At 69.3% G+C, this 220,051-nt stretch carries 239 protein-coding genes, 3 tRNA genes, 2 rRNA genes, 1 other RNA gene and 3 pseudogenes (1 of these 248 cut by a window edge); 146 read left to right on the forward strand and 102 right to left on the reverse strand.

Annotation, left to right across the window (positions count from 1 at the left end; all coding sequences use genetic code 11):
• The 3 genes from QSK25_RS11290 to QSK25_RS11300 form a co-directional block, all read left to right on the forward strand.
• Positions 1 to 96, forward strand: a 23S ribosomal RNA gene (locus QSK25_RS11290); the annotation flags it as partial.
• 77 nt (positions 97 to 173) lie between these two features.
• Positions 174 to 290: ribosomal RNA gene (rrf, locus tag QSK25_RS11295) — 5S ribosomal RNA — on the forward strand.
• 107 nt (positions 291 to 397) lie between these two features.
• Entirely contained in the window at positions 398 to 1,225 is an 828-nt protein-coding gene (locus QSK25_RS11300; RefSeq protein ID WP_285637647.1) for a GNAT family N-acetyltransferase, read from the forward strand.
• Here QSK25_RS11300 and QSK25_RS11305 read toward each other — a convergent pair.
• A complete protein-coding gene (locus QSK25_RS11305; RefSeq protein ID WP_285637649.1) occupies positions 1,222 to 1,671 on the reverse strand; it encodes an Lrp/AsnC family transcriptional regulator in 450 nt (149 codons plus the stop codon). The two genes, QSK25_RS11300 and QSK25_RS11305, sit on opposite strands and share 4 nt — an antisense overlap.
• A gap of 81 nt (positions 1,672 to 1,752) precedes the next feature.
• Here QSK25_RS11305 and QSK25_RS11310 point away from each other — a divergent pair, with 81 nt between their 5' ends.
• The 6 genes from QSK25_RS11310 to QSK25_RS11335 all read left to right on the forward strand — a co-directional run bounded on the left by QSK25_RS11310 (position 1,753) and on the right by QSK25_RS11335 (position 8,224).
• Positions 1,753 to 2,184, forward strand: a complete 432-nt coding sequence (locus tag QSK25_RS11310) for a rhodanese-like domain-containing protein (protein ID WP_285637652.1) — start codon at positions 1,753 to 1,755, stop codon at positions 2,182 to 2,184.
• 25 nt (positions 2,185 to 2,209) lie between these two features.
• A complete protein-coding gene (locus QSK25_RS11315) occupies positions 2,210 to 2,965 on the forward strand; it encodes a type 1 glutamine amidotransferase (protein WP_285637654.1) in 756 nt (251 codons plus the stop codon).
• An 86-nt stretch (positions 2,966 to 3,051) separates the two neighbouring features.
• Entirely contained in the window at positions 3,052 to 4,185 is a 1,134-nt protein-coding gene (locus QSK25_RS11320; protein ID WP_285637661.1) for an inorganic phosphate transporter, read from the forward strand.
• Positions 4,182 to 4,367: a hypothetical protein gene (locus tag QSK25_RS11325; protein WP_285637663.1), complete on the forward strand. Its 186-nt coding sequence runs from the start codon at positions 4,182 to 4,184 to the stop codon at positions 4,365 to 4,367. The genes QSK25_RS11320 and QSK25_RS11325 overlap by 4 nt, the downstream gene beginning before the upstream one ends.
• Positions 4,368 to 4,394: 27 nt before the next feature.
• Entirely contained in the window at positions 4,395 to 7,295 is a 2,901-nt protein-coding gene (locus QSK25_RS11330; protein WP_285637664.1) for a bifunctional [glutamine synthetase] adenylyltransferase/[glutamine synthetase]-adenylyl-L-tyrosine phosphorylase, read from the forward strand.
• Complete coding sequence (locus QSK25_RS11335; RefSeq protein ID WP_285637665.1) at positions 7,292 to 8,224, forward strand: NADP-dependent oxidoreductase; 933 nt, start codon at positions 7,292 to 7,294, stop codon at positions 8,222 to 8,224. Before QSK25_RS11330 ends, QSK25_RS11335 begins: the two co-directional genes overlap by 4 nt.
• Positions 8,225 to 8,289: 65 nt before the next feature.
• Here the strand turns inward: QSK25_RS11335 and QSK25_RS11340 are convergent, their stop codons facing one another.
• A complete protein-coding gene (locus tag QSK25_RS11340; protein ID WP_285637667.1) occupies positions 8,290 to 8,523 on the reverse strand; it encodes a hypothetical protein in 234 nt (77 codons plus the stop codon).
• Between the two features lie 120 nt (positions 8,524 to 8,643).
• Between QSK25_RS11340 and QSK25_RS11345 the strand changes: the two genes are divergently transcribed.
• The 3 genes from QSK25_RS11345 to ybiA are packed head-to-tail and all read left to right on the forward strand — an operon-like array spanning position 8,644 to position 9,911.
• Complete coding sequence (locus QSK25_RS11345) at positions 8,644 to 9,201, forward strand: hypothetical protein (protein ID WP_285637669.1); 558 nt, start codon at positions 8,644 to 8,646, stop codon at positions 9,199 to 9,201.
• 31 nt (positions 9,202 to 9,232) lie between these two features.
• Entirely contained in the window at positions 9,233 to 9,394 is a 162-nt protein-coding gene (locus QSK25_RS11350) for a hypothetical protein (RefSeq protein ID WP_285637671.1), read from the forward strand.
• 19 nt (positions 9,395 to 9,413) lie between these two features.
• On the forward strand, positions 9,414 to 9,911 hold the full coding sequence (ybiA, locus tag QSK25_RS11355; RefSeq protein ID WP_352235732.1) for a riboflavin biosynthesis intermediates N-glycosidase: 498 nt from the start codon (positions 9,414 to 9,416) through the stop codon (positions 9,909 to 9,911).
• 57 nt (positions 9,912 to 9,968) lie between these two features.
• Here the strand turns inward: ybiA and QSK25_RS11360 are convergent, their stop codons facing one another.
• Positions 9,969 to 10,409 (reverse strand): hypothetical protein, encoded by a 441-nt coding sequence (locus tag QSK25_RS11360; protein WP_285637673.1) that lies wholly within the window; start codon positions 10,407 to 10,409, stop codon positions 9,969 to 9,971.
• 71 nt (positions 10,410 to 10,480) lie between these two features.
• Here QSK25_RS11360 and QSK25_RS11365 point away from each other — a divergent pair, with 71 nt between their 5' ends.
• Positions 10,481 to 10,744 (forward strand): hypothetical protein, encoded by a 264-nt coding sequence (locus QSK25_RS11365; protein ID WP_285637675.1) that lies wholly within the window; start codon positions 10,481 to 10,483, stop codon positions 10,742 to 10,744.
• A gap of 56 nt (positions 10,745 to 10,800) precedes the next feature.
• On the opposite strand, the gene glnA is transcribed toward QSK25_RS11365, so the two are convergent.
• Complete coding sequence (gene glnA, locus QSK25_RS11370; RefSeq protein WP_285637677.1) at positions 10,801 to 12,225, reverse strand: type I glutamate--ammonia ligase; 1,425 nt, start codon at positions 12,223 to 12,225, stop codon at positions 10,801 to 10,803.
• 169 nt (positions 12,226 to 12,394) lie between these two features.
• Here glnA and QSK25_RS11375 point away from each other — a divergent pair, with 169 nt between their 5' ends.
• Entirely contained in the window at positions 12,395 to 12,868 is a 474-nt protein-coding gene (locus QSK25_RS11375; RefSeq protein ID WP_285637679.1) for an RDD family protein, read from the forward strand.
• On the opposite strand, the pseudogene QSK25_RS11380 reads toward QSK25_RS11375, so the two are convergent.
• Positions 12,865 to 13,068: pseudogene (locus tag QSK25_RS11380) on the reverse strand (helix-turn-helix transcriptional regulator); the annotation flags it as partial. The gene QSK25_RS11375 and the pseudogene QSK25_RS11380 sit on opposite strands and share 4 nt — an antisense overlap.
• Before the next feature lie 38 nt (positions 13,069 to 13,106).
• Here QSK25_RS11380 and QSK25_RS11385 point away from each other — a divergent pair.
• Complete coding sequence (locus QSK25_RS11385) at positions 13,107 to 13,361, forward strand: DUF1330 domain-containing protein (protein WP_285638678.1); 255 nt, start codon at positions 13,107 to 13,109, stop codon at positions 13,359 to 13,361.
• A gap of 64 nt (positions 13,362 to 13,425) precedes the next feature.
• Here QSK25_RS11385 and QSK25_RS11390 read toward each other — a convergent pair whose 3' ends face one another.
• Positions 13,426 to 14,154, reverse strand: a complete 729-nt coding sequence (locus tag QSK25_RS11390; protein WP_285637681.1) for a DUF4191 domain-containing protein — start codon at positions 14,152 to 14,154, stop codon at positions 13,426 to 13,428.
• 60 nt (positions 14,155 to 14,214) lie between these two features.
• Here QSK25_RS11390 and QSK25_RS11395 point away from each other — a divergent pair, with 60 nt between their 5' ends.
• From QSK25_RS11395 to QSK25_RS11410, 4 genes are all read left to right on the forward strand, one after another.
• Complete coding sequence (locus QSK25_RS11395; RefSeq protein WP_285637683.1) at positions 14,215 to 16,284, forward strand: ATP-dependent DNA helicase UvrD2; 2,070 nt, start codon at positions 14,215 to 14,217, stop codon at positions 16,282 to 16,284.
• Between the two features lie 140 nt (positions 16,285 to 16,424).
• The gene (locus tag QSK25_RS11400; protein WP_285637685.1) at positions 16,425 to 16,700 is read left to right on the forward strand and encodes a hypothetical protein; all 276 of its coding nucleotides are present in this window, start codon (positions 16,425 to 16,427) and stop codon (positions 16,698 to 16,700) included.
• 98 nt (positions 16,701 to 16,798) lie between these two features.
• A complete protein-coding gene (locus tag QSK25_RS11405; RefSeq protein WP_285637687.1) occupies positions 16,799 to 17,119 on the forward strand; it encodes a WhiB family transcriptional regulator in 321 nt (106 codons plus the stop codon).
• A gap of 286 nt (positions 17,120 to 17,405) precedes the next feature.
• A complete protein-coding gene (locus QSK25_RS11410; RefSeq protein WP_285637689.1) occupies positions 17,406 to 18,278 on the forward strand; it encodes a class I SAM-dependent methyltransferase in 873 nt (290 codons plus the stop codon).
• Between the two features lie 685 nt (positions 18,279 to 18,963).
• Here the strand turns inward: QSK25_RS11410 and QSK25_RS11415 are convergent.
• The 4 genes from QSK25_RS11415 to QSK25_RS11430 all read right to left on the reverse strand — a co-directional run bounded on the left by QSK25_RS11415 (position 18,964) and on the right by QSK25_RS11430 (position 21,914).
• A complete protein-coding gene (locus QSK25_RS11415) occupies positions 18,964 to 19,506 on the reverse strand; it encodes a type IV toxin-antitoxin system AbiEi family antitoxin (RefSeq protein ID WP_285637691.1) in 543 nt (180 codons plus the stop codon).
• A gap of 98 nt (positions 19,507 to 19,604) precedes the next feature.
• A complete protein-coding gene (locus QSK25_RS11420; RefSeq protein ID WP_285637693.1) occupies positions 19,605 to 20,915 on the reverse strand; it encodes an ABC1 kinase family protein in 1,311 nt (436 codons plus the stop codon).
• A complete protein-coding gene (locus QSK25_RS11425) occupies positions 20,912 to 21,676 on the reverse strand; it encodes a TOMM precursor leader peptide-binding protein (RefSeq protein WP_285637695.1) in 765 nt (254 codons plus the stop codon). The genes QSK25_RS11420 and QSK25_RS11425 overlap by 4 nt, the downstream gene beginning before the upstream one ends.
• A gap of 82 nt (positions 21,677 to 21,758) precedes the next feature.
• Positions 21,759 to 21,914: a DUF5679 domain-containing protein gene (locus QSK25_RS11430; RefSeq protein WP_189160476.1), complete on the reverse strand. Its 156-nt coding sequence runs from the start codon at positions 21,912 to 21,914 to the stop codon at positions 21,759 to 21,761.
• A 195-nt stretch (positions 21,915 to 22,109) separates the two neighbouring features.
• On the opposite strand from QSK25_RS11430, the gene QSK25_RS11435 reads away from it, so the two are divergent.
• Positions 22,110 to 22,637 carry a M48 metallopeptidase family protein gene (locus QSK25_RS11435; RefSeq protein ID WP_266039418.1) on the forward strand — a complete coding sequence of 176 codons (528 nt, stop codon included), beginning with the start codon at positions 22,110 to 22,112 and terminating at the stop codon, positions 22,635 to 22,637.
• Between the two features lie 319 nt (positions 22,638 to 22,956).
• On the opposite strand, the gene QSK25_RS11440 is transcribed toward QSK25_RS11435, so the two are convergent.
• Positions 22,957 to 24,267 carry a zinc-dependent metalloprotease gene (locus QSK25_RS11440; RefSeq protein ID WP_285637702.1) on the reverse strand — a complete coding sequence of 437 codons (1,311 nt, stop codon included), beginning with the start codon at positions 24,265 to 24,267 and terminating at the stop codon, positions 22,957 to 22,959.
• A gap of 44 nt (positions 24,268 to 24,311) precedes the next feature.
• On the opposite strand from QSK25_RS11440, the gene QSK25_RS11445 reads away from it, so the two are divergent.
• Positions 24,312 to 25,391 carry a YlbL family protein gene (locus QSK25_RS11445; protein ID WP_285637704.1) on the forward strand — a complete coding sequence of 360 codons (1,080 nt, stop codon included), beginning with the start codon at positions 24,312 to 24,314 and terminating at the stop codon, positions 25,389 to 25,391.
• 28 nt (positions 25,392 to 25,419) lie between these two features.
• Here QSK25_RS11445 and QSK25_RS11450 read toward each other — a convergent pair whose 3' ends face one another.
• Together QSK25_RS11450 and QSK25_RS11455 are read right to left on the reverse strand one after the other, a co-directional pair.
• Positions 25,420 to 26,250 (reverse strand): hypothetical protein, encoded by an 831-nt coding sequence (locus tag QSK25_RS11450; RefSeq protein WP_285637706.1) that lies wholly within the window; start codon positions 26,248 to 26,250, stop codon positions 25,420 to 25,422.
• A gap of 537 nt (positions 26,251 to 26,787) precedes the next feature.
• Positions 26,788 to 27,327 carry a PPA1309 family protein gene (locus QSK25_RS11455; protein ID WP_285637708.1) on the reverse strand — a complete coding sequence of 180 codons (540 nt, stop codon included), beginning with the start codon at positions 27,325 to 27,327 and terminating at the stop codon, positions 26,788 to 26,790.
• Between the two features lie 94 nt (positions 27,328 to 27,421).
• On the opposite strand from QSK25_RS11455, the gene QSK25_RS11460 reads away from it, so the two are divergent.
• The 3 genes from QSK25_RS11460 to QSK25_RS11470 all read left to right on the forward strand — a co-directional run bounded on the left by QSK25_RS11460 (position 27,422) and on the right by QSK25_RS11470 (position 30,892).
• Positions 27,422 to 30,430, forward strand: a complete 3,009-nt coding sequence (locus QSK25_RS11460) for a UPF0182 family protein (protein WP_285637710.1) — start codon at positions 27,422 to 27,424, stop codon at positions 30,428 to 30,430.
• 51 nt (positions 30,431 to 30,481) lie between these two features.
• Positions 30,482 to 30,555 (forward strand) — tRNA-Met (locus tag QSK25_RS11465).
• Between the two features lie 263 nt (positions 30,556 to 30,818).
• Positions 30,819 to 30,892 (forward strand) — tRNA-Met (locus QSK25_RS11470).
• Positions 30,893 to 31,023: 131 nt separating this feature from the next.
• Here the strand turns inward: QSK25_RS11470 and QSK25_RS11475 are convergent.
• Positions 31,024 to 31,233, reverse strand: a complete 210-nt coding sequence (locus tag QSK25_RS11475) for a hypothetical protein (protein WP_089922009.1) — start codon at positions 31,231 to 31,233, stop codon at positions 31,024 to 31,026.
• 387 nt (positions 31,234 to 31,620) lie between these two features.
• Between QSK25_RS11475 and QSK25_RS11480 the strand changes: the two genes are divergently transcribed.
• The 7 genes from QSK25_RS11480 (at position 31,621) to QSK25_RS11510 (ending at position 36,716) form a co-directional block, all read left to right on the forward strand.
• Positions 31,621 to 32,121, forward strand: coding sequence for a PadR family transcriptional regulator (locus QSK25_RS11480; RefSeq protein WP_030470382.1), 501 nt, complete (start codon positions 31,621 to 31,623; stop codon positions 32,119 to 32,121).
• Between the two features lie 83 nt (positions 32,122 to 32,204).
• On the forward strand, positions 32,205 to 33,308 hold the full coding sequence (gene prfB, locus QSK25_RS11485) for a peptide chain release factor 2 (protein ID WP_285637724.1): 1,104 nt from the start codon (positions 32,205 to 32,207) through the stop codon (positions 33,306 to 33,308).
• A 50-nt stretch (positions 33,309 to 33,358) separates the two neighbouring features.
• On the forward strand, positions 33,359 to 33,682 hold the full coding sequence (locus tag QSK25_RS11490; RefSeq protein WP_285637726.1) for a hypothetical protein: 324 nt from the start codon (positions 33,359 to 33,361) through the stop codon (positions 33,680 to 33,682).
• A gap of 67 nt (positions 33,683 to 33,749) precedes the next feature.
• The gene (gene ftsE, locus QSK25_RS11495; protein WP_030470385.1) at positions 33,750 to 34,439 is read left to right on the forward strand and encodes a cell division ATP-binding protein FtsE; all 690 of its coding nucleotides are present in this window, start codon (positions 33,750 to 33,752) and stop codon (positions 34,437 to 34,439) included.
• Between the two features lie 40 nt (positions 34,440 to 34,479).
• The gene (ftsX, locus tag QSK25_RS11500; RefSeq protein WP_285637733.1) at positions 34,480 to 35,382 is read left to right on the forward strand and encodes a permease-like cell division protein FtsX; all 903 of its coding nucleotides are present in this window, start codon (positions 34,480 to 34,482) and stop codon (positions 35,380 to 35,382) included.
• Between the two features lie 30 nt (positions 35,383 to 35,412).
• Complete coding sequence (gene smpB / locus QSK25_RS11505; RefSeq protein WP_191305269.1) at positions 35,413 to 35,889, forward strand: SsrA-binding protein SmpB; 477 nt, start codon at positions 35,413 to 35,415, stop codon at positions 35,887 to 35,889.
• The gene (locus QSK25_RS11510) at positions 35,889 to 36,716 is read left to right on the forward strand and encodes an amidohydrolase family protein (RefSeq protein ID WP_285637737.1); all 828 of its coding nucleotides are present in this window, start codon (positions 35,889 to 35,891) and stop codon (positions 36,714 to 36,716) included. Before smpB ends, QSK25_RS11510 begins: the two co-directional genes overlap by 1 nt.
• Here QSK25_RS11510 and QSK25_RS11515 read toward each other — a convergent pair.
• Entirely contained in the window at positions 36,701 to 37,342 is a 642-nt protein-coding gene (locus tag QSK25_RS11515; RefSeq protein WP_285637739.1) for a response regulator transcription factor, read from the reverse strand. The genes QSK25_RS11510 and QSK25_RS11515 overlap by 16 nt on opposite strands.
• Complete coding sequence (locus tag QSK25_RS11520; RefSeq protein WP_502881832.1) at positions 37,330 to 38,568, reverse strand: sensor histidine kinase; 1,239 nt, start codon at positions 38,566 to 38,568, stop codon at positions 37,330 to 37,332. The genes QSK25_RS11515 and QSK25_RS11520 overlap by 13 nt, the downstream gene beginning before the upstream one ends.
• A gap of 121 nt (positions 38,569 to 38,689) precedes the next feature.
• On the opposite strand from QSK25_RS11520, the gene ssrA reads away from it, so the two are divergent.
• The 3 genes from ssrA (at position 38,690) to QSK25_RS11535 (ending at position 40,943) form a co-directional block, all read left to right on the forward strand.
• Positions 38,690 to 39,066: a transfer-messenger RNA gene (ssrA, locus tag QSK25_RS11525) on the forward strand.
• A 207-nt stretch (positions 39,067 to 39,273) separates the two neighbouring features.
• Positions 39,274 to 40,233, forward strand: coding sequence for a GlxA family transcriptional regulator (locus tag QSK25_RS11530; protein ID WP_352235734.1), 960 nt, complete (start codon positions 39,274 to 39,276; stop codon positions 40,231 to 40,233).
• Positions 40,234 to 40,304: 71 nt separating this feature from the next.
• Entirely contained in the window at positions 40,305 to 40,943 is a 639-nt protein-coding gene (locus QSK25_RS11535; RefSeq protein ID WP_285637743.1) for an HD domain-containing protein, read from the forward strand.
• Here QSK25_RS11535 and QSK25_RS11540 read toward each other — a convergent pair.
• Positions 40,918 to 41,841, reverse strand: a complete 924-nt coding sequence (locus QSK25_RS11540; RefSeq protein WP_285637745.1) for a saccharopine dehydrogenase NADP-binding domain-containing protein — start codon at positions 41,839 to 41,841, stop codon at positions 40,918 to 40,920. The two genes, QSK25_RS11535 and QSK25_RS11540, sit on opposite strands and share 26 nt — an antisense overlap.
• A gap of 53 nt (positions 41,842 to 41,894) precedes the next feature.
• Here QSK25_RS11540 and QSK25_RS11545 point away from each other — a divergent pair, with 53 nt between their 5' ends.
• Both QSK25_RS11545 and QSK25_RS11550 read left to right on the forward strand, forming a co-directional pair.
• A complete protein-coding gene (locus QSK25_RS11545; protein WP_285637747.1) occupies positions 41,895 to 42,839 on the forward strand; it encodes a GlxA family transcriptional regulator in 945 nt (314 codons plus the stop codon).
• A gap of 28 nt (positions 42,840 to 42,867) precedes the next feature.
• Positions 42,868 to 44,289 (forward strand): amino acid permease, encoded by a 1,422-nt coding sequence (locus tag QSK25_RS11550; RefSeq protein ID WP_285637749.1) that lies wholly within the window; start codon positions 42,868 to 42,870, stop codon positions 44,287 to 44,289.
• On the opposite strand, the gene QSK25_RS11555 is transcribed toward QSK25_RS11550, so the two are convergent.
• Genes QSK25_RS11555 through hrpB form a run of 3 tightly spaced genes read right to left on the reverse strand, consistent with a single transcriptional unit; the run spans position 44,274 to position 48,265 of the window.
• Complete coding sequence (locus tag QSK25_RS11555; protein ID WP_285637751.1) at positions 44,274 to 44,876, reverse strand: HD domain-containing protein; 603 nt, start codon at positions 44,874 to 44,876, stop codon at positions 44,274 to 44,276. The two genes, QSK25_RS11550 and QSK25_RS11555, sit on opposite strands and share 16 nt — an antisense overlap.
• On the reverse strand, positions 44,873 to 45,955 hold the full coding sequence (locus QSK25_RS11560) for a nucleotide disphospho-sugar-binding domain-containing protein (RefSeq protein ID WP_285637753.1): 1,083 nt from the start codon (positions 45,953 to 45,955) through the stop codon (positions 44,873 to 44,875). Before QSK25_RS11560 ends, QSK25_RS11555 begins: the two co-directional genes overlap by 4 nt.
• A 33-nt stretch (positions 45,956 to 45,988) precedes the next feature.
• Entirely contained in the window at positions 45,989 to 48,265 is a 2,277-nt protein-coding gene (gene hrpB / locus QSK25_RS11565) for an ATP-dependent helicase HrpB (protein ID WP_285637755.1), read from the reverse strand.
• A gap of 26 nt (positions 48,266 to 48,291) precedes the next feature.
• Here hrpB and QSK25_RS11570 point away from each other — a divergent pair, with 26 nt between their 5' ends.
• Genes QSK25_RS11570 through QSK25_RS11585 form a run of 4 tightly spaced genes read left to right on the forward strand, consistent with a single transcriptional unit; the run spans position 48,292 to position 52,315 of the window.
• Positions 48,292 to 49,341, forward strand: coding sequence for a glycosyltransferase family 2 protein (locus QSK25_RS11570; RefSeq protein WP_285637757.1), 1,050 nt, complete (start codon positions 48,292 to 48,294; stop codon positions 49,339 to 49,341).
• On the forward strand, positions 49,334 to 50,143 hold the full coding sequence (locus QSK25_RS11575; RefSeq protein WP_285637759.1) for a GNAT family N-acetyltransferase: 810 nt from the start codon (positions 49,334 to 49,336) through the stop codon (positions 50,141 to 50,143). Before QSK25_RS11570 ends, QSK25_RS11575 begins: the two co-directional genes overlap by 8 nt.
• 50 nt (positions 50,144 to 50,193) lie before the next feature.
• On the forward strand, positions 50,194 to 51,480 hold the full coding sequence (locus QSK25_RS11580) for an MFS transporter (protein ID WP_285637761.1): 1,287 nt from the start codon (positions 50,194 to 50,196) through the stop codon (positions 51,478 to 51,480).
• Positions 51,481 to 51,526: 46 nt separating this feature from the next.
• Positions 51,527 to 52,315, forward strand: a complete 789-nt coding sequence (locus tag QSK25_RS11585; protein ID WP_285637763.1) for a DsbA family protein — start codon at positions 51,527 to 51,529, stop codon at positions 52,313 to 52,315.
• On the opposite strand, the gene QSK25_RS11590 is transcribed toward QSK25_RS11585, so the two are convergent.
• Positions 52,308 to 53,546: a phenylacetate--CoA ligase family protein gene (locus QSK25_RS11590; RefSeq protein WP_285637765.1), complete on the reverse strand. Its 1,239-nt coding sequence runs from the start codon at positions 53,544 to 53,546 to the stop codon at positions 52,308 to 52,310. The genes QSK25_RS11585 and QSK25_RS11590 overlap by 8 nt on opposite strands.
• Positions 53,547 to 53,670: 124 nt before the next feature.
• On the opposite strand from QSK25_RS11590, the gene QSK25_RS11595 reads away from it, so the two are divergent.
• The 4 genes from QSK25_RS11595 (at position 53,671) to QSK25_RS11610 (ending at position 56,061) form a co-directional block, all read left to right on the forward strand.
• Positions 53,671 to 53,743: transfer RNA gene (locus QSK25_RS11595), tRNA-Ala, on the forward strand.
• A gap of 263 nt (positions 53,744 to 54,006) precedes the next feature.
• The gene (locus tag QSK25_RS11600) at positions 54,007 to 54,666 is read left to right on the forward strand and encodes an 8-oxoguanine DNA glycosylase OGG fold protein (RefSeq protein WP_285637767.1); all 660 of its coding nucleotides are present in this window, start codon (positions 54,007 to 54,009) and stop codon (positions 54,664 to 54,666) included.
• Positions 54,667 to 54,701: 35 nt separating this feature from the next.
• Positions 54,702 to 55,223 carry a hypothetical protein gene (locus QSK25_RS11605; RefSeq protein WP_285637769.1) on the forward strand — a complete coding sequence of 174 codons (522 nt, stop codon included), beginning with the start codon at positions 54,702 to 54,704 and terminating at the stop codon, positions 55,221 to 55,223.
• 163 nt (positions 55,224 to 55,386) lie between these two features.
• Positions 55,387 to 56,061, forward strand: a complete 675-nt coding sequence (locus QSK25_RS11610) for a response regulator (protein WP_285637771.1) — start codon at positions 55,387 to 55,389, stop codon at positions 56,059 to 56,061.
• A gap of 22 nt (positions 56,062 to 56,083) precedes the next feature.
• Here QSK25_RS11610 and QSK25_RS11615 read toward each other — a convergent pair whose 3' ends face one another.
• Both QSK25_RS11615 and QSK25_RS11620 read right to left on the reverse strand, forming a co-directional pair.
• Entirely contained in the window at positions 56,084 to 57,007 is a 924-nt protein-coding gene (locus QSK25_RS11615) for a CPBP family intramembrane glutamic endopeptidase (protein ID WP_285637773.1), read from the reverse strand.
• Between the two features lie 101 nt (positions 57,008 to 57,108).
• On the reverse strand, positions 57,109 to 58,365 hold the full coding sequence (locus QSK25_RS11620) for a sensor histidine kinase (protein WP_285637775.1): 1,257 nt from the start codon (positions 58,363 to 58,365) through the stop codon (positions 57,109 to 57,111).
• 411 nt (positions 58,366 to 58,776) lie between these two features.
• Between QSK25_RS11620 and QSK25_RS11625 the strand changes: the two genes are divergently transcribed.
• Positions 58,777 to 60,192 (forward strand): alpha/beta fold hydrolase, encoded by a 1,416-nt coding sequence (locus tag QSK25_RS11625; RefSeq protein ID WP_285637777.1) that lies wholly within the window; start codon positions 58,777 to 58,779, stop codon positions 60,190 to 60,192.
• 12 nt (positions 60,193 to 60,204) lie between these two features.
• Here the strand turns inward: QSK25_RS11625 and QSK25_RS11630 are convergent, their stop codons facing one another.
• On the reverse strand, positions 60,205 to 61,110 hold the full coding sequence (locus QSK25_RS11630) for an alpha/beta fold hydrolase (RefSeq protein WP_285637779.1): 906 nt from the start codon (positions 61,108 to 61,110) through the stop codon (positions 60,205 to 60,207).
• Between the two features lie 63 nt (positions 61,111 to 61,173).
• Here QSK25_RS11630 and QSK25_RS11635 point away from each other — a divergent pair, with 63 nt between their 5' ends.
• From QSK25_RS11635 to QSK25_RS11680, 10 genes are all read left to right on the forward strand, one after another.
• Complete coding sequence (locus QSK25_RS11635; protein WP_285637781.1) at positions 61,174 to 62,148, forward strand: helix-turn-helix transcriptional regulator; 975 nt, start codon at positions 61,174 to 61,176, stop codon at positions 62,146 to 62,148.
• Positions 62,149 to 62,321: 173 nt separating this feature from the next.
• Entirely contained in the window at positions 62,322 to 63,602 is a 1,281-nt protein-coding gene (locus QSK25_RS11640; protein WP_285637783.1) for an ATP-grasp domain-containing protein, read from the forward strand.
• Between the two features lie 13 nt (positions 63,603 to 63,615).
• Positions 63,616 to 64,194 carry a hypothetical protein gene (locus QSK25_RS11645; protein WP_285637785.1) on the forward strand — a complete coding sequence of 193 codons (579 nt, stop codon included), beginning with the start codon at positions 63,616 to 63,618 and terminating at the stop codon, positions 64,192 to 64,194.
• Entirely contained in the window at positions 64,191 to 64,628 is a 438-nt protein-coding gene (locus tag QSK25_RS11650; RefSeq protein ID WP_285637787.1) for a DUF2000 family protein, read from the forward strand. Before QSK25_RS11645 ends, QSK25_RS11650 begins: the two co-directional genes overlap by 4 nt.
• Positions 64,612 to 65,820 (forward strand): MDR family MFS transporter, encoded by a 1,209-nt coding sequence (locus tag QSK25_RS11655; protein WP_285637789.1) that lies wholly within the window; start codon positions 64,612 to 64,614, stop codon positions 65,818 to 65,820. Before QSK25_RS11650 ends, QSK25_RS11655 begins: the two co-directional genes overlap by 17 nt.
• Positions 65,817 to 66,971, forward strand: coding sequence for a pyridoxal phosphate-dependent aminotransferase (locus QSK25_RS11660; RefSeq protein ID WP_285637791.1), 1,155 nt, complete (start codon positions 65,817 to 65,819; stop codon positions 66,969 to 66,971). The genes QSK25_RS11655 and QSK25_RS11660 overlap by 4 nt, the downstream gene beginning before the upstream one ends.
• A gap of 75 nt (positions 66,972 to 67,046) precedes the next feature.
• A complete protein-coding gene (locus tag QSK25_RS11665) occupies positions 67,047 to 67,604 on the forward strand; it encodes a hypothetical protein (RefSeq protein WP_285637793.1) in 558 nt (185 codons plus the stop codon).
• A gap of 5 nt (positions 67,605 to 67,609) precedes the next feature.
• Positions 67,610 to 68,692, forward strand: coding sequence for a sensor histidine kinase (locus QSK25_RS11670; RefSeq protein ID WP_285637795.1), 1,083 nt, complete (start codon positions 67,610 to 67,612; stop codon positions 68,690 to 68,692).
• The gene (locus tag QSK25_RS11675; RefSeq protein ID WP_285637797.1) at positions 68,689 to 69,309 is read left to right on the forward strand and encodes a response regulator transcription factor; all 621 of its coding nucleotides are present in this window, start codon (positions 68,689 to 68,691) and stop codon (positions 69,307 to 69,309) included. Before QSK25_RS11670 ends, QSK25_RS11675 begins: the two co-directional genes overlap by 4 nt.
• Before the next feature lie 32 nt (positions 69,310 to 69,341).
• Entirely contained in the window at positions 69,342 to 70,052 is a 711-nt protein-coding gene (locus tag QSK25_RS11680) for an excalibur calcium-binding domain-containing protein (protein ID WP_285637799.1), read from the forward strand.
• Here QSK25_RS11680 and QSK25_RS11685 read toward each other — a convergent pair whose 3' ends face one another.
• Positions 70,053 to 70,205 carry a hypothetical protein gene (locus tag QSK25_RS11685; protein ID WP_285637801.1) on the reverse strand — a complete coding sequence of 51 codons (153 nt, stop codon included), beginning with the start codon at positions 70,203 to 70,205 and terminating at the stop codon, positions 70,053 to 70,055.
• 76 nt (positions 70,206 to 70,281) lie between these two features.
• Here QSK25_RS11685 and QSK25_RS11690 point away from each other — a divergent pair, with 76 nt between their 5' ends.
• Positions 70,282 to 71,145, forward strand: coding sequence for a peptidase inhibitor family I36 protein (locus tag QSK25_RS11690; protein WP_285637803.1), 864 nt, complete (start codon positions 70,282 to 70,284; stop codon positions 71,143 to 71,145).
• A gap of 55 nt (positions 71,146 to 71,200) precedes the next feature.
• On the opposite strand, the gene QSK25_RS11695 is transcribed toward QSK25_RS11690, so the two are convergent.
• A complete protein-coding gene (locus QSK25_RS11695; RefSeq protein ID WP_285637805.1) occupies positions 71,201 to 72,427 on the reverse strand; it encodes a PucR family transcriptional regulator in 1,227 nt (408 codons plus the stop codon).
• Between the two features lie 166 nt (positions 72,428 to 72,593).
• On the opposite strand from QSK25_RS11695, the gene QSK25_RS11700 reads away from it, so the two are divergent.
• The 6 genes from QSK25_RS11700 to QSK25_RS11725 all read left to right on the forward strand — a co-directional run bounded on the left by QSK25_RS11700 (position 72,594) and on the right by QSK25_RS11725 (position 77,100).
• Positions 72,594 to 72,890: a hypothetical protein gene (locus QSK25_RS11700; protein ID WP_285637807.1), complete on the forward strand. Its 297-nt coding sequence runs from the start codon at positions 72,594 to 72,596 to the stop codon at positions 72,888 to 72,890.
• Between the two features lie 12 nt (positions 72,891 to 72,902).
• Positions 72,903 to 73,745 carry an NYN domain-containing protein gene (locus tag QSK25_RS11705; protein WP_285637809.1) on the forward strand — a complete coding sequence of 281 codons (843 nt, stop codon included), beginning with the start codon at positions 72,903 to 72,905 and terminating at the stop codon, positions 73,743 to 73,745.
• 70 nt (positions 73,746 to 73,815) lie between these two features.
• On the forward strand, positions 73,816 to 74,706 hold the full coding sequence (locus QSK25_RS11710) for an ABC transporter ATP-binding protein (protein ID WP_285637811.1): 891 nt from the start codon (positions 73,816 to 73,818) through the stop codon (positions 74,704 to 74,706).
• Positions 74,703 to 75,440, forward strand: coding sequence for an ABC transporter permease (locus QSK25_RS11715; protein WP_285637813.1), 738 nt, complete (start codon positions 74,703 to 74,705; stop codon positions 75,438 to 75,440). Before QSK25_RS11710 ends, QSK25_RS11715 begins: the two co-directional genes overlap by 4 nt.
• Positions 75,437 to 76,501 (forward strand): sensor histidine kinase, encoded by a 1,065-nt coding sequence (locus tag QSK25_RS11720; RefSeq protein ID WP_285637816.1) that lies wholly within the window; start codon positions 75,437 to 75,439, stop codon positions 76,499 to 76,501. Before QSK25_RS11715 ends, QSK25_RS11720 begins: the two co-directional genes overlap by 4 nt.
• The gene (locus QSK25_RS11725) at positions 76,498 to 77,100 is read left to right on the forward strand and encodes a response regulator transcription factor (protein WP_285637818.1); all 603 of its coding nucleotides are present in this window, start codon (positions 76,498 to 76,500) and stop codon (positions 77,098 to 77,100) included. Before QSK25_RS11720 ends, QSK25_RS11725 begins: the two co-directional genes overlap by 4 nt.
• Positions 77,101 to 77,103: 3 nt before the next feature.
• Here QSK25_RS11725 and QSK25_RS11730 read toward each other — a convergent pair whose 3' ends face one another.
• The 3 genes from QSK25_RS11730 to QSK25_RS11740 all read right to left on the reverse strand — a co-directional run bounded on the left by QSK25_RS11730 (position 77,104) and on the right by QSK25_RS11740 (position 78,639).
• A complete protein-coding gene (locus QSK25_RS11730) occupies positions 77,104 to 77,742 on the reverse strand; it encodes a DNA alkylation repair protein (protein ID WP_285638680.1) in 639 nt (212 codons plus the stop codon).
• Between the two features lie 171 nt (positions 77,743 to 77,913).
• Complete coding sequence (locus QSK25_RS11735) at positions 77,914 to 78,276, reverse strand: MerR family transcriptional regulator (protein WP_285637820.1); 363 nt, start codon at positions 78,274 to 78,276, stop codon at positions 77,914 to 77,916.
• Positions 78,277 to 78,285: 9 nt separating this feature from the next.
• Positions 78,286 to 78,639, reverse strand: coding sequence for a hypothetical protein (locus tag QSK25_RS11740; RefSeq protein ID WP_285637822.1), 354 nt, complete (start codon positions 78,637 to 78,639; stop codon positions 78,286 to 78,288).
• A gap of 116 nt (positions 78,640 to 78,755) precedes the next feature.
• Between QSK25_RS11740 and QSK25_RS11745 the strand changes: the two genes are divergently transcribed.
• Complete coding sequence (locus tag QSK25_RS11745; protein WP_285637824.1) at positions 78,756 to 79,496, forward strand: hypothetical protein; 741 nt, start codon at positions 78,756 to 78,758, stop codon at positions 79,494 to 79,496.
• On the opposite strand, the gene QSK25_RS11750 is transcribed toward QSK25_RS11745, so the two are convergent.
• Positions 79,493 to 79,705 carry a hypothetical protein gene (locus tag QSK25_RS11750; protein ID WP_285637826.1) on the reverse strand — a complete coding sequence of 71 codons (213 nt, stop codon included), beginning with the start codon at positions 79,703 to 79,705 and terminating at the stop codon, positions 79,493 to 79,495. The genes QSK25_RS11745 and QSK25_RS11750 overlap by 4 nt on opposite strands.
• Positions 79,706 to 79,796: 91 nt before the next feature.
• On the opposite strand from QSK25_RS11750, the pseudogene QSK25_RS11755 reads away from it, so the two are divergent.
• From QSK25_RS11755 to QSK25_RS11765, 3 genes and pseudogenes are all read left to right on the forward strand, one after another.
• Positions 79,797 to 80,282, forward strand: a pseudogene (locus QSK25_RS11755) (ATP-binding protein); the annotation flags it as partial.
• A gap of 1,536 nt (positions 80,283 to 81,818) precedes the next feature.
• Positions 81,819 to 82,523, forward strand: coding sequence for a helix-turn-helix transcriptional regulator (locus QSK25_RS11760; RefSeq protein ID WP_285638681.1), 705 nt, complete (start codon positions 81,819 to 81,821; stop codon positions 82,521 to 82,523).
• Positions 82,524 to 82,707: 184 nt separating this feature from the next.
• Positions 82,708 to 83,280 carry a dihydrofolate reductase family protein gene (locus tag QSK25_RS11765; RefSeq protein ID WP_285637828.1) on the forward strand — a complete coding sequence of 191 codons (573 nt, stop codon included), beginning with the start codon at positions 82,708 to 82,710 and terminating at the stop codon, positions 83,278 to 83,280.
• Here QSK25_RS11765 and QSK25_RS11770 read toward each other — a convergent pair.
• The 6 genes from QSK25_RS11770 to QSK25_RS11795 are packed head-to-tail and all read right to left on the reverse strand — an operon-like array spanning position 83,262 to position 90,537.
• Positions 83,262 to 84,173 carry an EamA family transporter gene (locus tag QSK25_RS11770; protein WP_285637830.1) on the reverse strand — a complete coding sequence of 304 codons (912 nt, stop codon included), beginning with the start codon at positions 84,171 to 84,173 and terminating at the stop codon, positions 83,262 to 83,264. The two genes, QSK25_RS11765 and QSK25_RS11770, sit on opposite strands and share 19 nt — an antisense overlap.
• Before the next feature lie 13 nt (positions 84,174 to 84,186).
• A complete protein-coding gene (gene upp / locus QSK25_RS11775) occupies positions 84,187 to 84,852 on the reverse strand; it encodes a uracil phosphoribosyltransferase (RefSeq protein ID WP_285637832.1) in 666 nt (221 codons plus the stop codon).
• Complete coding sequence (locus QSK25_RS11780; RefSeq protein WP_285637834.1) at positions 84,849 to 85,514, reverse strand: HAD family hydrolase; 666 nt, start codon at positions 85,512 to 85,514, stop codon at positions 84,849 to 84,851. The genes upp and QSK25_RS11780 overlap by 4 nt, the downstream gene beginning before the upstream one ends.
• Positions 85,511 to 86,431, reverse strand: a complete 921-nt coding sequence (locus QSK25_RS11785) for a pseudouridine-5'-phosphate glycosidase (RefSeq protein WP_285637837.1) — start codon at positions 86,429 to 86,431, stop codon at positions 85,511 to 85,513. The genes QSK25_RS11780 and QSK25_RS11785 overlap by 4 nt, the downstream gene beginning before the upstream one ends.
• Positions 86,432 to 86,438: 7 nt before the next feature.
• Positions 86,439 to 86,663: a tautomerase family protein gene (locus QSK25_RS11790; protein ID WP_285637839.1), complete on the reverse strand. Its 225-nt coding sequence runs from the start codon at positions 86,661 to 86,663 to the stop codon at positions 86,439 to 86,441.
• A gap of 10 nt (positions 86,664 to 86,673) precedes the next feature.
• Positions 86,674 to 90,537 (reverse strand): amino acid adenylation domain-containing protein, encoded by a 3,864-nt coding sequence (locus tag QSK25_RS11795; RefSeq protein ID WP_285637841.1) that lies wholly within the window; start codon positions 90,535 to 90,537, stop codon positions 86,674 to 86,676.
• 253 nt (positions 90,538 to 90,790) lie between these two features.
• Here QSK25_RS11795 and QSK25_RS11800 point away from each other — a divergent pair, with 253 nt between their 5' ends.
• The 4 genes from QSK25_RS11800 to QSK25_RS11815 are packed head-to-tail and all read left to right on the forward strand — an operon-like array spanning position 90,791 to position 94,227.
• On the forward strand, positions 90,791 to 91,438 hold the full coding sequence (locus QSK25_RS11800; protein WP_285638682.1) for an ABC transporter permease: 648 nt from the start codon (positions 90,791 to 90,793) through the stop codon (positions 91,436 to 91,438).
• On the forward strand, positions 91,383 to 92,546 hold the full coding sequence (locus QSK25_RS11805) for an ABC transporter ATP-binding protein (protein ID WP_285637843.1): 1,164 nt from the start codon (positions 91,383 to 91,385) through the stop codon (positions 92,544 to 92,546). The genes QSK25_RS11800 and QSK25_RS11805 overlap by 56 nt, the downstream gene beginning before the upstream one ends.
• Complete coding sequence (locus QSK25_RS11810) at positions 92,543 to 93,277, forward strand: ABC transporter permease (RefSeq protein WP_285637845.1); 735 nt, start codon at positions 92,543 to 92,545, stop codon at positions 93,275 to 93,277. The genes QSK25_RS11805 and QSK25_RS11810 overlap by 4 nt, the downstream gene beginning before the upstream one ends.
• Positions 93,250 to 94,227 carry a glycine betaine ABC transporter substrate-binding protein gene (locus tag QSK25_RS11815; RefSeq protein ID WP_502881843.1) on the forward strand — a complete coding sequence of 326 codons (978 nt, stop codon included), beginning with the start codon at positions 93,250 to 93,252 and terminating at the stop codon, positions 94,225 to 94,227. Before QSK25_RS11810 ends, QSK25_RS11815 begins: the two co-directional genes overlap by 28 nt.
• A 15-nt stretch (positions 94,228 to 94,242) precedes the next feature.
• On the opposite strand, the gene QSK25_RS11820 is transcribed toward QSK25_RS11815, so the two are convergent.
• The 3 genes from QSK25_RS11820 to QSK25_RS11830 form a co-directional block, all read right to left on the reverse strand.
• Positions 94,243 to 94,761, reverse strand: a complete 519-nt coding sequence (locus QSK25_RS11820; protein WP_285637848.1) for a hypothetical protein — start codon at positions 94,759 to 94,761, stop codon at positions 94,243 to 94,245.
• A gap of 68 nt (positions 94,762 to 94,829) precedes the next feature.
• The gene (locus QSK25_RS11825) at positions 94,830 to 95,120 is read right to left on the reverse strand and encodes an Rdx family protein (protein ID WP_285637850.1); all 291 of its coding nucleotides are present in this window, start codon (positions 95,118 to 95,120) and stop codon (positions 94,830 to 94,832) included.
• Complete coding sequence (locus QSK25_RS11830) at positions 95,117 to 95,995, reverse strand: helix-turn-helix domain-containing protein (protein WP_285637852.1); 879 nt, start codon at positions 95,993 to 95,995, stop codon at positions 95,117 to 95,119. Before QSK25_RS11830 ends, QSK25_RS11825 begins: the two co-directional genes overlap by 4 nt.
• A gap of 145 nt (positions 95,996 to 96,140) precedes the next feature.
• Between QSK25_RS11830 and QSK25_RS11835 the strand changes: the two genes are divergently transcribed.
• A complete protein-coding gene (locus QSK25_RS11835) occupies positions 96,141 to 97,181 on the forward strand; it encodes an NAD(P)-dependent alcohol dehydrogenase (protein ID WP_285637854.1) in 1,041 nt (346 codons plus the stop codon).
• On the opposite strand, the gene QSK25_RS11840 is transcribed toward QSK25_RS11835, so the two are convergent.
• Positions 97,148 to 97,573 carry a MerR family transcriptional regulator gene (locus tag QSK25_RS11840; RefSeq protein ID WP_285637856.1) on the reverse strand — a complete coding sequence of 142 codons (426 nt, stop codon included), beginning with the start codon at positions 97,571 to 97,573 and terminating at the stop codon, positions 97,148 to 97,150. The genes QSK25_RS11835 and QSK25_RS11840 overlap by 34 nt on opposite strands.
• A gap of 60 nt (positions 97,574 to 97,633) precedes the next feature.
• Here QSK25_RS11840 and QSK25_RS11845 point away from each other — a divergent pair, with 60 nt between their 5' ends.
• The gene (locus QSK25_RS11845; RefSeq protein WP_285637858.1) at positions 97,634 to 98,677 is read left to right on the forward strand and encodes an alkene reductase; all 1,044 of its coding nucleotides are present in this window, start codon (positions 97,634 to 97,636) and stop codon (positions 98,675 to 98,677) included.
• On the opposite strand, the gene QSK25_RS11850 is transcribed toward QSK25_RS11845, so the two are convergent.
• Positions 98,678 to 99,265 (reverse strand): TetR/AcrR family transcriptional regulator, encoded by a 588-nt coding sequence (locus QSK25_RS11850; protein ID WP_285637861.1) that lies wholly within the window; start codon positions 99,263 to 99,265, stop codon positions 98,678 to 98,680.
• A 98-nt stretch (positions 99,266 to 99,363) separates the two neighbouring features.
• On the opposite strand from QSK25_RS11850, the gene QSK25_RS11855 reads away from it, so the two are divergent.
• Together QSK25_RS11855 and QSK25_RS11860 are read left to right on the forward strand one after the other, a co-directional pair.
• Positions 99,364 to 99,741 (forward strand): nuclear transport factor 2 family protein, encoded by a 378-nt coding sequence (locus QSK25_RS11855; RefSeq protein ID WP_285637863.1) that lies wholly within the window; start codon positions 99,364 to 99,366, stop codon positions 99,739 to 99,741.
• A complete protein-coding gene (locus tag QSK25_RS11860; protein WP_285637865.1) occupies positions 99,738 to 100,541 on the forward strand; it encodes a Rossmann-fold NAD(P)-binding domain-containing protein in 804 nt (267 codons plus the stop codon). Before QSK25_RS11855 ends, QSK25_RS11860 begins: the two co-directional genes overlap by 4 nt.
• Here QSK25_RS11860 and QSK25_RS11865 read toward each other — a convergent pair.
• The 6 genes from QSK25_RS11865 to QSK25_RS11890 form a co-directional block, all read right to left on the reverse strand.
• Positions 100,513 to 101,778, reverse strand: a complete 1,266-nt coding sequence (locus tag QSK25_RS11865) for a hypothetical protein (RefSeq protein ID WP_285637867.1) — start codon at positions 101,776 to 101,778, stop codon at positions 100,513 to 100,515. The two genes, QSK25_RS11860 and QSK25_RS11865, sit on opposite strands and share 29 nt — an antisense overlap.
• A gap of 100 nt (positions 101,779 to 101,878) precedes the next feature.
• Positions 101,879 to 103,381, reverse strand: coding sequence for a glycoside hydrolase family protein (locus QSK25_RS11870; protein WP_285637869.1), 1,503 nt, complete (start codon positions 103,379 to 103,381; stop codon positions 101,879 to 101,881).
• 16 nt (positions 103,382 to 103,397) lie between these two features.
• Entirely contained in the window at positions 103,398 to 103,844 is a 447-nt protein-coding gene (locus tag QSK25_RS11875; RefSeq protein WP_502881833.1) for an HtaA domain-containing protein, read from the reverse strand.
• Between the two features lie 54 nt (positions 103,845 to 103,898).
• Positions 103,899 to 104,687, reverse strand: coding sequence for a phosphotransferase (locus QSK25_RS11880; RefSeq protein ID WP_285637871.1), 789 nt, complete (start codon positions 104,685 to 104,687; stop codon positions 103,899 to 103,901).
• Entirely contained in the window at positions 104,687 to 105,331 is a 645-nt protein-coding gene (locus QSK25_RS11885; protein WP_285637873.1) for a response regulator transcription factor, read from the reverse strand. Before QSK25_RS11885 ends, QSK25_RS11880 begins: the two co-directional genes overlap by 1 nt.
• Positions 105,322 to 106,446, reverse strand: coding sequence for a sensor histidine kinase (locus QSK25_RS11890; RefSeq protein ID WP_285637875.1), 1,125 nt, complete (start codon positions 106,444 to 106,446; stop codon positions 105,322 to 105,324). The genes QSK25_RS11885 and QSK25_RS11890 overlap by 10 nt, the downstream gene beginning before the upstream one ends.
• A 162-nt stretch (positions 106,447 to 106,608) precedes the next feature.
• On the opposite strand from QSK25_RS11890, the gene QSK25_RS11895 reads away from it, so the two are divergent.
• A complete protein-coding gene (locus QSK25_RS11895) occupies positions 106,609 to 107,250 on the forward strand; it encodes a DedA family protein (RefSeq protein WP_285637877.1) in 642 nt (213 codons plus the stop codon).
• Between the two features lie 276 nt (positions 107,251 to 107,526).
• Here the strand turns inward: QSK25_RS11895 and QSK25_RS11900 are convergent, their stop codons facing one another.
• From QSK25_RS11900 to QSK25_RS11915, 4 genes are all read right to left on the reverse strand, one after another.
• Positions 107,527 to 108,552, reverse strand: a complete 1,026-nt coding sequence (locus QSK25_RS11900; RefSeq protein ID WP_285637879.1) for an amidohydrolase family protein — start codon at positions 108,550 to 108,552, stop codon at positions 107,527 to 107,529.
• Between the two features lie 57 nt (positions 108,553 to 108,609).
• Entirely contained in the window at positions 108,610 to 110,829 is a 2,220-nt protein-coding gene (katG, locus tag QSK25_RS11905) for a catalase/peroxidase HPI (protein WP_285637881.1), read from the reverse strand.
• An 18-nt stretch (positions 110,830 to 110,847) separates the two neighbouring features.
• Positions 110,848 to 111,282 (reverse strand): Fur family transcriptional regulator, encoded by a 435-nt coding sequence (locus tag QSK25_RS11910; RefSeq protein ID WP_285637883.1) that lies wholly within the window; start codon positions 111,280 to 111,282, stop codon positions 110,848 to 110,850.
• A 67-nt stretch (positions 111,283 to 111,349) separates the two neighbouring features.
• Positions 111,350 to 112,744 carry an aminotransferase-like domain-containing protein gene (locus tag QSK25_RS11915; protein ID WP_285637885.1) on the reverse strand — a complete coding sequence of 465 codons (1,395 nt, stop codon included), beginning with the start codon at positions 112,742 to 112,744 and terminating at the stop codon, positions 111,350 to 111,352.
• 22 nt (positions 112,745 to 112,766) lie between these two features.
• Here QSK25_RS11915 and QSK25_RS11920 point away from each other — a divergent pair, with 22 nt between their 5' ends.
• Positions 112,767 to 113,657 (forward strand): DMT family transporter, encoded by an 891-nt coding sequence (locus tag QSK25_RS11920; RefSeq protein ID WP_285637887.1) that lies wholly within the window; start codon positions 112,767 to 112,769, stop codon positions 113,655 to 113,657.
• Between the two features lie 62 nt (positions 113,658 to 113,719).
• On the forward strand, positions 113,720 to 114,301 hold the full coding sequence (locus QSK25_RS11925) for a DUF6939 family protein (protein WP_285637889.1): 582 nt from the start codon (positions 113,720 to 113,722) through the stop codon (positions 114,299 to 114,301).
• Here the strand turns inward: QSK25_RS11925 and QSK25_RS11930 are convergent.
• Positions 114,250 to 115,431 (reverse strand): Shedu anti-phage system protein SduA domain-containing protein, encoded by a 1,182-nt coding sequence (locus tag QSK25_RS11930; protein ID WP_285637891.1) that lies wholly within the window; start codon positions 115,429 to 115,431, stop codon positions 114,250 to 114,252. The genes QSK25_RS11925 and QSK25_RS11930 overlap by 52 nt on opposite strands.
• Before the next feature lie 36 nt (positions 115,432 to 115,467).
• Here QSK25_RS11930 and QSK25_RS11935 point away from each other — a divergent pair, with 36 nt between their 5' ends.
• The 3 genes from QSK25_RS11935 to QSK25_RS11945 all read left to right on the forward strand — a co-directional run bounded on the left by QSK25_RS11935 (position 115,468) and on the right by QSK25_RS11945 (position 116,595).
• Complete coding sequence (locus tag QSK25_RS11935; protein WP_285637893.1) at positions 115,468 to 115,800, forward strand: hypothetical protein; 333 nt, start codon at positions 115,468 to 115,470, stop codon at positions 115,798 to 115,800.
• 91 nt (positions 115,801 to 115,891) lie between these two features.
• Positions 115,892 to 116,239 (forward strand): MmcQ/YjbR family DNA-binding protein, encoded by a 348-nt coding sequence (locus QSK25_RS11940; protein ID WP_285637895.1) that lies wholly within the window; start codon positions 115,892 to 115,894, stop codon positions 116,237 to 116,239.
• A complete protein-coding gene (locus QSK25_RS11945; RefSeq protein ID WP_285637897.1) occupies positions 116,236 to 116,595 on the forward strand; it encodes a VOC family protein in 360 nt (119 codons plus the stop codon). The genes QSK25_RS11940 and QSK25_RS11945 overlap by 4 nt, the downstream gene beginning before the upstream one ends.
• A 5-nt stretch (positions 116,596 to 116,600) precedes the next feature.
• Here QSK25_RS11945 and QSK25_RS11950 read toward each other — a convergent pair whose 3' ends face one another.
• On the reverse strand, positions 116,601 to 117,467 hold the full coding sequence (locus QSK25_RS11950) for a serine hydrolase (protein WP_285637899.1): 867 nt from the start codon (positions 117,465 to 117,467) through the stop codon (positions 116,601 to 116,603).
• A gap of 149 nt (positions 117,468 to 117,616) precedes the next feature.
• On the opposite strand from QSK25_RS11950, the gene QSK25_RS11955 reads away from it, so the two are divergent.
• Genes QSK25_RS11955 through QSK25_RS11965 form a run of 3 tightly spaced genes read left to right on the forward strand, consistent with a single transcriptional unit; the run spans position 117,617 to position 119,201 of the window.
• Positions 117,617 to 118,039, forward strand: coding sequence for a hypothetical protein (locus tag QSK25_RS11955; RefSeq protein WP_285637901.1), 423 nt, complete (start codon positions 117,617 to 117,619; stop codon positions 118,037 to 118,039).
• A complete protein-coding gene (locus QSK25_RS11960) occupies positions 118,036 to 118,260 on the forward strand; it encodes a helix-turn-helix transcriptional regulator (RefSeq protein ID WP_352235750.1) in 225 nt (74 codons plus the stop codon). The genes QSK25_RS11955 and QSK25_RS11960 overlap by 4 nt, the downstream gene beginning before the upstream one ends.
• A complete protein-coding gene (locus QSK25_RS11965) occupies positions 118,257 to 119,201 on the forward strand; it encodes an NAD(P)-dependent alcohol dehydrogenase (protein WP_285637903.1) in 945 nt (314 codons plus the stop codon). The genes QSK25_RS11960 and QSK25_RS11965 overlap by 4 nt, the downstream gene beginning before the upstream one ends.
• Here QSK25_RS11965 and QSK25_RS11970 read toward each other — a convergent pair.
• Both QSK25_RS11970 and ribA read right to left on the reverse strand, forming a co-directional pair.
• Complete coding sequence (locus QSK25_RS11970; protein WP_285637905.1) at positions 119,159 to 120,340, reverse strand: amidohydrolase family protein; 1,182 nt, start codon at positions 120,338 to 120,340, stop codon at positions 119,159 to 119,161. The genes QSK25_RS11965 and QSK25_RS11970 overlap by 43 nt on opposite strands.
• Before the next feature lie 31 nt (positions 120,341 to 120,371).
• Positions 120,372 to 121,010 (reverse strand): GTP cyclohydrolase II, encoded by a 639-nt coding sequence (gene ribA / locus QSK25_RS11975; RefSeq protein ID WP_285637906.1) that lies wholly within the window; start codon positions 121,008 to 121,010, stop codon positions 120,372 to 120,374.
• A gap of 92 nt (positions 121,011 to 121,102) precedes the next feature.
• Here ribA and QSK25_RS11980 point away from each other — a divergent pair, with 92 nt between their 5' ends.
• The 4 genes from QSK25_RS11980 to QSK25_RS11995 are packed head-to-tail and all read left to right on the forward strand — an operon-like array spanning position 121,103 to position 124,200.
• The gene (locus QSK25_RS11980; RefSeq protein ID WP_285638686.1) at positions 121,103 to 121,513 is read left to right on the forward strand and encodes a 6-pyruvoyl trahydropterin synthase family protein; all 411 of its coding nucleotides are present in this window, start codon (positions 121,103 to 121,105) and stop codon (positions 121,511 to 121,513) included.
• Entirely contained in the window at positions 121,491 to 122,462 is a 972-nt protein-coding gene (locus QSK25_RS11985; RefSeq protein ID WP_352235752.1) for a glycosyltransferase family 4 protein, read from the forward strand. Before QSK25_RS11980 ends, QSK25_RS11985 begins: the two co-directional genes overlap by 23 nt.
• Positions 122,459 to 123,238 carry a class I SAM-dependent methyltransferase gene (locus QSK25_RS11990; RefSeq protein ID WP_285637910.1) on the forward strand — a complete coding sequence of 260 codons (780 nt, stop codon included), beginning with the start codon at positions 122,459 to 122,461 and terminating at the stop codon, positions 123,236 to 123,238. The genes QSK25_RS11985 and QSK25_RS11990 overlap by 4 nt, the downstream gene beginning before the upstream one ends.
• Positions 123,238 to 124,200 carry a lysylphosphatidylglycerol synthase transmembrane domain-containing protein gene (locus QSK25_RS11995; RefSeq protein ID WP_285637912.1) on the forward strand — a complete coding sequence of 321 codons (963 nt, stop codon included), beginning with the start codon at positions 123,238 to 123,240 and terminating at the stop codon, positions 124,198 to 124,200. Before QSK25_RS11990 ends, QSK25_RS11995 begins: the two co-directional genes overlap by 1 nt.
• Here QSK25_RS11995 and QSK25_RS12000 read toward each other — a convergent pair.
• Together QSK25_RS12000 and QSK25_RS12005 are read right to left on the reverse strand one after the other, a co-directional pair.
• Positions 124,114 to 124,809: a creatininase family protein gene (locus QSK25_RS12000; RefSeq protein ID WP_285637914.1), complete on the reverse strand. Its 696-nt coding sequence runs from the start codon at positions 124,807 to 124,809 to the stop codon at positions 124,114 to 124,116. The two genes, QSK25_RS11995 and QSK25_RS12000, sit on opposite strands and share 87 nt — an antisense overlap.
• Entirely contained in the window at positions 124,796 to 125,773 is a 978-nt protein-coding gene (locus tag QSK25_RS12005) for a zinc-dependent alcohol dehydrogenase (protein ID WP_285637916.1), read from the reverse strand. The genes QSK25_RS12000 and QSK25_RS12005 overlap by 14 nt, the downstream gene beginning before the upstream one ends.
• A gap of 41 nt (positions 125,774 to 125,814) precedes the next feature.
• Here QSK25_RS12005 and QSK25_RS12010 point away from each other — a divergent pair, with 41 nt between their 5' ends.
• Complete coding sequence (locus QSK25_RS12010) at positions 125,815 to 126,549, forward strand: CDP-alcohol phosphatidyltransferase family protein (RefSeq protein ID WP_285637918.1); 735 nt, start codon at positions 125,815 to 125,817, stop codon at positions 126,547 to 126,549.
• On the forward strand, positions 126,542 to 126,943 hold the full coding sequence (locus QSK25_RS12015) for a DoxX family protein (protein ID WP_285637920.1): 402 nt from the start codon (positions 126,542 to 126,544) through the stop codon (positions 126,941 to 126,943). Before QSK25_RS12010 ends, QSK25_RS12015 begins: the two co-directional genes overlap by 8 nt.
• On the opposite strand, the gene QSK25_RS12020 is transcribed toward QSK25_RS12015, so the two are convergent.
• Positions 126,924 to 127,586, reverse strand: coding sequence for a RibD family protein (locus tag QSK25_RS12020; RefSeq protein WP_285637922.1), 663 nt, complete (start codon positions 127,584 to 127,586; stop codon positions 126,924 to 126,926). The genes QSK25_RS12015 and QSK25_RS12020 overlap by 20 nt on opposite strands.
• A gap of 84 nt (positions 127,587 to 127,670) precedes the next feature.
• Between QSK25_RS12020 and QSK25_RS12025 the strand changes: the two genes are divergently transcribed.
• On the forward strand, positions 127,671 to 129,245 hold the full coding sequence (locus QSK25_RS12025) for a sulfatase-like hydrolase/transferase (RefSeq protein WP_285638687.1): 1,575 nt from the start codon (positions 127,671 to 127,673) through the stop codon (positions 129,243 to 129,245).
• A 6-nt stretch (positions 129,246 to 129,251) separates the two neighbouring features.
• Here the strand turns inward: QSK25_RS12025 and QSK25_RS12030 are convergent, their stop codons facing one another.
• On the reverse strand, positions 129,252 to 129,770 hold the full coding sequence (locus QSK25_RS12030; protein WP_285637924.1) for a DinB family protein: 519 nt from the start codon (positions 129,768 to 129,770) through the stop codon (positions 129,252 to 129,254).
• A 223-nt stretch (positions 129,771 to 129,993) separates the two neighbouring features.
• Between QSK25_RS12030 and QSK25_RS12035 the strand changes: the two genes are divergently transcribed.
• From QSK25_RS12035 to QSK25_RS12050, 4 genes are all read left to right on the forward strand, one after another.
• Positions 129,994 to 130,116 carry a hypothetical protein gene (locus QSK25_RS12035; RefSeq protein WP_285637926.1) on the forward strand — a complete coding sequence of 41 codons (123 nt, stop codon included), beginning with the start codon at positions 129,994 to 129,996 and terminating at the stop codon, positions 130,114 to 130,116.
• Between the two features lie 126 nt (positions 130,117 to 130,242).
• Complete coding sequence (locus QSK25_RS12040) at positions 130,243 to 130,734, forward strand: phosphatase PAP2 family protein (RefSeq protein ID WP_285637928.1); 492 nt, start codon at positions 130,243 to 130,245, stop codon at positions 130,732 to 130,734.
• Complete coding sequence (locus QSK25_RS12045; protein ID WP_285637930.1) at positions 130,731 to 132,212, forward strand: sensor histidine kinase; 1,482 nt, start codon at positions 130,731 to 130,733, stop codon at positions 132,210 to 132,212. The genes QSK25_RS12040 and QSK25_RS12045 overlap by 4 nt, the downstream gene beginning before the upstream one ends.
• Positions 132,209 to 132,859 carry a response regulator gene (locus QSK25_RS12050; RefSeq protein WP_285637933.1) on the forward strand — a complete coding sequence of 217 codons (651 nt, stop codon included), beginning with the start codon at positions 132,209 to 132,211 and terminating at the stop codon, positions 132,857 to 132,859. The genes QSK25_RS12045 and QSK25_RS12050 overlap by 4 nt, the downstream gene beginning before the upstream one ends.
• Here the strand turns inward: QSK25_RS12050 and QSK25_RS12055 are convergent.
• Complete coding sequence (locus QSK25_RS12055; protein ID WP_285637935.1) at positions 132,856 to 134,436, reverse strand: monocarboxylic acid transporter; 1,581 nt, start codon at positions 134,434 to 134,436, stop codon at positions 132,856 to 132,858. The two genes, QSK25_RS12050 and QSK25_RS12055, sit on opposite strands and share 4 nt — an antisense overlap.
• Positions 134,437 to 134,439: 3 nt before the next feature.
• Entirely contained in the window at positions 134,440 to 134,856 is a 417-nt protein-coding gene (locus QSK25_RS12060) for a DUF485 domain-containing protein (RefSeq protein ID WP_285637937.1), read from the reverse strand.
• Between the two features lie 298 nt (positions 134,857 to 135,154).
• Here QSK25_RS12060 and QSK25_RS12065 point away from each other — a divergent pair, with 298 nt between their 5' ends.
• From QSK25_RS12065 to QSK25_RS12105, 10 genes are all read left to right on the forward strand, one after another.
• Positions 135,155 to 136,609 carry an OFA family MFS transporter gene (locus QSK25_RS12065; RefSeq protein WP_285637939.1) on the forward strand — a complete coding sequence of 485 codons (1,455 nt, stop codon included), beginning with the start codon at positions 135,155 to 135,157 and terminating at the stop codon, positions 136,607 to 136,609.
• Positions 136,606 to 136,713 (forward strand): MFS transporter small subunit, encoded by a 108-nt coding sequence (locus tag QSK25_RS45575; RefSeq protein WP_414675501.1) that lies wholly within the window; start codon positions 136,606 to 136,608, stop codon positions 136,711 to 136,713. The genes QSK25_RS12065 and QSK25_RS45575 overlap by 4 nt, the downstream gene beginning before the upstream one ends.
• Positions 136,713 to 138,809 (forward strand): sensor histidine kinase, encoded by a 2,097-nt coding sequence (locus QSK25_RS12070; protein ID WP_285637941.1) that lies wholly within the window; start codon positions 136,713 to 136,715, stop codon positions 138,807 to 138,809. Before QSK25_RS45575 ends, QSK25_RS12070 begins: the two co-directional genes overlap by 1 nt.
• Positions 138,806 to 139,204, forward strand: coding sequence for a roadblock/LC7 domain-containing protein (locus QSK25_RS12075; RefSeq protein ID WP_285637943.1), 399 nt, complete (start codon positions 138,806 to 138,808; stop codon positions 139,202 to 139,204). The genes QSK25_RS12070 and QSK25_RS12075 overlap by 4 nt, the downstream gene beginning before the upstream one ends.
• Complete coding sequence (locus tag QSK25_RS12080) at positions 139,201 to 139,743, forward strand: DUF742 domain-containing protein (RefSeq protein ID WP_285637945.1); 543 nt, start codon at positions 139,201 to 139,203, stop codon at positions 139,741 to 139,743. Before QSK25_RS12075 ends, QSK25_RS12080 begins: the two co-directional genes overlap by 4 nt.
• A 65-nt stretch (positions 139,744 to 139,808) precedes the next feature.
• Complete coding sequence (locus tag QSK25_RS12085) at positions 139,809 to 140,396, forward strand: nitroreductase family protein (protein WP_285637947.1); 588 nt, start codon at positions 139,809 to 139,811, stop codon at positions 140,394 to 140,396.
• Positions 140,393 to 143,299 carry an AfsR/SARP family transcriptional regulator gene (locus QSK25_RS12090; protein ID WP_285637949.1) on the forward strand — a complete coding sequence of 969 codons (2,907 nt, stop codon included), beginning with the start codon at positions 140,393 to 140,395 and terminating at the stop codon, positions 143,297 to 143,299. The genes QSK25_RS12085 and QSK25_RS12090 overlap by 4 nt, the downstream gene beginning before the upstream one ends.
• 236 nt (positions 143,300 to 143,535) lie before the next feature.
• Positions 143,536 to 145,215 carry an AfsR/SARP family transcriptional regulator gene (locus tag QSK25_RS12095; RefSeq protein ID WP_285637951.1) on the forward strand — a complete coding sequence of 560 codons (1,680 nt, stop codon included), beginning with the start codon at positions 143,536 to 143,538 and terminating at the stop codon, positions 145,213 to 145,215.
• A 412-nt stretch (positions 145,216 to 145,627) separates the two neighbouring features.
• Entirely contained in the window at positions 145,628 to 146,176 is a 549-nt protein-coding gene (locus QSK25_RS12100; RefSeq protein ID WP_285637953.1) for a Uma2 family endonuclease, read from the forward strand.
• 128 nt (positions 146,177 to 146,304) lie between these two features.
• The gene (locus tag QSK25_RS12105) at positions 146,305 to 148,437 is read left to right on the forward strand and encodes a terpene synthase family protein (protein WP_285637955.1); all 2,133 of its coding nucleotides are present in this window, start codon (positions 146,305 to 146,307) and stop codon (positions 148,435 to 148,437) included.
• On the opposite strand, the gene QSK25_RS12110 is transcribed toward QSK25_RS12105, so the two are convergent.
• Both QSK25_RS12110 and QSK25_RS12115 read right to left on the reverse strand, forming a co-directional pair.
• Positions 148,421 to 149,443, reverse strand: a complete 1,023-nt coding sequence (locus QSK25_RS12110) for an alpha/beta hydrolase (protein ID WP_502881834.1) — start codon at positions 149,441 to 149,443, stop codon at positions 148,421 to 148,423. The two genes, QSK25_RS12105 and QSK25_RS12110, sit on opposite strands and share 17 nt — an antisense overlap.
• Positions 149,440 to 150,786, reverse strand: a complete 1,347-nt coding sequence (locus tag QSK25_RS12115) for a cytochrome P450 (RefSeq protein WP_285637957.1) — start codon at positions 150,784 to 150,786, stop codon at positions 149,440 to 149,442. Before QSK25_RS12115 ends, QSK25_RS12110 begins: the two co-directional genes overlap by 4 nt.
• Positions 150,787 to 150,910: 124 nt before the next feature.
• Here QSK25_RS12115 and QSK25_RS12120 point away from each other — a divergent pair, with 124 nt between their 5' ends.
• Both QSK25_RS12120 and QSK25_RS12125 read left to right on the forward strand, forming a co-directional pair.
• Complete coding sequence (locus tag QSK25_RS12120) at positions 150,911 to 151,729, forward strand: SAM-dependent methyltransferase (RefSeq protein ID WP_285637959.1); 819 nt, start codon at positions 150,911 to 150,913, stop codon at positions 151,727 to 151,729.
• Between the two features lie 83 nt (positions 151,730 to 151,812).
• Positions 151,813 to 152,901, forward strand: coding sequence for an FAD-dependent monooxygenase (locus tag QSK25_RS12125; protein ID WP_285637961.1), 1,089 nt, complete (start codon positions 151,813 to 151,815; stop codon positions 152,899 to 152,901).
• Here the strand turns inward: QSK25_RS12125 and QSK25_RS12130 are convergent.
• Entirely contained in the window at positions 152,895 to 154,442 is a 1,548-nt protein-coding gene (locus QSK25_RS12130) for a DUF6461 domain-containing protein (protein WP_285637963.1), read from the reverse strand. The genes QSK25_RS12125 and QSK25_RS12130 overlap by 7 nt on opposite strands.
• 136 nt (positions 154,443 to 154,578) lie before the next feature.
• On the opposite strand from QSK25_RS12130, the gene QSK25_RS12135 reads away from it, so the two are divergent.
• From QSK25_RS12135 to surE, 3 genes are read left to right on the forward strand one after another with little or no spacing between them, the layout of a single operon-like run.
• Positions 154,579 to 156,309, forward strand: a complete 1,731-nt coding sequence (locus QSK25_RS12135) for a beta-N-acetylhexosaminidase (RefSeq protein WP_502881835.1) — start codon at positions 154,579 to 154,581, stop codon at positions 156,307 to 156,309.
• Positions 156,310 to 156,330: 21 nt separating this feature from the next.
• The gene (locus QSK25_RS12140; protein ID WP_285637965.1) at positions 156,331 to 157,269 is read left to right on the forward strand and encodes a 1-phosphofructokinase family hexose kinase; all 939 of its coding nucleotides are present in this window, start codon (positions 156,331 to 156,333) and stop codon (positions 157,267 to 157,269) included.
• Positions 157,270 to 157,273: 4 nt separating this feature from the next.
• Positions 157,274 to 158,029 carry a 5'/3'-nucleotidase SurE gene (gene surE / locus QSK25_RS12145; RefSeq protein WP_285637967.1) on the forward strand — a complete coding sequence of 252 codons (756 nt, stop codon included), beginning with the start codon at positions 157,274 to 157,276 and terminating at the stop codon, positions 158,027 to 158,029.
• Here surE and QSK25_RS12150 read toward each other — a convergent pair.
• The 6 genes from QSK25_RS12150 to QSK25_RS12175 all read right to left on the reverse strand — a co-directional run bounded on the left by QSK25_RS12150 (position 157,992) and on the right by QSK25_RS12175 (position 161,981).
• A complete protein-coding gene (locus QSK25_RS12150; protein WP_285637969.1) occupies positions 157,992 to 158,321 on the reverse strand; it encodes a hypothetical protein in 330 nt (109 codons plus the stop codon). The genes surE and QSK25_RS12150 overlap by 38 nt on opposite strands.
• 6 nt (positions 158,322 to 158,327) lie before the next feature.
• Entirely contained in the window at positions 158,328 to 158,729 is a 402-nt protein-coding gene (locus tag QSK25_RS12155; protein ID WP_285637971.1) for a DUF5313 family protein, read from the reverse strand.
• Complete coding sequence (locus tag QSK25_RS12160) at positions 158,726 to 159,175, reverse strand: MarR family winged helix-turn-helix transcriptional regulator (protein WP_285637973.1); 450 nt, start codon at positions 159,173 to 159,175, stop codon at positions 158,726 to 158,728. The genes QSK25_RS12155 and QSK25_RS12160 overlap by 4 nt, the downstream gene beginning before the upstream one ends.
• A 72-nt stretch (positions 159,176 to 159,247) precedes the next feature.
• Complete coding sequence (locus tag QSK25_RS12165) at positions 159,248 to 160,072, reverse strand: alpha/beta fold hydrolase (protein ID WP_285637975.1); 825 nt, start codon at positions 160,070 to 160,072, stop codon at positions 159,248 to 159,250.
• Between the two features lie 11 nt (positions 160,073 to 160,083).
• Complete coding sequence (locus QSK25_RS12170; RefSeq protein ID WP_285637977.1) at positions 160,084 to 161,406, reverse strand: FAD-binding oxidoreductase; 1,323 nt, start codon at positions 161,404 to 161,406, stop codon at positions 160,084 to 160,086.
• Positions 161,403 to 161,981, reverse strand: a complete 579-nt coding sequence (locus QSK25_RS12175; RefSeq protein ID WP_285637983.1) for a TetR/AcrR family transcriptional regulator — start codon at positions 161,979 to 161,981, stop codon at positions 161,403 to 161,405. Before QSK25_RS12175 ends, QSK25_RS12170 begins: the two co-directional genes overlap by 4 nt.
• Positions 161,982 to 162,073: 92 nt before the next feature.
• On the opposite strand from QSK25_RS12175, the gene QSK25_RS12180 reads away from it, so the two are divergent.
• A complete protein-coding gene (locus QSK25_RS12180) occupies positions 162,074 to 162,907 on the forward strand; it encodes a glycosyltransferase family 2 protein (protein WP_285637986.1) in 834 nt (277 codons plus the stop codon).
• Here QSK25_RS12180 and QSK25_RS12185 read toward each other — a convergent pair.
• The 3 genes from QSK25_RS12185 to QSK25_RS12195 all read right to left on the reverse strand — a co-directional run bounded on the left by QSK25_RS12185 (position 162,870) and on the right by QSK25_RS12195 (position 165,807).
• Positions 162,870 to 163,949, reverse strand: a complete 1,080-nt coding sequence (locus tag QSK25_RS12185) for an aminotransferase-like domain-containing protein (protein ID WP_285637988.1) — start codon at positions 163,947 to 163,949, stop codon at positions 162,870 to 162,872. The genes QSK25_RS12180 and QSK25_RS12185 overlap by 38 nt on opposite strands.
• A gap of 30 nt (positions 163,950 to 163,979) precedes the next feature.
• A complete protein-coding gene (locus QSK25_RS12190) occupies positions 163,980 to 165,176 on the reverse strand; it encodes a PI-PLC domain-containing protein (protein ID WP_285637990.1) in 1,197 nt (398 codons plus the stop codon).
• A gap of 427 nt (positions 165,177 to 165,603) precedes the next feature.
• Positions 165,604 to 165,807: a cold-shock protein gene (locus QSK25_RS12195; RefSeq protein ID WP_285637992.1), complete on the reverse strand. Its 204-nt coding sequence runs from the start codon at positions 165,805 to 165,807 to the stop codon at positions 165,604 to 165,606.
• A gap of 140 nt (positions 165,808 to 165,947) precedes the next feature.
• On the opposite strand from QSK25_RS12195, the gene QSK25_RS12200 reads away from it, so the two are divergent.
• The 6 genes from QSK25_RS12200 (at position 165,948) to QSK25_RS12225 (ending at position 170,637) form a co-directional block, all read left to right on the forward strand.
• Positions 165,948 to 167,048 carry an acyl-CoA dehydrogenase family protein gene (locus tag QSK25_RS12200; RefSeq protein ID WP_285637994.1) on the forward strand — a complete coding sequence of 367 codons (1,101 nt, stop codon included), beginning with the start codon at positions 165,948 to 165,950 and terminating at the stop codon, positions 167,046 to 167,048.
• On the forward strand, positions 167,048 to 168,049 hold the full coding sequence (locus QSK25_RS12205; protein ID WP_285637996.1) for a s-methyl-5-thioribose-1-phosphate isomerase: 1,002 nt from the start codon (positions 167,048 to 167,050) through the stop codon (positions 168,047 to 168,049). The genes QSK25_RS12200 and QSK25_RS12205 overlap by 1 nt, the downstream gene beginning before the upstream one ends.
• Positions 168,046 to 168,702 (forward strand): acireductone synthase, encoded by a 657-nt coding sequence (mtnC, locus tag QSK25_RS12210; RefSeq protein ID WP_285637998.1) that lies wholly within the window; start codon positions 168,046 to 168,048, stop codon positions 168,700 to 168,702. Before QSK25_RS12205 ends, mtnC begins: the two co-directional genes overlap by 4 nt.
• Positions 168,699 to 169,289 (forward strand): methylthioribulose 1-phosphate dehydratase, encoded by a 591-nt coding sequence (gene mtnB / locus QSK25_RS12215; RefSeq protein ID WP_285638000.1) that lies wholly within the window; start codon positions 168,699 to 168,701, stop codon positions 169,287 to 169,289. Before mtnC ends, mtnB begins: the two co-directional genes overlap by 4 nt.
• Positions 169,286 to 169,849: a 1,2-dihydroxy-3-keto-5-methylthiopentene dioxygenase gene (locus QSK25_RS12220; RefSeq protein WP_285638002.1), complete on the forward strand. Its 564-nt coding sequence runs from the start codon at positions 169,286 to 169,288 to the stop codon at positions 169,847 to 169,849. Before mtnB ends, QSK25_RS12220 begins: the two co-directional genes overlap by 4 nt.
• A gap of 110 nt (positions 169,850 to 169,959) precedes the next feature.
• A complete protein-coding gene (locus tag QSK25_RS12225) occupies positions 169,960 to 170,637 on the forward strand; it encodes a polysaccharide lyase family 7 protein (RefSeq protein ID WP_285638004.1) in 678 nt (225 codons plus the stop codon).
• Here QSK25_RS12225 and QSK25_RS12230 read toward each other — a convergent pair.
• The gene (locus QSK25_RS12230; RefSeq protein ID WP_285638006.1) at positions 170,622 to 171,110 is read right to left on the reverse strand and encodes a GNAT family N-acetyltransferase; all 489 of its coding nucleotides are present in this window, start codon (positions 171,108 to 171,110) and stop codon (positions 170,622 to 170,624) included. The two genes, QSK25_RS12225 and QSK25_RS12230, sit on opposite strands and share 16 nt — an antisense overlap.
• A 24-nt stretch (positions 171,111 to 171,134) precedes the next feature.
• On the opposite strand from QSK25_RS12230, the gene QSK25_RS12235 reads away from it, so the two are divergent.
• The gene (locus QSK25_RS12235) at positions 171,135 to 172,070 is read left to right on the forward strand and encodes an asparaginase (RefSeq protein ID WP_285638008.1); all 936 of its coding nucleotides are present in this window, start codon (positions 171,135 to 171,137) and stop codon (positions 172,068 to 172,070) included.
• Between the two features lie 57 nt (positions 172,071 to 172,127).
• Here QSK25_RS12235 and QSK25_RS12240 read toward each other — a convergent pair whose 3' ends face one another.
• Positions 172,128 to 173,306, reverse strand: coding sequence for an HNH endonuclease signature motif containing protein (locus tag QSK25_RS12240; RefSeq protein ID WP_285638009.1), 1,179 nt, complete (start codon positions 173,304 to 173,306; stop codon positions 172,128 to 172,130).
• Positions 173,307 to 173,473: 167 nt separating this feature from the next.
• Between QSK25_RS12240 and QSK25_RS12245 the strand changes: the two genes are divergently transcribed.
• A complete protein-coding gene (locus QSK25_RS12245; protein ID WP_352235764.1) occupies positions 173,474 to 174,316 on the forward strand; it encodes a helix-turn-helix domain-containing protein in 843 nt (280 codons plus the stop codon).
• Positions 174,294 to 174,464: a DUF397 domain-containing protein gene (locus QSK25_RS12250; RefSeq protein ID WP_285638015.1), complete on the forward strand. Its 171-nt coding sequence runs from the start codon at positions 174,294 to 174,296 to the stop codon at positions 174,462 to 174,464. Before QSK25_RS12245 ends, QSK25_RS12250 begins: the two co-directional genes overlap by 23 nt.
• Here the strand turns inward: QSK25_RS12250 and QSK25_RS12255 are convergent.
• The 9 genes from QSK25_RS12255 to QSK25_RS12295 form a co-directional block, all read right to left on the reverse strand.
• Positions 174,451 to 174,996 carry a radical SAM family protein gene (locus tag QSK25_RS12255; RefSeq protein WP_285638017.1) on the reverse strand — a complete coding sequence of 182 codons (546 nt, stop codon included), beginning with the start codon at positions 174,994 to 174,996 and terminating at the stop codon, positions 174,451 to 174,453. The two genes, QSK25_RS12250 and QSK25_RS12255, sit on opposite strands and share 14 nt — an antisense overlap.
• A gap of 73 nt (positions 174,997 to 175,069) precedes the next feature.
• A complete protein-coding gene (locus QSK25_RS12260) occupies positions 175,070 to 175,723 on the reverse strand; it encodes a response regulator transcription factor (protein WP_285638690.1) in 654 nt (217 codons plus the stop codon).
• Positions 175,724 to 175,725: 2 nt separating this feature from the next.
• A complete protein-coding gene (locus QSK25_RS12265; RefSeq protein WP_285638019.1) occupies positions 175,726 to 177,537 on the reverse strand; it encodes a sensor histidine kinase in 1,812 nt (603 codons plus the stop codon).
• Positions 177,538 to 177,578: 41 nt separating this feature from the next.
• The gene (locus QSK25_RS12270) at positions 177,579 to 177,803 is read right to left on the reverse strand and encodes a hypothetical protein (protein ID WP_285638020.1); all 225 of its coding nucleotides are present in this window, start codon (positions 177,801 to 177,803) and stop codon (positions 177,579 to 177,581) included.
• A 118-nt stretch (positions 177,804 to 177,921) separates the two neighbouring features.
• The gene (locus QSK25_RS12275; protein WP_285638022.1) at positions 177,922 to 178,911 is read right to left on the reverse strand and encodes a zinc-dependent alcohol dehydrogenase family protein; all 990 of its coding nucleotides are present in this window, start codon (positions 178,909 to 178,911) and stop codon (positions 177,922 to 177,924) included.
• The gene (locus QSK25_RS12280) at positions 178,908 to 179,723 is read right to left on the reverse strand and encodes a carbohydrate ABC transporter permease (RefSeq protein ID WP_285638023.1); all 816 of its coding nucleotides are present in this window, start codon (positions 179,721 to 179,723) and stop codon (positions 178,908 to 178,910) included. Before QSK25_RS12280 ends, QSK25_RS12275 begins: the two co-directional genes overlap by 4 nt.
• Positions 179,720 to 180,652 carry a carbohydrate ABC transporter permease gene (locus QSK25_RS12285; RefSeq protein WP_285638025.1) on the reverse strand — a complete coding sequence of 311 codons (933 nt, stop codon included), beginning with the start codon at positions 180,650 to 180,652 and terminating at the stop codon, positions 179,720 to 179,722. The genes QSK25_RS12280 and QSK25_RS12285 overlap by 4 nt, the downstream gene beginning before the upstream one ends.
• A 1-nt stretch (position 180,653) precedes the next feature.
• Positions 180,654 to 181,988, reverse strand: coding sequence for an ABC transporter substrate-binding protein (locus QSK25_RS12290; RefSeq protein WP_285638027.1), 1,335 nt, complete (start codon positions 181,986 to 181,988; stop codon positions 180,654 to 180,656).
• A gap of 86 nt (positions 181,989 to 182,074) precedes the next feature.
• On the reverse strand, positions 182,075 to 182,836 hold the full coding sequence (locus tag QSK25_RS12295; RefSeq protein WP_285638029.1) for a DeoR/GlpR family DNA-binding transcription regulator: 762 nt from the start codon (positions 182,834 to 182,836) through the stop codon (positions 182,075 to 182,077).
• 277 nt (positions 182,837 to 183,113) lie between these two features.
• Here QSK25_RS12295 and QSK25_RS12300 point away from each other — a divergent pair, with 277 nt between their 5' ends.
• The 4 genes from QSK25_RS12300 to QSK25_RS12315 are packed head-to-tail and all read left to right on the forward strand — an operon-like array spanning position 183,114 to position 185,275.
• Positions 183,114 to 183,617 carry a DUF6346 domain-containing protein gene (locus tag QSK25_RS12300; protein ID WP_285638031.1) on the forward strand — a complete coding sequence of 168 codons (504 nt, stop codon included), beginning with the start codon at positions 183,114 to 183,116 and terminating at the stop codon, positions 183,615 to 183,617.
• A complete protein-coding gene (locus QSK25_RS12305) occupies positions 183,598 to 184,059 on the forward strand; it encodes a YbaB/EbfC family nucleoid-associated protein (protein ID WP_285638033.1) in 462 nt (153 codons plus the stop codon). The genes QSK25_RS12300 and QSK25_RS12305 overlap by 20 nt, the downstream gene beginning before the upstream one ends.
• Positions 184,056 to 184,403: a type VII secretion target gene (locus QSK25_RS12310; RefSeq protein ID WP_285638035.1), complete on the forward strand. Its 348-nt coding sequence runs from the start codon at positions 184,056 to 184,058 to the stop codon at positions 184,401 to 184,403. Before QSK25_RS12305 ends, QSK25_RS12310 begins: the two co-directional genes overlap by 4 nt.
• Complete coding sequence (locus QSK25_RS12315; protein ID WP_285638037.1) at positions 184,400 to 185,275, forward strand: hypothetical protein; 876 nt, start codon at positions 184,400 to 184,402, stop codon at positions 185,273 to 185,275. The genes QSK25_RS12310 and QSK25_RS12315 overlap by 4 nt, the downstream gene beginning before the upstream one ends.
• A 38-nt stretch (positions 185,276 to 185,313) precedes the next feature.
• On the opposite strand, the gene QSK25_RS12320 is transcribed toward QSK25_RS12315, so the two are convergent.
• The 5 genes from QSK25_RS12320 to QSK25_RS12340 form a co-directional block, all read right to left on the reverse strand.
• A complete protein-coding gene (locus QSK25_RS12320) occupies positions 185,314 to 186,795 on the reverse strand; it encodes a glycoside hydrolase family 13 protein (protein WP_285638039.1) in 1,482 nt (493 codons plus the stop codon).
• Positions 186,796 to 186,806: 11 nt separating this feature from the next.
• Entirely contained in the window at positions 186,807 to 187,640 is an 834-nt protein-coding gene (locus QSK25_RS12325; RefSeq protein WP_285638041.1) for a carbohydrate ABC transporter permease, read from the reverse strand.
• On the reverse strand, positions 187,637 to 188,494 hold the full coding sequence (locus QSK25_RS12330) for a carbohydrate ABC transporter permease (RefSeq protein ID WP_285638043.1): 858 nt from the start codon (positions 188,492 to 188,494) through the stop codon (positions 187,637 to 187,639). The genes QSK25_RS12325 and QSK25_RS12330 overlap by 4 nt, the downstream gene beginning before the upstream one ends.
• Entirely contained in the window at positions 188,495 to 189,832 is a 1,338-nt protein-coding gene (locus QSK25_RS12335) for an ABC transporter substrate-binding protein (RefSeq protein WP_285638045.1), read from the reverse strand.
• Positions 189,833 to 189,941: 109 nt separating this feature from the next.
• A complete protein-coding gene (locus QSK25_RS12340; protein ID WP_285638047.1) occupies positions 189,942 to 190,925 on the reverse strand; it encodes a LacI family DNA-binding transcriptional regulator in 984 nt (327 codons plus the stop codon).
• 126 nt (positions 190,926 to 191,051) lie between these two features.
• On the opposite strand from QSK25_RS12340, the gene QSK25_RS12345 reads away from it, so the two are divergent.
• Positions 191,052 to 191,987: a hypothetical protein gene (locus QSK25_RS12345; RefSeq protein WP_285638049.1), complete on the forward strand. Its 936-nt coding sequence runs from the start codon at positions 191,052 to 191,054 to the stop codon at positions 191,985 to 191,987.
• Positions 191,988 to 192,165: 178 nt separating this feature from the next.
• Here the strand turns inward: QSK25_RS12345 and QSK25_RS12350 are convergent, their stop codons facing one another.
• Together QSK25_RS12350 and QSK25_RS12355 are read right to left on the reverse strand one after the other, a co-directional pair.
• Positions 192,166 to 193,302, reverse strand: a complete 1,137-nt coding sequence (locus tag QSK25_RS12350; protein ID WP_285638051.1) for a hypothetical protein — start codon at positions 193,300 to 193,302, stop codon at positions 192,166 to 192,168.
• An 88-nt stretch (positions 193,303 to 193,390) separates the two neighbouring features.
• Positions 193,391 to 194,188: a FadR/GntR family transcriptional regulator gene (locus QSK25_RS12355; protein WP_285638053.1), complete on the reverse strand. Its 798-nt coding sequence runs from the start codon at positions 194,186 to 194,188 to the stop codon at positions 193,391 to 193,393.
• A gap of 157 nt (positions 194,189 to 194,345) precedes the next feature.
• Between QSK25_RS12355 and QSK25_RS12360 the strand changes: the two genes are divergently transcribed.
• From QSK25_RS12360 to QSK25_RS12375, 4 genes are all read left to right on the forward strand, one after another.
• Entirely contained in the window at positions 194,346 to 194,498 is a 153-nt protein-coding gene (locus tag QSK25_RS12360) for a hypothetical protein (RefSeq protein WP_285638055.1), read from the forward strand.
• A 194-nt stretch (positions 194,499 to 194,692) separates the two neighbouring features.
• Positions 194,693 to 195,952 (forward strand): aKG-HExxH-type peptide beta-hydroxylase, encoded by a 1,260-nt coding sequence (locus QSK25_RS12365; protein WP_285638057.1) that lies wholly within the window; start codon positions 194,693 to 194,695, stop codon positions 195,950 to 195,952.
• Positions 195,953 to 195,972: 20 nt separating this feature from the next.
• Positions 195,973 to 196,164 (forward strand): hypothetical protein, encoded by a 192-nt coding sequence (locus QSK25_RS12370; RefSeq protein ID WP_285638058.1) that lies wholly within the window; start codon positions 195,973 to 195,975, stop codon positions 196,162 to 196,164.
• 209 nt (positions 196,165 to 196,373) lie between these two features.
• On the forward strand, positions 196,374 to 197,096 hold the full coding sequence (locus tag QSK25_RS12375) for an LPXTG cell wall anchor domain-containing protein (RefSeq protein WP_285638060.1): 723 nt from the start codon (positions 196,374 to 196,376) through the stop codon (positions 197,094 to 197,096).
• Here QSK25_RS12375 and QSK25_RS12380 read toward each other — a convergent pair.
• Both QSK25_RS12380 and QSK25_RS12385 read right to left on the reverse strand, forming a co-directional pair.
• Entirely contained in the window at positions 197,093 to 197,875 is a 783-nt protein-coding gene (locus tag QSK25_RS12380; RefSeq protein ID WP_285638062.1) for an aminoglycoside phosphotransferase family protein, read from the reverse strand. The genes QSK25_RS12375 and QSK25_RS12380 overlap by 4 nt on opposite strands.
• A 16-nt stretch (positions 197,876 to 197,891) precedes the next feature.
• A complete protein-coding gene (locus QSK25_RS12385; protein WP_285638691.1) occupies positions 197,892 to 198,398 on the reverse strand; it encodes a DUF305 domain-containing protein in 507 nt (168 codons plus the stop codon).
• 143 nt (positions 198,399 to 198,541) lie between these two features.
• Between QSK25_RS12385 and ctaD the strand changes: the two genes are divergently transcribed.
• From ctaD to QSK25_RS12425, 8 genes are all read left to right on the forward strand, one after another.
• A complete protein-coding gene (gene ctaD / locus QSK25_RS12390; RefSeq protein ID WP_285638065.1) occupies positions 198,542 to 200,332 on the forward strand; it encodes an aa3-type cytochrome oxidase subunit I in 1,791 nt (596 codons plus the stop codon).
• 81 nt (positions 200,333 to 200,413) lie between these two features.
• Entirely contained in the window at positions 200,414 to 201,628 is a 1,215-nt protein-coding gene (gene serB / locus QSK25_RS12395; protein WP_285638067.1) for a phosphoserine phosphatase SerB, read from the forward strand.
• On the forward strand, positions 201,628 to 202,305 hold the full coding sequence (locus QSK25_RS12400; RefSeq protein ID WP_285638069.1) for a peptidyl-tRNA hydrolase: 678 nt from the start codon (positions 201,628 to 201,630) through the stop codon (positions 202,303 to 202,305). The genes serB and QSK25_RS12400 overlap by 1 nt, the downstream gene beginning before the upstream one ends.
• 30 nt (positions 202,306 to 202,335) lie before the next feature.
• Positions 202,336 to 203,712, forward strand: coding sequence for a phospholipase D-like domain-containing protein (locus tag QSK25_RS12405; protein WP_285638071.1), 1,377 nt, complete (start codon positions 202,336 to 202,338; stop codon positions 203,710 to 203,712).
• A 22-nt stretch (positions 203,713 to 203,734) separates the two neighbouring features.
• Positions 203,735 to 204,310 (forward strand): bleomycin resistance protein, encoded by a 576-nt coding sequence (locus QSK25_RS12410; RefSeq protein WP_285638075.1) that lies wholly within the window; start codon positions 203,735 to 203,737, stop codon positions 204,308 to 204,310.
• 10 nt (positions 204,311 to 204,320) lie between these two features.
• Positions 204,321 to 204,626 (forward strand): PadR family transcriptional regulator, encoded by a 306-nt coding sequence (locus tag QSK25_RS12415; protein WP_285638077.1) that lies wholly within the window; start codon positions 204,321 to 204,323, stop codon positions 204,624 to 204,626.
• On the forward strand, positions 204,623 to 204,907 hold the full coding sequence (locus QSK25_RS12420) for a hypothetical protein (protein ID WP_285638079.1): 285 nt from the start codon (positions 204,623 to 204,625) through the stop codon (positions 204,905 to 204,907). The genes QSK25_RS12415 and QSK25_RS12420 overlap by 4 nt, the downstream gene beginning before the upstream one ends.
• A 48-nt stretch (positions 204,908 to 204,955) precedes the next feature.
• Positions 204,956 to 205,549 (forward strand): DUF8817 family protein, encoded by a 594-nt coding sequence (locus QSK25_RS12425; protein ID WP_502881836.1) that lies wholly within the window; start codon positions 204,956 to 204,958, stop codon positions 205,547 to 205,549.
• Here QSK25_RS12425 and QSK25_RS12430 read toward each other — a convergent pair.
• The 6 genes and pseudogenes from QSK25_RS12430 to xrtP all read right to left on the reverse strand — a co-directional run bounded on the left by QSK25_RS12430 (position 205,518) and on the right by xrtP (position 211,763).
• Entirely contained in the window at positions 205,518 to 207,521 is a 2,004-nt protein-coding gene (locus tag QSK25_RS12430; RefSeq protein ID WP_502881837.1) for an ATP-dependent DNA helicase, read from the reverse strand. The genes QSK25_RS12425 and QSK25_RS12430 overlap by 32 nt on opposite strands.
• Before the next feature lie 192 nt (positions 207,522 to 207,713).
• Positions 207,714 to 208,532: pseudogene (locus QSK25_RS12435) on the reverse strand (TIGR04222 domain-containing membrane protein); the annotation flags it as partial.
• A gap of 13 nt (positions 208,533 to 208,545) precedes the next feature.
• Positions 208,546 to 209,208, reverse strand: a complete 663-nt coding sequence (locus QSK25_RS12440; RefSeq protein ID WP_285638083.1) for a nucleotidyltransferase domain-containing protein — start codon at positions 209,206 to 209,208, stop codon at positions 208,546 to 208,548.
• 10 nt (positions 209,209 to 209,218) lie between these two features.
• On the reverse strand, positions 209,219 to 209,791 hold the full coding sequence (locus QSK25_RS12445) for a biotin transporter BioY (RefSeq protein WP_285638085.1): 573 nt from the start codon (positions 209,789 to 209,791) through the stop codon (positions 209,219 to 209,221).
• An 86-nt stretch (positions 209,792 to 209,877) separates the two neighbouring features.
• Positions 209,878 to 211,248 (reverse strand): XrtP-associated glycosyltransferase, encoded by a 1,371-nt coding sequence (locus tag QSK25_RS12450; RefSeq protein ID WP_502881838.1) that lies wholly within the window; start codon positions 211,246 to 211,248, stop codon positions 209,878 to 209,880.
• Positions 211,245 to 211,763 (reverse strand): exosortase P, encoded by a 519-nt coding sequence (gene xrtP / locus QSK25_RS12455; RefSeq protein WP_285638087.1) that lies wholly within the window; start codon positions 211,761 to 211,763, stop codon positions 211,245 to 211,247. The genes QSK25_RS12450 and xrtP overlap by 4 nt, the downstream gene beginning before the upstream one ends.
• A gap of 297 nt (positions 211,764 to 212,060) precedes the next feature.
• Here xrtP and QSK25_RS12460 point away from each other — a divergent pair, with 297 nt between their 5' ends.
• The 4 genes from QSK25_RS12460 to QSK25_RS12475 all read left to right on the forward strand — a co-directional run bounded on the left by QSK25_RS12460 (position 212,061) and on the right by QSK25_RS12475 (position 215,065).
• The gene (locus QSK25_RS12460) at positions 212,061 to 212,825 is read left to right on the forward strand and encodes a choice-of-anchor protein CoaP (RefSeq protein ID WP_285638089.1); all 765 of its coding nucleotides are present in this window, start codon (positions 212,061 to 212,063) and stop codon (positions 212,823 to 212,825) included.
• Positions 212,826 to 212,837: 12 nt separating this feature from the next.
• The gene (locus QSK25_RS12465) at positions 212,838 to 213,029 is read left to right on the forward strand and encodes an LAXTG motif-containing small protein (protein ID WP_285638091.1); all 192 of its coding nucleotides are present in this window, start codon (positions 212,838 to 212,840) and stop codon (positions 213,027 to 213,029) included.
• A 76-nt stretch (positions 213,030 to 213,105) separates the two neighbouring features.
• Complete coding sequence (wecB, locus tag QSK25_RS12470; protein ID WP_285638093.1) at positions 213,106 to 214,278, forward strand: non-hydrolyzing UDP-N-acetylglucosamine 2-epimerase; 1,173 nt, start codon at positions 213,106 to 213,108, stop codon at positions 214,276 to 214,278.
• A gap of 118 nt (positions 214,279 to 214,396) precedes the next feature.
• A complete protein-coding gene (locus QSK25_RS12475; RefSeq protein WP_285638095.1) occupies positions 214,397 to 215,065 on the forward strand; it encodes a hypothetical protein in 669 nt (222 codons plus the stop codon).
• Between the two features lie 3 nt (positions 215,066 to 215,068).
• On the opposite strand, the gene QSK25_RS12480 is transcribed toward QSK25_RS12475, so the two are convergent.
• Entirely contained in the window at positions 215,069 to 215,608 is a 540-nt protein-coding gene (locus tag QSK25_RS12480; protein ID WP_253321197.1) for an isochorismatase family protein, read from the reverse strand.
• 1 nt (position 215,609) lies between these two features.
• Positions 215,610 to 216,893: a nicotinate phosphoribosyltransferase gene (locus QSK25_RS12485; protein ID WP_285638102.1), complete on the reverse strand. Its 1,284-nt coding sequence runs from the start codon at positions 216,891 to 216,893 to the stop codon at positions 215,610 to 215,612.
• A 79-nt stretch (positions 216,894 to 216,972) separates the two neighbouring features.
• Here QSK25_RS12485 and clpS point away from each other — a divergent pair, with 79 nt between their 5' ends.
• From clpS to QSK25_RS12505, 4 genes are read left to right on the forward strand one after another with little or no spacing between them, the layout of a single operon-like run.
• Entirely contained in the window at positions 216,973 to 217,272 is a 300-nt protein-coding gene (gene clpS, locus QSK25_RS12490; RefSeq protein ID WP_285638104.1) for an ATP-dependent Clp protease adapter ClpS, read from the forward strand.
• The gene (locus QSK25_RS12495; RefSeq protein WP_285638106.1) at positions 217,269 to 217,826 is read left to right on the forward strand and encodes a DUF2017 domain-containing protein; all 558 of its coding nucleotides are present in this window, start codon (positions 217,269 to 217,271) and stop codon (positions 217,824 to 217,826) included. Before clpS ends, QSK25_RS12495 begins: the two co-directional genes overlap by 4 nt.
• Before the next feature lie 55 nt (positions 217,827 to 217,881).
• Positions 217,882 to 218,793 carry a P1 family peptidase gene (locus QSK25_RS12500; protein WP_285638108.1) on the forward strand — a complete coding sequence of 304 codons (912 nt, stop codon included), beginning with the start codon at positions 217,882 to 217,884 and terminating at the stop codon, positions 218,791 to 218,793.
• Positions 218,794 to 218,812: 19 nt separating this feature from the next.
• The gene (locus QSK25_RS12505; protein WP_285638110.1) at positions 218,813 to 219,109 is read left to right on the forward strand and encodes a hypothetical protein; all 297 of its coding nucleotides are present in this window, start codon (positions 218,813 to 218,815) and stop codon (positions 219,107 to 219,109) included.
• Here the strand turns inward: QSK25_RS12505 and QSK25_RS12510 are convergent.
• Positions 219,093 to 219,512 (reverse strand): SRPBCC family protein, encoded by a 420-nt coding sequence (locus tag QSK25_RS12510; protein ID WP_285638112.1) that lies wholly within the window; start codon positions 219,510 to 219,512, stop codon positions 219,093 to 219,095. The genes QSK25_RS12505 and QSK25_RS12510 overlap by 17 nt on opposite strands.
• 78 nt (positions 219,513 to 219,590) lie before the next feature.
• On the opposite strand from QSK25_RS12510, the gene QSK25_RS12515 reads away from it, so the two are divergent.
• Positions 219,591 to 220,001 (forward strand): M67 family metallopeptidase, encoded by a 411-nt coding sequence (locus tag QSK25_RS12515; protein ID WP_352235771.1) that lies wholly within the window; start codon positions 219,591 to 219,593, stop codon positions 219,999 to 220,001.
• Between the two features lie 31 nt (positions 220,002 to 220,032).
• Positions 220,033 to 220,051, forward strand: the 5' portion of a protein-coding gene (locus QSK25_RS12520; RefSeq protein ID WP_285638114.1) for a MoaD/ThiS family protein. It continues 254 nt past the right edge of the window; only the first 19 of its 273 coding nucleotides appear in the window; it begins with the start codon at positions 220,033 to 220,035; its stop codon lies off the right edge, out of view.

Raw genomic sequence — 220,051 nt, forward strand, 5'->3', positions numbered from 1 at the left:
AAGGCCCCCAGCTAGACCACTGGGTTGATAGGCCAGAGGTGGAAGACCGGTAACGGTTGGAGCTGACTGGTACTAATAGGCCGAGGACTTGTTACAAAGACGCTACGCATCCACTGTGCGGTTCTGGAAGAACCGAGCGGCAACCGATCGCCGCAGGTACAACTCCACAGAGTTTCGGTGATAATAGCGTTGGGGAAACACCCGGTCCCATTCCGAACCCGGTAGTTAAGCCCTTCTGCGCCGATGGTACTGCACTGGTTACGGTGTGGGAGAGTAGGTCGTCGCCGAACATTAATTCCGGAAGACCCCTGAGGGTCGAGCACTTCGAGTGCTCCCCTCAGGGGTCTTCTGGCATGTCCGGACTATTTCGCTTGCCCCCGCTGGTCTCATGGAAGCCATGGACGCGGTCGTGCACGCCAGCCTCGAGTCGTTCGACGTGGCGACCCTCGATCGGCTGGCAGCCGATCCGGTGCGCAACACGGTGGCCTTGACGACGTTGGACCGCGTCCGCCGAGCGCCGGCCGCGGACGAGGTGCTGACCCTGATCACCTTTCACGCCGACGGCGCGGTGATCGGTTCCCTCGTCCGCATCGGTGGCCGGCCGTTCCAGACGGCAGATCTCCCGATCCCCGCGGCAGGCCTCGCGGCGAACCTCGTCGCGAGGATCGATCCGGACTCCCCGGGGGTCACCGGCCCGTGCGAAACGGCTGAGGCTTTCGCCACAGCGACGGGAAGGGCCTACCGGCAGGCCTTGCACACGAGGCTGTACCGGCTCGGCACCCTCGTCCTGCCACAGGCCGGCGGTGCCGGTCGCTTGGCCACCGAAGACGACGTCGAACTCCTGGGCGTCTGGCGCGTGGCCTTCCTCGCGGAAGCCGTCCCGGAGCTGCCACCCGAACCGGCGACCGAAGCCATGCGCACCTCGGTGCGCCTCTGCAACGGCCACCTCCTCTGGGAGGTCGGCGGCACACCGGTCGCCTGGGCGATGGCCAGCCTCCCGCAGTTCGGCATGACCCGCATCGGCCCCGTCTACACCCCACCTGAGCACCGCCGGCACGGCTACGGAGCCGCGGCCACCGCCGCCGTCACGCGGTGGGCGCTCGACCGGGGTGCCACGGACGTTCTGCTCTTCACCGACCTGAGCAACCCGATCTCGAACTCGATCTACCAGCGCATCGGCTACCGCCCCGTCGAGGACTGGGCCGAGTACTGGTGGCAGGACTAGTCGAACAGCTCGGGTGCCAGCGGCCGGTTGCGCACGTGCGACGAGAACACCAGTGAGGTGGTCGTGTCGCCGTACCGCTGCATCACCTCGACGAGTTCCTCCAGTTCCACCATCGACCGGCAGACGACCCGCAGCAACCAGCAGTCGTCGCCGGTCACGTGGTCCGCGTCGAGGATCTGCGGCAGCACCAGCACCTGCGAACGGAACCGCGGCGTGTCCAACGACCGCACCCGCACGCGCACGATCGACTCGATCGGCAACCCCAGCCGGGCCGGCGACACCACCGCGGTGAACCCGGTGATCACGCCCAGGGACTCGAGCCGGCGCACCCGTTCGGTCACGGCCGGCGCCGACAACGACACCTGCCGCCCCAGTTCCGTGAACGACATCCGCCCGTCCCGCTGGAGCAGCGACAGGAGCTTCCAGTCCACCGCGTCGAGTCCCACCTGGAAATCATAGGAAGAGCAGCCGGAACGCCTGGACTTCAGCATGTCCGCACACCACCCGCCGCCAGCAGGATCAACGGCATGACGAACGCACTGCGCTTCCCCGCCGCCGATCCGCACACCGCGGCCGCCCACTTCGCCGCCGAGCTCGCGTTCGAGGCCGACCCCGACGACGTGCACCGCGACCTGCGGGACGGCAACGTCACCGGTTACGTCCTGGTGGAGACGCGCGCCCCCGAGGCGTTCGCCCAGGCCCGCATCCCCGGCGCGATCAACCTGCCCTACCGCGACCTCCCGGAGACCCTCGACCTCGACCCGGACCTCGTCTACATCTGCTACTGCGAGAGCTTCCAGTGCAACGCCGCCACCAAGGGAGCCCTCGCGCTCGCCCAGCGCGGCTACCGGGTGAAGCGGCTTTCCGGCGGCATCACGGCCTGGCGGGACGCGGGCTACCCGGTCGAGTCCGACGAGCTCGTCGGCGCCGCCGTATCCAAGGTCGCGTGTCACTGCTGACCTGCTCCCACCTAGGCTCGATGCCGTGAACGCACCGCGCCTGCTCGTCCTGCAGCCCTCGCAGTCAGACCCGCTGGCCAAGCTCGGGGACTGGCTCGACGCCGAGGGCGTCGAACTCGACCTCGTGCCGCTCAAGGACCAGCCCGCGCCGGCGAACCTCGACGGCTACGACGGCGTGATCTGCCTCGGCGGGGAGATGGGCGCGCTCGACGACCTCGACCACCCGTGGCTCGCGGACGTGCGCCGGCTGCTGTCCAGCGCGGTCGCGAAGAAGCTGCCGACGCTCGCGATCTGCCTCGGCGCGCAACTGCTCGCGGCCGCCACGGGCGGGCAGGTGCGCAAGGGTCCACAAGGGCCGGAGGTCGGTGTGCTGCTCGTCGCGAAGCGGGACGCGGCGGGCATGGACCCGTTGTTCGCGGACCTGCCGTTCACGCCCGACGTCCTGCAGTTCCACAACGACGAGGTGCACCTGCTGCCGCCCGGCGCGGAACACCTGGCGGCCTCTCCCAAATATCCGAATCAGGCGTTTCGGGTCGGTGCGAGTGCTTACGGCCTCCAGTTCCACATCGAGACGACGCCGGAAATCGTCTTGAACTGGGCCGCCAAGGACCCTGATTCGGCGGCCTGTGCGCGAGCTCACCACTTCGACCAGGAGTTCCTCGAGCAGGCGCACCGGGACATCGAAGAGGTGTGGCAACCCTTCGTCGCCCGCTTCGCGAAACTCGTTCGGGGAGAACTGTTGCCCGCAGGCGGGTTTGGCACACAACTTCCGTTGGTGTGACATAACTTTCGTAGGTTTTAAGACTTCCTCCGTTAGCGGTACCGTAACCTCCTGGACAGCTTGTTCGATCCAGCCGGAGGATCACTGTGGATCCCGCTCTTGTAGTGATAATCGTCGTCGTCACTGCTCTCATCTTCGACTTCACCAACGGGTTCCACGACACGGCCAACGCCATGGCCACCTCCATCGCCACGGGTGCGTTGAAGCCCCGCACGGCGGTCGCGTTGTCGGCGGTGCTCAACCTCGTAGGCGCGTTCCTCTCGGTCGAGGTGGCCAAGACCATCTCCGGCGGCATCGTCGACGACGCCAAGATCACGCCCGCCATCATCTTCGGCGGGCTGGTCGGCGCGATCATGTGGAACCTCGTCACCTGGTACGCGGGGCTGCCGTCGAGTTCGTCGCACGCCCTGTTCGGCGGCCTGATCGGTGCCGCCTGGGTCTCGTCCGGTGTGGACGCCATCCACTTCGCCAAGGTCGTCGACAAGGTCCTGGTGCCCGCCATCGTGGCGCCGCTCGTCGCCGGCCTGGTCGCGGCCATCGCCACGATCATCGTGTACCGCCTCAAGAAGGCGGCCGACCCGCGCACCGCGCACACCGGCTTCAAGGTCGGCCAGGTCGCGTCCGCCTCGCTGGTCTCGCTCGCGCACGGCACGAACGACGCGCAGAAGACGATGGGCATCATCACGCTCGCGCTGATCACGTCCGGTTCGCTCGCGCCCGGCTCCGGCCCGCCCACCTGGGTGATCGTCAGCGCCGGTCTCGCGATCGCGCTCGGCACGTACCTCGGCGGCTGGCGCATCACCCACACACTGGGCCGCGGCCTCACCACGATCGAACCGGCGCAGGGCTTCGCGGCGCAGACCTCCACCGCCACCGCGATCCTCGCGTCCTCGCACCTCGGCTTCGCACTGTCCACGACGCACGTCGCGTCCGGCGGCATCATGGGCTCCGGCCTCGGCCGCGACCGCCGCGGCGTCAAGTGGGGCACCATGGGCAAGATGGCCGCCGGCTGGCTGCTCACCCTGCCCGCCGCGGGCATCGTCGGCGCGCTCGCCGGCAAGTGGGCCTCGACCGGCACGGTCGGCATCGTCGGCGTCGCCGTCATCGGTTCCGTCGTCTCGTTCGGCATCTGGCTGCTGGCCCGCCGCGAGCCGGTGAAGCCCGAGCAGATCGTCGACGAGGTGGCCGCGCAGGCCGAACTGCACAAGGTGGCGGCATGAAGGTCGACTGGATGGCGCTCGTCCAGGTCTTCGGCGCCACGCTGCTGGTCACGGTTCTGGTCGTGACGTTGTTCGTCGTCGGCATCCGCGCGCTGTCGGGTGAGAAGAAGGTGCCCGCCTACGCGAGCTTCGCCGGGTGCGTCGCCGTGGTGCTCTACGGGTTGTCTCTGATCGTCTTCTGACGTTGCACGGCATAGGGTTGGCTCACGATGAGCGAACCAGTCCGCCACGCGTCTCCCGCACGATTCGGGCTCACCGAGCCGCGCAGCGAGGAAGTGCTGCGCGGCCTCGGTCTGTGGGCTGACCGCAGGCCCGCCGACGGCGCCGAGCCCGTGCTGTCCGCGCTGTCCCGCTGCCCCGATCCCGACCTCGCGCTGCGGGGCCTCGAACGCCTGCACGACGTCGCCGACTGGGACGCCCTGTCGGCCGCGCTGCACGACGACGTGGTGGTGCGCGGGCGGCTGCTCGCCGTGCTCGGCTCGTCCACGGCCCTCTCCGACTTCCTCGTCGCGAACCCCGACCGGTGGCGTTCGCTGACCGACGACGTCGACGTGTCGCTGGAGCTGGCCGAAGACGACGTGCTGCGCACGGAGTACCGGGCGAAGCTGCTGCTCGTGGCAGCCAACGACCTGGCGCACGTCGTCGAGCCCGACCTGCCGTACGTGCCGTACGACATCGTGGCCGAGCAACTGTCCGAACTGGCCGTCTCGGCGTTGCGGGCGTCGTTGAAGCTCGCGGCCGAACGCGTCAACGGCGCTGACCGCTGCCGGCTCGCGGTGATCGCGATGGGCAAGTGCGGCGCCAACGAGCTGAACTACGTGAGCGACGTCGACGTGGTGTTCGTCGCCGAGGGCGAACTCGGCGTGGCGACCCGGCTGGCCAGCACGATGATGCAGATCGCCGGCCAGTCGTGCTTCGAGGTCGACGCCGCGCTGCGTCCCGAGGGCAAGGCGGGCGCTCTGGTCCGCACGCTGGACGGGCACGCGTCGTACTACAAGAAGTGGGCGCGGACCTGGGAGTTCCAGGCGCTGCTGAAGGCGCGGCCGGTCGTCGGCGATGCCGAACTCGGGCAGGCGTACCTCGACGTCGTGCGGCCGTACGTGTGGACGGCGGCCGAGCGCGAGAACTTCGTCGAGGACGTGCAGGCGATGCGGCGCCGGGTCGAGGACCACGTGCCGTCCGGGCTCGCGGACCGCGAGCTGAAGCTCGGCCGCGGCGGGTTGCGCGACGTCGAGTTCGCCGTGCAGCTGCTGCAACTCGTGCACGGTCGTTCGGACGAGGACCTGCGCATCCAGGCGACGACGGCAGCGTTGGCCGCGTTGGGCCAGGGCGGGTACGTCGGCCGTGAGGACGCGGCGGAGTTCGGGCGCTCGTACCGGTTCCTGCGCACGTTGGAGCACCGGCTCCAGTTGCAGCGGATGCTGCGCACGCACCTCTTCCCGGCCGACGACGACGCGACGGCGTTGCGGTGGCTGGCGCGGTCGGTGGGGCTGGCGGCGGACGGGCGCAAGTCCGAGGGGCAGGTGCTGCTGGCGGAGTTCCGCAGGCACGCCAACCAGGTCCGGCGGCTGCACGAGAAGTTGTTCTACCGGCCGCTGCTGCAGTCGGTCGCCGGGGTGCCGACGGAAGCGTTGCGGCTCACCACCAAGGAGGCCGTGGCTCGACTCGCGGCACTGGGCTACACCTCGCCGGACGGCGCGTTGCGGCACATCCAGGCGTTGACGCAGGGGATGTCCCGGCGGGCGCGCATCCAGGGTGCGTTGCTGCCGGTGCTGCTGGACCTGTTCGCCGGCACGCCCGACCCGGACGGCGGGCTGCTCGCGTACCGGAAGGTGTCCGAGGCGCTCGCGGAAACCCCCTGGTACCTCCGGCTCCTGCGCGACGAGGGCGCGGTCGTGGAACGGCTCGCGGTGCTGCTCGGCACCTCGCGGCTCGTGCCGGATCTGCTGGTGCGCGCGCCGGAGGTGTTGCGGCTGCTCGCGGACACCGAGGCGTTGGTCGGTGGTGATCCGCACGCGATCGGGAAACCGTTGCGCAGCGCCGTTTCCCGCTACGGCGACGCGGCGCGGGCGATCGCGGCGGCGAGATCGTTGCGGCGCCACGAGCTGCTGCGCATCGCGGCCGCGGACCTGCTCGGGTTCATGCCGCTCGAGACGGTGTGCGTGTCGCTGTCCGAGGTGTGGAGCTCGGTGCTGCAAAGCGCGTTGGACGCGGCGGTGCGCGCGTCCAGCGAACCGGTCGCCGCGTTGTCGGTGATCGGCATGGGCCGGCTCGGCGGCCACGAGCTCGGGTACGGGTCGGACGCGGACGTGCTGTTCGTGTGCCGGCCGCACGAGGGCGTGTCCGACGCCGACGCGGTGAAGTGGGCGAGCGGCGTCGTCGAGAAGATCCGGCGGCTGCTCGGGGCACCGTCGCAGGACCCGCCGTTGCAGGTCGACGCGGACCTGCGGCCGGAGGGACGGCAGGGGCCGCTGGTGCGGACGCTCGAGTCGTACCGCGCGTACTACCGGCAGTGGGCCGAGATCTGGGAGAAGCAGGCGCTGCTGCGGGCCCGGTTCATCGCGGGCGACGCCTCGCTGGGCGCCGACTTCGAGGCGTTGATCGAGCCGTTGCGCTACCCGGCCGACGGTCTGGACGCGGCGTCCGTGCGGGAGATCCGGCGGATCAAGGCGCGGGTCGACGCGGAACGGCTGCCGCGCGGCGCTGACCCGAGCACGCACACCAAGCTCGGCCGCGGCGGGCTCGCGGACGTCGAGTGGACCGTGCAGTTGTTGCAGCTGCAGCACTCCGGCGCGGTGCCGGGGCTGCGTACACCGTCCACAATGGCCGCGATGGCCACTGCCGTCGAGGCCGGGCTGCTGGCGGAGGAGGACGCGGCGGCGCTCACGGCCGCGTGGAACCTGGCGACGCAGGCGCGCAACGCCGTGACGCTGGTGCGGGGCAAGGCGTCTGATCAACTGCCGACGTCCGGGCGCGACCTCGTCGCGGTGGCGTCGGTGATGGGGCACGAGCCCGGCGGAGACCCGGGGGAGTTCCTGGAGGCGTACCGCAGGACCACTCGCCGTGCGCGTGCGGTGGCGGAGCGTGTCTTCTACGGTGAGAAACCGTGAAAGCGATCGCGTTGACCCGCTTCGGCGACGCCGAGGTCATGTCGTTGCAGGAGCTGCCCGACCCGTTGCTCGGGCCCGACCAGGTGCTGGTGGAGGTGCGTGCGGCCGGGGTGAACCCGGTGGACTTCAAGATCAGAGCCGGGTACCTGAGCGGCCTGATGCCGCACCACATGCCGTTGATCCCCGGCTGGGACGTCGCCGGCGTGGTGCGGGCCGTCGGCATCGGCGTGCAGGACTGGAAACCCGGTGACGAGGTGCTCGCGTACGCCCGCAAGGACCACGTCCAGTTCGGCGCCTACGCCGAGTTGATCTCGCTGCCGGACCGGCTGGTCGCGCGCAAACCGTCCACCGTGGACTTCGTGACGGCGGCGGCGCTGCCGCTGGCGGGGCTGACCGCGCTGCAGGCGTTGAAGGTGGCCGGAACCGGTTCCGGGGACGTCGTGCTGGTGCACGCGGCCGCCGGTGGCGTCGGGCACCTGCAGGTGCAGATCGCGCGGGAGCTCGGGGCGTCGCGGGTGATCGGGACCGCGTCGCCGCGCAACCACGACTTCGTGCGCTCGCTCGGCGCCGAGCCGGTCGCGTACGGAGACGCGCTGGTGGACGCGGTCGCGGAGCTCGTCGGCGGCGACGGCCTGGTGGACGTGGTGATCGACAACGCCGGCGGGCTCGCGTTCGACCAGTCGTTGCAGCTGGTGCGCGACCGGGCGCGGATGACGTCCATTGTGGACGGACCGAGGGCGCTGGAGAACGGCGTGGTCAACACCTGGGCCCGGCCGAACGCCGAGCAGACGCAGTGGCTGGTGGACCTGGTCGCCGCGGGGCGGTTGCACGTCGAGGTGCAGCAGACTTTTCCCTTGGCGGAGGCCGTTAAGGCGCACAAGCTGCTCGAAGGTGGCCACGTGCGCGGAAAAGTTGTGCTGACCGTCTGAAACCTTCAGGTATTTCTTCAGGTTCGGGGGCACTCCTGACGGGGTGCCCCCGGTTCTGGAACTGCTCAGTCCTCGTCGGAATCGGGGTCCACCGCCGGAGCGCTGGTGTAGACCTCGACGACCCACTCCTCCTCCAACGCTTCCGCGTCGTCGACGTCGGGCACGAGCCGGTTGTAGACGCGGACACCGAGGTCGAGCACGTCAGCGGCCTGAACCGCTTCGAGCGCATCTCCCGCGGAGTCGAAGATGTGGGTGGTGAGCAGCTGCGGAGCCGTGAATTCGGCGACATCTTGAGACACGCGCGGACACTAGCGCATTGACGTTTCACCCAATCGAGATGAGACTAGGCGCGCCCAGAGGGGGAGCTGTGGGCACATCCCGGGGGTCGAACGAAGGAAGTCATGCAGCATCGTCGGGTCATGCGCGGAACGAAGACCGCGGTCACGATCGCGGGTGTTGCCGTTGGTGTGCTCGCGCTACTGGGTGTCATCCAGTTCGCACTGAGCGGTGAGAACTCGGCCGCTCAGCCCAATCCGACCGGTACGACGACCACGACGAACGTCGTCGAAACCCCTGACGGCGCACTGGAAACGACGGAGCCGTCGGCCGAGGTGAAGGTCGGGACGGGCTCGTTCAAGCAGCAACGCGGCATGCTGACCATAGAGGTCACCCGCGTCGAGGTGGCGAACAGCCGCGTCAAGCTCTTCGTGACGGCCACGAACGCCTCCCAGGCCCGCATGACCCTCCCCGTGGTCGGAATCGCGGTCCTGGACGATCTGAACCGGACCTACGCGGCATCGAGCAGCAAGTGGGAAGGCCCCATCATCCAGGGCACCACCGCCTCGGGCATCGTGGTGCTCGACGAGAAGCTCGGCGCGAATGTGAAGTCGCTCACCCTGACGTTCTCGTCGATCTCCGGCCAGTTCGCCCCGACCGGCGCCGCGATCACGGTCACCGGAATCCCGCTGCCGAAGTGATTTTCTGACATGACCTGGGTACGCCCTGGACATGACTCAACGCGGAAGTGACCAGCACGGCTTCGCGAAGGACGACCTCCTGAAGAAGGAGATCGAGAACGAGTTGCGCGCCAACGGCCCGACGCGTGCGGAGGCCTGGCGCGAACCGGAGATGCCCGAGCCCGACGAAAACCCTGACGACTCACTGCGCTAGGACGCCTAGTCTTCGGGCCGTGAAGTACCTGTTCTTCTGGGGACACCAGCCCGAACGTGACGGCGGCATCGGCAAGGGATGCCTGTCGCAGTGGTGGCCGTGCTCCTTCGAGGCGGACGGCGAGACGTTCACGTCCGCCGAGCACTACATGATGTGGCGCAAGGCGTTGCTGTTCGACGACGCCGGCATCGCCGCGCGCGTACTGGCGGCCCGAACCCCCGCCGAGGCCAAGGCACTGGGCCGCCAGGTCTCCGGTTTCTCCGACGCCGCGTGGGTTTCCGCGCGCATGGAGATCGTCGTGTCCGGCAACCTGGCGAAGTTCGGGCAGGACCCGGCACTGCGCACCTACTTGCTGGCCACGGGGTCGCGGGTGCTGGTCGAGGCCAGCCCGCAGGACCGCGTGTGGGGCATCGGCCTCGTCGCCACCGACCCGCGAGCGGCGGATCCGTCGCAGTGGCTCGGCCTCAACCTGCTCGGCGAGGCCCTGATGGAGGTTCGCGCGAAGCTCGCGACGTGATTCCGCGCGCAATCAGTCCTCTTCGGATCGGCGCGGCAATCTCGTTGAGCGGCAACCTCACCAGACCCAGCAGTAGAGCCCGAGCTCGTCCTCGGCCAGCGTCGCGACGCCGTGCACGACCTCCAGCCTCTCCCCGGCGGTCAGCTCGTCCTCGTCGATCTCCACGAGGAACTCGCCCCACCGTTGCGCGACCCCGAGCAACTCGTCCCGCGTGGCGTTCGCGAGCGCGGCGCGAAGCTTGTCCGGCATGACGAACACGCCGATGCCGTCGTTGCGGTACTCGGCCACGTACCGCGGCCACTCGCCCCTGGTCTTCTGCTCGTCGCCGGTGAAGGGCCGTCCCGGTGCCTCGAGGTGCCTGGCCCACTCGACGACCGCCATGTCCGGGTCGAAGTTGTGGAACTCCAGTCCCTGGAACTCGGGCGTGGGATGCCGGTCGCGCGTGGCGGCGGCGCTCTCGTCATCGGGCGCGAGGAAGAACACGATGTCCCTGGGCACGGTTTTCATTGAACAGGAAGTGCCTCCGCGTCCGTGTACACGGTGACGCCGACCTGACAGGGAGAACCGCGATGTTCAGCTACTCCGGCCCCGCCCGCCTCGTCTACGCGGACGGCAACGCGGTCGAGCTGGACCGCGTCGACCTGATCGAGACGGTGAACGACGCGGGCATGTGGCAGCTGTCCGGCGCCGGCTCGGCCGCGGACGAGCTGACCGGCGGCGAGGCGCGCATCAAGCTGCCGACCGGCGGCGAGGCGGACGTGGTGGTGTCGAACGTGCGGGTGAGCGAGGGGATCAACGGCGTCTCGTCGAAGGCGACGCTGATGGGGTCCTAGACAGCCGGAAGGCCCGGCAGGAGTCCTGCCGGGCCTTCCAGGTGGAGTTCAACCGATCACACGTCGTAGTAGAGCGCGAACTCGTAGGGGTTCGGGCGCAGGCGCAGCGGGTCGATCTCCTGCTCGCGCTTGTACGAGATCCAGGTGTCGATGACGTCCGGCGTGAACACGCCGCCCTCGAGCAGGAACTCGTGGTCCGCCTCGAGGTTGTCGAGCACGGCGTCCAGCGTCGCGGGGACCTGCTTGACGTCGCGGGCCTCCTCGGGCGGGAGCTCGTAGAGGTCCTTGTCGATCGGGGCCGGCGGCTCGATCTTGTTCTTCACGCCGTCGAGGCCCGCCATGACCATCGCCGAGAAGGCGAGGTACGGGTTGCCCGAGGAGTCGGGGCAGCGGAACTCGATGCGCTTGGCCTTTGGGTTGTTGCCCGTGATCGGGATGCGGACGCACGCCGAGCGGTTGCGCTGGGAGTAGACCAGCGAGACCGGGGCCTCGTAGCCCGGGACCAGGCGGTGGTACGAGTTGACCGTCGGGTTGGTGAAGGCCAGCAGCGACGGCGCGTGGTGCAGGATGCCGCCGATGTAGTGGCGGGCGGTGTCGGACAGACCCGCGTAGCCGCTCTCGTCGTGGAACAGCGGCGCGCCGTCCTTCCACAGCGACTGGTGCGTGTGCATGCCCGAGCCGTTGTCGCCGAACAGCGGCTTCGGCATGAAGGTGACGGACTTGCCGGCCTGCCACGCGGTGTTCTTGATGATGTACTTGAACAGCATCAGGTCGTCCGCGGCGTGCAGCAGCGTGTTGAACTTGTAGTTGATCTCGGCCTGGCCGCCGGTGCCGACCTCGTGGTGGGCGCGCTCGACGGTGAAGCCCTGGGCCTCCATGTTGAGGACCATCTGGTCGCGCAGGTCGGCGTAGTGGTCGTTCGGGGTGACGGGGAAGTAGCCGCCCTTGTACTTGACCTTGTAGCCGAGGTTGCCGCCCTCTTCCTCACGGCCGGTGTTCCACCAGCCGGAGACCGCGTCGATCTTGTGGAACGCGGAGTTGGCGGTCGTGTCGAACTGGACCGAGTCGAAGATGTAGAACTCGGCCTCGGCACCGAAGTACGCGGTGTCGGCGATGCCGGAGTCGGTGATGTACTGCTCCGCCTTGCGCGCGATGTTGCGCGGGTCGCGGCTGTACGCCTCACGCGTGAACGGGTCGTGCACGAAGAAGTTCACGATCAGCGTCTTCTCGATCCGGAACGGGTCGAGGCGCGCGGTGTAGAGGTCGGGCAGCAGGAGCATGTCCGACTCGTGGATCGACTGGAAGCCGCGCACGGAGGAGCCGTCGAAGGCGAGACCCTCTTCGATGGCGTCAGCGTCGAACGCCTTGGCGGGCAGCGTGAAGTGCTGCATCACGCCCGGCAGGTCGCTGAACCGCACGTCGACGAACTTGACGCCCTCGTCGGTGATGAACTTCAGCACCTCGTCGGAATTCTTGAACACCCTCGTCGACTCCTTGACTATGGACAACGGCTTGTCATCACGAGCGACCGTATGTCGGCGGTGTTGCCCGTCCGTCACTCGGATGTTTCGCCAGTGTTAACGGGGTCGTCCGAAGGGGCAAGACGACCTGGACGTGCTCACCCGGTGAGCACGGCTTTACTCTGGTGGGGTGAGCAGGTGGACCGGTTCGTGGCTGTCAGGACCCGACTCGGTGCTGTCGCCGGGCGAAGGCTCGAACGACGGCACGCAACAGCGGTGGCGCGGTGAGCGGCACGGCTTCCCCAAGGACGGGCCGGGGTCCATCGCCTCGATCGGGCGGCGCACGTTCGCCATCCTCGTCGACTTCCTGCTCTCGGCCGGTGTCGCCGCGCTGTTCACACAGCCCGACCTGCCGAAGAACTGGAGCCTGCTCGCCTGGTTCGTCATCACCACCGTCGCGGTCGCGTTCTTCGGGTTCACGCCCGGTCACGCGTTGCTCGGCCTGCGGGTGGCCCGGATCGACGGCAAGCAGTTCGTGCACCTGCCGCGTGCGCTGCTGCGCACCATCCTCATCTTCCCGCTGATCCCCGCGCTGGTCTGGGACGCGGACGGGCGCTGCCTGCACGACAAGGCCGCGGGCACCGTGGTCATCAAGGTCCGCTAGCCGCGCCGGAACCTGCCGGGCGCCACGCCGAACTCCCTCTTGAACGCCGCCGCGAACGCGAACCCGGACGTGTGACCGACCTGCCGCGCCACCGCGGCCAGCGTCTCGTCGCCGTCGCGCAGCATCTGCGCGCCGCTGCTCAGCCGCCACCGTGTCAGGTACGCCATCGGCGGCTGCCCCACCAGCGTGGTGAACCGGCGCGGCCCACGCGCATCGTCGCGATGACAACGACTCCGACATCGCCGACGACGAGGGCTTCCAGCAGTACGTGGACCAGGTGTTCCCGCTCATGGCGAAGGTGGGCGCGCGCAACGTCCTCGACGCGGCGGCCCCGCAGGTGCTGGAGGGCGACTGGTCGTGGCGCAGGCTCGTGATCCACGAGTCCGAGAGCATGCAAGCCGTGGAGGACTTCTGGAACTCGCCGGAGTACGCGCCGCTCAAGGAGCTGCGCAGGCGCTACTCGACGGTGCGGGTCGCCGTCGGCGGCGCCTGACGTGAAGAGGCCCGCCGCACGAGATGTGCGGCGGGCCTCTTCACGTGGTGGGAGCAGGTGCAGATCAGCGGCGGCGCATCGCGCGCTGGACGTTGCGCATCTTGGCGCCCGCCGGCATCGGGCCCTTGGGCAGGGCCGGGCCGCGGCTGGCCAGCGCGGCGAGGCGGGTCTCCAGGGTGTCGACCTGGGCGGCCGTGATGTTGCGCGGCAGCTTCATCAGGGTCGACTGCAGCTTCTTCAGCGGGACCTGGCCCTCTTCGCTGCCGATGATGAAGTCGTAGATCGGGGTCTCGCCGACGACGCGGGAGATGCGCTTCTTCTCCTGCGCGAGCAGCGGCTTCACCCGCTGCGGGGCGCCCTCGGCGACCAGGACCACGCCCGGACGGCCGAGCACGCGGTGCACGGCGTCGAGCTGCGTGGTGTTCGCGACGGCGGGCGTGACGCGCCAGCGGCCGCGCAGGTTCTCCAGGGCCCAGGCACCCGCGCCCGGCTGGCCGTCCGCCTTGCGGAAGACGTTGCTCTGGACGCGGCGGCCGAAGATGATCACGGCCAGCAGCGCGCCGATCGCGACGCCCAGCGGCACGAACATCCAGACCGCGTCGAAGACCAGGCCGAGGACCACGGCGATGGCGGTGACGCCCAGGACCGCGCCCAGCATCAGCGGCACGAGCGCCTTGTCCTCGCGGCGCTGCATCTTGAACGCCTCGAAGATCTGCTTGCGCCGTTCGCGTGAAGCCGCGCGGCGAACCTTCGCCGCTTCCTTCGCCGCCGCCTTGTCCTGCTTACCAGCCATGTGGACAGGATACGGCGCGGTGGTATCAGACTCGCATCGGCCGTCTGCGAGACTGCCGGGATGGACGCGTTGCTGGAGGGTCTCGATCCGGAACAGCGCGCAGCGGTCGAGGCTCCGCGCGGCCCGGTCTGCGTGCTCGCGGGTGCCGGTACCGGTAAAACGCGCACCATCACGCACCGCATCGCCTACCTCTGCCAACGCGGTCACGTCGCTCCGTCGCAGGTCCTGGCCGTGACGTTCACCAAGCGCGCCGCGGGGGAGATGCGCACGCGTTTGCGTTCTCTCGACGTGCACGGCGCACAGGCCGTGACGTTCCACGCCGCCGCATCACGCCAGCTGCGCTACTTCTGGCCGCGCGTCATCGGCGGACCGCGCTGGGAGCTGGTCGACCAGAAGATCCGCGTCGTCGCCCGCGCCGCGACCAGGCTGGGCATGCCGACCGAGTCGGACGCGCTGAGGGACCTGACCAGCGAGATCGAGTGGGCGAAGGCGTCGCTGCTGGCGCCGGAGGACTACCCGGCCGCCGCCTCTCGCGCCGCGCGGGACATCCCGGCGCCCGCCGAGCAGATCATGAAGCTCTACCGGACCTACGAGGAGCTCAAGAACGAGGCGCAGCTGCTCGACTTCGACGACCTGCTGCTCTACACGGCGGGCGCGCTGGAGGACAACGCCGAGGTCGCCCAGGAGTTCCGCGACCGCTACCGCTGCTTCGTCGTGGACGAGTACCAGGACGTGACGCCGCTGCAGCAGCGCGTGCTCGACTCGTGGCTGGGTGCGCGCGACGACCTGACGGTGGTCGGCGACGCGAACCAGACCATCTACTCCTTCGCGGGCGCCTCGCCGCAGCCGTTGCTGAACTTCGGCCGCCGGTTCCCCGAGGCGGTCGTCGTCCGGCTGGAACGCGACTACCGGTCGACGCCGCAGGTCGTGGAGCTGGCCAACGACGTGATCAAGTGGGCGCGCGGCCGCCCGGCGGGCTCGCGGCTCAACCTGATCGGGCAGCGCCCGGAGGGCCCGAAGCCGCGGTTCCACGAGTTCGACGACGAACCGGCCGAGGCCGATGCCGTCGCCGGGCGCGTCAAGGCGCTGCTCGACGAGGGCGTAGCCGCGTCCGAGATCGCGATCCTCTACCGCGTCAACGCCCAGTCCGAGGTGTACGAGCAGGCGCTCGCGTCGCTGGGCATCCCGTACCTGGTGCGTGGCGGCGAGCGCTTCTTCGAACGCGCCGAGGTGCGCCAGGCGATGATCACGCTGCGCTCGGCGGGCGACGTCGCCGGCAGCCTGCCCGAGGTGGTGCGGTCCGCGCTGCACCGCGTCGGGCTGACCGACGAACCGCCGACCGGTGGCAGCGCGCGGGAGCGCTGGGAGTCGTTGCTCGCACTGGTCGAGCTGGCCGAGGAGTTCGCCGCCGCCTCTCCCGAGGCCGACCTGCCGCGCTTCTGCGTCGAACTGGACGTGCGGGCCGAGGCGCAGCACCCGCCGACGGTCGAGGGCGTGACGCTGGCGTCGCTGCACGCCTCGAAGGGCCTCGAGTGGGACGCCGTGTTCCTCGTCGGCCTGGTCGAAGGCACCATGCCGATCCAGTACGCCGACGGCGACGAGGCCAAGATCGAAGAAGAACGACGCCTTCTCTACGTGGGTGTCACGCGCGCGCGTGAGCACATCTGGCTGTCGTGGGCGCTGGCGCGCGCCGCCGGTGGGCGCAAGTACCGCCGCCGTTCGCGCTTCCTCTACAGCCTCGTTCCCGAGAACCACCCGGCCGCACGGGTATCTGCCGGCGCGGCGCGGCCACCTCTCATGAAGAAGGAGAAGCCGACCTGCCGGGTGTGCGCGTCGACGCTGGTCGAGGCGCAGGCCGTCAAGCTCGGCCGATGCAGGTCCTGCCCGTCCGATGTGGACGAAGAGCTGCTGGAGACCCTCCGTCAGTGGCGTGCGGGACGCGCGCGGGAGCTGAAGGTGCCCGCGTACGTCGTCTTCACCGACGCGACCCTGATGGCGATCGCCGAGCAGCGACCCACGGATTCGGCCGGACTGGTCGCGATCTCGGGCATCGGCGCCTCGAAGCTTGATAAGTTCGGTGACGACGTGTTGGGCCTGGTCCGAGCCGGTGTCGGGTACTCCGCCACCTGATCGGGACAAGTTTCGTTAAATAGGTTGCGAGCCTGTGGGACAGGGTCATAACCTGCTCATGCCGGGTCCGGAGGACCCGTCTGGGGAAGAAGAACTACTACTCGCTCTCTGCGCAGAGCTCTCTTGAGGAGGTGGCCGTTGTGAAGCTCACCACGACTTCGCGCGCGCTCGGCCTCCCGTTGACCGAGGGCTTCTGCGCGTCTGCCTCCGTTCAAGCGATGTGGCAGAGCTCTGCCCTGAAGCCGGTCGGCTTCAAGGGACGCGAGCGCGGCACCGCTCTGCGGGGCGGCAGTGCACTGATCGGCGCCGAACTGCGCAACGAGCAGCCCATCGTGCTGCCGGTCATCGATGCGGTCCACAACTACACGAATGCGCTGTCCGCGCATCAAGTGAGAAGGCTCCTGCCGACCCCATAGAGGGGTCGAAGGACCACCAGGCTCACGAAAGCCGCGGACTCGCACAGAGTCCGCGGCTTTCGTGTTTTTGCAGTACCCCACACAAGGAGAAACACCTGATGTTGACGGCGACTGTCCCGCTCACGGGCGAGACACTTCCGGACCTCGCGGAGGGGCTCGACATCCCCTGCCGCACCCACAACCCCGACCTCTGGTTCGCCGACGCTCCAGCTGACCTGGAGAAGGCGAAGTCCTTCTGCGGGACCTGCCCGGTCCTCGCCGAGTGCCTCGCCGGCGCGATCGCGCGTCACGAGCCGTGGGGCGTCTGGGGTGGAGAGATCTTCGAGCGCGGTGTCGTCATCGCGCGGAAGCGGCCGCGTGGCCGTCCGCGCAAGGACGCGGCAGTTGTTCCGGCCAGCAGGACGGAGTCGGCAGCGTGAACACCGTGCAGCTCAACCACAACGCAATGCCCGCCTACCTGAACGAGGGCCTGACTCCCATGTCTCTGTCCGAAGAACTCGTGCGAATACGAATACAAGAAGCCCAGAGGTTCGCTGAAGAGCAACGCGTGGCGAACCGCCTCGCGGCAGCGCAACGTTGGCGCAGGTTGTCGCGATGGGCGGGACGCAGAGCGGCTCGCTTCGACCTCTGACAGTCACGAGCTGAGGCCGTCATCCACGAGAAGGTGGATGGCGGCCTTCGCCGTTCCTCCGTACCGTCCCCTTTGTGCCGCAACACACACACGACGGAATCGACTGGTCCTCCCGCCTCCACGCGATGAGGCGCTACGGCTCCCTGCAGGCGGAGGCGCTGACCTCAGTGGCCCGCAGACTCGTCGAGCCACTACCCGACTCACCCGTGGTGATGGACGTGGGCTGCGGCGCCGGCACCATGAGCGTCCCCCTCGTCGCAGCCCTGCGAGAGCACGGCGGAGGCGTCCTGGTCCTGGTCGACGCCACCCCCGAACTGCTCGACGCAGCCTGCTCCGCGGCCAGAGCCGAAGCCGACGGCGTGGTCCAGATCAAGCCGGTCCTGGCCGACCTGGCCTCGGAAGACCCGCTGTCGTTCGTCGGCCCGGTCGAGCTCATCTGGGGCTCCCGCGTCCTCCACCACCTCCCTGACCAGCAGCGAGGCGTCCGGCGCCTGGTTTCGGCGCTGGCACCCGGTGGCTGGCTGGCGCTGGCCGAGGGCGGCCTCGAGACCCGCTTCCTGCCGTGGGACCTCGGCGTTGGCGCCCCCGGTCTGCAGGACCGGTTGGCTGCGGCTCGCGCTTCCTGGTTCGTGTCGATGCGCGAGGGCATGTCCGGCTCGGTGCGCCTGCCGGTCGGCTGGAACGTGGCCTTGGCCGATGCCGGCCTCGGTGAGATCAGCGCCTTCAGCTTCGTGGTCGACCATCCGGCGCCGGCCAAGCAGTTGGTGCGGGACTGGGCCGTTGACCGGCTGACCTGGTTGGCCGAGGTCGCCGGGCCTCAGTTGCACCCTTCTGATCGAGAGGCGTTGCGTCGGCTGCTCAACCCGTCCGATTCCGAGTTCGTCGGGCTGCGGGAGGACGTGTTCCTGCTGGAGACCGACACCGTTCACGTCGGGCTTCGGCGGTGAGTTCTTCCGCAGTGGTGGGGGAGGCTTGTCATCGGTGTGGGCGGTTGAGGTCCTCCGTTTCCGATTTGGAGTTCTTGGCTTGGTCTTCGGAGCGGGTTTCGGGTGGGGTGCGGTGGTTGTGCCAGGTTTGCGCCAAGGCCCATGTTCGGGACATCGAGGGCAAGTTGCCCGATGAGTACTGGCGTTGACCTGCCCGTTTGCGTGGGGTTGAGGCCCTGGGGATCCGTCGCCTTGCGAGGGTGGTCCCGTTGGGGCGTTTCGACTGTGTGGGGTGCGATTGGGGCTTGACCTTGAGCCTCTGGCGGGATGCGTTCGCGGCCTCACAAGCCGGGGATCAAGAGCGCCCCGGCCGGACCGAGCAGGTTGGCATTCGCCCTCTCAAGGTCAAGCCCCGATCGCCAAGACAGGGGGAACCAGCCAGGTGATGAGGATCGGCCCGTTCGGGCTCGCCTTTGGCCTCGCCGCGCCGGGATTCGTAGGTGGCTGGCTCACGCCTTCGGCTGTCCGGTTGGCGCCGCGCGCCGGGCCAAGATGGTGGTCGGCTCGTGTTGGCGACTGCGGTTGGCACCGCCAACCCATCTGACGTTCTGCTCGCCGTCGCCTCTGCGGCTGCTCTTCCCGTAGTCCGGCCGTCGGCCGCCCGTCCGCCGGTCCGTGCCCGCCCATCGGCCGCGGCTCGCGGCCGTCACGGTGGGTAGAGGTGGCTCAAGGCCTGTCTGGCCAGGGCTGTTCCTCGGCGGCAGCCCGTTTCCAGCTCCTCCCGCAGGTCGCGTGGCGTGCACAGGCGGGCGTCCACCACGGCGTCGAGGATCTCCACCACCGCTCGTGGGTTGGTTTCTCGGCGGGCCAGGTCCAGGGCGGCTCTGGCTGGTGCGGCCAGGCGCAGGCCGTGGCGTTCGACCACTTCGGGTGGGCGGGATGTTCGTTCCAGCAGGATCCAGGGGTGGGCTCGGCGCGCGTTCATGCCCGCCAGCACGTGGATGTGGCGGGGGAGGGGGAGGGTGGCGCCCTGGCGGATCAGGGCGTCGGCGCCGGTGATCACCGCGGAGAGGCCCACGAACGAGAGGACGGCTCGTAGGCGGTCGAGACGGGTCGGTGGGGACAACGTGGTCAGGACTACGCCGGGCAGCAGCTTTTGCCACGGGCCCGACGGGGTGCAGGCGTGGTGGATCGCTCGCGGGGAGAGACCGGATTTGCGCAGTTCAGCGGTGGTTGCGATCGAGGTCATGGACCCATCGTGGACCAAGCTGAAGGCGTCGAACCGGGGTCGAGAGCAACCTGTGGACAACTTCGGGACAGTTCACTCGAACGAGTAGATCGGACGAACTAGTCGTCGAAGCCTGGTTGCCAGCGGGCCACGATTTCGCGGGCGGTCACATGGGCGTCGAGCTGGCAGAGGATGCCGGTGGCGCCCATCGTCACGCGGTGGATCAGCAGGTACTGCGGCGGCAGGTTCAGGGAGCGGCCCGTTTGTGAGTCCGGGCTGCGGAGGTCGCCCACCCGTTCCGCCTGCGACTGGAGCCAGCGGCGGGTGAAGTGGAACGACTCGGTGCGCAGCGGTTCCACGAACGGGGCCAGGTAGCCCAGGACGTCCTCGCCGTGCAGTTCCATGCCTTCGCGGATGAAGTTCTCGGTGCGCAGCAGGTCGACCAGGTCCGCGGACCGGCCGTCGAGCGCCAGGCGGGTCATCAGGCCCAGGGTCTTCGGGAGTCCGTCGGGGAGACGGGCCACGGCGCCGAAGTCGATCACGCGCAGCCGGCCGTCGTCGCCCAGCATGAAGTTGCCGGGGTGCGGGTCGGCGTGCAGCAGCCCCGAGCGGGACGGGGCCGAGAAGTGGAACTCGGCCAGGAGTTGGCCCGCCAGGTCGCGGTCCTCGGCGGAGCCGTCGCGGATGATCTTGGACAGGCCGACGCCCGAGGTCCACTCCGTCACCATGACCTTGGGGGCCGAGGCGATCACGCGGGGGACCAGCACGTGCGGGTCGTTCTCGAAGGCCTTCGCGAACGTGCGCTGGTTGGCGGCCTCGTCGCGGTAGTCGAGCTCCTCCAGGTACCGGTCGCGCAGCTCCTCCAGCAGGGGGCGCACGTCGGTGCCGGGCATGATCGCCTGCAGCAGCCGGGAGAACCGGAGCAGCTGCTTCAGGTCGGCGCGCAGGGCCTCGTCGGCGCCGGGGTACTGGACCTTCACCGCCACGTCGCGGCCGTCGTGCCACACCGCGCGGTGCACCTGGCCGATGGAGGCCGAGGCGGCCGGGTCGTCGTCGAACGACTGGAAGCGCTTCGTCCAGGACGTGCCGAGCTGCTCGGCGAGCACGCGGTGCGTGGTGCGGGCGGGCATCGGCGGGGCCGCGGTCTGCAGCTTGGTCAGCGCCTCGCGGTACGGGGCCGCCAGCTCGTCCGGGACCGCCGCCTCGAACACGCTCAGGGCCTGGCCGAACTTCATCGCGCCGCCCTTGAGCTGGCCGAGCACCGCGAACACCTGCTCCGCCGTCTTGGCCGTCACCTCGGCGTTGACCTCGTCGGCCGCGCGTCCGGTCAGTCGCTTCCCCCAGCCGCCGACAACCCGGCCTGCCACCCCGAGCGGGAGGCTCGCCAGCTTGGCGGTGCGCTGCACGGCCTTGCGCGGAATCTCGGTCACTCGGCCATGTTATGTGCGGAGCACTGACAGTCAGGGTGCGGATACCAGCTACGCCTCTCAGCGACGCCGGTCGCGAGGTCGAGCTCGACAGTGGCGTTCACCACGGGAGGAGGTGCCTGGTCGCGGCCCGTCAGGTAGTTCAGCGACTCCAGGATCTGCGCCACGGCCAGCGCCGCCGTTCCCGACGCGAACAGCACGTCGTACGAGGCGGGCCTGCCGACCAGCTGGGCCGCGATGACCGGCCACTGCGGATCCTGGTCGGTGCGGTGCAGGTCGGCGCAGTTCAGGCACGAGGAACGGCCGGGCAGCACCAGCGGCCCCACGATCGCCACGCCCTCACGCACGCGCACGGCCAGATGTGGCGTCCGGAACGCCATCAGCGTGCTCACGAGGTTCGGATCGGGGACGAGCGTCGCCGCCAGAACGGTCAGATCGGCGTTGTGCGCGAGCTGCACGCCTGATTCAGCTAGAAGCGAAGTAATTGAAAGCGCAAGGTGTCCCGACCCGTGCACCGCGGCCGTCCCGCTCCTCGCAGGGGAGCCGGGTTCCAGCAGGCCCGCCTGGTCGAGCGATTCGAGAACTTCACCCAACCGGGTGGGGCTCTCGCCTCGGGATTTCAGCTTTTCACCCAGTTCAGCGACGGTGAGCCGGCCGTCGAGGTTGATCAGCTCTTCGACCAGGGCGTCGGACAGCGAGTCGATCACCACGGCGTGCTTCGGGTCGGTTCCGACCTGCACGACACCGGCGGACCTGCGGGTCACGGCCAGTCCGGCACGCACTCTGGGTCTTGTCTCCACAGCGGTACAGACTGGCAGGGGGCGAGGCCCCCTGCCAGCCAAAACGTCAGACCTTGGCCTTGCCGAGGATCCGCGTCATCTTCGTGCCACAGACAGGGCAGGTGCCCTTCGCCATGCGCCGACCATTGGTCTCCTCGACGTTGCCGTCGAAGTCCCGCTTCTCGCGGCACTTGACGCAATAGCCGTTGTAGGACTCGGCCACAGCCCCTCCCTTGCAGTTGTGAGTGCGGACACACTCGGGGACCTTGGCGCGACGGTACCTCCGCAAGCGTGCGAAACCGCGCATGTCGTTTTCGCGCGTGTCCAGCCGCCGTTCGGTGGAACTTCACCCGCCGGGTGCGTGCCTGCCGCCGGTTGGGGGCGGAAAATTGTCGGTGGCGGCGTTTACGGTGACTCCATGGCCGAACCGCGGGTGGAAGTGCGGCGGAGCCCCCGGCGCCGCCGCATGGTCAGCGCGTACCGGGAGGGTGACACCGTCGTCGTCCTCCTACCGGCACGGATGACCAAGGGGGAAGAGAAGCACTGGGTGGCGGAGATGTTGAGCCGCCTCCAGCGCAGCGAGACGCGCAGGAAGTCTCCTGCGCGCACATCGGACGAGGCGCTGATGGCGCGGTGCGCCGAGCTCTCGGCGCGCTACCTGGACTCGCTGGCGGAGCCCGCGAGCGTGCGCTGGGTGCCGCCCATGCGCACGCGGTGGGCGTCGTGCACGCCGACGGAGGGCACGATCCGCGTGTCCGAGCGGCTGCGCGACGTGCCGCCGTGGGTGCTCGACTACGTGCTGGTGCACGAACTGGCGCACCTGCTCGTCCCAGGGCACGGCAAGGACTTCTGGGAGTGGGTGCATCGCTACCCGAAGACCGAGCGGGCCATGGGCTACCTGGAGGGTCTCTCGGCCGCCGCGGGCTTGGGGATCACGGAGGACTGAGCGTCGGGTAGGGCGAGGTGTGCTCGCGGAGAGCGCTCGCCGTGTCCTCGGTCAGGTATCTCCTGGGGGCCGAGCCCCCAGATCCCGCGCCGGGGCAAGACCCCGGACCCCCGAGACGCTTGGCAGGGGTGTGCTGGCGGGGAGCGCTCGTCGGGTTCGCTTCACGTGCCTGCTGGGGGCTGAGCTCCCAGACCTTGCGCTGGGGTAAGCCCCGGAGTGCCGAAACGCTCGGCGAGGGTGTGCTCGCTGGACCTGGAACGCGACGCGCCCGGTGAGGAAGGTCCTCACCGGGCGCGGTGCTCAGGTGTCGAGGTGCTGGTCAGGCCCCTTCGGGCTGGTCCCCGCCCTCGGACTTGCCCTCGTTCTCGCGCATGGTGCGCTCCAGCTCGGCGATGGGGTCCTCCAGCGCCTTGCGGGTGTTCGTCAGGCGCTCGGCGAACTCCAGCGGGTCGTCCAGGTCGGCCGCGGTCGGGACGAGCTCGGCGTGCTCCCACACGCTGTCGCGCACCTCGACACCGTGCTGGTCGCCGATGAGCTTCCACAGCGCGGAGGCGGCCCGCAGCTTGCGGGGGCGCAGTTCGAGGCCCACGAGCGTCGCGAACGTCTGCTCGGCCGGGCCACCCGAGGCGCGGCGGCGGCGCAGCGTCTCGCGCAGTGCCGGCGCGCCGGGCAGGCGGTCGGCGACAGCGGCGTCGACCACGACGTCGACCCAGCCTTCGACGAGAGCGAGGAGGGTTTCCAGCCGTTCCAGAGCGGCCTTCTGCTCCGGGGTGGTCTGCGGTTCGAGCAGGCCCGAGCCCATGGCCTCCTCGATGGAGGCCGGGTTCGACGGGTCGATCTGACCCGCGAGCTGCTCCAGGGCCGACGTGTCGACCTTGATGCCCTTGGCGAATTCCTCGACGGTGTCGAGCAGGCGCTGCCGCAGCCACGGCACGTGGGTGAAGAGGCGCTGGTGGGCGGCCTCGCGGGCAGCGAGGAACACCATCACCTCGGACGCCGGGCGCTCCAGGCCCTCGGTGAACTTCTCGATGTTCGCCGGCAGCAGGGCCGCGGTGCCCTCGGGACCGAGGGGCAGGCCGACGTCGGTCGAGGTCAGGACCTCGGAGCCGAGCTGCGCCAGTGCGTTGCCGAGCTGCGAGCCGAAGGCCATGCCGCCCATCTGGCCGAGCATCGCGAGCAACGGCCCGGCGGCCTGCTTGGCCTCGGCCGGCATCGCCTCGACCCACGCGCCGGACATGCGCTGGGCGACCGGGTCGCACAGGCGTTGCCAGGTCGGGATGGTGCGCTCGATCCAGTCGCGCGCGGTCCACGCCTGGGTCGTGCGGGTGCCGGCGGGCAGCGACGTGACCGGGTCGAGCCACATCTCGGCCAGGTGCACGGCGTCGGTGACCGCGCTCGACTGGTCGGCGCCGAACCCGATCGTGGTCGTCGTCGAGGACAGCTGCTGGAACGCGATCTGCTTGGCGAGGTCGTAGTTGACCGGCCCGCTCGACGACCCCGCGTTGCTCAGCATGGAGCCCAGCTGGCTGAGCATGTTGCCCAGCTGACTGAAGTCGAACGGGTTGTCTCCCGGCTTCCCGCTCTTGTCGTCGGGGTCGTGCGGGCTGAACCCGAACGGCACGTCACTCATGCCTCTACCGTACGCGGATAGACATGGTCGTACGCTGTTCAGCCGTGAGTGAAACCGTCACGACCGCACCCCCACCCGCGCTCCCGCCGAGGGAGCGCGGACTGACCCGCCGGACGTGGACGCTGATCGTCAGCTTCCTAGTGGTGGCGGCGCTCGGACTGCTCGGCGGTTTCGCCAGAGTCCCGTACGTCGCGCTGGGCCCCGGCCCGACCTACGACGTGCTCGGCAAGGTCAAGGACACCGACGTCGTCGCGGTCGACGGGCAGGACACCTTCCCCACCAAGGGGACCCTGCGCATGACGACGGTCTCGCTCACCGACGAGGTCTCGCTGTTCGGCGCGCTCGGGCTCTGGCTCTCCGGCCGTTACGCGCTGGCCCCGCGCGAGGAGTTCTTCAAGCCCGGCGAGTCCGAGCAGGAGGTGCAGGAGAACAACGAGCGGGCGTTCAGCGAGTCGCAGACCGCAGCCGAGGTCGCCGCCCTGCACTACCTGAAGTATCCGGGCATGGTGGTCGCGAACCAGGTCACCAAGGGCAGCCCGGCGGACAACGTCATCCCGCTCGGCGCCCGCATCATCTCGGTCAACGGCAAGCAGGTGCAGAGCGCCGCCGACGTCAGCGCGGCGCTGGAGAACACCAAGCCGGGCGACCGCATCGAGGTGGCGTTCGAGAAGGACGGCACCTCCCAGTCGACGCAGCTCACCCTCGGCACCCGCGACGACGGCCGTCCCGCGGGCTTCATCGGCATCTCGCCGGTCGACCGCGCCGACGTGCCGTTCAAGATCAAGATCAGCCTGTCCGACGTCGGCGGCCCGTCCGCCGGTCTGATCTTCGCGCTGGCGATCGTCGACAAGCTGACGCCGGGCGAGCTCAACGGCGGCAAGGCCATCGCGGGCACCGGCGAGATCGCGGGCGACGGCAAGGTCGGCCCGATCGGCGGCATCGCGTTCAAGATGGTCGCCGCGAAGGAGGCGGGCGCCGAGGCGTTCCTCGTGCCCGCCGCCAACTGCAACGAGGCGAAGCAGCAGACGCCGGAGGGCCTCAAGCTGATCAAGGTCGACACGCTGACCGACGCCGTGTCGTCGCTGGAGGCCCTCAACGCGGGCAAGGAAACGCCGAAGTGCTGAGGTGGGGGACCCGCTGGGTCCCCCGCGCTCACTGCACGTCCAGCCTCGGGGTGTGGCGGGGGTCTTCCGGGCACGCGAAGACGTTCACCGTGTCGTCCCTGCCGTCGAGCGTCCAGCCGGCCCCGCCCTCCGGCCGGCCGCACTCGGCGCACTCGTCCTCCGAGGACGCCAGCGCGAGCAGCTGAACGCGGGTGGCACCGCAGTCGGGGCACTCCTCGCCGCCCGGCATCCCGCGGTACCACCGGGTCCAGCCGCCGATCTTCGTGCTGTCGCCGAGGCCCGGCCAGCACTCGACGCCGCCTCCGCGGAAGTCCGGTGCGCTGGCGAACTCGAGTCCGTCGAGCAGTTCGTTCGGCAGCTCGTAGTACATCGGGTACTCGTGGGAGCGGCACGGGCTGAACACGCACGGCCGGATCCCGTAGACGGGTTCGACCGCCGCCGGGACGGGCGGCTCCGCCAGCGGATCGGTGACCTCGCCGGCGGCGCGCCACACCAGGTGGACGTTCGGACCCCAGATGTCCTCGTGCTCGAGCAGGCACAGGAAGACCTGGAGCAGGTCGGTGCCGTCCGGGAACGGGAGTTCGGGGAAGTCGCGGCGGTACAGCTGCATGCCGCCGATGAGCGGCGTCGAGACGCTGCGGACCAGCTCGACCTGCTCGTCGGTGAGCTCGTAACCGTCCGCGTGCGCCGGCCCTTCGCAGTGCGGCCAGGGCTCGTCGCTCGGCCACAGCATCGGGCCGCCGCTGTGGCTGTCGGTCCGGGCCGGCGTGCCCGGCGAGGGGTGGAGGCGGACGACCGGGCGCAGCCAGTCGTCGATCCACGGGATCTCGCGGCCGTTGTCGGTCGGTTTGATGATCAAAGTCCGCTCCCCCAAGCTGACGCAGGGGTACCCCTGAGCTGGGATCCCCTCGCATCTCAACGTACTCGGGGGGTCTGACAGTTTTCGCGCTCCGGCCGCCGGGGTGAGCACGAGGCCTGGTGGGCAGGGGCTGGGAGAGGCGCGGCGGCTACAGGAGGCGTGGAGCTGGGAGAGGCGCGTGCTGGGAGAGGCGCGGCGGCCATAGGAGGCGTGGAGCTGGGAGAGGCGCGGGGCTGCGGAGAAGCGGCATCGGGTCGCGCGGGGCGGGGCCGGGAGCAGACCAGCGGGCAGCGCATGTCCGCAGGTGAACGCGGGTCTGCCGGTGAGCGCGGGTGCGCGGTGGGCCAGGTCGGCGAGTCTGGTGCGGTCACGCGGTCGGGCTCGGGCCGGCCGCGTTCGGGTGGGTGGGTCGCGGCGGAACGCACCGGGTCGCTCGCAGGCGCGGGTCGGTGTCCGCTTGCCGCGAACAGCGCGCAACGACTTGACAACCCCGGCGCGAGGTCGTGCCGGGGTTGTGCCAGCCTGGGGGCGTGACGACTAGGGCCGCAGCGTGGCGAGCAGGGCGTCGGTGAGGTTGGGCGCCAGCTCGGGGTGCTCGACGACCTCCTCTGGCACCTCGACCGTTCCGCGCAGCCTCAGCACGCACGAGACGGTGCCGTCGCGCAGGACGGCGGCGACCAGGCGGGCCTCGCGGCGGGCCGGGTGCGCTGCCGCGAACTGGCGGGCCGCCTCGTCGTCGAGTTCGCCGTGGCTCAGCTCGGTCTCGGCCTCGGGCGGCAGGACGACGATCTCCTGGGCCAGGGCGCAGCCGGTGACGGCCGGGGGCCATTCGATGCCCGCCAGCGCGTCGCCCAGGTCGCCCTCCAGGGAGTCCTGGGCGATCGGGGTCAGCGGGCTCGACTCCGGGTCGAGTTGGCCGGCCAGTTCCGGTTGCTGGGCGAGCAGGTCCGAGGTGGCCACTAGGGCGAACAGTTGCGGGGGCTGCTCCCAGCCGCCCGACCCGACGAACTGCTCAACCTCACGGGCGACCGTGGGGAGGATGACCGCTGGCGTTTCACTCGCTGACACGCGTGTCATCGTAAGACGGCGGACTTCACGGGAACCCAGGGCGTCGTCCGTAGAGTTGGACTAAACGTACGTATCGATTTACCGCGATCCAGGAGCGTGCCTCGTGGCCACACGGCCTCCGGTCGGACTGCCGAAACTGTCCCGACGCAGCCGAATACTGCTCATCGTGGGTGTTGTGCTCCTGTTCGGTCTCATCACGGGATCGCGGCTGCTCGACACCTACGTGAACTGGCTGTGGTTCGGCGAGGTGAAATTCCGCGACGTCTACAGCACAGTCCTGCTCACCCGCCTGGGGCTGTTCGTGGCCATCGGCGCGGTGGTCGGTGGCATCGTCGCGCTCAACCTCTTCCTCGCCTACCGCGCCCGGCCCGTGTTCGTGCCGGTGTCCGGGCCGGACGACCCGGTGGCGCGCTACCGGACCGTCGTGATGCGGCGGATGCGGTTGTTCGCGATCGGCATCCCGGTGTTCGTCGGGTTGATCGCGGGCGCGTCGGCGCAGAACGACTGGCAGCAGATCCAGCTGTTCCTGAACTCCGAGCCGTTCGGCGTGACCGACCCGCAGTTCGGGCACGACATCGGCTTCTACGCGTTCCAGTTGCCGTTCTACGAGTGGCTGCTGTCGTGGCTGTTCATCACCACGGCGGTGTCGTTCATCGGCGCCGTGATCGCGCACTACCTGTTCGGCGGCATCCGGCTGGCCGGTCGCGGCGGTCAGCTCTCGGGTCCCGCGCGCCTGCACTTGGCGCTCGTCGCCGGGACGTTCGTGCTGCTGAAGGCCGTCGCGTACTTCTTCGACCGGTACACGCTGCTGCTGCACGAGAACGAGAAGTTCGTCGGCGCCAGCTACACCGACCTCAACGCGGTGCTGCCCGCCAAGCTGATCCTGCTGTGCATCGCGGTGTTCTGCGCCGTGGCGTTCTTCGCGGGCGCGTTCATGCGCAACGTGCAGCTGCCCGCCATCGCGACCGTGCTGCTGGTGCTGTCGAGCGTGCTCGTCGGTGCCGCGTGGCCCGCGGTGCTGGAGCAGTTCTCGGTCAAGCCGAACGCCATCCAGAAGGAAGCCGAGTCGATCACCCGCAACATCGCGGCGACGCGGCAGTCGTTCGGGCTGACCGACGACAAGGTCGAGACGAAGCCGTACGAGGGCAAGCAGAACGTCACGAACGACCAGATCAAGACCAACGACGCGGCCACCCTGGGCAACATCCGCCTGCTCGACCCGGCCGTGCTCGCGCGCACCTTCACGCAGTTCCAGCAGCTGCGGCCGTTCTACGGCTTCCCGAACAAGCTCGACGTCGACCGGTACACAGTGGACGGCAAGCTCCGCGACTACATCGTCGCGGTGCGCGAGCTGAAGCTCGACAGCCTGCCGCAGGGCCAGCGCGACTGGATCAACCAGCACCTCATCTACACGCACGGCAACGGCTTCGTCTACGCCGAGGCGAACAAGGTGAACGCGGTCGCCGACGAGTCCAACGGCGGCTACCCGGACTTCAAGACCGGTGAGGTCAAGTCCAACGGCGAGGTCGGCAACGACCCCAAGGGCATCAAGGTCGACCAGCCCCGCACGTACTACGGCGAGCTGTTCGGCCAGAACGACTACTCGATCGTCGGCGGCCGTCCGGCCGGTTCGGCGGCGGAGTACGACACCGACGCCAAGTCCTACACCTACACCGGCACCGGTGGCGTCCCGATCGGCAGCCTGTTCAACAAGCTGGCGTTCGCGGCGTACTACGGCGAGCGGAACATCCTCTTCAACCAGTCGATCGCGGACGAGTCGAAGATCCTGTTCAAGCGCACCCCGCGCGACCGCGTGCAGGCCGTCGCGCCGTGGCTCACCGCCGACAGCGACCCGTACCCGGCCGTCGTCAACGGCCGCATCACCTGGATCGTCGACGGCTACACCACGCTCGAGAACTACCCGTACGCGCAGCGCACCCAGCTCGGTGACGCGACGAACGACTCGCTCACCGCGGACGGCGTCGTCATCTCGCAGGCCAACAAGCCCGTCAACTACATCCGCAACTCGGTCAAGGCCACTGTGGACGCGTACGACGGCTCGGTGAACCTGTACCAGGTCGACGACAAGGACCCGGTCCTCAAGGCGTGGATGGGCGTCTTCCCGGGCACGGTGAAGCCGGGCAGCGAGATCTCCGACGAGCTGCGCCAGCACTTCCGCTACCCCGAGGACCTGTTCAAGGTGCAGCGGCAGATCCTGTCGAAGTACCACGTCTCGTCGCCGTCGGACTTCTACTCCGGTGTCGCCTACTGGGCACCGCCGCAGGACCCGACGATCGACAACGTGACGACGGCCGACGCCCAGCGCGACGCGGCGAGCAAGCGCCGGGACGCCCAGCCGCCGTTCTACGTCCTCGCGGGTGACCCGAGCGACCCGAGCAAGGTCCGCTTCCAGCTGACCAGCCCGCTCGTGCGCGAGAACCGCGAGTTCATGGCGGCCCACGTCTCGGTCGGCTCCGACCCGGACAACTACGGGAAGATCAGCGTCCTGCAACTCAGCCAGGACGCGAAGGGCCCGCAGCAGATCCAGACGCAGTTCCTCACGTCCGACAACGTCAGCCGTGAGCTCAACCTGCTGACGCAGCAGAAGACGACGGTCGTCTACGGCAACCTGCTGACCCTGCCGCTGGGCGGAGCGCTGCTCTACGTCGAGCCCGTCTACATCGAACGGGCCTCGAACAACACGTCGTACCCGCAGCTGTCGAAGGTGCTCGTCTGGTACGGCGACCGGGTCGGCTACGCCTCCACGCTGAACGAGGCGCTCGACCAGGTGCTCAGCGGGGCCGGCGCGGTCGTGCCGCCGCCCAGCGACAACAACGGCAACGGCAACACCAGCAACCCGTCCACGCCGCCGTCGACGCCGCCCTCCAACGGGAACCTGAACCCGGACCTGCAGAAGGCGATCAACGACATCGACACCGCGCTGGCCGACATCAAGCGGGCGCAGTCGAGCGGCAACTTCACCGAACTCGGCCAGGCGTACGCCAAGCTGGACGAGGCGTCGAAGCGGTTCAAGCAGTACAACACCGGTGCGCCGTCGTCGCCCTCCACCGGGCAGTCGTCGGTTGTGCCGAGCCCCACACCGTCAGGCTGACCTGACGATTTGCATTCCCCGCTCCACCCCGCGTAGAGTTCTAATTACCGACGCGGGGTGGAGCAGCTCGGTAGCTCGCTGGGCTCATAACCCAGAGGTCGCAGGTTCAAATCCTGTCCCCGCTACAAAGTGAGAGAGCCCTGTCAGCGGAAAACGCTGACAGGGCTTTTTCGTGTTTCACATTGGGGGCAAGCCCCCAAACCCCACCCCGGGGGCAAGCCTCCGGACCCCCGTGGGTTGCCCGGAGCGTCGGCCGGCGGCGGGTTTGCCAGATTTTGCCTCTGCGTGGCCCTCTACCTGCGGAAACGTGGTTAGTGGGGGGTGGTGAAAAACGGGTTTTCAGGGCGTGTATAGTTCTACTTACAACAGCAAGACAAGCTAGAAGCGGCGCGGGGTGGAGCAGCTCGGTAGCTCGCTGGGCTCATAACCCAGAGGTCGCAGGTTCAAATCCTGTCCCCGCTACTAGACAGAAGGCCCGGTTCACGGTCAACGTGAACCGGGCCTTCTGCGTTGTGCATTGAGGGCCGAGCCCCCGAACCCCAATCCCCCGCAGAGCAGTCGTACGGGGGCTGGTCGCGCGCGGGCGGGGTCTTTCAGGTCATGTTCTCCGCCCAGTACTGGGCGCACAGCATGCTGGAGCAGATGCGGCCCTCGCCGTTGACGGTGCGGTGCTTGCGGATCTGCTTGCCGCACACCATGCACTCGTCCTTGCCGGCCTGCTCCGGGATGCCACCGGTCACCCACGCCCTCGTGTGCGCGGCGACCTTCTTGTGGTCCAGCCACTTCAAGTTCAGGTTCTTCACGGTCCCCGACCTCCGTAGTCCAGCTGCGCCTTCCTGGCAATGATCATTTTCCCGGAACTTCAGGCGTGGGAAAGAGGCCAGCGCGGGCTTCACCAGGTCGAGCGACGAAGGCGCGCGTCCGTCCATTCGGGTGGCTCCGGCCGGTGAGTCCCGTACCGCCGATCGAGTGAGGGCGGGGGACTTTCGTTTCTGCGAAAGGACTTTTCCATCCGGGATGGACACAGACGGTCAAGAGGCCAAACGCGTGAGGCTCGGAAACTGCCGCTTACTCAGCGAGACTTTTCGTTGCTCCGCATGGCCCATCAGACTAGCCCGGTGATCAGCCACTGTGGACAGAACGGCTGACCATTGTGGACAGCTTCCCCCAGACGTGGGAACGTTGTTGGTGTGTCAGACCTGAATGCGACCGCAGCCGCCCTGCTCGGGCTGCTGCACGACGGACCCAAGACCGGTGGCCAGTTGGTGGCGGAAGCAGGAGACCGCTTCGGCGCGTTCTTCAGCGTGACCCGCTCCCAGGTGTACCGCGAGCTGCCCGCGCTGGCTGACCAGGGCCTGCTGCGCCTCGGCAAGCAGGGACCGCGGTCCAGCCAGCAGTACGTGCTGACGGCCGCGGGCAAGAAGGCCTTCAAGAACTGGCTGCTGTCCGAGCCCGGCCCGGACCACCTGCGCAGCCCGCTCATCCTGCGCCTGGTGCACGCCGGTTCGCTGACCGCGAAGCAGCGCGAGTCCCTGATCACGACCGCACGCTCGACGTACGGTCAGGAACAGGAGAGCGCGAAGAGCGCGGCCAAGACGGCGGAGGACCCCTACGCCAAGGCCGTGGCCGAGTTCGGTCTCGCCCACGCGAAGGCCGTTCTCAAGCTGCTCGACGCCATCCCCACGGCGTAAGACGTCCTCCCCTTTCACACGAGAGGGGACGCCAGCGAAGCACCGGTCGCGACTGACGACCGGTGCTGGCGTAATCTTTTTGCGTGAACCCGGACGTCGAAGCAGACATCAAGGACCTCTCCGCGACGCTTTCGAGCATCGAGGCGGTGATGGACCTCGATGGGTTGCGCGCCGCTGTCGCGGACCTGGAGACGCAGGCCACCCGCCCTGACCTCTGGGACGACCAGGAAAAGGCGCAGAAGGTCACCAGCCAGCTCTCGCACAAGCAGGGCGAGCTGCGCCGCGTCACCGGCCTGCGCGCGCGCCTCGACGATCTCCCGCTGCTCTACGAACTCGCGGAAGAGGCCGAGGACGCCGAGGCCCAGGCCGACGCGGACAACGACCGGGCGAAGCTGCGCGAGGAGATCGCGAGCCTCGAGGTGCGCACGCTGCTGTCCGGCGAGTACGACGAGCGCAACGCGCTCATCACCATCCGCGCCGAGGCCGGTGGCGTCGACGCCGCGGACTTCGCCGAGATGCTGCTGCGCATGTACTCGCGCTGGGCCGAGCGCCACCAGTACGGCGTCGAGGTCTTCGACACCTCCTACGCGGAAGAGGCCGGCATCAAGTCCGCCACGTTCCGCGTCACCGCGCCCTACGCCTACGGCACGCTGAGCGTCGAGCAGGGCACGCACCGCCTCGTGCGCATCTCGCCGTTCGACAACCAGGGCCGCCGCCAGACGTCGTTCGCCGGCGTCGAGGTCGTGCCCGTCGTCGAGCAGACCGACCACGTCGAGATCGACGAGAAGGACCTGCGGGTCGACGTCTACCGCTCGTCCGGCCCCGGCGGCCAGGGCGTCAACACGACCGACTCGGCGGTGCGCCTCACGCACATCCCGACCGGCATCGTGGTGTCCTGCCAGAACGAGCGCTCGCAGCTGCAGAACAAGGCCACGGCCATGAACGTCCTGCAGGCCAAGCTGCTCGAGCGTCGCCGGCAGGAGGAGCAGGCGAAGATGGACGCGCTGAAGGACTCCGGTTCGAGCTGGGGCAACCAGATGCGCTCCTACGTCCTGCACCCGTACCAGATGGTCAAGGACCTGCGTACCGAGCACGAGGTCGGCAACCCGTCCGCGGTGCTCGACGGGGAGATCGACGACTTCCTCGAGGCCGGCATCCGGTGGCGCAAGCAGTCCCAGCAGGCCTAGCCGCCTTCCGGGGCCTCGTCCACGAGGCCGCGAGGCGTGCCGGGGGAGCGGTGACGCGCTGGTGCGAGCCACGGGTCACCCCGAACTTCCACGCGGCTTACGTCGAGTACCGCGACCACAGGCCCACGGTCGCGGTACTGCGTACGCACGCAGGTGACGTGGCGTTCGCACTCGACCACGAGCAGCAGCCACTCGAGTTCGTCGACGACGCGGCGCTCACGAGCGTGCTCGAGGAGTTCGGCCTGGGCGTCTGGAGAACGGCCGAGCTGCACCGGCCGTTCAAGGCGGCGGACTGGCCCCTGCTCGACGTGCGTGATGTGCGCTACTGGCGGCCCGAAACCGCAGGACAAGCCCTCTTCAACTGGTGGGATTGACCCCTTCCGGGGCGAGAAGTTAACCGGAACGGGGGCTTTACCCCGGCCATGAGTAGACTCGCGCCTCGTGATTCGTCTCGAACACGTTTCCAAGGTCTACAAGACCTCCACGCGTCCTGCGCTCGACGACGTGTCCGTCGAGATGGAAAAGGGCGAGTTCGTCTTCCTGATCGGGCCTTCCGGCTCCGGCAAGTCGACGTTCCTGCGCCTGCTGCTGCGCGAAGAGGTGCCGACCAGGGGACGCGTCTACGTCTCCAACTTCGACGTCGCCAAGATGTCGCGCCGCCGGGTCCCCCGCCTGCGGCAGTCGATCGGCTGCGTGTTCCAGGACTTCCGCCTTCTGCCCACGAAGACGGTCGCCGAGAACGTCGCCTTCGCGCTCGAGGTCATCGGCAAGCCCCGCAACACCATCGTCAAGGTGGTGCCGGAGGTGCTGCAGCTGGTGGGCCTCGACGGCAAGGAGGACAGGTTCCCGACCGAGCTGTCCGGTGGTGAGCAGCAGCGCGTCGCGATCGCCCGTGCGTTCGTGAACCGCCCGCTCGTGCTGATCGCCGACGAGCCGACCGGAAACCTGGACCCCGACACGAGCCAGGACATCATGTTGCTGCTGGAGCGGATCAACCGCACCGGCACGACCGTCATCATGGCCACCCACGACCACGGGATCGTCGACTCGATGCGCCGCCGCGTCGTGGAGCTCTCGTACGGCAAGGTCGTCCGTGATGACGCGCGCGGCGTTTACGGCGTTGGCCGTTAAGCGTCCCTAGATCCCCGACCCCCAAGGAACCCCGCCCCCGATGCGTACCAGCTTCGTGTTCAGCGAGGTCATCACCGGACTTCGCCGGAACGTCACGATGACGATCGCGATGATCCTCACGACCGCCATCTCGCTCGGGCTGCTCGGCGGTGGCCTGCTCGTCGTCCGCATGGTCGACAAGATGCAGGCCAACTACGCGGGCAAGCTCGAAGTCTCCGTGTTGCTCACGAACGACGTCAGCGCGAACGACAAGGACTGCACCCAGCAGCCGTGCGCGGGTCTGCGTTCGCAGCTGGAGCAGACGTCCGGCGTCGAGACAGTGGTGTTCCAGAACCGCGACGAGGGTTTCGAGCGCTTCAAGCGCATCTTCGAGGCCCAGCCCGAACTGCTCAAGCTCGCCCGGCCGGAGGCCATCCCCGCCACGTTCCGGGTGAAGCTCGAGGACCCCGAGCGCACCGACGTCATCAAGACGGCGTTCGAGGGCAAGCCGGGTGTGAAGGGCGTCGACGACCAGGGCAAGTTCCTGGAGAGGTTCTTCGAGGGCCTCAACGGCATGCGCGACGTCGCCCTGATCCTCGCGCTCATCCAGGCGTTCGCCGCGCTGCTGCTGATCTCGAACACCATCCAGGTGTCGGCGTTCACCCGCCGCGTCGAGGTCGGCATCATGCGACTGGTCGGCGCGACCCGGTGGTACACGCAGCTCCCGTTCCTCATCGAGGCGGTCGTCGCGGGCATCATCGGCTCGGTCACCGCGGTCGGCGGCCTGGTGCTGTTCAAGGCGTTCTTCCTCGACCGGATCACCAGGAACCTCACCGAGTCGGGCATCATCCCGCCGATCGGTTACCTGGACATCCTGATCGTGTCGCCCTGGCTGTTCCTCGTCGCCATAGTCATCTCGGCGACGACCGGCTACGTGACGCTTCGTCTCTACGTGCGGCTTTAAGAATTTTGCCGACCACCTAAACTGGTCGTCATGGTCAAGGAACGCGGGCAGAAGGTCATCGCGTCGAACCGCAAGGCTCGGCACGACTGGTCCATTCTGGACACCTACGAGGCGGGCATTCAGCTCGTCGGCACCGAGGTGAAGAGCCTGCGCATGGGACGGGCGTCCCTCGTGGACGCCTTCGCCCAGGTCGACGACGGCGAGATCTGGCTGCACGCGCTGCACATCCCGGAGTACGTCGCGGGCACCTGGACGAACCACGAGGTCCGGCGCAAGCGCAAGCTCCTGCTGCACAAGGCGGAGATCGAGAGGCTGATCGGCAAGACCAAGGAGTCCGGTCTGTCGCTCGTGCCGTTGCAGATGTACTTCAAGGACGGCTACGTCAAGGTCGAGATCGCCCTCGCGAAGGGCAAGAAGGCCTACGACAAGCGCCAGGACCTCGCGAAGCGCGACGCCAACCGAGAGATCGCCAGGGCCCACGGACGCGCCTTGAAGGGCCGCTACTGATGGCTTTGGTGGACGTCCACGTCCACTTCATGCCGCAGAACGTCCTGGACAAGGTCTGGGCCTACTTCGACCGCGTGCGCGAAGCCGGGGTCGACTGGACCATCCGGTACCGCACCGACGAGAACGCCCGGCTCACCGCACTGCGGGAGCTGGGCGTTTCCGCGTTCGCGCCGCTGGTGTACCCGCACAAGCCGGGCATGGCGCAGTGGCTGAACGACTGGGCGGCGGACTTCGCGGCACGGGTGCCCGAGGCCGTCCCGACGGGCACGTTCTACGCCGAACCCGGCGCCGAGGCGTACGTGCGCAAGGCCCTGGAGGCCGGTGCACGGTGCTTCAAGTCGCACGTCCAGGTCGGTGCCTACGACCCGCGCGACCCGCTGCTGGACGGCGTGTGGGGACAGTTGGCCGAGGCCGGCGTGCCCGCGGTCGTGCACTGCGGCGACGGGCCGTACCCCGGTGAGCACACGGGGCTCGGCGTGTTCGAGGAAGTGCTGAAGAGGCACCCGCGGCTGACGGCGGTGCTCGCGCACGCCGGGATGCCCGACTACTCGGGCGCGTTGGACCTCGTGGAGCGCTATCGGAACGTGCACGTCGACACGACGATGGTGGGCGTTCCGTTCTCGGAGGACATGGCGCCGTTGCCGGCCGATTGGCGTGCGCGCGTCGCCGGACTCGCGGACCGGGTGGTGCTGGGCAGCGACTTCCCGAACATCCCGTACCCGTACGAGGTGCAGATCGACGCCATCAGGTCGTGGGGCTTGGACGCCGCCGCCCTGCAGATGGTGCTGCACGACAACGGCACCCGTCTGCTTCAGCTGTCGAGGTAGGCGAGCACGGCCCGCACGCGGCGGTGCTCGGAGTTCGACGGCTCCAGGCCGAGCTTCGCGAAGATGTTGCCGACGTGCTTCTCGACCGCGCCGTCGGACACCACGAGCGTGCCGGCGATGGCCGTGTTGGACAGTCCCTGCGCCATCAGGCCGAGCACCTCGCGTTCGCGCGGCGTGAGCTTGTCGACCGGGCTCTTCTTGCTGCGCACCATGAGCTGCGTGATCACCTCGTGGTCGATGCTCGTGCCGCCGTCCGCGACCCTGCGCACCGCGTCGACGAACTCCTTCACGTCCGCCACCCGTTCCTTGAGCAGGTACCCGACCCCGCTCGCGCCGCCCGCGAGGAGTTCCACGGCGTAGCGCTCCTCGACGTACTGCGACAACACCAGCACCGGCAGCCCCGGATAGCGGCGGCGGCACTCGATGGCGGCCCGCAGCCCCTCGTCGGTGAACGTCGGCGGCATCCGCACGTCCACCACGCACAGGTCCGGCCGGTGCTCGGTGACGGCGTCGAGCAGCCCGTCGCCGTTCTCCACCGCCGCGACGGTCTCGATGCCCTCGTCGGCGAGCAACCGCTGCACGCCTTCCCTCAGCAGCACCGAGTCCTCGGCGATCACCACGCGCACGGCAACTCCGCTCGAATCACGGTCGGCCCACCCACGGGGCTGACGACGACAACCACACCGTCGATGGTCGCAGCACGGTCCGCGAGCCCGGCGAGACCGCCGCCCGGCTTCAGCTCCGCGCCGCCCTGACCGTTGTCGGTGACCTCCACCAGCACCCCCGTGTCCACCCGGTTGACCCGCACGGTCGCCCTGGTGCCGTTGGAGTGCTTGGTGATGTTCGTGAGCGCCTCGCCGACGGTGAAGTACGCGGCGCTCTCCACCGCCGTCGGCGGCCGCGGCTCGACGTCGACCTGGAGATCGACCTCGATCGGCACGCGGGCGGCGAGCGCGGACAACGCCGCGTCGAGCCCGCGGTCACCCAGGACCGAGGGGTAGATGCCGCGCGCGAGGTCGCGCAGCTCCTTGATGGCGAGCTTCGCGTCCGCGTGCGCCTCCGCGATCAGCTCGGCCGCACCCTGCGGGTCCGTGTCCATCTTGGACTTGGCCCGCCCCAGCCCCATCGCCACGGCGACGAGCCGCTGTTGCGCGCCGTCGTGCAGATCGCGTTCGATGCGCCGGCGCTCCGCCTCCGCCGCCTCGACACCCCGCGCCCGGCTCGACTGGAGACGTTCCGTCTCGATCGCCAACTGGTCGGCACGGCTCGGCCCGAGCATCGCCTTGGCGAACCTCCCGTGCAGCATGCCGATCCACCGCGTGCCGAGCGCCGCGAACGGGATGAGCGCCAAACCCACCACCGCCATCGGCAACGCCGACACGAAGCTGTCGATCGTCCAGAACTCGCCCACGACCACCGCGAACGGCGCCTCACCGATCCAGAACGGCACCGCGACGAACGCCGCCACCACCGCCCACATGGCGAGCACCGAGGCGAACTCGACGATGCCGATCGGCAACAGCAGCACGAGGTAACCGAAATCCCGCCACGTCGCCGGATCCGTGAACTGCGCCTTCCAGCGCTGCCACAACGTGCCGACCGGCTTCTCCCGGTAAGGCTGCTCGATGTCCGTCCGCAACGCCGCCCGCACCCACGAACGCTCGATCGTCGCGGCACCCCGCACCACGTACATCGACGCCCACAAGATCGGCAGACCCACCCACAGCACCGACGTCGCGAAGCCCACGACCGTCAGCACGACCGTGAGGGTGAACCACAGGATGCCCGTCACCAAGTTGGTCAGCAGGTAGACCCCGGCTGCGAGCGCGTTCGGTTTCCTCATGACGTCCATGGTGTCGTTCCCGCTGGTCAGAGACCATCTGGCTAGCTATCCGGTCGGTGGTGGGGACAGCCCTACCTGCCTCGGGAAGAACTCAGTGGCCGCAGTCGTTATGCTATGCGTACCACTACAAGGGGGTGAACGGTTTCGACTGTGGACGTTGATTCAGGGGAAGCGTGCCGGTGCAGGCGAGAGACCACCGCAAGCGTCATCGCAAACCAATAAGCGCCACGTCTAACGACAAGCGCACCGCTTACGCTCTCGCTGCCTGACAGCAGAGCTAGTGGTTGTCGACCTAGGAGTGCCTTCGGCCTAGTGTTCGGCATCAGCTAGAGGGCTTACTCGCAGTCTCGGTCGCGGAGACTGTCGGGGAAACTCACAGCGACTGGGCCCGTCACACCAGCTCGTCCGCATGACTGGTGGGGTCAAGCAGAGACATCGCGGACTGCGCACGGAGAAGCCCTGATGAGCCGCCACAGGACCCGGGTTCGATTCCCGGCACCTCCACTCTGGTGAGCGCTGTTCGCGGACAGCGCTCACCTTTTTCGTTCTCGGGTGTCTTCTGGGGGCCGAGCCCCCAGACCCCCACGCCGGGGGCAAGCCCCCGGACCCCCGGCCACCTCGCCTTCGGCGTCGGTAGGCCCAATTGCGTGCGGGCTCTGTCGCCTCGTCGCTTCGCGACATCGGCGTTGGGTGGGCGGCTTCTGGTGAAGGGCGGTGGTGGTGGAGCGCGAGGTCGTCTTCCTGGTGTTCGACGGGATGAAGATGCTCGACGTCACCGGGCCCGCCGAGGTATTTGCCGAGGCCAATGCGGCTGGGGGCGGGTATGTGATCAGGTACGTGTCGCCGTTCGGGGCTGCTGTTGACACCTCGGTCGGGATCCGGTTGCCCGTCGACGGCACGCCCGGTGATGTGGCGGAGCCCGACACCGTCGTCGTGGCCGGTGGTGAGGTGCTGGTCCGGCGGGCCGTGCCGGTGGAACTGGTCGGGGCGGTCCAGGAGTTGTGGCCACGGGCCCGGCGGCTCGTGTCGATCTGCACCGGGTCGTTCGCGCTGGCGGCGGCCGGGGTGCTGGACGGGCGGCGGGCCACCACGCACTGGAAGCAGGCGCCTCGGCTGGCTCGGGGGTACCCCGGGGTCGAGGTGCTGCCGGACGCGATCTTCGTCGAGGACGCCGGGGTGTTCACGTCCGCCGGGGTGTCGGCCGGGATGGACCTGGCGCTGGCGCTGGTGGAGCAGGACTACGGGGCCGATCTGGCGCGGACCGTGGCGCGGAGCCTCGTGATGTTCATGCAACGGCCCGGCGGGCAGTCGCAGTTCTCGGCGCCGCTGGAGGCGCGGCGGCCCGGCACGCCCGCCCTGCGGGAGGTCGTGGACGTGGTGGCGGCGCAGCCCGCGCTGGACCACAGCGCTGCCGCCCTGGCGGCGCGGGTCGGGGTCAGCGCCCGGCACCTGGCCCGGTTGTTCGCGAGCGAGTTGGGCACCACGCCCGCGCGGTTCGTGGAGCAGGTGCGGCTGGACCACGCGAAGGCGCTCCTGGACGCCGGGCACGGGGTGGCCCGCGCGGCGAAGCTGGCCGGGTTCGGGAGCTCCGAGACCATGCGGCGGGTGTTCGTGGCCCGGTTCGGGGCGTCGCCCAGCGAGTACCGGGCCCGGTTCGGCAGCACCCGCGGGTGACGTCCGGATCTGTGGGGTACAGGTCGGGATTGACGGTGGGGAGACGGCTCGGCCAAGTCGACGATGGAGACATGGCAGAGGTCATCGCAGGTGTGGTCGTTCCTGACACGGAGTTGGCGCGGGCAGCCACCTCGCTCGTGCGCGAGGTCACTGACGACACGTTGTTCCACCACTCGCGGCGGGTGTTCCTGTGGGGCGCGCTGAAGGCGGCCCAACGGGGGTTGGACGTCGATCTCGAGTTGGCTTACGTCGGTGGGCTGTTCCACGACCTGGGGCTCACGGAGTCGTACGCGTCCAGCGACGTTCGGTTCGAGATCGACGGGGCCGAGGCGGCGCGGCAGTTCCTGCTGGAGCACGGACGGTCCGAAGAGGACGCTCGCACCGTGTGGCTGGCCATCGCGTTGCACACGACGCCCGAGGTGCCGTTGCACCTGTCGCCGGAGGTCGTGGCGGTGGCGTTGGGGGTCAAGACGGACGTGCTGGGGATCGGACTCGACGAACTGACCGACGGGCAACGCGCCGAGGTCGTGGCGGCGCACCCCAGGCCCGACTTCAAGAACCGGATCCTGAAGGCGTTCTACGAAGGGATGGCCCATCGGCCGGACACGACGTACGGGACGATGAACGACGACGTGCTCGCGCACTTCGACCCGTCCTTCCAGCGCAAGGACTTCGTCGACATCATCACGAAGAGCGCTTGGCCTGAATGACGTCGGAGAGAGACGCCAGGAAGTCCGGGGCGTCGAACATCGCGCCGGCCGAGGCGACTCCGGTGGCGTGGAAACGACCGGACAGCAAGCGTTCCACCGCTTCCACGGCCAGAGGGGCGCTCACGGCGTAGATGTCCCGGCCGGTGGCGGTCAGGCGGCGTTCCTCGGCGCCTGACCGCACGCGGACGTCGACGACGAACGACTCCGGCTCGGTGCGTTCCGAGGCGGACCGGAGGCCCTCGGCGGCGGTGACGGACATGTAGTCGGTCACGGACGGGATCGCCAGGTGGCTGGGGATGGTGACGACGTCGGCCATCGAGAACTCACCGATCACCTGGCGGGTGCGGTCGGGGAACTCCCAGGCCAGGGTCGGTGGGGTGTCGTCGTGGTAGCTCAGGGCTCCGTCGCGGTACCGGACGCGCTGACCGGCGCGCCGGTCGCGGGAGACCCGGCCCGCTTCCAGCGTGCCCGCGGTGGGCTGCCAGCCGCTCAGGCCGTACGCGACGTGCGCGGAGTCGGCGGACGTCCACGTGCCCATCGCGGCGGTGACGAGCAGGTCGGCCAGGCCGCCGAAGAACGCCATCGCGGGAACCGCCGGGATCGAGGCGCCGCGGGCGAACGTGTCCGCGTTCGCCTCGATCTCGGCCGCCACGTCGACGTACGGGACGCCCGCGCGTTCGGCGGCGGCGAGCAGCGGGAGGGCGGTGATCGCGAACGGGCCCGCCGTGTTGATCACGGCCGAGGCGCCTGCCAGCGCGCGGTCCAGTGCTTCGGGGTCGTCAGCCGTCGCCTGGGCGCGGCCGAACGGCAGTGGGGTGTGGCCGCGCTTTTCGAGTTCTGCCACCACGAAGCGGCCCGTCGTGCCGGAAGCGCCGTACACCGCGATCTTGTGTCCCATGTGGACCAGTCAAGTCGCAGGAGCCGGTACGAGCCAGTGTCTGGAACGACACGATGCGTACACTTTCGGACATGCTCGCGTTCGCCGTCACCACCGGGATGCTGCACTTCGAGCTGACCGCCGCGTACGAGATCTTCACCGCGCCGCAGCTCGACTACGAGGTCGCGATCTGCGGCAACGCGCCGGTCCGGGTCGGGCGGTTCACGCTCGAGCCGGACCTGCCGCTCGACCGGCTGGACACCGCGGACACCGTGGTCGTGCCCGCGATCGAGGACGTGGACCAGCCGCTCGACCCCGATCTCGTCCTGGCCGTGAAAGCCGCCCACGACCAGGGCGCGCGGATCGTGTCGTTGTGCACGGGCGCGTTCGTGCTGGCCGAGGCCGGGCTGCTGGACGGGCTGAGGGCGACGACGCACTGGGCGCACACCGACGAGCTGGCCAGGCGGTATCCGCGCGTCGAGGTCGACCCGGACGTGCTGTACGTCGACAACGGCCGGGTGCTGACGAGCGCGGGCAAGGCGGCGGCGATCGACCTGAGCCTGCACGTCATCCGCGGCGACCTCGGCACGGCCACGGCGAACACGGCGGCGCGCCGGCTCGTGGTGCCGCCGCACCGCGACGGCGGGCAGGCGCAGTTCGTGCTGGCCCCGGTGCCGTCCGGCGAGGGCCACCCCCTGACCGAGTTGTTCGAGTGGGTGTCGAAGCGGTTCGACCAGACGATCACCGTCGAGGACCTGGCGCGGCAGGCCAACATGAGTTCGCGACACCTCGCCCGGCTCTTCAAGGCCGTGACGGGCACCACGCCGCTGCAGTGGCTGCACACCCAGCGGATCCGGCGCGCGCAGGAGCTGCTGGAGATGACCGACGACAGCGTCGACCAGATCGCGGAGGCGTCCGGGATGGGCACCGCCACGACGTTGCGACGGCACTTCCACCGGACCGTCGGTGTGCCCCCGGACACATACCGCCGCACGTTCCGGCCCGTTGGTGGCCGTTAGCCACATCGGTCAGCGTTAGGTTGTCCGGATGAGCAACGAACAGCGCATCGGGGCGCGGCTGTTGCGGCGCAAGCCGATCGACCAGCTGACTCATCCTGGCAGCGAACTCAAGCGCACCATGGGTGTCGGCCACCTCACCATGATCAGCATCGGGGCCACGCTCGGCACCGGCATCTTCGTCGTGCTGGGGGAGGCGGTGCCGCTCGCCGGGCCCGCCATCGTGCTGTCGTTCGTGCTGGCCGGCATCACCGCGTTGTTCTCCGCGCTGTCGTACGCCGAGCTCGCGGGCCTGATCCCCGCGTCCGGCTCGTCCTACTCGTACACGTACGCGACGCTCGGCGAGATCGTCGCGTGGGTCTGCGGCTGGTGCCTCGTGCTGGAGTACGGGGTGTCGGTCGCGGCCGTCGCGGTCGGGTGGGGGCAGTACGTCAACGAGTTGCTGCACCTCGTGACCGGGCTGCGGATCCCGGACGCGCTGAGCCAGTCGCCGGGTGCGGGCGGGATCGTCAACGTGCCCGCCGTCGTGGTCGTCGTGATCGCGATGGTCGTGCTGCTCGGTGGCGCGAAGGGCAGCGCGCGCACCAACACGGTCCTGGTGTGGGTGAAGGTCGGCGCGCTGCTGATGTTCTGCGCCGTGGCGTTCACCGCTCTGAAGGCCGGCAACCTGCAGCCGTTGTTCCCGCTGGGGCTCGCGGGCATGAGCGCGGGCGCGGCCACGTTGTTCTTCTCCTACATCGGGTTCGACGCCGCGTCGACCGCCGGTGAGGAGGCCGAGAACCCGCAGCGCGACCTGCCGCGCGCGATCATCATCTCGCTCGTCGTGGTGACCGTGCTGTACTGCGCCGTCGCGCTCGCGGCCGTGGGTGCCATGCCGTGGCAGACGTTCGAGGGCACGGAGGCGGCGCTGAGCCGGGTGCTGACCGACAACACCGGCAGCACGATCTGGCCGGTGCTGCTGTCGATCGGTGCCGTCGTCGCGATCTCGTCCGTGGTGCTGACCGTCCTCTACGGACAGACGCGCATCCTGTACGCCATGTCCCGCGATGGACTGGTGCCGTCGATCTTCTCCAGGCTCAGCCCGCGCACCGGGGTGCCGTTCGCGAACACGATCATCGTCGGCCTGTTCATCGCGGTGCTGGCCGCGCTGGTCCCGCTGGGGGCGCTGGCCGACGCCACCAGCATCGGCACGTTGTTCGCGTTCGCGCTGGTCAACATCGCGGTGATCATCCTGCGTCGCACCGAACCCGGCCGCAAGCGCAGCTTCCGGGTGCCGTTCGCGCCCTGGACGCCGTTGCTCGGCCTGGGGTTCTGCGTCTACATGATGTTCAGCCTCGGGCTGGACACGTGGATCGCGTTCCTCGCCTGGATGGCGCTCGGGTTCGTCATCTACTTCGCCTACAGCGTCCGGAAGGCACGCCTGGCGCTGGTGGACGATCACGTCAGGGACTGAAGCTCCCTGGCCAGGTTGGTCCGCGCGGCGGCGTCCCACAGCTGCCGCGCGGGCTCGGTCACGAACAGCACCTCGCGGTCCAGCAACGTCTTCAGCACCTTCGACCGGCCCGCGCGCCACGTCTCGTCGTCGTACCGCGCGTACTCCTGCCGCACCGCCGCGCTGTACCTCTCGTAGTGCTCCGGCTCCGAGCCGAGGATCGCGAGGTCGGCGTCGAGCAGCACGTGCGCCAGCGGGTCGTCCGACGAGTGCGTGATCGTGGCCAGCACCAACGACTCCACGCGTGCGATGTGCGCTTCTTCCAGGCCTGCCAGGCGTTCGCGGGCCCACGCGGCGGAGGCGCGTTCGTCCTCACCGGGGTTGCCGTCGTAGATCACGTCGTGCGCGCAGGCCGCCAGCGCGAGGATCGCGCGTTCCTCCACCGTGAACGCGAACGCGTCCGCCAGCGCCGACGAGTCGCGCACGACCGAGACCACGTGGAACGTGTTGTGGTACGTCCGGTGCGGTTCGGCGTAGCGCTCCATCAGGTCACCCGCGTCCGGTGTCCCGCCCAACGTGCGGACCGCGTCGTCCCAGCTCCGTCTCACCGCGCCAGCTCCTCCTCGACGACGTCCGCGGCGGCCGTGCTCCCGCCCGCCCGGTGGATCATCCGCTGCATGTCCTTCACGCGAGCGGAGATCGCGGAGTCCGACGACAGCTGACCCACCAACGAGCGCACCCCCTCGACGGTCACGGTGTCGAGCAGCACACCGAGTCCGAGCTCCTCGACGCGCTGGCCGTTGAGCCGCTGGTCGGCCATGTGCGGTATGACGATCATGGGAACGCCGTGGTGCAACGCCTCCATCACCCCTCCCATGCCGCCGCGTGTCACGAACACACTGGCACGTCGCAGCACCGCGAGCTGCGGCACCTCGTCGTGCGTCTCGACGTTCAGCGAGGGACTGAGCACCTTGCCCTTCGTGACCAGGTGCCACGGCATTCCCCGGGCCGCGTCCGCGCACACCTGCGTGCCGGTCGTCGCGAGCACGACGGGACGATCGGCCGGAGGTTCCCACGTGCCCTGGAACTCGCGCCCGGTCAGGCACGGACCGGCGAACGTGACGTGCTCGCCGAACGTGTCACCGTGCGGCTGGAACTCCCTGGGGAACAAGGCGATCCGGCGGTGCGCGCCCGCGACGAACTCCGGCAGCGAGCTGCCGATGAAGGCGTGCAGCCTGGTGAAGAGCCGGATCACGGCCGGGTCGAACGTGCTCGGCGGAACCAGTTCGGTGCCGAGCGACCAGTGCTCGTTGCTGGTCAGCAGCACCTCCAGCAGCGCGTTCGGCACCTCCAGCCGGTGTGCGATGACGCCGCCGCACCAGGCCGCGATGTCCCACACGACGAAGTCCGGCGGGTCGTCCCGGAACGTGCCTTCCAGCTGGGGCAACGCCGACTCGGCCTCGGCGAGCGCGAGGCGGGCGGTGTCGAGCAGCGAACCGGGCAGGTCGTCGGGCAGCGTGGACGTGCAGGGGATCGCGGTCGCGCCGCACTCCGCCACGGCGGCGGCGAACCGCGCGGTGGCGGGAACGCTCACCCGATGGCCCCGGCGCACGAGTTCCGCGATCATTCCGAGCGCGGGCAGGAAGTGTCCTCGCTCGGGCATCAGGAAGATCGCGATGTGCGCCATAAGAGAGATTAACGTTGTTCGATTCCTAATGGTTCAAAGTGGTTTCTTGCTCTTGTCCCAGGGGCGTTCCGGCCAGTGGTGCTTGGGGTAGCGGCCCTTCAGCTCGCTGCGAACCCGCAGGTAGCCGTTGCGCCAGAACGTCCTGAGGTCGCTCGTCACCGCGGTCGGGCGGCCCGCCGGTGAGAGCAGGTGCACGACCACCGGAATTCCGGCGATCTCCGGTGTGTCGGCCCATTTCATGGCGTCCTGGATGCGGACCGAGAGAACGGGCTGGTCCTGCGTGTAGTCGACCTTGCCCTGCCCGATCCGTTCCGGCGCGAGCTTGTCGAAGTCCGCCGCCTCTGGCCACGGCAGCATGCTCCGCAGCAACGCCGTCGTGTCGATCTTGGCGAGGTCCGCGCGCTTCTTCGCCTTGCCGAGGTCGATCGCGCGGATCACGGCCTCGTCGTCGACGCTCGGCCAGTCGCGGGTGCGGTGCAGGAACGCCATCCGCTCGCGCAGCCGGAGCGCGCTGTCCGGCCACTTGAGCAGGCCCAGGCCCTCGGTTTCGAGGCCGATCCGGAGGGCCTGCTGCGACTTGGCCAGGTCGTTGAGCGGGCGTTCGTCGAGGGTGATCGCGCCGAGCTTGCGGACCTCGTTCGCGATCACGTCCTTCTCCCACCGGATGTCGTCCTCGGTGTGCACCAACGCTTCCGCCGCGGTGATGGCGAGTTCCTCGTCGGCGGGGGCGGCCAGCCGGACGCGGCCGTGCTTGCTGCCCGGTTCGCGGTCGGCGATCGCGACGGCGAGCCACTTGGCCTGCGAGTCGGTGTGCTCGACCGCGGTGCCGTTGGCCATCAGGTAGATGTTGCTGTTCTTGGAGCGGCGCTTGGCCAGCCGTTCCGGGTAGGCGAGGGCGACGACGAGCGCCGGGTCGCCGTTGCCCTGAGGGTTGCTGCCGAGCTTTTCGAGCTGCTTGACCTCCTGGCGCCACTTGCCGGGGGCCTTCAGCGCGTCCGCGAGGTAGCTCGTGCTGTGGTGCGTGCTGTCGTCGAGCAGCGCCACGACCTCGGCGGCGGTCCGGTTGCCGGCGAGCGCGCTGCCGTCGATGAGCGCACGGCCGAGCCGCGGGTGCAGGCCGATGTTCGCGATGCGGTCACGGCGGTCGGGTTCGAGCGCGCCGATGGCGTTCAACGTCTCCTGCGCGGCCTTGAGCGCCCCCTCGGGCGGGGCGTCCCACCAGTTCAGGGCGCTGCCGTCCGGGGTGCCCCACACCGCCAGTTCGAGGGCGAGCCTCGTCAGGTCGGCGGTCTTGATCTCCGGTTCCGGGTAGCGGGGGAGGGTGCTGTGCTCGTGTTCGGGCCAGCAGCGGTAGACGCGGCCCGGTGCCTCGCGGCCCGCGCGTCCGGCGCGCTGGTCGGCGACCGCCTGGGACACCCGGATCGTCGCGAGACCGGCGAGGCCGCGGCGGTGGTCGACGCGCGGGACCCTGGCGAGGCCCGCGTCGACGACCGCGCGGACGCCGGGGACGGTGAGGCTCGACTCGGCGATGCTGGTGGCGAGCACCACCCGTTGCCGGTTGCCCCGTTTCAGCGCGGCGTCCTGCGTCTGCGCGTTCAGCTGGCCGTGCAGGATGACCGTGTCGGCGCTCAGCAGCCGGGCGGTGCGGTTGATCTCCTTGACACCGGGCAGGAACGCGAGCACGTCACCGTCCACTTCGGACAGCGCCTTGGTGATCGCCCGGGCGACGGTGTTCTCGATGTGCTCGTTGCGGGCCGGGGCGACGTAAATGGTCTCCGTCGGGAACATGCGCGACTCGGAGGTGAGGACCGGCGCGTCGAGCAGGTCCGAGAGCCGTTGCGCGGCAACCGTCGCGGACGTCGCGAGCAGCCGGAGGTCCGGGCGCAGGCCCGCCTTGGCGTCGAGCAGGAGCGCGAGCAGCAGGTCGGCGTCGAGGTGGCGCTCGTGGCACTCGTCGAGCAGGACCGTGCCGACGCCCTTGAGCTCCTGGTCGTGCTGGAGCCTGCGGACCAGCAGGCCGCTCGTCACGACCTCGATGCGGGTGTGCCTGCTGGTCTTGCGGTCGCCCCTGACCGAGTAGCCCACGGTGTGGCCGACGGGTTCGCCGAGCAGGCTCGCCATCCGCGCGGCGGCGGCCCGTGCGGCGATCCGGCGCGGTTCGGCGACGACAACCTTGCCGTCGAGGGCGAGTGGGACCAGCGTCGTCTTGCCGGTGCCCGGAGGCGCGACCAGCACGGCCGCCCCTCGCTCCTGGAGTTGCTCCAGCAGCTGGGGGAGTACGGATTTCACCGGGAGATCAGGCAGGTCCACGTCCGTGAGTGTGTCAGGGTTGGCGCATGGGGATGATCGGCGTGGTGTCGGCGATCGCGTCCGTGGCGCGGTCCGGGCGGACGTTCGCGCAGTGGAAGCACGTGCCTTCGGTGTCGACGGCCTCCGTCGAAGCGCCGGTGCTGGCCGTGGTGCCCGCACGGGACGAGGCGCTGACCCTGCCGCGGCTGCTGCCCGGGCTGGTCGGTCAGCCCGGTGTGCGCGTGGTGGTCGTCGACGACGCCTCTTCGGACGGGACGGCTGCCGTCGCGCGGTCGCTCGGGGCCGAGGTGATCGAGTCCTCTGGACCCGCGGACGGGTGGGCCGGCAAGACGCACGCGATGCACCTGGGCGTCGCGGCCGCCCAGGACGAAGAGTGGTTGTTGTTCGTGGACGCCGACGTGACGTGCACGCCTGACCTGGTCGGACGGCTGGTGGCGTCGGCCGTCGAGTTGGGTGCCGATCTCGTGTCGTCGTCCGGGCGCGGCTCCGGACCGGCCTGGTGGTTCCTGCTGCCCGCGTTCAACACGCTGGTGTTCGAGGGGTCGCCGCCGGACGGGCGCGGGCCGACCGCGCTGGCCGTCGGGCACTGCGTCCTCGTGCGGCGGGCTGCCTTCGAGGCCGCCGGCGGGTGGCAGGCGCTGGCCGGGACGCACGCGGACGACGTGGGGCTCGCGACGTTGATCAGGGACACCGGAGGGGTGCCGCGGTTCATCGACGCCTCGATGCTGCTCACGACCTCGGGCATCGACACGTTCGGCGACTGCTGGCGGTCGTTGCGCAAGAGCATCCAGCCGGCGTTCCGGGAGATGTTCGGGCCGTGGGGCCGTCCGCTGCTGGTCGCCGCCGGGCTGCTGCACCTCGCGTACGGGCTGCTCCCGGTGCTGCGGCCGCGGTCGCCGTGGTCGTGGCTCGCCTGGTTCGCGCAGGCCGTGCCGCACCGCGAGTTCGTGCGGCGGATCGGGCTGCCGCAGACCTCGGCGGTGCTCGCGCCGTTCGCATGGGCGACGATTGGCGTGTTCCTGTTGGACTGCGCGTTGCGTCCAGGTGCCCAGTGGAAGGACCGCCGCGTTGGTTGACCCGTTGCGCGACCCCGACGACCCGGAACTGCTCGACCCCTACCAGTCGCGCTCGCTCGCGATCCTGGTGGAGGGCGCGCGGCTCGCGTCCGGCGCGGTTCGCTACGGCAAGGTGGGCAAGGTCGGCAGCGCCGCCGTGGTGATCAACCGCGAGAACCCGCTGCCGTCCGGCAACTTCGGCTGCGCCCTGGACGGCACGTCGGTCCAGGTCGCCTCGACGCTGTTGCAGCTGGAGCAGACGTTCGCGGACGTGGGGCGCGCGGAGGCCGTCGTGTACGCGTCGCCGACCACCGTGGACGAGATCGAGGGCATCGCCGACGACGCGGGCTGGTACGCCGTCGAGGAGTTGCTGACGGTCGTGCACCGTGGTTCCGCGGAGGTGTCCGCCGAGGTCAGAAGGGCTGTCGACGCGGATCTGGTGGGGATCGTCGACCTGCTGTCCGACGAGCTGGTCGGCAACCGTGCACGACTGGGGCGCTGGCTCGGGCATCGGTTGGACGACCCGCGGTGTTTGCTCCTGGTGGTGGACGACGGCGACCGGATCGGCGGATTCGTGTCGGGGTTCGCCGAGCGCGGTGTGGGCCTGGTCGAGCAGTGCGTGGTGCGTCCGGCGCGGCGGCGTCGGGGCGTGGGGCGGTCTCTGGTCGTGTCCGCGGTTTCGGCCTTGAAGTCTGCTGGCGCGATGTTGGTCGCGTCGCAGGTGGACGAGGGTCCCGGGGAGCGGTTCGCCGAGGCGTGCGGGTTCGTTGCGGCGTATCCCGTGACTGCCTATGTACGCAGAGTGGATGAGCTACTCGACTGAGTTACTTAGTTGCCGCGTGACATATCCTTAGCAGGGCTAAGGGAGGCTTTGTGCGCGAGCGGTTACCGGTCGAGGTGTGGGTTCTGGTCGCGGCGAGCTTCATCATCGCCGTGGGATTCGGGATCGTGGCACCCGTTCTGCCGGTGTACGCGTCATCGTTCGGTGTCGGTCACACCGCTGTTGCGGCTCTGATCAGCGCATTCGCGTTCGTTCGGCTGGCGTTCGCGCCGGTGAGCGGCAAGCTGGTCAACCGGTTCGGCGAGCCGAAGATCTACATCATCGGCATCCTCATCGTCGCCGTCGGCACCGCGATGTGCGGGTTCTCGTCCAGCTACGCCGAGATGCTGTCGTGGCGGGCGCTGGCCGGGGTCGGGTCGACGATGTTCACGGTCGCGGCTCTGGGGCTGCTGATCCGGATCACGCCGGCGCCGATGCGCGGCCGGGCGTCGGGGATGTGGGCGGCCGGGTTCCTGATCGGCAACATCGCCGGGCCGATCGTCGGCGCCGGGCTCGTGCCGTTCGGGCTGTGGGTGCCGTTCGTGTCGTACGGCCTGTTGCTGTGCCTCGCGGCGTTCGTGGTCTGGTTCTTCCTGCGCCGTTCTACTCTGGTGGAGATCGACCGCACCAACACCGAGGTGCCGATGTCCGTGCGCGAGGCCGTCCGGCACGGTGCGTACCGCGCGGCGCTGGCGTCCGGGTTCGCGAACGGCTGGGCCGTGTTCGGCGTGCGGATCTCCCTGGTGCCGGTGTTCGTGATCGAGGCGCTCGAGCACAGCGCGGCCGTCGCGGGCATCTCGATGTCGGTGTTCGCGGCCGGCAACGCGGCGATGCTGTTCCTGTCCGGCCGGATCGCCGACACCCGCGGCCGCAAGCCGGTCGCCATCGCCGGTCTGATCATCAGCGGTCTCGCGACGGTCTGGATGGGCTTCAGCGGCGACCTGTGGACGTTCATGGCGGCCTCGCTGGTCGCGGGCGCCGGTGCCGGGTTGCTGAACCCGCCGCAGAACGCCGTGGTGGCGGACGTCATCGGGGCGCGCGGCAAGGGCGGACCGGTGCTCGCCGGGTTCCAGATGGTCACGGACCTGGGCGCGATCATCGGCCCGATGATGGCCGGCGTGCTCGCCGACTCGTTCGGCTTCGAGGCCTCGTTCGCCATCACCGGTGCCGCGCTGCTGCTGTCCGTGCTGTTCTGGTTCGCCGCGCCCGAGACCCTGCCCACACATGAGGAGGAGCACACGGCCGCCGCGGTGGCGCCGGAGTGCGGTGCGCTGGACGAGAGTGCCGAGGTCCCGACCGGCGAACGCGTCGGCGGCAAGCCACGTCACCCGGAAGCGTGATTGCGCGCTCAGCTTTCTTTTAGTTTGTGTCGCTACCCTCGTCGCCGTGGGTGGAGCAGAGCGCAGTGCGCGGAAGAAGAAGCAGGCCGCGCTCGCGGTGGCTGCGGCACGCGGCACGGGTGGCGGTTCTGACCGGACGAAGGTCATCGCCGGCATCGCCGTGGTCGCCGTCTTGGCCGTCGCCGTCATCGGGTATGTCGTCTTCCAGCAGATGAAGCCGTCGTCGACCGGCACGGAGGCCATCCCGCTGGCACCGGCAGACCACACGATCTCGGCGCCCGCCGTCCGCGAGGGCAACACGGTCCTCGTCGGCAAGGACACCGCCACCGTGACGGTCGACGTGTACGAGGACTTCCTGTGCCCGATCTGCGGCACGTTCGAGAAGACCTACGGCACCGACATCAAGAAGGCCGTCGAGGACGGCAAGGTCAAGATCCGGTACCACATCCTGCCGATGCTGAACCGCCTGTCGAGCCCCGAGGGCTACTCGACGGACTCGGCCAACGCCGCCCTGTGCGTGGCCGACGACGGCAAGTTCAACGCGTTCCACGCGGCGCTGTTCGCCAAGCAGCCCGAGGAGGGCGAGGCCGGCTACACCCAGGACCAGCTCATCAAGCTGGGCAAGGACGTCGGCGTGACCTCCGCTTCGTTCGAGTCCTGCGTGCGTTCGCAGACCTACAAGTCGCAGCTGGACGAGCTGATGTCCAAGACCAGCAACGACCCCGCCCTGCGCGACGCCGAGACGGGCCGCTTCCGCGGCACGCCCAGCGTCGCTTCCGGCGGCAAGTTGATCGACCTGGACAACAAGAACTGGCTGTCCGACCTGACTAAGTGAGGCCGTCGATCGGCGCCTGGCCCTGGGTCCACCGGGCCAGGCGCTGTGCTTTGCCCACCTCGGTCCGCGGCAACTTCCCGGGCTCCAGCACGTGCACCAGGCACGTGATCCCCAGCCGTTCCTTGAGCTTCTCCACCAGCCTGCTTCGGACGTCCTCAGTGGACTCCACCACGACGTGCAGCTGTGCCGTCGTCGTCCGCCGGTCCTCGACGATCAGGTAGTGCGGGCTCGCCAGCTCCAGCACCACCGCCTCGATCTCGGTGGGGAACACGTTCACACCCCGGATGACCAGCATGTCGTCCTTGCGCCCCTTGAGCTTGCTCATCCTGCGCAGCGGACCGTTCCTCGGCTGGTGCACCGTCGCCACGTCCCCGGTGCGGTACCTGAGGAGGGGCATCCCGGTCTTGGTGAGCGTCGTGAAGACCAGTTCGCCGTCCAGCGTCTCCGGGTAGAAGTGGTCCTCGGCGATGTTGAGCAGCCCCTCCGAGTCCAGCGACTCACACGCCACCCCGGGCCCGATGATCTCCGACAGCCCGTAGATGTCCAACGCCCTGATGTTCAGGCGCTGCTCGATCTCCCGCCGCATCTCGTCGGTCCACGGCTCGGCCCCGAAGACGCCGACCTCGATGGAGTTGTCCGCGTCGAGGTCCTCAGCGAGCCGGAGCGCGTACGACGGCGTGCAGCACAACACGTCCGGCTTGAGGTCCTCGATGAGCCGCACCTGCCGTTCCGTCATGCCGCCGGACATGGGGATGACCGTCGCCCCGAGCCTGAGCCCACCGTGGTGCACCCCGAGCCCGCCCGTGAAGAGCCCGTACCCGTACGCGTTGTGGATGACCGAGGTCTTCGTCGCCCCGGCCCCTTCCAGCGCCCTGGCCATCACCTCGGACCACACCGCCACGTCGTTGGCGGTGTAGGGGATGAGCGTCGGCCTGCCGCCCGTGCCCGACGACCCGTGCACGCAGACGATGTCTTCATCGGCTGCTGTCCGAAGCCCGAACGGGTAGTGGTCCCACAGGTCCTGCTTGCTGATCGTCGGCAGCCGGTCGATCTCGTCGAGCCGCACATCTGTGCCGCGCGTCACTCCGATTTCCCTCAGCCTGCGCGCCTGCAGGTTGTCGGTGCTCAGCAACAGGTCGATCAGGGCGCGCAGCCGCTGTTCCTGCAGCTCGCGCAGGGCCTCGGGGGCCATGTCCCCGATCTTGGCGTTGGGAGGTGCTCCGGCGGTCATCACCCGGTCCTACCAGGCCGAATGCGCTTTGGGTACCCCCGATTTTTATCTTGTGGCACAGGTGATGTACGGTATTGCCACACGAGAACGACGGGGAAACCCGCCGGGGAACGTGGACCTTCAAGGGGCTGTGGCGCAGCTGGTAGCGCATCACACTGGCAGTGTGAGGGTCAGGGGTTCGAGTCCCCTCAGCTCCACAATTTCATACAGCATACGAATCGCCCGCTGGACCTGCGCAAGCAAGGTCGGCGGGCGATTTTCGTTTCTGGTCCGCTGTGGACGGTGGTTCGTCCAGCGCGCGGCCGATGTGGAAAGGCCGAAACCGGGGTCGGCGCGGTTCCAGAGGAAGTCCTTCTGCCGCGGCGATCTGTCGTGGGAACCCGCCGTTGTCCAGTGCGGTGCTCGCCGAGGTGCCGATCGGTAACGGCAGTGCGGGTGTGGCGATGCAGGCGGTATGCCGATGACCGACTTGACGAGGTTGGCGCTGCCTGCCTGGGCTGGTCCCGCTCCACCCCGCCGCGAGGCGGTTGACGAGCATGAGATCACCATCAACGGACCCTGGTGGCGCGAAGCGGTCACGGCACGGCGCCTGCCCGGCACGCCACCGTCAGGACCGACGCTGACCCGGGCCGAGGTGTGGGCGGCCGCGTCCGATGACGTGTTCACCCTGCTGTGGCGCAGCCTGGCTTGGGGATCGGGCAGGTACCTGCGGTTGAACGCGCGGCGGCTGGACAGCATCGCCGCCGACGTGCCGCGCGCCAGCAGTCTCCTCACCAGGGCGGCGGAGGTGTCCCGGCGTGACCCGCTCGAGGCGTACACGTTGCTGCGGCCGGGGCCGCACAACGCGATCCGATCGCTGGGCCCGTCGTTCTTCACCAAGTTCCTGTACTTCGCCGGCGGCGGCGCACCGGACCACCCGTGCCTCATCCTCGACCGCGTCGTGGCGACCGCGCTGCGTGACCGGTGCGGCTGGACATCGTTGCACCGCACAGGTCCCTGGCCGGCGGAGACCTATGGACGCTACTGCGACCTGCTCACCCGCTGGGCCCAGGCCGGCAGCTGGGCACCCGACGAGATCGAACGCGCCCTCTTCGCCGGTGGACAGGAGGAACGATCGTGATCATCACCTGTCCGAAGTGCTTCAGCGCCGACGACGTGCTGCCGCCGCGGCGGCTTCCGGATCGGCTGCTGCAGTACCGCTGCACCAACCAGGAGCATGGCGACCACGAGTGGTTCGCGACCCGCGAAGCCGTCCAGTCACCGGGCGAGGTACGAGAGGGGGTGACCGACGAACTGCTCGAACCGCTCAACCGGTGTGTGGACGCCGGTGACCCCTTCGTCGAGTACGGCATCGTCGAACACCGTCTGCGCGCACGGTTCCCCGATCTGTTCGCCGCGCACGTTGCCGATCAAGGCCATTCCATGTTCGGCCCTCGCGCTTACACGGCGTCCAGTGTCCGTTTCGGTGTCGCGCTTGGCCGGCTGGAACGGATGGGCGTGCTGGTCAGCGAGTACGGACCAGCGACCGGCGCCTGGCGCTACAACGGCCAGGTGACGTACTGGGCCCGAGCGACGCCGTCAGATCGGAGCCGCAGGACGTGGGCTGAACACTGTGCGGAAATCGGTCGGTCCTCGGAGTGGACGGACGACGACCGCCGCGGCCTGCGTGCTCGGTGAACCTCTTGGAGCAAAGCGGCAACGCGGCCGTGGAGGGCGTCTTCGTGTTGCCGCACAACGATGTTCTCGACCGGCGTGCCTGGTCCACCCCTGCCGGGCCACGCACGGGCGGGGAGGTGATCAGTATGGTGGACGCGCCCCTGTCGCCACCGGGAGGAACCAGATGATCCGCGTGCTCATCGCCGACGACCAGCCGTTGGTGCGGGCCGGTCTGTCGGCGCTGCTGCGGGCCGAACCCGGCATCGAGGTGGTTGGTGTGGCGGCGGACGGCACCGAGGCGCTCGCGCTGGCGCTGGACCTCGTTCCGGACGTCGCCTGCCTCGACATCCGGATGCCGGGCCGCAGCGGTATCGAGGTGGCGCGGGAGCTGTGCGCGCCGGATGCCGAACCCCGGGTTCCGGTGCTCGTGCTCACGACCTTCGACCTCGACGACTACGTGTTCGGGGCGTTGGAGGCCGGGGTGTCCGGGTTCCTGCTCAAGGACTCCGAACCGGAGGACATCGTCCGCGCGGTGCGGCAGGTGGCCGCTGGTCTGGGGACGGTCGACCAGACGCTGACCCGCCGCATCCTGCGCGAGTTCGTGCACCGCCGCCGGCTCCAGCCGGTGAGCGGGAGGCGGGTGGAGGAGCTGCTGACCGCTCGGGAGCACGAGATCCTTTTGTTGCTCGCCCAAGGCATGTCCAACGACGACATCGCCCGCAGCCTGGTCGTGGAGGTGTCGACGGTGAAGTCGCACCTGGCGCGGATACTGCCCAAGCTCGGGGTCACCTCGCGGCTGCAGGCCGTCGTCTGGGCCTATCAGAACCACGTCGTCACGGTTCCCGGCCCGAGCTCCTGACACCCGGGCCGGGACGCGGCGGTCATCGGGCCGGTGGGCGGTAGCCGAGCCGGCCGCGGGTGCCGGCCAGCACCAGGACCGCGGCGACGACGGAGCCGGCCGCCATCACCTGCATCGCGCGGTCGGCGGTGATCGTCGGGAACGTCTGCGTCCAGATGATCGAGGCGAAGTTGTTCGCGCTGACGTGCAGCAGCATCGCGAGCGGCAGGCTTTCCCCGGTGCGGTTGAAGACCCACGTCATGATCACGTTGAACGTCACGCAGAACACCACGAACACGACCGGGCGGGTCCAGTTCGCGTCGGACCAGCCGCCCCAGTCGGTCAGGAACAGCGGCAGGTGCCACGCCGCCCACAGCGGACCGAGGATCATCGTTCCGGCCAGCGGCCCGAACCGGCGTTGCATCCGGGGCAGCGCGAAGTCGCGCCAGCCCGGTTCCTCCGCGAGCCCCGTGGTGATCATCTGGAGCAGGAGGCCCGGGACGTAGGCGGCCACGGCCACCATCGAGGGAGCCGCGATCTGCCCGCCCGTGTAGGCCAGTCCCGCGAGCAGCATCGCCACCGGTACCGCCAGCAGGCAGAACGCGTACCAGCGCCAGTTGACCCGCCAGCGCCACATCCGGCCCAGCCACCGCCGCAGCCCCGCTCGCCCGTCCGCGACCGCGGTGACCACCAGGGCCGAGACGATCGGGCCGAGGTAGGCACCGGGCAGCACACCGGCGAACTGGCTGGTCCCGAACACCTCGGGGAAGCGGTGGTCCCACAGGCCGAGCCCGTTCCCGGACAGGATGTAAGGGGTCCAGGCGAGCCAGCTCAGCAGGTTGGCGAGCACGAAGAAGCTCAGCAGCGGATGTCGGCGCAGCGGTCCGAGCAGCCCGCCGGAACCGCGCGGATCCGTTGTCAGGTGACCGGGTGTGGCCGGCGGCGGGGTGTGTTCCGAGATCGTCATGCCGCAATCCTCTGCGGCTGACGGGCCGGTACCGAGATGCCAAAGACCGAAGCGTTGCGGTGCCATCGAAAGGTGCAACCGAGTCGCTCACGCACGTCGGTTCACCGGTGGCGGGCAGGCTCCTCGTGGGCGTCGCCGGCCCCGTTCGCCGCACCGACCGTCTCGCCGAGCGGCAACCTCAGGCGCACCTCCCAGCCACCTTCCGCGGTGGGGCCGTGGTCGAGGGCAGCTCCGACCAGCTGAGCCCGTTCGGCCATGCCGACCAGGCCGAAACCGCTGCCGGGGCCCTGGTCCGGAGCGCGGGGCACTCCGTTGCGCACGCTGATCGGGAGCCATCCCCCTTCGTCCGTGCCGACCTCGACGGTGCAGGGTGCGCCCGGTGCGTGCACCGCCGCGTTCGCCAGCGACTCCTGCACCATGCGGTAGGCGACGAGCTGGGCCAGCGGACCGGCCTCGGCCCGCTGATCGGGCAGCACGAGTCGGATCTCGGCGCCCGCGGCCCGGTGTGCCCGCACGAGCGCGGTCACCGCGTCGAGGGTCTCCGCCGGGCGGGCCACGTCGGCGCCCTCGCGCAACAGGCCGACCAGCCGGCGCAGGTCGGTGAGCACGGCACGGCTCTGCTCCCGGATCTGACCGACCGAGAGCTTGGCCGTGGCGGGGTCGGTGTCGATCTGCCGGGCGACCGCCGCCGCCATCATCGCGATGCCGGACAGGTGGTGCGCGGCGATGTCGTGCAGTTCCCGGGACATCGCCGCACGCTGCTGTGAGATCGCCGCCTCCAGCAACGCCTCCTGTTCCCGGCGCAGGGCCTCGAGCTCCAGGCGTCGTGCCTCGTGCAGGTCCCGGCGTGCCACGAGCACCGAACCGGCCAGCAGCGGCAGTCCGATCACCAGCAACGCCTGCGGCACCGCGCCGGCGACGGCCGCACCCGTGCCACGGGCGTTCGCGGTGACGAACTGCCCCACGGCCAGCAGCACTCCCGCGGCGAGCAGCGATCCCCGCAACGGCCGCACGCCGCGGGCGGCGACAGCGACGAACACCGAGGCCATGACGGCGACGGCGGTCAGCGAGAACGCGGGCCCCGGTGACGCCGGGATCAGCACCAGCGCCATTCCCGCCACCGCCGGCACCACCGCCCCCGGTGCGCGAGTGGTCCAGGCGACCGTGGCGGCCTGCATCGAAAGGACTACGGCGACCGCCCACCACGCGGCGTCCCCGGGGGCGGGTACCAGGCCGGAGCCGGTCCCGGCCGCACCCGGGAGCAACAGCAGCATGCCGACCGAGGCCACGCCGGTGCCGAGCGCCGCCCACCGGTGCAGCGGCCGGAACTGGTGTGCTGGCTGCGAAAAGGGCGGCATGACGGCCTCCGCGGATCTGCTCGGCACGATCGCCCACGGATTCCCGGACCGGGCACCGCGGTGGCCGGCGTCGGCGCTCGACGGACAGGTGACCGTTCCATCATCAGCCACCACGGCCCGCGAAAGGCGTGCGGAGAACCAGTTTGCATCGAAAGTAGGGCCGGCTGACTGTACTTCCTGGTGTGGCGGCCACGACCGAGGTAGCGCGACCGGACGACCGAAGTCGACGCGGACCGCAGACCGCAGAGCGATGTGGAGCGACCTCCTGGTGGCGGAAGGTGATCGCCACCGCTGAGAGGAGATCGGGAAGTGAGTCTGACGACCCTGTTGGCAATGGCGAGGATCAAGCTCTTTTCGGAAGGACGACACTTCAGCGGCATCCGGCCTGGGCGCTCCCATGCTTTTCGGTGGGTGGCGGCAGTTGCTGCCGTCGCCACCCTCACCACCGTCTCGCCGGCGGTGTCGTCAGCCGCGGCGCTGGCCTGGGAACCCTGTCCCGATCGCGCCGGCTTCGACTGCGCTGTGCTGAACAGGCCGATCTCGGTGAAGCAACCGGGTCTCGGCACGTTCGGGATGGCGCTGGTCCGCCACCGGGCCACGGATCCGAGCCGCCGCATCGGGGTGCTGGTGGTCAACCCCGGCGGGCCCGGACAGTCCGGTGTGGACTTCACGTTCGCCGTCGAGCAGAAGTTCAGCCCCGAGGTGCGGGCGCGGTTCGACGTCGTCGGGTTCGATCCCCGCGGTGTCGGCCTGAGCCAGCCGGTCCGGTGCTCGGCTGAAGTGCTGTTCGGAGGGCCCACCACGCACCCGGCCGACAAGGCGGGTTTCGACGCGTTGGTCAAGCACGGCAAGGAACTGCGTGAGGACTGCGCGAGGCGTTCAGGTCCGATCATCGACCACGTGTCGACCGACGAGGTCGTTGCCGATGTCGACGCGCTCCGCCGTGCGCTGAAGGAGTCCCGGATCAGTTACTACGGGCTGTCCTACGGCACGGTCATCGGCCAACGCCTCGCCGAACTCCACGGGGCACACGTACGGGCGATGGTGCTGGACTCGGTGGTCAACCGCGGGGTGAACGCCCGTGCCCACGTCGCCTCGGTCGCCCGTGCGGCCGCCGACTCGTTCGAGCAGTGGCGACGGTGGAACGAGCGCACGGCGTCGTCTCCTCTGCACGGCAAGGATGTTGTTGCGCTGTGGGACGAACTGATGGCGAAAGCAGCTCGTGGTGAGCTCGTCGCGCCGGACGACCCCGATCGTCGTCTGACGGTTCACGACCTCAGCAACACGGTGACGTCCCTCGCTTCCGTTCCGGACTGGGCCGAGCTCAGTGCTCGCGTGCACGCGATGCACATGGGTGGTGTCGTGCCTCATGCGACCGCGGGTGACGACACCTTCCTGTTCCCGATGGCGGCCACCGCGATCAGGTGCGCCGACCGGGGGTTCCGCGTGCGCGCCTTCGCCGAGTACCGGGCGCTGACCCGGCTCGAGAACAGGATCTCCCCTCACACGGACGGATCCCTGCGCGGCAACCTGGCGATGACCGAATGCCTCGGTGGCCCGGACGCCCGGTTGCCGCAACGGCCCGGTGTGATGCGCACCGAACTGCCCGCTCTGCTGCTCAACAGCAGGCACGATCCCGCTACGCCGCACGACGAGGCGATGTCCGTGCGTCGCCGGCAACGCGACGCGACCGTGTTCGTGACGTACGAAGGCGCGGGACATGGTGTGTACAACCGCAGCGAGTGCACCCGACGGGTCAGCGACAGGTACCTGGTGTCGCTGGAGCTGCCGGCGGACGGGTCCTCGTGTCCGTCCGCCGATCGCTAGCTCCAGGGCCGGTCAGCCGGGGTTCTGCTCCAGCCACTTCAGGATCGCCTGGGTCGTCTCGTCCGGCAGTTCCTGCTGGATCCAGTGGCCGCAGTCCAGGCTGACCACGTCCACCTCGGGCACGAAGTCCGCCAGGGTAGGCGACTTCGGGATCGTGTCGCGGTCGCCGTAGATCATGAGGGTGGGCTGGCGGACGATCGGGTCGGCGCGCTGGAGCAGTTGCACGTTGCGGTCGAAGTTGCGGTACCAGTTGATGCCGCCGGTGAAGCCCGACGACTCGAAGGCGGCGGCGAGGACGGCCAGTTCGGGCTCGGGCAGCACGGGCTCGCCGGGCTGGAGTTCCGCCGTGGCCAGGTCGATCAGCGGGACGGCTGACGCGGGCGTTCGGTACAGGTTGCGGAGAAAACGGGCGGTGTTCGCTTCGAACGCCGCGTCGGCGACGCCGGGGTGCCGGTTGAAGTGCACGAAGTAGTAGTCGCCGCCCAGGACGCTCTCCATGAAGTCGATCGACGGCATCGCCGCGGGGTCGGGGTACGGCAGGCTCAGGTTGATCACCCTGTTGACGCGCGTCGGGTGCAGCAGGGCCATTGCCCACACGACGTAGGCGCCCCAGTCGTGACCGATGAAGGTGGCGTCCTCGTAGCCGTGGTGGTCGAGGAGGGCGACCAGGTCGCCGGTCAGGTGTTCGATGTCGTAGGCCGTCACCTCGGACGGGCGTGCGGAGTTGCCGTAGCCGCGTTGGTTCGGGGCGATGACGTGGTGGCCCGCGGCGGCCAGGGCGGGCATCTGGTGACGCCAGGAGCGGGCGTGTTCCGGCCAGCCGTGGCAGAGCACCACGGGCTTGCCGGTGCCTGCTTCGAAGACTTCGAGCTCCACGCCGTTGACCGGGATCAGGGTGGGCGTCGGGAAAGTGGTCATGGCGGGATCTTGCGGGGTTTAACCGGTCAGCTCGTGACCGGTTTTCGTGCGAGTGTTGCCGGTGTGGGGACTGACCGGTTGGTGGCGGTGCTGCTGCTGTTGCAACGGCGGGGGCAGGTGACGGCGGCGGAGGTCGCGCGGGAGTTGGAGGTCTCCGAGCGGACCGCTCGCCGGTACCTGGACGCCTTGGGCATGGCAGGCGTGCCCGTGTACTCCGTGCAGGGACGTGGTGGTGGGTGGCGGCTCGTGGGGGGTGCGCGGACCGACCTGTCCGGGTTGACCGCCGGTGAGGCGCGGGCCTTGTTCCTGGTGGCCGGGCAGGCTTCGGCGGCCACGCCGGCGGTCAGGGCCGCTCTGCGCAAGCTGGTGCAGGCCCTGCCGGAGCCGTTCCGGGGGCAGGCCGAGGCGGCTTCTTCGTCGTTGGTCGTGGATCCGCAGCGGTGGGGTGCGGGCCGGGTCGAGCAACGGCCGCCGGGCTTCCTCGACGAGGTGCAGGACGCGGTGATCCGCGGGGTGCGGGTGCGGCTCGGGTACGTCGACCGCGCCGGTGCCGAGACCGTGCGGACCGTCGACCCGCTGGGCGTCGTCGCGAAGGGGCCGTCGTGGTACCTCGTCGCGGGGACGGAGGCGGGGCGGCGGACGTTCCGGGTCGACCGCGTGTGGAGCGTGGAGCCGACCGACGAACCGGTGGACCGGCCCGAGGGGTTCGACCTGGCCGCCTGCTGGCGTGAGATCGCCGACGAGGTGGATCGCAGGCGCACGCCCGTCGAGGCCTGGGGGCTGTGCGTGCCGCACGCCACCGGGTTGCTGCGGACGGTGGTCGGGGACCGGCTCGAGGTGGGTGCCGCGGCCGGTGGGCGCGTCGAGGTCGTGATCCGCGGGTACAGCGAGTACGCGCTGGCCGGTGAGCTCGCCGGGCTGGTCGACTGGCTCGAGGTCACCGGGCCGCCCGGGGTGCTGGAGCACCTGGCGTCGATCGGCACGGCGCTGGCCGCGCGGTACGGTGGGCTGTCCGCTGTGACGGAATCGCGCGGTTGATCGTCCTTTGTGGACGCTAAAGTGCCCACATGGTGGGCACTTTAGGCTGATCGGGTGGTTCGATCGGCAATTAACCGCCGTGACATCACGCCACGCGCGGCGCGCGGGTAGGTTCGCGGCTGGCGCTGCCTGGGGAGGCCGGCGCCCTTCGAATGCCAGTGGGGGCAACAACTTTGGACGACGACTTCGTCGTGCTCGTGGACACCTACGAGACGGCTGACCACGGCGTGCCGCAGACCGCGCGGCACATCGCTCCCGCCTTCATCGCGGCCGGCGCGCGGTGCGTCCGGGTGCAGAGCGCGCCCGACGCGCCCGGCGTGTACCGGTCTTCCTCGCCGACGCTGGAGAACTACGTCGAGAACGTGGTGCACGACGGCGACCTGGAGAAGACCGTCGAGGTGCTGCGCCGGTACGACCCGGTCGCGGTGGTCGCGGGCGGCGAGTACGGGGTGGCGTTCACCGACGTGCTCGCCGAGGCGCTCGGCGTGCCCGGCAACGGAACCGCTCTCAGCCTGGCGCGCAGGGACAAGGCGACCATGGTCGAGACCGTCCGGGCCGCTGGGCTCAAGGCGGCGAAGCAGATCCGCACCGGTGACCCCGAAGAACTCGCGGAGTGGCACCGGCGGCTGCGGGGACGCGCCGTGGTCAAGCCCGTGCGCAGCGCCGGCGGCGACGGGGTCTCGTTCTGCGACACGCCCGAGCAGTCGGTCGCGGCCCTCGAGGCGATCACCAGCAGGCAGAACCTGTTCTCCGAGGACAACGACGTCGTCGTCGCCCAGGAGTACCTGGTGGGCGCCGAGTTCATCGTCAACACGGTGAGCCTCGACGGACGGCACCACGTCTGCGACATCTGGAAGAGCCAGCGGTTCTCGGTCAACGGCATCACGGACCTGTCCGGCGCCTGCTACCTCGTGCCGCGCCGGGGCCCGCACCACGACGCGCTGGTCGAGTACGCGTTCGCGGTGCTCGACGCCGTCGGCATCCGGCACGGGGCGGCGCACGTCGAGCTCAAGCTCACGCCGCAGGGGCCGTGCCTGATCGAGGTCGGCGCCCGGCTGTCCGGCGGCGACCTGCCGCACTACGCGCGCCTCGCGATCGGCGAGTCGCAGTTCGACTGGCTGGTCGACGCGTGCCTGCGTCCCGAACGGTTCGAGAAGCGGGTCGACGAGGACTACGAGATCCAGCGCCACTACTCCTGGGCCGCACTGATCTCACCGGTCGAGGGCACCCTGAAGAGCTACCGCGCGATCGAGCAGATCAAGGCGCTGGAGAGCTTCCACGAGATGTGGGAGCTCACGAAACCGGGCCAGCACCTGCGCCGCACGGTGGACGACACGACCTATCCGATCATCGTCACCTTCATGCACGAGGTGGACGAGATCGTCATGCGCGATCTGGGCACGACGAGGTACCTGGACGGCGCGGGCTTCTACGAACTCACCGAATCCGTTTGAGGGGACCGCTCAGGTGACTCAGGGACTTGCCGCCTTCCACGAGGACCTCGCCTTCGACCCGCCGTTCGACTCCGTGGCCACGCTGGCCGACGACGCCGCCGGACTGACCTGCAGCGTCACCGTCGGCCGTCAGTGGGCTCGTGGCCGCGCCAGATCGGTGGTCGGTTATCCGGCTTTCGAACTGGCCGCCGACGGGGTGCGGGAGGGACGGCACGACGTGCTGCTCGTGCCCTCCGCGTACCCCGAGATCCGCGGGTTCTTCTTCGACCCCGTGCTGCACGCGGTCGAGACGTTCCTGGGAACGTTGCCGGACATGGTGTTCGCCGTGCCGGAGGGGACGCAGGAGCACGAACTCGACGTCGTCTACCACCACCCGGCCACGCGCACGCTCGTCGAGACCCTCGGCGTGCGCAAGGCCGTGCACTCCACGTCGAACAGCGCGGCCTGCCGCGAGGCCGTGGAGCACGACGGCCCGGCGGGCGCCGTGACGAACCAGACCTCGGCCGACCACTACGGTCTGCGGACCGTCAAGGTGTTGTCCGCGGGCACGCCGATGGGGTTCGTGGTGTTCCGCCGAAAGGATCAAGTGTGACCGACCTGCTCCGTGCCGCCATCGTGGTGCACAAGACGCTCGACGCCGCCGCCGTGGCCAACGCCGCCGCGATCCTGATGGGCCAGCTCGCTCACCTGGAGCCGGACCTGTTCGAGGGCAAGGGCGTCACCGACGCCGACGGTGTGCGGCACGCGGGCATCCGGTTCAACACGGTGGTCCTCACCGGACGGCCGGGTCAGGTCACGAAGCTGATCGGCGCCGCCACCGAGGTGGGCGTGCCGAACGCGGTGTTCAGCAGCGCGGGCAGGGGACTGAGCAACAGCTTCGACTCCTACGTCGAGCTGGTCGGGAAGTCCGGCACGGAGGAGCTCGGCGTGATCGCCGTCGGGCTCGTCGGGCCGGACGAGACCGTGCGCGCGCTGACCAAGTCCTTCAGTTCCTTCAAGGGATCGAGCGGTGACGGCAACAGCTGAGTTCGTCCACACCAGACTGGGCGGGCTGCCCAGGGCGTTCTGGTTCCTGTGGACCGGCACCCTGGTCAACAGGCTCGGCACGATGGTGCTGCCGTTCCTGTCCCTGTACCTGACCAGCGGCAGGAACCTGCCGGTCACCACGGCGGGCGTCGTGCTCGCCGTGGTGGGTGTCGGCCAGATGTTCTCGCAGCTCATCGGCGGGATCCTGGCCGACAGGGTCGGCCGGCGCGCCACGCTGACCGGCGGCATGCTGGTCACCGGCGCGACGATGCTCGCCCTCGGGTACGCCGAGAGCCTCACCGCGATCGTCGTGTGCTCGGCGGTGCTCGGCCTGGCGATCGACTCGTTCCGCCCGGCGTCGCAGGCGATCGTCGCCGACCTCGTACCGGCCGCCGAACGCACCCGCGCGTTCGGGTTGCTGCTGTGGGCGGTGAACCTGGGCTTCTCGGTCGCCATGGTGCTCGGCGGCACGATGGCCAAGGCCGGGTTCAGCACGTTGTTCTGGGCCAACGCCGCCACGTGTGTCCTCTTCGGACTCCTGGTGTGGCGGGCGATCCCGGAGACCGGCTCGCGGGTCGTGGCCGCGGACACCGAACCGGGCAGCTTCGCGGACGTGCTGCGGGACCGGGCGATGCTCGCCGTCTTCGTGATCACGCTGATCGCCGGGTTCGCGTTCCTGCAGTGCCTCGCCACGCTGCCGCTGGCGATGAACGCCGACGGGCTGTCGACGGCCTCCTACGGCGTCGTGATGGCGATCAACGGCATCGCGATCGTCGTGATGCAGCCGTTCCTCGGTCACCGGCTCGGCGGGCTCGACCGCTCGCGGACGCTCGCCGCGGGCATCACCGTGCTCGGCATCGGCTACGGCGCGATGACCTTCGCGTCCACGACGTGGGCGTACGCGGTGTGCGTGGTCGTCTGGACGCTGGGCGAGATCATCATCCACTCGGTGGGTGTCGCTCTGGTGGCCGACCTCGCGCCCGCCCACCTGCGTGGCCGCTACAACGGCGTGTACGGCACGGCCTGGGGCGTGGCCGCGTTCGCCGCGCCGCTCGGCGGCACGCAGCTGCTGGTCCACGGCGCGCCGGTGCTGTGGCTGACCTGCCTCGGACTGTGCCTGGCCGCCGCCTGCGGTCAGCTCCTGCTCGGACCCACGATCCGCCGCCGCACCCAGGAAGGGGCCGTCGGGTGAACCCGCTGGCGACCGCGTTGCCCGCCTCCGGCATCCGCGAGGTGATGGACCTGGCGTTTGGCCGCCCGGACGTGATCCGGCTGGAGATCGGCGATCCCGACTTCGCCACGCCGCCGCACGTCGTCGAGGCCGGTCTGCGGGCGGCCTCGGACGGTGCCACGCACTACGTGCCGAACACCGGACTGCCGTTCCTGCGCGAGGCGCTGGCCGCGAAGGTGCTGGCGCGCAACGGCTTCGCGGCCGATCCCGGGCAGGTCTTCGTCAGCCAGGGGGCGACGCAGGGCATCTACGCCGCGCTGGCCGCGGTGGCGGCGCCCGGCGACGAGGTGCTGCTGCCGGACCCGGCGTGGCCCAACTACGTGATGATGGCCCGGCTCCAAGGGCTGTCGGCGGTGCACTACCCGCTCACGGCCGCGACGGGGTTCCAGCCGGACCTCGAGACGCTGGAACGGCTGGTCACGCCGCGCACCAAGGTGCTGGTGGTCAACTCGCCGTCGAACCCGATCGGCACGGTCGCGGACCGCGACCGCGTCGAGGCGCTGGCGGAGTTCGCGCGGCGGCACGACCTCTGGCTGATCTCCGACGAGTGCTACGACGAGATCGTGTTCGACGCGCCGTGCACCAGCCCGGCGTTGTTCGCGCCGGAACGCACGATCGCCGTCTACAGCTTCTCCAAGACCTACGCGATGACGGGCTGGCGCATCGGCTACCTCGTCGTGCCGCGGACGGTGGCCGCGACGATCACCAAGGTGCAGGAGACGATCGTCGCGTGCGTCAACGCGCCGACCCAGCACGCCGCGTTCGCCGCGCTGGACGGACCGCAGGACTGCGTCGCGCACATGCTGGCGTGCTACCGCGAACGTCGTGATCTCGTGACGCAGCAGGCGAAGTCGGCGGGGCTGGTCATGCCGACACCCGCCGGTGCGTTCTACGGCTGGGTCGACATCCGCGACACCAGGCCCGGTGCGGCACGGGACTTCGCGCTCGGGCTGCTGGCCTCGCACAAGGTCGCCGTGGCACCGGGAACGGCGTTCGGCGTCCTGGGCGAGGGGTACGTGCGGTTGTCGCTGGCGGCCTCGCCGGAGCACCTGACCGAGGGCGTGCAGCGGGTCGCGGCGTACCTGGAGGCACGTGCCGAACGGCACCCCTGACGGCGTGACCTCCGGCGTTCGTGGTGGCCGGTCGGGACTTCTGGGCACCGGTGGGGTCTTCGTAGCTTCGGTGGCGTGACGGACAACATCTTCTTGCCGAAGTTCGGGGCCGTGTGCGGGATCGTGCTCGCCCTGTCGATCGGGGTGCCGGGGGCCGTCGAGGCCTTCACCGGCGAGACGGCGTTCACCAGCGCGGTGATCGGGCTGGGGACGGCCTTCGGGGCACCGGCGGTGCTCGCGTTGCACGGGCACCAGGCGCACGCGTCGGGACGGTTCGGGGCGTTCGCGTTCGCCGCGAACCTGCTGGGGCTCGGGGTGTTCACCGGGGTGGCCTTCGCGGTGAACCTGGTGATCTTCTTCTCGGACGGGCCGGTGGCGCCGCTGACGGCTCTGGTGCTGAAGGCCGGGTCGGTGGTGTTCGTGCTCGGCAGCGTGCTGTTCGGGGTGTCGCTGGTGCGGGCGAAGGTGTTCCCGGTGGTGCCCTCGTGGGGGTACGGGATCGGGTTCGTGCTGCTGGCGGTGTTCGCGGTGCTGCCGGACACGCCGGTGTCCGCGCTGGTGCACGTGGCGTGCGCGGTGGTGCTGGTGTGGCTGTCGGTTTCGGTGTGGTCCGCTCGTCCGGCACTAGCCTGAGCGGCATGAACACCTCGCGGCCGGCGTTCTGGGTGTCGCCGGTGATGTGCGCCGCCGTGCTGGTCGCGGGGGTGTACGCCGGTGTGTCCGGGCTCGGCGACACCCGGCTGCCGTGGTTCGTCGGCGGGCTCCTGCTGCTGGTGGCCGTGGACGTCTTCGAGTTCCGCCGGTATCCGGTGCGCACACCTCGTCCGGTGGCTGTTCTCTTGTTGCTGTCGCGGACGGCTTTGTACACCGGACTGGCCTTTGTGGACGGTTCCGGGCTCGCGCGCCTGTTGTTGCTGCTGGTGCCTTTCACGGCCTACTTCGCGTTCGGGCTCCGGGTGGCCGTCGCGCTGGCCGTGGCGTGCCTGGGTGTCGCCGTGGTGAGCACGCCGGACTGGTACGCGCACCTCGAGCAGACGTCCGACCTGGTGATGTTCGTGGTCGGGCTGGTGCTCACGCTGACGATGGCGGCGGTGGCCGTGCGGGAACGGGACGGGCGGGTCCGGCTGCAGGAGTCGCAACGGACGATCGCCGAGCTGTCGGCGGCGGCGGAACGGGCGCGGGTGGCGCGGGACCTGCACGACGACCTCGGCCACCACCTGACCGCGATCGTGGTGCAGCTGGAGAAGGCCTCCGCGTTCCACGACCGCTCGCCGGACACGTCGAAGGCCGCCCTGCTGGACGCTTCCCGGTCCGCGCGACGGGCGTTGAGCGAGGTGCGCGAGTCGGTGAGGTCGCTGCGGTCGTTCTCGCTGCCGTCCGCTTTGGAGGAACTGGCCGCGGGCGACGTGACGCTGACGGTCAGCGGTGCACCGGACTCCTTCGGCACCGGCGCGTTGCACGCGTTGTACCGGGCAGCCCAGGAGGGCATCACCAACGCCCGCCGCCACGCCGAGGCCACGCACATCGCCGTCGCGGTCGCGCTGGACGCCGAGCGCGCGGTGCTGACCGTGACCGATGATGGGCGGGGCATGGGCGCGGCGGCGGAGGGGTTCGGGTTGCTCGGGATGAGGGAACGGGTGGCGCTCGCGGGCGGCCGCGTCGACCTGGCCAGCTCCTCGGCCGGAACGGTGCTGACCGTGACGATCCCGGGGCCTGCGTGACGCGCGTGCTGGTCGTCGACGACCAGCGCCTGATCCGCGAGGGCATCGCGTCGTTGCTGGGACTGCAACCCGGCATCGAGGTCGTGGGCACCGCCGCCGACGGGCACGAGGCCGTGGAGCAGGCCGTGCTGCTGACCCCGGACGTGGTGCTGATGGACGTGCGGATGCCCGGCATGGACGGTGTCGAGGCGGTGGCGGTGCTGCGCCGCCGCGCGCCGTCGTGCCGCGTGGTCATGCTGACGACGTTCGACGACGAGGACTACGTGGTGCGCTCGTTGCGCGCGGGCGCCACCGGCTACCTGCTGAAGGACCTGCCGTCGCAGGAACTCGCGGCGGCCGTGCGGCTGGCCGCCGCCGGCGTGGCCCAGTTCGACCCGGCCGCGGCTGCCCGGCTGGCGGCCGCGCTGGAACGGACCGGGGACCGCGAACCGTTGACCGTGCGGGAGGCCGAGGTGCTGCGGCTGGTCGCCTCGGGTGCCACGAACCGCGAGATCGCCGACCGGCTGCACCTGTCCGAGGGCACGGTGAAGAACCACATCTCGCGCATCCTCGGACGGCTCGGGCTGCGGGATCGCACGCAGGCCGCGCTTTATGCCCAGTCGAATGGACTTGTGTAACAACGGATGGTGAAGGTCGCGATGTGGCGGCCATGACCGTTCTCACGCAGCTGTCGAAGGGCGCCGCGGTCGCGGCCGGGGTCGTGCTCGTGGTGTCCGCGTGCGGCACCGCGGAACCCACCGGGCTCGCGTCCGGCCTCTCCTCGTCCACCACGACCACCACCACGACCACGACGACGACCACCGCGCCGCCGGTGACCGTGCAGTCCGTTGTGGACGGCCGGACGGTGATGTTGTCCAACGGGGGCAAGGTCCTGCTGGCCGGGCTTGCTCAGCCGGGCGAGTGCTGGGCGGCGTCGGCCGTCGAGTTCGCGACGAAGACGCTGGTGGGCAAGCCCGTCAAGGCGGTGTCGTCGAGTCTCGTGCTCGCGGACGGCAAGGACTACGCGACGCTCGCCGTGAGCCAGGGCGTCGGCCGGGCGGCCGACGGCGCGGACGCGGCGATCCAGACCGCGCAGGCGACGGCCAAGGCGGCGTCGATGGGCTTCTGGGGGCCGTCGTGCGGCGGGCTCGACGTGAAGCCCGCGCCGGTCGTGGCACCGCCCGTGGTGCAGCAGCCCGCACCGCGACCCGCCGTGCCGCAGCCCCAGCCGCAACCGGCGCCCGCACCGCCCGCGCCCGCACCCGCCTACTACGCGAACTGCTCGGCCGCCAAAGCAGCGGGCGCAGCGCCGCTCTACCGAGGTCAGCCGGGCTATCGGGCCGCGCTCGACCGGGACAACGACGGCGTCGCCTGCGAGTAGTCAGAAGCCTCGTTCGATCACGTGCCGCGCCTCCCGCAGCTCCCGGTCGCCCTCCGCTTCCTCGATGGCACCGGGCACGGGGTTGGTGTCCTTCTCGGCCACCCACTCCGCGGGCTCCGGGCGTTCGGGCAGTGCGCTCCACCTGTCGCTCATGCCTCCAGTGTGCCCTGACAGATCGGTTGCTGCCGGTGTCAGCGGGATGTCAGCGCGCCTCGGAATCCTCGGTCCCGTGCTGAAGAAAATGACTTTTGTGGCGTTGATGGGCGCGCTGGTGGGCGCGTCGTTCGGGGCGGGCGTCGCGAACGCGGCGACGGACCGGAACGGGTCCTGCGAGACGGGCGAGTTCTGCCTGTTCTACAACAGCGACCAGGCCGGGTCGGTGTCGGACTTCGCCGACTCGGTCGCCGACTACGGTGACGCGCAGCCGAGCTGCTACGAGTTCAAGAGCGCGGGCAACGGGCAGGGTGTCTGCGTCAAGAACAACGCGGCGTCGGTCTGGAACAAGACCAACAAGGCCGTCACCGTGTTCTACAACAGCAACTACGGTGGCGCGAAGCAGACGTTCGCGGCCGGTGCCAAGGGCAACCTGAAGGCGGAGCTCAAGAACGAGAACGCCTCCCACCGCATCGGTGACGCGGGCAACGACCCCGACCCGTCGCCCGGCACCTACCCGGCGCCGGAGACCAACCCGCACCCGTCGGCCACGGCACGCGCGCCGCAGGCGACCAAGCGCACGCAGTTCATCGACGACCAGATCGCCTCGAAGACCGGCGAGAAGCAGTGCTGGGTGGGCGACTACCGCAGCTACGAGTCGTCGACGAGCAACCACAACACCGGCAACGCGCTCGACTGCACTATCTCCAACGCGATCGGCACCTACCCGACCGAGGCGCAGAAGGCGCAGGGCTGGAAGCTCGCCTACTGGCTGCAGAAGCACGCCTCGAAGCTCGACGTCCGGTACGTCATCTGGCAGGGCAAGATCTGGAGCGTCGCCCGCGCGTCCGAGGGCTGGCGCAACTACAACGTCGGCGGCGTGACGGCCGGCCACTACGACCACGTCCACGTCTCGGTGCAGAACCCGCACGGCGACTGAGCTGAGCTGACACCCCCAAGGCGAGCGCACTCCGGTGCGCTCGCCTTACAGCCGTTCAGGCGCGGAGGTCGTGCACGATCAACGACGCCGAGAGCAGCCTGATGTCGGTGGGGTCGGCCGGGTTGTAGCCGGTGAGCTCGGCGACGCGGCGCAGCCGGTAGTTCAGCGTGTTGCGGTGCAGGTGCAACTCGTCGGCCGTGCGGTGGCGGTTGTGGTCGCTGTTGATGAACACCCGCAACGTGTGCAGCAGGTCGGGGTGCTCGGACAGGCTGTCCACCACGCGTGCCAAACGCTTGCGGCCGGGGCCGGGGCGGCAGAGCTGGTACTCCAGCAGCACGTCGTCCAGCACGTACGCGCCGGGAGCCCTGCCCAGCCGCTGCGCGAGTTCCGCGATGTCCGCCGCCTGCCGGGCGGCCGCCGGGATCTCCTCGCGGCTCTCCGCCGCCGCGATGCCGCCGATCAGGCCGGTGCCCGCGGCGGTCAGCAGGGTGCGGACCAGGTTCGCGGCCGCGTCTATCTCCAGGTCCAGGGAGTCGGCCGTCGTAGGTAGGAGCACTGTGCCGCCGTCGTGATCCAACGCCGAGAGGGCGTGCTTGGGCAGTTCTGCCCGTAGGCGTCGCACGAGTCCATGAACGGCCAACCGTGCGTCGGAGCCGTCGGCAACGGAAGGTGCTTCGACCCGTACGGCGACCACGACGTGGTGCCCGGACAGCTCCAGCCCGATCCGTTCGGCGAGCGGCTCGGCCTCTCGGCCGGTCAGCAACGCCGCGACCAGCGCGCGACCGGCCTCGCGGCGTTCGGCGTGCAGGGCCTGCTGCTCACCGAGGTACGACCCGGCGACGGCGGGCACCGCGACGCTGAGGTACCGCAGCAGCGCGGGCACGGTCGCCAGCAGGTCTCCGATCTCGTCCGGCTCGGCGACGGCGGCCATCGCCTCCCAGCCGACGGTCGCCGCGACGTGGTACGTGCTGAGCACGATGTCGAGCGGAACGCCCTGCTGAGCGCGCCGCACGGCCGTGGCGATCTGCATGTCCAGCTCTTCGGCCGCAGGAGGCCGTTGTTCCCGCAACGCGCGCAGGAAGACCTGCAGGTGCCGCGTCACGGCCTCGGTGATCTCGCGGTCCACGAGCTGGTGCGGCAGCTGCCGGTAGGTGGCGGACCGGGCGAAGAACGCCTCCAGCACCTTCTCGGCGATGCGCGGGATCTGCGTCGCCGCGCGGTCGTAGAGGGGAGCGTCGGGCTTCGGGGCGGGGATGTCGACCACCGCCAGAGGCTTGCGCATCCGGTCCGCGGGCGCGATAGCCCGTTCCGGTCTGGTTCTCTGCACGAAAGAGGGACAGCCCGGTTGTGCACGTGCCCGAAAGTTTTGACCCTATCGAGTGATACACGGTGGGGTGCACGCCTGCGCCCAGGCAGGATCGGTGACTGTGAGCAGCGTCGAGGAATGCATGAAGTTGTTGCTGCGTCGCGGGTTCCGGCGAACCGTCGTGCAAGATCGTTTCACCTGCGTCAACGCCGTGATGTTCAGGCGCGTGTGGCGCGGCACCAACGAGACGGTGCTCGCGTACTCCGAGCGGGAAGCGCTCGCCTACCGCGTGGCCGAGCAGGACGCGGACCCCAGCGACCCGTTCGTGGTGGACCCCGACCTGACGATGTGGCAGTGCGGCGGCGAGTTCCTGGACGTCGCGAACCAGCTGCTGGAGCTCCCGGTCGCGCCTGGTCACTCGACCTTCGAACGGAAGTAGTAATCTCGACCGGTGGGTGAGACCGTCCGGATCGGAGTGTTCTACGACGGCACGTGGTTCGCCTACCTCAGCGATTTCTACGCCACCGCGCACCCCAGGGGCGCGCGCGTCTCCCTCGACGGCCTGCACGACGCGCTGCGCTGGTACGTCCACACCGAGACGGGTCGTCCCCTGGACGAGTGCGTGGTCGCCGAGGCCCACTACGTCCGCGGCCGCATCGACACCCCGGCGGAGTCGTTCGACCGGGCACTGGCCGCCGCCGGCATCACGCGGCACGACCTGCCGTTGCAGGGCGGCAAGGAGAAGGGCGTCGACGTCCAGCTCGCGCTGGAGGCGTGGGACCGGGCGATGACCGTGCCGCTGCAGTGGGTCGTCCTGCTGACCGGTGACTCGGACTTCGCCCCGCTCGCGCAACGCCTGACCGAACGCGGCGTGCACGTCATCGTGCCGGTCGTCGACGTCCAGACCATCGAGAAGCCTCCCGCGTGGACCCCGCGCACCGCCGCGCCGCTGCGAGCCGCGACGCCGTTCACGCCCGGCTTCGACTCCCTGTTCGCCCCCGGTGACCAGGCCGACTACCCGCTGCGGCGCGCGTTCGTGCGGTCCTCGCAGGCCGTCGCGTCCCCGGTCGGTGCGCCGCGCGGCCGCCGCAGGGGGACGGTGGCCAGCTGGAAGACCGGGCAGGCACACGGGTTCATCACGGACACGCGCGGCAGTTCGTGGTTCGTCTCGCGCGACGAGCTGCCGAGCGGGCTGACGTTGCTGCTCGCCGGTACACCCGTGTCGTTCACCGGCTCGCCCGCCCCGATGCCCGGCCGCAAGTACCCGAGGGCGCAGGCCGTCCGCCCCGAATGACATTTGTCATCCGGACCTCGTGACTCCGCTTCACTACTGCCGGAAGCCCGCTGCGATCAGGCTTTGAGGCATGGAAACGGTGCTCGAGGTCAGAGGGGCGCGACACGACTACGGCGCCACCAAAGCGTTGGACGGCGTCGATCTCGACGTCGGCGCGGGGGAGTGCGTGGCGTTGCTCGGGCCGAACGGCGCGGGCAAGACGACGCTGGTGAACCAGATCGTCGGACTGCTGCCGCACCACGGCGAGTCGGTGCGCGTCGGAGGAGGAGACCCGCGCATCGCGGCGACGCGGCGGCAGCTCGGGGTGGTGCAGCAGTCGCTGGGGTTCCCGACCACGTTGAAGGTGTCCGAACTGGTCACCGGTGCCGCGGTGCGCGCGGGCAAGCCCAGGTCGGCGGCCGGGCCGGTGATGGCCGAACTCGACCTCACCGACCTGGCCGGACGGCGCGCGGTCAAGCTCTCTGGCGGCCAGAAGCAACGGCTGCAGCTCGCGATGGCGCTCGTCGGCGACCCGAGGCTGCTGGTCCTGGACGAACCGACGGCGGGCCTGGACGTCCCGGCGCGCAAGCGGTTCTGGCAGATCCTCGCCGAACGGCGCGAGCGCGGCGTCGGCGTCCTGCTCACCACGCACCTCATCGAGGAGTCCTCGGCCGTCGCCGACCGCGTCGTGGTGCTCGACCGCGGCCGGGTCGTGGCCCAGGGCACGCCGGACGAACTGGTCGCGCGGCTGCCCGACCGCACGGTCATCGCCCGGACGGGGCTGGCCTTGGAGCAGCTCCAAGCGCTGCCCGGTGTCGTGTCGCTGCGCACCGACGGCGACCACGTGCACCTCGGCACCCGCACGCCGGAAGCGCTGCTGCGGGTGCTGCTCGTGCAGGACCCCGGACTCACCGGCCTGCGGGTCGAGGGTGCCGGGCTGGAGGAGGCGGTCGCGGGACTGATCGAGAGGGGTGCGGCATGACCAGGCAGGTCTTCGGGGTGGAGGTCGCGGACGAGCTGAGGGGTATCGTCCGCGAACCCGCCGCCCTGTTCTTCTCGGTGGTCATGCCGGTGGCGTTCTTCGCGCTCTTCGTGTCGTTGTTCGGGAAGTTCAGCGCCGGCGGGTTGTCCGCGGGCACGCAGATGATCGCCACGTTCGGCGCGTTCGGCGTGATCTCGGTGGTGCTGATGAACCCCGGCCTCGGGGTGGCGGCCGACCGGGAACGCGGGTGGCTGCGCGCGAAGCAGGTGTCGTCGGTGCCGATCGGCGTGACGCTGGCGGCGAAGGTGGTGGCGGCACTGCCCTACGCGGCCGGGGTGCTGGTCGCGATGACGGCGACGGCGGCGCTGACCGGTGCGTTGAACGCGCCCGCGCTCGCGTTGCTGAGGCTCGGCGTCGTGCTGGTCATCGGCTCGCTGCCGTTCGCGCTGGTGAGTCTCGCGATCGGGTTCCAGGTCAAGGCGGGCGCGGGGGCGGCCATCCTGAACGCGATCATGATCCCGACGTCCGTCGTGTCCGGACTGTGGATGCCGCTCGACATCATGCCGCCGTTCTTCCGCGACATCGCGGCGTTCCTGCCCAACCACCACCTGTCCGAACTGGCTCGCGCGCAGCTCAACGGCGGTCCGGTGCTCACGCACGTGCTGGTGCTGCTGGCGTTCGCCGGGGTGGCTGCGGTGGCCGCGGGCGTGTCGTATCGTCATGCCCGGTCATGAGAAAAGCCGTGGGATTCTCGCGCTGGGTGCACCTGATCTACCTGGGCAACCTGCTGTGGGCACCGATCTTCGACCCGAGCACGGACTGGGTGGACTGGGCGCTCGTCGCCGTGGTGGTCGCGGCCTTCGTCCCGATGTACGTGCTGGCCTGGTACCGCCCGGAGCTGATCCGCTGGCGCTGCCTGGTGCCGACGGTCGTGCTCGGCGCGCTGGTCACGCCGTTCAACACCGGTGCGGCGGTGCTCTTCGTCTACGCCGGGGTGTTCGCGGGGCTCGCGGAGTCGCGCCGGGTGGCGATGCGCTGGTTCGTGGCGTTGACGGCGTTGATCTGCCTGTTCGGCGTGGTGTCGGTGGTCGAGTTGCCGTACCGGATCTGGGGCCTGCTGCCGTCGCTGATCTTCCTGTGGCTGATCGGCGTCGTGCAGGTCGACTGGTCGGAACGCGAGCGCGAGCAGTCGGACCTGCGCATCCGCACCGCCCGCATCGAGCACCTCGCCACCCTCGCGGAACGCGAACGCATCGCCCGCGACCTGCACGACCTGCTCGGCCACACGCTGACCGCGATCATCGTGCGGGCCCAGCTCGTCAGCGCGGACCCCTCCCGGGCCCGGGAGGAGGCCGCGGAGATCGAACGGGCCGCGCGGGCGGCGCTGGGCGAGGTCCGCGACGCCGTCAGCGGCTGGCGCACCGCGTCCCTCGACACCGAACTGGAAGCCGCCCGAGCCGCGTTGTCGAGCCTGGGCGTGGAGGTCGTCCTGCGGCGCGACCCGGAACTCGCGATCGTCGGCTCGACCGAGCACGAACTGGCGCTGGCGTTGCGGGAAGCCGTCACGAACGTGGCGAGGCACGCCCGCGCCAGGACGTGCCACATCGCCGTCGAGGCCCGCGACGGCGAGCTGCGGCTGGTGGTCGCGGACGACGGCGTCGGCGGCCACGCGCCGGAGGGCAACGGCCTGACGGGCATGCGCGAACGGATCGCCGCGCTCGGCGGCCTGGTCGCGCGCACCGCCGCTGCCGGCACCACCGTCACCATCGCCGTCCCGCTGAAGGTGGCCACGTGATCAGGGTCGTGCTCGCGGAGGACCAGGCGATGGTGCGCGGCGCGTTCGCGCAGTTGCTGGACCTGCAACCGGACGTCACGGTCGTCGCGACGGCGGGAGACGGCGACGAGGCGCTGGCCGCGGTGGCGGAACACCGGCCGGACGTGCTGCTGACCGACATCGAGATGCCGCGCCGCACCGGGCTCGACGTGGCTCAGGCGTTGAGCGAACGCGGCGACCCGACGCGGGTCCTGATCATCACGACGTTCGCGCGCAGCGGGTACCTGCGGCGCGCGATGGACGCGGGCGTGGCGGGGTACGTGCTGAAGGACGCGCCGATCGCCGAGCTGGTGTCGGCGCTGCGGCGGGTGCACGCGGGCGAACGGGTGGTGGCACCGGAACTCGCGATGGCCGCGTGGGACAGCGCGGACCCGTTGACGCCACGGGAACGCGAGCTGCTGCAGGAGGTCACGACGGGGGCGAGCAACGCGGACATCGCGGCCAGGCTCAACCTCGCCGAGGGGACCGTGCGGAACTACCTGTCGACGGCGATGGCCAAGCTGGGGGCGCGCAACAGGTCTGAGGCGGCGAACACGGCACGGGAACGCGGCTGGCTCTAGGGACTATCCCTTGCGCCGCACCATCTCCGCGATCCAGATCGGCGCGAACGGCGACGTGCACCCGGCCGGCGTCGGGTAGTCCTTCAACACCTCCAGGCGTTCGCCGATCTCCACCGCCCGCGCCCGCAGCTCCGGCCGTTCGATCCCGATCTGCGCCAGGCAGTGGTTCATCGCCCACTGCAACCGCTGCGGCGCGTCCTTCATGTCCTTCTCGATCCGGTCGAGCAGCCCGTCGAGGTCGAGCCCGTCCGGTTGCTTCGCCACCCGGTCGACCGTCAGCGCCCAGCCCGCACTCGCGACCACCGGGTCGTCGTCGGCGAACCACAGCACGCGCAACGCCTCGCAGTGCGGCGACTTCTTGACCACGTAGTTGACGAGCCAGTCGTGCACCTTGGGGCGCACGGCCTCGCGCAGCATCGCGTCCAGGTCGTCCTGCGAGAAGGCCTTGGGGCGGTTGACCAGCAACGCGAGCAGGCGCGCGGCGGTGTCGCCGGTGGACCAGAGTTCGACCGCGAGGTCCTGCTGGGTCTTGAGCCGCTTGGCGATCGCGCGGAGCTTCGTGAGGTTCACGCCGTGGTCGTCGCCGTGCTTCTCGTTGACCACGCGCATCTTCGGGTCGTCGAGCGCGGCCAGTTCGGCCATCAACGCGCTCACCGTCTCGCTCGCCACCGTCCGACCTCCCGTTCGCCACCGACGCCCGACAGCCTATGGGCGAACACCGAAAAAGGCGGCTTGTGCCTCTTGCCGGAGGCACAAGCCGCTGTGACGATCGCGGCCTTGTTGCTGTCGCTGCCGTCCGCGACGTCGAGGCGCTCAGTCGCTCAGCGCCGCGACCACCGGGCACTGAGCCCGGACGCCGTTCTCGGCGACGTCGAGCAACGCGAGCCGCACCTTCTCCAGGTCGCGCATCCGCTGTTCGATCTCGGCGACCTTGACGCCCACCACGTCACCGACGTCGGGCTCGACGGAGGCGGCGAGCAACTGCTCGACCTCGGTGAGGGTGAAGCCGAGCCGGGCGGCGCGGCGGATGAACTTCAACCGCCGCAGCGCCTCCTGGTCGTAGTGCCGGTAGCCGCCGTGGGAGCGGGCGGAGGGGAGGACGAGGCCCCGGCGTTCGTAGAACCGCACGGTGCTGATGCCCACCCCGGCGGCGCGGGCCAGTTCGGATATGCGCACCACCGGAAACTACCTCCGCACCAAGGCGCGCAGCTGGGCCGCGCCCCAGAACAGTTCGAGGGCGAGGAATCCTGCCAGCGCCGGCGTGTGCCCCTGCCACAACGCCCACGTGAACCACACGCTGAACAGCGCGCGGCCGACCGTGTCGGTCGCGATCAGCAACGGTTCGGGGCGCAGCCACCGCACCACGGACCACATCACCACCACGGTGCCGAACAGCGTGGCGAACAACAACGTCTGCGCACTGTGGGGCGTGCCCAGCAGGTCCAGCGCGAGAGCGGCGCTCCACGGCGTGATGAACGCGATGCTCGCCACGAGGTCGTACAGCGCACCGGCTTTGCCCCAGCGGGCCACAGGAGTCATGTGGGCCACGATCGACCCTGCACCACGGTGCCGAGTCAAGCCGGGGACCGGCTGCTGGCCCGCCCGTCGACCCCGACGCTGCTAGCCTGCGAATCCGGGTGACCGGAGGGAGGCGCGTGACCGGCCAGATCGTCCGTCACGCCGGCCGGGTCGAGGCCGTGCGCCTGCGGTTCGCGGCCGTGCACGAGGCCAGCGCCGTCGTGGTCGGCGACGAGACCGTCTACGGCCGGCTGTGCCGGTGGATCATCCACCCCGTGCTGGAGAAGCACGCGCGCCAGGACGAGCTCGTCGCGTACGTCGAGGAGAACCTCCGCCTGATCGTGGCCAGTCTCTACGACCTCTACGGCGTGCGCGCGCCCGCCCAGGACCCGGTCCGCGAGGCGGCACTCCCGTCGCTCGTCGCACCGGTCGAGGAGACGACCACCGCCGCGCTGGAGCGGATCGCGCCGCTGCGGGCCGTGCTGGACGACCTCACCGGCCTGCCGGACGTGATCGCCGCGCACGCCGAGACCTGGTACAACATCGCCGCCGAGCAGCAGGACATGGCCGACGAGCTGGAGGACTTCCTCGCGCTCGACGTGCCCGAGTGGACCGGCGCGGACGAGCACGTGCGGTTGATGAGCCACAACGTAGAGGCGCTGCGCGGGCTGAGTTCGGTGTCGGCGGCGTTCGGGGAGATCACCGAGAGCGTCGGGGTGCTGGTCGCGCAGACCCGGCGGCTCGTGCGGGAACTCGTGGTCGGCCTCGCCGTGGCGCCGACGGACGCGACGCTGTGGTGGCTGGCGTGCCGGATCGCGGTGTACGGGGTGGCGCTCAACACCACCCTCGACCACATCCGGGCACGACTGGACGGCTAGGCCCTGCGCGCCCGGCGGCGGGCGAGCTGCGGCAGGAACCACATGTAGACGCCCGTCCCCATGAGGACGAACAGCGGCAGCAACGGCACGTACGACACCCAGACCGCCTCGGCGTCCACGGTGAGCGCGACCGCGGTGAACACCACGGTGGCCATGAAGACCATGCTCACCACGCGGTGGAACTGGCGAATCCCCGAGCTAGCGGCCATGTCACTGCCCTCCCTGTCGTCTGGTGAGGACAACGGTAGGAGCGCCCGCCGACCCGCGCTTCTCGATTCCTGACCACCATCAGGGCTAGTACCCTCGGGCGCCATGCAGTCCCCGGTGCTGGTCGGTCGTGACGAGGAGACCTCCGCGCTGCGGGCCGCCCTCACCCGCGCCGAGCAGCACGAGGGCGGCGCCGTGTTCCTGGTGGGCGAACCGGGGATCGGCAAGTCGCGGCTGGCGTCCGCCACCGCGGCGCAGGCCACCAGAAGCGGGTTCCGGGTACTCAGGGGCCGGGCGAGCAGGGCGGTGCCGCTGCGGGCGTTGTGCGAGGCGGTGCTGTCGGCGTTCCGGAAGGTCGCGCCGGACGAACGGCAGCTCGGCGCGTACCTGCCGGTGCTGCTGCGGATGACCCCGGACGCGCCGTCGGCGGTGCCGGACCCCGCGATGGTCAGGGCCGAGGCGGTGCTCAGGCTGTTCACGGCCGAGAAAACCTTGCTGCTGCTGGAAGATCTGCACGAGGCCGACGGCGAGACGCTGGCCGTCGTCGACTACCTGCTCGACCACGTCGGGAACGAACCCGTGCTGGTCGTCGCCACGCTGCGGCCGCATCCCGAAGGCGCGCAACGACTCGCGGACGCGGCGACGGCGAGGCGCACGGCGACGACGGTGCGGCTCACCGGGCTGACCGACGACGAGGTCGCCGAACTCGCCCGCCACCGCCTCGGCGCACCGCCGCCGGAAGACGTGCTGCGGCACCTCGTCAAGGTCTCCGACGGCGTGCCGTTCGTGGTGGAGGAGCTGCTCAACGGCGACCTGCGCGAGGTCCCGCCCACGGTCGCCGCCGCCACGGTGCAACGGGTCGACGCCCTCGGGCCCGAGACGGTCGCGGTGCTCGAAGCCGCCGCGATCTTCGGGCGGACGTTCCCGCTCGACGTCGTCACGGCCCTCACGGGCGCGCACTCGTTCGACGCCGCCGAGCGCGCGCAGCTGGTGCACGGCAACCAGTTCCGGCACGCGCTGACCGCCGACGCCATCACGGGCCGGATGACGCCGACCGCCCGCGCCACCCTGGCCCGCAGAGCCGCGCAGACCACCGAATCGTTGCGCCCCAAGGAACTGGAGCTCATCGCCGAGCTGTGGGAGCGGGGCGGCGAACCGGCGAGAGCCGTCCGGACCCTGGCCGCGGCGGCACGGCACGCCGCCGCGCTCGGCCGGTACGGCACCGCGGTCGAACTGCTTGAACGGGGCCAGGCCCTCACCACCGATCCCGACCTCACCGCGGACCTGCTCACCGCGCTCGCCGACGTCCTGCCGCTGGCCGCCGTGGTCGTCCCGGCGGACAACGGCGCACGGGCCTTCGCGCTCGGGGAACGGCTCCAGCAGGCCCTCACGGCGGCCGGGGCCGAGCCGGAACGCCGGGCTGCGGTCACGCTCGCGCAGGCCAGGGTCGCCGCCGTCGCGGGGCAGTGGGAACGCGGCCTCGACCTGCTGGCCGCCGCCAGGGAGACCTGCGCGGAGATCGACGTCGTCAAGGCGACTCTCCTGCTCGGCCTGAACCAGCTCGACCTGCTGCCCAAGGTCCGCGCCCTGGCCGAACGCGCCGCCGCGACGGGCACCCCGGAGGTCGTCTGCGAAGCCCTCGAAGTGCTCACCCGCTGCACGAGGGGGCAGGACCTCGCCGAGGCCCGGCAGCACGTCCAGCGCTGGCTGCACACGGCCGAACAGCACGGGCTCGCGGCGTGGCGGCTGCGGGCGTTGCTGGAACTCGGGATCACCGACAAGTACCTGACCACCGGCGTCGACAACCTCCTGGCCGCCCGCCAGGCCGCGCAGGACACCGGCGCGATCGTGATCCTCATAGCCGCCGACCTGCACCTCGGCGCGACCTACCTGGTGCGCGGCGAGTACGAGGAGTCCGCGCGGTACGGCAGCAGCGCCGGGGAGGCCGCCGCGAAGCTCGGCCTGCACGCCCTCAAGGCACTGGCCGTCGCCATCGAGGCCGGCATCGCGGCCATGCACGGCGACCGCAGGGCGACCGACCGGGCGCTGACCCGGCTGCGCGACCACGGCGGGTCCGAGGAGATCTGGTCGTACAGTTCGGCGGTCTGCGCGTTGATGGAGGAGCAGCACGAGCGGGCGCTGGCCGAGTTCGACGAGATCGAGAACGCCGTCACCGAGCCGCGCATCCTGCGCGGCACCTTCTACCAGGGCCCGAGGCTGCTCACGAGGGTCGCGCACGGCCTCGCGGGCCGTCCGGAGCACGAACGGCTGGCCGAGTCGCACCTGTCGCAGGTCCAGCTGCACCGCACCTACTTCGCGTGGAGCAACGCGATCCTGCACGGCCGTGAGGGCAACACGGCCCAGGCCACCGCCGCAGCAGCAGAGGCGCTGGAACTCAGCAGAGGCCTCGGCCTGCCGCGCTACCTCGGCCTCAGGCTCGCGGGCCAGGCAGCGCTGAAAGACGGCTGGGGCGAGCCCCTAGAGTGGCTGCGCGAGGCCGAGGAGTACTTCCACGCCCTGAGCGTGCCCGCCGTCGCCGCGGCCTGCCGGGCCGCGCTGCGCGAGGCGGGCGCACCCCAGCAACGCCGCCGCCGCGACCACGACACGGTCCCGGCCGAGCTGCGCAGGGCGGGCGTGACGGTCCGCGAGTACGAGGTCCTGCGGCTGGTCGTCGAACGGTTCGGGAACGCCGAGATCGCCGAGCGGCTGTTCCTGTCGCCGCGCACGGTCGAACGGCACGTGGGGAGCCTCAAAGCGCGGACCGGCTGCCAGAACCGGGCCGAGCTGATCGCCCACGCCCGCCCGTTAATTGGGGGCTGAGCCCCCATGTCAGCGCGCCGACCAGCGGGAAGACTCTCGCACCGGACGGCGGCGCTGGACTCGGTGGGGTGTTCAGCGCCGCCGGCACGCGTCCCGGAAAAATTCCTCGCGGCGGATGTCGATTTACGTAGTCTCCCGTTCGACGCACTGATGACAGCAAGTGCGAACACCGAGGAGAACCACAATGCGCACCCTGATCGCCACCGCGTTCATGTCTCTCGACGGCGTCATCGAGGCGCCCGGCGGCGAGCCCGGTCACCGCAGCTCCGGCTGGACGTTCAAGGACATCGAGTTCGACGAGGCCGCCTACGAGCTCAAGGGTCGTGAGCAGGACGAGGCCACCGCGATGATGATGGGCCGGGTCAGCTACGAGGGCTTCTCCCCGGTCTGGCCGACGCTCGACTACTTCCCGAAGTACAACGTGATGCCGAAGTTCGTCGTCTCCAGCACCCTCAAGGAGGACCAGCTGGTCGACAACTGGGGCGACATCACGATCCTGCGTTCGCTGGACGACGTGGCCGCGCTGAAGGAGACCGAGGGCGGCCCGATCTCCATCCACGGCAGCGCGACGCTGAACCGCAACCTGTCCGACGCCGGCCTGATCGACCGCTACCACCTGCTGGTGTTCCCGGTCCTGCTCGGCGCCGGCAAGCGCCTGTTCAGCGAGACCGACAAGGACAAGCAGCTGCTCAAGGTCGTCGAGAGCGAGACCTACGGCAACGGCATCCAGAAGTTCGTCTACGACGTCGTGCGCTGAAGTTCGCGCACGGGTTCGTCGAGCACCGGCTTCCTCGTCGGCGTGAGCTGCACCAGCAGGATCGCGCCGATGAGGATCGCCGCGCCGACGAACTGCAGGAACGACAAGGTCTCGCCGAGGAACACGAACCCGAGGACCGTGGCGATGATCGGGCTGCAGAAGCCGAGGAACGACAGGCCGATCGCGGGCACGCGGTCGGTGCCGCGGAACCACACCGAGTAGCCCACGAGCGAGCCGAACACGATCAGGTAGCCGAAGCCGAGCGCGTTGGTGCCGTTGATCGAGCTCGGCAGGCCCTCGAGCAGGAACAGCGCGGGCAGCAGCACGAGCCCGCCCGCGGTCAGCTGCCAACCGGTGAACATCAGCACGTTGACCCCGGCCGGCCGCTGCCACCGCTTCGTGAGCACGACCCCGGACGCCATGCTGACCGCCCCACCGATCGCGGCGACCACGCCGACCACGTCCAGCGCCGCGGTGGCCTTCAGGACCAGCAACGCGACACCGGTGGTGGCGGCGAAGCAGGCCAGCACGTGCGGCAGCCGGATCTTGTCGCCGAGCACCAGTGCCGCGAGCCCCAGCATGATCACCGGCTGGACCGAGCCCACCAGGGCCGCGACCCCGCCGGGGAGCTTGTAGGCGGCCAGGAAGAGCAGGAAGAAGAACGCGCCGATGTTGAGCGTGCCGAGGACCAGCGCACGCCACCACCACAGGCCCTGGGGCAGGACCCGGCCGACCAGCAGCAGGATCAGGCCCGCCGGCAGCGCGCGGACCACCGAGGCGAGCAGCGGCCGGTCCGGTGGCAGGAGTTGGGTCGTCACGATGTAGGTGCTGCCCCAGATCATCGGCGCGAGCGCCGTGATCGCGGAGTCGGCCAGCAGCCGGTTGCCCTTCATGGTCGTGCCCCCGTCAGTCGTCCGTGCCGAAGAACCGATCGCCGAAGTCACCGATTCCCGGCACCATGTAAGCGTTCTCGTTGAGTCGCTCCTCGATCGCCGACGTCACGATCCGCACCCGCGGGAACCGCGAGCACACCGCCTCGATGCCCTCCGGCACCGTGATGAACGTGACGAACACGATGTTCTCTTCTGACACACCGCGGTCGAGCAGCACTTGAATCGCGGCGTTCGCGGTGCCTCCGGTGGCGAGCATCGGGTCGAGCAACAGCACCTGCCGGGACGCGATGTCGTCCGGCAGGTTCGAGTAGTAGAGCTGGGGGAGCTTGGTCGTCCTGTCGCGCTGGATCAGGATCTTGCCGATCCGCGCGCCCCGCACGACCGCCCGCAGCCCTGCCTCCATGCTCTCGCCGGCCCGGATGATCGGGACGCCGACGAGCCTCTCCGTCGCGCGCAACCCGTGGTAGGTCGCGCCGACGGGCGTGGTGACGTCGTGCGGTTCGAACGGCAGCAGGTCGAGGCCCGCCTCGATGAGCAGCCGGTTGATCCGCTCGGTGTAGAAGACGAAGTCCTCGCGCGAAACGTGCCGGTCGCGGACGATCGTGTGCATCGCGCGCAGTTGGTTCGTCTGCGGCAACACGTGGACGTTCTTCTCCAGGTACGCCTCGATGGAGGTCACGAGCACTCCTTGACGGCGGCCACGACTCCGGGGAAGGAGTCGACGAGCCAGGTGGGGTTGGCGCCGAGCAGTTGGTCGACGCTGTGCACGCCGTAGGAGACGGCGATCGACCCCATGCCCGCCCCGTGCGCCATCAGGACGTCGTGCGTGGTGTCGCCGACCATCACCGCGTTCGCCGGTGCCACCCCGAGTTCGCGCAGCACGACGAACCCCGACTCCGGGTCCGGCTTGGGCTTTGCCACCTGGTCCGCGCCGACGACGAAGGCGAACTCCTCGCGCAGACCTGCCGCGGTGAGCAGCGCCTCGGCGTTCACGATGAACTTGCTGGTCGCCACGGCGAGCAGGAAACCCTCTTCCCGCAAGGACTTCAGCCCGTCGTACACGCCGGCGAACACCAGCTGCGTCGCCATCGGCAGCACGATCCGGCGGAACGTCGCCTGGTACAGCTCGACGCACTGCGCGACGACCGGTTCGTCCTCCGCTGTCCCGAGGACCTTCGCGAACGCGGCGGGCAGCGGCAGCCCGATCGTGCCGCGAATGGCTCCCGAGTCCACTGTGGGCAGATCGAGCTGGGCGAACACGGCGGCGAACGTCGTGACGATGCCACGGGGTGTGTCGACGAGCGTGCCGTCGAGGTCGAAGATGGCGCACCGGCGGGTCATGAGGCGAACTCCTTCGCGTGGGCGGCGGCGAGTTCTCCGGCGACCTCGGCGGTGCTGATCAGCACCGCCATGTTGGCCTTCGCGGAACGCCCCTCCGTCGCGCGGTCTACGGCCCTCATAAGGTATTTCGTGATCGCTTGTCCTGACACGCCTTCTGTTTCAGCCCGTGAGACGGCCTCGGCGATCACCGACTCGACCTCGGCGCCGTCGATCGCGTCGGCCTGCTTGGTCGGCGTGGTGACGAGGAACGAACCGGGGTTGCCGAGCGCCCAGTGGTTCTCGATCGCCTTCGCCAGCACCGTCGGGTCGTCGATCCGGTGCGGTGCGCGCAGACCGCTGGACACGCAGTAGAACGCCGGGAAGTCGTCCGACCGGTAGGCCACGACCGGAACGCAGTGCGTCTCCAGGAACTCCATGGTCAGCCCGAGGTCGAGGATGTTCTTGGCGCCCGCGCACACCACCGCGACCTTGGAGCGGGTGAACTGCACGAGGTCCGACGAGACGTCCATCGTGCGTTCCGCGCCCCGGTGCACCCCACCGATTCCTGCCGAGGAGAAGAACTTCAGCCCGGCGAGCTGTGCGGCGATCACCGAGGACGCGACGGTGGTCGCGCCCATCCCGCCGCGGGCCAGCACGATCGGCAGGTCGCGGCTGCTGACCTTCGGGATCCCCTTGACGGTCGCGAACCTCTCGATGTCGGACTCGGTGAGACCGATGAGGATCCGGCCGTTGTCGATGCCGATGGTGGCCGGGACCGAGCCGCTCGCCCGGACCGCGTCCTCGACCAGGCGTGCGGTCTCGGCGTTGTCCGGGTAGTCGAGGCCGTGCGTGATGACGTTGGACTCCAGGGCCACGACGGGCTGCCCGGCCGTGATCGCCTCGGCCACTTCCTCGCTGTAGACAAGGGGGATGTTCATCGGCACCTCAGTAGCTCGGGGTCTTGTGCAGGAGGTGGTGGCGTTGCACGATCTCCGGCGCGTAGACCTGGTCCTGCCACGCCCGTTGCTCGACCGGTTCGAGGGCGATGGACACGACGCCCTCGTCGCAGCCGAACGCCTTCGTCACCGCCTCGGTGATGGCCGAGACCAGCTCGGACGCCTGCTCTTCGTTGAGCGGGGCAGGGAAGTGCTTGATGTTCACGTGTGGCATCGGAACTCCCTCACGACCGGCCACCCGCGATCGCGAGCGTGACGGCCTTCGTGACGGCCGCGATCAGCTCGGCCATCTGCTCGTCGGACAGCAGCACCGGTACCTGGGCGATCTCCTTCTGCACGGTCTCGTTCCGCCGCATCGACGCCAGCAGCTCGTCGATGTCGGGCTCGCGCAGCAGGCTGTAGTGATCGGCCTCCAGCTCGACGACCGTGGGCTCGGTGATCGAGAAGCCCTCGCTGCCCTCGATGAACGAGTAGTCGTCGCCCTGCGCCTTGAAGATCGTGAGCGGCGCGGTGATGGTGCGCTCGGCCAGTTCGCTGAAGGTGTACTTGAAGGAGAACGTCTCGGTGACGATCTTGATGATCCGCCGCACGAGCTCGCTGTCGAGGTCGCGCATCTCCGCGCTGATGAACGCGGCGAAGCTGTCCTCGTCCTTCGCGATCTCCAGGCACTGCTGCAACCGCGGGTCGGTGATGCTGCCCGCGAACACCGAGAACAGGATCGTGACGAACGCGGTGTTGGCGTACGAGGCCTCGTCGCTGTCCCGCTCCGACCGCACCTTCGGTGAGCCCGGCGCGATCAGGTAGAGGTTCTCGACCTGCTCGCCGGCCTGCTCGAGCTGGTAGGCCGTCTCGAACGCGACCCGCGCGCCGAAGGAGTAGCCCCACAGCGTGTACGGGCCCTCCGGCTGGACCTTCTTGATCGCCTCGATGTCGGCGGCGGCCATCTCGCGGATGGTGCCGTACGGCGTCTCGCCCTCGTTGATGCCGTGCGCCTGCACGCCGTAGAACGGGCGCTCCGAACGACTTGCGAGCGTGCGCAGGTTCATCGGGTAGCCGCCGAGACCGGGCCAGCAGAACACCGGCACGTCGTCACCGCCCGGCTGCAACGGGACCAGCCGCGAGATCGGGCCCTCGTGCAGGCCGTCGACGCGGCGGGAGAGCTGCTCGATGGTCGGCGACTCGAAGAGCACCTGCAGCGGCAGGCTCGTGCCGAAGTCCTTGTTGATGCGGTTGACCAGGCCGACCGCGATCAGCGAGTTGCCGCCGGTCTCGAAGAAGTCGTCGTGCGTCGAGACGGTCTCGCGCTTCATCAGCTTCTTCCACATCTCGCTGATGCGGCGCTCGGTGAGGGTGCGCGGCGCGACGAACGGGCGGTCCTGGTCGTCGACGTTGGTCTTGTCCGACGCCTCCAGGGCCTTGACGTCGATCTTGCCGTTCGCGGAGAGCGGCAGCGCGTCGAGGACCACGACCTTGTTCGGGATCATGTAGTCCGGCAGGAAGTTCACCAGGTCGTCCCGGATCAGCTCGGCCGGGCCCTTCATGTGGACGACGTCTTCCTTCATGCCGGGGCTGCGGCGCTGGTCGTAGGAGACCTTGCCGCCGAGGAAGAAGTACGACGGGCCGGGCTCCTCGCCGATGTCCGCGAGGATGCCGTTGACGCGCTTGGCCGACGGCAGGTCGTTGTCCGACTTCGAGCTGTAGCCCGACGACATGAAACCGAGGTCGACGTCGTTGGCGGAGAACCGGTGCATGGTCCGGCCGAGGTCGACGTAGCGCCGCCAGTCCTCCGTGGACCGGCTGATGGCGGTGACGCCGAAGCTCGCCCGCTCGTACACGGCCTGGTTGATGGCGATGACGTGCTTGCGCAGCACCAGTTCGTCGGACACCCGCTCGAACTCACCGTCGGCGTAGCGGTACTGGCCGCCGGGCAGGTTCGTGACGCGGCCGGGGTGCGTCTGGACGTAGACGTCGACGTCGTCCTCGCGCAGCCCGGTGTAGGCGCACAGCTCGAACGTGCCGAGGTAGTAGTCCTCGTCGGCGACGTCGAGCAGGTCCTTGGTCTGCGGGGTGTGCTCGGAGGCCGTGATGTCGAGGCCGTAGCCGGGCAGGACCTCCTCGAAGAGCCCGACCATGTGGCCGGTCTCGATCTCCAGGACCTCCTGGATGTTGTTGAGGTACACGGCCTCGATGGCGGCCTTGCGTCCGATGAAGTGCAGCTTGGCCTTGGCCTCGAAGCTCTCCTGCAGTTCGTGGACCAGCACGAGCTGGTGGCGCAGCGGGTGGTAGTAGTACAGCCCGGCCGGCAGCCCCGCGATGTGGTGCAGTTCCAGGTGCAGCTGCGTCGCGTAGAGCGAACCCGGTGAGGCGTAGCCGTACTTGGGCAGCAGGCGCTGGTCGCTGAAGTGCGCGCCGAAGTACCGCAGGATCTCGCCGAGCTCGGCGAAGTGGATGCTCTTCGGGTCCTTCGAACCCGCGCCGATCGGCTTGCGCTCCAGCAGTCGCACCAGATCTGCGTCGGTGACCTGGCCACCTTCGTAGAAGCGGTAGGACTTGCGGCTGAAGACCACCTTGCGCTGCAGGCAGCTCGCTTCCTCGCCGGGCAGCTCGAAGCTCTGCCGGCCGCCGAGGTCGTCGCGCACACCGGGGTTCGACAGCTGCGCCCGCACCTGCAGGCGGCTCGACTTCGACTGGTGGTGCGAGCCCGCGTTGCCCTGGTCCATCAGGGCGGCTTCCTTGGGGTTCAGCTCGACGCACGCGATCAGGTTCTGGAACCCGGTGCGCTCGTCCTCCTTGACGATCACGGCCGCGTTGCGCACCCAGTCGTGCGTCTCGATGGCGAGCCGGATCTCGTCGAGCTCCACCCGGTAGCCGCGCAGCTTCACCTGGCTGTCCGCGCGTCCGGCGAACTGCACGGTGCCGTCGAGGTTCTGCGTGACGAGGTCGCCGGTGCGGAACATGCCGTCCACGAAGCGTTCCCGCGTGAGTTCCGGCTGGTGCAGGTAGCCGCGTGCGACCTGGATGCCGCCGATGTACAGCTCGCCGATCTCGCCCGGTGTCACCAGGTCCCGGTTCTCGTCGAGCACCAGGTACGTCGTCTGCGCGACCGGGAGCCCGATGGAGATGGATTTCGGGGCCTCGGCCAGCCCGGCCGGGTCGACCACGTACGACGACGAGTTGATCGTCGTTTCGGTGGGGCCGTAGAGGTTGACGAGTTGGACGTTCGGCATGTCCGCGACGAACGCCTGCGCGAGCGTGCGGGAGAGCGCTTCACCGCCGCTGAAGACCTGCTTGAGCGACGTGACGGTGTGGAACTCCTCGGTGTCGATCAGCGCCTGCAGCAGCGTCGGCACGCACTGGAGCGTGGTGACCCCCTGCTCGCGCATCGTCTCGATGAGCATCTCGGGGTCGCGGTAGATGCCGGGCCGTCCCATGACGACCGTGCTGCCGACCGCCGGCGCGAGGATCTCCCACTGCGCCGCGTCGAAGCTCATCGGCGTCTTCTGCACGACGCGCTTCGTGCCGTCGATGCCGTGTTCGTCGTGCAGCCACAGCATCTGGTTGACGATGCTGCGGTGCTCGATCATCACGCCCTTGGGCCGGCCGGTGCTGCCCGAGGTGTAGATGATGTAGGCGAGGCTGGTGTGCGAGGGGGAGAAGCCGTCGTCGAACGCCTCGTCGCAGTCGTCGAGCGTCACGATCCTCGTGGTGGCCGGCGCCAGTTCCTGCAGGCGCTGCTTGAGTTCGCGCTGGGTGACGACGACCTTCGTGCGCGAGTCCTCGATCATGTAGCGCAGGCGCTCTTCCGGGTACTCCGGGCTCAGCGGCAGGTAGGCGCCGCCCGCGCACAGGATGCCCCAGGCGCCGACCACGAGGTCGAGCGACGGCTCCACGAACATGCCCACGCAGTCGTCTTCGGTGATGCCGAGTCTGCGGAGGTGGGTGGCCAGTGCGGAGCTCTGTTCGAAGAGCTCGCCGTAGCTGATGCTCTCCGCACCGAAGACTACGGCCGTGCGATCGGGGTGTTCCTCGACCTGCTTGCGCAGCAGGTCGGGGAGGCATCCGCCGTCCACTTCAGCTTCGTGCGACATCTCAGAAATCCCCCAAGCGGTCAGCAGGCGTGGGCGGGTGCGGAACGTTTCTCGTTTGTTGAAGAACGTATGAGTCCGGCCTCGAAAGCCGGTGGAGCGTTCCGGGGGCTGACCAGCTGCGGAGGTGTACCAGAAGTACCTCGAAGAAGGTTTGAAACTCGTCCGTTCGGGTACTTGCTTCGGTGACGAATGGTTGCCGCACTGTCCACAATGGTGTTGGGTGGACGCCAACTTCGAGGGCGGGGCCACGAGGATGAATGTTCTTGAGTACGTAGCCGATCGCTGGGACCGGCTGTCTTTGCAGGCTTTCCTGCACGTCAGCGCAGTTGTGCAGTGCACGGTCCTGGCGGCAGTGCTCGGGGTGCTGATCGGTGTCGCGGTGTACCGCAGTCCGGCCGGCTCGGCGCTGGCCACGGCGTTGGCGAGCACGATTCTGACGATTCCGTCGTTCGCGTTGCTGGCGTTGCTGATCCCGGTGTTCGGCCTCGGCGCGGACACGACGGTGGTCGCCCTGGTGCTGTACGCGCTGCTGCCGATCGTGCGCAACACGATCGTGGGACTGGCTGGAGTGGACCCCGCGGTTAGCGATGCCGCGAGAGGTATCGGAATGAGCAGAATCGGGGTGCTGACCCGCGTCGAGTTGCGCTTGGCGTGGCCCGCGATCCTCGCCGGAATGCGCGTCGCCACGCAGATGCTGATGGGCATCGCGGTGATCGCGGCCTACGCGAAGGGACCGGGTCTCGGGTCCGAGGTGTTCTCCGGGCTCGCCAACGCCGGCAGTGCGAACTCCATGAACCAGGCTCTCACCGGGACGATCGGCGTGGTGATCCTCGCGCTGGTGCTCGATGGCGTCTACGTGCTGGTCAACCGTTTCACCGTGTCGAGGGGCGTCCGTGGCTGAAAAAGGCATTGAGATCGAGCTCGACCACGTGACCAAGCGGTACGCGGGGCAGAAGGCCGCGGCGGTCGACGACTTCTCCATGGTGGTGCCCGCCGGGCAGATCGTGGTGTTCGTCGGACCGTCCGGCTGTGGCAAGACGACGACCATGCGGATGATCAACCGGTTGATCGAGCCGACATCAGGGAAGATCACCATCGGTGGCGAGAACGCGCTCAAGATCGACCCGGACGACCTGCGGCGGCGGGTCGGGTACGCGATCCAGCAGGCCGGGTTGTTCCCGCACTTCACGGTGGCGCAGAACATCGCGATCGTGCCCGGGTTGCTGGGGTGGGACAAGAAGAAGACCTCGGCGCGCGTCGAGGAGATGATGGACCTCGTCGGGCTCGATCCCGGCGAGTTCGGTGATCGGTTCCCCCGGCAGCTCTCCGGCGGGCAGCAGCAACGGGTCGGGGTGGCGCGGGCGCTGGCGGCCGACCCGCCGGTGTTGCTGATGGACGAGCCGTTCGGCGCGGTCGACCCGATCACCCGAGGCCACCTGCAGGATGAGTTGCTGAGGCTGCAGAACGAACTGCGCAAGACGATCGTGTTCGTGACGCACGACTTCGACGAGGCCGTGAAGCTCGGCGACAAGATCGCCGTGCTGGGCGACCGGTCCACGATCCTGCAGTACGACACGCCGGACGCGATCCTGGCCAGTCCCGCGGACGACACGGTCGCCGGGTTCGTCGGCGAGGGCGCCTCGCTGAAGGCGTTGACGTTGATGCGCGTCCGGGACGTCGAGCTGGGACAGGCGGTCACGGTCAGGGCGGACGCCAATCCGTCCACTGTGGAGTCCGGGGACGCGAAGTTCGTGCTGGTGCTCGACCGGCGAGACCGGCCGGTGCGGTGGGTGCGGGTGAACGACCTGCGCCGCGCGACGTCGCTGGAGCGCGTCGGGCAGCCGGTGCGGGACATGGTGTCGTTGCAGTCGACGTTGCGGGACGCGCTCGAGGCCATCGTCAACGAGGGCGGCCGCGCGGTCGTCACGGGCGGTCGCGGCGAGTACGTCGGCACGGTCGACCTCGCGACGGTGACCGAGGTCGTGCAGCAGCTGAGGGCGAACGCGTGACGGCCGAGCGGATCCGGTTCTGGGCACAACCGCTGGCGGTGCTGCTGATCGTCGGCGGTGTGCTGGTGTGGGTGTTCAGCGGAGAGCTGACCGCGACCGAGAAGAGCACGCTGAACGCGAAGTCGTTGCTCACGGCGTTGTACGACCACCTGATGATGACGATCGTGGTGACCGTGATCGTGCTCGCCGTGGCCGTTCCGGCGGGCGTCCTCGCCACCAGGGCGTGGGCGCGCTGGCTCGCGCCGGTGCTGCTGGCGATCGCGAACGTCGGCCAGGCCGCGCCCGCGCTCGGCGTGCTGGTGCTGTGGTTCCTCGTTACCGGCGCGTCCGGCGGCCTGTGGGTGGCCGCGTTGCCGCTCGCGTTCTACTCGTTGCTCCCGGTGCTGCGCAACACGATCGTCGGCATCCAGCAGGTCGATCCGTCCCTTGTGGACGCGGGGCGCGGCATCGGCATGTCGGCGTCGAGCGTGCTGTGGCGGGTGGAGTTCCCGCTCGCCACGCCGTTGATCCTCGCCGGCCTGCGCACCTCGCTGGTGCTGGCGGTCGGCACGGCGACGTTCGGTCTGTTCGTGAACGCCGGTGGGTTCGGGTTGCTCATCGACACCGGCTACAAGCTGAACCTGATGAAGGTCCTGGTGACCGGCTCGGCACTGGCCGCGGGTCTCGCGCTGCTGGTCGACTGGGCCGGCGCGGTGATGGAGCACTGGTTCGGCCCCAAGGGGGTCAGGTGAAGAGGCTGCTGCTGGTCGCGTTGCTCGTGTTGTCGGGCTGCGGCCTCGACGTCAACAGCGCGTTGCCGTACAAGGTGCTGCCCGGCTCGATCAAGCCCGACCAGGCGTTGCAGGGCGTCGAGATCACCGTGGGGTCCAAGGACTTCACCGAGAACATCCTGCTCGGCTACCTGGCCGAGATGGCGTTGTCCGCCGCGGGCGCCGACGTCATCGACCTGACCGACCTCAAGGGCTCGCAGACCGCGCGGCAGGCCCTGCTCAACGGCGAGGTCGACGTCACCTGGGAGTACACCGGCACCGGCTGGATCAACTACCAGGGCAACGAACTGCCCGTCACCGGCGGCGAACAGGCCCAGTACGAGGCGACGAAGAAGGCGGACCTGGAGCGGTTCGGCGTCGAGTGGCTCGCCTACTCACCGCTGAACGACCAGTACGCGTTCGCCGTCACCGAGGCCTACGGCGACCAGCACGGCCTCAAGACCACCTCGGACCTGGCCGCGTTCCTCGTCCAGAACCCGGACCAGGCGGTGTTCTGCCTGGAGACCGAGTTCACCAGCCGCCAGGACGGCTTCCCGGCCGCGCAACGGGTCTACGGCTTCCCGACCACCGAGGTGAAGAACTTCGGCATCGGCACCATCTACTCGGCCATCGCGGGCGGCACCTGCCCGATCGGCGAGGTGTTCACGACCGACGGCCGCATCGCCGCGCAGGAGCTCCGCGTGCTGGAGGACGACAAGAAGGCGTTCCCCCAGTACAACGTGGCGCCGACGGTGCGGTCCGAGTTCCTGGAGCGGTACCCGCAGATCCGCGGGCCGCTGGAGGAGGTCAGCGCCGCGCTCACCAACGAGCAGATGATCGAACTGTGCCGCCAGGTGGACGTGGACGGCAAGGACGCGGGCGAGGTGGCCCGCGACTGGATGGTGTCGAAGGGGTTCATCTCGACGGCCTGACGTGCGTGCCGCCGGTCACCGCAGCGCGCGGCCGACCGGCGGCAGCACCGACACCATCGACGCCGCGAGCCACAGCATCAGCGCGATCCCCGGCACGACGATCAGCGTGCCGCCGTTGCTGATCGTCAACCGGACGACCGCGAACACGTAGTACGCGACCACCAGGAACCCGAGTCCGGCGAGCACCCACCGCGCGAACCCCAGTCGTGCGAACAACAGGGCGGCGAACAGCAGCACCACGCCACCCGCGACGTACGTGGCGACGATCGCCGGATCGCCGTTCGCGATGAACCCGCGCCCGAACGCGAGCCCGAGCAACGCGACGGCGGCCTCCGGGGTCTGCCGGATCCCCTTGCCGTCGGCGGAGTTGAGGCCCGCCAGCACGAAGCACAGCACGGAGACGGCGAGCCACAGTCCACCCGCGAGGAACGCCGGCGCGACGCTCGGCCGCAACGGCTGCTGCCCCCAGCCGGGCGGAGGGCCGTACCCCGGACCGTGTCCCTGCTGGAGCTGCCAACCCTGGTTCGGATGCACGGCCGTCACGATACGAGCAGCGGGCCCTCGTCGCGGGGAATTCGCGGAAGGCCCGGTGCGGCAGGCGTTCAGGAGTCGGACGCCCTGCGATCGGTGTGGCCCAGCGACCGTTCCGGTGCCACCCGGTCGCGCACGAGCTGCTTGAGCACGGCGAGGTCCGGGAAGCCCTCCTGCTCTTTGCGCGACCACAGGGTCTCACCGTCGAGCCGCACGTCGAACACTCCACCGGTGCCGGGGATGAGCGCGACCTCGCCCAGTTCCGCGACGAACGTCGTCAGCAGCTCCTGGGCCGTCCAGCCCGCCCGCAGCAGCCAGCGGCACCGGGTGCAGTACTCGATCTCCAGACGTGGTGTCCTCATGCTTGGGTCTTAGCAGACACCCGCGTCGCGTCCTTGCCCCAGCTCGCCAGCAGCTGCAACGCCTCGGCGGACGCGGTGCCCGGTTCGGCGTGGTAGGTGCTGAGGAACAGCTCGGGTTCGCTCGGCATCCGCAGCGTCTCGTACGACAGCGTCATGTCACCGACCAGCGGGTGCCGGAACACCTTGGTGCCGAAGGACTTCTCCTTCACGTCGTGCCGCGCCCAGAGCTGGCGGAACAGCTCGCTCTTGAGCGACAGCTCGCCGATCAGCTCGGTGAGCTCCGGGTCGTTCTGGAAGCAGCCGGCGTCCATCCGCAGGAACGCGACGATGTCGGCGGCCTTGCCCTCCCAGTTGACGAAGAGCTGCTGGACGGTGGGGTTCAGGAAGATCAACCGAGCCCAGTTCCGCTCGCGCGGCTCCAGCTCGCCCCAGTCGCCGAACAACGCCGCCGCCATCGGGTTCCAGGCGTAGATGTCGGTGCGCCGCCCGCCGATGTACGCGGGCACGCTGACGGTGTCGAGCAGGTTCCTCAACGCCGGCCGGACCTCGCGGGGGTGGCTCTTCCGCTTCTTCCTGCTGGTCGCGTCGTACGGGCACGCCGTGAGGTTGCGCAGATGCGTGTGCTCGGCGTCGTTCAGCCGCAGGGCGCGGGAGATCGAGTCGATCACCTCGTCCGAGACGTTGCGGCCGTTGCCCTGCTCGAGGCGCGTGTAGTACGCCACGGAAACGCCCGCGAGCTGCGCCAGTTCCTCGCGGCGCAGGCCGGGCACGCGGCGGGTGCGGCCGTACCGGGGCAGGCCGACGTCGTCGGGGGACAGCCGTGCCCGACGGCTGCGCAGGAACTCGCTCAGCTCGGTGCGCGGGTCTACGTCCATGTCCTCGAGTATCCCCGGACCTGCGGACCCGTGCCTGCTACTGCCAGTGGTAGGCACGCCAGGCGTACGAAAACCAGGTGTCTGGGTAGCTCCCGCGAACCGGAGCAGTGTCGTCATCGACACCGGAACCGAGGAGACACCGAGAATGAGCACCGTCGCTGCCTACGCCGCTCCCGCACCCAAGGCACCGCTGGAGCGCACCACCATCGAGCGTCGCGCGGTCGGCGCGCACGACGTCCTGATCGACATCAAGTTCGCCGGCATCTGCCACTCCGACATCCACCAGGTCAACGAGGGCTGGGGCCAGGCCACCTTCCCCATGGTGCCCGGCCACGAGATCGCGGGCGTCGTCACCGAGGTCGGCTCCGAGGTGACCAGGTACGCCGTCGGTGACCGCGTCGGTGTCGGCTGCTTCGTCGACTCCTGCCGCGAGTGCGACTACTGCCTGCGCGGCCTGGAGCAGTACTGCGCCAAGGGCAACGTGCAGACCTACAACGCCACCGACTACAACGGCGAGGTCACCTACGGCGGCTACTCGAAGCAGATCGTCGTGGACGAGAACTACGCCGTGCGCATCCCCGACGCGCTGCCGCTGGACGTGGCCGCTCCGTTGCTGTGCGCGGGCATCACGCTGTACTCGCCGCTCAAGAACTGGAACGTCGGCCCCGGCACCAAGGTCGCGATCGTCGGCCTCGGCGGGCTCGGCCACATGGGCGTCAAGATCGCGGCCGCGCTCGGTGCCGAGGTGACCGTGCTGTCGCAGTCGTTGCGCAAGAAGGACGAGGGCCTCAAGCTCGGCGCCCACGACTTCCGCGCCACCAACGACCCGGCGACGTTCGCCGAGCTCAGGGGGAAGTTCGACGTGATCGTCTCCACGGTCTCGGCGCCGCTGGACTTCAGCGCCTACATCTCGCTGCTCAAGACCGAGGGCACGCTGGTCAACGTCGGCGCGCCCGAGGAGCCGATCTCGCTGAACCTGTTCAGCCTGATCTCGCAGCGCAAGACGCTCGCCGGTTCGATGATCGGAGGCATCGCGGAGACCCAGGAGATGCTGGACTTCTGCGCCGAGCACGGCCTGGGCGCCGAGATCGAGCTGATCAGTGCCGACGAGATCAACACGGCGTACGACCGCGTGCAGTCGAGCGACGTGCGCTACCGGTTCGTCATCGACACCGCCACGATCTGATCCCCTGGTGTGTCCTGTCCGTTCGCCATGTGACAGGACACACCGGTGTCGTGGCTGGTCACGGCGTTGGCCATGACCGCGTCGAACCGCAGCAGGGTGTCCTGGAGCTCGGCGATCTGCCGCACCACCGACGCCCTGTGCTCGCGCATCCGCTCCAGCATCTCGGGTGTCGCGATCCCGGTCACCACGCACGGCAGCAGCTCCAGGATCGACGCGCTGGACATGCCCGCGCCGTAGAGCTGCTGGATCAGCCGCACCCGGTCGACCGCCGGTTCGCCGTACTGCCGCTGCCCGCTACCGGTGCGTTCCGAACCGAGAAGGCCCTGCTCTTCGTAGTAGCGCAACGCGCGCACGCTCACGCCCGTGCGTTCCGCCAACTCACCGATCCGCATTGAGACCTCCGCCACAAAAGCTACCTCTGACGTCAATGTCAGGTTTCTAGCGTAGAGGGCATGCTCCTCACCAGCTACCGACTCGGAAACCTGACCCTGCCGAACCGCCTCGTGATGGCGCCGATGACCCGCGCGCGGGCCGTTGACGGCAAACCGACGGCGGAGACGGCCACCTACTACGCCCAGCGCGCCACCGCCGGGCTCATCGTCACCGAGGGCGTGCACCCCAACGCCGTCGGCCAGGCCGGTCCGTCCATGCCCGGCGTCCACGACGACGCGCAGGTCGAGGCGTGGCGGGTGGTCACCGACGCCGTGCACGCCAACGGCGGCCGGATCTTCGCCCAGCTCATGCACGGCGGCCGCATCGGGCACGTCGACGTCGCCGGGCACCACCCCGTCGGTCCGTCGGCGATCGCGGCCGGCACCGACGTGTTCACCCCGTCCGGCATGGCGCCCGCGCCCGTTCCGCGTGCGCTGACGACCGCCGAGGTCGTGGAGCAGGTCCAGGCGTTCGGGGACGCGGCGCGCCGGGCCGTCGACGCCGGGTTCGACGGTGTGGAACTGCACGGCGCCAACGGGTACCTGATCCAGCAGTTCCTCTCGTCCAGCGCGAACGAGCGGACCGACCGGTACGGCGGTGCGGGGCGCGTCCGGTTCGCCGTGGAGGCCGTCGAAGCCGCGGTCGACGCCATCGGGGCGGACCGCGTCGGCATCCGGCTCTCACCCGGCGGTGAGATCCAGGGGATCGTCGAGGAGGACGTGCCGGCGCTCTACGGCTCGCTGCTGAAGGCGTTGCCGGACATCGCTTACGTCCACGTGCTCGCGACCACCGACGACGAGACGTTGATGGGGCTGCGCAAGGCGTGGCCGACGGCGTTCGTCCTCAACCCCGGTGGTCAGATCGGGCCGGTCGAGAGCACGCAAGAGCAGGGGGAGCGCTGGCTCGCCAACGGCGCCGACCTGATCAGCTACGGCCGCGCCTACCTCGGCAACCCGGACCTGGTCGAACGGTTCCGGCTCGGCCTGCCGCTCGTGAGCACGGAGCGGGAGACGTGGTTCTCCGCGCCGTCCGGGTACGTCGACTACCCCAGCTACCAGCACTGATCAGGGCTGAAGCGCGCGCACCAGGTGGTCGACGAGCCGGTCGAGGTAGTCGGGCTCCACGGGCGCGCGGCGGACGGACAGCCGCCAGTAGACGGGCGCCGCGACCAGGTCCAGGGCGATCTCGACGTCGAAGTCGGCCGGTAGTTCGCCGCGCCGCACCGCGCGCTGCAACGTCGTGGCACCGAGCGCGCGCCGGGGTTCGCCGATCGTCGCCGCGATGGCGTCGGACAACGCCGGGTTGCGGACGGCCTCGGCGGTGAGGTCGGGCAGGACCGTGGCGAACCGCGGGTGCGTCAGCCAGTCGTGCACGGCCTGGACGGTCGCTCGCAGGTCACCGCGCAACGAGCCCGTGTCCGGCACCTCGGCCAGCGGCACGGAGAACTCCGACAGGGCCGCGACCACCATGTCCTGCTTGGACGGCCAGCGCCGGTACAGGGCGCTCTTGCCGACCTCCGCGCGTTTCGCCACCGACTCCATCGACAGCCGCGCGTAGCCGTGCAGGGCGAGTTCCTCGAACACGGCCTCGGTGATCGCCTGCGTCACCTGGGGCTGCAGGACGGCGGCTCCGGTGGGGGTGCGCTTCGTCATGGCGCACATCATAGGACTGGACGAGACGGTCCCGTTCTGTCTACGGTGGTGTGGACGGGACGGTACCGTCTCGTCCACTTCGTTTCGGAGGAGCCTCCGTGGACCTCATCCCGAGGGCGCTGCGCCTGTTGCTGGACAAGGACATGATCGGGTTCGCCGGCCTGTGGGCCGAGGACGGCGTGATGGAGTTCCCGTTCGCGCCGCCGGGCTGGCCCTCCCGGCTGGAGGGCCGCGCCGCGATCGAGGACTACCTGCGCGACTACCCGAAGATGCTCGACATCAGGTCGTTCCCGAAGCAGGTCGTGCACGAGACCCCGGACGTGCTCGTCGCCGAGTTCGACGCGGAGGGCGTGGTCGTCGCGACCGGAAAGCCTTACCGCGCCTCGTACATCGCGGTGATCACGGTCCGGGACGGCGAGATCGCGCACTACCGCGACTACTGGAACCCGCTGCTCGCCCAGGAGCTGGCGGCATGAGCGTGCTGATCGTCGGAGGCACCGGTACGACCGGCAGCCGGCTCGCGTCGTTGCTGCCCGAAGCCCTGGTCGGCACCAGGAAGCCGGTGGGGGACAACCACGTCCGGTTCGACTGGGACGACCCCTCGACGTTTGAAACGGCGCTGGACGGGATAGAAAGGATCTACCTGATCCCCCCGATCGGAGTCGTCGACCCCGTTCCGGCGGTCGAGTCGATGCTCGCTCGAGCGCGACTCGTGCGGCGGGTGGTACTGCTGAGCTCGTCCGCGGTGCCGGAGAGCGCCACGGGGATGGGCGCTCTCCCCGCACTCGTGCGCACCCTGCCGGAGTGGGCGGTGCTGCGCCCGTCCTGGTTCATGCAGAACTTCACCGGTGACCACCCGGTGGCGGCGGGCGTGCTGGCCGGCGAGATCGTCACGGCCACGGGCGACGGGCGGGTGGGGTTCGTGGACGCCGCCGACATCGCCGCCGTGGCCGCGCGGGCGCTGACCGATCCGGTGCCGCACAACGCGGACCACGTGCTCACCGGACCCGAGGCGTTGAGCTACGCCGACGCCGCCGCGATCATCACCGACGTCACCGGACGGCCGGTGCGGCACCGCTCGGTGAGCACCGCCGAGTTGGCCGACCGGATTTCCCAAGGCCTGCCAGAGGAATTCGCGGCCGTGCTGGCCCGGCTCGACGAGGACATCCGCGGTGGCGCGGAAGACCGGGTCACCACGACGGTCGAGGACGTGACGGGAAAGCCGCCGACCTCGTTCCGGGACTTCGTCAGCGCACCGACTCGCACGGGACGATGAAGAACCACCCCTGCGGCTCGTGCTCCAACCGCGCTTCCGCCGCGCCGGCGGAACATTCCGCCCGCGCACGGGCGAGGCTCTCGTCCCACGGGATGCCGTCCAGCACGGTCCTGGGCACCCGCAGGTGCGCGAAGACGCTCACCACCACGAGGATCCCGACCAGGTAGCGGCTCCCGGCGACGACCGCGCGTTCCCAGGTCTTCGCGGGCGTCGCGTCCAGCCCCACGAAGATCGCGGTGAACAGGAACAGGCACGGCGCGATGCTGTACCGCTGCCCGGCCATCACGGCCTCGGGCGCCTGCACCTGCAGCACCTGAGACCAGTTCAGCACCAGGCACGCCACGATCAGCACGACGCTGTACGCGGAGGCGACGAGCGCGAGCGTCCGCCCGGCCCGGTCGCCGAACCGCAGTCCGGCCGCGATCGGCACGGCCGCCACCAGCAGCGCGGCGATGATCACCAGGTTGCCCTGGGCGGGGTAGAGGTCGCTGACCCGTTCCGAGCCCGTGAACGCCACCACGGGCACCCGCAGCAGGCTCGCCAGCAGCACCTGCACCGGGTCGACCTCGTCGTGCGAGTACGGCGTGCGGTCGGCGAACACCATCGTGACGCCCTGCACGACCAGCGCGGCGAGGAACGCGATCGGCACCTCCCGGCGTGGCTGGAAGAGCCGCACCAGCGCGATCGGCGCCAGGATGAACACCAACGGGCTGGTCAGCGCCGAGAGCACCACGAACAACGCGACCGGCACGCGTGGGGCGTTGCGCCACAGCAACGCCCAGAAGACGCCGTAGAGCAGGAACCAGTGCAGGTTGGTGACGTTGTTCAACGTCTCGGAGTTGCCCGCCGGCAGCACGATCACCAGCGCCGCGAGCGCGAACCGCATCGGCGTGGAGCGGAGGTACGCCTTCGAGGCGGCGAACGTGATCAACGCGATCAGCGCGCGGAGGACGGCGGCGCCGATCGCGAAGCCCGCGGCCGTCCACTCGAACGGCAGCAGCGCCACGACCTGCGCGACCAGCCGCGGGAAGGCGTGCAGGTAGCCGCCGTACGGGTCGACCAGGTTCGTGAGGACGGGGGAGCGGACCGCGTCGACCATGAACCGGGCGCCGTCCTCGGCCCACAGGTGGTCGAGCCGGGACCACCCGGCCGGGATGAGCAGCAGGAACGCCACCGAGGCCACGAACGCGGCGGAGAAGCCCAGCCAGGCCAGTTCGTGCCGCGGTTCGTCCGGCACCGGTACCACGCTGTCCGCGAGCGCCCTCGGCCGTCGTGCCGTGATTGCCACTTCCCGGTCCCCCATGTCCGATTCGACCCTCGGTGGAGAACGTATCCGGTCAGCGCCGGACGAGATCCGGCAGGCGTTCGTACTTGGCCCACTGGTCCATGGACACCGGCGTGATCTGCGAGGAGTTCAACGTCGCGACCTGCGCCGAGCCGACGACCCACAGCTTGTCGCCGAGCAGCAGCCCGACTTCACCGTCCGGGTTCGTCACGGCGGGAGCGCCCGCGGGCACGGTGACGGTGAGCTTGAGCGAGTCGACGCCCTGCGGCCGCGTGCCGAGCACACCGCGAGCGAACTTCTCGGCCACCGAACGGCGTTCGAACCGCATCACGTTGGTGCCCACGACGACGTCCAGCGTGCGTTCCGGGGACGGCACCGCGTAGCCGTTGAGGACCTTGGCCTCGGCCGCCGTCGCGCAGCCCTTGAGGCCGACGGCGTCGAAGCCGAAGTGGGAGATGTTCGTCGGGCCCGCCGGGCCCTCGATCGTGCCGCGCAGCACGTCCAGCGCGACCCGGCCGCACGGGTCCTTCGGGTCGACCGGCGCGTGCCCCTCGGGGGTGCGCAGCAGGCCGGGACCTTCCTTCCAGGGCCCGGTGATGGTCACGGGCTCGAAGGGGTGCCGGGTGAAGTCCTTGTTCCAGAACGTGATGGTCGTGCCCGCGTCGGTCTCGTGGGCGATGGCGAACGACGAGACCGCCTCGATCCACATCCAGTCCGCGCTGAACGCCTCGACGATCGACCTCGTGCGCGGCTGGTTGTTCGACGTCACCGGCTTGAAGCCCTGCTTGCCGAGCGCCTCGACGCCCTTGGCGAACGTCGGGTCCTTCGACCGCAGCACGTACTGGCCGGCGCCGTTCTGGTGCGAGGCGAGGCCGGTGGTGTCGGTGAACATCAGGTACACCCAGCCGTCGACGTAGACGGCCGACTGCTGCCCGGCGCCGTAGGTGTTCTCGCGGAAGTTGTCCCCGGCGGGGGCGACGATCGACTGACCGCCGTTCTCCCTGGTCCAGCTGATGCCGTCCTTGCTGGAGGCCACGCCGACCGAGCTGCCGTTCGCGTGGTTGTCCCGCGCGGCGCCGGTGTAATACAGGTAGTAGGTGCTGCCGACCTTGATCAGCGACGGGTCGCAGGTGTGGATCGCGTCGAAGCTGCCACCGCTGCCCGAGAACACCGGAACGGCCGTCGTGAACGGTCCACCGACGGCCGGTCCCTCGCTGTAGAGGATGTCGTCGCCACCGGGTGGCGCCGCGCTCAGCTGGCTGCACCACCACGCCCGCACCCGGCCGTTGTCGATCATGACGGCGGGCGCGTAGTTGTACGGCGCGTCCCCGGCGCCCGCGAGCACGGTCCCGGCGCTCTGCCTGCCGTTCTCGGTGGTGAGGTTGATCTTGTCCCTGGGAGGTGCCGCGGGTGGTGCCTTCTTCGTCGACGTGGGCTTCTGCTCGTCCAGCTGGCTCCCGACCGGGTCGCCGACCGCCGCGTTGGTGCACGCCGTGACCGCACTGAGCAGCGTGAGCGCAGCGAGTAACGCGAGAGGTCGACGACTCAGGGGCACCCACCCATCATAGTGATCAAGTCCTCCGTCCGGGTGAAGTCGTCACGAGCAGCGCGATTCCGCCGCCCACCAGCGGCAACCCACCGCGAGGGCCACCAGCGGCGATGCGCGTCGCCGGTTTCGTGGCCGGACGTGGCTGTTCGGGCAGCTGAGCGCAGGACGAACCCAGCGTGGGCGTGAGGTCGTCGAGCTTGTCGCCCGCGCGGTAGAAGCCCGTGAATGCCTCAGAGTTCGTGAGCGTCGACCTGATGCCTGTGACGGTGAGCACACCGGCGTTGTCGCTGGTCGTGGCGTTGCCGAGGTTCAGGTCGGCGAGGTCGACGCCGGTCAGCTTCGCCGGTGTGCCCGGCGTCTGGCCGCTGGCCTGGAGTTCGACGCCGACCTTCCGCGTGCCGGTGGAGCCGGTGACGGAGCCCTTCGGGTCGCTGAGGTGGATGGTGAAGAAGTCACCTGGCGCGACCACCTGGAGTTCTCCGGCCGCAGCTTCGACGCCTTCATCCCGGCGTGCTGGCAGTGGCTAGCCGAGTGGTGGGTGTTCGCGCACCGCGCAGCGGCGCCGGAACCAGGCGAGGAACCTCGCCGGGTCGCCGCCCTGCCGGAGCGCGGACACCGCGCCCGTCAACGGGAACATCGCCGCGTGCGTGAGCGCCCGCTCGTACAGCTCGGGCCTGACCCGCCTGACCAACGGCCAGCCGTAGTTCGCGAACGCCGCCGCGTCGAGCGCCGGGTCACCGGCGCAGGCGAAGTCCCAGTCGATGATCCCGCTGACCTTTCCGTTGCGCCAGCGCAGGTTCACCGGCGCCAGGTCGCCGTGCACGAAGCCCCTGGCGGGTGGCAGCTCCGCGAACCGTCGCAGCACCTGCGAAGCCTGCCCGCGCTCGTCCTCGGTCAGCAGCGGGAACACGAGCTCGCTGATCGACTCCGCCGCGTTCCGGCCGCCGGCGTGGAGCAACGGTTCGTCCAGCAGCGCAACGAGTTCACCGCTCAGCTCGACGCTCTCGAGCGCGTCGAGCACCTCGCGGACGGCCTCGTCGCTCGCCGTCTCCGACTGCTCGCCGCCGACGTACGAGATGACGACGTGGGCCTCGCCGAGCGGCAGGTCCAGCCTGTCCTCGACGACCTCCGGCACCGCGAACGGCAGCTCCAGCGCGGAGATCAGCCGCAACGCCCGTGCGCGCCGCCTTGCGTCGGGAAGGCTGTGCCTCGGGAACCGCGCCACCCACTCTCCTGGCAGCACAACGGCATCGTTGAACAGACCGCGGGCGATCTCTGTGCCCGGCGTGGCGAGCAACTCCTCGACGCCCATCAGCTGCCCAGGTAGCGGACCACCGCCAGCACCCGGCGGCTGATGCCCGACGACCCGGAGAGGCCGAGCTTGTCGAAGATCGCGTTGATGTGCTTCTCGGCGGCGCTCTGCGAGATGTGCAGCTGGGTGGAGATGCGGGCGTTGGTGAGCCCTTGCGCCATCAGTTCCAGAACCTCCTTTTCTCGCACGGTCAGGGCTTCGAGCGGGTCCACGTGGGTCGTTCTGGTCAGCAGCCTGCGCACGACCTCGGGGTCGAACGCCGCGCCGCCCGCCGCGACCCTCTCCAGGGCCTCCAGGAACTCGTCCACCTGCGCGACCCTGTCCTTGAGCAGGTAGCCGACCTTGCCGCCGGTGCTGGTGATCAGCTCGGTGGCGTAGCGGTTCTCCAGGTACTGCGACAGCACCAGCACGCTCACCTCCGGCCACCGCTCGCGGATCTCGAGCGCGGCCCGCATGCCGTCGTCCTTGTGCCCGGGCGGCATCCGGACGTCGGTCACCACGATGTCCGGCCGGTGTTCCTCGGTGGCCTTGAGCAGCTCCGGTGCCGTGCCGACGGCGGCCACGACCTCGTGCCCCTCCTCGGCGAGCAACCGGATCAGGCCCTCGCGCAACAACGTCGAGTCCTCAGCGAGGATCACGCGCACGGCAACCTCGCGGAGATCACGGTGGGACCACCGGCCGGGCTGAGCACGTCCAACGCCCCGTCCACCGCCTTGACCCTCCTGTCGAGCCCGGACAACCCGGACCCGGTGGGGTCGGCGCCACCGACCCCGTCGTCCTGCACCCGGACGGCGACCTCGGACCTGCTCGACCACACGGAGATCTCGACCACCGACGGATCGGCGTGCTTGGCCGCGTTGGTGACCGCCTCCGACGCCACGAAGTAGATCACCGCCTCGAGCGCCTTGCCCGGCGACTCCGTCAGCTCGTTCCTGATGTCGACGCGCACGCTCGCCCGCTCCGCCAACGCCTCCAGCGCCCGGGCCAGCCCCGAGTCGTCGAGCACAGCTGGGTAGACGCGCGTCGCCACCTCGCGCAGCTCGTCGATCGCCTCGCCCGCGGTGTCGTGCGCCTGCTGCAACAACGCGTGCAAGTGCCCCTCGCTCTTCGCCCGCTTCGCCCTGCCGATCAGCATGCCGAGCGCGACCAGACGCTGCTGGACTCCGTCGTGCAGGTCGCGTTCGATGCGCCGCCGCTCGTCGTCGATGGCCTCGATGACCTCGGCCCTGGTGCTCGTCAGCTCGGCTACACGCTGCCGCAACAACGTCTGCTGACTCGTCCCGAGCAACGCCGTGGCGAGCCATCTCTCCAGCACCGCCACACCCGCCACACCGACCGTCGTCACGAAGATGACCAGCACACCCGGCACCGTCACCAGCAGGATCAGCCCCAGCGAGACGCGGTCGTCCTCCTCGATGAAGCCCCAATCACCTCCTGACAACCAGGCCGTCACCATCGAGACGGCGACGACGTACCAGAACGCCAGCATGTAGATCACGCCCGCACCGAGCGCTCCGACCAGCCACCGCACCGCGAGGTAGCGGCGGCATCCCCTACGCGTCAAGGGATTGGTGTGCACGGCCTGGTCGAAACGCGCGATCCGGCCCAGCTCGTACTCGGTCAGCCTGACCACGCCGACATCCACTGCGGCGGCCGCGAGCCCGGCCATTCCCGTCACGGACCCGATCGTCAGCCCGAGGAGCATCCGGAACCAGCGCCGGACCAGCGAACCGGCACTGAGCTGCCCTTCCTGATGCACATTCGCCACCGTACCGACCCCCAGCCCGCCCGGCATTGCGGTTTACCACAGTATTGCCCTGCGGCTTCCCCCACGATTTCCGACGGACAACCTCATGGTCCGCCACCCGCCCCGTTCCTAGCGTGATTCCCACCAGACCGCACCACCACCCGAGGGGAAACAATGCTGGCTGAATGGGCCGTCTCGCTGATGGAGTCGCTGGGAGGCGTGGGCGCCGCCGTAGTGGTGGGCCTGGACAACCTCTTCCCGCCCATCCCGAGCGAACTGGTGCTCCCCCTGGCAGGTTTCTCGGCCAGCAAGGGCGTGTTCAGCCTGCCCGCGGCACTCTTCTGGACCACCCTGGGCTCGGTGGCCGGCGCCGTGATCGTCTACCTGGCGGGCATGCTCCTGGGCCGCACCAGAACCCGAGCCTTGGTGGCGCGCATTCCCCTGGTCCGCGTCACCGACTTCGACAAGACCGAAGCCTGGTTCACCCGCCACGGCACAAAAGCGGTGTTCTTAGGTCGAATGATTCCGCTGTTCCGCAGCTTCATCTCCTTACCCGCTGGTGTAGAACGCATGAACTTCCCGAAATTCCTCGTGCTCACCACTTTGGGCAGCCTGATCTGGAACACGGTGTTCGTGGTGGCCGGCTACCAGTTGGGCGAGAACTGGCACCGAGTCGAGTCCTACGCGGGCGTCTTCCAGAAGCTCGTGATCGCCGCGGTGGCCCTCGCTCTGACGCTGTTCGTGGTCACCCGCCTGCGGCACCGCGGCAAGGGCGACCCGGAGTCGACGGAGGTGTTGCCCCGCATCAGCCGATGACCGACCGCACACCAGGTCCGACCGCACCACCGCGCGCTGACGCTGACTCGCGTCGTGTGGCCCTGCGGGCCTCGTGCATCGGCTGGGCCGGACGATGATGCTGTCCTGTAACGGGTTCAGTCGCGTCACGCGTGTGTTGGATGTCAGTCAGCGTGTGCTCTGGCGGACCTCGTGTGCTGGCTGGGCTGGGCGTGATGTTGCCGCACACCAGGCCTGTTCGTGCCACCCGTGCTGGTGTTGTGGCAGCACCGGTGGCGAGGGCGCATGGCCGTCGAGTCAGGCGATGACCTTGCCGCGCAAGATGATTCGGCCCGGCCGCGTCAGCACCGAAGGGTCCTCGACCGGGTCCGTGTCGTAGGCGACCACGTCGGCGTACCCGCCGTCGGCCAGGCCCGGCAGGCCGAGCCACTCCCGCGCGGTCCACGAGCCGGCGCCGATGGCCGCCTCCACCGGCATGCCGGCCTTGACGAGCCAGGCGATCTCGCCCGCGACTTCGCCGCAGGGCTTGTTGTCGGTGCCCGCCAGCACCGTCACGCCCGCCTCGTGGGCCGCGCGGACGGTCGGGAACGCGTGCTCCCAGCCGGTGAGGAGCCAGTCGCGCAGGCGGGGGTCTGCGGTGTCGGGGATGCCGGCGCTGATCTTGGCGAACGTGGTGAAGGTCGGGACCAGGGCGGTGCCCTGAGCCGCCATCTGAGGAAGGAGTGAGTGGTCCAGGTGCATACCGTGTTCGAGGCTGTCGGCGCCTGCCAGGACGGCGTTGCGGCAGCCGGCTTCGGTCTGGCAGTGCACGGCCACGCGGGCGCCGATGGCGTGCACCGCGGTGACGACGGCGGTCAGCACGTCCAGCGGTACCGGGGGATCGTCCGGCATCCAGTCGCCGATCACCTTGCACCAGCCCGTGGAGGCCTCCTCGACGGCGGCGGTGACCAGGTCCGCCTCGGTCACCTGGCGGCCGTAGCCGGGGAAGAAGCGGCCCGGGGTGGCGAGCCACGCCCCGGCGCGCACCAGGCGGGGGAGGTCGGGGTCGTCCGGGCGGTCGCGGACCGGGTCGGGCGAGCCCGGGGAGCGGACGGTCAGCACGCCCGCGGCGAGGTGGTCGAGCATGTGGCGGCGGAACCGGGCGTGCGAGTAGGCGTCGCCCGGCTGGTCCATGCCCGCGTGCGAGTGCACGTCCACGAGGCCGGGCAGCAGCCACCAGTGGGAGTCCTCAGTGGACGGTACGGCGCGCAGGCGGTCACCGGACACGGCGAACGAGACCTGTTCGCGCGACGGCAGAGCCGTGCCCGCGATGCGCACCCCCATGAAGACGACGGTACCCCAGGCCGGGGGAGTGGCCTGGGGTACCGGGGTGGAGCTGGATCAGACGTCGTAGCGGTCCGCGTTCATGACCTTGTTCCACGCCGCGACGAAGTCCGTGACGAACTTCGAGGAGGCGTCGTCACTCGCGTAGACCTCGGTGATGGCGCGGAGCTCGGAGTTCGAGCCGAACACCAGGTCGTTGCGGGTCGCGGTCCAGCGGACGGCACCGGTGGCGCGGTCGCGGCCCTCGAAGTTCTCCTGGTCCTCGGTGACCGACTTCCACTCCGTCTCCATGTCGAGGAGGTTCACGAAGAAGTCGTTGGTCAGCGTCTCCGGCTTGGCCGTGAGGACGCCCGCCGTCGAACCGCCGTGGTTGGCGCCCAGCACGCGCAGGCCACCGACCAGCACGGTCATCTCCGGGGCGGAGAGGCCGAGCAGGTTCGCCTTGTCGACGAGCAGGTACTCCGACGGCAGCGGGTTGGCCTTGTTGCCGTAGTTGCGGAAGCCGTCGACCTTGGGCTCCAGGACGGCGAACGACTCGGCGTCCGTCTGCTCCTGGGTGGCGTCGGCGCGGCCCGGGAGGAACGGCACCTCGACGTCGTGGCCCGCGGCCTTGGCGGCCTGCTCGATCGCCGCGGCGCCGCCGAGGACGATCAGGTCGGCCAGCGAGACCTTCTTGCCGCCGGACTGCGCCGCGTTGAAGGCTTCCTGCACGCCTTCCAGCGTGCGCAGGACCTGGGCGAGCTGGTCGGGCTCGTTGACGTCCCAGCCGCGCTGTGGCTCGAGGCGGATGCGCGCACCGTTGGCGCCACCGCGCTTGTCGCTCTGGCGGAACGACGCGGCCGAGGCCCACGCGGTCTTGACGAGCTGCGAGACCGAGAGGCCGGTCTCCAGGATCTTCGCCTTCAGCGAGGCCACGTCCTCGGCGGACACGAGCTCGTGGTCGACGACCGGCAGGCGGTCCTGCCAGATCAGCTCCTCCTGCGGCACCTGCGCACCGAGGTAGCGCTGGATCGGGCCCATGTCGCGGTGCGTCAGCTTGAACCACGCGCGGGAGAACGCGTCGGCGAACGCCTGGTGGTCCTCGGCGAACCGGCGCGAGATCGGCTCGTAGATCGGGTCGACGCGCAGCGACAGGTCCGTCGTCAGCATCATCGGCTGGCGGTTGAGGGTGCCGTCCTCGGGGTCCGGCACGGTGTTGGCGCCGCCGTTGTCCTTCGGCTTCCACTGGTGCGCGCCGGCCGGGGACTTGGTGAGCTCCCACTCGAACTCGAACAGGTTCTTGAAGAACAGGTTCGTCCACTTGGTGGGCTGCTGCGTCCAGGTCACCTCCAGGCCGGAGGTGATGGCGTCACGGCCCTTGCCGGTGCCGTGCGTGCTGACCCAGCCGAAGCCCTGCGCGTCCATCAGCGAGCCTTCGGGCTCCACGCCGACGAGCGACGGATCGCCCGCGCCGTGCGCCTTGCCGAAGGTGTGGCCACCGGCGATGAGGGCGACGGTCTCCTCGTCGTTCATGCCCATGCGGCCGAACGTCTCGCGGATGTCGCGGGCGGCGGCCAGCGGGTCCGGGTTGCTGTTCGGGCCCTCGGGGTTGACGTAGATCAGACCCATCTGCACGGCCGCGAGGGGCGACTCCAGGTCGCGCTCACCGCTGTAGCGGGCGTCGCCGCCGAGCCACTCGGTCTCCGGGCCCCAGTAGACGTCCTCGTCCGGCTCCCACACGTCGTTGCGGCCGCCGGCGAAGCCGAAGGTCTTGAAGCCCATGGTCTCCAGCGCGCGGTTGCCCGTGAAGATCATGAGGTCGGCCCAGGAGACCTTGGCGCCCCACTTCTTCTTGACCGGCCACAGCAGACGGCGGGCCTTGTCCAGGTTGCCGTTGTCCGGCCAGCTGTTGAGAGGGGCGAAGCGCTGCATGCCCGCGCCCGCGCCACCACGACCGTCGTGCGTGCGGTAGGTGCCCGCGCTGTGCCACGCCATGCGGATCATGAACGGGCCGTAGTGCCCGAAGTCCGCAGGCCACCAGTCCTTCGACTCGGTGAGCACGGCGTCGACGTCGCGCGCCAGCTCGTCGAGGTCGACGGTCAGGAACTCCTTGCCGTAGTCGAACTCGCCACCCATGGGGTTCGCCTGGACGGGGTGCTTGCGGAGGATCCGGAGGTTGAGCTGGTTGGGCCACCAGTCGCGGTTGCTGCCGCCCTCGCTGGGCTGGCTGCGCCGGGTGTGGGCTACCGGGCACTCACCCTTCGACTCGCTCACCTTGGCGTCAGTGCTGTCGGACACGGGAATCCTTCCGGGTGTTCAGGAACTTTTCGCGGCGGTCGTGCACTCGGGGCAGGAGCCCCAGTAGATGACCTCGGCCTCGTCGATGACGAACCCGCGGTCGTCGGATGCGTCCAGGCATGGCGCGTGGCCGACCGCGCAGTCGACGTCGGCGATGGCGCCGCAGGATCTGCAGACGACGTGGTGGTGGTTGTCCCCGACGCGCGCCTCGTAGCGGGCGACCGAGCCCTGGGGCTCGATCTTGCGCAGCAGGCCGGCTCCGGTCAGCGCACGGAGCACGTCGTACACGGCCTGGTGGGAGACCGCGCCGAGGTTCTGACGCACGACGCCGATGATCGAGTCCGTGTCGGCGTGCGGGTGGGCGTGCACCGCGGACAGCACAGCTATCCGCGGAGCCGTCACCCGAAGCGACGCTCCACGCAACAAGCGCTCGAAATCGGAAGCCGTGGGCACGGCAGCCACCCTGCCGTCTTTTCTGGATTGAGTCAAGTTAACGAACGATGCAATTCACCCGAAGCGGTCATCTCCGCACGGTGGACACGGCGAGGGCGAGACGCCGGACCCCTTCTGCGAGCACGTGTTCCGGTGCGCCGCCGTAGGTCAAACGAAGAAAACTGCCCGGCGGTTCAGCGGCGAACCACGACCGTCCCGCAACGACGACGACATCGCGTGCCGCGGCGGCCGTCGTCAGCTCCAGGTCGTCCACACCGTCCGGGAGCGTCGCCCACAGGTGCAGGCCGCCGGACGACCTGGCGATCTCGAACTCGGGCAGGTGCTCGGCGACCGCGCGCGTCAGAGCGTCCCGCCTGGACCTCAACGACTGCTGGAGCGTGCGGAGGTGCCGCCGCCAGACGGGGGAGGTCACGAAGTCGATCGCCGCCTCCTGCAGCGGCCCGGCGACGTACAGGTCCTGCCGGGACCGGGTGTTCTTGAGCCTCGTGCCCGCGGGGCCGCGGGCACCGATCGCGGCGACGCGCAGACCGGGCGCGGCGACCTTGGTGAGCGAGCGGACGTAGACGACGTGGCCGTCGGTGTCCTGCGAGACGAGCGTCGGCGGGGCGGTGCCGTCGATGGTGAAGCCGCGCGCCCAGTCGTCCTCGACGAGGAACGCGCCTGCCCCGCGGACGATCCGCATGACCTCCGCGCGGCGTTCGTCGGACAGCACGGCACCGTGCGGGTTCGCGTGCAGCGGTTGGCAGTAGAAGACCTTCGCGCCGGTGCGTTCGAACGCCGCCTGGAGCAGGTCGGGGCGCACGCCGTCCTGGTCCGCGGGCACGGGCACGACCTTGAGCCCCGCGTCGCGGGCGGCCGCGATCGCGCCGAGGTAGGTGGGCGACTCGACGAGCACCGCGTCACCGCGCTCGCCGAGGCCGCGGAACACGGTCGCGAGTGCTTCCTGGGCACCCGCGCAGACCGTGATGTCGCCTGCCCTGAGTTCGCCGCCCGCCTCCTTGGCGAACCACGCGCGCAGTTCCTCCTTGCCCTCGACCGGCACGCGGCCCCAACTCGCCGGGCGGCGTGCGGCACGACTGAGCGCGGCGCCGAGCGCGTCGGTCGGTTGCAGGTCGGGGTCGAGGTAGCCGCTGGTCAGCGGGATCGCCTCGGGCTTGGGCACCGCGACGAGGTTCGCCACCAGGTCCTCGCCGGGCCTGCCCTCGCCGAGCGCGACGGCCTGCCAGGAGAGGTCGTGGCTCGCCGCGGTGGCGCGCCGGGCGACGTAGCTGCCCCGGCCGGGCCGCACCTCGACGAGGCCTTCCGCGGCGACGCGCTGGATGGCCTGCTGGACCGTCGCGGGCGAGGCGCGGTGCCGTGCCATCAGCTCGCGCACCGAGGGCATGCGGTCGCCGGCGCGACCGGCGCGTGCCGTCGCTCTCAGGTCCTCGATAACGCGGATGGCTGCGTTATCCTCATTCATGAGAGCCAAGAGTAACGTTATCGTGCCAGCGGGGGTAACACTCGGCGCGCTCGGCGTGCTGGGGTTCAGCTTCTCCCTGCCCGCGACCCGGCTGGCTGTCGCAGGTCTGGACGCGTGGTTCGTCGCGTTCGGACGCGCGTTCGTCGCCGGTCTGCTGGCGATCGGCTACCTGGCGTTATCGCGTGCGCCGCTACCGTCGGCCGCGCAGGTCCGCCGCCTGCTCGTCGTCGCTCTCGGCATCGTGATCGGCTTCCCGCTCTTCACGTCCCTGGCTCTCACCACGCAGACCTCGGCCCACGGCGCCGTCGTGATCGCGGTGCTGCCGATGTCCACGGCAATCTGGGCCGTGGTGCGGGCAGGGGAACGCCCGCCGCTCGCGTTCTGGCTCGCCAGCGGTGCCGGACTGCTCGCGGTGCTGGCGTTCGTGGCCACCGGCGGCGGTTTCTCCGGCTCGCTCAGCCTTGCCGACGCGTACCTGCTGATCGCCGTCGTGCTGTGCGGCCTGGGTTACGCGGAGGGTGGCGCGCTCTCCCGCGAACTGGGCGGCGCACGCACCGTCTGCTGGGCGCTGGTCGTCTCGCTGCCGGTGACCGTCCCGGTCTCCTGGTACACAGCGGACTTCTCCCGCGCCGACACCGTCGTGTGGCTCAGTTTCGCTTACGTGGCACTGATCTCGATGTTCCTGGGCTTCTTCGCCTGGTACGCGGGCCTGGCCGCGGGCGGCGTCGCCAAGATCGGCCAGATCCAGCTGGCCCAACCGGTTCTGACGCTGCTGTGGTCGGCGCTGGTGCTCGGTGAACCGGTTGGCTGGCCCGCCCTCGCCACCGCCGCCGTCGTGCTCGTCTGCGTCGTGCTGACCCAGCGCAGCCGTGTCACACCGACGAAGGCCGCCCTGGACCAACCAGTTCGCTGACCCCGGCCCGAAGTGGGCTCGTGCGGCCGAAAATTGTCAGACCCCCCTGCCATCCTCGACCCGTGCCGATCGAAGTCGCGAGCAAGCGTCGCAAGGTGAAGCGCCCGGACGCGGTGGTCATCGACGTGACCTCCCGCGGCCCCGAGCCGTGGGTGCGCTTCAGCCCGTTCTACCCGCACGGCCAGATCCCGGTGCCGCTGTCGCCGGGCGTGACGAGCGAGTCCGTCGAAGGCCTCTGGCAGGCGCTCAAGGTGTTCGAGGGCGCCGACGTCGACCCGTCGAAGCTCACCGTCACCTCCATGAAGGGCCTGAAGCGCACGGTCCGCCGCTTCGGGCCGGTGCGCGGCCACCGCGCGGGGCTGGAGGGCGAGCGGCTGCTCGACTACCGGGCGGCCCGGCAGGAGATCTACCTACCGGCGTACCACTGGGTGCTGGAGCAGAGGCTGCAGGCCGAGGTGGAGCAGCTGCGCGGGCTGGCGGAGACCGCCGACGTCGTGCTGCTCGACTACACGACCAACGGTGACGTCGAGGACCTGGGCACGCCGTTGTCGCACGCCGCGTTGGTCGCTGATCAGGTGAGGAGGCTTGCCGCTCACCGGGCTTCCAGCGCGAGCGTGCGTTCTGCGGACTCGATCAGGTCCTGATACGTCATGACCTCTACCCGGCTCAGGGTCGCGTTGTACGTGCGGAACGCGTCGGAGATCTGCTTTGCCGAGTAAGGGCCGGTGACGAAGTCCGGGTGTCCGATCAGCACTGTGGCGAATGCTCGTCGGCACTCGATGCCGTGATTGGTCAGGATTTGCGTGCGGTGCTCGTCCAGCGACCTGAGATAGTTCGCCACCTGGGTCATGGCCCGGTGCACGTCAATTCCGACCGCGGGGTGCGAGCGGGGCTGCTCGATGAGGTTCGGCACGTCGGCCTTCTTCAACTCGACCACGTGCAGTGCTCCGTCGCCACGCAGCAGCGGGATGTCGAGTTCGTCGCCAGGCGCCAGCCGCCGACGAGAGAGTTCCTCGACGTAGCGCCCGCCGAAGATCCAAGTCTGCTGCTTGAGTTCGTGGTGGATCTCCTTCTCGGTGCTGCCAGGGGTTTCCACGACCATACGAAGCCGGTTCAGGGCTGTCTTCCGGCGGTGCCACTGAACGGCCTGCGCCAGTGCTTCAGCGCCGGGCACGTCTGCGAGTTCTTCTGCGAGTTCGTCGGTCAGTTCCGGCTGATCGGGTGCTTCTGCCAGCACCAGTTGGATCCTGCTGAACCAGGTCATGTGGTCGTCGACGTTCCTCTGGAGTTTCACCCCGCCGAGCCTGTCCTCGCCGATCTTCCACCGCTCCATGGCCCTGGCGATGTCACGGATCCAGCGGCGAGCGTCGTTGGCGGTGGCATCTGGACGATGCCGGGTGAACTCGGCAAGCAGTTCGGTGCAGCGTTGAAGCCCGATCTGGAGGAGCGTCCGCATGAGTTGCTCAGAAGATTCGCGCTGACCGGGTTGGTACAGGGTTTCCAGCAGCGTAAGAGGTATCTCGCCCGCCGCGTACTCGGCGAAGTCCGTGAGGCGGTCGCTGATCTGGACCTCGTCGGCGTGGCCAGCCGCCAGCGCGGCCGCTCGCAGGTGCTCCACGAGCGGCTTGCCTTTGTGATAACGCTGCCCTGACTCGGTGCGGCTCGTGGTGAAACCGATCGCGGCATCGAGGTGGCGGATGACCTCAGGTGACACCGTCATCTCCTTGGTTTCCTGGAGGAACTGCAACAGCACGAAGCCGGATCGGTAGTTCATCCATGTAGTTTGGCATGGAACGATATGGTGCGGGTCATGGTTGATGAACTGGGCCGGGAGTTGCGCAGTCTGCTCGCCAAGATGAGCGGCTACTCGATCGAGGACTCGGACTACGTGTCGTACTTCGTGAATGAATACGGAGAACGGCTGGTCTTCGTGCGCAGGCCGAAGAAGACCGCCGTTCTGCTGCACTCGGACCTCGGGTGGGAACCGAAGGAGATCGCGGGTCCGCCGGCCAGCGGCGGTGCGAACAAGGAGCTTCCCCCTGAGGTCCGTCGATTCCTGAACGACGTGCCCGTGGTCGGAGACATCATTCTCAACCACCCGGAGGCCCTGTGGCTCAAGGCTTGCCTGGCGGCGACCGACTGATCGCACGAGTGCGTCGCAGTGGGTTCGAGGATGAGCGGACCACCCCGCCGTGACGGATTTATACTTCTGCCTTCGGCTTTGGGGGTCGGTAGTGGCTACGACGAACAAACAGCTCTTCAAGATCGTGGACGGGCTCGCCGAGGCGACCCGGTCCTCCGGGCAGCAGTACGACACGTTCCGCGTGCGCGGCAAGGTGTTCGGGTACTACTGGCCGCGCACCCAGACGGTCGGGCTGAAGCAGACGCTGTCCGAGCAGCTGGCGCTGGTGGCGGAACGGCCCGACGTGTTCGAGGTGCAGTTCACGGCCGGCGGGTTCGGCTGGGTCGTGGTGTACCTCGAAGGTGTCGAGGCCGACGAGGTGAACGAGCTCGTGTTCGAGGCGTGGCGGTTGTCGGCGCCCGAGGAACTCGTCGCCGCGGTGCCGGACCTGGCGCGATGAGGCGGGTCAAGTTCGAGGTGCCCGCGGACGACCTCGAGCGGGCCACGGCGTTCTACCGCGAGGTGTTCGGGTGGTCGGCGCAGCGCCTGCCGTTCGACTACGTGCTGGTCAACGCGAGCGGTGAGGCCGTGGACGTGCGGGACGCGGACGGCGGGATCTCGCCGCGCACCGAGTTCGTGCGCGGGCCCGTGCTGATCGTCGACGTGGACAGCGTCGACGACACCGCGCGCAAGGTCGTCGCGGCGGGTGGTGAGCTGCTCAACGACAAGGAGCAGGTGGGGGAGTTCGGGTTCTCGCAGTACGTCAAGGACAGCGAGGGGTCCGTGCTCTGCCTGTGGGAGTCACCAGAGTCCTGAGTGGACTAGCGGAAGAGGATCCGGGTGAGTTCGGTGTCGGTGGCGCGGCCCTCGTCGTAGGCGCCTTCACCCTTGAGGTTGTTCATGATGGCCACCGTGTAGCGGGCGTCGGTGCCCACGAAGCCGACCGAGTTCATCACCCAGCCGCCGTCCTCTTCCGACCAGCCGTTCTTCGCGCCGGCGTCCGGTCCCCAGACGCCCCACTGCTGTTCGGGACCGACCTGGCGCATCTGGCCCGTGATGTAGTCGCGGTCTTCGGCGGGGACCTGGTCGAGGACGTAGTTGATCAGGCGGTCCAGGTCGTCGGCCGTGCACTTCTCGAAACCCCAGTAGGGGAACGACGAGGAGTAGCCGCGCTGCGGGACCAGTCCGGTCATGCCGTACTTGCCGAACGCCGCGTTGAAGGTGGCGCCGTCGTAACGCTTCCAGAGGGTGTCGGCCGCGTTGTCGTCCGAGCTGTGCAGCATGGCGGTCATCAGGCGGCGGTCCTCGCTGCTGAGCTTGATGACGCCGGTGCGGTGGCGCTCCAGCAGGTTCACGACCATGGCGAGCTTGATGGTGGAGGCGGTCCACGTCATGTCGCCCGCGTGGGAGTTGCGCCAGACCGCGCCCGTCTTGCGGTCGCGCACCACGAAGCCGACCGAACCCGGCCTGGTCTCGGCGTAGTCCTGGGCCGCCTTCAGGCGCTTCTGGACGTCGCACTCGAAGCCGCTGTCGGGCAGCGGGCACACCTCGGGCGTCGCGACCAGGGGTGCGGCGGCCGGGGTGTGCGACGGGGGCTGCGTGCGCGCGACGGCGGGTGGTTCCGCCGTCACTGCGTGGCCGCAGGCCGTGAGGGCAAGCGCGCACGCAACGAGGATCGGACGGAGCATGCGCCGCACGCTAATGGGTCCGATCGGAGGTAGTCGACCGCCATCCGGACGCGTCGATCACCGGGTGGGTGAGTCAAAGATGTTTGACACGATGTCCAAGTAGCTTTACTTTGAGCATGTCAGGTTTCTTTGACATCAGGAGCGGGACCATGGCGTTCGAGGAAAAGCGGGCGTGGGCCCTGGGGATCATCTCCCTGGTCGGTTATGGCGTGTACGTCGTGCTTGTCCTGACCGGAAGAGCGAGCGGTCCGTTGAGTGATGCGCCTTACATCGGGGCGATGCTGTGGACGATCGGGTTCGGCATCGTCGCGGGCATCGCGTCGGGCATCTGGTTCGGCATCGCCTCCCGCAACGACGGGCTGCAGGCCGACGAACGGGACCAGGCGATCGCCCGGTTCGGAGACCACGTCGGGCAGTCGTTCGTCGTCATCGGCGGCATCTCCGCGATGGCCCTCGCGATGCTCGAAGCGCCCTACTTCTGGATCGCCAACGTCCTCTACCTGGGCTTCGTGCTGTCCGCGGTGCTCGGGTCGATGGCGAAGATCGCGCTCTACCGGCGAGGAATGCTGTGAAGCCCACGAAGGTCACGAACACCATCCGCGCGCTGCGGTTCGCGCACGGCGAGATGACGCAGGCCGACCTCGCCGCGGCCATCGGCGTGACGCGGCAGACGTTGATCGCCATCGAGCAGGGCAAGTACTCGCCCTCGCTGGAGGTGGCCTTCAAGATCGCGCGCGTGTTCGGGGTGTCGCTCGAAGACGTGTTCCAGTACCCGGAGGAGGAAGAGCTGTGAAGGCTGTCGTGCAACGAAGATACGGATCGGCGGTGTTCGGTGACCTCGACGTGCCTGTGCCTGGGAAGGGCGAGGTTCTGCTGGAGGTGCGGGCGGCGGGCGTTGACATGGGCGTCTGGCACATCCTCACCGGCAGGCCGTACCTGTTGCGGATCCTCGGTTTCGGGCTCCGCGCGCCGAAGTCGGTCGTGCCGGGACGCGACGTCGCCGGTGTCGTGCGGGAGGTCGGACCGGGAGTGACCGAGTACGCGGTCGGCGACGAGGTGTTCGGCACGTGCGAGGGGTCGTTCGCCGAGTACGCCGTCGCTCCCGCCGCGAGGCTCGCCCGCAAACCGCACAACCTCTCGTTCGCCGAGGCGGCCGCGGTGCCGATCTCAGGCGGAACGGCGCTGCAGGGCCTGCGCGAGGTCAAGGCGGGGCAACGGGTTCTGGTGCTCGGTGCGGGCGGGGGAGTCGGCTCGTACGGCGTGCAGATCGCCAAGGCGATGGGTGCGCACGTGACGGCCGTGTGCAGCACACGGAAGGTCGAACTGGCCAGGCGGCTCGGGGCGGACGAGGTCTTCGACCACACCGTCGCGGACTTCACCGGCACCTACGACCTGATTCTCGACTGCGGTGGCGCCAGGCCGTTCGGCAGGTTGCGGAAGGCGACCAACGACCGCGGCCGGATCGTGCTCGTCGGCGCGGAGACCGGCGGCAAGATCACCGGCGGCTTCCACAAGCTGATGGCCGCACCACTGCTGAACCTGTTCTCCTCCAAGAAGTTCGTCGCGCTGATGGCCTCCGAAAGCACCGACGTCTTCGACGAGCTGCGTGTGCTCGTCGAGAACGGCCAGGTCAAGCCCGCCGTCGACGAGGTCTTCCCGCTCTCGGAAGCGCTGAACGCGGTGGACCACGTCTACTCGCGACGGTCGGTCGGCAAGACGGTCGTCGCGATCTGACCACCGATCACCACGGTCCCAACGTGGTGCAACGCCGTGATGTCCCGCATGGGATCTCCCTGCACGGCGATCACATCCGCGTCCCAGCCGGGGCGCAGCACCCCCTTGCTCACCCCCAACGCCCGCGCGGCCTGACTCGTGGCGCTCGCGAGCACCGCTGCGTTGGGCACGCCGGCGTCGACCATGTCGCCGAGGGCGTGAGCGGAGATCCCGTGCGCCTTGCCGGGGCCGATGCCACCGTCGGTCCCGGAGACGGTGCGCACGCCGTGGTCGAACATCCGGCCGACCGCGGCGATCTTGGCGGCGATGCTCATCCCCACGCGTTCGAACGCCTCCCTGATGTGGGGAGGCGGGGGAACCGTGGACCCGAGCGTGTGGCAGACGGCGATGTCGGCCTCCGCCAGGGCGTCCATCAGTTCGACGGGGACCACCATGCCCCCGCCGGACAGGCACGTGCAGTGCTCGACGCCGTCGACGCCCGCGGCCACGGCCCGCCGCACGGCGGTGAGGCTGTGGGCGTGGGCGGTCACCGGGAGACCGAGCGAGTGGGCCTCCTCGACCACCACACGCAGTTCGTGCTCGGTGAACTGGCAGTCGTCGACGATCGTGCCGGGGGTGGCGAACCCGCCGCTGGCCATGATCTTGACGACGTCGACCCGGTGCTCCGCCCGTTCGCGCACGGCACGGCGGAGCGCCTCGTCGCCGGTCGCCTCCCCGCCCATCGACCAGCAGTGGCCGCGCGGGCTCGTGATGGGAGGCCCGGAGGCGAGGACGCGCTGCCGGTGCCGGTCGCGCTGGTTCGTCACCGCCCAGGAGCGGTCACCGAGGTCGCGCACGGTCGTGACGCCGGCTTCGAGGTGTTGGGCGAGGCCGTCCACGATCACCGAGTCCAGGTGTTCGGACGTGAACGACGGCAACCGGTCGAGGGCGTCGACGCTGTTGTCCCCGCACAGGTGGACGTGGGTGTCGATCAGTCCCGGTAGGACGGTGGCGGTGCCGAGGTCGACCACCTCGGCACCGGCGACGTCGGGACGCCCCTGCTCGACGGCCTTGATCTTCCCGTCCTCGGTGATGACCGTGACGGGCCCGGCGATCGACCTCTCACCGTCGAACGCACGCGCAGCACGCAGCGCCAGCATCGGCACATTCTGTGCTTGACGTGCAGGGAAATCAACGGTCAGCGGCGTGCGGCAACGTGAAGGAGTCGACCTGCGGCAGGTCGTGACCGAGCCGGTCGCGCTTGGCCGTCAGGTACGCGATGTTGTGCTGGTTCGGCGTCATCAACGACGGCACGCGCGCTGTCACCGGAATGCCGTTGGACTCCAGCGCCGCGATCTTGTCCGGGTTGTTGGACATCAGCCGCACGGACTGCACGCGCAGATGCTTCAGCACGCGCGCGGCGGGCGTGTAGTCGCGGACGTCGACGGGCAGGCCGAGCGAGGTCGCCGAGTCCAACGTGTCCAGTCCCTCGTCCTGCAGCACGTGCGTCCGGATCTTCGCCACCAGCCCGATGCCGCGGCCCTCGTGCCCGCGCAGGTACACGAGGATGCCGCTGCCCTCCCGCACGATGGTGTTCAACGCCGCGTCGAGCTGCTCGCCGCACTCGCAGCGCATCGCCCCGAAGATGTCACCGGTCATGCACTCCGAGTGGATGCGCACGAGGACGTTCTCGCGCAGCTTCGTCTTGCCGTACACCAAAGCCATGTGTTCGCTGCCGTCCGCGCGGAACGCCACTGCGCGGAAAGTACCGCGGCGGGTCACCAGGTCGGACTCCGCCACGTCCTCGTCACTGAAGGCCTGTTCGAACATCTACGGTCCCCTTGTCACCTGGCGCCTTCCGAACGTGCAGCTACGCTCGGATGGAGGTCGCACCGTAACCCGACCGCACAGCGGAGGTCATCCTGTTCAGCATCACCGTCCGCGATCACGTGATGATCGCGCACAGTTTCCGCGGCGAGGTCTTCGGTCCAGCACAACGTCTGCATGGAGCAACGTTCCTGGTGGACGCAACGTTCAAACGGACTGAGCTCGATTCGGACAACATCGTCGTCGACATCGGACTCGCCACCCAGGAGCTGAACAAGGTCCTGGCCGTCTTCAACTACCGCAACCTGGACGAAGAACCCCAGTTCGCGGGCATCAACACGTCCACGGAATGGCTCGCGAAGCACATCGCCGACCAGCTGGCGGACAAGATCGCCGAAGGCGCTCTCGGTGAGGGCGCTCACGGGATCGATGCGATCGCCGTCACACTCCACGAGTCGCACGTGGCGTGGGCGGGCTACGAACGTGCACTTCGTCCTTCCGGCTGACGTCGAGGACCCCGGCAGTCCCAGCGGCGGCAACGTCTACGACCTGCGCGTGAGCGCCGGCATGACCCGTGTGACCGTCGCTGGTGACTGGCCGCGTCCAGCCGACCCCACCGCGTTGGAGCAAGCGCTTGCGGCCGTGCCGCACGGAGCCGTCGTGCTCCTCGACGGTCTCGTGAGCTGCGGACTACCCGAAATCGTCGTGCCTCACACACGACGTCTGGAAGTCGCCGTCCTCGTCCACCTCCCGCTGGCCGACGAGACCGGGCTCGACCCCGCCACCGCCGCCCTCCTGGACGACAAGGAGGGGCAGGTCCTGCGGGCCGCGAGTGCGGTCATCGCGACCAGTCCGACGGCTGCGAGGAACATCGCCGAACGGCACGGGCTCAGCGAGGTCCACGTCGTCGTCCCCGGTACCGATCCAGCCCCGCTCGCCCACGGCACGGACGGTGTCCACCACCTGCTCTGCGTCGCGTCCATCACACCCCGCAAAGGCCACGACCTGCTGGTCAGAGCGTTGCGGCGGATCGAACGGGACTGGCGGCTGACCTGCGTCGGCCCGCACCGGCCGTTCCTGCGCGAACTCCCGCGCGACGACCGCGTCAGCTTCCCCGGCCCGCTCGCCGGCGAGGCTCTGGCCAGCGCTTATGCCAGCGCTGACCTCTTCGTGCTGGCCTCCCGCAACGAGACGTACGGCATGGTCGTCACCGAGGCCCTCGCGCGCGGTCTGCCGGTCATCGCGAGCGCCGTTCCGGACGCGCTCGCCGACGGGGGTCTGCTGATCCCGGCCGGGGACGAAAATGCATTGGAAGCTGCACTGACGGGCTGGTTTCAAGATCAGGATCTGAGGGCCGAACTGCGGTCCAGAGCACTCGCCAGGCGGGCTCGACTGTCCACTTGGGAACAATCCACAGAGGACCTGCGGAGGGTGCTGGCTACGCTCCGGCCATGACCTTCGCCCCGGAATGGCTGGCACTGCGGGAGAACGCCGACGCACAGGCACGCTCGACCGAGCTCGCCGACGACGTCCGCGAAACTCTGGTGAACCGAAACCCCCTGACGATCCGTGACCTCGGTTGTGGCACGGGATCGATGGGACGATGGCTCGCCGGCAGGCTCGGCGGCGTGCAGCACTGGGTGCTGCACGACCGCGACCCCCGGCTGCTCGGGCTGGCGGAGGCCAGCATGAGCGCGCTGCCGAACGTCACCGCCGAAACGCGTGAGGGCGACCTCACGTCCCTGAAAGCCGCCGACCTCGCGGGTGCTGACCTGGTCACTTGCTCCGCACTGCTCGACTTGCTCACCACTGACGAGATGAACGCTCTGGCGGTTGCATGCGTAGAAGCACATGTGCCCGCTCTGTTCACGCTCTCGGTGGCAGGCCGGATCGACATCGATCCGGCCGAGCCGCTCGACGCCGCCTTCCAGGACGCGTTCAACGCTCACCAGCGCCGCGTCGTGGACGGACGTCGTCTGCTCGGACCTGACGCACCAGCCGCTGCTGAAGAGGCGTTCGTCGCGGCAGGCGCTTCGGTTCGGACGGCTTCGAGCCCCTGGCGCATGAATGGCGACGCCCTGCAGCGGGAATGGCTGAAGGGCTGGGTCGGTGCCGCGGTGGAGCAGGAACCCGCACTCGCCTCCGAGGCCTCCGAGTACCTGCGCCGCAGGTCAACAGCCTCCGCGGTGGTCCACCACGTCGACCTGCTGGCACTACCGGGAGCTGTGTGATGAAGAAGTTCTGGCCTTGGCTTCGCCTGCTGCTGGCGGCCGGGATCCTCGTGGCGCTGGGCGTTCGCCTGGGCACCGGGGCGTTCCTCGACGGACTGCGCGCCATCGACGCGTTCTCCGTCACCGCCGCGCTGGCGATCGGGCTCGTGACGACGGTGCTCAGCGCGGGTCGCTGGGTCCTCGTCGCGCGCCGCCTCGGCCTGCCGCTGACCCTGAGGACCGCGGTCAGCGACTACTACCGCGCCCAGCTCGTCAACGCCGTGCTGCCCGCCGGCGTGCTCGGCGACGTGCACCGCGCGGTCAACCACGGCCGGGAGTCCGGTGACGTCGGACGGGGCGTGCGCGCCGTGTTCTTCGAGCGCATGGCCGGCCAGGTCGTGCTCATCGGGATCGGGCTCGCGGTGCTGCTCACGCACCCCGCGCCCGGCCTCGACCTCGAGCTCAGCGGCACCACCGTCGCCGCGATCCTCGCCGGTCTGGCCATCGCCGTCGTGATCGGCTGGAACGTCCGGCCGGTGCGGAAGGCCCTGGTCAACACCCTGGCCGACGGCATCAGGCTGCTGTCGTTCAAGACGTGGCCCGCGGTCATCGGACTGTCGGCCGCGACGGTCGCCGGGTACGTGGCGATGTTCCTGGTGGCCGCCCGCGCCGCCGGGTCGGACGCCACGGTGACCCAGCTCGCGCCGGTCGTCGTGCTGGCGCTGCTGATCATGGCGATCCCGGTCAACATCGGCGGCTTCGGCCCGCGCGAGGCGTTCCTCGCGGTGGCGTTCGGTGCCGCCGGTCTCGGCGCCGCGCAGGGGTTCACCACGGGCATCGTCTACGGCGTGCTGGCGCTCATCGCCGCACTGCCCGGCGCGGTCGTGCTCTTCCTGTCACGCCGTGCCGGGACGGAAGAGGTCCAGGTAGTGGCGGAACGAGTCGACGAGTCCCGTGAGCAGGAGCTCGCCCTTGCGCGCTGACGCGAGGGACGGACGCCCGATGACGCCGGAGGACGTGTACGGCGCCAGACCGAGGGTGAGCATGTGCCGCCGGTCCTCAGCCAGGTGATCAGCGGTTTCGTAGCCGGGACGGATCAGATCGGGGTGGGCGTGCAGCAGGATCGAGGTCTCCAGCTCGCCCGCGTGCATGTCGCTGTACGCCGAGGTCTCGATGCCGGCCTTCTCCCGCGCGAACGCCCAGTCGTCCCGGCCGGGGAACAGCGCCAGCCCCTCGCCCTCCTGCACGACGTTCGACAGCACGTAGTTGCCGCCGTGGCCGTTGACCAGCACGACGTGCGTGACTCCCGTGCGCCGCAGGGACTCGGCGATGTCGTCGACGACTGAGATCAACGTGCGCGCGGAGATGCTGACGGTGCCCGGCCAGCCGGCGTGCTCCTGCGAACACGAGAACTGGATCGGCGGCAGCAGGCGGACCTCGTCGTACCGCTCGGCGATCGCCGACGCGATGGTCCACGCGATCACCGAGTCCGTCGCCAGCGGCAGGTGCGGGCCGTGCTGCTCGGTGCTGCCGACCGGGAGCACGGCCACGCTCTTACCGCGGACGTCGACCGTGGTGTCACTCGGAAACATGGTCCTGACCGTAGTCAATGCGGTGGCACAGCGCCGGAATCTCCCCGTCGGCCAGTTTCGGCATGACCTCGGGCAGTTCCTCGAACGGGCTGTGGCCCGTGATGAGCGCGTCGAACCTGGCGTCGGCCAGCAGGTCGAGCGCGACGGCCATGCGTTCGCCGTAGGTGCGGTCGGGACGGCCGACGACGCCGACCTGGCTGCTGCGGATCGTGAGCCGCCGCGAGTGGAAGAACTCGCCCAGCGGTACGGAGATCCTGCGGTCCCCGTACCAGCTCAGCTCGACCACCCTGCCCTCCGGCGCGAGCAGGTTCAGCGCGGTGGACAGACCCGCCTCGGTCGCACTGGCGTGGAAGACCAGATCGCACCCGTCGAGGGCGTTGCCCGGGAGTGCGAAGCCGACGCCGAGCTTCCGGGCGACTTCCTCGCGCGCGGGGTCGGCGTCCACGAGCTCGACGCGGGCTCCGGGGAACGTCGCGAGCACCGCCGCGATGCTCGACCCGACCATGCCGCCACCGACCACCGCGATCCGGTCACCGATCAACGGCCGTGCGTCCCACACGGCGTTCACCGCGGTCTCGACGGTGCCCGCCAGCACCGCGCGTCCGGCCGGAACCGCCTCCGGCACGAGCGTGACCGACGTTTCCGGGACGACGTACCGGGTCTGATGTGGATAGAGGCAGAACACGGTGCGGCCCTTGAGGTCCCCGTTCTGCACGACGCCCACGTTGAGGTAGCCGTACTTCACCGGCCACGGGAAGTCGCCCTCCTGGAACGGCGCGCGCATCACCGCGTACTGGTTCTCCGGCACGCCACCGCGGAACACGAGCGTCTCCGTGCCGCGGCTCACCCCCGAGAACAGCGTGCGCACCTCGACCTCACCGGGACCGGGCTCGGCCAGTGTGACCTGCCGAACTTCCCCTTTTCCGGATTCATTGAGCCAAAAGGCACTCGCCGTACGTGTCACTCACAACACCTCCGCCGCACGAAGTTCGTTAGGGGCACCTGATGATCACACTTCAGCACACCAGGACGGCACCCGTCCTGCGGGAGCCTGCCATCTGGGCCGGGTTCCAGGTCCTCGCGCTGGCCGTGGTCGGTGCCACCGCCGGTCTCGGCCCGCTCGGCTGGGCCGCCGGTCTCGCCTACGGCTTCGCCACCTGGGCGTTCCTCGGCTACGGCATGCAGCGCCACCGCGTCTCCTCGTTAGGACCCGCTGACCGCGTCACGCTCGCCCGCGGCCTGATGGTCGGCGCGGTGACCGCGTTGGTGGCCGACCGCGCAGGTCAGGACGTTCCGGTCGCTCTGGTCGTGACGCTCGCCGCCGTCGCGTTGTCGCTCGACTGGGTGGACGGTCAGGTCGCCCGCCGCACGGGCACCTCGACCGCCTTGGGCGCGCGGTTCGACATGGAGGTCGACGCGTTCCTGATCCTCGTGCTGAGCGCGTACGTGGCCGTCCACATGGGTCCGTGGGTGCTCGCGATCGGTTTGATGCGGTACGTGTTCGTGGCCGCGTCGTGGCGGTTGCGCTGGATGAACGCGCCGCTGCCGGCCAGCTACGCGCGCAAGGTCGTGGCCGCGGTGCAGGGGATCTTCCTCGTGGTGGCGGCGTCCGGGCTGCTGCCGTTCGCGGGCGTGCTCGTCGGTCTCGCGTTGGCATCGTTGGTGTGGTCGTTCGGTCGCGATGTGCTGTGGCTGTACAACAACGCGCCCGTGTCGGTGGGAGGATCCCGCCATGTCTGAGCAGACCTCTACCGCGGCGAAGATCGGCAACGTCGTCGTCTGGATCCTCCAGATCGTGCTCGCCGTGGAGTTCGTGCGGAACGGCTACTCGCTGTTCACCGACCAGTTCGTCGCGAAGTTCGACGACATCGGGTTCGGCCAGTGGTTCCGCTACCTCACCGGCACGCTGGAGATCGCGGCCGCGATCGGCCTGCTCATCCCGCGCATCTGCGGGCTGGCGGCGCTGGCGCTCGCGGGCATCATGGCCGGCGCGGCGTTCACCGAGGTGTTCCTGGTGACCAACGGCGGCTTCAAGGGCGCGATGTGGCCGTTGATCTACGTGGTGTGGGCGCTGGTGATCGCCTTCTACCGCCGCGAGCAGATCCTCGGGGCGCTCAAGCTCGTTCGGAAGTGACTTTCGGGAAGTAGCGGAGCACCGCGACGTCTCCGAGTTTCGTGACGTCCTCCAGGTGGAATCGGCGCGCCGGTCCACCGGGGAATTCGGCGGGATTCACGAAACGCGGGGCCGTCGCCTGTCCGATCAGCATCGGCGCCACCGCGACCCGGATCTCGTCGGCCAGTCCGGCCCGCAGGAACGCCGTGTGAATGCTGGTGCCGCCTTCGACCATGAGCTTTCTCACGCCACGTGCGCCGAGGTCGTCGAGAATCTCGGAGAATTCGCTGAAGGTCTTGGTTTCGGTGAGGTGGTCGACCGTCGTCTTCGCGGTCCGCGTGTAGACCAGGCTGGCACCGCCGCAGTGCCAGAACCGCAGCTCAGGGTCGAAGTCGCCACTCCTCGTGACGGTCACCCGCAGCGGGAGTTCGGGTTTGCCGTCGGCTGTTCTCCGCGCGCGTCGTTCTTCGCTGTAGACGAGCAGCCGCGCGTTGTCGCGGCGCAACGTCTCGGCCCCGGCCAGAATGGCGTCCGACTCCGCGCGCATCCGGTCGACGTGGTCGAAGTCCTCGGCGTTCGAAAGCGGAAACCTCTCGGTGCCGCGGTCGTCGATGTGGCCGTCGAGGCTGACGGCGACGCTCAGCAGAACGTGCGGGCGGGTCACGAACTCGATGGTAGAGCAGTTGAACCGGCCACGGGCCGCGCCGCGTTTACCTCATGGGGTCCGGAAAGGGGTTGCTCGGTGAGGATGTTGCTGCGGCGAACGGTCACGGTGCTGGCCGGCCTGTTCGTGTTGTTCGTGCTCATCGCCCCGAACGACCTGGAGAAGTTCTCGTGGGAGGCGTTCCTGCGGGTGCCGCTCGAGGGCCTCGTCGGCGTCATGGTGCTGGTGCTGCTGCCGGACCGCTACCGCAAGCCGTTCGCCGTGGCGGGCGGCATCGCCCTGGGCGTCTTCACCGTCGTGAAGATCATGGACATCGGCTTCGACGTGGTGCTGTACCGGCCGTTCGACCTCGTGCTGGACTGGCCGTTGCTGGTGCCCGCCATCGACTTCCTGGACGTGACGTTCGGCCGCATCGCCTCCGTGCTCGCCGTGGGCCTGGCCGTCGCCCTGGTCGTCGGCATCGTCTGGCTGGCCGCGCTTTCCGTGCTGCGCCTCAGTTCCGTGGCCGCAGGACGCCGTCCTGTCGCGATCCGCGCGGTGGCACTCGTCGCCGTGGCCTGTGTTTCGCTTGCGGTGCCCGGGATCCCCGTCTACTCCGACGCCGCCGCGACCTCGCTGGTCGACCACGCGCGGCGCGTCCAGGCCGGCCTGCACGACCAGGAGGCGTTCGCCGCCGAAGCCTCGGTCGACGCGTTCCGCGGCCAGGCCGGCCTGCTGTCCTCGTTGCAGGGCAAGGACGTCGTCTTCACGTTCGTGGAGAGCTACGGCAAGTCCGCCCTCGACCTGCCCGACGTCGCCACGAAACTCGCGTCCGGCAACGACCGCCTGAAGACCGCCGGGTACAGCGCGAAGTCCGCCTACCTGACCTCGCCGACCGCGGGCGGCGGCAGCTGGATGGCGCAGGCGACCCTGCTGTCCGGTCTGTGGATCGACAACCAGCAGCGCTACCGCAACCTGGTCGCCTCCGACCGGCTCACGTTGCCGCGCGCGTTCCGCGAGGCCTCCTGGCGTTCGGTGGGCGTCGTGCCCGGCATCACGCAGGCGTGGCCGGAAGGCGACTTCTTCCACTACGACAAGATCTACGCCGCACAGGACCTCGGCTACCGGGGCCCGCGCTTCGGCTACGCGACCACGCCCGACCAGTTCACCTTGGAATCGTTCCAACGCAACGAACGCTCGAAGGTGGACGGACCCGTGATGGCCGCGATCCCGATGGTGTCCTCGCACGCGCCGTGGTCGCCGACCCCGGACTTCGTCGACTGGGACGAGCTCGGCGACGGCTCGATCTACCGCACCATGCCCGCCTCGAACGACCCGCCGGAGTCCATCTTCGGCCGCGACCCCGGCGCCGTCCGCGCCGACTACGCGCACTCGATCTCGTACTCGCTCGAGTCCGTGCTGTCGTACCTCGAGGAGTACGGCGACGAGAACCTGGTGATGGTGTTCCTCGGGGACCACCAGCCGGCGCAGATGGTGACCGGCGAGGGGGCGTCGCGGGACGTGCCGATCACCATCGTGGCCAAGGACCCCGCCGTGATGGCGAAGGTCGCCGACTGGAAGTGGGACGACGGGATCAGGCCGGGCGCGACGGCCCCGGTGTCGCGGATGAGCGACTTCCGGGACCAGTTCCTCTCGACCTTCTCGCCACCGAGGCCGTGACGGGCCTCAGCCCATCGTCTTCTGGCCGTCGATCGTCTCCCGGATGATGTCCGCGTGCCCGGCGTGCTGCGAGGTCTCCGCCACGATGTGCACGAACACCCGCCGGGCCGACCAGGTCTTGCCCTCCGGGAACCAGGGCGCGGCCGGCAGCGCGTGCGACAGGTCCATGTCGACCGTCTCCACCAGCTTGTCGGTGTAGGCCGCGACCTCGTTGTACCGGGCGATGATGCTCTCCAGCGTCTCGCCCGCCTCCATCCGGAAGTTCGCCTCGTGGTTCTCGTAGTCCGTCGACTCGGGGTCGGACTCCATGGCCGACGTGCCGTGCTCGATGAACTTGACCCAGTTCTCCTCGACCGACGCGACGTGCTTGATCAGCCCGCCGATGGACAGCGCGCTGGCGGTCGGGCTGGACGCTGCCTGCTCGTCGGTCAGGCCCTGCGCGGTGAACGTCAGGAACCAGCGGTGCTGCCGCAGCGTCTCGAGGAGGTCCGCGCGCTCGCCGGTGAGGATCTCGGTGGTGGTCATCGCTTCTGTCCTTCGTTCGTTTGTCCCGACATGAAGGACTCTAGGACCACTTGAGGTCAGCTTGTGTCCTAGACGAACCGCCGCTCCAGCGGAACTCGAGCGGGATTCGAGCGATTCGGCGTTGACCTGGATCGGCACGAAAGGGTGGCGCGCCGCCCGTCCGGCGGCGCGGGCGCGGGCGAGGCTCCCGGGACCGTCAGACCTCGGCGCCAGGGTCCGAAGGATGACTGCCGAAGACCTCCGCCACTACCTCCAGGAGTGCCGCGACTCGGTGGCTGGCTACGACCTGGTCCTGAGCATGGCGAGCGCCCCGATCACCGGGCCGGGCGCGTGCAGGAACACGTAGCGGTCGGCCACAGGCCGCGCGCTTTCATCGTGCTGTTCGTGTCGACGCGTTCCTTGTCGAAAGTTAGGGCCACTCGGTTCCGAAGGGCAGGGGCGCCGGAGCCGTCGTCTTCGTAGGTTCGGCTGGGTGACTTGGCTGACTGTGGGCACCGACGCGGTGCTCGGCGTGTTCGCGTTGATGTTTCTGGCGCTGTGGTTCCAGCACAGGCTGCGGGCGTTCCTCGCCGGTGCCGGAGTGGTGGTGGCGTACGCGATCAGCGAGGTGGTCAAGCTGGTCGTGCAGGAGGACCGGCCGTGCCGCACCAGGCCGTCGATCGCCGAGTGCCCGGCGCCGGACGACTGGTCGTTCCCCAGCAACCACTCGGTGATCGCGGGCGCGTCCGCGATGGCGATCTTCGCGCTGCACCGGACCTACGGCTGGATCGCGGCGGTGTGCGCGGTCGCGGCGGCGGCGTCGCGCGTGGTCGTGGGTGTCCACTACGTACACGACGTGCTGGCCGGGCTCGCGCTCGGAGCGTTGGTGTCGTGGGCGATCGCGGTGCTGCTGAAGAAGAAGCTGCCGGTGAAGGCACCGCGCCTGGAGGAGGCGCCGACCGTGGTGATGCAGCGACTGCGATGATGGGTGCCGTGTGGTTGCGGCTGGTGCTGTGGGCGGGCTCGGGATTGCTGGTCGTCGCGGCGGCCGTGACCTCACGGCCGGGACGGCTGGCCGTCTGGGAAGTGCTGCTGTACCTGGTGATCCTCGCCGCCGCGTTCCTGGTCGTACCGCGCAGGCCGGCGGTGGGGCTGGGCCTGGGGCTGGGCGCCTGGCTGCTCTGCTACCTGCTGCGGGTCGAGTTCGACAGCGCCACCGGCGTGCTCGCGCTGGCACCGGCCCTCGCGGTGCTCAGCTTCCTCGCCGGACGGCACGCGCCCGACCCGCGCCCGACCGCGATCACGTTGACCCTGGCGGAGTTCGCCGGCGTGGTCGTGGCGCTGACCGAACGCGGCGGCTCGGACACCGCGCTGGCCGTCACGTCCGGCATCGGCGTGCTGGGCGTGGTGCCGTGGGCGATCGGCCGCTTCCGCCGCCGCTACGTCGAACTCCAGGACGTCGGCTGGGAGCACGCGGCGTTGCTGGAACGCAGCGTCGAGAACGCCCGCGACGCCGAACGTGCCCGCCTGGCGGGCGAAATGCACGACCTGGTCGGCCACGAACTGGCCCGCGCCGCCCTGCTGACCGGCGCCCTGGAACTGGAACCCACCCTCACCACCGGGCAACGCGAAGCCGCGAAGACCGCCCGCGCGAGCGTCACGGCCGCGGCCGAACGCCTGGCGGACGTCATGCAGGTGCTGCGCGCCGACGAGGACGAACCGGTGGCAACGCTGGAAGAGGTCGTCGCCAGGAGCGGCCTGGACGTGGAACTCACCAACCACCGCAAGACCGCGATCGACGGCATCATCGCCCGCACCGTCCACCGCGTGACCGCCGAGGCGTTGACGAACGTGATCAAACACGCCCCCCGCGCGCACGTCACCGTGACCCTCACCGCGAACCTGGAACTCCGCATCACCAACGGCCCTGCTCCCCGCACCCACGCCGTGGGCAGCGGCAAGGGACTGGTGGGCCTGGCCGAACGGGTGGCGCTGGTGGGCGGCTGGTTCGAGGCGGCCCCCTCCGACGACGGCGGCTTCGAAGTGCGGGCCAAGCTCCCCGAACGCCCGCGCGCGAGCACCACCCCCACCCACGTGCGCCGCGAACGCACGGCGGAGGAGATCCGCAAGAGCGCGCGCAGGACCGTGCTGATCACCTCGGTCGTGTGCGCGGGAATCGCCGTCGGCGTCCCGGGCTACATGGTGTTCGACGCCGTCACGTCCGTCCTGACCCCGCAGCAGTTCGAACGGGCACAACTCGGGCAGGACGACGACTCCCTGGACCTCCCGCTCCGCACCAGGGTCGACAACCCACTGGGCGTCACCGCACCCCCGAACACCGAGTGCCGCTACTACAGCACGCACCCCAACCCGTTCGACGGCGACCGCCACGACCTCCACCAACTCTGCTTCCGGGATGATCGACTCGTGTCGAAGCAGTGGCTCGTCAGGAGGAGCGGTTGATCAGGGTCGTGCTGGCCGACGACGAACCGGTGGTCAGGTTCGGCGTCAAAGCGGTCCTGGCCACGGCACGCGACGTCGAGGTGGTCGCCGAGGCGGAGAACGGCAGCCAGGCCGTCGACCTGGTGGCCCGCCACCGCCCGGACGTGGCCGTCCTGGACATCCGCATGCCGGTCTTCGACGGCCTGGACGCGGCCAAGGTGATCAGGGAATGCCACCCGGACACCAAGACCCTCGTGCTGACCACCTTCGCGGACGACGCCTACATCGCCCGCGCACTGGGCGAGGGCGCGGCGGGCTTCGTCCTGAAGACGGGCGACCCGCAGGAGATCATCTCGGGCGTCCGCGCGGTGGCGAGCGGCGGCGCGTTCCTCTCACCCCTGGTGGCCAAGCGGGTCGTGGACCAGCTCTCCCGCACCCGACCGAGACCGCAGGCCCAGCAACGGATCGAGGTCCTGACCGCCCGCGAACGCGAGGTGCTGGGACTGGTGGGGGCGGGCCTGTCGAACGCGGAGATCGCGGCGCGCCTCCACGTGGTGGAGGGCACCGTGAAGGTGTACGTGAGCACGATCTTCCGGCAGCTGGGCGTCCGGAACCGGGTGCAGGCGGCGATCATCGCGCACGAGTCGGGCATCATCCCCGAGGCTTAGTGCCGGGCGCCGATCCCGGAGATCGCCCGAACCTCCATCTCGGCCGCCCGGGCATCCATCTCCGGCTCCCGCTTCGAGAACACGGTCGCCAGGAACCCGCACAGGAACGAGAACGGGATCGACACCAGCCCGGGGTTGCCCAGCGGGAACCACGCGAAGTCGACGTCCGGGAAGATCGAGGTAGACGCTCCGGACATCACCGGCGAGAAGATGATCAGCACCAGGCACGACCCGAGCCCGCCGTAGATGCTCCACAACGTCCCCACGGTGTTGAACCGCCGCCAGAAGATCGTGTACAGGATCGTCGACAGGTTGGCGGAAGCCGCAAGGGCCAACGCCAGCGACACCAGGAACGCCACGTTCTGCCCGTTGGCCGCGATACCACCGATGATCGACAAGATCCCGACCACCACGGCGGTCAACCGCGCGACCCGGATCTCCCGCCGGGGCTCGGCGTTGCCGCGCTTGATCACGTTCGCGTACACGTCGTGCGCGAAGGACGCGGAAGCAGCGAGCGTCAACCCGGCCACCACGGCGAGGATCGTCGCGAACGCCACCGCCGACACGATGCCGAGCAGCACCGCCCCGCCGATCTCGAACGCCAGCAGCGGCGCGGCGGAGTTCTCGCCGCCGGGGGCGGCGGCGATCTTGTCGGTGCCGACCAGTGCCATCGCGCCGAAGCCGATCACCAGCGTGCACAGGTAGAAGATGACCATCGTCCAGGTCGCCCACACCACGGACCGGCGCGCCTCGGAGGCGTTCGGCACGGTGTAGAAGCGCATCAGCACGTGCGGCAGGGACGCGATGCCGAGCACCAGCGACAGGGCCAGCGACACGAAGTCCAGTTTGGACATCGCGCTGAAGCCGTACTTGGCGCCGGGGTCGAGGACCGCGTCGCCGAGCTTGTTGTTGTCGGTGGCCTGGTCCATGATCGCCGACAGCGAGAAGCCGAACTTGCCCAGCAGGAAGACGCTCATCAGCGTCACGCAGAGCAGCAGCAGGACGGCCTTGATGATCTGCACCCAGGTGGTGCCCTTCATGCCGCCGACCAGCACGTAGAGCACCATGACCATGCCCACGACGGCGATCAGGATCGCCTGGCCCCACTTCGAGGTCACGTTCAGCAGCAACGCGATCAGGCCGCCGGCGCCCGCCATCTGCGCGATCATGTAGAAGAACGAGATCACCAGCGTCGCGTTCGCCGCGGCCGCGCGCACGGGGCGCTGGCGCATGCGGAACGCCAGGACGTCGCCGACGGTGAAGCGGCCCGTGTTGCGCAGGCCCTCGGCGATCAGCAGCAGGCCGACGAGCCAGGCGACGACCCAGCCGACGGAGTACAGGAAGCCGTCGTAGCCGTGCGCCGCGATGCCGCCGGAGATGCCGAGGAACGACGCGGCGGACAGGAAGTCACCGGACAGCGCCACGCCGTTCTGGGCGCCGGTGAACGAGCTGCCGGCGGCGTAGTAGTCCGACGCCGTCACGTTGCGGCTCGACGCGCGGTAGACGATGTAGAGGGTGATCAGGACGAACACCGCGAAGACGCTGAGGTTCAGCACCGGGTTGCCGGTGGTGGGCATGCCTTACTCCTCGACGCCTGTCTTCTCTGCCAGCAATTTCCGCTGCGGGTCCAGCCGTCGCTTTGCGTAACGGGCATAACCGAGCGTGATGATGATCGAAGTCACAAACTGTCCGAGACCCAACAGGATGCCGAGGTTGATCACGCCGATCACCTTGGTGCTGACGAAGTCTTTCGCGTACGCGGACAGCAGTACGAAGGTCAGGTAGGACGTCAGGAAAAGCGCCGTCATCGGGAAGATGAACGTCGTGAGACGACGGCGGAGAGTCCGGAATTCGTCGGTCTCGCGAATCGCCTCGAACTTCGGGTTGCCGTCGGAATCGACGTACGACAAAGTCTCGGGGTCGTCGAACGACGCGAAACCCCGGATTTCCCGGTACTCGTGCTGCGCTTCGCCAGGCGACCTCATCGCCTTGGTCATGTACCCCTGCCCCTCGTGTGCGGGGCTCACTGTAGCGCTCTCACGTGTGCAGTCAACGTGGCAGAGGTGGTGGAACCGGGCGAAACCGGACCAATGCCGGGGTGAGACCGGACCGAAACCGGACTGAAAACCGTGAACTCATTCGTCTCAAATGGTTCGAACCACGGTTTGTATCAAGTGGACGGTGGTGAGTTGCGCCGTGTGCAACACCTGAAGCCTTCGTCAAGACCGTTGTCGCACGTGTGCACCTGGCCTAGGATCGGCCGGTCCGCATTAAGTGGTGACGGTTGGGGATAAAGTGGGGTTCTTAGCGCGCGAACGCCAAGTCGCGCCTCCCGGATGGAACCGCTGGCTCGTTCCGCCCGCAGCTCTGGCGATTCATCTCTCCATTGGTCAGGCCTACGCCTGGAGCGTCTTCAAGACGCCGTTGGAGAAATCTCTGGGCATCACCGGAACGCAGTCCGCACTGCCGTTCCAGCTCGGCATCGTCATGCTCGGGCTCTCGGCCGCCGTGCTCGGCACGACGGTGGAGCGCAGGGGTCCGCGCTGGGCCATGCTGATGTCCACGATCGCCTTCTGCTCCGGTCTGCTGATCTCGGCGCTGGGCGTGTGGGCCGGGCAGTACTGGGTCGTCGTGCTGGGCTACGGCCTCGTCGGCGGCATCGGTCTCGGCATCGGCTACATCTCGCCGGTCTCGACGCTGATCAAGTGGTTCCCCGACCGGCCGGGCATGGCGACCGGCATCGCGATCATGGGCTTCGGCGGCGGTGCGCTGATCGCGTCCCCGTGGTCGACCTCGATGCTGACGGCGTTCGGCGCCACCACCTCGGGCATCGGCAAGGCCTTCCTCGTGCACGGCATCGCCTACGCGGTCTTCATGAGCCTCGGCGTGCTGCTGATCCGCCTGCCCTCCAAGGAGTTCACCGCGGAGAAGGAGGCGCTGCTCAAGGACCGGCCGAAGGCCACCGTCACGCACAACGTCTCCGCGAACAACGCGATCAAGACGCCGCAGTTCTGGCTGCTGTGGGTCGTGCTCTGCTTCAACGTCACCGCGGGCATCGGCATCCTGGAGAAGGCCGCCCCGATGCTGGTCGACTTCTTCAAGGAGTCCTCGACGCCGGTCGCCGCGACCGCCGCCACCGGCTTCGTCGCGCTGCTGTCCGCCGCGAACATGGCGGGCCGGTTCGTCTGGTCGTCCACTTCGGACGTCGTGGGCCGCAAGAACATCTACCGCCTCTACCTCGGCGTCGGCGCGCTGCTCTACCTGGTGCTGCTGACCGTCGGCTCGACCAGCACCCCGCTGTTCGTGATCGCGGCGATGGTGATCCTGTCGTTCTACGGCGCGGGCTTCGCGACCGTCCCCGCGTACCTGCGGGACCTGTTCGGGACCTACCAGGTCGGCGCGATCCACGGCCGCCTGCTCACGGCGTGGTCCGTGGCCGGTGTCCTGGGGCCGCTGATCGTCAACGCCATCGCGGACGCCGGCAAGAAGGCCGGGCACACCGGCCCCGATTTGTACGCGACGTCGTTCTACATCATGATCTCGCTGCTGGTCGTCGGCTTCATCGCGAACGAGTTGATCCGCCCGGTCGACCCGAAGTTCCACGAGCCGAAGGCCGCCGTCGAGGCCGACCAGCCCGAGGCCGCCACGGAGACGGGCGACGACACCGTCGCCAAGTGGAACGAGGCCGAGGCCGCCGAGGCCGCCGAGACTGCCGACAAGGAAGACGCGGAAGGCGTGGTGAAGAAGTGAGCTCCCAGCGGTTGCTGCTCATCGGTGCGTGGTTGTGGGTGGGGCTGCCCCTCGCCTACGGCCTGTACCGGCTCTTCCTGAACGCGGCCAAGCTCTTCGTCTGATGTTCACCAAGTTCGCCAACTGGCGCAACTGGCGCCTGCCGGTGAAGCTCGCCGCGGTGTTGATCGTTCCGGTCACCATCGCGGTGGGCGCCGGCGTCGTGCTCATCAACTCCCAGATCGAGCGCGCTGACTCCTACGCGGCGCTGCAACGGCTCGTGAAGGTCCGTGCCGCCCTCATCCCCGTGATCGAGGGCGTGCAGGCGGAACGGCGGATCGTCGCCGAGGGCGTCGGTCCGGAGGTCCTCTCCGAGCAGAGCAAGCGCACTGACGACGCCCGCGCGGTGCTGCGCGACCAGATCGGCAGGACCTCGCTCAGCGAGGTCGTGACCGCCCGCATCACCGAGGTCCAGAACCGCATCGGTGACCTGGCGGTGTTGCGCGACCGCAGCAGCAACGACATCCCCGCGGTGATCAAGATCTACAGCGAGCTCACCGACTCGCTGCTCGACGTCGACGAGGTGATGGCCAGCGAGTTCGGCGACGCCGCCCTGCTGCGCACCGCGATGGGCCTGCACCACGTGGTGCACGTCCGCGACCAGGTGCTCTACCAGCAGGCCGTCGTGCTGTCCGGGCTCACCCGCGGCCAGCTCACCACCGCCGAGGTCCGCGCGCTGGTCGAGTCGAACGTCAAGCTCGGCTACATCGCGGACGAGTTCGCGGCCCTCGCGACGCCCGACCAGATGAAGGTCTACGGCAAGAACTTCAGCGGCCCGGACATCGAGGCCCAGCGCACGATGCTGGCCGCCGCGGTGCTGCACCCGACCTCGGACGCGCCGAACACGGGCAACGGCAACACCGCGAACAACCGGCCCAAGACGCTGCCGATCGCGACGCAGGACTGGACGAAGGCCACCGGCGCCGTCGTCACGGCGATGGACAGCGTGGTCACGGGTCTGCAGGACGACCTGCGCACCACCTCGAACCGCCTGCGCGACGAGTCGAGCGACGCCGCCGGCACCGCGTCCGCGATCCTGTTCGCCAGCCTGATCCTGGCGGCCACGGTCGGCTTCGTCGTCGGCCGCTACCTGCTGCGCTCGCTGAACACGCTGCGCCGCTCCGCCCTCGACGTGGCGTGGACCAAGCTGCCCGAGATGGTCGCGACCGGCCGCGGCAGCACCGAGATCGAGGCCGTCCCGGTCGACACGACCGAGGAGTTCGGCGAGGTGGCGCGCGCGTTCGACGAGGTGCACCAGCAGGCCGTGAAGTCGGTCATCGAGCAGGCGCGCATGCGCTCGAACATGAGCAACATCTTCGTCAACCTCTCGCGCCGCAGCCAGAGCCTCGTCGAACGCCAGCTCAAGCTGATGGAGGAGCTGGAGAAGTACGAGGAGGACCCGGACCAGCTCGCGAACCTCTTCAAGCTCGACCACCTCGCCACCCGCATGCGCCGCAACAACGAGAACCTGATGGTGCTCTCCGGCGGCGACGTGGCCCGGCGGTTCCACAAGCCGATCCCGCTCACCGACGTGCTGCGCGCGGCGGCGGCGGAGATCGAGCAGTACCAGCGGGTCATGGTGCACACCGCGCCCAACGCCGAGGTCGTCGGTTACGTGGCCAGCGACCTGGTCCGCCTGCTCGCCGAACTCCTCGACAACGCGACGTCGTTCTCGCCGCCGAACACGCAGGTCGCGATCAGCGCGTCGATCGAGGCGGGCGGCATCGTGCAGATCGACGTGGTGGACCACGGCATCGGCATCGACCCCGAAGCGCTCGCCGCGGTGAACCACCGCCTCGAAGCCGCGGGGGAGGGTGTCGACGTGCAGGTCTTCCGCGAAATGGGACTTTTCGTGGTCGGCAGGCTCGCCGCGCGCCACCAGATCGTGGTACGTCTGGACGCGAAACAAGGTAAGGGGACTCGCGCGATCGTGTTGGTTCCGGCCGAACTGGCACCACGACGGGAAGAGTCCTGGGAGTCTTTCCGAGGGGAGGCGATCGAACGGCAGCAAGCTTCGTGGTTCCAGCAGACGTCGCCGGCCGCCGCACCGCCGCCTCCCCCCGCACCCGCACGCCAGACGCCTGAGTCGGCACGAGGATTCCTCAACGCCTTCCAGCGGGGTGTGCAACGCGGCCTTCCCGAAAACCAGGAGAGTCGATGAGCACGCAGGTGGACCAGTTCGGCTGGCTGGTCACCAACTTCGCCGAACGCACACCCGGCATCGAACACGCCGTGGTGATCTCGGCCGACGGCTTGGTGTTGATCTCGTCCTCGAAGCTGCCCGCGCACGTCGCACCGCAGTTCGCGGCGATCGTGGCGGGTGTGGTCTCACTCGCCGACTCGGCGTCGCAGTGCTTCGCCGGCGAGTCGGTCGTCCGCACGGTCGTGCAGATGGACAGGGGCGTCATGCTGCTGTCCGCGATCAGCGACGGCTCGGTCCTCGCGGTGCTGGCGTCGTCGTCCGCCGACGTCGCCCAGATCGCCTACGAGATGACCGTGGTGACGCGCCAGGTGGGCCAGTTGCTCACACCGGAACTGCGGGCTGAGCTCGCATGAGCAGAGAGCCTGACGATCAGGTCAACTTCGGTGACCTGATCAGCGGTTTCAGCTTCGACAGCGAACGGATCCGCAAGCGCGGCAAGAAGAAGGCGCAGCGCGCGCCCGAACCGCCGCCGGAGCAGCCGGACCCGTACGCGACGGCACCGTTCCAGCCGTTCCCCGCGGTCCCGCCGCTGCCTTCGGTGGAGACGGGCTTCGACGCGTCGGCGTCGATCGTCCGCGCCTACGCCTGGACCGGTGGCCGCACGACGTCCGACGTGCACCTGGAGATCGAGACCCTGGTGTCGGTGAACGAGTTCTCGTCCACCGCGGTCCGGCCGGAGCACCAGGACGTGCTGGCGTTGTGCGTGCAGCCCCGTTCGGTGGCGGAGATCGCCGCCCTGCGCGGACTGCCGCTGGGCGTCACGAAGGTCCTGCTCGGCGACATGGCCGGGCACGGGCTGATCGACGTGCACCGCACGGCGTCGTCGTTCGGCGGCGACCGGCCGGACGGGATGCTGCTGGAACGCGTGCTGGCCGGCCTGCGCAGGCTCTAGACGTCTCGAGTGGGGTGACCCCGGCCGCTGCTACGGTCGGGGTCGACTCAACTCTGGGGGTAGACGTGGAGTTCCAGGACGTGGTCCGCCGCAGGCGGATGGTGCGCAAGTTCACCGGCGAGCCGGTCAGCGAGGAGAGCGTCCAGCGGATCATGCGCAACGCCGTGCGCGGTCCGTCGGCCGGCTTCTCGCAGGGCCAGGGGTTCCTGGTGCTGCGCGGCGAGTCGCTGAAGAAGTTCTCCGAGATGTTCGAGTGGTGGAGCGGCGAGGACGCGAAGACCGCGCCGCTCGTCGTCATCCCGTTCTCGGCGAAGAAGGTCTACCTCGACCGGTACGCGGAGCCCGACAAGGCCTTCGCCGGGCTCACCGAGGACAGGTGGCCGGTGCCGTACTGGGACATCGACACCGGCATGGCCGCGCTGCTGATCCTGCAGACCGCCGTCGACGAGGGCCTCGGCGCGGTGTTCTTCGGGACCGACAGGGACACGTGGCCCGCGCTGCGCGAGGCGTTCGGGGTGCCGGAGATGTACACGCCGATCGGCGTCATCGCGATCGGGCACTCCGCGGAGGAGGGCATCTCCGAGGGCGCCTCGCCGTTGCGGCGCAAGCGCAAGCCGCGCGCCGAGATGGTGCACTGGGACCAGTGGGCGTGAGGTCGTTCGGCCTCCTCGGACCGTTGGACGTGGTGCTCGACGGGCGCCGCGTCCACGTCCCTCCCGGCAAGCGGCGCGTGGTGCTCGCGGCGTTGCTGATGCGCGCGGGCCAGGTGGTGGGCGTCGACGAACTGGTCGAGCTCGTCGGTGGATCGCGCAACGCCCTGCAGACCACGGTCGGGCGGTTGCGCGAGGCGTTGCCCGGTCTGGTGCTGACCAGGCCCGGCGGGTACCTGCTCGACGTGCGGCCCGACGAGGTCGACGTCCACCTGTTCGGCACGCTGGAACCGACCGCGGCGCTCGCGTTGTGGCGCGGCAGGCCGTTCGCGGACATCGGCAGCGACGCGCTGGAACGCGACCACGTGCCCGCGCTGACCGAGCAGTACCTCGCGGTGCTGGAGGCGCGGATCGAGGCCGACCTGCGGGCGGGCGCGCACGAACGGCTGGTGCCCGAACTGCGGTCGTTGACGAGTCAGCACCCCACCAGGGAACGGTTGTGGGCGCAGCTGGTCGTGGCGCTGCACCGCTGCGACCGGCAGACCGAGGCGTTGCAGGCCTACGACGACATCCGCGGCAGGCTCGCCGAGGAGCTCGGCCTCGACCCGGGCAAGGACCTGCAGAAGGCGCACCAGCAGGTGCTGACGGCGGACAACCGGCCGAGGGCGCGCAACGACCTGCCCGGTGACATCGCCGACTTCGCGGGCCGCGGCGAGGACCTGGACGAGATCATCGCCGCGGTGCCGTCCGGGTGCGTCGCGATCACCGCGATCGACGGGATGGCGGGGATCGGGAAGACGACGCTGGCCGTGCGCGCCGCCCACCGGCTCGCCGGGCGGTTCCCCGACGCGCAGCTGTTCGTGGACCTGCACTCCTACAGCGAGGGCGTCGAACCGCGCACGCCGTCGGACGCGCTGCTGGCGTTGCTGACCGCTGTGGGCGTGCCCGCGCAGGACATCCCGGACGGCCTCGACGCGCGGGCCGCCCGGTGGCGCGCGGAGATGGCGCACCGCAGGGCACTCGTGGTGCTCGACAACGCGGGCAGCGCCTCCCAGGTCCGCCCGTTGCTGCCCGGTACCGGACTCGTGCTGGTGACCAGCCGCCGACGGCTCGTGGACCTCGATGCCGCGCACACGATCTCGTTGGACGTGCTGTCCGAAGAGGACTCGCTGGAGTTGCTGGCGAGCATCGCCGGGCGGAGGGAAGGGGACACCGCGCGCGAGATCGTCCGGCTGTGCGGTCATCTGCCGCTCGCGGTGCGGATCGTCGGTGCCCGCTGGCGCACCCGTCCCGCGTGGTCGGCGCAGGACCTGGTGCGCCGCCTGTCCGCGCACCGGCTCACCGAACTGGCCGCGGGCGAACGCAGCGTCGCGGGCGCGTTCTCGTTGTCCTACCAGCAACTCACCGCGGACCAGCAGCGGTTGTTCCGGCTGCTCGGGCTGCACACCGGCGAGGACTGGGACGCGCACCTCGCCGCGGCCGTGCTCGACACGACGCGGGCGGAGGCCGAACGGCTGCTCGAAGAACTCCTCGACGCGCACCTGGTGCAGCAGAAGGAGAACGGCCGCTACCGCTTCCACGACCTGCTGGCCGACCACGCGAAGGCACTGGTGGAGCCGGAGGAACGGACCACGGCGATCGTCCGGATCCTCGACCACTACCTGCTCGGCGCGGAGAACTCGGCCGGACAGATCGCCCCGGGCCGCCCGAAGTTCCACTCCGCCGTGACCCGTGAGCCGGTCGACCCGCTGGTGTTCACCACCCCGGTCGAGGCCCTCGCGTGGCAGGAGGCGGAACGGCGCAACCTCAGAGCCGCCGTGTACCTGGCCGCGTACGAAGGGCACTACCAGCACGCCTGGCAACTGCCGAACAAGTTCGCGCACTACCTGTGGATGGGCGGATCCGGACGCGAACGCGTCGAGGTGCAGAGCGTCGCCCTCGCGGCCGCGCACGCGCTCGGTGACCTGAAGGCGCGGGCGGAAGCGCTGCGGGGCCTGGGGGCGGCGCACATGGACGACGGCAGCCCGAAGGCCGAGGAACACCTGCGTGAGGCGGTCGCCCTCATGCAGCAGATCGGTGACCTGCGCGGCGAGGCGTCGGCAACGGGGATGCTCGGCATGATCGCGCGCGAGCGGCACGACTACGACGAGTCGATGGAGCTCCTCCAACGCGGTCTCGTGCTGATGCGCCAGGCGGGCGCGCCCACCGGAGTGGCCAACGCCCTGCACAACATCGGGATCAACCACGCGGAGCTGGGGCGGACCGACCAGGCCCTGGCGCACATGCTGGAAGCAGCCGAACTGGTGTCGGGTGACGTCCGCGAGCTCGCGGTGACGTTGAACAACATCGCCCACGTGCACTTCGACGCCTTCCGGGACGACGAATGCCTGGCTTGCATGGAACGGTCGCTCGCGGGCTACCGGGAGTGCGGCGACCGGCGGGGCGAGGCGCTCGCCCTGGCCGACTTCGCCCGGTGGCGGTACGAGATGGGCCACCTCGCCACCGCCGGGGCGCTGGCACGGGACGTCGCGAGGCTCTGCCGGGAGTACACGAACCTGCCGGACGACGAAGCCGTGCTGGCGGCGATGAGGGAGGGGCGCGATCACGTCGGGCAGATGACGCTGTACTTCTCGCTGTCGCTCGAAGCCCTGACCGCCGGCAGGCCCGCCGAGTCGATCGCTCACCTGGAGCGGTTCCGGGAACTGAGGACCACGCGCCGCTGGTGGAGCGAGGAACGCGTGCTCGACCAGTTCGCCGCCGCCCACCTCGCGCTCGGCGACCGGGAGGCGGCCGTCCGCTACGCGAAGCAGGCGGTGGCCGCCGCGGAGCGCCGCAACCGGCCTCGCGTCCTCGCGGTCACGCGGCAGACCCTCGCTAGAGCGTCAGCCCCAGTGCCACCAGCGTGATCACGGCCGCCGCCACCACGGCGAACGCCACCCACTGCCCGACCCTGTCCCCGGTCCTGCGCATCCCGTGCTCCCCTCGGTGGTGTCGCCACCGAGGGTCGGCAACACCACCCACACCTCGTCCCCACGGCGAGCACACGGCCGATTTCCGGAGACGGACCGCAATACTCGGAAAAGGCGGGTCCGATGCTCCGCAGGGCCGGTGAGCCGGGAAAACTGCCCTACCGTGGCCGCCCGTGGACTTCGGGATCCTGGGGCCGGTGGAGGCTCGTGACGGCGCGGTGCGGCTCGAGCTCGGCGGGGTGCGCGGGCAGAAGGTGCTCGCCGCGCTGCTGCTCGCGCCCGACCGGGTGGTGCCGCTGACGCACCTCGTCGACGTCGTGTGGGACGGCGAGCCGCCCTCCACGGCCCGGCACCAGATCCAGAAGTCCGTCGGCGACCTGCGCGTCACCCTCGGGGCGCCGGCCTCGATCGTTACGGACGGGCCCGGCTACCGGCTGGTGCTCGGGTCGGCGGGGCTCGACGCGGTGACGTTCGAACGGCACGTGGCCGCGGCGCGCGACGCCGAACCCGCGGAGGCCGTGCGGGTGCTGCGGGAGGCGCTGGCGTTGTGGCGCGGGCCCGCGTTGGAGGGGCTCACGAGCGGGGCGTTGCAGGCCGAGGCGCAACGGCTCGACGAACGCCGGATCGCGGTGGCGCAGCAGTGCTTCGCGATGCAGCTGGAACTCGGGCAGCACGCGCAGGTGGTCACCGACCTGTCCGTGCTGGTGGCCGCGAACCCGTTGCGCGAGCAGCTGGTCGAGCAGCTGATGACGGCGCTGCACCGGTCCGACCGGCAGGCCGACGCGCTGGAGCTCTACGAACGGACCCGCCGGCTGCTCGCGAGCGGGCTCGGCGTCGAACCGGGCCACGGCCTGCGCAAGGCGCACCAGGCGATCCTGAGCCGGCAGCGGTCACCCGCGCCGGACGCTCCCGCCCAGCTGCCCGCGCGCCCGGCCGTGTTCGTCGGCCGGGGGGCCTGTGTGGACGAACTGGACGCGAGCGCGTTCGCGGTCGTCACGGGTGGCCCCGGCGTCGGCAAGACGGCGCTGGCCGTGCACTGGGCGCACCGGGTGCGGGACCGGTTCCCCGACGGTCAGCTCTACGCGAACCTGCGGGCGCACGACGACTCCCCGGCCGCGACGGTGACGGACGTGCTGGCCCAGTTCCTGCGTGCGCTCGGCGCTGCCCGGATCCCCGTCGACGCAGGGGAACGGGCGGGACTGTTCCGCTCGGTCCTCGCCGACCGCCGGGTGCTGATCGTGCTGGACGACGCGGCGAGCGAGGACCAGGTCCGGCCGCTGCTGCCGGGCACGCCGGGGTGCGCGGTGGTCGTCACGAGCCGCAACCACCTGCGCGGGCTGACCGCCCTCGACGACGCGCACCCGGTCGAGCTCGGCCTGCTGCCGCCGGACGAGGCGCACGCGTTGATCACCAGGCTCACCGGGGGAGAACCGGACGCCGTCGCCGAACTCGCCGCGGTGTGCGGGTACCTGCCGCTCGCGATCCGCATCGCCGTCGCGAACCTCGGGCCCGACCGGATCACCGACGCCGTCGCGGATCTGGTGCGGGGCAACAGGGTGGCGTTGCTCGCGATCAACGGCGACCGGCGGGCGGCGGTGACCGGGGCGTTCGAACGGTCGGTGCGCGCGCTGCCGGCGGACGCGGCGAAGCTCTTCCGGCAGCTGGGATCGTTGCCCGGCAACGACTTCACCGCCCGCACCGCGTCCGGCCTGATGGGCGTGGACGACGTGCGGGGCCCGCTGTCCTCGTTGGAGAGCGCGAGCCTGATCGAGGCGCACGGCGGCGGCCGGTACCGGGTGCCCGGTCTCCTGCACGCCTACGCGCGGTCGTTGTGCGAGATCGAAACCGACTGATCCGGCCTACCGCGGGAAATGCGCGGAGCATTTTTCGATCTTGTCGAGGTGAGCTTGGTGTGAGCTATTGCTCCAACCGAGTGCTTGGCTCCCCCGTAAGATTCCGTTAGGGTCGCATTCGCGAGCAATTGGCGGGGTGGATCGCGTTATCAAAAATCGCCCGAAAATTGATCAAAAATTAGCCACTTGTTCGATTGAAACCATCTTGCTGCTCCGACCGGGTGAGAGTCTCCACGGCAGGACCATTCGCCGCTCACCCAGCGGGACGGTGGTGACGAGGACGTGTGCGTGCAGTGGTGCGGGGTCGGCCAAAAGGGGCTTGCGAGTCGTGAGAATCGGACCAGTCTTGTCTAATGGCATCGCCGGGATCCGTCCGGCGGACAGTGGCCTCGACACGGGGGTGGAACGCACCATGGGTGGTGTCCCGACGTTTCCCCACGGCAGACCGCTGACGTGGGCGGACCTGGAGGCGATGCCTGATGACGGGCACCGTTTCGAACTCGTCGACGGGGTGCTCGTCATGAGCCCCTCACCCCGACCGGTCCACCAGCGGGTCGTCGCCCGACTGCTGGTGGCGCTGACCGCTGCCTGCCCACCGGAGCTGGAGGTCCTCCCCGCTCCGGTCGACGTGGTGCTCGCCGACGACACGGTCTTCATCCCCGACCTGGTGGTGGGCCGCCGCGAGCAGTTCTCGAAGCAGGCGCTCATCGGGCCGCCGGTGCTGGCGGTCGAGGTCTTGTCGCCGCGCACGCGACACGTCGACCTCGAACTCAAGCGGGCGAAGTTCCAGGAAGTCGGCTGCGCGAACTACTGGATGATCGATTACGACAGTCCGTGGCTGCGGTGCCTGCACCTCGAAAACGGCGGGTACGTCGAACAGGGCCGTTCCGACGGCGAGGAGATCATCGAGTTGCAGTTCCCGTTCGCGGTGAAGCTCAGCGCTCAGTCGCTGGTGCGCTGACCTCGTTGGGCTGAACGGGCGAGGTTGATCCACGCTCGTGTGGATCAAGGTTTCACCATCTGGCGTTTCCGTGCGCCGGGCTGGTTGCGTGCAGTGCGTCCAGCCCGACGCGCGGAGGTCCAACGCACATGCAGCCGTTCCAGCTGCCGGAGTTCTACACACCCCACCCGGCCAGGCTGAACCCGAACCTCGAACGCGCCCGCACCCACACGAGGGCGTGGGCGCGCGAGATGGACATGGTCGACGTGCCGCAGCACGGGGCGGTCATCTGGACCGCGGAGGACCTGGAGGCGCACGACTACGCGTTGCTGTGCGCCTACACCCACCCCGACTGCGACGGGGAGACGCTCGACCTGATCACCGACTGGTACGTGTGGGTCTTCTACTTCGACGACCACTTCGTCGAGCTCTACAAGCGCGACCCGGACATCGCGGGCGCGCAGGCCCACCTCGACCGGCTGCCGTTGTTCATGCCCGTCGACGGCGTCATCACGGCGACGCCGGAGAACCCCGTCGAGCAGGGCCTCGCGGACCTCTGGCGCCGCACGGTCGGCAGGCACTCGCTCGACTGGCGCGAACGGTTCGCCGCCAACACCGAGCACCTGCTGGACGAGTCGATGTGGGAGCTGCACAACATCAGCTCGAAACGGCTCTCCAACCCCATCGAGTACGTCGAGATGCGGCGCAAGGTCGGGGGAGCGCCGTGGAGCGCGAACCTCGTCGAGCACGCCGTCGGCCTCGAGGTACCGGCCTCGATCGCGTCGTCACGGCCGATCGGGGTGCTGCGGGACACCTTCAGCGACGCCGTCCACCTGCGCAACGACCTGTTCTCCTACGAACGCGAGGTGCTCGACGAGGGCGAGCTGTCCAACGGCGTGCTGGTGTTCGAGAAGTTCCTCGGCCTGCCCACCCAGGACGCCGCTGAGGCCGTCAACGACCTGCTGACGTCCCGGCTGCACCAGTTCGAGCACACGGCGCTCACCGAGGTGCCGATCCTGCTCGACGAGCACGCGATCGACCTCATCGGGCGCGCGGCCGTCCTCGGGTACGTGAAGGGCCTGCAGGACTGGCAGGCGGGCGGGCACGAGTGGCACCTGCGGTCGTCCCGGTACATGAACGCCGCGCCCCGGCCCCGGACCGGCGTCCTGGGCTCGTTCGCGAAGACGATGCCGCAACGGCTGAGGCAGTTCTCCAGCACGCCCAAGACCGTCGAGCCGTACACGCTGCCGCGCTTCGACGTGCCGTTCCCGCTGACCCTGGCGCCGCACCTCGACCAGGCGCGGGACGAGGTCGTCGCGTGGGCCGTCGAGCACGGCATGACCGGCGAGGGCGTCTGGACCGAGGAGAAGGTGCGCGGGTTCGACTTCCCGCTCTGCTCGGCGGGCATCGACCCGGACGCGACACCGCAGGAGCTGTTCCTGTCCGGCTGCTGGCTCACCTGGGGCACGTACGCCGACGACGTCTACCCGCTCTGGTACGGCACTTCACGCAACCTCGCCGGCGTGAAAGCGCAAACGGCGCGGCTGAAGGCGTGCATGCCCCTGGACCTGGTACCGCAGATCGTTCCCGCGAACGCGATGGAGGTGTCGCTCACCGATCTCTGGCAGCGGACCGCGGGGCCGATGACCTCGGGGTTCCGCGCCACGTTCCGCGAGACCGTGGACGCGATGCTCGACGCGTGGGTGTGGGAAGTGATCAACATGCACTTCAACCGCATCCCCGATCCCGTCGACTACGTGGAAATGCGGCGCAGCACGTTCGGGTCCGAGCTGACGACCTCGCTGTCGCGGTTCTCGCATTCCGCGACCGTGCCGCCGCAGCTGTGGGGAACGCGGGTCGTGCAGACCATGGAACGGTCGGCCATGGATTACTGCACGATGCTGAACGACGTCTTCTCGTACTCGAAGGAGATTCAGCACGAAGGCGAGGTGCACAACATGGTCCGGGTCGTCGAGAACTTCCTCGGGGTCTCCCAATCGAGGGCTTTCGAGATCACGTACGCGTTGATGGACGCCCGCCTCGGCCAGTTCGTGAGGTCGGTGGAAACGGATCTGCCGCGCCTGTTCGACGATCTTCGCCTCGACTCGGGAGCGCGTGCGGGGCTGACCCGGTACGCCGACGAGCTGAAGGACTGGATCGCCGGGATCATCCACTGGCACGAGGAGACCAGCCGCTACGACGAGACCGGCGGGCACCCGGTGTTCCACCGGGGACCCTCCGGCCTCGGCACGGCGTCGCTCAGCTTCACATCCCGAACTTAGAGCTCAGCCAGGCGCGGGTCGCCGCTCGGTAGTCCTCCGCGTTGCGGTGCAGGCCGAGCGAGTGCCCCGCGCCCGGCAGCACGTACGTCTGCAGCTGCGCTTCCGGTGCGTAGTAAGGAGCTTCCTGGGCGCGCAACGAGTTCGCGTTCGAGCAGTCGCGCAACGCCAGCAGGCCGCAGAACAACACGTCCTCGCTGCCGACCGCCTGGAACACCGGGACGGTGATGCCGAGCGTCGTCGGCAGCACGATGCCGAACACCGCGACGGTTCCCATGCCCGGCACGGAAACCTGGTCCTTCGTGGCCTCGTCCGCGTTCACGACGGCCTGGTCGGCGTCGCCCATCGCGTAGAACAACCCGGCCCGCGCGCCCGGCCGGGTCGTGAAGTAGAGCGGGTCGCTGCCCAGCCGTGCCAGCACGTCGTCGAGGAACGCGGGCTGGAGTCCCAGTGCCGCACCGAGAGCGAGCACCGGGACCGCCGGCATGTGCGTCATGCCGGACAGCACCACACCGTCGACGTCGCGGTAGGTCGCGGCCTCCAGCGCGACGATGCCCGAGCCGACGGAGTGCCCGACGATGACGACCTTGCGGTACGCCGTGCCGCCGACGCGTCCGGCCCGCAGGTGCTGCACGACCTCGTGCATCGACCGCGCCTCGACGGAGATCAGCATCGGCAGGCTGAGCGGGTGCGACGAGGCACCGGTGCCGAGCCGGTCGACCGCGAACGTCGCCCTGCCCTCGCGCGCCATCGTGCGTTGGTACGAGTAGGACTCCGGCACGCCCGGCAGGTCCCAGTAGGCGCGGTTGTACGTGCCGCCGTGCACCAGCAGCTGGACGGTGTCCGGGTTCGCGCCCGCGGGTGTGCAGAGCTGGCCGGAGACCGTCGCGGTGCCGGTGGGACCGGACACCGGGAGCGTCGTGAGCGAGCAGTCGGCGCCGGTGGCGTGCGCGGCGGGCGTGAGCGACGTCAGCGCCAGCACGGCCGCCAGAACGGGGAGCAGTTTCACGCTTGAGGCTTTCTCTGTGTTTGATTCCTTCGGCGTGCGACCATCGGTAGCTGGTTGGGCTGCATGGTCGCCTTCACCTGGGCGTAGACGCGTTGTCCCGCAACGGGGACGAGGTCCCAGCGGGTCGCGATCGTCGCGGCGGCGATCGCGATCTCCGTGTGGGCGAGGAAGTGTCCCGGGCAGAACCGGGAGCCGGCGCCGAACGGGATGAAGGCGCCCTTGGGCAGCTTCGCCGCCCGTTCCGGTTCCCAGCGGTCCGGGTCGAACCCGTCGGGATCGGGGAACCAGCGCGGGTCGCGGTGCAGGGTGTGCTGGGAGACGGCGATCTCCGAGCCCTTCGGCACGAGCACGCCACCGATCTCGACGTCCTCGCGCGCCCGGCGCATGAGGATCACCGGCGGGGTGCGGCGGAGCACCTCGTTGATGATCCGGCCGGTGTACTCGAGCTCCGCCACGTCCGCGAACGTCGCCGGCCGGTCACCCAGCACGGCGTCGACCTCGGCGTGGAACCGCCGCCGCACCGCGGGTCTGGTGCCGACCTCGTGGAAGAACCAGGCCAGCGCGACCGCCGTCGTCTCGGCGCCGGTGGTGAGGATCGTGACGACCTCGTCGGTGACCTGCTCGTCGGTCATCGCCTCGCCGGTGTCCGCGTCGCGCGCGGCGAGCAGGGCCGAGAGCAGGTCGCCGTGGTCGGCGCCCTCCTCCCGCGCGTTCAGCACGACCGCGGGGATCACCTCGCGCAGGCGGGCGGCGGCCTCGTCGAACTCGCGGTTCGCCCTGAGGGGCAGCTTCTCCACGAAGCCCGGCGAGAACGCGCGCACCAGCACGTGCTTGAGCATGATCGGGATGGAGCGTTTGACCTCGGTCAGCACCTCCTGGCCGAGTTCGGCGGAGAACAACGTGCGCCCGGCGACGGTCATCACGAAGTCCTGCATGAGGGCGTCGACCTCGAGCCGTTGCCCGTCGTGCCAGGAGTCCCGCAGTTCGGTGGCGAGGGTCGTGATCACGTTCTCCGCGTAGGTCGAGACCCTCGCACGGGAGAACGCGGGCAGCATCATCCGGCGCTGCCGCTGGTTGAACGCGCCGTTCGACGTCGCGAGGCCGTTGCCGAACAGCGGGCGCATCTTGTCGAAGACGATGCCCTTGTCGAACTTGTCCGACGCCAGCAGTTCCAGCGCGAGCGCGGGGGAGGTGACCACGTGCACCGGCAGGGGACCGAGGAAGACCTTCACCACGTCCCCGTTGGCGGGTAACGACGCGAGGAACTCGACCGGTGCGCGCAGCAGCTTGACGGAGTGCCCGACGAGGGGCCAGCGGCCCGGCACCGTCGTGACGCTCGGCATCACCACCACCCTCTCGTGCGACCCCGAACAAACTAGGGCCATCCGTCCAGTGGTGGCGAGCAGATACACACGATCGGATGCTCATGGAGTCCGCCAGGCTGGTGCACACAAGTACGCTCAGTCGGTGAGCAACGACTCCGGTTGGGTTCCCCCGAGTGTGGACACGACGGTGCCGTCACCGGCTCGGGTGTACGACTACTGGCTCGGCGGCGGCCACAACTTCGCTCCCGACCGCGCGCTGGGCGAGAAGATCCTGCAGATCATGCCCGGCGTCCGCGACGCGGCACGGCTGAACAGGTCGTTCCTGCGCCGGGCCGCACTGCACATGGTCGAACGGGGTGTGCGGCAGTTCCTCGACATCGGCTCCGGCATCCCGACCGTCGGCAACCTGCACGAGATCGTGCAGGCCGAGGCGCCCGACTGCCGGGTCGTCTACGTCGACAGGGACCCGGTCGCGGTCGCGCACAGCGAGCTGATCCTCTCCGGCAACGGCAACACCGCCGTGGTGCAGGCCGACCTGCGCGACCTGGACGCGATCTTCAACGCCGACCCGACCCGCAAGCTGCTCGACTTCGACCAGCCCGTCGGCCTGTTCATGTTGCTGGTGCTGCACTTCGTGCCGGACGAGTGGGACCCGGTGACGATCGTCGGGCAGTACCGCGACCGGCTCGCGCCCGGCAGCTTCCTCGCCGTGTCGCACGCGTCCGCCGAGGCCAAGCCCGCCGGCATGGACGAGGCCGTGCAGACCTACAACGTGAAGAGCAGCGCGAACCAGGCGTTCCCGCGCAGCCACGACGAGGTGATGGCGTTCTTCGGCGGGTTCGAGCTGGTCGAGCCCGGACTGGTCGGCTGCCCGTCGTGGCGGCCGGACGGCACGGGCGACTTCGCGGCCAACGCGGAGATCAACGAAGTGCCCTTCGCGGGGGTCGCCGTCAAACCCTGACCACCGCTGACGGCGGACGGTCAGCCGATGGTCAGCGCCGGTCGGCACCTTGTGAGCACACACCGGCTCACAGGGGGAACACCATGAGGAACGTCCTGATCTCCGGCGCCAGCATCGGCGGACCCGCCCTGGCCCACTGGCTGCGGCATCACGGCTTCGCCGTCACCGTCGTCGAGCGGTACCGGGGGATGCGGCCCGGCGGCCAGGCCATCGACGTGCGCGGCCCGGCGCTGGAGGTGATCGAGCGCATGGGGCTCGGCGACCGGTTGCGGTCGTCCAGCACCAACATGCGCGGCATGAACGTCGTGGACGCCGACGGCAACGAGCTGTTCCGCTCCACCACGCACACCCTGAGCGGCGGCGACCTGTCGAGCCCCGACGTCGAGCTGCTGCGCGACGACCTGGCCCGGATGCTGTTCGACGCGGCCGAGGGCGTGGAGTACCTGTTCGGCGACAGCATCACCGCGATCGACGGCACCCGCGTGACGTTCGAGAAGGCGGCGCCGCGCGACTTCGACGTCGTCGTCGGCGCGGACGGCCTGCACTCCAACGTCCGCCGGCTCGCGTTCGGTCCCGAGGAGGACTTCATCACGCACCTCGGGCTGAACCTCGCCGTCTTCACCGCGCCGAACTTCCTCGGCCTCGACCACTGGCAGACGTTCCAGCAGGGCGACGTCATCGGTGGCGGCATCATGAGCGCCCGGTCGAACTCGGAGTGCCGCGTGTACATGGGGTTCAACGGCGAGGTGGACTTCGACCACCGCGACGTCGACGCCCAGAGGGCGTTGCTGGCTTCGAAGTTCGAAGGGGCCGGGTGGGTGTGGCCGACCGCGGTGAAGCACATGTGGGAGGCGCCGGACTTCCACTTCGACTCGATGAGCCAGATCCGGATGGACTCCTGGTCCACGGGCAACGTCGTGCTGCTCGGCGACGCCGGGTACTGCGGGTCGCCGTTGTCCGGGCAGGGCACCAGCATGGCGCTCGTCGGCGCGTACGTGCTCGCCGGTGAGCTCGCGAAGAACCCGGCAACCGCTTTCCGGCGCTACGAGGAGGTCCTGCGGCCGTACGTGCTGGCGAACCAGGAGATAGCGCTGAAGAACCAGGTCAACGGCGGCGCGCCCACCGAGGACTTCGCCGCCGTCGTCAACGGTCTCAGCCTGCCGAGCTACTGAACGGAGTCCTGGATCGCGGCGCGGACGTCCGCCTCGGGGATCGCGGTGCCGGTGAACCTCACCGCCGCCGCGACCCCCTTGGCGTCGGTGTGCCGCCAGTCCGTGAAGTCGATGTCCCGCAACGCCTCCAGCACCTCGGGGTCGTCACCGAAGTCCGTCTCGCCCATCGCCTCGCACGCGCCGAGCAGGTGACCGCCCCGCGCGAACGACAACCGGGTGAGCCGGTTGACGTTCCAGTAGTGGCTCGCGGCCTTCCCGTTGCGGGACAGGTGTTCCAGCACGGCCGCGTTGGAGCCCTGGTAGTTGTTGTGCTCGACCACCAGCACCCCGCCGTCGACCTCGATCGCGAACGAGTCCCCGTCGAAGTGGCCGACCACGTCGTCCACGTCGAGCCCGGTGACGATCGTGACGGTGGCCGCCACCGGGAGTTCCTCCTCGATCCACCGGTACGGCCGATCCGGTCGCGGGAGGGCCGGTGGCAGCGGTTCGCCCCGCAGCGCGTGCCCGACGCGGTCGGTCGCCTTGTGCACCGCCGGATCCGCCTGCGGCGCCTGCCAGATGGTGAGCTCGTAGCGTTCGCCGTCGTCGTCCCTGCCGCTCGCGCAGACCCGCGCGCGGAACTCTCCCGGCCACGGCGCGGTGCTGCCGTGCCCGAGCTTCGCGTCGCCGTGGACGGCGGTGTAGCTGATCTCGACGACCTCGTCCCAGGGCTCCAGGTCCTGCGGCTCCGGCGGCTGCATCACCGTCCGCACCGACACGTCGACCTCGCCCTCCTCGATGCCGGTGCGCACGGCGAACCCGCTCTCGATCGGGGCGGCGAGGCCGGTGGCGCCGAAGTCCGCCGCCTCTCCCGGTTGCTCGGCGAGCGCGAACTGGTGGTTCGACACGGATGCCTTGGTGGGCCAGGACATCCCGATGTAGTCGCGGCGGCGCTTCTCCAGCAACGCCTGCGTGTACGCGGCCGGCATCGGCACGTCGGGAATGATCTCCGCGGTCGCGGCGATGCCGAACCCGACGGCCGCCACCGGGTCCTTCGCGAACGGGGTGCCGACGGCGTTCAGGACCGCCCGCGCGACCACCACGGCCGTGGCGAGGTGGGCCCGGCCGCGCTGGACGACGATCGCGTCCTCGTCACCGGTGATGCCGCTCTGGTCGGGAACGGCCGCGCGGACGTGCCGGACGACGAGCTCACCGATGCCCCGGTGCAGGGCCAGCACGAGCCTGGTCGGCGAGGACAGGGCGCTCTGGCCCTCGAAGCTCATGATCCCGAAGGCACCGTTCGGCGGCGTGGTCAGGCCGGTGACCATGTCGGCGGGCGCGGTCAGGTCCAGCCCCGCGACGGCGAGTTCCAACGCGCCCAGCAGGCGTTCGGCGGGCAGGCTCGGGAACTGCTGCAGGGCCTGCTGCAGCATCGGCACGGCCCAGCCGTGGTTCTCGGTCCTGCGGGTGGTGTAGCGGCCGATCAGCGCGGCCGGGTCGGCCGGGATCAGGGCCTCGATCCGCGGCACGGTGTCTTCGATCAGTTTCCGGAAGTCCCCCATCCACGTGATTGTGCCGAACGGGCGGCGCCCGCGGCGTCGGTCTCGAACAAAGAATTGGCCCAGACCATTGACGGCAAAAGGGATGTTTGAGCACGCTGGGCACAGGGTCGCCGCCCCCGACTCGTGAGGAGGAGTCGTGAGAACTCGCGTTCTCGCCGCGGTCATCGCTGTCACAGCGGCGTTGTCCGTGAGCGCGCAGTCGCAAGCCGCGGAACCACTGAACAGCCTCGTGCCCGTCCCCGTGTCCGTGCAGGCCAAGAGCGGTGTCACGCACACCCTCACGGCCGGCACGAAGATCTACACAGCTCCGGCCGCGCGGGACGTCGGCACCTTCCTGGCCGGCGTCCTGCGGCCGTCGACGGGCTACGCGTTCCCGGTGTCCGACGCGTCCGGCACGCCGGCGGACGGCATCTCGCTGCTGCTCTCGGGCGCGCCGGGCACGGTCGGCCAGCAGGGTTACCAGCTCGACGTGGCGGCGAACACCATCGTCCTGCGCGCCAACACCTCGGAGGGCCTGTTCGCCGGTGTGCAGACGCTGCGGCAGCTGTTGCCCGCCAAGGTGGAGAGCACGACCACGCAGGCCGGTCCGTGGACCGTGCCGGGTGCCACGATCGTCGACCACCCGCGGTTCGCCTACCGCGGCGCGATGCTCGACGTGGCCCGCCACTTCCACCCCGTCCAGACGGTCAAGCGCTACATCGACCAGCTCGCCCTGTACAAGATCAACTACTTCCACCTCCACCTGAGCGACGACCAGGGCTGGCGGATCGTCATCGACAGCTGGCCGCGGCTCGCCACGTACGGCGGCAGCACGCAGGTCGGCGGCGGCCCCGGCGGTTACTACACCAAGGCGCAGTACAGCGAGATCGTGCAGTACGCGGCCTCGCGCAAGATCACGGTGATCCCCGAGATCGACCTGCCCGGGCACACCAACGCCGCGCTGGCGTCGTACGCGGAGCTCAACTGCAACGGCCAGGCCCCGCCGCTGCGCACGGACATCGAGGTCGGCTACTCCTCGCTGTGCGTGAACAAGGAGATCACCTACCAGTTCGTGGACGACGTGATCCGCGAGATCGCGGCGCTCACCCCCGGCCCGTACTTCCACATCGGCGGCGACGAGGCGCACTCCACGCCTGACGCGGACTACCAGACGTTCATGGACCGCACGCTGCCGATCGTCAAGAAGTACGGCAAGACCGCGCTCGGCTGGCACGAGTTCGTGAAGACGACGACCGACACCGCCACGATGCCGCAGTACTGGGGCACCTCGACGTCCAACGCCGTGGTGCAGGCAGCGGCCGCGCGGGGCCACAAGGTCATCATGTCGCCCGCGAACAAGGCGTACCTGGACATGAAGTACAACTCCAGCACGCCGCTCGGCCTGTCCTGGGCCGGTCTGATCGAGGTCCAGACCGCGTACGACTGGAACCCCGGCACGCACGTGAGCGGGGTGCCCGAGTCCGCCGTCCACGGCGTCGAGGCTCCACTGTGGAGCGAGACGCTGGTGACGGCGAAGGACATCGAGTTCATGGCGTTCCCGAGGCTCGGCGCGATCGCCGAACTGGGCTGGTCGCCGTGGTCGACGCACAACTGGGACCAGTTCAAGGTCAGGCTCGGTGCCCAGGGGCCGCGCTGGACCGCGATGGGCATCAACTTCTACAAGTCCACGCAGGTCCCGTGGGACACCGGCGGCGGCCCCGGCCCCGGCCCGTGCACCCAGCCCGCGTGGGAGCGCGACAAGGTCTACACCGGCGGCAACGTCGTGTCGCACAACGGCAAGAAGTGGACCGCGCAGTGGTGGACGCGGGGCGAGGAGCCCGGCACCACCGGTCAGTGGGGCGTCTGGCGTGACGGCGGCGCCTGCTGATCTCCGCACGATCCGGTGCGGGTGAACTCCGCCCGCACCGGGTACCAGTACGTCGTGGATGCCCGAGTTGCCGTATTTGCCCCGTCCCCTCAACTGACCGTCACCGTCGAGGACCTCGACGGTGAGCCGGACGTGCACCTGCACGCCGGCGGCCAGGGTTTCTGGCAGTCCAGGATGATCGCCGCCCTCGGCGTCGAGGCCGTCGTGTGCGCGACGTTCGGCGGTGAGACAGGCCGTGTGCTGCACACGCTCCTGGAAGGCGAGCACGTCGAGCTGAAGTCACGTCTGGTCGCCGCGCGCAACGGCGCCTACGTGCACGACCGGCGCGACGGCAGCCGCTCCGAGATGGTCGAGATGCTGCCCGACGCGTTGTCCCGGCACGAACTGGACGACGTCTACGAACTCGCCCTGGTGGAGGGCATGCGCGCCGGGACCGCCGTGCTGAGCGGGCCTTCCGACGACCGCGTGCTGCCCCACGAGACGTACTTCCGCCTCACCTCCGACCTGACCTCCAACGGCTGCCGCGTGATCGTCGACCTGGCCGGTGACCGGCTGGCCGAGGCCGTGCGCGGCGGCCCGCACGTCGTCAAGGTCTCGCACGAGGAGTTGGGGGAGGAGGACCTGGCCAAGTTGATCGAGAAGGCTCGCGAGATCGCTTCTTCGTGCGTGCACGGCGTCGTGGTGTCGCGTGCCGACGATCCGGCGTTGGCGCTGCTCGAAGACCGGTTGTACCTCGTGCGGATGCCGAAGCTGGAGCCCGTCGACACGCGCGGCGCCGGAGACTCGATGACCGCGGGGATTTCGGCGGGCCTCGCGCTGGGTATGTCGTTGACGGACGCGGTGAAGCTCGGCGCGGCCGCCGGAGCGGTGAACGTGACGAGGCACGGCCTGGGCAGCGGCAGCGGTGACGCCGTGCGCGAACTCAGCCGCCGCGTGGAACTGGAGCCGATCGAGGAATGAGCGGATGCGCGCGCTGATCACGAACGACGACGGAATCGACTCTCCCGGCCTCTGGGCCCTCGCCTCGGCCGCGCTCGAGTCCGGCCTGGACGTGGTGGTCGCGGCCCCCACGTCCCAGGCCAGCGGCACCAGCGCGTCGGTGGCTGCGCTGGGCGACGACGGCCGCGTGGTCAGCGAGCGCCGAACGTCGCCGCACCTCGACGTCGAGGCGTACGCGGTGGCGGCCCATCCCGGCCTGATCTCGCTCATCGCGTGCCGGGGCGGTTTCGGCGGCAAGCCCGACGTGGTGTTGTCGGGCATCAACCTGGGCGCGAACGTGGGGCGCGCGATCGTGCACTCCGGCACCGTCGGCGCCGCCCTCACCGCGCACCTGAACGACGTGACGGCGATGGCCGTGTCCCTCGACGTGGGGCTGGACGCGCCCGAACCGTTGTGGGACAAGGCGGGCGAGGTGGTGCGCGTGGTGCTGCCGGCGTTGCTGGAGATGCCCGCGGCCACCGTGCTGTCGGTGAACGTGCCGAACGTGGCCGAGGTGCGCGGACTGCGCTGGGCCGAACTGGCCCGCTTCGGCGCCGTGCAGAGCAGGGTGGACGACGTCGGCGACGGCGAGGTCGAACTGGTGCACGTCTACTCGGAACAGTCGCTGGTGCCCGGAACGGACACCGCGTTGCTGGCGGAGGGGTACGCGACGCTGACGGCGTTGCGTTCGGTGGACCGCGACGTCAGCGCGGAGCGCGCTTTGCCGGCCTGGCCAGCGTGATGACGAGCCCGATCAACGCCGTGCGGACCTCGAGGAAGCTCTCGGTCGTCACGTCGTTGAGCGAGAACGCCAACATGCCGAAGCCGAGCAGCAGAAGAAGTCCGTACATGCGCGCGAGATCGTGCCGCCACGCCATCGCGATGCCCAGCGCACCGACGCCGACCTGGATCACGTGGTAGTTGGGGTCCAAACCGAACACGTCGAACCAGCCCAGCGCGAACTGCAGCACGCCCGCGGTGAGGGTGAGCGCCTGTGGCCTCGTGAACTCGAACTGATCGCTCAACAAGGCCATGGGTCTCTACCCTTCGGATCGCCGCCAGACCGCGTCGTAGTTCGCCTGTCGAACGCTGTCCTTGGCGGCGTTGCGCTCCCGGCGTCCCTGAGTCGCCGAACCTCTGGGGTACCCGTACTTCGTCAGCCGGTAGTCCACACTTTCAGGTGCATACGACAAGGCGAAGTACAGTCCTACAACGAAACCGAGCGCACCGCACGCAATTGCCAGCGGCCACGGCGAGTCGAGCCCGAACACGAGCGCCAGCGTGATGGCCGTCGTGAGCGGTGTGACCTGCACCAGACTGCGGACGGTGAACCGCAGCAGCCACTTCGGACCGGTCACGTCGTCGTACACGAACTCCCGGTACTGCTGCGGCAACCGCCCGCCCGCGTAGTACCAGACCTTGAGCGCGAGGTTGGGCGTCATCGGGTCGCCTTCGCGATCACCTTGTGCAGCACCTGGTTCAGCTGCGCGAGCTCTTCGAACGTCATGTCGAGCTGCTCCACGACCTTGAAGGGAATCTTGAGCGCCTCGTTCCGCAGTTCCTGACCGATCTCGGTCAGGGTGAGGGCGAGTGCGCGTTCGTCCGTCCTGTCCCGTTGCCGCTCGACGTACCCGATCGCCTCCAGTCGCTTGAGCAGCGGGCTGAGCGTGCCGGGGTCGAGCTGCAACGCACCGCTCAGGTCCTTGACCGTCCGCGGCGACCGCTCCCAGAGCGCCAGCATCACCAGGTACTGGGGATGCGTGAGGTTCAGCGGCTCCAGGATCGGCCGGTACACGGCGATCACCGTCCGGCTGGCCACGGCCAGCGCGAAGCAGACCTGCCGCTCGAGCTCGAGCGGGTTCTCCGGGATGCTTGGTGTACTAATCATTGGTGTACACACTAACTCGCGGGCAGGCTGAAGACCAGGAGGTGTGGTGCAGGAGACGTCAGGGGCGGGCGACTACTCGAGGGCTTCCGCCAGCACCTCGGCCGTCACCGCGGCGCCTGACCTGGTCATCACGGTGCCGCCGTGGTCGACCTCGTTGATCAGCACCGGTTCGCGCAGGACCGGGAGCGCGGCCCGGAACCCGGCGGCCTGCTCGGCGGTGTAGGCGGGCGGGGTGTCCGGGCCGGTGCTCCACTCGGCGTGCACGAACCACGTCGGCACGGTCAGCTCCTGCCAGCGCGAGGTGCCGAAGATGACGTCCTTCGCGTCGGCCACCAACGTCTCGGCCGGGAGCCTGAGGTGGCCGTCCTCGGTGAGGTCGTGGGCGAAGTACTCGCGGAGGAACGGGTCGGTGGCATCGATCAACGGGTTCAGCGCCGCCTGGACGGTGAGGTACTCCTCGGCCGTCCACGTGCGTTCGCGGGCCGCCACTTGTGGAGCGAAGGCCGCTTCCAGGAGTTCTGGGGTCATGTGCGCGTGTGCCGCCATCGGGAGGCCGCCGTCCACGAGCACGAGCGCGCGCACTCGGTCCGGAAAGCGCACGGCGAGGTCCACGGCCACGTAACCACCCATGGACATGCCGATCACGGTCGCCGCGGGGAGTTCCAGCGCGTCCAGCACGCGGATCATGTCGTCGGCGTGCTGCGCGATGCCGGCGCCGGGAACGGTGTGGCTGTCGCCGCGCCCGCGCAGGTCGGGGGTGACGAGCGAGAAGCCGTGAGCGGCCACCCGGTTCCACAGCTTGCGGCTGCCGCTCACGCCGTGGACCGCGAGCACCGGAGTGGTGTCGCCGTCGTGGATCTCCACGGCCAGGTCTCCGCCGTCCACCGCTACTCGCATGACTGCCTCCTTCAGGCCTTGCCCGGGTTGAAGAGGTTCAGGGGGTCGAAGGTCTGCTTGACCGCCCGGTGCAGCGCGTGCGCGTCCGGGCCCAGTTCGCGGACCATGCCGTCGCGCTTGAGCAGGCCCACGCCGTGCTCGCCGGTGACCGTGCCGCCGAGGGCCAGCGCCTCGGTGATGATGTCCTCGAACGCCGCCTGGGCGGCTCGCCGGGCGTTGTCGTCGCCGGGCGGGGTGATCAGCAACGGGTGCAGGTTGCCGTCGCCGGCGTGCGCGATGGTGGCGATCCGGACGTCGTGCCGGGCGCCGATCTCCTCGATCCGGCCGAGCATGGCGGGGATCGCGGAGCGCGGGACGCACACGTCCTCGGTCAGCAGCGGACCGAGGCGTTCCAGTGCCGGGTAGGTGAGGCGGCGGGCGGCGAAGAGGGCTTCGGCCTCGGCCGAGTCGGTCGACCGTTCCGTCCAGGCCGCGCCCGCGTCGGTGAAGGCCGCCTCCAGGCCGTCGGCGTCGTCCGCGGTCTCGGCTTTCGCGAGCAGCATGGCTTCGGTGTCCGGTTCGATGCCGAGGTGCTTCCAGTCCTCCACGGCCTGCAGGCACGCGCGGTCGATCAGTTCCAGGGCGGCGGGTTGCAGGCCCCGGGCGGTGCTGAGCGCGACGGCCCGGCCCGCGGCGACGAGGCTGTCGAAGGAGCCGACGACGGTCGCGGGCGGGCGTGGGGCCGGGCGGAGGCGGACGGTGACCTCGGTGATGACGCCCAGCGTGCCCTCGGAGCCGACGAGCAGGCTCGTCAGGTCGTAGCCCGCGACGCCCTTGGTGGTGCGCCGGCCCAGCCGCACCGCCGTGCCGTACGGGACGGGGCCGCCCAGCACCGCTTCGAGGCCCAGGACGTAGTCGCGCGTCACGCCGTACTTGAGGCAGCAGAGGCCGCCCGCGTTCGTGGCGACGTTGCCGCCGATGGTCGACCACGGCGAGCTCGCCGGGTCCGGTGGATACCACAGTCCTTGCGCGGCAACGGCTTTCTTGAGGTCGTCGTTCACGACGCCCGGTTGCACGACGGCGAGCAGGTCGTCCCGGTCGATCTCGACGATCCCGGTCATCCGGCTCAGGTCGAGGACCAGGCAGCCGTCGACGGCGTTGGCGCCACCGGACAGCCCGGTGCCCGCACCGCGCGGCACGATCGGGATGTCGTGGGCGGCACAGTGCCGCACCGCCTCCTGGACGTCCTCGGTGGACTCGGGCCGGAACGCCGCGTGCGGGGTGCCCGCCGGCGCCCACTCGGCCTCGTCGTGGCTGAGGTTCGCCAGCGTGTTCGGGTCGGTGATCAGCTTCATGGCTGCTCCAGCGCACCGTGTGCCGCCTTGTGCACGACTCGTTCCAGTTCCGCGCCCCAGGCCTGCGGGGTGGTGCCGGCGTGGACCGGGACGGCGCCCATGCCCGCCACCGCGAACCTCGCGAAGAGCACCAGGTCGAAGGCCTGGGCGGGGGAGGCGAGCGGCGGGGTCAGGACCGCCGCGATCCGGGCGGCACCGGCGTTGAGTTCCTGCGTGCCGGTCGCGATCAGGTCGGGCTCCCGGACGATCACCGCGCGGCGGCCCAGTTCCAGCGCCCACTGCTCGGGCGTGACCGTGCCGAGGGCGGTGCGGATCGCTTTCGTCAGCGCGGCGACGGGATCGGGGTCCGGGGTGAGCGCGCGGACGACGCGGCTGAGGAAGGCGTCGTACCAGAAGATCGCGGCCTTGGTGCCGAACGTGCGGAACAGCGTGCGCTCGGAGACGCCCGCGCGGTCGGCGATCGCCCTGGTCGACGTGGCGGCGAAGCCCTGGTCGAGGCACAGGGTGATGGCCGCCTCCTGGATCGCGAGGCGGGTGCGCAGGTCCTTCGCGGCGCGCGTGGTCAGTGTGTCCACGACGCCACGGTAGCGTGAAAGTGTCAGTTACTGCCAGAACTTTCGGCAGTAACTGACACGTGTAGGCGGTGAACAGGCGGGTAGCTGACAGCATGGCCCGGACCAGCGTCGTCATCGCCACGCGGAACCGCGCGGACAGCCTCATGCGGACCCTCGTCCGCCTGAGTGAGCTCGCGGTTCCGGTGATCGTCGTGGACAACGCGTCGACGGACGACACCGTCGCGCGCGTGCGTGCGGAGTTCCCGAAGGTGTCGGTGCTGGAGGCACCGAGGAACCTCGGGGCGGTCGCCCGCAACTACGGCGTCCGTGCGGCGTTGACGCCGTTCGTGGCGTTCGCCGACGACGACTCGTGGTGGGCGCACGACGCGTTCGAACGCGCCGAACCGATCTTCGACGCGCACCCGGACCTCGCGGTCGTCGTGGCTCGCACGCTGGTGGGACCGGCCGAGCGGCCAGACCCGATCACTGCGCTGCTGCGGAACAGCCCGCTGGGGGACGGGGTGGCGGGGCCCGCGGTGCTCGGGTTCCTCGCCTGTTCGGCGATCGTGCGGCGCGAGGCGTTCGTCGCGGCGGGCGGGTTCAGCCCGGTGTTGTTCTTCCGCGGCGAGGAGACGTTGCTGTCGTGGGACCTCGCGGCGGCCGGGTGGGCGCTCTGCTTCGTCGAGGACGTGGTGGCCCACCACTACCCGCACCCGCACGCGGACCGGGCACCGGGCGCGGACGTCGTCGAACGGCGCAACGGTCTGCTGGCCGCGTGGATGAGACGGCCGGTGGGGCGGGCGCTGGCCGCGTCGCTGCGGGACCCGCGGGCGTTCCGCGCGGCGCTGCCCCGGTTGCGGCAGGCGCTCCGGCAGCGGCGTGCGCTGCCGGAGCACCTGGAGAAGCAGATCAGGAAAGTGAGCGGACCGCCGCGCCGAGACGCGTGATGCCCTCGTCGATCTGCTCCGGCGTGACGCCCGAGAACGCGAGGCGGATGGCGTTGTCGCCGCCCTCCAGCAGGAAGTCGGAGCCCTTCACGAACTCGACGCCGTGCTCCTTGGCGACCGGCACCAGCGCGTCGATCGACACGCCGGGCAGCTCGACCCACATGAAGTAGCCGCCCTGCGGCGCGGTGAAGACCGCCTCCGGCAGTTCCCGCTGCAGCGCGGTGACCAGGGCGTCCCTGCGGGCCCGCAGGGCCTCGCGGACGTTCTTGACCGACTCGTCGAGACGGCCGGAACGGCAGTACGAGTTCACGATCGACTGCGCCACCATGTTCGGCGAGATGTACGTGGTGGTCGCGATGTCCTGGACCGACTTGATCACGGACTTCGGGCCGACCAGGTAGCCGCAGCGGATGCCGGGCGCCATCGTCTTCGAGAACGAGGACGCGTAGACGACCTTCTCGTTCTTGTCCTGCGACAGCATCGTCGGCAGCGGCTCGCCCTCGAACCGCACCTTGACGTACGGGTCGTCCTCGAACAGCACGAAGTCGTACTCGGCCGCGAGCTCCAGCAGCCGCGCGCGCTTCGCCTCGGACAGCGTGTAGCCGGCCGGGTTGTGGAAGTTCGGGATGATGTGCGCGAGCTTCGGGCGCACCCCGCTCTCCAGCAGCTTCTCCAGCGCGTCGACGTTGATGCCGTCGGTCTCCAGCTCGATGGCGTGGATGTTCGCGCCGCGCTGACGCAGGTTCAGCAGCGTGCGGTCGTAGGTCGGCGCCTCGACCACCACGTCGTCGCCCTCGCCGACGAGGAGTTCGAACAGGAACGCGTCGGCCTGCATCGAGCCGTTGGTGACGAGCACCTGCTCCGGCTCGACACCGTGCTGCTCGGCGAGCCAGGTGCGCAGCGGCACGTAGCCGACGCTCGTGCCGTACGCGAAGGTGCCGCCGGGGTCGTCCGTGAAGGCTTTCTGCGCTGCGTCGCGCAGGCCTTCCTGGTCGATGATGTCGAGAGAGGGCGCTCCGCGCGTGAACAGGATCGAGGCCATGCGCGGAGCGTACAACTCCCACGATTTGGGCTACGGCCTATATACGTATGCGTTGAGTTGTTGCACGGCCTGCGCCGCGTTTCCGAGGTGGTAGAGATCGACGGCGAGGAAGTTCGGCTTCTTGCGCGCCGCGGGCTGGCAGAACTGCTGCGCGCGGTTGCCGAGCTTGCCGTTGTCCGTCGTCGCCGTGCTCGTGAACGGAACGTCGCGGAAGTGGTTCATGACGAACAACGGCTGGAAGCTGCCCGTGGCCGTGAGCGGTTTTTCATCCCATCGGCTGTAACAGGACCAGTCGGAGTTGCCGAGCCCCGAACCCATCGACCAGTAGTTCTCGACGGTCCAGTCCTTCTGGTAGAGCACGCCGGAATCCTCGCGCCCGTCCTTGCCGTGGTCGGTGAAGATGAGCAACCGCTTGCCGCTGCTCACCATCTGACTGCGCGTCGGCCACCCGTTCTGCTGCACGCCCTCGGCTTTGTAGAGGACGTCGTTCAGGCCCTGCACCTTGCGGAGTTCGTTGCGCAGCGTTGCCGCGTCGACGTAGTCCTCCAGGAAGACCGTGACGATCTCGCTCCGGTTGTTCTTCAGGAAGTCCACGATCCGCTGCACGTCGACGTTGAGCGCCACCGGCTTGCTCACCAGCGTGCAGCTGTTGTGGCACAGGATCGCGCCGTCCGGCGTCTGGTGGATGTCCAGCATGAATCCCCGCACGCCATCTTGGAGCTGCTGCACGATGCCGCGCGTCTGGTTCTTCGCGAGGTTGACGAACGGCGGCGCGAACCCGCCGTCCACCCCGTTCGCATAGGCGTTGTGAGCGGTCAGGAACGTCATCTGGTCGAGCCGGGGATCGGCCGGCATCGGGCTCGTCTGGCTGGTGACCGGCGTCAGGTACCACCGCGTCTCACCGCTCAGGCTGAAGAACTCCCATTGATCACCGAACTGGCGGGGTTCGTGAACCGCATCCCCTTGTGAGCACGAACCCATGGTGAGCGCGCGGGTGATGCACTGGCCCGGCGAGTCGGTGTTCTCGAACCTCCCGTCGCTCAGCCGCCACTGCTGGCGGTCCTCGTTGCCCTTCGGGCGGTGCAGTGCCAGTCCACTGCCGCTCTGGGCGACGTTGAGGCCGGTCCGGACACTGGTGACGTAGAACGTGCCTGCGGGAGCCGCCTCGGCGGTCGCGGGCACCAGCGGTAGGAGGAGCAGGGCTGCGATGGCAGGGAGGAGTCGCACGGTGACCAGGGTCACCCACCGGAGTGAAACATGAAAAGCCTTCAAGCGTGTGGACGTTTAACACTTCGGGTATCCCACCCGATGCGAGCCGCTCTCACCTGATGAGAGCGAACGTCGGGAAAACGGTCCTGACGAGCGGGAACACCAGGCACAACTCCACGGCAGCCGTCGCCCGACCGAAGGGTTAGGGCCGGTACCTCGGGCGCCGCCTTCACAAGCCGCGCAGGGTTCGACTCCCTCGGTTGCCACTTGCCCGCAGGCCACCTGCGGGCCTTCTGCGCCGACATCCCGCGGCGAGGAGTGTGGGCGTCGCGACCGACGGGTCGCGGCGCCTTTCTCGTGCGAGGGGCCTTCAGAACCGTCGTCCGGATCCGTCCGGGCACGGAAGAGCCCGCCCGGCGCAACGCCGAGCGGGCTCCGAGGCACATCAGATGGCGCGGACGTCCTGCGCCTGCGGACCCTTCTGACCCTGGCCGATCTCGAACTCCACGCGCTGCTGCTCTTCCAGCGACTTGAAGCCGGTGCCGGAGATCTGCGAGTAGTGCACGAACACGTCCGGACCGCCGCCGTCCTGCGCGATGAATCCGAAGCCCTTCTCGCCGTTGAACCACTTCACGGTGCCCTGCGCCATACCGATTGCTCCCTAGATGTTGGACCCCCGCCAGAGCGAGGTTCGCGCGCAGTCTGCCAGGCGGAGGTCACTCTCACATCGTGGTTAGCCCAGTGGTGTGAAGAAGTAAGTTGGACCGGGTACCACCGAGAGGAGCAGGGATGACGAACTGGCTGGACGTCGCGCACGAGGTGGCGGCGACGCTCAGGTCCGACGCGGCGGACAGGGACCGGGCCAACCAGCCACCCACCAAAGAGGTGGAACTGCTCCGCCAGAGCGGTCTGCTCAACGTGCGCGAGTGGTCCGTCCAGCAACAGGTCAGCCGGATCATCGGCGCCGCGGACGCGAACGTCGGCCACCTCCTCGGGTACCACTACCTGCAGATCTGGCGCAGCGGGCTGTTCGACTCGGCCTTCAGCGACCAGCCCGACCAGTTCTGGGCGGGCGTCAGCAACCCGCTCGACGCCGCCCTCGAGCTCACGCCCACCGGCACCGGTTTCACGCTCAACGGCCGCAAGACGTTCGCCACCGGCGCCGCCGTCGCCGACCGGCTCGTGGTCAGCGCGACCCGCACGGACAACGGCGAGAAGCTCACGTTCCTGCTCGACGGCAAGGCCGCCGGAATCACCTACCTGGACGACTGGGACAACATCGGCCAGCGCCTCACGGCGTCCGGCGGGGTCACCTTCGAGAACGTCGAGGTGACCGAGGTCCTCGGCGTGCAGCCGGCGAACGAGGACCCGCGGCTCAGCCTCGCCGCCCTCGGCTTCCAGCTGGTGCTCGCGCAGCTCTACGTCGCCCTCGCGGAGGGTGCTCTCGCCGAGGCCGCCGACTACACCCGCACCAAGACCCGCCCGTGGTTCGTCAGCGGAGTCGAGGCCGCGACCGAGGACCCGTACATCGTCGTGGCGTACGGCGAGATGGTGGCGCAGACGAGGGCCGCGGGCCTGCTCGCCGACGAGGCCGCCCGCAGGTTGTGGGAGGCGAGCGAACTCGGCAGGCACCTGACGCCGGCCAAGCGCGCCGAGGTCGCGATCGTCATCTCCGAGGCCAAGGTCGTCAGCACCAAGCTCGTCAACGAGGTCACGAGCCGCATCTTCGAGCAGGTCGGCGCGCGCGGCACGGCGGCCAAGTACGCCGTGGACCGCTTCTGGCGCAACGCCCGCACGCTCACGCTGCACGACCCGGTCGTCTACAAGGCCCGCGAGGTCGGCGAGCACTTCCTGACCGGCGCGCGCCCCGCCCACACCGGGTACAGCTGATGCAGCCGGTGCTCGCCGACTCGGTCAGGCTCACCGACGACGGCGTGCTCATCCTCGACCGCCGCAGGTTCCCGTTCGACCGCGAGTGGGTGCTGTGCCGCACGGCCGAGGAGGTCGCCAGGGCCATCGAGGACATGGTCACCCAGTCCTCCGGCCCGTACTTCGCGGTCCTGTTCGGGATGGTCCTCAAGGCGCGCACGCTCCGGGACCAGCCGTTCGAGCAGGCCCGCGCACAGCTGGGTGAAACCGCTCTGCTGCTGGAGAACACGAGGCGCACCAACAACGCCCTGCGCAAGGCGACCAGGGTCGTGCTGGAGCACGTGGACGCCGCGCAGGACGTGGAAGCGGCGTTGGCCGGCGCGCTGGAGGGCGACCGCCGGTACCGGGCCAAGAGCCGGGCACTGGGGGAGCACACGGCGAACCTGCTGCCCGACGACGCCACGGTCATGACGCACTGCTGGGCCGACCTCTACCTCACCGAAACGGTCAGGGCGGCCCAGGAGCAGGGCAAGCGGTTGCGGTTCTTCTGCACCGAGACCAGGCCCTACCTGCAGGGAGCCCGGCTCACCGCGGAGACGTTGATCGAGATGGGCGTCGACACCACGCTCATCACGGACGGCATGGGCGCCGCGGTCCTGCAAAGCGGTCAGGTGAACGCGTTGGTGACGGCGGCCGACCGCGTCACCATGGACGGGCACGTCATCAACAAGGTCGGCACACTGGGCCTGGCCGTGGCGGCGCACGCGTTCGGCGTGCCGTTCCACGCCCAGGTGCAGGCGCCCGACCTGCACGCACCCACCGCGGACCACGTGGAGATCGAGTACCGCGACGGCGCCGAGGTGTTGCAGGTGCTGGGCAGGCCGAGCGCCACGCCGAGGGTGAAGGGGCACTATCCGGCGTTCGACGTGACGCCACCGAGGTTCGTCACCACAGTGGTGACGGACCGGGGTGTCTACGGCGCCGGTCAGCTCGACGAGTACTACGAGGGAGAACAGCGGTGAGCAAGTGGGTCGTGCTCGACATCGAGGGCACGCTGAGCGCGACGGACCAGGTGCTGGTCGTCCTCTACGACTACGCGCGCCCGCGCCTCGGGCCGTGGATCGAGCAGCACGGTGACGACCCGGTGGTCGCCGACGCCGTGAAGCAGATCAAGGAACTCGCCGGGCACGACGACGTCGTGAAGGCGTTGCACGACTGGATGGACGCCGACCAGAAGGTCACGCCCCTCAAGACGTTGCAGGGCCTCATCTGGCAGCAGGGCTACGCGCAGGGCGACCTGGTGGCGGAGTTCTTCCCGGACGTCGTCCCCGCGATCCGCAAGTGGCACGACGACGGCATCAAGCTCGCGATCTTCTCCAGCGGCTCGGTCGCGGGCCAGGTCGCGTTCTTCCGGCACACCACGGACGGCGACCTGACCCCGTTGCTGGAGCACCACTTCGACACGGTCAACGCCGGCCCGAAGCGCGAAGCCGCGTCGTACCACAAGATCGCCGAGACGCTGAAGTCCGACGACATCACGTTCTACAGCGACGTCCCGGCCGAGCTGCACGCCGCGCAGGAGGCGGGCTGGAAGACGGTCGGCGTCGCGCGCGCGGGCGAGCCGTACGGCAACGCCGACTTCACGCCCCACCCGACCGTGTGGGAACTGTCGTGACGGCGGAACTCGCCCGCGAGTGCGTCCGCTACGCGCAGATGGGCTGGATGCGCGGCACGTCGGGCAACCTCTCCGTTGTCCTGCACCGCGATCCGCTCCGCCTCGCGGTGACGGTCAGCGGTGTGGACAAGGGTGAGATCACCGCCGAGGACAGTGTCGTCATCGACGTGCACGGCAACGCGGTGGACAGCGACAAGGTCCCGTCCGCCGAAGCGGGTCTGCACGCGCGGATCGCCGACGTGGCAGGAGCGGGCGCCGTCGTGCACGTCCACGCGCTCGCGCCCGTCGTGGCGGCGGAGCACTGGCCGGACGGCGTGGTGCTCAAGGACCTCGAGATGCTGAAGGGCTTCGGCCGCTTCGACCACGAGGAGGTCGTGATCCCGGTCGTGCGCAACTCCCAGGACATGGTCGAACTGGGCGACGCGTTCGAGAAGGGCTTCGACCCCAAGGTGCCCGCGCTGATCGTGGCGCGGCACGGCGTGTACGTGTGGGGCGACGACCTGGTGCAGGCGCGGCACCGCCTGGAATGCCTGGAGTGGTTGTTGCGCTTCAAGGTGGAGACACGACAGACGGGGAGCAACTCATGACGCTGCTGACGGTGTGGCCGGAGACCGGCCCCGAGGAGACCGTGCTGCGGACCACCGACGCCGAGGAGATCGCCACCGCGCTCAAGGAGCACGGCGTGCGCTTCAGCCGCTGGTCCGTTGTGGACGGTGTCACCGCCGAGAACGCCCTGCAGGCTTATGAAGCCGACATCGCTCGCGTCAGCGAGACGGAGGGCTACACCTACGTCGACGCGATGGAGATGACCCCGGCCGACACGGACGAGTACCGCGCGAAGGCCGTCGAGTTCCGCAACAAGTTCCTCGCCGAGCACACGCACGACGACGACGAGGACCGCTACTTCGCCCGCGGTGCGGGCGTTTTCTACCTGCACATCGGCGACAAGGTGTACGCGGTGTTCTGCACCGAGGGCGACCTGCTGAGCGTTCCGGCGAACACGACGCACTGGTTCGACATGGGCACCGAACCCGATTACGTGTCGGTCCGGTTCTTCCACGACGACGACGGGTGGATCGGCAACTTCACCGGGAGCGACATCGCGAAGAAGTTCCCGACGTTCGACGAGATCCGTTCAGGAATGTGAAAAGTTCATCCACCTGAATCTTTTCCCGGATTCTCCGCCAGGTATTGATCCCTCCGCCTTCCGACCCCAAAGTGGTACAGACCACTTATCGAAGGTCGGAGGGATTCACCGTGGAAACCCCTGCACTCCACACACGACGCTCCGTGCTCGCCCTCGCTTTGACCGCACCCCTGATCGTGGCCCCGGCGGCTCAGGCCCTCGCTCAGCCGCCGTCCGCGCAATGGGTCTCGGCGCCGTACACCTACACCGTGCAGAAGCCGCACAACCTCGCCCAGAGCGCGCGCTACAAGTTCGAAGGCGGCGTCCACACGATGTGGGTGTACGACTACGACCAGCCGCACACCCCTGGCAGCCCAACGGATCCGCGCACCGAACTCCGCTTCAACCAGGAGTACACGAGCGGCTCACGGGCGTGGCAGGGCGAGATCTACATCCCCAGCGGCGTCAGCGGCCCGACGGTCGTGCAGATCCTGCGCGAGAACCGCCCGGCCGGCACGCGGGCGACCGACATCATGCTCAACGTCGCCAACATCAACGGCGGTACGTTGCGCAAGGACAGCAACCAGGTCGTCGCGACGGGCATTTACAACAAGTGGTTCACCATTCGGGTGGAACACACCGCCAACGCGAGCGGCCGCGGCACGATCCGGACCTACTTCAACGGGTCGTTGAAACTGACGACGCAGGACGAGGGCCCGGCCAACCGCTATTTCAAGAACGGCGTCTACCACCACGGCAGCGGCCGCGCGGAGGCCCGTTTCCGCAACATCACCTACTGGCGCCAGTGACACTGCTCGGCGCCATAGGCCTGGTAGCGCTCACCTTCGGTGAAGCCCAGCTTCGCCAGGAGACGCATGGAAGCCGTGTTGGCCGTTTGCGTCATGCTCACGAGCGGCTCATCGGGGTGTGCGGCGGCGTACCAGTCCAGCGCCGCCGCACACGCCTCGTACGCGAAGCCCTTGCCCCACGCGGACGGCAGGAACAGGTAGCCCAGCGTCCGTTGCCCGTCCAGCACGTCGAACGAGACCATGCCGATCATCGCGCCGTCCAGCGCGACCACGAACACACCGTGCCGGTGGCCAGGGATCGGAGGCGTCGTGCGGTCGACCTCGTCGCGCGACTTCGAGCCACCGATGTAGGTGCCCACCTCCGGCGACGAGAACAGTTCGACGAACGCCTCCCGGTCGCCTGCTTCGGACTCGCGCAGCACGAGCCGGTCGGTCTTGATCGGGGCCGGTGGCCACGCCGAAGTTTCGGTCATGCGTTCCACCCTAGAGTGATCCGCATGGACTCACGGGTGGCGGTGGCCTCGCTCGGCGGCACGATCACGATGACCGGCTCCGGCCCGGTGGCGCCGACCCTCGGCGCGCAGGACCTGGTGCGGGGCCTGGAAGTCGGCGAGATCGCGACGCTCGCCACGATCCCCGGCGCCTCGCTCACGTTCACCACCCTGCTGGAGGCCTTCGACTGGGCCACCGGGCAGGTCGCAGACGGTGCACGCGGTGTCGTGATCATCCAGGGCACCGACACCCTCGAGGAGACCGCGTACTTCTTCGACTGCCTGTGGCCGCACGACGAACCCGTCGTCGTCACCGGCGCGATGCGGCACCCCGGACTGCCCGGCGCGGACGGCCCGGCCAACCTCGCCGCCGCCGTGTCCGTTGCGGCCTCGGAGAACTCGCGCGGGCGCGGCGCGGTGCTCGTGCTGAACGACGAGATCCACGCCGCGCGCTGGGTCCGCAAGGCGCACAGCAGCCTGATGAACGCCTTCCAGTCGTTCCCGGGACCGGCCGGCCTGCTCGTCGAGGGCGCACCCCAGTACTTCCACCCCGCGCACCGGCTCCCTTCCCTGCCACGCCCCGAGACCGTGCCCGCGGTCCCGCTCGTCGAGGCCACTGTGGACGAGGACGGCTCGATTCTCGACTGGCTCGACGTCGAGGGCGTCGTGGTCGCGGCGACGGGCGTGGGGCACGTCTCGGCGGGCATGGCCGAGGCGATCTCGCGGGCCCGGTTCCCGGTCGTGGTGGCGAGCAGGACCGGTGCGGGGACGACGTTCCGCAGCACCTACGGGTTCGCCGGGTCCGAGTCGGACCTGATCGAACGCGGTGCGGTGATGGCCGGGTGGTTGTGTCCCCGCAAGGCCCGCGTGCTGCTGCGCCTCGCGCTCGGCTCGGGCAGCGCGGCCGAGGACGTGTTCGCGGTGCGCGGCAGCGTCTTCTGAGGGTTCGGAAGGCATGCCGCGGACGTTCCGGCGAGGTGCCGCGCCAGGCGAGGAGCGTCAGGCGGCGCGGATCTCGTTGGTTCTCGGCCTTCGGAGGGGGTCGATGAACGCGGGAGGGCGGAAGGCGGGGCGGCCTTCGAGCATCTGGATCTGCCACTGCGAGTGGTGTGCCAGGTCGTGGTGGCGGCGGCAGAGCAGGACGAGGTTGGCCGCGTTGGTCTCGCCGCCGTCGGCCCAGAACTTGATGTGGTGTGCTTCGCAGTGCTTCGGTGGCCTGGTGCAGCCGGGAAAGGCGCAGCCCTTGTCGCGCGCCACCAGGACTCGCCGCAGGCCGGCGTTGATCGTGCGGGTCTTGCGGCCCACGTCGTAGATCTGGGAGCGGCTGCCCAGCACGGCCGGGATGACGGCCGCGTCGCAGGCGATCCTGCGCACCCGGCTCATCGGGAGGCGGTCGCCGTTGTCCAGCAGGGCGGTGCCGATGCCCTCGCGGAGCTTGTCGTAGTCGACGGTGACGGTCAGCTGGACCCGGTCGCCGCCGTGGATCCGGTCGCCGCTTCCGCGCAGCGCCAGGTCGGCCACCTCGCACAGGGCATCGCCCTCGCGCTCCGGTGCCGTCCTCAGGTCACCGGGCTCCGGCTTGGCCAGCGGGTCGATCAACGCGTCCAGCTTCGCCCCCGTCTCGGCGTCCAGGTCGGCGGACAGCAGGTACCGGCCTGCCTTCCACTGGCGCCGCAGGGAGTTCCTCGGCTGGACGGGCTGCGGCTCGCGGGGTTGCGGACCGTCCTGGTCCAGCCGGTAGGCCAGCTCCGTGCAGAACGCCTTCGCCGAACGAGGTTCGTGCTGGAGCGCATAGGCGACGACGTGCTCTTCCGCGACGGAGGGCAACCCCGCCATCGCCTCGGCCAGCACCTCGACGTGGTCCTCGGACAACTCGCCCGCGGCCATCGCGTCCGCCACCCCGGGCAGCGCCGGGGCGAGCAGCGAGCCCGTCGGCGTGATCGAGGGGCACAGGGCCTGGGCCTGCTTCACCTTGCGGCGCGAGACCTTGGGGTCCCAGCGCAGCGCGTGCTTGAAGACCTCGACCAGGTCCTTGTAGCCCAGCGCTTGCGCCGCGCCCTGCTGATCGAGCGCGCCGATGAGCTGCAGGACCTGGAACTGGAGCTGGTTGAGCGCACGGACCTTCCGCTTGAGCTCGTCGAGGAGCTCAAGCGGCGTGGAGAGTCCGAGCGCTGTCATGCGTTCATCGTGGCATGAACACGTGTTCGAATTCCATTCCCTGAAAGGGTGAAGCCGCAGGTCAGGCCCTATGGCGCCGTGCGCGACACACGGCGCCATAGGGCTCGACGTTTTCACCCGAACGAGCCCGTGGCATGGAGTGAATCCATTCCTTAGCGTCGCCGGGCATGACCGCGATCATTTCAACCCCGTACAGCCGGGACCTCGGTGACGAGCTGCGCCACCTGAGGGAGACGTCCACGCAGTTCAACGGCCGTGCGATGGCCGTTCAGCTGGGGTGGGACCCGAGCAAGGTGTCCGACATCGAGCTCGGCAAGGTGCGGGCGAGCGAGGTCGACCTCGTCCAGTACCTGGCGACGTGCGGCAAGGACATCGACTTCATCAACGCGTTCCGCAGCCGCTACTACAACGCTTTCGACCTGTTCTTCGCTCAGGTTCCTGAGAACGTGCGCACACTCGCGATGGTCGAGGCGATGGCCACGAAGATCATGTCCTACGACATCCTGACCATTCATGGCCTGATGCAGGCCGAGGGCTATGCGCGGCAACTGTTCGTCGACTCGTACATCGAGGCACCCCAGGACATCGAGACGCTAGTTCAAGCGCGGATCGACCGGCAAGCGATCTTGAGGAGGCCCAACCGGCCAGAGTGCACGTTCTTCGTGCACGAGCTGGCGTTGCGGATGGAGTTGGGTGACACGCAGGTTCGCGAGGATCAATACCTGCGGCTTCTCTTCAACACCCACATCCTCCGCGTCGTGCCAGCGAACGTCAGCGCCTACCGGTCTGCGGCCACCCTGTACGAGTTCGGCAAGGCGTCCCCGGTCGTGTACTCGGAGACCGACACAGCTCAGGTGTACGCACAAGACAGCGTTGCCGTCGCACGGACCAGGAGGCTCTTTCAACGGCTGGAGGCTGTCGCCTTGGATGCGGAACAATCGAAGCGAAAGCTGGCGGGGTACGTCAGCGGACTTCGAGAGGATCCTCATGGCGGAACGGACTTGGCGTAAGAGCAGCTACAGCAACGGCGGTACGGCGGAAAGCTGCGTCGAGGTCTCGTTGGCCCACAACGCACTCGTCCGCGACACGAAGAACGCGAGCGGTCCCGCACTCGCGTTCTCCACCTCTGCCTGGCGCGCCCTGCTCAGCTCGCTCTGACCACCGACGTGTCGGCGGTCTCGACCGTCACCCGCACCGTCTGGGGCGCGAGCGACTGCAGGTACTGCGCGTGGTCCGAGCCGATCGTGTCGCTGAACGCGATGAACGCGAGCCGGGGCATCTCGAAGGCGGTCGTCGCGCAGAACTCCTCCAGGCGGTCGAAACCGCGCCGGATGCCGGTGGCGTCGAGCCCGAACACGGCGTGCGACGAGAGCTTCGCGGCGCCGATGTCGAGCAGGTGCAGGGCGTGCATGGCGTGGGTGAACGCCATGGCGCACACCTCGATGCGCGCGCACGACAGCAGCAGCGTGCGCACCATCGACGGGTGCAGGGACTTGCCGGAGGTGCGGAGGACGACGTCGATGCCGGCGGCGCGGAACTGCTCGACGATCTCGAACAGGCCGGGCACGCCGAGCGGTTCGCCGCCGCCCAGGGTGACTGTCTCGGGGCGCATCGAGATGAGCGCCTTGGCGATGTGCAGCATGCGGTCGTGGCTGAGCCGCGCGTGTGCGACGTCCCAGGTGATGTCCATCGGGCCCCCTTCGGCGGATGCCGCCGATCCAATCGGGGGCGTGGTCCCGCCGTCAGGTGACCGGTGTCCCGAATCAGGAGGGACTTCCGAGTCCCGCCTCGCGGGCCCGGACGATGGCCTGGGCGCGGTCGGCCACCTGGAGCTTGGTGAAGATCGCGGACACCCGGTTGCGGACGGTCTTGCCCGACAGCGACAACCGGAAGGCGATCGACGGGTTGTCCAGCCCGGACGCCATCAGCTCCAGCACCTCCCGTTCGCGGTCGGTGAGCTGTGGGAACGCGAGCACCTTCGATGACGAGATCGCGGTGAAGTAGCCCATCATGCGCTGGGCGATGGTGGCGCTGAAGATCGCCTCGCCGGCTCCTATGGCCTGCACGGCGCGCACGATCTCGTCGTCGTCCGTCGTCTTGACGAGGTACCCGCGCGCGCCCGCCTTCATCGCGGCGAACACCAGCTCGTCGTCCTCGTGCATGGTCAGCACGAGGACTCCGATGCCGGGCAGCACCTCGCGGATCTGCTTCGCCGCCTCGACCCCGCCGAGGACCGGCATGTGCAGGTCCATCACGACGACGTCCGGTTCCAGGTCGAGGACGACGCGCACGGCCTCGGCGCCGTCGGCCGCGTCGCCGACGACCTCGAGGCCGTCCTCGCCGTCCAGCAACGCCTTCAGCCCGCGGCGGAACACCGGGTGGTCGTCCGCGATCACAACGCGCGTCACCGTGTGCACCACTACTGGGCCTCCAGGGGGATCCGCGCCACCACCCGAGTGCCGTGTGGTTGCGCGGGTCCCACTGTGCACGATCCACCCAGTTCGGCGCAGCGTTCACGCATCGAATCCAGCCCCACGCCCGGCTTGGAATCCGCCGCGACGCCCGTGCCGTCGTCCACGATCTCCACCACCAGGTCGCCGTCGGTGCGCACGGTGATCACGCACCGGGACGCACCGGAGTGGCGTGCGGTGTTCGTCAGCGCCTCCGCGACGATCCGGTAGGCGGCGACCTCGACGGCGGCGGACAGGCCGTCGATCTGCTCGGCGTCCACCTCGACCCGCAGGTCGCCGTGGAACCGCGCCGCCTCGTCCCGCACGGCCAGGGCCAGGCCCTGGTCGAGGATCGGCGGCCGCAGCCCGTCCACGAGGCTGCGCACCTCGACGGCCGTCGTGTCGACGTCGGCGAGCACCGGGTCCAGCACGTCGCCCAGCGACCGGCGCAACGCCTTGAGCTGCAACCGGATGCCGACCAACGCCGGCCCGACGCCGTCGTGCAGGTCGCGCCGCAACCGCAGCCGTTCTTCTTCGCGCGCCCGCACGAGCCGTTCGCGGGCGAGCTGGAGATCGGCGGTCAGCTTGATCGACTGCGCGGCCGGGGCGGTCGACCGGGCCAGGTCCACCAGCAGGCTCAGCTCGCGGTCGCTCAGCCGTTCGTCGGGCGCGCGCGGCTCCACGACGAGGTCGCCGACCTGCGTTCCCCGGTACGTCATGGGGAACCGGAGCTGTGGCCACCCGCGGCTGCGCCCGTGCTCGGCCAGCACCGACCCGCCGCGGATCGCGACGTACGGCAGCTTCAACGACTCCGCCACGGTCTGCGCCACCGTCGGCAGCACGTCCTGCGACCGTTCGAGCTTCTCGCTCAACGTCGACAGCGTCGCGTACGGATCGGAGCGTTGCCCGAACAGCCACTGGTCGAGCTTGCGCTGCACCCACGACCGGATCGGCGCGAACGCCAGCCCCGCCGCCACGACCCCGATGACCTCAGCGTCGTTGGTGAACAGCTCACCGGCGCCGACCATCACACCGAGGTAGACCAGCAGCAGCACGACCGTCAACGAGCCGTAGAGCAACGACCGGTGGATGAGCAGGCTGATGTCGTACAGGCCATAACGGACGATGGCGATCACCGCCGCCGCAGGAAACGCCAGCACGCCGACGATCCACGCGACGTGTCCGTCCGTCGTCTCCACCACGGTCGCCACGCCGGCCAACGTCAGCAACGCGAACGCCCACACGAGCAACCGGCGTTCGTCCCCTTCAGCCCTCCGCCACCGCAGAGCCAAGGACACCACCGCCGCGATCACCGCGACCCCCGCCGCCAGCACGGAGACCAGCGTGATCGTCTTCGCGAACCCGCCACCGCTCGACTGCCAGAACGACGCCGGATCGTTCCACGACGCCCAGGCGATCCCGATCGTGCCGAAGACAGCGCTGAACAACGACGCGCCGATGGCGGCCCACCAGCGGTTGTTCAACGGCTTGCCGTTCGGGAAGACCAGCGCCACCGCGGGCAGCAACGCGTACGTGGGCCACCAGATCCACGCCTCGACCCACCGGGCGGGGTGGTCGGCCGGCTGGCCCGCGACGGCGACGGCGATCCCGCCGAACACGCCCATGACCAGCAGCAGCCACCCGACGGGCGACCTGCGGACGTGGCCGATCACCCGCACCCCGAGCAGGGTGCAGGCGAACGCGACCAGCCAGTTCCGCGGATGTGAGACGGTGCCGGTGACCACTGTGTGCACGACGGCGTAGAGCACACAGATGGCCACCAACGCACCAATGACCCGGGCGAGGGTGACCTCGCGCCGGGTCAGTCGCTGAGCCAGTGCCACAGGTTGTGGAACGGAGAACCGGCGTCGAGGGTGGACAGTCCACCCGGCCAGCCCTGGAAGGTCATGATCCGGTGGCGCAACTGCTCCACGGTCACCGGCTCGGCTGCTTTGTGGACGTGGTCGAAATCGACGTCCCCAGGCGGCGGGCTGACCGCGCGCGCCTGAAGCTCCGCGTACCAGGCGAGGAGCTCTTCGTCGGACATGTGCGAAAAGTACGGCGGTACCACTTTCTGCCCGGACTTCGACATGCCAGGAAGGAGTCACGGGCACTCGTCCAGATACACGAGTGCCCGCGAACGTCCGAAAAAACTTCGAGCAGACCTACGGCAGGACCTGGATCTTGCGGCCCACACCCGCCTTGAACTGGTCCAACGCCGACGCGTAGTCGTCCAGCGGCACCCTGTCACTGATGAAGACCTCGGGGTCCAGTACTCCGGTCGCGAAGAGGTCCGCCGCCCGTTCGAAGGAGTGCAGCACCGCCATCGAGCCGGTGATGGTGATCTCCTGGTTGTAGATCTTGTACGGCTCGATGGTGACCCGCGCGGAGTAGTCCGAGACGCCGAACTGGAGGAACGTGCCGCCCTTCGCGACCCGGTTGATGCCGTCCTGGATGGCCTTCTCGTTGCCGGTGGCGTCGATGACGAGGTCCCAGCCCTGCGGCCGGTCCAGTTCGTCCGCCGAGGTGGCCACCGACGTGACGCCGAGCTGGACGGCGGTCTTCAGGCGCTCCTCGTTGAGGTCCACGACCTCGATCGACGACGCGCCGGTCAGCTTGCCGAGCTGGAGCATCATCAGGCCCATCGTGCCCGAGCCGTAGATCAGCACCCGCTGCGCCATCTTCGACTTCAGCACGTCGTAGCCGCGGACCGCGCACGACAGCGGTTCGATCAGCGCCGCGTCCTCCAGCCGCACGTGGTCGGGCAGCTTGACGCAGTTCGCGACGGGCGCCACCGCGAACTCCGCCGCGCCACCGGCCGTCGTGACGCCGATGGCGGCCCAGCGCTCGCAGAGGTTGTTCATGCCGTTGCGGCACATCCGGCACTCGAAGCAGTAGAGCGACGGGTCGACGGCCACGCGGTCGCCGACCTGCAACTCGTTCACCTGCGCGCCGATCTCGACGATCGTGCCCGCGAACTCGTGACCCGGCACGACCGGCAGGGTGGGAGCGAACTCGCCCTGGAGGATGTGCAGATCGGTACCGCAGAGCCCACAGGCAGCCACGTCCACGACGACCTCGCGCGGACCGCACTTGGGATCGTCCACAGTGGTCACCTCGACGGACCCGACGCCCGTGATCACTGCTGCTTTCACTTGACCGCTCCCAACGAAAGGCCCTGGACGAGCTTGTCCTGGGCGGCGAACCCGGCGATGAGCACCGGCAGAGACACCACGACCGCGGCCGCGCACACCTTGGCCAGGAACAGGCCCTGTGAGGTGACGAACCCGGTGAGGTACACGGGGGCGGTACCGGCGACGACACCGGTGAGCACCCGTGCGAAGAGCAGCTCGTTCCAGCTGAAGATGAAGCAGATCAACGCCGTCGCGGCGATGCCCGGCATGGCGATCGGCGCGACCACCCGGCGCAGGATCGTGAGCAGCCCGGCGCCGTCGATCGAGGCCGCCTCGAGGATCTCCTTGGGCACCTCGGACAGGAACGAGCGCATGAGCCACACCGCGATCGGCAGGTTCATCGAGCAGTACAGCAGCGTGAGGAACGAGATGTTGTCGAGCATCCCGGAGAACTGCGCGATCAGGTAGATCGGCAGCAGCGCCGCGACGACCGGCATCATCTTGGTGGACAGGAAGAAGAACAGGACGTCCGTCCACTTCTCCACCGGCTTGATGGACAACGCGTACGCGGCCGGGATCGCCAGCAGCAGCACGATGATCGTCGACCCGATCGAGGCGCTGAACGAGTTGATCAGCGGCGGCCACGCGCCGGAGTCGAAGAACTCCGCGTAGCCGTCGAACGTGAGCGGGGCCAGCAGCGACGGCGGGTTCGTCGCCGCGTCCGACTCGCTGTGCAGCGAGGTCAGGAACATCCAGGCCACCGGCGCGAAGAAGACGATGCCGGCGAGCCAGGCGAGCACGCCCCAGCCGTGTTTGACCAGCTTGGTGGTCATCGCTTCTCCTCCTTGAACAACGAGGACACCGTGCGCAGCGCGAACGTCGCGATGACGATCGACCCCGCCACCACGATGACGCCGGCCGCGGAGGCCTCGCCGTACTCGTGGGCCTGGTAGAAGGTCTGGTAGATCATGTACGGCAGGTTCGCCGTGCCCAGACCGCCGGACGTGATGGTGAAGACCGCGTCGAAGTTCTGCACGACGTAGATCGACCCGAGCAGCCCGCCGAGCTCCAGGTACTGGCGCAGGTGCGGGAACGTGAGGTAGCGGAAGATCTGGAACGACGACGCGCCGTCGATCGTCGCCGCCTCGACGGGTTCGATCGGCTTGGACTGCAGGCCCGCCAGCAGGATCAGCATCATGAACGGCGTCCACTGCCACACCAGCGACAGCACCACGGCGCTCATCGGCATGTTCGAGATCCAGTCCGGCTGGGCGTCGAAGCCCAGCCAGTTCAGGATTCCGTTGAACAGGCCGTACTCCGGGTTGTAGAGCACGTGCTTCCAGATCAGCGCCGCCGCCACCGGGACGACCAGGAACGGCGCGATGAGCATGGTGCGCACGAACCCGCGGCCCCGGAACTTCTTGTCCAGCAACAACGCGAGGCCGAGGCCCAGCACGAGGCTGATCAGCACGACCGACGCGGTCAGCACGATCGTGTTGACCACCGACGACCGCAGGTCCGGGTCGGTGAACACGTTGACGTAGTTGTCGAACCCGGCGAACCCGCGGTTGGCGGGGTCGAGCGAGTTCCACTTCATGAACGAGATGACGAGCGTCGCCACGAACGGCAGCTGCGTCACCACGATCAGGAAGATGAGCGCGGGCAGCAGGGGTGCCCGCCGTGCCCACTTCGAGTAGTTCCTGCGGGGGACCGGGGGCGGCCGGTGGTCCACCGGCCGCTCCTCACGAGTCAGGACTGCCATGTCACTGTCCCTTGTACTTGGCCGCGACCTTCTCCGCGAGACCCTGACCGTTGTTCAGCGCGTCGTCCACGCTCACCGCTCCGGCGATGGCAGAGGAGATCTGCTGCGACACCTGGGTTCCGAGGTCGGTGAACTCGGGGATGCCGACGAACTGGATGCCGGGCGCCGGGCGTTCCTGGACACCGGGGTTGAGCGGCTTCGCGCTCTTGATCGCGGCCTCGGCCATCGCGGAGAACGTGCCGGAGGACTGCTTGTACTCGGCGCGCTGGTAGGTCGACGAGCGCTTGCCGTCCGGGACCTTCGACCAGCCCAGCGTCTTGCCCGCGAGCTCCTCGTAACCCTTGCCGGACGCCCAGGAGATGAACTTCCAGGCGTTGTCCTGCTTCTTCGAGGCCTTCTGGATGCCGAACGCCCAGGTGTAGAGCCAGCCGGAGCTGTCCGTCTTCACGACCGGCGCCTGGGTGAAGCCGAGCTTGCCCTTGATGGGGGAGTCGGCGGCCTCGAGCAGACCGGCGGCGACCGTGGCGTCGTACCACATCGCGACCTTGCCCTGCGTCATGTTGTTGAGGCACTCGGCGAAACCGGCCTGCGGGGCGCCGTTCTCGCCGTGGTTGCGGACGAGGTCGACGTAGAACTTGGTGGCCTCCTTGAACTCCGGCGCGTTGACCTGCGCCTGCCAGTCCTTGGTGAACCACGTGCCGCCGAAGGTGTTCACGACCGTCGTGAGCGGCGCCATGACCTGTCCCCAGCCCGGCTGGCCGCGCAGGCAGATGCCGCGCACCTCGGGCGTCGAGACCTTCGCCGCCGCGTCCGCGACCTGCTGCCAGGTCGGCTTCTCGGGCAGCGTCACGCCCTTGGCCTCGAAGATGTCCTTGCGGTACATGAGGAACGACGACTCGCCGTAGAACGGCTGGGCGTAGACCTTGCCGTCGGCCGCGGTGAGCGACTGCTTGATGGGCTCCAGGATGTCGGCCTGGTCGAACGCGCTGTCCTTGGACACGAAGTCGTCCATCGGCGCGAGCCAGCCGTTCTTGGCGTACATCGGCGTCTCGTAGTTGGAGATCGTGGCGACGTCGTACTGCCCGGCCTGGCTCGAGAAGTCCTGGCTGATCTTGTCGCGGACGTCGTTCTCGGGCAGCACGGTGAAGTTCACCTTGATGCCCGTCTCCTTGGTGAAGTTGTCCGCGGTGAGCTTCTGCAGATCCTGCATCTGCGGGTTGTTCACCATCAGGACGTTCACCGAGTTCTCACCACCGCCTCCGCCTCCCGCGCCCGAGCAGGCGGATGCGAGCAGCAACACCGCGGTGGCGGCTCCGAGTGTGCGAATCGACGACATCGTCGGTTCCTTTCGAGGGTTTTCGAGCGCGCTGAAGACGGGGGATGTCGCGCTGGAAGTGAGGGCGGAAGTCAGCGTCCGGATGATCAGGCTCTGACGACTTTGGGGCCTAGCAGCGTGTACCGGTGGGCCTCGTGCGCGGTGAGGCCGCTGTCGGTGACGATCGCCTCCAGATCGGAGACCTCGGCGAACCGGTGGAAGCTGGAGACGCCGAACTTCGTGTGCGTCCCGACGAAGATCTTTCGGCGGGACGCGCTGAGCGCCTTGGCCTTCACCGCGCCGACCGCCGGGTCGGGCGTGGTCAGACCGTGCTCGCGGGAGATGCCGTTGGCGCCGATGTAGGCGAGGTCGATGACCATCTCACCGAGCATCCTCGTGGTCCAGTGGTCCACAGTGGCCAGTGTGTGGCCCCTGACGCGACCGCCCAGCAGCAGGACGGTGCACGACGGGTGCTCGGACATCGCCGCCGCGGTCGGCAGCGACGCGGTGATGATCGTGAGCGGGTTGGTGGTGGGCAACGCCTCCGCGACGAGTTGCGGCGTGTAGCCCTCGTCGATGAAGACGGTCTCGGCGTCGTCGAGCCGTTCGGCGGCCGCCTTCGCGATCCGCCGCTTCTCCGGGACGTGCGACCCGGCGCGGAACCGGAGCCCCGTCTCGAAGCCGGCGCTCTCCACCGGGACACCGCCACCGTGCGTGCGCCGGACCAGGCCGTGCTCGTCGAGCACGCGCAGGTCACGCCTGACCGTTTCGGGCGCGACGTGCAGTTCCTGCGCCATCTCCACCACGTCGACGCGGCCGTCGGCGCGGGCCCTGGCCAGGATGCGGCGCTTGCGCTCCTCGGCTCGCATGTCACCTGCCCATTCGGCTCTCGGGTTGCCCGTTCGGGCCGTGCATAGATGAAACACCCTCGAAACATTGTGGTCGCCACCACAACTGGGTGAGATCCTGCCCGATTTTCGCCCGTCTCGCCGTGCGTGACGACTCGTTCACGCAGGTCGACCAGAATGGGCACGCCCGGATTGGTGTGCCCACGTGCCCGGATGGCCCCCAGGTGGTTGCGCAATCCGGTGGAACCGGGCGCTTCGGATTCCAGTCGAACGCCTAAAGGACGAGGGGACGAGTCGCATGAAATGGGTCGCCGGCCTGTTCGCCCTGATGGTCTTGGTCGCGGGTGTCCTGCTGGGACTGACGGGCTTCACGAAGTTCGATCCGGCGGCGGGCACGAACAGCCGGCCTCTGGTGGACCGGGGTGTCGCGCGCGTGACCGACTGCACGAGTGAGGGGCCTGTCAGCCTTCGTGGCTTCGGCACCTGGTGGAGCTGCCAGGCCGACATCGTGTGGGAAAGCGGGCGGCAGGAGCGGATGAAGGCCGAACCTGGCCAGCTCACGCCGTCCGACAAGGGCTCCGAGGTGCCGGTGGTGCAGCGGGGCGAGGGCGCGGTCCGCAACGGTTCGGGCAACTCACCGGTCTACCGGGCCGATTTCGAACCGAGCGTGGTGCTGGGCATCGGGTCGGCTTTCGGAGGCCTGGGAATCGGGGTGATCGGGGCGCTGGCCGTGGTCGGCACCTCGGGTTCCCGTCGTAAGAAGGCACAGGAGGGACTACTAGATGAATCCGGCAGCAGCTGATCCCGACGCGATGATGCGTCAGTGGAACGAGCAGATCCAGGCCAAGCTCAAGCAGGCCGACGAGATGAAGCAGGTCGCGAACGCGGTCTCGGTGACGCAGCGTTCCTCTGACGGGTCCGTGTCCGTCACGGTGGACCAGAACGGCATCGTCTCGGCGCTGGACCTGACGGACGCGGCGTTGCGCAAGCAGCCCGCGCAGCTCTCCGGCGAGATCCTCGGTGCGATGCGGACCGCCCAGGCGCAGATCGCCGCCAAGATGCAGGAGGCCATGGCGCCGATCATCGGTGGCGACTCCGCGACCATGGACGCCTTGATGGGTGGTTATCACGAGCGCTTCCCGGAGCCCCCGCCCGTGGATCCGACTCCTGCGCGTCCCACCGGTCCTGTTGATGACGACGACTTCGGCGGGCACAACTTCGCCCGTGACGACAAGGGTTGGTGATCACCGTGACCGGACCGGGGTTCAACGTCCACACACAGGCGATGCGCGACCACGCGCGCAGGCTGGACGGCATCGTGAAGCAGATCGAGCTGGCGCAGCAGGCGATCGGACAGGCGCAGATCAACGGCGCGAACGCGTACGGGATTCTGTGCAGCCCGTTGCTGGAGCCGCTGATGGGCATGATCGAGGCCGCCGGCACCGGTGCTGTGAACACCGCGCACGGCGTCGTCGACGCCACTGTGGACGGTGTCAACGGCATGGCGGACGTCTACGACAACGTCGACCAGGCGCTCGGCGGCAACTTCAAGAAGATCGTCGAGAAGCTGGGGGAGCTGACGTCATGACCGCACCGAACCCGTTGGTGGCCGCCGGACCTCCTCCCACTCCGTTGCTCGCGGGTGCCGCTGTGATCGAACCCGCTGGAGACGCCATCTCAGCGATCCAGCGCGGCGACTGGGCCGAGGCGGGCATCAACGTCCTGGGAGCGGGCGTCGACCTCCTCGGCGTCGCTGTGGACCCGTTCGGTGCGCTTCTGTCGTCAGCGTTCGCGTGGTTCATCGAGCACGTCGAGCCGTTGACGTCGATGCTCAACTCGCTCGCGGGCAACCCCGGTGTGATCAACCAGAACGCCGCGACCTGGGGCAACGTCGCCGATCACCTGAAGAGGGCCGGCGAGGACATGGCCCGCACGGTCGACACGGACACGAGTGCGTGGCAGGGCGCCGCGGTCTCCGCCTACGCCGCCGTGGCCAGGGCAGAGGCGACCGGCGTGAAGGCCGCCGGTCTCGCCGCCGAGGGCGTCGGTGCCGCGCTGACCGGTGCGGGCGTCGCCGTCGCCACGGTCCGGACGATCGTGCGCGACCTGATCTCGATGGCGATGAGCGAGCTCGTGCAGGCCCTGATCCGGTGGGCCGCCGCGGCGTTGATCACGGTCGGGCTCGCGACGCCGGGCATCGTCGCCGACGGCATCCGGCTGGTCATGAAGTGGGCCAAGAAGGTCTCGGACTGGCTCGACAAGGTGATCAAGACGATCCGGAACCTGTCGAAGGTCGTGAACAAGATCTTCGAGGTCCTGGAGAAGTGCAAGACGGGCCTGGCGGCGGTCATGCCGAAGGGCGCGGCGGACGCGATCGTGGACACCACCGCGATCGGCATCGCGAAGAACCTGCCCACCGAGGCGGCGAAGGCCGACGACACGCCCTACGCGACCCGGTGAGAGTGCGGGGGTGGCGCTCCCGGCCACCCCCGCCCGCCTCACTTCAGCCAGGCCGCCGCGTCCGACGGCAGCTTGCCGTCCTCCAGCGGGATGCTTGACAACGTTGGCACGGCCGGAAGTTCGATCGGCGCGCCCGACAGGTTGACGACGCACGTGAGGTCGCCGCGCCGGAACGCCAGCACGTCCTCGCCGAGGTCGAGCCACTCCAGGACGCCGTCGATGCCGCGGCGGTGCGCGAACACCTGGCGGTACAGGGCGAGCATCGAGTCCGGGTCGTCCTGCTGGGCCGAGACCGAGAAGTCCTGCCAGTTCGCGGGTTGCGGCAACCAGCTCGGACCGTCCTGCGAGGACCAGGGCAGCGGCACGCGGCAGCCGTCGCGCCCCCGGTCGGTGAAGCCCGAGCGGTGCCACACCGGGTCCTCGCGCAGCTCGTCCGGCAGGTCCTCGACCTCCCAGAGGCCCAGTTCCTCGCCCTGGTAGACGTAGACGCCGCCGGGCAGCGCGGCCGTGAGCATGATCGCCGCCCGCGCCCGCCTCGTGCCCAGTTCGAAGTCGGTCGGGGCGCCGTGCTGCCGGTCCGCGAACGAGAAGCCGGTCTTCTCGCGGCCGTAGCGGGTCACGTGCCGCGTGACGTCGTGGTTGGACAGCACCCAGGTCGGCGGCGCCCCGACGGGTTCGTGCGCGGCGAGCGTGCTGTCGACGACCTTGCGCAGCTCGTCCGCGTTCCACGGGCAGCACAGGAAGTCGAAGTTGAACGCGCTGTGCATCTCGTCCTGGCGCAGGTACCGCGCGAACCTGACCGGGTCCGGCAGCCACATCTCGCCGACGAGGATGCGGTCACCGTCGTACTCGTCGACGATCTGGCGCCACCGCCGGTAGATCTCGTGCACGCCGTCCTGGTCGGAGTACGGCAGGTCGGCGTTGGGCTTGCTGAAGTCCTTCACCAGGCCGTCGGCCACGTCGATGCGGAAGCCGTCGACGCCGCGGTCCAGCCAGAAGCGCAGGATGTCCTCGAACTCGTCGTGGACGACCTGGTTCTCCCAGTTGAAGTCCGGCTGCTCGGCCGCGTAGAGGTGCAGGTACCAGCGGCCGTCCTCGAGCCTGCTCCACGCGGGACCGCCGAAGCGCGACTGCCAGTCGTTCGGGATCTCCTCGGTGTCGCGGACGTGGAAGCGGTCCCACAGGCCGTCCTTGAACCACGGGTGCTGGTCGCTCGAGTGGTTCGGGACGAGGTCGATGATGATCCGGATGCCCAGGCCGTGCGCGTCCGCGATGAGCTTCTCGGCGTCGGCGAGCGACCCGAAGACCGGCTCGATGTCGCGGTAGTCGGCCACGTCGTAGCCGCCGTCGGCGAGCGGGCTCGGGTACCACGGGTTGAGCCAGATCGCGTCGAAGCCGAGGCTCGCGATGTGCTGGAGGTTGGCGCGCAGACCGGCGATGTCGCCGATGCCGTCGCCGTTGCCGTCCGCGAAGCTGCGCAGATAGACCTGGTAGATGGAAGCGTTCCGCCACCAACTCATCTGGTGTCCTTTCACCCTTTGACGCCGCCCGCGGTGAGCCCCGCGAGGATGTGCCGCTGGAACGCCAGGAACAGCGCCACCATCGGCAGGCTCGCCAGCACGAGGCCCGCGAGCAGGAGGTTGATCGGTGTGTCCGGAGCGAAGCGCTGGAGCGCGACGCTGAGCGTCTGCTTCGCCGGATCGGGGAACACGAGCAGCGGCCAGATGAAGTCCTTCCACGCCGCCACGACCGCGAAGATCGAGACGACGGCGAGGATGGGGCGGGAGATCGGCAGCACGATGCGGACGAGGGTCGTCCACGTGTTCGCGCCGTCGATCCTGGCCGCTTCGAGGAGTTCTTCCGGGATCTGGTCGAAGAAGCGCTTGAGCAGGTACACGTTCAGCGCGTTCGCCGCGGCCGGCAACCAGATGCCCGCCGGGTTGTTCAGCAGGTCGAGGTCGGTGAGCGTGAGGTAGACGGGGACCAGCACGGCCGTCGACGGCAGCATCAGCGTCGCGAGCATCAGGCCCATGATCGCGTTGCCGAAGATCGGCCGGAGCTTGCTCAGCGCGTAGGCCGCCGGGACGATCACGGCCATCTGCACCGCCCACGCGCCGAGCGCGACGACGAGCGTGTTGAGGAAGAACTTGCCGAGCTCCATGTAGTTCCAGGCTTCGGCGTACGCGCCCGGTTCCCAGGTCTGCGGCAGGATCGTCGGCGGCTGCTGGGCCAGTTCGGCCGGTGGCTTGAACGCGCCGAGCAGCACCCAGACGAGCGGGAGCAGGAACGCGGCGGTGAACAGGACCAGCGTGCCGACGAGAACGACCCAGTAGAGCGGGCCGGTGCCCCTGGTGAGAGTCCTCATGCGTCGGCCTTCTTCGTGATCTTGAGGTAGAGGAAGGAGAAGACGCCCAGCACCGCGAAGAGGATCAGGCTCAGCGCGCTCGCGGTGCCGAAGTCGTTGTAGTAGAAGGCGTAGCGGTACAGCAGGAGCAGCACGGTGACCGTGGACTCCTCCGGCCCGCCGCCGGTCATGATGAACGGCTCGGTGAAGATCTGCATGGTCGCGACGACCTGCAGCAGCAACAGCATCAGGATCACGAACTTGGTCTGCGGGATCGTGATGTGCCAGACCTTCTTGACGATCCCGGCGCCGTCCAGGTCCGCGGCCTCGTACAGCTCACCCGGGATGGTCTGCAGCGCCGCCAGGTAGATCAGCGTCGCGCTGCCCATGTTCGCCCAGGTGATCACCAGCACGAGGCTGATCATGCTGGTGCTGCTGGAGTCGAGCCATTGGCTCGTCGGCAGGCCCAGTCCTCTGAGGACGGAGTTGAACAGCCCGGGCCCCGGGTCGTAGAACCACTTCCACAGCAGGGCCGTCACGACCGGCGGGAGCATGACCGGTAGGTAGACCAGCAGGCGGAAGTACCCCTTGGCGTGCCGCAGTTCGTTGAGCACCACGGCCGTGAGGAACGGGACGCCGAAGCCGAGCAGCAGCGCCAGGAGCGTGAAGTAGAGCGTGTTGCGCCACGCCACCCCGAACAGCGGGTCGGCGAAGAGTCGTTCGAAGTTCTCCCAGCCGACCCAGTCGGGGCTCGTGACGAAGTTGACCTGCTGGAAGCTCAGGACCACCCCGCGCACGATCGGCCACCAGGAGAAGATCGCGAAGACGACCAGCGCGAGGCTCAGGAAGCCGTACGCGGTGACGTGGCGCCGCACCTACTTCACCTGCGCCAGAACAGCGTTGACCTTGGTCTCCGCGTCCTTGAGCAGAGCCGCGTGGTCCGCGTCCTTGTTGGTCAGCACCGCCTGCACGACGGTGTCGAGGATCGCGTAGACCTGCTGCGCCTGCGGCGGTTCCAGCGAGCCCTTGGTCTTCTCCGAACCGTCCACGTAGGCCTGGAAGTTCTTGACCGGCATGGTGGCGTACTTGGACTTCAGGTCTTCCTGCTTCTTGCGCGGCTCACCGGTCCAGACGTCGGCGATCGGCGGGATCGGCAGGCCGACGGGCTGGCCGCGGTCCTTGTACTTCTGCAGGTTGCCCTCGAGGCGGTCCGGGTTCAGGTACTTCCACTGGATCCACTTCAGGCCGGCCTTGATCTTGTCCGGCGAGGCCTTCGGGTTGATCATGTAGCCCTCGCCGCCGAGCAGGGTGCCCTTCTGCTCCGGGATCGCGGCCAGGCCGTAGTCGTCGTACTTGCCCTTGAACTGGTTGACGATCGCGGCGACGTTGTCCGGCGCGGCCAGGTACATGCCGAGCTGCCCGGCGCCCATCATGTTCTGCACGTCGCCGATCTCCAGGAGCTGCTTCTCGCCCATGGAGTTGTCGTCCCAGCGCATCTCCTTGAGCCTGCGCAGGACTTCCTCGCCCTTGTCGTTGTTGAAGTCGGCGACGAACTTGTCGCCGTCCTTCTTGGCGATGTCACCGCCGACGGACTTCATCCACGTCGTGAAGTGCCAGCCGCCCTGGTTGCTCTTGCTGTACTCGGCGAACCCGGTGACGCCGGCGTCCTTGAGCTTCTTGGCCGCCGCGCGCACCTCGTCCCACGTCTTCGGCGGGCTGTCGGGGTCGAGGCCCGCCTTGGTGAAGTTGGTGCGGCTGTAGAGCAGGCCCATCGTGTAGTTCGCGGTCGGCAGGCCGTAGACCTTGCCGTCGACCGTGAAGACGTCCTTGAGCTCCTGCTTGATGTCGCCGTAGTGCGGCACGTCCTTGACGTAGTCCGTCAGGTCCGCCGCCTGCTTGCGGGCGATGAGCGCCGCGGGGTCGGTGAAGTAGACGTAGAAGACGTCCTCCAGCTGCCCGCCGGCGAGCTTGGCGCTGAACGTCTTCGGGTCCATGAACCCCTCGTGCGGCACGAGGTCGATGTCCGGGTTCGCCGCCTCGAACTCGGCGACGTCCTCGTCGAACACCTTGCGGTCGAACGCCTGCGTCTGCGGCGGCTGACCGTTGATGTTGATCTGGACCTTGCCGCCCGGCTCGGTCGTGGAACCGCTCCCACAGCCGACGGTGCTTAGCGCCAGGACACCGCCAATCAGCACGGCAGCGGACTTCTTCATGGTGGGGCCGCCCTTCTCGCGAGCGCGTCGATGTGACGGCGACCATAAGTCCCCGTTACATCTGAACGCAATATCCAGACGAAAACTCGCAAGAAGCTGACTGCGTTCGTTACCTCACCGGCGCGCTGGACGCCCGCACCACCAACTCCGGCTCGAACAGCAACTCGTCCGGCGCCACCGCGTTGCCGGAGATCTGGTTGGCCAGCAACTCGACCGCGGCCCGCCCCATCGCCTCGATCGGCTGCCGCACCGTCGTCAGAGGCGGATCAGTGCAGGTCATGAACGCCGAGTCGTCATACCCGATGATCGACACGTCCTTGGGCACGTCCAACCCCGCGCGCCGCACGGCCCGTATCGCCCCCAGCGCCAACGGGTCGCTGGCGCAGATGATCGCCGTGACCCCGCGCTGCACGAGCTTGGTCGCCGCGGCCTGCCCGCCCTCCAGGCTGAACATGGCGTGCTCGACATCAGCCCCGCCGCACTTCTCGATGGCCAGCATCTTCCGCTGGCTCGGCACGTGGTCCGGCGGCCCGAGCACGGCCCCGATCCGCTTGTGCCCCAGCGACGTCAGGTGCCCGTAGGCCTGCTCCACCGCCACCGAGTCGTCGCACGACACCCGCGGGAACGCCAGATCGTCTATGGCGGCGTTGACCAGCACCGCAGGCAACTTCCGGGACATCATCTGCTGGTAGTGCCCGTGGCTCGCGTCCTTCTGCGCGTACAGCCCGCCGGCGAACACGATCCCGCTGACGTGCTGCTCCAGCAGCAACTCCAGGTACTCGGCCTCGGTGACACCCCCGGCCGTCCTGGTGCACAGCACGGGCGTGAAACCCCTTTGCGCGAGCGCGTTGCCCACGACGTCCGCGAACGCGGGGAAGATCGGGTTCTGCAACTCGGGCAGCACCAGTCCGACCAGCCGGGCCCGCTCACCCCGCAGCTGCGTCGGCCTCTCGTATCCCAGCACGTCCAGTGCCGTGAGCACGGCACTCCTGGTGGCGTCCGACACGCCTGGCTTGCCGTTCAGCACCCGGCTGACGGTGGCCTCGCTGACCCCGACCTTGGCCGCGACCTCGGCCAGCCTCCGTTGCGTCATGGCGCAAGTGTACGCAATTTCTTGCATCCGCTTGCGCTAGCCGGGCCGAACGGGTGACAGAGGTGCCCGGCACTGCTCTGACCTGCTTACGCTGGACGACCTGTTGATCGAGCCAGAGGACGCGCGATGGCTGATCCCGGTAGATCGGGAATCTCTCCCGGCGTCGCGGCATTCGTCTCAGGCGCTGTCTCCGTTCTGCTGACGGTCGCTGGAACGCTGGTCAGCTTGCGCAATGAAGCCACCAAGGAGCAGCTGTTCGGTGTGCTGAGCGGGGTCATGTACGCGACGGGTGCCGCGACGTTCCTGGTCTTGCTGTGGATCGTCAGCACCACGCTGCTTCAGCGACTGGAATTGCTTCGTTCGTTGCGCGATGTCGACGTGCACGTGTCGCGTCAACTGCGGGTGCGCAGGCGAACCGACAGGTTGGAGGTCGGGCCTGACGGCAGCGCTGGTTACGTGGTCGAGTTCGACGTGGAGGCTGACCGGGACGTCGCGGTCGCCTGGCTCGCGTTCCCGATCTTCTCCGCCGCGAAGGTCGACGCGCCGCCGTGGCAAAGCGTGCACGTTCGGCGTCTGATGATCGACGGCAGGGACTACGACGTGCTGCAGTCCTACATCCACCGGAGCCGGGCGTTCGTGGAGGGAGCTCTGTTCAAGGATCTGGTGATGGAGGAGGGTGTGGTCCGCATCCCCGTGTCGCTGGAGAAGGGCAAGTCGAAGCGCCGGGTCAAGCTGGAGATCGACCTGAACGAAAGCATGCCCGCGCTCTTCGCCGAGGAGTCCCACTCGATCGACATCTCCTACATCACGGACGAGATCGATGTTCATGTGACCGGCAAGAACGGGCTGGAGATCTTCCCGTCTCCGCGTGCTGCTCATCTGGTGGAAGCGAGCCAGAACAAGGGGGAGCACGGCGATGCTCAGGAGTCGATCCTGCAGTCAAGCACGTGCCGTCACCGGGACGGGATTCACTGGCGCTCGAAGAACACCAAGCTGGGCTATCGCTATGAGATCAAGTTTGTCGCACGGCGGGAGGTGTCCCCGGACTCGACGTCCGGGTAACCTTGTGGTCAAGAGGGAGGGGAAGCGATGACCTCCGAGCGCCCGTTGTCCGGCGACGCCTCGATCGCAGAGACGTGGCCGGTGCCGGCTATTCCTCCGTCTCCCCGACTTCCACGGCCTCAAGGTGACCCGGTGCACCGGGTCGACTGGTTCCGGCGGGCTCCCACCGGAGGCACGGTCAACGTCGCGCTTCCCGCCACATCAGAGCCACGCCGTGACCGGGAAGCAACCACGACCGAACCGTGAGGTCGTCGAGGTCGTCCGCCTTCAGCCACTGACCTGTGACCGTGTTCGAGCGGAACAGGAACGGCATGATGGAGAATTCGTGGTCAGGGGACTGGTCGACCGTCAGGCCGCGGGCCTCGAAGCTGATCTGCTCCACATAGGACGGATAGGGTGCCTGCCAGTAGCAGAAGCCCTCGTTGGTTCGTTGCAGCATCCTTGAAGTGACGCTGAGACCGCGGATCGCGTTCACCAGGTGGTCCTCCGCGATACCGCTGAGGTCGCACTCGAAGATGCGCAGGTCGCCCATGTGGTTGTGCGGGCTCAATCTGGGCAGCGGGCCCATCGACTCGCGGAAGAACGTGAGGTAGTTCGGCCACTGGTCGAACCTCACCTCGAGTGGTGGGATCTGACTTGGTGCGGCAGAACGGGTCACGCCGTCGTGGTCGACGTAGTCGATCGCGATCTGCGTCGAATGCAGGACGTCGTCGACCGAGTCGAGGAACAGCGACGGGTCCGTGATGTAGTAGAGCTCGAACAGCGGGTAACGGCAGGCCGCGCTGATCGTGTCGCGCAGCAACACGTTGCTGGTCACGAAGATGACGAATCGGTCCACCGGCACGGTGTGCCGGAACTGGTAGCTCTGCGTCGTGATCAGGTGGTACGTCTTGGCGTTGATGCCCTGCAGTTCCAGCTTCACCGTCGTTTTCGTGCTGATCGTCAGGTCCTTGCCGTGCGGACGGAGGCCGTTGCCTCCGAGGACACCGGCCACGACGTCCTGGTTCGCCTCGTTCGAGCCGTAGATCGACGAGAGGAACGTGCGCAGGACGTCGTTGGGCAGCAGGTGCTCGACGATGCTCGGGCCCGAGATCTGGCTCAGCTCCCGGACCAGGCGCCGGTGCAGGAACAGCTCGTACGCGCCGAGCAGAAATCCCGCCAAAGCGGGTAGCGGCCAGAACACGACCAGCACGTCGTGCAGGAGGTTCCGGGAACCGGGCTGCCAGAGGAATACGACAGCGAGATCCGCAGCGGCCAGAGCGATCAACCCGAACGCGACGACCAGCGCCAGTGTGTGCCTGCGCGCTGCCGCCACTCGCCGCCCGCCCCCTCACTCCACCGCTGGTTCATACATGGTGGGAGCGCAGGCGGAAGAGCACCAGGCCCTTTCGGTTGATGCCGTATCAGCGTTGCCGGCCCCAGATCGGGTTGTCGGTCACCGCCACGTAGGTGTTGTGCGTGGCTTTCGGGATCGCGTCGTCGTCGGTGATGTCGTTGTAAAGACCGAGAAGATGCCTTGTCATCGCGCTCTTCGCGCCCACTTCATCCTGTCGGCGCAAGAACCAGACCACCTGCTCGTGTTCGCCGGCCGAACGGCTGTGCACCTCGCGCGACGGGTGCGCGTGCCGCTTGCAGTCCTGCAGGCCGGGCACGAGTGCCTGGTACATGTGCTCCAGCAGTTCGTTGTGACTCGCGCGGACCAGTGCCGAGTGGAACTCCTCGTCCGACTCGATCACCTCCTGCACGTCGTCGACCGACGCGCGCTGATAACGGAGGTTCAGCTTGGCGAGTTCGTCCACCTCGCCGCTCTCCGCGCGCACCGCCGCGAGGCTCGCGGCCGTGGTCTCCAGGGCGATCCGCACTTCCAGGAGGTCCGTCTGCGAGAACTGCCGAGCGGCGAGCCTGCCTTCGAGATGCTCTTCGACAGCTGCCAGATCGGTGCGGCGGACGTACCAGCCCAGGCCGCGTCGCACTTCGACGATGCCCTGCAGCTGAAGTCGCTGAAGGGCGGTGCGCAGCGACGACCGCGCGACGTCCAGCTTCCTGGCCAGTTCCGGCTCGGTGGGCAGGCGGTCGCCGGCCTTGAGCGCGCCTCCGATGATCTGCTCGCGGAGCTTCTGCTCGATCAGCTCCGGCAGGGGGCGTCGCGAGTCGGGCGAGAGCGCCCAGCTCTCGCCGAGCGGCGTGTCGTCGGCGGGCATTGGTCCAGCTTAGGCCTCTTGCAGTCTGGTTGCAACTTGTCTGGCAACCTGGCGACCGTTGACAGACAACCGACAACGCGAGACTCTACTACCAGGCGAGACGCCCAGGACCGCCCACACCTGGGAGCCCGTACTCGCTCAGTCGGGAGGGAACGAGATGTCCGCAGGGAGTGCACTTGGAGTAGCCGCCGCCGTCGCAGTCGCCGTCGCCGCGATCGGCTGGCGCACCGTGCTCACGATGATCGCCGTCTCGGTGGTCGCTCTGGCCGTGATCGGCTTCGTGAACGTCACGAGCATCATGTTCGGCTGATGATCAGATCAACCTGAAACCGTGCCCCGGCGCGTCGTCCACAGGACGCGTCCGGGGCACATGTATTTGTTGGGTGATCCTATGTGTTGTGCGGATCACTTTGTGGTCTAAAGTGGCGCCGCATCAGGGCCCCGCGCTGATGTGGTGGGGCCCGTGACTCCACGGCGTCGGGGGACGTGAGTGCGGGGTCTTTGGTGACGAGTTCGTCTGCTTTGAGCACGCATGCGCTGCATGCGGCGCTTGTTCCTGCGCCTGCTCTGGTCGACGAGAGGCGGACGTTGTACCGCCTTGCGGCTGACATGTTCGCGCCGGGTACCGAGTTGTCCGACAGCCTCGCTGACCACCCGGTCGTCCGCTTCGAGATCGGCAGAGCGCTCGCGGGGCACGGTGGACTGGACCTGGCGAAGCTCGACGTCGCCGCTGCGATGAGAGTGCGTGACGCCGGGGTGCCGGTGGCCGCGGATCCCTCCGCCGCCGAGGTGCTCGAGGCTCCGCTGCGGATCACCGCTCCGGCTGGTGCGAGGCCTGAACCGCTCACCGAGGCGGACGGTGACCGGTTCGATGCCGCATTCACGATCGTGGCCGAGGGTGTTCGGCTGCTGCGTGAGCTCGCGCCGGACATGGCTGAGGACCTCCTTGCGCACGTCTCGATGCTCGTAGTGCTCAAGCGTGAGACGTCTGCTGGTTTGGTCTCGGCGTCGTCGCGATACGTGCCCGGAGTGGTGCTGGTCGACGAGCCTCGGCTTCCCATGGAGATCGCAGAAGCCCTGGTCCACGAAGGGGCGCACGAAAAGTTCTTCGATCTGGCGATCGCAAAAGATTTTCTTGACCTGAGTGCGGAGGACGCGGATTATTTCCAGACTTCGTGGTCGCGCGCCAGATGGCCACTGGAACAGACCTTCGCGGCTTGGCATGCCTACAGCTGCCTGGCGCAGTTCAACCTGTCCATTGGCGCCGAACAACTCGGGCCCGATTCATTGCTGACGAAAGCAAAGAAGCGTGCTGCCGAGATCGGTGAGTGGCTGCTCAGACATGAAACGGATCTTCGTTCTGACGCCCGCTGGCTGCTTCGCGCACTGATGGGCGACCCGGTGGAGCACAGAGCCGAGGCCGCCGAGCCGTCGCATGTGGACGGTGAGACACTTGCCCCGCAGTTTTCAGAAGACGGCCATTTTCACCTGCTGTCGGACGTGCGTCACAGGCGTGCGATCACGGGGCGGGTGGTGGCAGGCAGGGCGGATTTGCCGCCTGTGGTCTTCTGGCTTGACGAGGACGCGAGCTGGACTCTGGGTCAGTGGCGTGACGATAGGACGGCGAAATCGTTCGGGTGGATGCTCGCCCGTGCGACCGAGGAATGGAAGGTCGGATCCGCCGCGGCGGCGGTCAGGCTTGAAAAGGCACTCGTTTCGCTCCACAGATCGGGCCTCGTCGGGTTGCCCGACCAAGCACGTTAGTCGCCTCCCGAGAAGGAACAATGACCTCCCCGAACCAGCCTCAACGCCTGCAGCAGTTCCCGCAGAACGCCGGCGTGCCTGTCGCCCACCCGACCAGCGGGGTGGGCCCGATGATCGGCCAGCCTGTTACCCCTGTTCAGTGGTTCAGGCGAATGCCGACCGGTGGTGGCACCGTGTTCCTGAGGCCAGCCGAGGTCCAGCAGAACGACTGATCTTCCGCGGTGACTATCGTTGCCCTGATCTTCAAACGCCGGACGGGGCCGCTTCGCAGGCCCCGTCCGGCGTTTGGTCGTTTGGGGATGCGACTTCACAGGGCAATAACGAATCGGCCACAAGGGCGAAGTTGATCGTCATCTAGACCGTTCGGGGGACGTCGATCGTCTTAGATCGCCGCATCCGCCAACCCCCACGGAGTAACCCGATGCGCCTGACACCCTTGAGAAGAGCCGGCCTGCTCGCCGCGGCCGCCCTTGCCGCCACGTCGATGCTCGGCCTCGTCACGGCCGCCTCGGCCGACGAAGTCGACAGCGGTGACCCGCGGGCGACCGGATACCTCAAGAACGTCGACATCAACCACCCCGAGGCCTGCACCGTGGGCGGGCTGACGGGACAGACGATCCACCCGAACCTGTTCACCTACACGGGTGGTGACAACCAGCTGCACCTCAACATCACCGCCGTGAACACGAACCTCAAGGTCACGGGCATCGTGGTCAAGGGCGGGCCGGTGTTCAACGTGTACCTCGCCGACAAGCTCGGCCCGTTGCCGTGGAACGAGCTCCGCGCGCCGCTGAAGGACAACGGCAACGGATCGGACATCAGCCACTGGTACGGCTGTGGCGTCGAGCAGACGACGACCACGACGACTACCACCACCACGACCACGACGACGACCACAGAGTCGACCGTGACGCACTCGTCGACGCCCAGCTCGACGACCAGCATCACGACCTCGGAGTCGGCGTCGTCCTCGTCCGGCACCCCTGCCACGACCACCGAGTCGACCAGCGCGTTCGTGCCCGTCGCGGACGAGGACCAGCTGGCGGCGACCGGGTTCGGGTCGCCCTGGCTGCTCGGGCTCGGCGCCCTGCTCGTCGGTGCCGGTGCCGCGCTGGTGCTCGTGATGCGCAGGCGTCGCGTCTAACTGTGCTCTTTGAACACGCCCCAGAGCGTGGTGAAGAACGAGCGCAACTCAACGTGGAACTCCACGTCTGAAGGAGCCGTTCCACCGCCGTAGATCTCCACGGCGCGTTGGGCGGCTCCTTCGTCGTTGGAGCCGACGGCGCAGGCCAGGTCCCAGGCGATCGGGCCGCGCCAGGTGTCCTCGAAGTCGTTCCAGACCGGGCCGGACGGGGTCACCATGACGTTGCCGTGGTGCGCGTCGCCGTGCAGCGGGTGGACGTCGAGGGGGTCCCAGCGCGACCTCAGGTCGGCGAACTGAGCTTGGAGCTCTTCCAAGGGCGCACGGCCGCGCAGGTAGGCGAGGGTGTTCTCCAGATCGTCCAGAGGGCCGCGCACGGGTAGAGGGCCGTCGTAGTGCCGTAGTTCGGCGTGTAACGCGGGCAGCATCTTCAGAACGTCGTGGTGGGGGAGCCTCACGTCCGGGTCGTGGGGGACGTACGTGCTGAACGACACCACGAAGCCGTCGTGGGTGTGCGGGCCCGCAGGAAGCTCGTCAGACGCCGTCACGACCGGGACGCCACGTCCGGCCAGGAAGGTCGACACCGCGAGGTCACGGGCGAAGTGAGAGGCCACCGCGGGGCGCATGAGGGCGGTGCGGCCGGCTACGCGGGCGACCACCGGGGCCGGGCGCAGGTGCACCAGGACGTTGCTCGCGGCCTTCAGGACCAGTGGGTCGGTGCACATCACGCCGTGCGAGGCCGCCAACGAGACGGCGGCGCGCACGGACCCATGAACGTTCACGCCTGGAAGGCTGGCATCAGCCCTGAGGGAGGAGCGACTCCATTTCGGCGATCTCCTTCTCCTGGTGGCTGACGACGTCCTGGGCGAGCTTGCGGGTCTCGGGGTCGGTGCCGGCGTCCAGGTGCTTGCGCGCCATGTCCACGGCGCCGCGGTGGTGCTGGATCATCAGCGACAGCCACTGCCGGTCGAACTCGGTGCCGTCGAGGTCGGCCAGGTTGCCGAGGTCGACCATGCCGTGGTCCTCGGAGTGGCCGTGCGAGGTGCGCGAGGACGCCTTCACCGGCGCGTTCCACGTCCGGAGCCAGCCGTTCATGCGCTCGATCTCGGGCCGCTGCGCGTCCGCGATGCGCTTGGCCAGGTCGATCACGTGCGAGTTCTCCGTGCGGGTCGTGACCATGCCCGACATCTGCAACGCCTGCTCGTGGTGCGGGACCATCCCCTGGGCGAATTCGACGTCCGCGGAGTTGTGCGTGGCCGGCGAGCCACAGGCGGCCAGCAACAGGACAGATGCGACAGCGAGCATTCGGAGCACGGCGGCAGGATACGTGTGACCTGCGCTACGCCGCTGGCCACCGGCCGTGGCCCACCCGAATGGAGCTGATCGGTTGCGTCTAATATCCCGGGGAGTTTCCCGAACGACTGGTCCCACCAAGGCCTGGAGGCACCGTGACGGCCGTAGCCCCGCAGCCGATCGCAACGCGTCCTTATCCGACGCGCACTGCGGTCAAGGGGTCCTTCCTGCTGCGGATGTTCCGCACCACGGACCACAAGCAAATCGGCATCATGTACCTGGTCACCTCGTTCGCCTTCTTCATGGTCGGCGGCGCGATGGCCATGCTGATGCGGACCGAGCTGGCCCGGCCCGGCATGCAGTTCCTCTCGCAGGAGCAGTTCAACCAGCTCTTCACGATGCACGGCACCGTGATGCTGCTGCTGTACGCGACGCCGATCGTGTTCGGCTTCGCCAACTTCGTGTTGCCGCTGCAGATCGGCTCGCCCGACGTGGCGTTCCCGCGGCTCAACGCCTTCTCGTACTGGCTGTACCTCTTCGGTGGCCTGATCGTGATGGCGGGCTTCGTGACGCCCGGTGGCGCGGCTGACTTCGGCTGGTTCGCGTACACGCCGCTGTCGAGCGCCATCCACTCGCCCGGCGCGGGTGCCGACCTGTGGATCTCCGGCCTGGTGGTCGGTGGTCTCGGCACCATCCTCGGCGCGGTGAACATGATCACCACCGTGGTCTGCCTGCGCGCGCCCGGCATGACGATGTTCCGCATGCCGATCTTCACCTGGAACATCCTGGTGACGTCGGTGCTCGTGCTGCTCGCGTTCCCGATCCTGACCGCGGCTCTGCTGGGCCTGCTGGCGGACCGGCACCTCGGCGCCCACGTGTTCGACCCCGCCAACGGCGGCGTGATCCTGTGGCAGCACCTCTTCTGGTTCTTCGGGCACCCGGAGGTCTACATCGTCGCCTTGCCGTTCTTCGGCATCGTGTCGGAGATCTTCCCGGTGTTCAGCCGCAAGCCGATCTTCGGCTACAACGGCCTGGTGTACGCGACGCTCGGCATCGCCGCGCTGTCCGTCGCCGTGTGGGCGCACCACATGTACGCGACCGGCGCCGTGCTGCTGCCGTTCTTCGCCTTCATGACGTTCCTCATCGCGGTCCCGACCGGTGTGAAGTTCTTCAACTGGATCGGCACGATGTGGAAGGGCCAGCTGACGTTCGAGACGCCCATGCTGTTCAGCATCGGCTTCATCGTCACGTTCCTCTTCGGTGGTCTGTCCGGCATCCTGCTGGCCGCGCCCGCGATCGACTTCCACGTGTCCGACACGTACTTCGTCGTGGCGCACTTCCACTACGTGCTCTACGGCACGATCGTGTTCGCGACCTTCGCGGGTATCTACTTCTGGTTCCCGAAGATCACCGGTCGCTTCATGGACGAGCCGCTGGGCAAGCTGCACTTCTGGACGACGTTCATCGGCTTCCACGCGACGTTCCTCGTCCAGCACTGGCTGGGCAACGAGGGCATGCCGCGCCGGTACGCCGACTACCTCGCGTCCGACGGCTTCACGACGCTCAACATGATCTCCACGATCGGTGCCTACATCCTGGGCGCGTCGACGCTGCCGTTCATCTGGAACGTCTTCCGCAGCTACCGCTTCGGTGAGGTCGTGACGGCGGACGACCCGTGGGGTTACGGCAACTCGCTCGAGTGGGCGACCTCGTCCCCGCCCCCGCGGCACAACTTCACCGAGCTGCCCCGGATCCGTTCGGAGCGCCCGGCGTTCGAACTGCACTACCCGCACATGATCGAACGCATCCGGAACGAGGGCCACGTGACCTTCACCGGAAAGACGATCGCGCACAAGGACGCCAAGCCCGCTCCCTCGGAGCTGGCCGCGGCCGCCATGAAGTCGGGTACGGCGTCCGAGAAGGACGACGCGGAGCACGACAAGTAACCTGCTCTGCACAGGTTCAACGACGAGCCCCGGCTGCCTCGCGCGGCCGGGGCTCGTCGCGTCTGACGAGGAGACGACGACGTGAAAACGCCCGTGCTGATCACCGTGACCGGACCCGACAAGCCCGGTGTCTCCTCGGTGCTCTTCGCCGTGCTGACCCGCCACGGCGTCGAGGTCCTGGACGTCGAGCAGGTCGTGATCAGGGGCCGCCTGGTGCTCGGGGCCCTCGTCTCGACCGACCACGACCCCGAGGGCCTGCAGGAGTCGGTCGAGCAGGCCATGGCCACCGTCTCGATGCACGTGGAGATCGAGATCGGCGCGGACTCGAAGCGCACCGCACGCCTCGAGTCGTCGCACGTGCTGATCGTGCTCGGCCGCCCGGTCACCGCGAAGGCGTTCACCGAGGTCGCGCGCCGGCTCGCGTCCCTGGGCGTCAACATCGACGCCATCCGCGGTGTCGCCGACTACCCCGTCACGGGCCTTGAGCTGCGCGTTTCCGTCGCGGACGACACCATGGAGCACGACGCGGCGCTGCGTTCCGCCCTCGCCGACATCTCTGTGCGGGTGGGGCTCGACATCGCCGTCGAACGGGCCGGGCTCACCCGCCGGGCCAAGCGCCTCGTGGTGTTCGACGTCGACTCCACGCTGATCCAGGGCGAGGTGATCGAGATGCTGGCCGCGCACGTCGGGTGCGAGGAGCAGGTGCGCGAGATCACCGAGGCCGCGATGCGCGGCGAGCTCGACTTCGCCGAGTCGCTGCGGCGCCGGGTCGCGTTGCTGGAGGGTCTCGACGAGAAGGTGCTGGCGGAGGTCGGGGCGACGCTGGAGCTCACGGCCGGTGCCCGCACGACGATCCGCACGCTGAAGCGCCTCGGCTTCTTCTGCGGCGTGGTGTCCGGCGGGTTCACGTCGGTGATCACCGGCCTCGCCGACGAGCTCCAGCTCGACTTCTGCGCGGCCAACACGCTCGAGGTCGTCGACGGCAAGCTGACCGGCAAGGTGGTCGGCGAGATCGTCGACCGGCCGGGCAAGGCCGTGGCGCTGCGCCGGTTCGCGGACGAGGTGGGCGTGTCGCTCGCGCAGTGCGTGGCGGTCGGCGACGGCGCGAACGACATCGACATGCTCAACGCGGCCGGTCTCGGCATCGCGTTCAACGCCAAGCCCGCGTTGCGCGAGGTCGCGGACACCGCTTTGTCGCACCCGTTCCTCGACGCCGTGCTGTTCATCCTGGGCGTGACGCGCGCCGAGGTGGAGGCCGCCGACGCCGCCGACGGCCTGGAGCTGACCCGGCTGTGATGATCCTCGACCTGATCGCCTCCCGGAACTACGCGGAGGAGACCGAAGTCCGCGCGATGCCGATGGTGTTGCGCATCGAACGCGTCGACCCGCCCGGCCGGACGGCACTGCTGGAGGCCGCGGCCGCCTCGGCGGTCGCGGTGTGCCTGGACCCTCGTGCGGACGTCGGCGGGGAGTGGCACGAGGCCGTCCGGTCGTGGGTGGCCGGGCGGATCCGCAAGGTGTCGCGGCGGGCCCGTGGCGTGCAGTGGGAGGCCGTGCAGGAGCTGCCCGGGGTGACGATCACCGTGGACGGCGCCTCGGTCCGCTCGCTGCTGCCGGTGCTGGTGACGGAGACGCCGCGGGAGGTCGCGAAGCTCCAGATCTCCGGCTCCGACCTGCCGCTCGACGAGCCGGGCGCGGTGCCCGAGGGCGCGCGGCTGCTGTACGTGAACCCGCGCGTCGAGATGTCCGCGGGCAAGCTCGCGGCGCAGGTCGGGCACGCGTCCATGCTGCTGGCGCCGACGTTGTCCGTCGACGAGCTGAAGGCGTGGACCGCGCTCGACTTCCGGTGTGCCGTGCGGACGCCGTCCGTCGCGGAGTGGGACTCGCTGCTCGGGCGCGGGGACGTCGTGGCCGTGCGGGACGCGGGTTTCACCGAGGTCGAGCCGGGCACGACGACGGTCATCGCGGTTTAGGTCCGGGCGAATCGGGTAAATCCGCGTCTCGTGGGCCTACTCGACGTTCTTGACGCCCGGCTCGGCGACGGGCTGGAGAACATGTTGTGCTCGCACCACACGCGCCGGTTGCGGCGGCTGGGGTGGGGCGACGTGCTCGCCGGTGAGGGCGCGGGGTGGTTCACCCCGCGCCGGCCCGTGCAGCACGGCAACTCCATCGAAGTCCTGGTCGACGGTGCCACCGCGTTTCCCGAGGTGGCGAAAGCGATCGAGAACGCGCAGAAGTACGTGCACATCGCGAACTGGCACGCGTCGCCGGACTTCCGGCTGACCCGCGAGCCGGGCGCGCCGCAGCTGCGCGAGCTGCTGTCCGCCGCGGCGGAACGGGTTCCGGTGCGCGTGCTGCTGTGGGCGGGACCGCCGTTCCCGATGTTCGAACCGACGCGCAAGCGTGCTTTGGCCGCGCAGAAGGCTTTCTGGGAGTGCGGTGCCGTCCGCTGCGAGCTGGACGCGCGTGAGCGGACGTTGCACTGCCACCACGAGAAGGTCGTGATCGTCGACGACGTGGCTTTCGTCGGCGGCCTCGACATGACGGCGGTGGAGGGCGACCGGCACGACTCGCCCGAACACCCGCCGCGCGATCTGGGCTGGCACGACCACACAGCGCGAGTGGAGGGGCCTGTCGTCGCGGAAGTGGCGGCGCACTTCGCCGCGAGGTGGCTGGAGATCGCGGGGGAGACGCTGCCGCCTCCCGAGGTGCCGCCCGAGGCCGGGGCATCGTCGGTGCAGCTGGTGCGGACGATCCCGGAGAAGACGTACTCGTTCGCCCCGCACGGCGATTTCAGCCTGCTGGACTCGTACCTGCGCGCCTTCCGGGCGGCGGAGTCGTTGATCTACGTGGAGAACCAGTTCCTGTGGTCGCCGGAGATCACCGAGGTGTTGCTGGAGAAGTTGCGGCGGCCGCCGTCGGACGAGTTCCGGATGGTGTTGTTGTTGCCGCAGAAGCCGAGCAACGGCGCGGACACCACACGCGGGCAGCTCGGCCGGTTGCTCGACGCCGACGCGGATCGCCTGGTGGCCGCGACCCTGGTCGCCCACGGTGACGCGCCGGTGTACGTGCACGCGAAGTTGTCCATTGTGGACGACAAGTGGATGTCGGTCGGGTCGGCGAACCTGAACGAGCACTCGTTGTTCAACGACACCGAGGTGAACGTCGTGACCGACGACGCCGACGTGGTGCGGGCGACGCGGCTGCGGTTGTGGGCGGAACATCTGGAGTCGGACGTCTCCGGCCCGGCGCACGAGGTCGTCGACCGGGTGTGGCGGCGCGAGATGGAGGGCTCCGGGCGGGTGACGGCCCTGCCCGGTGTGTCCCGCCGTGCCGGAAGATTGCAAGGACCGTTACGTGGATTGCTGGTCGACGGCTGACCTGCGGCGCTAGTTTGGCGACGTGGCCAACGAGGTGACGATCCCGCTGCTGCCGTGCGCCTCCATCGACGAGGTGGCCGAGTTCTACGTGATGCTCGGGTTCACCGTCACGTACCGGCAGTACCGCCCGAACGCGTACCTGTCGGTGCGGCGCGAGGAGATCAACCTCCACTTCTTCGGCATCCCCGGGTTCGACGTCACGTCGTCGTACAGCTCGTGCCTGATCCAGGTCGACGACCCGCGGGAGCTGTACGAGGCGTTCGCCGCGGGGATGCGGGCCGTCTACGGGCAGGTGCTGCTGAGCGGGATCCCGCGGGTGACCCGGCCTCGGCGGGACGGGTTCCTGCTGGTCGACCCCGGTGGCAACTGGGTCCGTGTGGTGCCGGCGGTGCGGGAGCGCCAGGAGCCGGGCCGCAACGGGCTGTCGCGGGCGCTGACGAACGCGGTGACGCTGGCCGGGTCGCACGGGGCCGAGCGGCAGGCGTTGAAGATCCTCGAAGGGGCGTTGGTGCGGGAGGTGCACGCTTCGGAGGAGGAGCGGGCGTCGGCGCTGGAGTTCCGCGAAGAACTGCTTGAACGGCTTAATCTACATAGGTAGTCTTAGTGGCGTGGAGCCACTGCAACGCATCGGCAAGGCCACCGTCGACGTGCTCGAGGTGCTGCTGGGCGCCGGCGAGCCGCGGTGGGGGCTGGAGATCATCAAGCTCACCGGCCGTCCGTCCGGGAGCGTGTACCCGCTGCTGGACCGGCTGGAGCGGGCCGGGTGGGTGACGTCCGCCTGGGACGACGACGCGGAACGGCGTGGGCCTCGGCGGCGGATGTACCGGCTGACCGGAGAAGGGGCGGCGGAGGCGCGCAAGGTCGTGGCCCGGGCTGCTCCGGCGCCGCGGTTCGTGCCTCGGGCGGCGCAATGAGGGTCGCGTTGTGGCTGGTGCGGCTCGTGGCGTCGGACGAGCGCTGGCGTGAGCAGTGGGAAGCGGACGTGGTCGGGGCTCGCGAGCTCGGGATGTCGCCGTGGTCGGTGGCGTTCGGGGTCGTGCGGGCCGCTGTCGTGATGCCTGCGAAGGAGGCTGTTGTGGTCGGTCCGTTGGGGATTGCGTTGAAGCACGCGGGGACGCCTCGGAAGCGGGTGCTCATGCTCGCCGTGGTGTCGGCGTTGTTGTTGGTGGGCGGAGTCGTTCTGCTGTTCGCTTGAGCAAATTGCTCCGTGTCGTTTCGGATGATTCGGGCTTAGCTTCGGGCGGTGGCCAACGAACTGACAATTCCGCTTCTGCCCTGTGTGGACATCGATGAGATGGCGTCGTTCTACGAGATGCTCGGCTTCTCCGTCACCTATCGGCAGACGCGGCCGAACCCTTATGTGTGCGTGCGTCGCGAGGACCTCAACCTGCACTTCTACGGGATGCCGGGGCACGTGCCGGAGGAGTCGCACAGCACGTGCGTGGTGATCGTGGAGGACACCGGGCCGTTGTTCGAGGCGTTCGCGGCGGGGATGCGCGAACGGCACGGGAAGCTGTTGGTGGCCGGTATTCCGCGGATGACCCGGCCCCGGTTGCGCAACGACCGCTACACCGGGTTCACGGTCGTGGACCCGGCCGGCAACTGGATCAGGATCAACAAAGCGGCTCAGGAGCCCGAGGCGAAGACCCCGCTGGCCCGTGCGATGGAGAACGCGGCACGGCAGGCGGACGCGCGCGGGGACGAGCGGCAGGCGTTGAAGATCCTCGAAGGCGCGTTGAAGAAGGCCGACGCCTCCGAGGACGTGACGGAGGCCGAGGCCTTCCGCGACGAACTGATCGAACGGATCACTTCGTCTGGGCAGCGTCCAGACGCTTGAGGGCGGCCCGGACGACCTCCGGGTCGTAGGTGGTCCAGAACGGCGGCAGCGAAGCCCGGATGAAGCCGCCGTAGCGGGCCGTGGCGATGCGCGGGTCGAGGACGGCCACCACGCCCTTGTCCGACATCGATCGCAGCAGGCGGCCCGCGCCCTGGGCCATCAGCAGGGCGGCGTGCGTGGCGGCGACGGTCAGGAAGCCGTTGCCGCCGCGTGAGCTCACCGCCTTCTGCCGGGCCGACGCCAGCGGGTCGTCCGGCCGGGGGAACGGGATCCTGTCCATGATCACGAGCTGGAGGCTGGGCCCGGGCACGTCCACGCCCTGCCACAGCGACAGCGTGCCGAACAGGCACGTGCGTTCGTCCTCGGAGAACTTCTTGACCAGCAGACCCGTCGCGTCGTCGCCCTGGCAGAGGATCGGGTGGTCGATCCTGTCCCGCAGCGCTTCGGTGGCGGCCTTGGCGGCGCGCGTCGAGGAGAACAGGCCGAGCGCGCGCCCGCCGGCCGCGTTCACCAGGCCCTCGATCTCCTCCAGGTACTCGGGCGGCAGCCCGTCGCGGCCCGGCTGCGGCAGATGCCTTGCCACGTAGAGGATTCCGCTCGTGCCGTGCTGGAACGGCGAGCCGACGTCGAGACCCGTCCACTTGGGACCGTCGAGGTCCTTCTCGGTGGCCGCGCCCTCGATCTTGCGGACCTTATCGCTCGGCGGCAGCCCCCACTGGCGCGCCATCGTGTCGAACGCGCCGCCGAGCGTGAGCGTCGCGGACGTCAGCACCGTGGTGCGCTTGGCGAAGAGCCGTTCGCGCAGCAGCCCGCCCACGCCGAGCGGCGCGACCCTGATGGACGGCGCCTTCTGGTTGAAGTCGCCCGAGATCCACACGACGTCGCGTTCCTCGTCGAACGCCTCCAGCACCCGGACCGCGCAGTCGTGCACCTCTTCGAGCAGCGCCAGCGCCAGCTTGCGCGCCGTCGCCCCGTCCGGATCCTCCTTGCGTTCCGATCCCAGGGCCGTCACGCAGTTGTGCGCCGAGTCCCTGGTGGCCGCGAGAGCACCCGAGAGGGCACGCGGCAGTGCGTCGAGGCGGCCCGACGGCATGTCCTCGAGGATCATCGCGAGCCCGTCGCCGGCCTCGGCCAGCCGATCCGCGATGTCCTGGTCGATCAGCCGGCCGCACCTGCGCGCCGCCATGCTGACGCTCGCCCCGCTCAGCTCCTCCGTCGCCACGGACGTGATGCGGTCGACCAGGTCGTGCGCCTCGTCGATCACCACCACGTCGTGGTCGGGCAACACCTGGTAGCCCTCCAACGCGTCGATGGCGAGCATCGCGTGGTTCGTGACCACCACGTCCGCCTTGCCGGCCTCCGCGCGCGCCCGTTCCGCGAAGCAGTCGGACCCGATCGGACACTTGCTGACGCCCAGGCACTCCCGAGCGGTGACGCTCACCTGCCGCCACGCCTGCTCGCTGACACCGGGCACCAGCTCGTCGCGATCACCGGTCTCGGTGTCCGACGACCACTCGTGCAGCCGCTTCACCTCACGCCCGAGCTTCGACACCGCGAACGGGTCGAACAGCGCGTCCTCCTCGGGCTCGTCCGGCGCCCCGTTGTGCACGCGGTGCATGCACAGGTAGTTCCGCCGGCCCTTGAGGATCGCGAACGTCGGCTCCCGCCCCAGATCCTTCTTGAGCGCCTTCGACAGCCGCGGCAGGTCCCGGTCGACCAGCTGCCGCTGCAGGGCGATCGTGGCCGTCGACACGACCACCGTCTCGTCCTTGGCCACCGCGTGCCGGATGGACGGCACCAGGTAGGCGAGCGACTTGCCGGTACCCGTGCCCGCCTGCACGGCGAGGTGCTCGCCCGTGCGGATCGAGTGGTCGACGGCCTCGGCCATCTCCACCTGACCAGGGCGCTCCGCACCGCCGACGGCGTGGACGGCGGTTTCGAGAAGGCTCAGGGTGGGGGGAACTTCAGGCACGAGGAAGACCGTACCCGGCAGGTCCGACAGTCTCGCCGGACCCGCTGGATCGGAGAGGACGCCGAGTTGGCGGGTGTGCCGGACCGGAGAGGAAGGCGGGGCGACACCAGGGCTGTGCGGCGAAGCCGAGGGCTGTGTGGCGACATCAGGGCTGTGCGGGGAAGCCGAGGGCTGTTCGGCGAAGCCGAGGGCTCAGTCGCCGCCGCCTCCACCGCAACCGCCGCCGCAGCCCCCGCCGCCACAGCTGCTGCCCCCGCTGTCGCTCGACGAGCAGCTGCTGTCCGACGAGCAGCCACCTCCGCAGCTGCTGCTGGACGTCGTCTCACGCCCCGGCAGCATCCCGATCGCGAGCGCGGAGAGACCGAACATCCCCGCGATCGCCATCCCGCCGGCCCGGCCGCGCAGGCCGCGGGCCGCGACCGCGCCGATCGGGTCGCGGGAGCTCACCCGGTTCTGGGCTCGCTTCACCAGGACGTACCCGGCTCGGGTGCGCAGGCGGCCGGGGTCGCGGGCGCGCAGGACCGAGGCCCAGACGAGGGCGACCACGCCGGCGGCGAAGAAGTACCAGAACGGGAACCCGGTCAGCGATGGCGCGAAGTCGAGGAAGTCCACCAGGAGTTCCGGTGCCACGGCGCTGAGCACTCCCGCGATGAACAGCAGCGGGGTCAGCAGGAACAGCCACGGGTAGAGGCGCGGCCGGTAGGAACGGCGGCGGCGCAGGAGCTTGCGGTTGACGAGGTGGGTGCGCAGGCCCTCTGTCTCGGGCGAGGCGAAGGCGCCGTAGACCACGTCGTTCAGCAGGCGGCCGTGGCGCAGGCCGCGGAGGATCTGGGCCTCCAGCGGGGTGGCGGGGCCCTGGCCCGGTACGTGGACGGCGCTCAGCACGCCCTCGCGCGAGACCCGGACCAGGCCTGCCTGGATCAGGCGGGCCAGGGCCACCTCGGCCGCGCGGGCCGGGCCGCCCGCGAGGCAGCCCAGCTCTTCGGGGGTATGCGTCGTCACGCGGATTTCTCGGCCGCGGGACCTACGTCGTTACGTCGGCCACGATCCGGTCGTACAGGTCGAGGGACGCCAGCGCGTGCGAGACCTTCAGCGGGACGTCCTCGCCGCGGCGGGAGGCGACCAGTTCCAGGATCGGGAGGTCGGGCCAGCGGGCGGCGGCCAGAACGCCGGCGCGGGACTTGCTGACGATCTCGCCGGTGCGGATCGTGTGCCACAGCCTGGCCGGGCCGAGGCCCACCCACAGCAGGTTCGCGCGCCCTATGGACGCCTCGGGGTCCAGCGACGGAGCTATGCCGCGGAAGTGGTCGAACTCGGTCTTCCAGTAGGTGGCGAGGTTGTCGCGGCAGTACGCCTCGACATCGGCGGCCGTGCCGGGGCAGGACGGTCGTGTGCCGCGCACGGTCTGACCGACGGTGCGCAGCTGTTGCCACAGCACGGGAGTGATCTCGCCGGACAACGGGGTCACGTCGAAGACCGGCTTCTCCAACGACCCGGCCGGCACCACGGCCACGTCGGCGCCTTCGACAGCAGGCACCTCGGCAGGAGAGGACAGCTCGATCACGATGTCCAGGTCCGAGTCGGGGACGACGTCGTCCAGCACGCGCGACCCATAAAGATGCGCGCCCGCCACAAGGCCCGGCAGGCGCGCATCCAGGAACGACAGGTACTCCCCAGGCGTGATCACCTGGTCCAAGCTACCGACGGCGGACGAGCGCCCAGGCTCCCGGCAGCAGGCCCGCGGCCAACGCGATCTTCAGGGCGTCACCGATCAGGAACGGCAGCACGCCGACGGCCAGCGCCTTGCCGAACGACATGTCCGCGGCGGCCATCAGCCACGGCACGCCCACGGAGTAGATCGCCAGGTTGCCCAGTGCCATCAGGCCCACCACGCGCAACGGTGTGCGGTCGCCGCCGCGTCCGGCCAGGTAGCCCACCAGGGCACCGGCGAACACGAAGCCCACGACGTAGCCGAGCGACACCGGAACGCCGGACGAGCCTCCCTGGAACCACGGCACGCCCGCGACGCCCGCGATCAGGTACAGCAGCATCGAGGTCGCACCTCGTTGCCAGCCCAGCGTTGCGCCGACGAGCAGCGCGGCGAACGTCTGGCCCGTCAGCGGCACCGGGCTGCCCGGAATCGGCAGCGCCACCTGGGCGGCGAGTCCGGTGAAGGCGGCACCGGCGACGACCAGCGTCAGGTCGCGGACCAGCGCTCCCGGCACGAAGTCGGCGAGCACGGTGCGACGGGGCGCGAGTGCGAGTGTCACGTTCCCTCCCAGGCGGAATCGAGAGAACCTGAGATTAACCACGCCGACTCGAGAACGTCTTTGTTCCATGTCTGCAAAGTGACCGGTCACACATCGAGTGCGACCTTGCCGGCGACGCGGTCGTCGTTGCGGCGCGTCTTGGTCCAGCCGTTGTTGCCGCGCACCAACCGGATCAGCGCGCGCCACGATGTGATGTAGAACGTGTAGATGTACAGCGCGTAGCCGAACCCGTACAGGATGGACTTCCAGAACCCGACGGGCACGCAACGCGCGCGATACACCGGCCCCCACAACACGAACGGCAACAAACCAAACGCGCCGTACACGGTGAAGAGGATCCACGCCCCGTCGAAGAACCACGACACGACTTCGGTGGGCGACACCATGAACCGGTACGCCATCATCGCCATCGGGATCGGGTAGATCAGCGTGCCGAGCAACTGCATCCACGGCTGCGCGAGGTAGTACATCATCTCCGCCGCCCCCAACGTCGTCAGGTGGTCGGAGTCCCAGATGCGGCGCAGGTACCGCATGCACTGCATGGTTCCCTGACCCCACCGGGTGCGCTGCGCCAGGAAACGCCGCAACGAGTACAACGCCTCCTGGTTCACGTGCGTGTCCAACGAGAAGCCCGTGTGCCACCCCGCCGTCAGCAGGTGCACGCCGAGTTCGAAGTCCTCCAGCAACGACCCGCGCCACGGCGACCCGGTCGGCCCGGCGATGGAGTCCAAAGCGGACAGACGGGTGAACTGCCCGTTGCCGCCCATGGAGATCGTGCCCGTCGCACCGCGCGACATCTGGATCGCCGCGATGGCCGTGCGGAACTCCAGGTCCTGCATCCGCACCAGCCCGGCGCCGAACGCCCGCCGCCACCGCGTCACGCCCGGCTGCCGCTGCCCGGCGTTGATCATCCGCACGTCCACCTGCACGGCCCCGATGCGGGGATTGCCGAAGAGGTGCGTGGCTGCACAGACTTCCAGGCAGTTGGGAGCAGGCCGCCCGTCCGCGTCCACCACCACGACGATCGCACGGTCGGCATCGGCACGACGGCCCATCCACATCTTCAACGTGCGGTAGGCGTCGTTCAGCGCGTTGCCCTTGCCGGTGCGGGCATAGGGCCGTTGGCGTTGCACGAGGTGGATCTGCGGATCACGGATACCGCCGTTGCGCTTCAACGTCCGCACGACACCGGCGGTGCGGTCGTCGGAGTCGTCGTCGATGACCCACACGTGCGCGATGGGGAACGTCTCGCGCAGGTACCTGATCGTGGCGCCGATGACGGCCTCCTCGTCGCGGCACGGCACGAAGAAGTGCCACTCCAGCAACGACGGATCGCCTACCGGAGCGGGCTTGCGCCGCAGGTACGGCACCACGATCACGAACACGTACGTCACGAAGGCGACGCTCATCGTCAGAGCGAGCGCCTGCGTGAACCCGAGGACGAGGTCGAGGCTCACTTCCGGGTGGCCAGCCAGACGAACGCGACCAACGCGGCCGCGCCACCGAACACGCTCACCATCGACCCCAGCAGCGTGTGGCCCCAGTAGTAGCCGGTGTCGACGCCGAGCCAGTTCACCAGCCCCACCAGGGTCAGCACGCGGAACTGGTTCACGACCACCACCGCCAGCGCCGCGACGCCCAGTGCGAACAGCACCCGCGACTGGATCCGCGGCCGCAGCGCGATCATCACCGCGCCGACCACGATCAGCGGCAGCACCAGGAACGCCGACGTGCACTCCGGGGTCATCCTCAGGCCCAGGGGGGTGTCCGAACCCAGTCCGAAGTAGACGGTCTGGCGCTCGGGGACCACGTCCACGCCGTAGGAGCTGATGACGCTCAGGACCGCGCCGGACAAGGAGATCTCCGCCGTCCGGTAGAGCCGGTGTGCGAACACGAGTCCCGCTGCGACGGCGACGAGGACCACCACGGTCACCCGGCTCGGGAATGCGGTGCGGCGCAGGGCAAGCGTCACCCGAAGATCCTTTCCACCGATGAGGGAGCGCCCAGACGGGCTACTTGACCTTCCATCGGTAGACGGAACGTCATCCCTCACCCCCGGATCGGGTGACGCCGTAACCGGAAATTGATCAAAAAAACCCACGATGAGTGGCCCCGATTGGGCGAGACGAGTGGTCGTGTCCCTCGATACGGGGAGTAACCCTCAGTTCCCTCGAAAGAAAGCCGATGCCGGTAATTGCCCCCGGAAAGCGTGAAACCAGAGTGGTATCAGCACGCCCCGGTGGCCGGAGGAATCAAGGGAAGGAGTTTCATGCGAGTCCGAATGACGGGACTGGCCGGAGTCATCGCGATTGCCGCACTCCTGGTCGGTGCCGCACCCGCTTCTGCCGCTCCGGGGGACGCCTCGGCCTACGGTGCGAAGCTCAACGTGACGCTGCTCGGCAGCCCCGCGGTCAACGCGGAGCCGTTCGCCGCAGCCAATGCGAACGGTCCTGTGCAGAACTCGTTCGCAGGCGTCGACCTCACCGGAATCCTCAAGACCGGTGTCATCAACGCTTCGGCTTCGCGTGACGAGAAGTCCGGCGGTGTGTACTCGCGAGCGAGCACCGCGGACGTCCGGGTCGACCTGCTCTCCAAGGTCACCGGGAAGATCTCCGCCGAACTGGTGGAGGCGGAGTGCGCGGCGACCCAGAAGGGTCTGACCGGCAAGGCGAAGCTCGCCGGCGTCAACCTCGGCAAGCTCGGCCAGGTGAACGCCGACCCGGCGGCCAACACGAAGCTGGACGTCCAGCTCGCCGGCGTCAAGATCGCTGAAGTGATCTTCAACGAGCAGATCAAGAACAACGACGGCAGCCTGACCGTGAACGCGATCCACATCAAGCTGCTGCAGGGCGTGCTCGGTGGCATCGGCACGGGCGACGTGATCATCTCGTCGGCCACGTGCGGTCCCGCCGACCTGCCCATCCCGATGGCGTCGGGGGCGGGCCTGTGGATCGGCCTCGGCCTGCTCGGTGTCGTCGCCGCCCCGGTCGGTTTCGTGGCGCTGCGCCGTCGCGCGTCGCTGAACGCGGCCTGAGGAGAGCGGCAGATGTACAAGGTCCCCGGTACCGGCGTGGGTGTCGGCACGGGCGTGGGTGCCCTCGCGGTCACCGGCGCCGACGTGACGTGGTGGATCGTCGCGGGCGTCGTCCTGCTGGCCGTGGGTGCGTTCCTGCTGCACGCCACGAGGAAGCGGCGCCGTGCCGTCCCCGTCCAGGCCAGACCGAACCGAGCTGGCTGACATGGTCCGCCCCGGGGGTTGCCCCCGGCCCCCGGGACGGACCTCCCCGGTCGAATGCGAGAAAGAGGACGCAACGGTGAGCAAAGAGGTTCTGCTGGTGGCCGGCACCCGGCCGGAAGCGCTGAAGATCGCCCCGGTCGCCATCGCCCTGCGCGGCCACCCCGGCCTACGTCCCACGATCGTCCACAGCGGACAGCACTCCGGCATGGTCGAGCAGGCGCTCGGCGCGTTCGACCTGGTGCCGGACATCCGCCTGGACGTCCCCCGCAGCACCGGCACGCAGGCCGAACTGGTCTCCCGGCTGCTGCCCGAGTTCGACGCCGTGCTGGAGGAACGCGACCCCGCGGTCACCCTCGTGCAGGGCGACACCACGACGACGCTGGCCGCGGCCCTCGCCTCGTTCTGGCGCGGCATCCCCGTGGCGCACCTGGAAGCCGGGCTGCGCACCGGTGACCTCTACGGCCCGTTCCCCGAGGAGGGGAACCGGCAGATGATCTCCCGCATCACGTCGCTGCACCTCGCGCCGACCGACGACGCGGCGAACGCGCTGGGCGGGGAATCCCTGCCGGACAGCCACATCGTCGTCACCGGCAACACCGTCGTGGACGCCGTGCAACGCGTCGCGGCGCTCGACCTGCCCGCACGCAGCCCCGACGTCGTGGCCCTGGAACGCACCCTCGACGCCACCGGTGGCCGGCTCATGCTGCTGACCGTGCACCGCCGCGAGTCGTGGGGCCGTCCGCTCATGCGCGTGCTCAACGCCGTGCGCGCCATCGCCGACCGCCACCCCGACCTGCACGTGCTGATCCCCGCGCACCCGAACCCCGGTGTGCGCGAGCAGGTCGTCTCCTTGCTGGGCGGCCACGAGCGCGTCGTCATCACCGACCCGCTCGACTACCCGGACCTGGTGCGCGTCCTCAAGCGCGCGTCCCTCGTGCTGACGGACTCCGGTGGCATCCAGGAGGAGGCGCCCTCGTTCGGCGTGCCCGTCCTGGTGCTGCGCGAGACCACGGAACGCATGCTCGCCGTCGACGCCGGGTGCGCCTGGCTCGTCGGCACCGACACCACCCGCATCCTCGCCGAGGCGGGCTGGGTGCTCGGCTCCCGGTTGCGGCTCCCGCTGGGGCGCAACCCGTTCGGCGACGGGCGTGCCGCCGTGCGGGTGTGCTCCGCCCTGGAGAGGCTGGCGGGGCTCCCGACGGCCCTGCCGCGCCGGGAGCCGTTCGCCACCCTGGCCGGAGTCCGCTGAAAGGTGTCACTCGGCCAGGTAATTGCCTACACGAATGGGTGACATGGGGTGCCGAGGCGTTATCAGCGCACCCCATCACAACCATTATCGGGCCGTGGGAAACGAGGCAATGCGAAAAATGCGCAAGAGTTCGATCGCAGGCGCGGTGGTCGCGTTGACGCTGGCGACCGCGACCCCCGCGTTCGCCGGCAATCCGCCGGGCACCGCGTCGGCGGGGTCGGCCGACTTCGCGAAGGCGGGCCAGGCCTACAAGGTCGCACCGCTCGCCGTGTGCGACGTGAACCCGGACGCGGCGGGCACCGTCACCGGGGCGAGCCCGGCCGTGAGCAGGACCGGTCTCGCGATCGGGGACACCAGTTCCACCTGCACCACCGAGGTGGTCGACCCGGCGCAGTTCCTGACCAAGACCACGTCGGTGGCCAAGGGCGCGGCGTTCGACCTGTCCGCGCTCGCGAGCCTGCCGGGTCTGAAGAAGGGCCCGCGGCTCAAGATCGGCGAGTGGAGCATCACCTGCACCGCCGACGAGAAGGGCACGTCGGCGGGCTGGGAGCTCAAGGCGATGTCCGGCTGGACCGGCCTGCCCAAGGAGATCAAGCCCGGGTACGTGCACGACGTCGTCGCGAAGGACGGCACCGTGCTCGCCAAGGCCAAGTTCACCGACACGGTGTTCCCGGAGCCGAACGACGGCAGCATCAGCATGACGCTGCTGAAGATCACCTTCGAACCGTCGTCCGGCTACACCGGCACCGTCACCGTCGGCACGGTGGCCTGCTCGCCGACGCCGTAAGGCCTAAGAGACCCGGACACCCGCGGCGAGCAGCTCTTCGACGGCCGCGTCGCGGGTCGTCTGGGCCACGGCCGCCGTCAGGTCCACGAGGACCGTCGTGCGGAACCCGTTGCGGTGCGCGTCCAACGCCGTGGCGCGCACGCAGTGGTCGGTCGCGATGCCGACGACGTCGACCTCGGTCACGCCCTTGTCCGTCAGCCAGCCCGCGAGGTCGTTCTCCGCCTCGAAACCCGAGTAGGCGGCGGCGAACCGGCCCTTCGAGAAGACCTGCTCGATGCCGGACACGTCGAGCTCCGGGTGGAACGACGCGCCGGGCGAGCCCGCCACGCAGTGCACCGGCCACGAGTCGATGAAGTCCGGCGTCAGCGAGAAGTGCGGGCCGGGGTCGACGTGGTAGTCGCGCGTCGCGACGACGTGGTCGTACGCCGACGTGGCGATGTGCTGCGAGATGGCCGCCGCCACGGCCGCACCACCGGCCACGGCCAGTGAGCCGCCCTCGCAGAAGTCGTTCTGCACGTCCACGACGATCAGCGCCTTGGTCATGTCAGCCCTCCAGGTAGATCGTCGGGATCGCGGGCTCGCCGCGCGAGAGCTTGAGGCCCTCCCACGGCACGCTCACCAGCGCCGCCCGCAGGCGTTCGCGGCTCTGCTCGAGCGAGGGGACCTCGTCGGTCTGCTGCCCGTCGCGCATCAGCGGGAGCTGCACCAGCCTGTCGTACTCGCCGAGCTCGGGTTGCGCCGAGGCCTGGAACACGACCTCTTCCAGCGCCGTTCCGGTGTCCTTGTGCCGGCGCAGCGCCTTCTTCCAGCCGCCGCGCGACTGCTTCGACGTGCTGCGCTTCTCGACGTGCCTGCCGTCGACCTCGACCAGCTTGTAGACCATGCCCGCGGTCGGCGCGCCCGAACCGGTGACGACCGACGTGCCGACGCCGTACGCGTCCACGGGCTCCGCGCGCAGGGCGGCGATCGCGTACTCGTCGAGGTCGCTCGACACGACGATGCGGGTGTTGCGGGCGCCCAGCGAGTCGAGCTGGTCGCGGGCCTGCCTCGCCATCACGCCGAGGTCGCCCGAGTCGATGCGGATCGCGCCGAGTTCGGGGCCCGCGACGGCGATGGCCTTCTTGATGCCCTCGGAGATGTCGTAGGTGTCGACCAGCAAGGTCGTGCCGACGCCGAGCGCCTCGACCTGGCTCGCGAACGCCTCTTCCTCGGTGTCGTGCAGCAACGTGAACGCGTGCGCGCACGTGCCGGCCGTCGGGATGCCGTGCCGGCGCCCCGCCTCGAGGTTCGAGGTGGCGTGGAAGCCCGCCAGGTAGGCCGCGCGGGCGCACGCCACGGCAGCCTCCTCGTGCGTGCGCCGGGAACCCATCTCGATCATGTGACGGCCGTTCGCGGCGGTCACCATGCGGGCGGCGGCGGACGCGATGGCGCTGTCGTGGTTGAGGATCGAGAGCGCGAGCGTCTCCAGCACGACCCCCTCCGCGAACGACGCCCGGACCGTCAGGACCGGCGATCCGGGGAAGTACAGCTCGCCCTCGGGGTAGCCGTCGACCTCGCCGGTGAAGCGGTAGTTCGCGAGCCATTCCAAAGTGGAATCGTCGACGACCGCGTTGCGGCGCAGCTGGTCGATCTCCTCCTCGCCGAAGCGGAAGTCCGCGATCGCGTCCAGCAACCTGTTCACGCCGGCGACCACGCCGTAGCGGCGTCCGTCCGGGAGCCTGCGGGCGAAGACCTCGAACACGCACGGACGGTCACCAGTGCCGTCACGCAGCGCGGCCGCGAGCATGGTGAGCTCGTAGTGGTCGGTCAGCAACGCGGTCGAGTTCATGGTCACCAACCCTAAGGTCGCAGGTGGTTTACCCGCACGCGGTCTCCGTCACTGCGGCGAACATGACACCATTGGCGGTATGACCACGCCCGTCGAACAGGAACGGACGCAGCCGGAGGCCGTCGGTGAGGAAGTCGCCGCCGAGGACCGACCCTGGCAGACCGTGGTCTGGAACGACCCGGTAAACCTCATGTCCTACGTGACGTACGTGTTCCAGAAGCTGTTCGGCTTCAGCAGGGACCATGCGACCAAGCTGATGCTCGACGTGCACCACAAGGGCAAGGCGATCGTGACATCGGGGACCAAGGACAAGGTGGAGGCCGACGTGGCGAAGCTCCACGCGGCGGGGCTCTGGGCGACCATGCAGCGGTCCTCGTGAAGAGGTGGATCCGCGACGGTGACGTCGTCGTCGGCAGGCTGGACCGGCAGGAGGCCGCGGTCGTGCGCGGTCTGGTCAGCCAGATCCAGGACATGCTGATCGCCCGAGCCGAGGAAGCACCGCAGGACGAGCTGGCCGAGCTGACCGGCATCAGGACGGGCCCGTCGGAGGCACCCGACGACCCGATCCTCGGCAGGCTGCTGCCCGACTTCCACCGGCTCGACGACGACGCGCCCGACCCGGACGAGGTCAACTCGGCCGCGGCGTTGCGCTCACTGCACGAGCCGGAGCTGCTCGACCACAAGACCGGTGCGGCCGAGGTCGTGCTGGAGACCTGCTCGCCCGACGGCGGGGAGATCCGGCTGTCGATCGCGCAGGCCGAGGCGTGGATGGCGTCCTTGAACGACGTGCGTCTGGCCCTCGGGACGGCGTTGGACGTCACCGAGGACATGCCGGACGAGCTGCCGCCGGAGGACCCGCGCTCGCCGCACCTCGGCGTGTACCACTGGCTGACCTGGGTGCAGGACACGCTGGTCGAAGCGATGATGCCGTGAGGTGCACGCACCACCGGGCTGATCCGGGCGGGGCGGCGCGCTCGGGGGACCTGCCGTGATTCCCGGCGTTCTCGTCGGGCACCACCACCGCATCGAGGACGGCTGGGCCACCGGCACGACCGTCGTGCTCGTGCCGGCAGGGGCCGTCGGCGCGGTCGACGGCCGGGGCGGCGCGCCCGGGACCCGCGAGACCGACCTGCTCGACCCGTCGAACCTGGTCCAGCAGGTGCACGCGGTGTGCCTGTCCGGCGGCTCGGCCTACGGGCTCGCGGCGGCCGACGGCGTCATGCGCTGGCTCTCCGAACGCTCCATCGGCTTCCAGGTCGGCCCGCAACCGCACCACGTCGTGCCGATCGTGCCCGGCGCGGTGATCTTCGACCTGCCGATGTCCGAGTGGGGCAACCGGCCGGACCCGTCGTTCGGCCACGCGGCCTGCGAGGCGGCCGCCGAGACGTTCGAACTCGGCTGCGTCGGCGCCGGTGCCGGGGCGCGCGTCGGGTCGCTCAAGGGCGGTGTCGGCGCCGCTGTGCGGCAGGTCGGTGAGCACAAGATCGGCGCGCTGGCCGTGGTGAACGCCGCGGGTGAGGTCGTCGACCGGGCGTCCGGACTGCCGTGGCTGCCGTCGCTGGGGACGAGCGCCGTGGCGTTGCCCGAACGCAAGCCGGACGGCCTCAACACCACGATCGGCGTCGTCACCGTCGACGCCGACCTGTCCAAGGCGGAGTGCCGCCGGATCGCGATGGCCGCGCAGGACGGACTGGCCCGCGCCGTGCGGCCCGCGCACTCGATGTTCGACGGCGACACGGTGTTCGCACTGGCCACGGGGGCCGTACCGCTCGCGGAACCGAGGGTGTTCGCGCTGGACGCGTTGTGCGCCGCGGCCGCCGAGGTGTTCGCGGAGGCCGTGGTGTCCGGGGCGCGCGAGGCCACGTCGTTGAACGGCGTGACGGCGTTCCGCGACCTCTGAGCCGGGGTAGCCCTCCGGCATGACCGATGTCGTTGATCAGGCCGCAGCCGTCGTGACCGAGTTCGCCCCGCCCGGTGCGGCGCGCGAGATCCCCGGCCGGGAACTGGCGGTGGTCGCTCCCGCCGGGTTGTTCGCCGCCTCGTTCCTGGTGCCGCCCGCCGTGGGCAAGGTGCTGATGAAGCTCGGCGTGGCCGCCACCCCGCTGGCCGCGTGGGCCGAGCTGGCCGCGTGGCGAGGCCTGGACCAGGCCCAGCGACGGAGGGGCGTCGCGTTGCTGGCGCTCTACCTCGTGGTGGTGCTCAGCCGGCGTCGATGAACGCCTTGAAGCGGTCGAGCCCCTGCTCGGCCCGTTCCCGTGCGGCCCTGGTGATCCGGCCCGCGAAGAGCCGCGACACGCCCGAGAGCCGCATCTCGTCCGAGTACGTCAGCAACGTCCGGTCGTCGCCCAGCCGGGAGTACCGGTAGCTGACGGTGTGCGTCCGCGCCCGCGACTCGTAGCGGAACGAGCGTTCGTCGGCGTTGGCGGCCAGCACCGTCTCCTCCAGCCTGCCGTGCCGGTACCGCAGGGTCGCCGTGGCACCGGCCGCGCCCGGCGTCTGGCTGTGCTGGGTGATGCTCACGAGGTCGGGCTGCCACGCGTGCAGGTGCGCGGGATCGGACGTGAGGACCCGCACCCGTTCGATCGGCCGGTCGAGGACGATCTCCTTCGTGAAGCGCATCGCGCCAGGTTAAACCAGGTGCACGCGCCGGTATCTCGCATACCGAGACAACTCCCGCCAGCCCGTAGGATTGGGGACGTGCTGGTGATTCGCCGTGACCTGGTGGACGCGATGGTGGCCCACGCGCGCCGCGACCATCCCGACGAGGCGTGCGGGGTGATCGCCGGGCCGTACGGGTCCGACCGCCCTGAGCGCTTCATCGAGATGGAGAACGCGGAGCGGTCGCCGACGTTCTACCGGTTCGACGCGGCCGAGCAGCTCAAGGTGTGGCGCGAGATGGACGCGAACGACGAGGTGCCGGTGGTCATCTACCACTCGCACACCGCGACGGAGGCGTACCCGTCCCGCACCGACATCTCGTTCGCGGGCGAGCCGGAGGCGCACTACGTGCTGGTCTCCACGCGTGACCCCGACGAGCACGAGCTGAGGTCGTACCGCATCGTCGACGGTGTCGTGACCGAGGAACCGGTCAAGATCATCGAATCCTGAGTTGCACCCGTTTCCCGGAGGTAGAAGCACCATGGCAGTCACCGTGTCGA

It is taken from the genome of Lentzea sp. NBRC 102530, from assembly GCF_030269365.1.
Classification (GTDB): domain Bacteria; phylum Actinomycetota; class Actinomycetes; order Mycobacteriales; family Pseudonocardiaceae; genus Lentzea.

Bases quoted from the DNA above. Each gene is read 5' to 3' on its own strand.
- smpB (WP_191305269.1), top strand. From the start codon at position 35,413: ATGGTCAAGGAACGCGGGCAGAAGGTCATCGCGTCGAACCGCAAGGCT.
- QSK25_RS11915 (WP_285637885.1), bottom strand. From the start codon at position 112,744: ATGAATGAGGATAACGCAGCCATCCGCGTTATCGAGGACCTGAGAGCG.
- QSK25_RS12030 (WP_285637924.1), bottom strand. From the start codon at position 129,770: ATGACCACCACCGAGATCCTCACCGGCGAGCGCGCGGACCTCCTCGAG.
- QSK25_RS11560 (WP_285637753.1), bottom strand. From the start codon at position 45,955: ATGGCGCACATCGCGATCTTCCTGATGCCCGAGCGAGGACACTTCCTG.
- QSK25_RS11795 (WP_285637841.1), bottom strand. From the start codon at position 90,537: ATGTCGCACGAAGCTGAAGTGGACGGCGGATGCCTCCCCGACCTGCTG.
- QSK25_RS12285 (WP_285638025.1), bottom strand. From the start codon at position 180,652: ATGGCAGTCCTGACTCGTGAGGAGCGGCCGGTGGACCACCGGCCGCCC.
- QSK25_RS11405 (WP_285637687.1), top strand. From the start codon at position 16,799: ATGTTGACGGCGACTGTCCCGCTCACGGGCGAGACACTTCCGGACCTC.
- QSK25_RS12400 (WP_285638069.1), top strand. From the start codon at position 201,628: ATGATCCTCGACCTGATCGCCTCCCGGAACTACGCGGAGGAGACCGAA.
- QSK25_RS11455 (WP_285637708.1), bottom strand. From the start codon at position 27,327: ATGACACGCGTGTCAGCGAGTGAAACGCCAGCGGTCATCCTCCCCACG.
- QSK25_RS12000 (WP_285637914.1), bottom strand. From the start codon at position 124,809: ATGTTTCCGAGTGACACCACGGTCGACGTCCGCGGTAAGAGCGTGGCC.
- QSK25_RS11835 (WP_285637854.1), top strand. From the start codon at position 96,141: ATGAGCACCGTCGCTGCCTACGCCGCTCCCGCACCCAAGGCACCGCTG.
- QSK25_RS11550 (WP_285637749.1), top strand. From the start codon at position 42,868: ATGAGCAACGAACAGCGCATCGGGGCGCGGCTGTTGCGGCGCAAGCCG.
- QSK25_RS11750 (WP_285637826.1), bottom strand. From the start codon at position 79,705: ATGGCCGCTAGCTCGGGGATTCGCCAGTTCCACCGCGTGGTGAGCATG.
- QSK25_RS12155 (WP_285637971.1), bottom strand. From the start codon at position 158,729: ATGACGCCCAACCTCGCGCTCAAGGTCTGGTACTACGCGGGCGGGCGG.
- QSK25_RS12305 (WP_285638033.1), top strand. From the start codon at position 183,598: ATGAATCCGGCAGCAGCTGATCCCGACGCGATGATGCGTCAGTGGAAC.
- QSK25_RS11345 (WP_285637669.1), top strand. From the start codon at position 8,644: ATGCGCGGAACGAAGACCGCGGTCACGATCGCGGGTGTTGCCGTTGGT.
- QSK25_RS12205 (WP_285637996.1), top strand. From the start codon at position 167,048: ATGCAGCCGGTGCTCGCCGACTCGGTCAGGCTCACCGACGACGGCGTG.
- QSK25_RS11365 (WP_285637675.1), top strand. From the start codon at position 10,481: ATGTTCAGCTACTCCGGCCCCGCCCGCCTCGTCTACGCGGACGGCAAC.
- QSK25_RS11780 (WP_285637834.1), bottom strand. From the start codon at position 85,514: ATGACCCGCCGGTGCGCCATCTTCGACCTCGACGGCACGCTCGTCGAC.
- QSK25_RS12320 (WP_285638039.1), bottom strand. From the start codon at position 186,795: ATGAGTTGGTGGCGGAACGCTTCCATCTACCAGGTCTATCTGCGCAGC.
- QSK25_RS12160 (WP_285637973.1), bottom strand. From the start codon at position 159,175: ATGATTAGTACACCAAGCATCCCGGAGAACCCGCTCGAGCTCGAGCGG.
- QSK25_RS12475 (WP_285638095.1), top strand. From the start codon at position 214,397: ATGCGCAAGAGTTCGATCGCAGGCGCGGTGGTCGCGTTGACGCTGGCG.
- QSK25_RS12465 (WP_285638091.1), top strand. From the start codon at position 212,838: ATGTACAAGGTCCCCGGTACCGGCGTGGGTGTCGGCACGGGCGTGGGT.
- QSK25_RS11845 (WP_285637858.1), top strand. From the start codon at position 97,634: ATGCTCCTCACCAGCTACCGACTCGGAAACCTGACCCTGCCGAACCGC.
- QSK25_RS11895 (WP_285637877.1), top strand. From the start codon at position 106,609: ATGCTGGCTGAATGGGCCGTCTCGCTGATGGAGTCGCTGGGAGGCGTG.
- QSK25_RS11590 (WP_285637765.1), bottom strand. From the start codon at position 53,546: ATGACCGCCGGAGCACCTCCCAACGCCAAGATCGGGGACATGGCCCCC.
- QSK25_RS11350 (WP_285637671.1), top strand. From the start codon at position 9,233: ATGACTCAACGCGGAAGTGACCAGCACGGCTTCGCGAAGGACGACCTC.
- QSK25_RS12150 (WP_285637969.1), bottom strand. From the start codon at position 158,321: ATGGCCTTGTTGAGCGATCAGTTCGAGTTCACGAGGCCACAGGCGCTC.
- QSK25_RS11710 (WP_285637811.1), top strand. From the start codon at position 73,816: ATGGAAACGGTGCTCGAGGTCAGAGGGGCGCGACACGACTACGGCGCC.
- ribA (WP_285637906.1), bottom strand. From the start codon at position 121,010: ATGTTCGAACAGGCCTTCAGTGACGAGGACGTGGCGGAGTCCGACCTG.
- QSK25_RS11700 (WP_285637807.1), top strand. From the start codon at position 72,594: ATGAAGTTGTTGCTGCGTCGCGGGTTCCGGCGAACCGTCGTGCAAGAT.
- QSK25_RS11540 (WP_285637745.1), bottom strand. From the start codon at position 41,841: ATGGGACACAAGATCGCGGTGTACGGCGCTTCCGGCACGACGGGCCGC.
- QSK25_RS12115 (WP_285637957.1), bottom strand. From the start codon at position 150,786: ATGCCGAGCGTCACGACGGTGCCGGGCCGCTGGCCCCTCGTCGGGCAC.
- QSK25_RS11765 (WP_285637828.1), top strand. From the start codon at position 82,708: ATGCGCACCCTGATCGCCACCGCGTTCATGTCTCTCGACGGCGTCATC.
- QSK25_RS11930 (WP_285637891.1), bottom strand. From the start codon at position 115,431: ATGAACTACCGATCCGGCTTCGTGCTGTTGCAGTTCCTCCAGGAAACC.
- QSK25_RS12325 (WP_285638041.1), bottom strand. From the start codon at position 187,640: ATGAGGACTCTCACCAGGGGCACCGGCCCGCTCTACTGGGTCGTTCTC.
- QSK25_RS11840 (WP_285637856.1), bottom strand. From the start codon at position 97,573: ATGCGGATCGGTGAGTTGGCGGAACGCACGGGCGTGAGCGTGCGCGCG.
- QSK25_RS12125 (WP_285637961.1), top strand. From the start codon at position 151,813: ATGAGGAACGTCCTGATCTCCGGCGCCAGCATCGGCGGACCCGCCCTG.
- QSK25_RS11695 (WP_285637805.1), bottom strand. From the start codon at position 72,427: ATGCGCAAGCCTCTGGCGGTGGTCGACATCCCCGCCCCGAAGCCCGAC.
- QSK25_RS11720 (WP_285637816.1), top strand. From the start codon at position 75,437: ATGAGAAAAGCCGTGGGATTCTCGCGCTGGGTGCACCTGATCTACCTG.
- QSK25_RS11805 (WP_285637843.1), top strand. From the start codon at position 91,383: ATGGCGTCTACGTGCTGGTCAACCGTTTCACCGTGTCGAGGGGCGTCC.
- QSK25_RS11325 (WP_285637663.1), top strand. From the start codon at position 4,182: ATGAAGGTCGACTGGATGGCGCTCGTCCAGGTCTTCGGCGCCACGCTG.
- QSK25_RS11830 (WP_285637852.1), bottom strand. From the start codon at position 95,995: ATGGACGTAGACCCGCGCACCGAGCTGAGCGAGTTCCTGCGCAGCCGT.
- QSK25_RS12195 (WP_285637992.1), bottom strand. From the start codon at position 165,807: ATGGCGCAGGGCACCGTGAAGTGGTTCAACGGCGAGAAGGGCTTCGGA.
- QSK25_RS12220 (WP_285638002.1), top strand. From the start codon at position 169,286: ATGACGCTGCTGACGGTGTGGCCGGAGACCGGCCCCGAGGAGACCGTG.
- QSK25_RS11680 (WP_285637799.1), top strand. From the start codon at position 69,342: ATGACCGTTCTCACGCAGCTGTCGAAGGGCGCCGCGGTCGCGGCCGGG.
- QSK25_RS12420 (WP_285638079.1), top strand. From the start codon at position 204,623: ATGAGGGTCGCGTTGTGGCTGGTGCGGCTCGTGGCGTCGGACGAGCGC.
- QSK25_RS11620 (WP_285637775.1), bottom strand. From the start codon at position 58,365: ATGCCGCCCTTTTCGCAGCCAGCACACCAGTTCCGGCCGCTGCACCGG.
- QSK25_RS11900 (WP_285637879.1), bottom strand. From the start codon at position 108,552: ATGGGGGTGCGCATCGCGGGCACGGCTCTGCCGTCGCGCGAACAGGTC.
- QSK25_RS12315 (WP_285638037.1), top strand. From the start codon at position 184,400: ATGACCGCACCGAACCCGTTGGTGGCCGCCGGACCTCCTCCCACTCCG.
- QSK25_RS12100 (WP_285637953.1), top strand. From the start codon at position 145,628: ATGGGTGGTGTCCCGACGTTTCCCCACGGCAGACCGCTGACGTGGGCG.
- QSK25_RS12335 (WP_285638045.1), bottom strand. From the start codon at position 189,832: ATGAAGAAGTCCGCTGCCGTGCTGATTGGCGGTGTCCTGGCGCTAAGC.
- QSK25_RS12105 (WP_285637955.1), top strand. From the start codon at position 146,305: ATGCAGCCGTTCCAGCTGCCGGAGTTCTACACACCCCACCCGGCCAGG.
- QSK25_RS12075 (WP_285637943.1), top strand. From the start codon at position 138,806: ATGAGCACGCAGGTGGACCAGTTCGGCTGGCTGGTCACCAACTTCGCC.
- QSK25_RS11435 (WP_266039418.1), top strand. From the start codon at position 22,110: ATGGCCGAACCGCGGGTGGAAGTGCGGCGGAGCCCCCGGCGCCGCCGC.
- QSK25_RS12485 (WP_285638102.1), bottom strand. From the start codon at position 216,893: ATGAACTCGACCGCGTTGCTGACCGACCACTACGAGCTCACCATGCTC.
- QSK25_RS11995 (WP_285637912.1), top strand. From the start codon at position 123,238: ATGAAGAAGTTCTGGCCTTGGCTTCGCCTGCTGCTGGCGGCCGGGATC.
- QSK25_RS11970 (WP_285637905.1), bottom strand. From the start codon at position 120,340: ATGCTGGCGCTGCGTGCTGCGCGTGCGTTCGACGGTGAGAGGTCGATC.
- QSK25_RS12060 (WP_285637937.1), bottom strand. From the start codon at position 134,856: ATGACCAAGGCGATGAGGTCGCCTGGCGAAGCGCAGCACGAGTACCGG.
- QSK25_RS12385 (WP_285638691.1), bottom strand. From the start codon at position 198,398: ATGCTCGCTGTCGCATCTGTCCTGTTGCTGGCCGCCTGTGGCTCGCCG.
- QSK25_RS12290 (WP_285638027.1), bottom strand. From the start codon at position 181,988: ATGTCGTCGATTCGCACACTCGGAGCCGCCACCGCGGTGTTGCTGCTC.
- QSK25_RS11440 (WP_285637702.1), bottom strand. From the start codon at position 24,267: ATGAGTGACGTGCCGTTCGGGTTCAGCCCGCACGACCCCGACGACAAG.
- QSK25_RS12295 (WP_285638029.1), bottom strand. From the start codon at position 182,836: ATGCGAGCCGAGGAGCGCAAGCGCCGCATCCTGGCCAGGGCCCGCGCC.
- QSK25_RS12505 (WP_285638110.1), top strand. From the start codon at position 218,813: ATGACCGATGTCGTTGATCAGGCCGCAGCCGTCGTGACCGAGTTCGCC.
- QSK25_RS12080 (WP_285637945.1), top strand. From the start codon at position 139,201: ATGAGCAGAGAGCCTGACGATCAGGTCAACTTCGGTGACCTGATCAGC.
- QSK25_RS11800 (WP_285638682.1), top strand. From the start codon at position 90,791: ATGAATGTTCTTGAGTACGTAGCCGATCGCTGGGACCGGCTGTCTTTG.
- QSK25_RS11770 (WP_285637830.1), bottom strand. From the start codon at position 84,173: ATGAAGGGCAACCGGCTGCTGGCCGACTCCGCGATCACGGCGCTCGCG.
- clpS (WP_285638104.1), top strand. From the start codon at position 216,973: ATGACCACGCCCGTCGAACAGGAACGGACGCAGCCGGAGGCCGTCGGT.
- QSK25_RS12255 (WP_285638017.1), bottom strand. From the start codon at position 174,996: ATGGACATCACCTGGGACGTCGCACACGCGCGGCTCAGCCACGACCGC.
- QSK25_RS12355 (WP_285638053.1), bottom strand. From the start codon at position 194,188: ATGCCCGCCGACGACACGCCGCTCGGCGAGAGCTGGGCGCTCTCGCCC.
- QSK25_RS12270 (WP_285638020.1), bottom strand. From the start codon at position 177,803: ATGTCCGACGAAGAGCTCCTCGCCTGGTACGCGGAGCTTCAGGCGCGC.
- QSK25_RS12130 (WP_285637963.1), bottom strand. From the start codon at position 154,442: ATGGGGGACTTCCGGAAACTGATCGAAGACACCGTGCCGCGGATCGAG.
- QSK25_RS12015 (WP_285637920.1), top strand. From the start codon at position 126,542: ATGTCTGAGCAGACCTCTACCGCGGCGAAGATCGGCAACGTCGTCGTC.
- QSK25_RS12245 (WP_352235764.1), top strand. From the start codon at position 173,474: ATGACCGCGATCATTTCAACCCCGTACAGCCGGGACCTCGGTGACGAG.
- QSK25_RS12480 (WP_253321197.1), bottom strand. From the start codon at position 215,608: ATGACCAAGGCGCTGATCGTCGTGGACGTGCAGAACGACTTCTGCGAG.
- QSK25_RS11615 (WP_285637773.1), bottom strand. From the start codon at position 57,007: ATGACGATCTCGGAACACACCCCGCCGCCGGCCACACCCGGTCACCTG.
- QSK25_RS11955 (WP_285637901.1), top strand. From the start codon at position 117,617: ATGGCGTTCGAGGAAAAGCGGGCGTGGGCCCTGGGGATCATCTCCCTG.
- QSK25_RS11740 (WP_285637822.1), bottom strand. From the start codon at position 78,639: ATGACTCCTGTGGCCCGCTGGGGCAAAGCCGGTGCGCTGTACGACCTC.
- QSK25_RS11880 (WP_285637871.1), bottom strand. From the start codon at position 104,687: ATGGGCGTCGAGGAGTTGCTCGCCACGCCGGGCACAGAGATCGCCCGC.
- QSK25_RS11390 (WP_285637681.1), bottom strand. From the start codon at position 14,154: ATGGCTGGTAAGCAGGACAAGGCGGCGGCGAAGGAAGCGGCGAAGGTT.
- ftsX (WP_285637733.1), top strand. From the start codon at position 34,480: ATGCGTACCAGCTTCGTGTTCAGCGAGGTCATCACCGGACTTCGCCGG.
- QSK25_RS12250 (WP_285638015.1), top strand. From the start codon at position 174,294: ATGGCGGAACGGACTTGGCGTAAGAGCAGCTACAGCAACGGCGGTACG.
- QSK25_RS12045 (WP_285637930.1), top strand. From the start codon at position 130,731: ATGATGGGTGCCGTGTGGTTGCGGCTGGTGCTGTGGGCGGGCTCGGGA.
- QSK25_RS12010 (WP_285637918.1), top strand. From the start codon at position 125,815: ATGATCACACTTCAGCACACCAGGACGGCACCCGTCCTGCGGGAGCCT.
- QSK25_RS11685 (WP_285637801.1), bottom strand. From the start codon at position 70,205: ATGAGCGACAGGTGGAGCGCACTGCCCGAACGCCCGGAGCCCGCGGAG.
- QSK25_RS11860 (WP_285637865.1), top strand. From the start codon at position 99,738: ATGAGCGTGCTGATCGTCGGAGGCACCGGTACGACCGGCAGCCGGCTC.
- surE (WP_285637967.1), top strand. From the start codon at position 157,274: ATGCGCGCGCTGATCACGAACGACGACGGAATCGACTCTCCCGGCCTC.
- QSK25_RS11310 (WP_285637652.1), top strand. From the start codon at position 1,753: ATGACGAACGCACTGCGCTTCCCCGCCGCCGATCCGCACACCGCGGCC.
- QSK25_RS12235 (WP_285638008.1), top strand. From the start codon at position 171,135: ATGGACTCACGGGTGGCGGTGGCCTCGCTCGGCGGCACGATCACGATG.
- QSK25_RS11715 (WP_285637813.1), top strand. From the start codon at position 74,703: ATGACCAGGCAGGTCTTCGGGGTGGAGGTCGCGGACGAGCTGAGGGGT.
- QSK25_RS11785 (WP_285637837.1), bottom strand. From the start codon at position 86,431: ATGAACATCCCCCTTGTCTACAGCGAGGAAGTGGCCGAGGCGATCACG.
- QSK25_RS12460 (WP_285638089.1), top strand. From the start codon at position 212,061: ATGCGAGTCCGAATGACGGGACTGGCCGGAGTCATCGCGATTGCCGCA.
- QSK25_RS11825 (WP_285637850.1), bottom strand. From the start codon at position 95,120: ATGAGGACACCACGTCTGGAGATCGAGTACTGCACCCGGTGCCGCTGG.
- QSK25_RS12280 (WP_285638023.1), bottom strand. From the start codon at position 179,723: ATGACCACCAAGCTGGTCAAACACGGCTGGGGCGTGCTCGCCTGGCTC.
- QSK25_RS11415 (WP_285637691.1), bottom strand. From the start codon at position 19,506: ATGACCTCGATCGCAACCACCGCTGAACTGCGCAAATCCGGTCTCTCC.
- QSK25_RS12230 (WP_285638006.1), bottom strand. From the start codon at position 171,110: ATGACCGAAACTTCGGCGTGGCCACCGGCCCCGATCAAGACCGACCGG.
- QSK25_RS12035 (WP_285637926.1), top strand. From the start codon at position 129,994: ATGACTGCCGAAGACCTCCGCCACTACCTCCAGGAGTGCCGCGACTCG.
- QSK25_RS11950 (WP_285637899.1), bottom strand. From the start codon at position 117,467: ATGCTCCGTCCGATCCTCGTTGCGTGCGCGCTTGCCCTCACGGCCTGC.
- QSK25_RS12025 (WP_285638687.1), top strand. From the start codon at position 127,671: ATGTTGCTGCGGCGAACGGTCACGGTGCTGGCCGGCCTGTTCGTGTTG.
- QSK25_RS12055 (WP_285637935.1), bottom strand. From the start codon at position 134,436: ATGCCCACCACCGGCAACCCGGTGCTGAACCTCAGCGTCTTCGCGGTG.
- QSK25_RS11760 (WP_285638681.1), top strand. From the start codon at position 81,819: ATGGAGGAGCAGCACGAGCGGGCGCTGGCCGAGTTCGACGAGATCGAG.
- QSK25_RS11300 (WP_285637647.1), top strand. From the start codon at position 398: ATGGACGCGGTCGTGCACGCCAGCCTCGAGTCGTTCGACGTGGCGACC.
- QSK25_RS12375 (WP_285638060.1), top strand. From the start codon at position 196,374: ATGCGCCTGACACCCTTGAGAAGAGCCGGCCTGCTCGCCGCGGCCGCC.
- QSK25_RS11535 (WP_285637743.1), top strand. From the start codon at position 40,305: ATGGCAGAGGTCATCGCAGGTGTGGTCGTTCCTGACACGGAGTTGGCG.
- QSK25_RS11850 (WP_285637861.1), bottom strand. From the start codon at position 99,265: ATGACGAAGCGCACCCCCACCGGAGCCGCCGTCCTGCAGCCCCAGGTG.
- QSK25_RS12510 (WP_285638112.1), bottom strand. From the start codon at position 219,512: ATGCGCTTCACGAAGGAGATCGTCCTCGACCGGCCGATCGAACGGGTG.
- QSK25_RS12340 (WP_285638047.1), bottom strand. From the start codon at position 190,925: ATGACGCAACGGAGGCTGGCCGAGGTCGCGGCCAAGGTCGGGGTCAGC.
- QSK25_RS12070 (WP_285637941.1), top strand. From the start codon at position 136,713: ATGTTCACCAAGTTCGCCAACTGGCGCAACTGGCGCCTGCCGGTGAAG.
- QSK25_RS11945 (WP_285637897.1), top strand. From the start codon at position 116,236: ATGAGGCGGGTCAAGTTCGAGGTGCCCGCGGACGACCTCGAGCGGGCC.
- QSK25_RS11670 (WP_285637795.1), top strand. From the start codon at position 67,610: ATGAACACCTCGCGGCCGGCGTTCTGGGTGTCGCCGGTGATGTGCGCC.
- QSK25_RS11610 (WP_285637771.1), top strand. From the start codon at position 55,387: ATGATCCGCGTGCTCATCGCCGACGACCAGCCGTTGGTGCGGGCCGGT.
- QSK25_RS11935 (WP_285637893.1), top strand. From the start codon at position 115,468: ATGGTTGATGAACTGGGCCGGGAGTTGCGCAGTCTGCTCGCCAAGATG.
- QSK25_RS12360 (WP_285638055.1), top strand. From the start codon at position 194,346: ATGTCCGCAGGGAGTGCACTTGGAGTAGCCGCCGCCGTCGCAGTCGCC.
- QSK25_RS11520 (WP_502881832.1), bottom strand. From the start codon at position 38,568: ATGGACGTCATGAGGAAACCGAACGCGCTCGCAGCCGGGGTCTACCTG.
- QSK25_RS12300 (WP_285638031.1), top strand. From the start codon at position 183,114: ATGAAATGGGTCGCCGGCCTGTTCGCCCTGATGGTCTTGGTCGCGGGT.
- QSK25_RS11570 (WP_285637757.1), top strand. From the start codon at position 48,292: ATGGGGATGATCGGCGTGGTGTCGGCGATCGCGTCCGTGGCGCGGTCC.
- QSK25_RS11990 (WP_285637910.1), top strand. From the start codon at position 122,459: ATGACCTTCGCCCCGGAATGGCTGGCACTGCGGGAGAACGCCGACGCA.
- QSK25_RS12240 (WP_285638009.1), bottom strand. From the start codon at position 173,306: ATGACAGCGCTCGGACTCTCCACGCCGCTTGAGCTCCTCGACGAGCTC.
- QSK25_RS12165 (WP_285637975.1), bottom strand. From the start codon at position 160,072: ATGCGAGTAGCGGTGGACGGCGGAGACCTGGCCGTGGAGATCCACGAC.
- QSK25_RS12200 (WP_285637994.1), top strand. From the start codon at position 165,948: ATGACGAACTGGCTGGACGTCGCGCACGAGGTGGCGGCGACGCTCAGG.
- QSK25_RS12345 (WP_285638049.1), top strand. From the start codon at position 191,052: ATGGCTGATCCCGGTAGATCGGGAATCTCTCCCGGCGTCGCGGCATTC.
- QSK25_RS11600 (WP_285637767.1), top strand. From the start codon at position 54,007: ATGACCGACTTGACGAGGTTGGCGCTGCCTGCCTGGGCTGGTCCCGCT.
- QSK25_RS11545 (WP_285637747.1), top strand. From the start codon at position 41,895: ATGCGTACACTTTCGGACATGCTCGCGTTCGCCGTCACCACCGGGATG.
- QSK25_RS12370 (WP_285638058.1), top strand. From the start codon at position 195,973: ATGACCTCCCCGAACCAGCCTCAACGCCTGCAGCAGTTCCCGCAGAAC.
- QSK25_RS12180 (WP_285637986.1), top strand. From the start codon at position 162,074: ATGGCCCGGACCAGCGTCGTCATCGCCACGCGGAACCGCGCGGACAGC.
- QSK25_RS11395 (WP_285637683.1), top strand. From the start codon at position 14,215: ATGGACGCGTTGCTGGAGGGTCTCGATCCGGAACAGCGCGCAGCGGTC.
- QSK25_RS11330 (WP_285637664.1), top strand. From the start codon at position 4,395: ATGAGCGAACCAGTCCGCCACGCGTCTCCCGCACGATTCGGGCTCACC.
- QSK25_RS12185 (WP_285637988.1), bottom strand. From the start codon at position 163,949: ATGGCCTCGATCCTGTTCACGCGCGGAGCGCCCTCTCTCGACATCATC.
- QSK25_RS11790 (WP_285637839.1), bottom strand. From the start codon at position 86,663: ATGCCACACGTGAACATCAAGCACTTCCCTGCCCCGCTCAACGAAGAG.
- QSK25_RS11630 (WP_285637779.1), bottom strand. From the start codon at position 61,110: ATGACCACTTTCCCGACGCCCACCCTGATCCCGGTCAACGGCGTGGAG.
- QSK25_RS11730 (WP_285638680.1), bottom strand. From the start codon at position 77,742: ATGGCCGAACTGGCCGCGCTCGACGACCCGAAGATGCGCGTGGTCAAC.
- QSK25_RS12170 (WP_285637977.1), bottom strand. From the start codon at position 161,406: ATGAAGCTGATCACCGACCCGAACACGCTGGCGAACCTCAGCCACGAC.
- QSK25_RS11510 (WP_285637737.1), top strand. From the start codon at position 35,889: ATGGCTTTGGTGGACGTCCACGTCCACTTCATGCCGCAGAACGTCCTG.